Source organism: Mesorhizobium sp. RCAM 06353, from assembly GCF_059683585.1.
In genome coordinates this window covers 3,037,824-3,268,509 of record NZ_CM185031.1, presented here as the reverse complement: position 1 = coordinate 3,268,509, position 230,686 = coordinate 3,037,824, and the positions used below count along the sequence as shown (strand labels likewise).

Below are 230,686 nucleotides of genomic sequence, written 5' to 3'. Positions count from 1 at the left end.
GCGAATAGACGAGCAGGCCGTTGACAACAGCCCACAAAGCCAGGCCGGCGACGGCCAGCGCCGGACGGGGCTGCGTCCATTCGACGAGGCGGAAAATCAGCGGCGCCAGCACGAAGCCAAGGTAGAAAAACACGAAATAGGCCGCGAACTGTTCAACCGCGTAGCTGTCGGGATGCGGCGCCCACATCTGCAGCGCGGCAGCAGGCGCAATGACGACCCAGGCGGGCACGCGGAACTGCCGCAGAAGTTTGGCGACAAGGCCGAACACCGCCAGCATGTAGATGAACCACAGCACGCCATAGGGCTGGACGACGGCCATTGCGAGATCGTGCAGCATGCCGCCCGGATCCCGGCTGAAGATGCCGATCTTGAGCCCGATCGAGATGATCGCCCACAGCACGTAGAAATAGAGATAGTGGACGGCACGCCGGTCTATATAGCGCCGCCACGGCCGGTCGATCACCTGCGACAGGAACAGGCCCGAGATCAGGAAGAATTCCGGCATGCGGAACGGTGTCGCAAAGCCGATGACATAGTGGAGAAAACCAACGCCGCCCGTGTACTCGCCGGTGTTGTAGGCCGAGTACATCATGACCACGAGGATGATCGAGAGACCTTTGGCCGTGTCCACCCACGGCATGCGCATCGGGCTGTTCATGGCGAATCCATCCGGGGCCGGCCAACCCGGCCAGCCATCATCCGGCGATATCTAGCACCATCAAGCTTCCCAGATCGTAAACGGGGCTGTCTTTGCGGGGGTGGCAGGCTGCGTCTGCGGGCCGCTCCTGACGTGTTGAAGTCATTGGCATCATCTGCCGTTTGCGCTGCCCCTCACCTGCCTGCCGGCATCCTCTCCCCGTAAACGGGGCGAGGGACGCCGTTGTCGCCGCCTTCGCCAATCACCAGCGTTGCAAGAAAGGCGCCGGCGTTGGGCCAGCCCCTCTCGCCCCGTTTACGGGGAGAGATGTCCGGCAGGACAGTGAGGGGCAGCGCTGACGTCGACGGTTATGCCAATGGCCTATGACGCAGTAGAATTACTTTCGGGACTTGGATGTGTTCAAAGTGATGGCAGCTCGCACGAGCGCCTTGAACGCCTCCTCGTTGAGCTCCTCACCCTTCTGAAAATCAATAGCCCGCCGTGTATTCCCTTCGAGGCTGGAGTTGAACAGGCGCGAGGGATCGGGCAGCGCCGCACCCTTGGCGAAGGTCAGCTTGACGACGCTCTTGTAGGTCTCGCCGGTGCAGATCATGCCGTCATGTTCCCACACCGGAACGCCGCGCCACTTCCACGTCTCGACCACATCGGGATCGGCCTGCGCACGCAGCCGTTCCAGCATCTCGCCGCGCCAGTCGCCGAGTTCCTTGATCCTGCCGTCGATCAGCTCTGAGGGAGATTTGCTCTCCTGTGATCCGGTGGTCGTCATGCTGTTTCCTTCTTCGCAACGTAGGGCAATACGAACATGTAAAGGCCGCTGAACAATAGCAGGAAGAGCGGCGGGAGTGGCGAATAGACCACCCAGGCCGGCGGTTGCCCAAACGCCATGGTGGCGAAATTGGCGACGACGGTTGCCGTGAAGATGATCGACAGCCAGCGATGCGTCTGCCTGATCCATTTGCTCCAGTCCAAGACGACCTCCTGTGAAAACGTGTGAAACCGGGTGTTGCTACCAGCGCGCCAGCTGGGTGATCTGGATGAGATTGCCGCAGCCATCGTTGAGCTTGGCGATGGTCGAGCCGGTCACCTCGGTCGGCGCCATGCTGAACGTGCCGCCATTGGCCGTGATACGCTCATGGTCGCCCTTGACGTCGTCGGTGAAGAACATCACCGCCGGCTGGCCCTGCTCGAACATCGCCTGCTGGTAGGCCCTGGCCGCCGGATTGTCGTTGAGCGCCAGTTGCAGCTCGGTGCCATCGGGCTCGTCAGGCGAGGCAATCGTCAGCCAGCGGAACGGGCCGTTGCTGAAATCGGCTTTCTTGGCCAGGCCGAGCACGCCGGTGTAGAAGGCAAGTGCCTTTTCCTGGTCGTCCACATAGATGCTGGTCAGTTTGATCTTCATCGTCTTTCTCCATAGGTTTTGCTGGCGGTGGGCCGCCCGGTGAAGTCAGGTGTTGGTTCTATCGGCCGGCGGACTTCAGTCCGTTCGCGCCAGAAGCTCTTCCAGCTTCTCGAAGAATTGCGGCCAACCCATCTTGGCGCCGCCATAGGCCCGCCGCTGATCGGGGCGGAAGCCGGATTGCTCCATGCGCAGATGCGTTCCGGTTGATGTCGGGGTCAGCGTGAAGGTCACCACGCTCCTGAGATCAAAGGCCGGATCCGGGTGCGCGAGGTTCCAGGTGTAGGACAGCGTCTTGTTCGGCTCGACGGCCAATACCTCGCAGTCGAGCACGCCGCCCCAATCGGCGCTGATGTTGAAGCGGTGGCCGACATCAGGCTTGAAATCATTCTTCATCAGCCACTCCTCGATCAGATGCGGTTGCGTCAGCGCGCGCCAGAGTTTTTCCGGCGGATGGGAAATCTGCCGCTCGACGACGACAGTGCGGGTCTCCTGGGCACTATCGTTCACTGGTCCATCCTTTTGAGCAAATCCTCGAGATCGTCGAACCGGCTTTCCCAAAACCCGGCCATCTCACGTGTCCAGTCCATCAGCGGCGCCAGCGCACCGAGCTGAGCGCTGTAATGCGTCTGGCGGCCTTCGTGGCGGTCGCGCACCAGCCCGGCCTGCTTGAGCAGGCCAAGATGCTTCGACACCGCCGGCTGCGAGACGCCGGACTGGCTCGTCAACGCGCCCACCGTCTGCTCCCCCTGGCGGCACAGCCGTTCGAAGATCGCCCGCCTGGTCGGGTCGGCGAGCGTCCTGAAGAGCGTGTCATGAGCGTCCGGCATGTCAGATCGATAACCCGTTGGCTATTGGTTGACGTATAACCACAGGGATATATGTTCGTCAAGAGGAAGATTGGAGCGTGCTGATGATCCTCGTCACCGGAGCCACAGGCTATGTCGGCAACGCCGTCGTCTCAAGGCTGGTGTCATCAGGCCACGAGGTGGCCGCACTTGTCCGCAAACCTGAGGCCGCGCAAAGGCGCCTGCCTCGGGCAATAGCGCTGCGCGTCGGCGATTACGAGGATGCCCCCGCGCTGAAAGCAGCCTTCACCGGCATCGACCAACTGGTGCTGATTTCAAGCGATGGCCATGCGGATGCAGTCATGCGCCACCACGCCAACGCCATCGCGGCAGCAAGCGCGGCCGGTGTCCGCCACATCACCTTCACCAGCATCGTCGACATCGGCGAATCCTCGCCCTTCTACTACGCGCCCGCCTACCGCGACGCAGAGCGCCGGCTGGCCGCCTGCGGCGTGCCCTCGACCGTCCTGCGCTGCGGCCTCTACAGTGATTTCATTGTCGACACCTGGTTGGTGCCCGCCTCAGGGGAACTCGCCCTGCCCGCCGGAGAAGGCCTGGTTGCGCCGGTCTCGCGCGACGACGTGGCAACGGCCGTCGCCGCAGCGGTGGCCAGGTTGGACAAAGCCAGCGCCCTCTACACGATCACTGGAGACCGGGCGCTGGACTTCGACGACATCGTCGCCTGCTATGCTGACGCGACAGCACGGCCCCTACGCTATCGTCCCTGCTCCCCCGGCGACTATCTGGCCTTCGCGTCGGCACGCCTCGCGGAACCGTGGCCACAAGCCTTCTCCAGCCTGTGCGCCTCGATCGCCGAGGGTCGCTACGCCTCAACTTCCAGCGATTTCACCGCGCTTACCGGTAAGGCGCCGGAAAGCTTTCGAGATTTCTTGGGTCGCGCAGCGTTTGGAGTGCTGACGAAACGCTAGTTCCTCGGCTCAGTTATTTTTGATCGATTGGATGGAGATTAGCCGAGGCCTCTCAACTTCGTCATCCACGGGCGGAGCAGCCGCGCAGCGGCGTCGCGGAGACCCGAGGATCCATGCCGCGACCTTTGCCGTAAAGTGCAGCGGAGCAGAATTCTTAACCGTGGCGGCGCTCAGGAGTCCCGGCATGGATCCTCGGGTCTGCGCCGCGTCGCTACGCTCCTTGCTCCGCCCGTGGATGACGAAACGGTGGATGTTTCCGCCAATCGCCAAGACAGGCGATCCGTCACAGCAGGCAACTGGTCGAAACTTCCGCGCACTAGACGACAGCATGGGCGCGGTCGATCTCCTGCGCCACCAGTTCCTGCAGCTGCCACAGATTGCGATCGCGTATGCCGCAAGCGTCGAGGTGGCGGATCGTCTCGAACAGATATTGCGCGCCCGAGCCCCAGTGGCCGACAGCCCTGGCCAGCGTCGCCGCCACCGCCTGCTTGTCGAGCTTGCCGGCATAGCGCGGATTGGCGGGGTCGACGACGAAGCCGAGCGCCTGGCTCACCCCGCCCTCGGTCGTGACCTGCAGCCAGCGCGGCACGTTGACGGCGGGCAGGATGGTCATCTCGCGGCGCAGCAGCGCTTCGAGATTTTCGTCAACCGGTTCAGCGATTTCGAACACCATGCCCTGGCACTGGCCGCCACGGTCGAGCGCCATCATCAGCCCGGGCTGATCGAGCGTGCCCCTGAAGCGCTTGACGGTGAAGCAGAACGACCGGTGCCAGCCCCGCGCCACCGCCCGCTCGCCACCCCTCACCTCGCCGGCCGGCTTCCACAGCAGCGAGCCATAGGCGAACAGTTTCAGCGGTCCCGCCGGCGCGCTGGCCAGTATCTCGTCGCGAAACCGCACATAGTCGGCGTCGGTCATGTAGACCATGCCCGGCGTCGGTCCGGCATCCTCGACCACCCGCATCGTCCGCGCCACCAGCGCCTCGGTCAGCGCCATCGGTGCCTTGCGCGGCGGTGCGGTGGAAATCGGCTTGTTCATGCTCGTGCCTCGGCCTTCGCCGCCATGTTGCTCAAGGCTCGAAGATTCTCAAGGGCCGGCCAAATGCGATTCAAAATCTGAACGGGCACGCCTAAGCGATTGAAAGGACTCAAACCACCAACTCACGACACCAGCGGCATCGGCACCTGCAGCCCGTCGATCAGCGTGTCGCGGAAAAGCGCGATCGGGCGGCTGAGCCGTCCGGCAGGCGGGCGGTGCAGCAGCCAGGCGCGCACTTGCGGTTTGAAGTCGGGGCAGTCGATGACCTCCACCGCGTCACGCCAGCGGCTGTCGGCGAAGGCGCCGGGCGTGATGATGCCGATGCCGTGGCCACGCGCCACCAGCGACATTCTGAGATCGACGCTGAGCGCCTCCACGCCGACCTGGAACGGCAGCCTGGCGGCCTCGAAACTCTGGCGGATGAAGGCGCGAAAACCGCAGCCGTTTTCGTTCATCACCCAGGCAAAGCGCGACAGCGAGGCAAGGTCGGCTTTCTTCGGCACGCCGAGGCCGGGCGACGCGACCAGCAGCACCGATTGCGCGCCGAGATCGTCGCAGACCAGTTCGTCCGGCGGCGCCAGGCCTTCGGCGAGGCACACCGCCACCGCGTCGAGCTCGCTGCGCGCCACCTGTTCCACCAGCCTTGGCGACCAGCCCGAGGTGATGCGCAGCGTCAGTTGTGGAAACGCCGCGCGCAGACTGTCGAGCGGCAGCGCCAATGCAGCGTCGGAGAGATAGGGCATGACGCCCAGGCGGAACTCACCCTTGACCTCGCCTTGCGGCGACACGCCGGCTTTCAAATCCTCCAGCGAGCGCAGCACGCGCCTTCCATGCTCATAGGCCTCGCGCCCGGAAGCCGTCGGCTTCAGCGGCTTCGATTGGCGGTCGAGCAGCGCTGTCGCCAGCCCCTCCTCAAGGTTCTGGATGCGACGCGTGATGCCCGGCTGGGTGAGGTTGAGCCTGGCCGAGGCGCCGACGATCGAGCCGGTTTCCACCACGGCGATGAAGGCTTCGAGGTCATGGATATTCATGCGCATCTCGCATAATCATTATCGAATTGATTGAATTGTAGCATGATAAGGCTTCGGCATAAAGTCCCCACACGATATGCGACTTATTGAGGACCCCATGCCCGACACCAAGGACGGCCAGCTGTGCGAGCGGCTGCCCGCCGCCACCATCACCGGCCCGCAGACGCTGTTGTTTGCCGCCTCTACCGGCATCATCGTCACCAATCTGTTCGCGCCGCAGACCCTGGTCGGGCTGATCGGCCCGTCGCTTGGCGCCAGCGCCGCGAGCGCCGGCCTCGTCGCCATGGCGACGCTGCTCGGCTATGCCGCCGGCCTGTTCTTCCTGGTGCCGATGGCCGATCTCGCCGAGAACCGCGCCTTGATCCTGCGCATGCTCGTGACGGCCGCCCTTGCGGCTGGCGTCGCCGCCTTCGCGCCAACCATCGCCTCGCTGCTGATCGTCCTGTTCGTTCTGGGTGCCGCCTGTTCGGCGATCCAGATCGTGGTGCCGATCGCCGCCTCGATGGCGCCACCCGGTGAGGCCGGCCGCGTCATCGGCGATGTCATGAGCGGGCTGATGATCGGCATCCTGCTGGCGCGGCCGCTGGCCAGCCTCATCGCCGATGCCTGGGGCTGGCGTGCCTTCTACGGCCTTAGCGGCGCCGCACTCGTCCTGCTCGCCTGCGTGCTCGCCTTCACCTTGCCGCCGCGGCGCCCGGAGGCGAAATCCTCCTATGGCGCGCTGATCGCCTCACTGTTCGGTCTGCTGCGCGACGAGCCGGTGCTGCGGCGACGGGCACTGACGGCGGCCCTGGTGATGGCGTCGTTCAGCCTGTTCTGGACGGCGGTGGCCTTGCGCCTCGCAGAGCCGCCTTTCGGCCTTGGCCAACGCGGCATTGCGCTCTTCGCACTCGTCGGCGCCGGTGGCGCCATGGTCACGCCGCTGTTCGGCCGCGCCGGCGACCATGGCTGGACGCGGTCCGCCACCATTTTCTGCCATCTCGTGCTGATCGGCGCGATGGCGCTGGCCGCCTGGGCCGGCTCCTTCCTGTCCGGAACGACTTGGCAACCGCTGGTGCTGATGGGCGTCAGCGCCGTGCTGCTCGACATCGGCGTCACCGGCGACCAGACGCTCGGCCGTCGTGCCGTCAACTTGCTTCAGCCCCAGGCCCGCGGCCGCCTCAACGGCCTGTTCGTCGGCACCTTCTTCATCGGCGGCGCCATCGGCTCACTGCTGGCCGGTGTCGCCTGGACCTGGGGCGGATGGCCCGCGGTTTGCGCAATTGGCGCCGCCTTTGGCCTCGTCGCCCTTCTGGTCGACTGGATCGGTGGACGGGAGTAAAGCCCCAGCCGGCTCAGGGAAACACATTCACCTTACTGACCCTTACTTCGGCCGATCCCTGGTTGTTGTGGCGATAGAAGAAGTCGTAGACGCCAGGCAGGCCGACCACGGCATCGTTGACATAGACATAGAGCTCGCCTGATCCCTTGGGCTTGATCTCGCCGGTCAGCTTCACGTTCGCGCATTGACCGGGGACCACCGGCTCGACGGCATTGAGGGCATATTCGTCATTGCCGAACCGGCCAACACGCGCGATGGGCTTGAAATAAGGCTCTGCCCACCAGCGCTTCATCAGCGTTGCCACATAGTGCGCCACGCTGCTTTCCTGGACGCCACGCGTATCGGCGCACAAGGCCCCGTCCTTCCACGCATCGGTGATGGAGATTTCGACCTTGTAGCGAACACCTTCCTGTAGCCAGTTGCCACTATCGCCGCACATATCGGCGGTGTTGAGGACGTAAGGTGTTCCCGTCAACCTCTCGGCGCCGGTCGGGTTCGCGGAGGCCGGCTCGGCGCAGAAGGTGCCCATCGAATCGGCGACCTCGAACGTGGCCTTGTTGGCCGCAAACAGCAGCAGACCCGCCGACAGGGCCAGGAACACCGCCGGCAGCACGTATTCCCGCAAATGTTCGTAGACCGAATTGGCGAAGCTGTTGGTGCGGATGGCCCGTGCCACACGCAGCGAGATGGGCGTCGGCGGTGCGTCAGTGCGCGGCCCGCGCCGGCTGAGCACGACATAGGTGGCAAGACAGCCGATGAAACCGATGGCGAACAGGCCCGCCGCATAATTTTTGGCCAGCCCCAGCGCCAGGGCGCCGAAGCCGAGCACGATCGTCCCGATCAGCGTGGTGCGCCGGTGCGCATCGGACCGGTTCGATTGCAGCACGGCCGCAGTGCGATCGATCGCGACGTTCCAGGCCGATCGCGCCCGGTCGTTGATGCGCGTGCGCAACAGCCCGTTGACCCACAGGAGAACACCGAGCACGAGGCCCAGTCCCGCCGCCAGGATCGAATGCTTTGCCATGGCGTCCACCCATGGCGCCGCGATGCCGGGCAGGAAGCCGCTGACCAGTCCGATCACAGGCCCGACCAGGCCGGCCGCGGACTGATCGAGCCGTCCGGTGACATCGAGCGTGACATAGCCGGCCAGCAGCGGAAACGCCAGGAACAGCACGGCGATCGACAACAGGGCATAGTAGAGTCCCCGGCGCCACCACACTGTGTCCCGCATCAGCCGCATGAGTTCCAGGCGGTCGGCGGCATGCTGCGTGCGGCTGCCGACACTGTTGTCCTGAAGCACGGCCAGCGCTTCACGGAATTTCTTGTCCATGCTGGCCAAATTGCGTTTGCGCCCGGCCGGAAGCGGCAATTTATCGGTGACGGCGGCCTTGCGCATCGTCACCCAGTCTTCGTCAGGCAGGCCTGTGAAGGGCACCCGCGCACCCAACGGTGACAGCACCTCAATATGCTCCGGCAACGCGATCGGCGCGTAATCGTCGCTTCCCTTCGCCATACGCATGATGACGCTGGCGTCGACCAGCGGCTTCACGCCTGGGCCCATCAACTGCTTGGCGTCGCGCGGATGGTAGCGATAGAAAACGCTGACGCCGGAGCGGGAATCATAGATGCGCCCGGCTTCCGACGCATAGTCCCAGTAGTCGGCGACCATATCTTTCTTGAGTTTCAGCCCTTGCTCGGCGGCCTCGCCGATCATCCAACACAAGGGGATATGGGCAAGCCTGTCGTCGGGATAGCCGCCGCCGACATTGGCATGGCAGCCGGCGAACCAGACTTGCAGCAGGCGGGGATCGGCCACGTCGGCCCCCTCCAGGACAGCCGCATCCAGTGTCGGAGCGGGCTCGTTCCATGGGATCGGGAAGAATGTGCGCCGCTCGTCGTCGATGCTGAAGGCCTGCCGGGCGCAATCCACGGCATCGAGAAGGCCCCTCTTCTCGAAGGTCATCGGCCAAACCCATTTGTTCACCGCCTTGGTCAATTCATCGACCGGCAGGCCATAGGCGGAGACGGTGTCCCAGACGCCGACGAAGGCGATGCGGATCTTGCTGGCTGAACGGGGGGCCGGTGCCTGCGGTTGCACTTGCTTGTAAGTACGGCTTCCGGTGATTTCATTCCACAGGTCGACCGCCCGGTCGCGCACGAAACGGGCGAATACCACCCAGGGCAATTTTGAACCGAAAGCCTTCGGCCGATACGCCCGATAGGCCGCGAGGGCATTGCGGTCGAGTTCCTCTTCCGACTTGAAGTCGACCAATCCCTCCCTGGCGATCATGCCGACCAGCACGCGGATAGTGAAGGCGCCGCGGCTGAAGCCGAAGGCGAAGATCTTGTCGCCCGGCTCATAGTTCAGGCACAGGAACTTGTAGAGCGCCAGCACGCGGCGCTTGACGCCGAAACCGAGCGCCAGGCCGATGATCTCGAACGGCTTGAATTGCGAGGTGCCGACGCCGTCGCTGAACACGGCGATCTGGTCGGCGCCGGTCAGATCGAGCGCCTGGTACAGGCGCCAGACATTGGTCTTGAACGCCTTGGCGGCGCTGTTGCCGGTGCCGTCGGCAAAGACGACGATGTTCCTGCTCATGTCCCCTCCTCTCAACAGCCTTTCGCTGCGTGTCACTCCTGCCCATTCACCACGGCACACTGCTCGGCGCCGCTTCTGCTTGCCGCGTCATTGGTGCCCGGTTGGCGCAGCGCCAGTGGCACAACTCATCCTTGATGCCGTCCTGCGAAGGGCAACAGACGTCCTGCGCGCGCGTGCTGCCCGGGCGATTGAATGCGCATGGACAGTGAAAATCAGCGCCACCGTTGCGAGGCAAACGACGATGGTCCCAGCAGTCAGGGCCAGCAGGCTCCTGACGATCCGCCTGATTTCCACTCGAACCCCCCAGTTCGTTAGCCATCACTATCCAACAACCAGAAACGGCGCGCAAGTTGAGAGAGTAAAATTGCCACTTTGACTTGCGCGGCGGAAAATTCCACTGGAATAGAATCCGACGGGAAATCTTGCTCCACTGACTCCCGGAACGAATTGCCGGGATTCCCGCCAAGCAAACGGCGGTGCCTCTCGCCTCCCTCATAATCGCGTCGAGAAACTGGCCTTGAAGGCGTTTTCCATGGCGCCCGAAGCGAACTGGCCGTCATAGGTGAAGCCGAGCCGGCTGCCTGGCCGATGGCGAGATCGATGCCGGCCTGCAGCGCCAGTGCATCCCTTGCGATCGGCACACCAGGACAGATGCGGACTATTCTGGCCATCGGGCGGCGGGCCTACCCAAGATTGCGGCGATGGCGCCTTCGCCGGAACAGAACCCTTCCGGATCGCGCCAACCGGCGAATCGCCTCGCATCGATACAGCGGCCGCCGGGGAACGATGTTGCCGGCAAACTGTTCTAATCCTTGCCGGAGGATTCCATGAACGATGCGTCGGCGACGCCCGCGGGTCCCGTCCTTTCATCGACGGAGCGTGTGAACACGCTGTCGCATTTCCACCGCGCCGAGATCGCGCGCATGGCCGGCTGGCGTGATCGGCTCGACAGGACGACCAACTGGGCGATCACCGTGGTGGCGGCAATGCTCTCGGTGTCGCTGTCGACGGCCAGCGCGCATCATGGCGTGTTGCTGTTCGCCATGCTGTTGATCCTGCTGCTGCTGTGGATCGAGGCACGCCGCTACCGCTTCTTCGACTTCTACCGGGCGCGCGTGCGCCAGTTCGAGCGCCACTATTTCGCGCAGATCTTTTCCCCGCAGCCCGACTTTGCCTCGGATTGGCTGCTCATTGTCGGCGAAGGCCTGCGCGCTCCAAAATTCCTGCTGTCACAGCGTGTCGCCTTGGCGCGGCGCCTGCGCCGCAATTACATCTATCTCTTCCTCATTCTGCTGCTGGCATGGGTGCTGAAGATATCGACACCCAGCCTGCAAACCGTGGGTATCAGGACCGGGTTCGTCGGCTCGCTGCGCGAGGCGATCGACGGGGCCGCCCTTGGTCCGATTCCAGGCGTCGCGATCGTGGCGATCGTGGCCGCATTCTACGTCGGACTGCTCGCCATCGTCCTTTTTTCGGCGGGCGACGACGGCGAACTCGCGTTCGGCGACGTCCACGTCTGACCTCGATGATCGACTTGGAATTCGGGCAACCAGCGGCTGCAACGCAAATGCTGGCCGTGCGTTGTCATGATCAGTCCGCCGCGACGCTTGAGGGAACCCATGAACCGGCAATCGGCAACGACGTCAGGCCGTATCGCGGCCACTCTCGTGCTGGCTGCTCTTGTTCTGGCGCCGGCAAGCCGCGCCTTCGCCGCCCAGACGCCCGCGCACGCCTCGGGCATGGGCGGCTCGGCCGAAGGCCTGTTCGTCGCCGAGATCGTGCTTCTCCTCTTGGTTGGCCGCGGCCTCGGCGAAGTCTTCCAGCGCTACGGCCAGCCGGCGATCATGGGCCAGCTGATTGGCGGCATCCTGCTCGGCCCGTCGCTGTTCGGCTGGATATGGCCTGACGCGCAGCACCTGATCTTCTCCAGCGATCCGGCGCAAAAGGGCATGATCGATGCCGTGTCCCAGCTCGGCATCCTGCTGCTCCTGCTCTTGACCGGCATGGAGACGGACCTGCGCCTGGTGCGCCGTGTGGGGGCTGCCTGTTTTTCGATCTCGATCACCGGCGTCGTCGTACCCTTTGTCTGCGGCTTCGCGCTGTCACAGTTCCTGCCGGACTCCTTGCTGCCCGACCCGACGCAGCGCGTCGTCGCCGGACTGTTCCTCGGCACGGCGCTGTCGATTTCCTCGGTCAAGATCGTCGCCATGGTGGTGCGCGAGATGAACTTCATGCGCCGCAATCTCGGTCAGGTCATCATCTCCTCGGCGATCATCGAGGACACGATCGGCTGGCTGATCATCGCCGTCACCTTTGGCATCGCCACCAATGGCAGCCTGCAGGTTCTGCCGCTCATCACCACCGTGACCGAGGTGGCGCTGTTCATGGTGTTTTCCTTCACCATCGGCCGCCGCCTTGTCTTCACCCTGATCCGCTGGAGCAACGACTCTTTCCGCAGCGAATACGCTGTCATCACAGTCATCCTCATCATCATGGCCGTGATGGCCCTGATCACCAACCTGATCGGCGTCCACACGGTGCTCGGCGCCTTCGTCGCCGGCATTCTGGTCGGGGAATCGCCGATCCTGTCCGACCATATCGAGAGCCAACTGCGCGGCGTCATCACGGCACTGTTCATGCCGGTGTTCTTCGGCATGGCCGGCCTGTCCGCCGACCTCACCGTGCTCACCGACCCAACACTGGCATTGCTGACGCTGGCGCTGGTGGCCATTGCCAGCATCGGCAAGTTCGGCGGCGCCTTCCTCGGCGGCAGGATCGCCGGCATGTCGCTGAAGGAGGCAACCGCCGTCGGCAGCGCCATGAACGCGCGCGGGTCGACCGAGGTCATCGTCGCCAGCATCGGCCTGTCGATGAACATCCTGTCCCACAACCTGTTCACGATGATCGTCACTATGGCCGTCATCACCACGCTTGCCATGCCGCCGATGCTGCGTTGGGCACTTGGCCGCCTGCCTGTCAACGATACCGAGAAGCAGCGCGTCGACCGCGAACTGCTCGACGAGCGCGGCTTCATCTCGAAGCTGGAACGGCTGCTGCTGTTGGTCGACGACGGTCCGGTCGGCAAGTTCACTGCCTATCTGGCAGGGCTGGTCGGCGGCGGCAGCGGCATGCCGACGACGCTTCTCCACCTCGAGGGCGGGGAACTGCCCGTCGCTACCCGCGATAAGGGTCCGGAGCGGACCTCGCAACAGGTCAAGAAGGGGGCGGCCAGAAGCGCCAGGGCCGTCAGCAAGGCCGAGGATACGCCCGTCGACAAGGTCCACCTTACCGCCCGCACCGAGATCGAGGCTACCGCCGAGACGATCGCCACGGAAGCCCGCAAGGGATACGGCCTCTTGCTGGTTGGGCTAGAGAATGCGCTGACCGACAATGCCACGTTCAGCGGCACGCTGAACGATATCACCAGTGGTTTCGACGGCCCGCTGTGCCTGGTGCTGAACGGTGCCAAATCCACCGGCAAGATGCCGGTGCTGCGCGCCGGAACCATCATACTGGTTCCCGTCAACGGCACAGCGGTCGCGCGCCGCGCCGCCGATTTCGCTCTGGCGCTGGCGCGGCCGCATAGGGCGCGCGTCAAGGTTCTCTATGTCTCGCAGGCGAGGCAAGGCAGCCAGCCGGGCTCGGTCTCGCATCGCCGCGAGGAAGCCGTATTGAAGGAAGTCGCCGATCTCGCCGACCGCTATGGCGTAGCTGTCGACACTGCGATCCGCACCCGCGCCACACCGGACAGGGCGATCGCCAGAGAGGCGGCCAAGGGCGTCACGATGGTGGTGATGGGCGTCACGCAACGCCCGGGCGAAGAGCTGTTCTTTGGCGACACCGCTACGGCTGTACTTGCTGCCGTCGCCTGTCCGGTGGTGCTTCTGGCCAGCGAACGCGTCAAGCGGGCCGAAGCCGGCGCCGAGGAGGCAACAGCCGAAATCAGTGCCTGATGCCTTCGGCTCAGGTGTCGGAACCTATATGCCGAAGAACTGCCTGCCGATCATGTAGCCCAGCGCCGCCACGACGAGTGGAAACAGCGCCGGCGCGGCCTTGCTGAAGAAGGAAGCTTTTGTGTCCTTGGGCGGCATATAGCGTGCGTTGCCGAGATTCTTGGTCATTGCGTACCCCGCGCCAAACCAATCAGTTTCGCGCATGCCGTTGTTCCAAAACCGCTGCGCAGTTTCGGTCGACATGCATTAGAAGCCGCTTATCAACAGCATGGCCGAATTAACGGCTTGCAAAGAAATTCGATCGAATAGCCGACCATTGCGTGGCCAAGCCCGGTATCCAGGGGAAAATTCTCGAGCATCGGGAACCGATCGGCCAGTCCCGGGTTTTGAACGTCGGGGCATGCATGATCACAATCTCATTGAATGCGGGAAAGTTCGGCAGCGCGCGGGTGGCGCGAAGCCCATTTGGGTTGTGCCGGCCGACGGTCCGTCGGGGGCGCACGGCGCCTGAGACATTAGCGGCGGCCAGACGAAACTCGAACAAACGCCGACCGATCCACGAGACGCCATGCCAGCAACCACTGCGATAGAAGATCGTCGTCATGCCTTCCTCGCCGGCGGCGGAGAGCTCGGCTGCCTGATAGCGGCGTTCGACTGGGCCTCGACCTCGATCGGGCCGATCGAGGTCTGGCCGCAGAGCCTGAAGACGGCGATCTCGCTGATCCTGCGCTCCAATGTGCCGATCGTCATGCTGTGGGGTGAGGACGGCGTCATGATCTACAATGACGGCTATTCGGAATTCGCCGGCGGCCGCCATCCGCAATTGCTCGGCTCGAAAGTGCGCGAAGGCTGGCCGGAGGTCGCCGACTTCAACGACAACATCATGAAGGTCTGCCTGGGTGGCGGCACGCTTGCCTATCGCGAGCAGGTGCTGACGCTGAACCGCACCGGCAAACCCGAACAGGTGTGGCTCGATCTCGACTATTCGCCGGTGCTCGACGAAAGCGGCGAACCGGCCGGCGTCATCGCCATCGTCATCGAAACGACCGCCAAGGTCGCCGCCGAGCGCTGGCGCGTCAGCGAGCGGGACCGCCAGCGCCAGATGTTCGAACAGGCGCCGGGCTTCATGGCCGTGATGTCCGGCCCGCAGCATGTGTTCGAGCTGACCAATGCCGCCTACATGCAACTGGTCGGCCACCGCGATGTGATCGGCTTGCCGGTCCGCCAGGCCTTGCCCGAAGTCGAAGGTCAAGGCTTCTTCGAACTGCTCGACCATGTGTTCACCTCCGGTGAGGCATTCATCGGCTACGCCCTGAAGGCGGAGTTGCAGCGAACGCCCGGCGCACCGACGGAAGAGCGTTTCATCGACCTCGTCTACCAGCCGGTGCGCAATCCCATGGGCGAAGTGTTCGGCATCTTCGTCCAGGGTGTCGACGTCACCGACCGCCTGCTTGCCGAACAGGCGCTGCGCCAGAGCGAGATGCAGTTCCGCACCTTCGCCGAGGCGATGCCCAACCACGTCTGGACGGCGGCGCCGGACGGGCTGCTCGACTGGTTCAACCCGCGCGTCTACGATTATTCCGGTTCCAAGCCAGGCGCGCTTGACGGTGTTGGCTGGGCCGACATCGTGCATCCCGACGACATCGTCGCGGCCTCGGAAAAGTGGCAACAAACAGCCGCCGCCGGCACATTCTACGAGACCGAGTTCCGGCTGCGCCGGCATGACGGCATCTATCGCTGGTTCATTGCGCGCGCCGTCCCGATCCGCGATGCCGATGGCGTCATCCTGCGCTGGATCGGCACCAACACCGATATCGACGACCAGAAGCAGGTGGCGCAGGCCCTGCTGCAGAGCGAGCGCCGCTTGCAGCTGTCGCAGAGTGCAGCCGGCATTGCGGCCCTCGAACTCGACATCGCCAGCGGAATCGTGGTCGGATCCGAGGGTTTTTGGGGTCTCTGGGGGCTGTCGCCGCGCGACAGCGTGCACATCAGTGTGCTGGAAGACATCGTCATTCCCGACGACAAGGATATCCGCTCCAACCAGGAAACGCGTGAAAATGGCACCGCCGTGCCTGCCGTGGAATACCGCATCCGGCGGCCCGATACGGGCGAATTGCGCTGGCTGTCGCGCCACATCGATTTCGTCCATGACGAGACCGGCAAGCCGGTCAAAATGTTCGGCGTCATGCAGGACGTCACCGACCGGCGCGAGGCGCAGGCGCGGCAGGAACTGCTGACCCACGAGCTCGAACATCGCATCAAGAACATACTGGCGATGGTTGCGGCCATCGCTTCTCAAACCTTGCGCAACACCGACATCGCCACCGCGAGCGCCACCTTCAACGAGCGTCTGCGGGCGCTCGCCAACGCGCACGACATCCTGAACAAGACCCGCTGGACCAGCGCTTCGATCCGCGAGGTGGTCGACAACACCATCGCCACCTTCCCGCTCGAACAGATTTCGATTTCCGGCCCGGCGCTGCCGATCAATCCCAAGATGGCGCTGACGCTGGCGCTCGCCGTCAACGAACTGGCCACCAACGCGCTGAAATACGGCGCCCTGTCGACAGGGGAAGGCAAGGTGTCGATCGAATGGTCGCTGCAGCCATCGGCCGAGGCATCAGGCGAAAAGCGGCTGTTCTGGCGCTGGCGCGAAAGCGGCGGCCCACCGGTAACGCCGCCCAGCCGGCGCGGCTTCGGCCGCTTCCTGATCGAACGCGTCTTCGGCACCGATTTCGGCGGCACGGTGCAGATCGACTACCACCCCGACGGCGTCGAATGCGTGCTGAACGCACCGGCACCCCAATTGCCGACAGCACCTTACTGACTACATAGGGCGTGCCATGACCACTCAGAGCCTCGTCACCGTCCTTGTCGTCGAAGACGAAGCGTTCCTGTTATTCGCCATCGCCGACGAGCTGCGCGAGGCGGGATACCACGTGCTTGAGGCGAGCAATGCCGACCAGGCGATCCGTATTCTGGAGGCCCGTCAGGACATCACCATCCTGTTCACCGACATCGACATGCCGGGTTCGATGGATGGCCTGCGCCTGTCCGCCGCCGTGCGCGACCGCTGGCCGCCGGTCAAGATCATCATCACCTCGGGCAAGCGCCAGCCGGCGGCGGACGCCATGCCGAGCGGCGGCGTCTTCCTGCCCAAGCCCTACGCCCCGCAAGCCGTTGCGGCCACCATCCAGGGTCTGCTCGACTAAGCTCTCACTTATCGCTGTTCTCGAACGCCCCGATCCCTTGCGCAATGAGGTTGGTGGCCATCACCAGCGAGATGATCGCGGCTGAATTGAACACCACCACCCACCATTTGCCGCCGGTCAAGAAGCCATAGCCGTCGGCGATCGCCAAGCCCCAGTCGGCCGATGGCGGCTGGATGCCAAGGCCGAGGAAGCTCAGCGTCGCGATCGAGAAGAAGGCATAGCCGAGCCGCGTGATGAGCTCAATCAGGATGGTTTCCCGGACATTGGGCAGGATCTCCAGGAACATGATCGCCAGCCGGCCCTCGCCGGCGAGCCGGGCAGCGCTGACATAGTCGCGCTCGCGCTGTTCGCGCGCGGCGGTGCGCACGGTGCGCGCCACCAGCGGCGCATAGGCAAGGCCGATCACCAGGATGACGGTGAGGTTGGAGGGGCCGATCGCCACCAGCGCCATCGTCACCAGCACGATGAAGGGCAGCGACATGACGGCATCGAGCAGCCGCGCGCCGACGGCGTCGACCAGGCCGCCGAAGGTACCGAGCACCAGGCCGATGACGCTGCCGGCCGTGACACCCGCCAGCGTCGCCAGCGGCGCCACCAGCAGGATGTCGCGCGAGCCGACGACGATGCGCGAAAGCACGTCGCGCCCCAATTGATCTGTGCCGAACCAGTGCACCGCGTCGGGCGCCGTCATCATCGAGAGGAAATCCTCGGCATAAGGGTCGAACGGCGCGAATTGCGCGCCGAACACCGCGCAGGCGACCCAGAACAGCAGCACCACTGAGCCGATCACGGTCGACGGCGCCACGTCGGGCAGAAGACCACGCAACCGGCCGAGCCAGGAGAGCCTGATGTCGCCGCGCACGGGAGACTGGACGAGATCGGTCATGGCGCGTTGCGCCGGCGCTGGCGCGGATCGAGCAGTGCCTGCAGCAGATCGCCGATCGCCGCTGTCGAGACGAAAATCGCAGCCATCACCAGCACACCGGCCTCCAGCATCGGAAAGTCGCGTGCCTTGGCGGCACTCAGCACCAGATTACCGAGCCCCTGGATGCCGAACAGCGCCTCGATCACCACCAGGCCGCCGAGCAGGAAGCCGCTCTGGGTGGCGATGACCGCCACCGTCGGCACCAGCGCGTTGCGCAGCACATGCTTGAACAACACCTGCGCGGGGCTGAGGCCCTTGAGGATGGCGGTGCGCGTATAGTCCGCGCCGCGCGCCTCGATCACCCCTGCCCTGGTCATGCGCGCGACATAGCCGATTAGGTTCAGCACCAGCGGCAGCGCCGGCAGGATGAGGTGATAGCTGCTCGTCCAGAAACCGGCTCCATCCGGCGCCGCCCCCGAGATCGGAAACCAGGCCAGCCACAGGCCGAAGACCATCAGCAACAAAAGGCCGGAGACGAAGTCCGGCACGATCGAGAGCGAGACACCGGTCAGCACGATCAGCCTGTCGGCAAGGCTGCCCGAGCGCAGGCCCGCGACGACGCCGGCGCCGATGCCGATCGGCACCAGGAAAAGCAGCACGACGCCGGCCAGTGCGGCAGAATTCTTGATGCTCGACAGGACGAACGGCGCCACCGGCGCGCGCATCGACAGCGAGTCGCCGAAGTCACCCGTGATCGCCCGGCTGAACCAGTGCCAATACTGGGCAAGGATCGGCTGGTCGGTGCCGAGCTTGCGGTTGAGTTCGGCGACCGCCTGCGCATCGGCGAACGGGCCAAGCATGACGCGGCCGACATCGCCGGGCAGCACCTGCCCGGCGAGGAAGACCAGCGCGCTGACCAGCCACAGCGTCAGCAGCAGCGAACCCGCGCGTGCCGCCAGAGGCCGGACGATCGCGATCGAGGCGATGCCGCTCAAACGAACGACACTTTGTCGAGCAGCAGATGCGAGATCGCGGTGAAGCGCACGCCTTCGACCTTCGAGGAAACGATGCGGCTGTACTGCGAGAAATAGCTGATGATCAGCGGCGTCTCGTCGAGCAGCAGCGTCTGGATCTTGCCGGCGGCAAGGCGCTGCGCCTGCAGGTCACGCGCCTTGCCGTACTCGATGAGCAGCGCGTCATAGTCGGGGTTTTTGAAATGCGCCGCGTTCCAGGCGCCCGAGCTCTTCAGCGTCGCGTTGAGGAAGATGTCGGGCGTGCCTCGATGGCCGAAATCGGTGATGCCGAGATTGGAGTCCAGCCATGGTGAGCTGCCGAATGTCGCCGAGCCGTAATAGGCATCCTGCGGGAGCACGTTGAGCTTGATGTCGATGCCGGCCTTCTTGGCGAAGTTCTGGATGATCACGGCATAGTCGGGAATGTCGTAGGCGCGCTCGGTGGTCAGCGTCACCTCGAAGCCGTTGGGCACGCCGGCCTCGCCAAGCAGCCGCTTGGCCTCGGCAATGTCCTGCTTGCGCTGCGGCACCGCCGGATCGGCCGAGGGGAAGATCGGCGCGAACGGCGTGTCGTTGCCGACGATGGCGCGGCCCTTGAGCAGGCCCTTGACCACGGCCTCGCGGTCGATGGTCAGCGCCAGCGCGCGGCGGACGCGCTTGTCGGTGAACGGCGCCTGGTCGGTTCGCAGGTGCGCCGGATCATGCGAACTGGCCTGCACGCTGAGCAGCTTGAAATTGGGATTGCCTTCGATCGCCAGTTCCAGCCGCGTCGTGCTGGGGATGACGTCGAGCTGGCCGGCCTGCAGCGCCAGCACCTGCGCCTGCTCGTCGTCGAAGAACTTGATCTCGACGCGGTCGGGCAGCGCCTTGTCGCCCCAATAGTCCGGGTTGCGCACGAAGCTGGCGCCTTGCTTGGGACGGAAGGACTCCAGCTTGAACGGGCCTGTGCCGTTGAAAGTCTTCTCGAAATCGCCGGCATAGTCGGCCGGCACGATGACGGCGTTGTAGACGTCGGAGGAAACGTAGAACGGAAAATTGCTGTTCGACTGGTCGAGATCGAAGGCGACCGTCTCGTCGTCGACGACCTTGGCGCCGCCCTTGGAGAGAATGCCCTTGTAGGCCGACAGAGCCGACGAGCCGCTGGCCGGATCGACCAGCCGTTCGAAGCTCGCCACCACGTCCTTGGCGGTCACGCTGCGGCCATCGTGGAACTTCACGCCAGGCCGCAGCTTGAACGTCCAGCGCTTGGCCGTCTCGTCGGCTTCCCAGGACAGCGCAAGCTTCGGCTGCAACCCGTCCTTGGGATCGTCGAGGATCAGATATTCGCCGACCTGGCTGATGACGCCGATGCTGGCCGGATCGGTGATGGTGACGGGATCGATCGCCTTGGTCGGCTGGCCGAGACCGACACGGACAGTGCCACCGGCAGTCGCCGCACGCGCGCCTGATGTAAACAGCCCCTGCGAGGCGGCAAAGCCGGTGAGGCCGAGAAGTGCGGCGTATTTCAAGAGGTCGCGGCGCTTGAGGAAACCCTGCGCATATTCGTCGACCGCGACATTCCAGATGTCGCCGGACTGGCTGCGCAGCAAATCGATGTCGGAACGTTTCGTCATTGTGTGCCTCTTGTAAATTCTGGTGAAAATGAAGATCGGAGAAAAAGCCGCCGTCAGGCCGGCTGGCCGTCGAGATGGATGCGGTCGACCGCTTGCGGATAGAAGGCGATCAGGCCTTTGATCCTAGGCATTTCGTCGATCGGGTCGCGGTAGCTCCAGGCGATGTCGGGCCGGATCGAACCGTCTTTCAAAAGACCCGACCAGTACGAGGCGATCCCCTTGTAGGGACATCGCGTCGTCGAATTGGACGCCGTCAGCCGCTCCAGACGGACATCCTCCGCAGGCAGGTAGAACCGCGTCGGCAGATGGGTTTCGAACAACAGCACCGGGCGCTGGCTGTCGGCGATGATGTCGCCGTCGAACCAGACCTGCACATGGCTCGAACTCTGCAGCACATCGATGCGCGCATAGGGATCGCGGGCGTGGACGAAGACTTCCTCTTCCTCCTCGAACCACTGGTCGACCGCCTTCCAGGTGAAGGCGATGCGGCCGGCGAGCGGCGCCAGATTTTCATCCGGGGGTGATGTGAACGACCACGCCGCATTGGCGGCGCGCCTGTCGCCGCTGTCGATGTCCCAATAGGCGGTCTCGCCGCCAACCGTGTGCGGCTCGCGATGCAGCGAGGGTTTCAGCACCGACGGATCGACCGCGGATGGCGGGAAGAAATAGACCGGCAGGAAGTGGTTGGAGCGCAGCACCAGCACGTTGCGGCTGTCGGCAATGGTGCGGCCGCCAAACTTGACACGGATGCGCTTGGGGCTGTGCAGGACATTGACGAGACGTGGAGCGGTGGCTTCGCGGGGTTGAAGGTTTGGCGCGGCGGTCATGGCGATCCCCTCAGGACACGGCGCGCGAATTGGCGCGCTGCTCGGCGAAACGGTTGGCGGGGCGGGCAAGGCCAAAACGGTCGCGCAATGTGCCCGGCGCATATTCGGTCGGGACCAGGCCGCGCCGCTGCAGTTCGGGCACCACCTGCTCGGCGAAATTCACCCAATCCTCGGGCAACAGCGGGAACATCAGGTTGAAGCCGTCGGCCGCGCCCGCGACGAACCAGTCTTCGAGCTGGTCGGCGATCTGCTTCGGCGTGCCGGCAACCGTCGGCACCGAGCCGCTGTTGGCAAGCTTGCGGGCAATGTCGCGCAGGCTGAGATTCTGCTTCGACCATTGCTTGACGCGGTTGAGCGAGGTGCGGCCGCCATTGAAGGTGCTCTCGTCCGGCAGCGGCGGCAGCGGCCCGTCAGGCGGATAGGCCGAAAGATCGATGCCGCTCCAGCTCGACAGAAGGTCGATGCCGACCTGATCGGGAAGCAGGCTCTGCAGATACTCCTGCTTGTCGCGGCCTTCGGCTTCGGAGGCGGCAACGATCGGCAAGATGCCTGGCAGGATCTTGAAGCTCTCCGGCCGCCGGCCATGGCGGGCCAGCCGCTCATTGATGTCCTGGCGGTATTTGATGCCGTCTTCCCTGGTGCTGTAGATGGCGAAATGCGCATCCGCCTGGGCGGTGGCGAAATTCTTGCCGTCCTCCGACGAGCCGGCCTGGACGATCAGCGGATGGCCCTGCGGTGGCCGCGACACGTTGAGCGGCCCGCGCACCTTGAAATGCTTGCCCTTGTGGTCGATCGGATGGACCTTGTCGGGGTCGGCGAAATAGCCCGTCTCCTTGTTGATGAGCAGCGACTCGTCTTCCCAGCTGTCCCACAGCGCCTTGACGATATCGAGGAATTCGCCGGCCCGCTCATAGCGGAAGGCATGTTCGATGTTGCCGTCGCGGCCGAAATTGCGTGCCTCCTCATCCATCGCCGAGGTGACGACGTTCCACGACGCCCTGCCCTTGCTGATATGATCGAGCGAGGCGAACATGCGCGCGACATTGTAGGGCTCGCTGTAGGAGCTCGACGCCGTGGTGATCAGGCCGATATGCTTGGTCACGCTGGCCAGCGCCGACAACAGCGTCAGCGGTTCGAGGCGGGCATTGGCGTAATGCGCGACGCCGCTCTTGACCGAATCCCAGATCGACACGTGGTCGGCGACGAAGATGGTGTCGATCCTGGCCCGTTCCGCCGCTTGCACCAGCTCGCGATAATAGTCGAAATCGAGCACCTCGCGGCCCGGCGCGCGCGGATGGCGCCATGACATGCGGTGGTCGCCCTGCGGGTTGAAGAAGAACGCGCTGAGGATCATGTGCGACATCTAAGTTCCTTCCTTTGCACGCGGAAAACCACCGGCGCGGCGGCGTGTAGCCGTGCCCCGAAAATCGTCCTGTTCTCGAAAGTTAGATTGCGCTGAAACTTAATTCGAGTAATTTTATAGAGATTGTTCCCTACCAAAGCGGAAGCGATTGCCCCTGATCGCCGCGCGCGCAGAAAGTGGTTTCCGGTCCTCCCATGTCTTCGGTTCTAAACGTCGAGCACCTCTCCGTTTCCTATCGCGGAGCTAGGCACATCCATCGCGCGGTCGATGACATATCCCTGAGGATCGGCCAGGGCGAAGCGCTCGGTCTGGTTGGCGAATCCGGTTCGGGCAAGAGCTCGGTGGCGCTGGCGGTGCTGCGCTATCTGCCAAAGCATGCCCGCGTCGAAGCTTCGCAACTGGCGTTCGAAAACCGCGAGATCCGAGACCTCTCCACCAACGAACTGCGCCGGCTGCGCGGCGACCGCATCGCCGCCGTCTATCAGCATCCGGGCTCGGCGCTGAACCCGAGCATGACCATTGGCGGACAGATCACCGAGACCATCCTGCGCCACCGCCCGATGCATCACGAAGAAGCGCTTGGCCGCGCGGCCCAGCTGCTCGGCCGCGTCCGCGTCGCCAATCCGGAGCGGGTGCTGCAGCTTTATCCGCACGAGCTTTCGGGCGGCATGCAGCAACGCGCCAACATCGCTATTGCCATCGCGCTCGACCCGTCGCTGCTGGTGATGGACGAACCGACCACGGCGCTCGACGCCAGCGTGCAGTCCGAGATCATCGCCATCCTCGACGATTTGCGCCGCGAGCACCGCACCAGCATCCTGCTGATCAGCCACGACATCAACCTGATCCGCCGCTCCTGCGACCGGGTTTCGGTGATGCAGGCGGGCTCGATTGTCGAAACCGGAGCCGCAGGGGAAGTGTTCGACAATCCGCGTCACGCCTATACACGGGCGCTGGTCGCGGCCATTCCAACGCTTAACCGCACCAAGCGCGACGGCAGGCTGGCCGAGGATGCGAGCCCCATCGACCTCGCTTCGGACGCGCCCGCCGGGGAAAGCGAGGACACCGCCCTGCCGGCACCGCAACGCGAAATCGCCGTCTCGTGCCGGGGCATCAAGCAGTCCTTCGGCGGCCAGCCGGTGCTGCACGGCATCGACCTCGACATCGCCAGCGGCGAGACTTTTGGCCTGATCGGCGAGTCCGGTTCCGGCAAGTCGACGCTGGCCCGCATCGTCACCGGACTGCAGCCGCCGACGGCGGGCACCGTCGAACTGTTCGGTAGGACCGTGGCGCCGCTGGTCGAACGGCGCCAGGCGAGCGAGCGGCGCGATGTGCAGATGGTGTTCCAGTCGCCCGACCGCACGCTCAACCCACGCCAGCGCATCAGCCACATCCTTGGCCGTCCGCTGCGCCGGCTGGCCGGCCTGCCCCGCCGGGCGGTGCCGCAGCGCGTCGGCGATCTGCTCGCCTCGGTCCGCCTCGCCCGCAGCACGGCGGAACAGAAGCCCGGCACGCTCTCCGGCGGCCAGCGCCAACGCACGGCCATCGCACGCGCCTTCGCCGGCCTGCCGAGGCTCGTCGTGCTGGACGAGCCGACCTCGGCGCTCGATGTCTCGGTGCAGGCGACGGTGCTCAACCTGCTCAACGATTTGCAGAAGAGCAAGGACACCGCCTACCTCTTCATCAGCCATGATCTGCGGGTCGTGCGCTACATGGCCGACCGGATCGGCGTGCTCTATCGCGGCCGCCTGGTCGAGACCGGCTCCTCCGACCAGATCTTCGCCGGCCCCAACCATCCCTACACGCAGATGCTGCTGGCGGCGTCCTCCAACGATGGGCAGGCCGCGACCCTGGCCGAAGCCCAAGTCGCCATCGAAGCTGCTCCCGGCGGCTGCGCCTTCGCCGGCCGTTGCCCCTTGGCTGACGCCGGCTGCCTCAAGGCCGAACCGGTGGCCACGGAGGTTGCATCAGGCCATTTCATCGCCTGCTGGAAACGCGCCGGCTGAGCGAGCCGTCCCGCCGGCACGACATTCCAGCCTATCTGCCGTTGCGGCAGAGATAATTATCATGTTAAGTTCCTGCCGACCGCAAACCCGCGACAAGACGGGAAGGCTTGTTTGGAGGAGGAAACACATGCACGCCCATCATGTCAGCATCGCCGATGGCGAGGCTTTCCTGTCGACATCACGCCTTTTGTTCGGCCCGATCACGCAGCGCTTCCCGCGCGGCACGGTGCCGTCGATCCCGCAACTTGTGTCGGTCAATCTCGGCGCCTGCCGGCTGTCCGAGATCAAGGCCAATTCGCATCTGGTGCTCAACGACCGGCTGTTCTGGCGCAGCTTCGACCCCGACGCGATAAAAATCCTGATGCAGCTCTCGGGCCGCAGCCGCTTCGAGCAGCAGCAAATCGCCGTCGACCTCGGCCCGCAATCGGCAATCATCTATGACCCGGTGCGCAGCTACTCCTTGCAGAACCTCAGCGATGTCGACCAGCTCATCCTGCAGGTGCCGCGCTCGACCTTCGGCGATGACACGCTCGCCCGGCTCTCGGCGCCCCTGCCGCTGCCCGGCAACGGCGACAGCCTGACCCACATCGTCTCCGGCCTGATGCAGATGGCGATCGGCGAGGCGCACAGACTGGACGAGGCCGGCAGCCGGCGCGTCGGCGACAGCCTAGTCCAGCTCGTCAACGGCCTGATCCAGGCCAAGCCCATGGCGCCCGAATTCCGCCGCTCGCCGCTCGAAGCCCTGCGCGAGCGCATCGTCGCCTATATCGACGCCAACCTGGCGCGCAGCAGCCTGTCGGCGGAAGACATCGCCCGCCACATGGGTTGCTCGCGCCGCTATCTGCACCGCGCCTTCGAAGGCGAAGGCGCGACGCTCGAACGCTTCGTCTGGGACCGCCGCCTGGAGCGCAGCAAGGAAGAGCTGCTGTCCCCCGCCCGCGCCTCGGCCTCGATCTCCGAAATCGCGTTCGCCTGCGGCTTCAACTCGAGCGCGCATTTTTCCCGCGCCTTCAAGAGCCGGTACGATGTGGCGCCGCGCGAGTTGCGCGAGCGGCTGCGGGCGGTGGTGCATTAGGGGCGAAAATCGACTGTCGTGGATGGCCGGGGTTGACCAGCCGGACGATCTGTTTCTCGAAGGATAGTACATCAGGCGTAGGACTTTTCCCTAGGTGTTGGCGGTACACGGGGCTAACGTGGGGCCATTGGGAGGTGGGCGATGCCAAACGTCTCGATCCGCCGGGCGGACTTCATGATGGTCCTCGCCTATGCTTCGGACCTTGCCACCGGCCATTCTCGTGATTTCGCGCTGAAATCCTGCGTGCTTGCGATGCGGATCGCCGATCTTGCGGGATTTTCAGAACAAGATCGGCGCAACGCCTACCACCAGTCGATGCTCCGCTATGTCGGTTGCAACGCGGATACGGACCTGCTGTCCGCCGCCTTTGGCGACGAAATCGCGCTCCGTCAGGATCTTGTCGGTCTCGACATGGGCAACCGTGCGGAGCTGGGCAGGGTCTTCGTGCAGGCCTTCAAGCGGCTCTACTACGATCTCGATCCTGACGCGCAGGCCAAGGCGATCGAGGCCGCGATGTCACAGGCGCTTGCTGTGGCCCGCCCAGTGCTCACCGCGCATTGCGAGGTCGCACAGCGGATCGGCGAGCGGCTGGGCCTGCCTGGGGAGGTGCGACGCAATCTTGGACAGATTTACGAACGTTGGGACGGCAAGGGCCTGCCGCGTGGGTTGAGCGGCGAGGATGTTTTGCCAGCCGTGCGCCTGATCACACTGGCGCAGGATGCCATTGCGCTCAGCGATGCCGCTGGTATCGAAGGAATGGCCGAAATCATCGCCAGCCGCGCCGACGGCCCATACGAGGCGGAACTGGCCCGGCTCGTCTCGGCCAACGCGCCGACGCTGATGCAGGGAATCGGCGCGACGGTGGACCGCGAGACGATCCTGGCGCTCGAGCCCGAACCGCCGGCGACGCTGGACGAGGCCGCCTGTGACGAGGCGTTCCTCGCCATCGCCGACATGATCGACATGCGCATGCCGTTTACGTACGGCCATTCGCGGATGGTGGCGGAACTGGCCGAGGGTGCGGGGGAACGGATGGGGCTGCCAGCCCCTGAGGTCCGCGCGCTGCGCTGGTCGGGCTGCATCCATGACATCGGCGAACTCGTGGTGCCGGTGGCGACCTGGATGCGCAACGGTCCGCTGTCGGTGCGCGAACGCGACGCGGCGCGATTGCACGCTTATTACGGCGAGCGGGCGCTGGCCTCGTTCGGTCGCCAGGGCGAGCCGATGGCAGCGCTCGTCCTGCGCCATCACGAACGCCTGGACGGCTCCGGGTATCACCGCAAGGTCGGCGGCTCCGACCTGTCCCCGGCGGCGAGGATCCTGGCCGCTGCCGAAGCGTTCCAGACGTCGCGAGAGGAACGTCCTCACCGCAGGGCGCTGTCCAGCGAGGCGGCTGCGATGCAGTTGCGCGCCGCCATCCGTGAGGGCTGTATCTGCCCCGACGCCGCCGAGGCCGTGCTATCCTTCGCCGGGCAGCCGTCGCGCCGGGCGCCGCCTCGGCCCCTGGCCGGAATGACGCCACGTGAGATCGAGGTGCTGCGCCTGATCGCCGCCGGGCTTACGGCGAAGGAAACGGCTCGGAAGCTGGATATCTCGCCCAAGACCGCGGATCATCACATCCAGAGCGTCTATTCCAAGATCGGCGTGGCCACCCGCGCCGCCGCGGCACTCTACGCGGTCGAGCATGGCCTTGTCCGGCCGGGCGAAAAGCAGGCATAGGGAATCCACCCCATGTGCGCCCGCTCCGGAGCGCGCATCGTGATCCTGTCGACGGACCAATGATGGCCGCGACCGACAGGAGGAAAATCAAATGCTTCTCGCAACGACCAAGGTGGCGGACGTTGACCGCTTCATCCACATCTTTTCGACCAAGGGCGCCGACAAGCGCCGGCTGCACGGCTCGAACGGTGCAACCGTGTTCCGCGACCCCAGCGAGCCCGACCGCATCTGGGCGATCTTCGACTGGGACGCCGAGGGCTGGAAGAACTTCGTGTCGGACCCCGAAGTTCCGGCGATCCTGCAGGAAGCCGGCCACATGGGCAAGCCGCAGGCGGCGATGCTGCTCGGCCACTACGAAGCCTGACGTGCGCCGCGCGCCGCCTGCTACCGGCAGCCGCGCGCTCCACGCCCCCAAGATCGGAGAAATGAAATGGACCCGAAACCCATCAAGATCGGCCTTGTCGCCGAACTCACCGGCGCGTTGTCCTTCATGGGCATCGCCAACGCAAACCTCACGACCATGCTCGTCGACGACATCAACGCCAGGGGTGGCCTTCTGGGCCGGCCGGTGAAGGTCGTCATCGAGGACGGCGAGACCACGGACAGCGTCGCCAAGACAAGGACCGCGAAACTGATAGACGTCGACAAGGTCGACCTGGTCGTCGGCGGCATCTACAGCTCGACCCGCCAGGCCATCAAGAGCGAGGCCGTCGTGCGCGGCAGGACGCTCTACATCTACACCGAACAGTATGAGGGACAGGAAAACGATCCCCTGATCTTCTGCACGGGCCCTGTGCCCGCGCAGCAGGTCGAGCCCCTGATCCCATGGCTGATGAAGAGCACCGGGGCGAAAAAATTCTACCTGCCGTCGGCCGACTACATCTGGCCCCATTTGCTGAACAAGGCGGCGAGCCGGGTGGTGCGCGCCAATGGCGGCGAGATCGTCGGCGAGGAGTATTTCCCGCTCGATACCGTCGATTTCCGGAGAACGGTGCGGCAGATCATGGCGAGCGGCACCGACGTGGTGTTCAACACCATCGTCCCGCCCGGCCTGACGCCGTTTCTCGAAGAACTGCACAGTGCCGGCTTCGGCAAACGCGGCGGCAAGATCATCTGCACCTACTTCGACGAGAACTTCTTCAATCTCGTGCCTTCCGAGCAGATCGAAGGCCTCTACAGCTGCCTCGACTACTATCAGGAACTCGAGGACCCGTTTGGCCGTGCACTCTTGCGTCGCTACCAGGACCGTTTCCCCGGCAGCGCGATGTTGACCGCGGGCAGCGGCTGCACCGGCCACTACCGGGCGATCAAGATGTGGGAAGCGGCGGTGAACGAGGCCGGTACGATCGAGCAGGACGCGGTCATCCGGGCGCTCGATCACGCCCGGATCAGCGAGGGCCCGGGTGGCCCGGCCGAAATGGTCCCCGGCCAGCACCACGTTCGCATGAACATGTACATCGCGCAGGCGCGGGATGGTCGATTCCGGGTCGTCAAGAACCTGGGTCCGATCGATCCTGACGAACGAGTGCTTACCAGCGAACTTCAACTGAGCGGCGCGCACTGAGCTGGTGGAGACGATCGCGTTCTTCCAAGTGGCGAGGCGGTGAGGATATCGCCCGCCACATGGGCTGCTCCCCCGCCAAGAACGGCTACGCCGGCAGCGACGGCTCGGTGTTGACCTCAAGCGCCTCTTCCGCCTCGTGATCGTCCGGAAGCGTATCGCCGTGCACATCAAGCGGCCGGCCGATCCAGACCGGGTCGACCAGATGGTCGCGCTTGGGGTTGGTGGTGTTCGGGTGGATGAGGATGCTCAGGCCGCCATGGTTCAGCATCAGCCACGGAACCAGCGTGCCGAAAATCTCGTTGGCGAAGGAGACCTGGTACATGGGCTGGTCATGCGGGCCGACCTGTTTGTCGTGCCAATTGCCCAGGCGCACGCGGAACCGCTCGCCGATGCGAAGCCGCAGCCACTCGGCATGCTGCCGCTCGGTTTGCCCGTCGAAATAGATATGGGCGTGATAGCTGGCAATCTCCGCCAGCGGCCGTGGTCTGTCTTCACTCATCTCGATGCCCTCCCCGCAACGTGTCCGGCCATTGAGCCCAAGAACGCGGTCTTAAGCAAGGCCACCCAACCATCCAGAGGGTTGCGCTCCTGCCGCGATGACCAGCAATGGCCGCGCCCATATTAGCTCGCGATATTGTGTATGGCTGCCATTTGAGACTTCCCTTATCAACGACACAGCTTTTGCATGCCTCCCGGACAGCCCCGTCCGGGAAGAAATGTGTTTGACGCGTCAACTGGGAGGGAAGTCGACAGGCACCGCCATTGATCCGCCGGAAGGCTGGCCATTCGTGCCTGAGGACGAGAGCGTGCGGCGCCCAAGACGCGCTGGACGGGCGGCGTCCATCATCTCTGCAATCAACGCGGACCACTGAGCGGGGCTGGTCGAATGTCGTTCTTTGTCTTTGCACTCATCTTCGCATTCATTCTCTGGCGGCAGCTGGGCAAGAACCGGCGCCCGGAACAAGCCGTTCAGCCAGAAACCGGCCGCCCGGCTTCGCCGCTGGCCGCCTTCACCGACGATGACAAGGTCGAAGACATCGCTGTCGATGTCGCCGGGCTGGTCTCGAGCTTCCTTGGCCAGAACAGCAAGGACCTGATCGAGCAGGCCGTGGGCCGGGCCATCCAGGACACCAGGATCGGGACCGACCGCAAATCCGCCGAGACCATCGAGCCGATCGTGCGGGCCATCTCATCCGCCCGAACAGCACAGCAGCCGCGTGAAAAACAGCGGACAAGATACCTGCTCGACGGCGATGGCGGCTACCGCCAGCGCAGCGACCGCACCGCCCGGCTGCAGCAACAATTCGGCGGCAAGGGCCTCTGTTCGCCGCGCCAATCAGGGCCGGCGAAAGCGCGACAGACAAATCGCTGAGGCGGAGCCAGCCAGCTCCGCTCAGCCGCAAGTCAACAGGCATCGGGCACGCGCTGGGCGTGCCGGTACATCAGGAGGGGAATTCGACATGGCAATCACCAGACAGGTCATCACGTCGCTGCAGCGCGACGGCACGGACGCGCTAGGCACCAGGACCGTGGCGATGAAGATCGTCGACGAGAGCATCGTCTCGGGCTCGTTGCTGACGGTGGAAAGCAACCATTTCTGCATCCTGAAGTCGCGCGGCGCGGTGCTCAACGTCTACGAGACCGGCCAATACGCGCTGCAGACGCCGGACAAGCCGCTGGTCGGATCGGTCGTGCAAGGCTTCTTCGGCGGCTCCTCGCCCTGGGTCTACGAGGTCATCTACATCAACCGGTCCAAGCTGCTGGTCCGCAACGAGGGTATCGCCACCTCAGCCGAGATGGCGGAGATGTCCTATGTCGTCGACTACTACATCCACATCGACAGCAAGGAAGAGGCGCTCGATCTCATCACCCACATGCCGTTCGCCGGTGCCGTGATCGACACCAAGGAAATCGCCGACTATGCCGGCCCGGCCATCGAGCAGGCGATCAACCAGATCATCCAGGTCACCAAGATGGAGAACATCAACGAGCGCATCAGCGATGTGCGCGAGGCGGTGAAGCTGCACCTCACCGATTTCCTGAAGGTCTACGGCATCATGCTGAACGACCTCAAGGTGCTGATCACGCCGCGCGACGAACGCATGCGCGAACTGATCTCGCTGCAGGCGATCGGCCTGAGCCCGATCGAGGCGGTGCGCTATTATCTGGCGCTGCGCATGGCCGACAAGGGCCCGGTGTCGGCGCCCAACGCAGCCGCCGGCGTGCCCTTCAACATCGGCGGCCAGCCGACCGGCTTCTATCCCCTGGGCGACGAGGTGGGCGCGACAAGATGAGCCGCTTCTACGAGGCCGGGCCGCTCGCAAAAGTCGGGATCAACCTGTTCTACGGCTACGGCTACAATTTCTACCGCCAGGAAAACCAGCTTCGCGCCGACGACCAGCGCGTGCGCGAGATGGCCTGCTCGCTGCTCGGCCGCGCCCGGGCAGCCGTCGACGAGGCAGAGGCCCGCTACCGCCGCGAGAACATCCAGCCACCGACGCGGGCCAATCCGTTCCCCGATGCGGCCGTCGTCGCCAACGCCCAGGCGCTCGAGCGCCTGGGCCGCGAGGTCGGCGCGCTCGAAGGCCTGATCCGCCACCAGCCGGTGCCGGAAAACGACCGCATGACCCAGCGCTACCGCCAGGAAGCGGCCACGCTCGCGGCCCTGGCGGAGAAGGATGCGGTGCTGGTCGGCCAGGCGGAGTTGCTACGCTCGATGCTCGAAGGTGTCGCGGGGGATGCGATCTTGGCGGGTAGGCGCGAGATCGAGGTGGGCATTGCGGCGATCACGGCGACGTTGCGGGAGAGGCAGACGTTTTTGCTGTGAGGTGAGCGATGAACGCGACAGGCGGCTCGCCCATCCTCCCTTCCGCCGGCCCGCCGGGATGAGCCGCCTCCACGAACCGCTCGCCGGCTTCGCCAAGGCTTTCGGGCCCACGCACATCGTGTAGTCTGACGGTTTCCTTGGGAACATGACAAGATGAACAACCAGTCCCCGGCCGCCGAGACGCTGCCCTATCTGTCGTCGGCGGTTCTCGATCGCCTGGCGATCTCCACGCCTGACATAGTCGACGAGATCGAGCGCCAGATCGTCGGCCAGCGGCGGGGCGAAGTCTGGTGCGCGCCGAAGGCCGCCGTGTGGCCGGGCGACGACCGCTACATCATGGCCACGCTCGGCGTCGCCTCCGTGCCACCAGTGCTGGCCACCAAGTCGCTGGTGGTGAATCCCCGCAACGCAAAGCGCGGACTGGCCACGATCAATTCGCTGATCACGCTGCTCGATGCCGAGACGGGTCTGCCGCTGGCCCTGGTCGACGGCAATTGGGTGACGGCCAAGCGTACGGCGGGCCTGAGCGCCGTCGCCGCCAGGCGCATGGCCAGCAGCGATGCGTCCTCCGTCGCCTTCATCGGCTGCGGGGTGCAATCGCGTGGCCATTTAGAGGCCTTCGCCAACCTCTTCCCCCTGCGCGAAATCCGCGCCTTCGGTCGCGGCAAGAGCAATCGCGACGCACTTTGCGAAATGGCGCGGTCGCGTGGCCTCCAAGCCATCCCCAGCGACACGGCACGGGCAGCCGTGGAGGGCGCCGACATCGTGGTGACGACCGTGACCCTGGTGCCCGAACCCGAACCGTTCCTCGACGCCAACTGGCTGAAACCGGGAAGCTTCACCACCATCACCGACCTCGCACTGCCCTGGCTGCCCGCAACCATGCGCCGCTTCGACCGCATCGTCGTCGACGATCTGGAGCAGGAAAAGCAGATGCCCAAACCCATGGTCGACCCAGCGCTGGTCGCCGGCGACCTGACGGGCCTGGTCTGCGGCGACTTTGCGGGGCGCCAGAGCCCAGGCGAGGCCACGGCGTTCGTGTTCCGGGGCATGGCCGTGGGCGACCTCGCGGTGGCCGGGCTGGCGTATATGCGCGCGCAGGCGGCGGGGGTGGTGTAGGGCAAGGTTGCGGGAACGGCCGCGAGGTCGGCGCGATGGAAGGCCTGCCATCAACCGGAAAACGACCGCATGGCCCAGCGCCTGGAAGCGGGCACGCTCGCGGCCTTGGCGGAGAAGGATGCGGTGGCCAGGCGGAGCTGCTGCGCTCGATGCTGGAAGGCGTGGCGGGGGATGCGATGCTGGCGGGCAAGCGCGAGATCGAGACTGGCGACCTTCGCCTATCCTGAATGGCTGCTTAGCGCCTCATCCCAGTCATTCGATCGCCGGATCTCGAATTCCGGGAGCTGCCACTCGCCGATCCAAGCGCTGGCTATGGAAATGGGCCAGCGGCGCGCTCCGCCCTCGGTGAAGACAGGCTCCCAGTCGATCCATGCCGTCCAAAATCGATCGCACTTGTGTTTACGCGCCATCAAAGTCATCATCGGCGGCCCCCATCTAGCCTGTCCGGCCGCGAAAAATGCAAGTATTGGAAGCTCAGCAGGAAGTTGCTTCTGACGCTCAAGCGCCAGTCCTGACACCGTCTTGGCCATCCGTTCCATCGCGCTGGCGGGTTCGCGCGGTCGCGGTTGGCTGTGCCATCGTGATCGTTGGCTTGATGACAACGTTGACGACGTTCAACTCGCCATTGGCTGCGCTTCTCCTCGACCGGCAAGCTTACAGCATCTTCCCGTTTCCGTTCACAATTCAAACGTTCATTTATATCGGGCTCGCCTGGGCGCTTGGCGACCTTTATATTCGTTGGCGCTCGGCACAACGCGAGCGGGTCTTTCTCAAAGCTGGTTTCCTGCCGGAAGACGACTCGACAGTACTTCTGATTGATGACCTTGGTCCCATTCGCAAGCGTGTTGCTGGCCTGCACGAGGATGGCAGCGGCTTCCTTCCCTATTTGGTTGAGATCGCGATCCTGCAACTCCAGGCAAGTCATTCCGTCGATCAAGCGATGAATGTCTTGACCAATTCACTCTCCCTGATGGGTGACCGTGTCGACCTTCGATATCAAATGATCCGCTATCTGGCTTGGCTCATTCCAACGATTGGCTTTATCGGGACGGTCATCGGCCTTTCGCTTGCACTCCACTTGATCAATCCCGCCAACATCGATCTCGGGCTTGTTGTTGGCGGGTTGTCGGTCTCGTTTTACACGACGCTCATTGCTCTACTCGCCAGCGCCGTCCTCGCCTTCGTACAGCACTCGGTGCAGGAGCATGAGGAAATCGCATTGAACGAGGCCGGGCAGTACTGTCTCAAGAATCTGTTGAACAGGATCTATGTCGAACCTGCGGCGAGGGGCGCACTGTAATGCGACGCCGGCGTCGCCACTCCGAGGCTGGCGAAGTCGCGCTCATGGCCGTAATCACAAAGGCGATGGGCGCCTTTCTGATACTGATGATCTTCGGCTTCAAGTACTATGCCGAGGATACCGCGGCCAGCCATGAGGCGGGCGATGCCATCAGCCAATTGGAGCAGACCAGGAAGGCTCTTGGCGCCGCCGAGCAGGCCTTGCAGCAAGCGGGCATTCCGCAGGCGGATGTCGAGACCCTGAAGCGCGAACTTGCTCCCGCCAGAGCGGCGCTCGCCGAAGCGCAGACGTTGATTTCGCAACTGAAGACGCGATTGGATCAAAGGGCGTCACAGATAAACCGTCTGTCCCAGGAGAAGGCGGAGCTGAACGCGACGATCGAGCGCCTCCGCAACGAGGCGGAACCGCTCAAGAACAAGGTCGCCGACCTATCAAAGGAGGTCGAGGATCTCCGTGCAAGGTTGCAGGCCGAAGTCGCAAGGAACGCCGAGCTTGATGCCAGGATCAAGGCGCTTCTCGACCAGGTCGACAAGCTGACGAACGATTTGGCCGACCGTGATCGTCAGATTGAAACGCTGGTGGCCGCCGCACAGGAACGTGACCGGCAGATCGCCGCCCTGCAAGGGCAGGTTGAGCAACTCAACATCGACAAGCGGAAAGCCGAGGCGAGGCTCGAAGCCTCTGTTGCCGAGAATACCGCACTCAAACAAGCCATTCAGCCGCTCAAGCAGCAGGAGCGGCTTATGCAGAACATGCTGACATTCACGTTCCTGGTCGGCGCTTGTCCCGGGCTAAGTCCATCCTTCTATATTGGCCACACTCCGGCCGGCAATGACCCTGCCGTCGACCGGACTGCTCAGGGCCGGACAAGGACGTCAGACGGAGTCCTCACAAGTAACCTCGATGGTGGCACGACCTCTCTTCGTTTCGCGAATTGGGACGTCGGCGACCTAAAGGCGGGTGACGTGCTTACGGTTTATGGGAAGCTCTTGAACGCACGGCCAGATGCGCTGCATGATCGCCTCAGCCAATCGGACAAGCAGTGCCAAGTCTCAATCACCATCACACCCGGGCCGGCCACCCGGATAGACAGGACGATCGGGGCTCAAACGGTTTTCCTTCTTGAAAGCGAACCTTTTGCTATTCTCAACAAGATCCGGTTCCAACCGGACGGTATCGTGCTGCTTCCGATCGAAGCGGCGGAGCGGGCGGCCTTTCAAAAGTCGATTGCCGCCGCGCCCTGTGCCGGCTTGTCGTGCGGCTGGGCGTCGTCCGAGGCGAAACCCCATTTGCGAGAGGGGTTTGTCAACCGCTTTCTTCCCCTGTTAGCGCCGCCAAACCTGGTCAAGGATACTTCGGAGACGAACACGATACGTGCCTTTCTCGATGATCTCGGCGGCAGACTGGAGAAGGGAGAGATCTCCCTGGCGGCGGCCACCGATTGGGTTTCCTTCATCCAGACCTCGTCGCGCAAAAGTTTCAAACAGCAACCGGTTCCAGCCGGTCCTTTTGAGCGCTGGGCGTTCCGGTTAAGAGAGGCCGGTGCGCCCGAGAGTGTCATCGCCGAGATCCGTCGGCGAGTCGCCGAGGGCTGGTTCAGCGCCGACAAGCTGCCATTGTGGCTGTCCCAACAAGGTATTGACGCGAAGGATTTGCCCGACGGTGCGCGGGTCCGCAAGACGCTCAGTGCTCTCGATGTCGATGTCGCCATCCAGGATGAACTCGCGTCGATGGTCGATTCCGGCAACGCCCGACCGGAGGAAGCGATCATCCTCGGTCAGATGCTGGCAAATCAGGGTGATGTCCAGGCGGCGAATCGCCTCGAGCGAGCCGCTTCCGAGGCCGGACTCAGTGACAGTTTGAGCGCGAAGCTTCGACACCAGGTCGCGCTCGGACTAACGAGCGAGAGCAACCTTAACGCTATACTGAGAGCGATTGGCACAAGGCAGTATCGAGACCACGAGCGATGACGGCAAAGCGCTACGTCCGGTGTGACCAAGGTCACGTTTTCGACGCCAGTTTGCTGGAGGCTTGTCCTCGCTGTGCGCAGCTTCGACCACTGGCGCCAAAGACGCCGCCGCTGGCCGAAGAGGTCGTTGTCTCCCAACCGACGGTCAAACAGGTTACCAAGAGCCGGATCGGTCCGGCCGCGATCGCTGGCGGCGTAGGGATGCTGGCCCTTGCAAGCCTTGGTGCGCACGACGCCTACAGCTCCTGCACCGACAGATGGATATTGCGAACCGCGTGCGAGGTGGCGTCCACCGAGCCACATGGCGCACCAGCCACCGCGAAGCCGGAACCACCGACCAGCCAGGATGATCACGCGGGCTCGGTCCCGAAGGACGTATCAACGGACACACCTCGCCCCAACGACACATCGCACCCGGTTGAAAGTAAGCCGACCGAAGAGGCTGGCCGGAAAGTCCAGGATAACGCGCCGAAGGCCGGGCCGGGAGCGGTTGCCGATGCCGACGAGAGCCAAAGGCTGGCACTGCAACAAGAAGCAGCCAAGAAAGCAGCCGAGGACCTCAGCCGGCAACAGCAGGCGGACCGTCTCGAGCGGTTTCTCCGGCTCAGCCCTGCCGTCGTGGCCGCGGCACGAAACGCGCTTGCTCCTGTCGCTCCGGGCGACGCGGATCCGGCCTTGGATGCGCTCAGCCAGAATCCATTCGCCGAAACTCAATTGCATTTATCCAAGGCCCTTCGCCATACGCTCGCCGGCACCCGGTCACTGAGCGCCTATCGGCGAGGCGACATCGCGACGGCTCGACGATATCTGACCGTTCTCGCGGCCGATGAGACAATCGATTCAGGGCGACCGGATTTCTTGTCGCAATTCGGACTTGGCTATATCGAGGCCCGCAAATCGACCGACCCCAACGATTATCAGGATGGAGCCCGTCGAATCCTGAGGGCGGGGCAGTTGGGTTCCAGCGACGCCATCGCTGAGCTGGCGAACGACGCCAAGCTTGCTGACGCAGCGGGGGCAAGCGCTCCAGACTTAAGCGCTATGCTGGAGACGGCGGCGGTCCAGGATCCATCTAAATTCGATATGCTCTTCACCAAACGTGGTCTCGACATGACCTTGGCCAAGCAGCGCCGAGCCAACTTCTTTGCTGCAACCGCGGCGAAGAACTGGACAGCAATTTCCGATGTCTACCTTGCAATTGGAGACCGCAAGGCACCTGCCATCGACAGCGCGCTTGCTCTCGCGCTGCTGCAGGCTCCGTCATTCAAGGGGCCCTATGATCGCCTCCCGGTCGGCGCTTTGACTTCTGCCTTGGGGCTGATCCCCGAGGGCCAGCAAATGGTAGCGTTCATCTGCGAGCGCGGGCTGGCTGGCGTGACGCCAGACGGGCCAAACGCCGCTGTTTGGCTGATATTGTCGCTCGCCGGCAAAGCACCGGATGACAAGGCCTTCACCTCCGCTCGGGAAAGCTACAAACGCGTAAGGCAAGGCTTGAACGAAGGACAGCGAGAATTGGTGAACCAACTCGCCACCGAGTTCGGTGTGCCATGACCTTCTTCATTTGCAACCGCCCGATAGCGCGAGCTCGCCGCCACTGGGCTTCAGCAATTGTCGCAGGCGTCCTAGGGGCGGCCGGACCCGCGAACCCATCGCCGACGCAGGACGCACCGTCATCGTTGACTGATGCTGGAGCCGGGTCGGCGCTCGTTGTCGATGCGGATCGCAGCGCGCGGATCGAAGCGATCGTGCGATCACAACACCGAGCCCGCTTCCAGCCCGTCCCGCCGGATTTCCGGGGATGGGCATCGGGCGTCTCTCCCGATCCCGTGAAGCTTCCAGCGATCGCGGCGAGCCTTGCGGCGGCAGGAGCTGGACCAGACGCGCTGGGGTTGCTTTTGCGGCTTTTCGCGGAGCAGACGCCAAGCGACACCGATCGCGTGGCGCTGCTCGAGCAAGCCTTCGTGCTTGGCCAGCCGTCGGCTGCACTTTCACTTTCCATACAATGGTTTCGAGGCAGCGAAGCGGATCGAAATGGTCGCGCCTATGCGATGGCGCTGGCAGCCGCGGAACGCGGCGTGCCGCTCGGCGACATCGTGGCGATGGACGTCGCGATCGCCGCTTCACCGGCCGTTGCGCCGCTACAGCAAAGCGTGGCGCGCGCCTATGCCGGATTGCCGGATTTCACATCGGGAGGAGACGATCCGGCGGTATCCCTCATCACCGGGATCAGGCTTGGCGCAGCCGACGCCCTCGGGCGCGCGAGCGCCATGAAGATCGAGGTGCAGCATCTTCCCTCTCCTTCATATCAACTTTGCTCGATCTTGCATAAAGGCGACACCTCCGTCGTCGACGAACTCGGTCGCCGCGCGGCGAACCAGGATATGGTCGCGGACCTTTGTTTTGTTGAAGGTGTGCTCTCTGGTGGAAAGCCGATAGGAGCCGCGAAGGTAGCGGCGTGGCCGCGGCCTCTTCTCGGCTGGCTGCTCGAGCGCGTCGCTCGTGGTGCATTGCCTCCTGCTCAGGAAGGTGAGGTCAGCTATTTGATTGGCCATTGGCTGGCCGTAGGCACCCTCGGCGGTCCAAAACCCGCCGAAGCAGCAATCTGGTTCCTGCGAGCTGGGCAAATGGCGCCGCTAAGCGCCCCCATACCGGATGAGCTTCTCCCGGCCGGTCGCTATGCGGACGCAATCGCGGCATTGCCAAAGGCGATCCGAACACCCGTCGTCGCATCGTTGGAGCCACTACGGGCGCGCATTTTTCCTGACACCGCACCGCCGGCGCCAGATCCCTCGCGCCGCGCTTTCGTAGGCTTGAAGATCCATAAAATTGGTGACGCGTTGTCACGCGCACTTGGAATGAGTGGCCCCGACGGCGTCGTGGTCGATGGCTACTCGGCTGGCAGCCCCGCACGTGCATCGGGCGTCGAGGTAGGCGATGTGATCACGAGCTTTGACAACAAGCCCGCGGCGACGACCAAGGAGTTTGTCGACTCCGTGGCCTCCGCGGAACCCGGTCACGACTATCTGGTCGCTCTCATCAGAGGAGGCGAGCGCATGAGCATCTCGGTACGGCCCGCAACGCCGCCACATGACTGACGAGGCGACGAGATGAGAAGACGGTACCACACGTTCTTTTCGCCCCGGCAGGGATGCCCAACCCCTGCCCCGACCAATAGGGATTTCGGACATACCGATCCTAAATGCGTGCGAAGGAGTTGGGTCCAGAGATTTCGCCTGGCATTCCAGCGCTTTCACCGAACGGCTGCGCTCGCGTCGATCGACAAGGCAGGTTGGGTGATCATCATCGGATTGCTGCTTGGCACTTTGCAGGCGTCCGGCGCCTCGGATGGGCTGCCCTTGCTCCTTGATGACTTTCAGGTAGGCGATACGCTCTGGGGTCAATTCGACGGCATTCTGGAGATTGGGAACGGCGAGTTGAGGCTCACGCCTCCGCCAAACACCAGTTCAGGGGTGACGCATGTCCAACGAAACTTCGGCGACGTCGAATTCTTCGCAAGGGTTCGAACAATCAGCACACCTGATTTGGCGACAAGTGGCGCGGGGCTGACATTCTGGGGCCAGGATCCGCAGAATTTCTATCTCTTTGTCGTAACGTCCAGCGGTTACGTGACAGCCTATAGAAACCGCAATGGCCAGTGGAGTGAAGTGCTGCCGATGAAGAATGTGAAGGCAGCAAAGGCCGGAATCGGCGCCTCGAATCTCATTGGCGTTGCCACTCACGGAGTTGAGGCGATTTTCTACGTCAATGGTTCGCAGGTCGGTTCGATTCGAGGCGATATACCGTCGTCAGGACCGAGCTACATCGGCTTCCATGCCGTGTCATCGCCATTCGGCAGCGCGGTTTTTGGCTTCACCGAACTCAGCGTGCTCTTGCCGAATAGCGTTACGGAGGGAAGTATTTTCGATGGGCTGCTGAGGTTGGGGAAAGTCGGGCTGGCGCCTGAGGGATTTATTGTTACGTCGGTCAAATTCGATCTCAGTCCGCAATATGGCACCGCCGAGATCGTGACATCCCTGCAGGCAAATCAGGACAACATCACCGGTGAACTCACCTACCGCTTTTACCCAACCGAAGCCGAGGCCGCAGCCTACGTTGGCAACGACACCTCTCAACCCTATGCGGATGAAGTTCAACGCCCTGGTGAACTGTACACACAGGGGCACTCGCAATTTGAGGGTGATGACAGGCTGTTCCAATGGATTTGGCGGATGTCGCCAGATCAGCAAGCCGAGTGGGCCCGCTCCGTGTCGCGTTCAGGCAGTCTCGTCGTAATCGCGACCCTGGTCGCTCCAAGGCTACACGTCGGAGTGAACGACGATATTCGCCCAGCGACACTCGAGGGCACAGTCCGGCTTAACAACAGTGGGCTGGGCATGGCGGACAAAATCGAAGCCAGCCTTCCAAGACCATGACGCTTGCCGCGGACTTACGTTGGATAGGTCCAAGGCAATACTTCCGGGCAGCGAACACCTGGCCGATCTTGCCGAGAGACCCGATGCTCGATACACGATCTCTCTAGGTGTTGAGCGGCGGGCAGTGAAATTTGAATGTTTCGGCGGAACGGCCGCTTCTTGCTCGCACTATCTGGACAACAGACTGTCTGCTTGCGGCCCCTACCAAGACGTGCGAGACCTTGATGCCAAACAGTGGCGTACCTGCCCCCTACCCCCCAGCCAACCTCGGCAGCAAAAAAATCTCCGCCCCCGCTGGCAGCTCCTTGCTCCACGTGTCCCGATAGATCGTCCCGTCGATCGCCACGGCAATGCCGCGGTCGATCCACGGCTCGAAGCCGGGATACTGTTCAGCCAGTTTCCTGAACAGTTCCCTGATGTCCTTGGCCTCGACCTCGACCTTGCTCTTGCCACCGGCAAGCTGGCCGAGGGCGCCCCAAAGGGTGACTTCGACCACTGGCCCGAAACTCCGCCCTACTCTCCCCGTTCCGCCTCGATCGCCGCCAGGATGCGTGGCGGCGACATCGGGATGTGGGTCATGCGCACGCCCGCCGCGTTCGACACCGCGTTGGCGATCGCCGCCAGCGGCGGCACGATCGAGGTTTCGCCGACGCCGCGCACGCCATAGGGGTGGTTGGGGTTGGGGATTTCCAGGATCTGCGTGTCGATCATCGGCAGGTCGGAGCAGACCGGGATGCGGTAGTCGAGGAAGCCGGCGTTCTGCAGCCTTCCGTCCTTGCCGTAAATATACTCCTCGTTGAGCGCCCAGCCGATGCCTTGCGCGGCACCGCCCTGGTACTGGCCCTCGACATAGGTCGGGTGCACCGCCTTGCCGGCATCCTGCACCACCGTGTAGCGGATGACCCGGGTCGAGCCGGTCTCGGGGTCGACCTCGATGTCGCATATATGGGTGGCGAAGGAGACGCCGGCGCCGTCGGCGACAAGCTCGCTGTGGCCGGCGATCGGCCCGCCGGTCTTGCCGGACTGCAGCGCGATCTCCTTCAGCGACAGCTTGCCGAGATTGCCGTGCTTCTCGCCCTTGGCGACCGCGTGGCCCTGTTCCCAGACGACATCGTCGACGGAAATGTCCCACATCTGCGCGGCGCGCTCACGCAGAATCTTGATCGCGTTGCGGGCGGCCGAGATGGTCGCCATGGAGGAGGAGAAGGTGCCGCGGCTGCCATCGGTCATGTCGTTGTAGCCGAGGGAAGACGTGTCGGCGACCACCGCCTTGAGCTGGGCATAGTCGATGCCGAGCTCCTCCGCCGCCACCAGCGACAGCGAGGCGCGGGAACCGCCGACATCCACCGTGCCGACGGCGAGCGACACCGAGCCGTCCATGCCGATGTTGAGGTCCACGCAGGTCTGGCCGCCGAAATTGAACCAGAAGCCGCAGGCCATGCCCCTGCCCTGGTTCTTCTTCAGCGGCGCCTTCATGTGCGGATGGTTCTTCACCGCCTCCAGCGTCGGGCCGATGCCGATCGGCCCGTAGACCGGGCCGTAGGACGAGCGCGTGCCTTCCTGCGCGGCGTTCTTGATGCGGAAGTCGACCGGATCCATGCCGAGCTCCTTGGCGAGCTCGTCGACGGCGCTTTCCACCGCGAACGCCGCCATCGGCGCCGACGGCGCGCGATAGGCCGCGGTCTTCGGCCGGTTGACCAGCACTTCGTAGCCGACGGTCTTGACGTTATCGAGCTTGTAGCAGGCGAACGCCGTCATGGCGCCGATCTCGGCCCAGGAGCCGGCATAGGGGCCGGCGCTGTAGCGCAGCGTCGCTTCGGCGGCGGTGATGGTGCCGTCCTTGCGGGCGCCGATCTTGACGTCGATCGAGGTGGCGCTGGTCGGGCCCGACGCGCGGAACACCTCGTCGCGGGTCATCACCAGCTTCACCGGCCGGCCGGCCTTGCGTGACAGCGCAAGCGCCACCGGTTCGGCCCAGACATGGGTCTTGCCGCCGAAACCGCCGCCGATCTCCGACGAGGTGACGCGCAGTTTCGAGGCTTCCATGCCAAGCAATTGCGCGCAATGCTGGCGATAGACGAAATGGCCCTGCGTGCAGACCCAGAGGTCGGCGGTGCCGTCGGACGAGACGCTCGCCACGCAGGCATGCGGCTCGATATAGCCCTGATGCGTCTGCTCGGTCTTGAAGGAGCGCTCGACGATGAAGTCGGCGTGGCCAAAGCCCTGATGGACATCGCCATGGCCAAACTGGCTGCGCTTGGTGACGTTGGAGGGTTTTACCGGCTTTTCCTCCAGCCCTTCGGTGAAGATCGTGTCGTTGATCAGCGGGGCGTGGTGCTGCATCGCCTCGTCGACATCGGTAACATGCGGCAACAGCTCGTAGTCGACCTCGATCAGCTTCAGCGCCTGCCGTGCCGTGCGGGCATCGACGGCGGCGACCGCGGCCACCGCATGGCCGTCATAGAGCGCCTTGGTGCGCGCCATGCAATTGTCGAGGATGTCGTACATGGCGGCATCGCCATCGGTCAGGTCAGGCAGATCGGCAGCGGTGATCACCGCCTTCACGCCGGGAAGCTTTTCGGCCTTCGAGGTGTCGATCTTGCGGATGATGGCGTGCGCATGCGGGCTGCGCAGCACACGTCCGACCAGCTGGCCGGCCATGTTGAAGTCGGCGCCGTAGCGGGCGCGGCCGGTCACCTTGTCGACGCCGTCGGGGCGGATGGGGCGTGTGCCGACGGATGCGAATTTACGCCCGGAAAAACGCGGATCGAAATTCATCTTCAGGCTCCCTTCATCACGATAGCTGCGTCCTGGACGGCGCGCACGATCTTGTCATAGCCGGTGCAGCGGCACAGGTTCCCGGCCAGGCCGAAGCGGATTTCTTCCTCGGTCGGGTCGGGGTTTTTCGCCAGCAGATCCTTGGCCGCGATCAGAAAACCCGGCGTGCAGATGCCGCATTGCAGCGCCGCATGCTCGAGGAATTTCTGCTGCAGCGTGTGCAGCTGGTCGCCCTGCGCCATGCCTTCGACGGTCTCGATGCGCCGGCCTTCGGCCTCGGCGCCGAGCACCAGGCACGAGCAGACCAGCCGGTTGTCGAGGATGATCGAGCAGGCGCCGCAATCGCCGGTGCCGCAGCCTTCCTTGGCGCCGGTCAGCCCGAGCCGGTCGCGCAGCACGTCGAGCAGCGTCTCGTCAGGCTGGCAGAGGTATTCGATGTTGTCGCCGTTGATTGTCGTCGAGACTGCTATACCAGCCATTATTTGCCTCCTGCACGTGCGTAGGCGGTCGTTGCGGCTCTCGTGGCCAGCACACCCGCAACCTTGCGTCTGAAATCGATGGTGCCGCGCTTGTCGTCAATGGGACGGCAGGCGCCGGCGCAGACTTTTGCCAGCCGCTCAAGGGCGGCTTCATCCAGTTTCCTGCCGATAAGCGCCTCGGCGGCCTCTTCGACCAGCAGCACGGTGGGAGCAGCCGCACCCAGCGCCACACGGGCCGCCGTCACGACGCCGGCTCCATCGATCGTCAGGTTCACGCCGGCGCTGACCACGGCGATATCCATCTCGGTGCGCGGAATGAAGCGCAGATAGGCATCGCCCGAATGCGGTGTGCGCTTGTCGAGCAGGATCGCCTCGATGATCTCGCCCTTGACGAGCGAGGTCTTGCCCGGCGCGGTCGGCACGGCCTCCACGGCAATCGTGCGCTTGCCTGAGGGGCCGGCGATCACCGCCCTGGCGCCAGCGGCCACCAGCGCCGGCACGCTGTCGGCGGCCGGCGAGGCGTTGCAGAGATTGCCCACAATGGTGCAGCGTCCCTGCACCTGCTTGGAGCCGATCAGCTTGGCCGCCTCGACCACGCCCGGCCATGCCTTCTTCAGGGCAGCGTTCTCGCCCAGCACGGCGCAGGCGACAGTGGCGCCGATGCTGAAGCCCTCGGCCGTTTCGCGGATCTCGCTCAGACCGGCGATCGACTTGATGTCGATGATCAGGTCGGGTTCGACAAAACCGCCCTTCATCCTCACCAGCAGGTCACTGCCTCCGGCCAGAATGGCTGCTATGCCAGCCGATCCGGCCAATTGGCCAACGGCATCTTCGATTGAAAGCGGACGTATGTAGCGCATCGTCTCCCCTTGAATATCGCGATTTCAGCGACCGTTATAAACAATCGCCTCATAATGGCTATCCGGTTCGTCATTTGCGACGATTGGTCCAGCCGCAGAAAATCGAGTCCCAAATCGGTCTGAACTGCCGTTGCTCTGCTACACAGGCTTGCGGCCGGGTTCCCGAAAAAATTTGAGACCCTATGTCGGACTGGTCAAGCCCCGTTCGTCCTTGGGGCATCGAACAGACATCATGAAAGGACAGCATATGCCCGGTACCGTACGTTTGCACCGCGTTCTCACCACCAGCCCGGAAAAGGTCTATCGCGCCTTCGTCGAAGCCGATGCGCTGGCCAAGTGGCTGCCGCCGAACGGCTTCACTTGCACGGTCGATCACCTCGAGGCCAAGGTCGGCGGCACGTTCAAGATGTCGTTCCGCAACTTCACGACGGGCGGCAGCCATGCCTTCGGCGGCGAGTATCTCGAACTCGTTCCCGGCGAGCGCCTGCGCTACACCGACAGGTTCGACGACCCCAATCTGCCCGGCGAGATCCAGGTGACCGTGATCCTGAAGAAAGTCTCGGTCGGCACCGAAATCGACATCACCCAGGCCGGCATCCCCGACGTCATCCCGGTCGAGGCCTGCTATCTCGGCTGGCAGGAATCGCTGCGAAACCTGGCAAAGCTGGTCGAGCCCGAGATCAATCAATAGGGCGATCCGGGCAGAGCGCCGCGTTTCTGGCCCGCCGAAGTCAGGGAATTTGGACTTGGCGGGTAGAGCCGTTTATCGCTAGCAATTCCATATCGGTTTCTGATGCGCCCGGGCGACCGGGCGTATCGCGAGAAATCCAGTGGAGGCGCAAAGCATGACCCTAACCAACCGGGACATCATCGAGATCACCGAGTGGCGGCGCAAGCTGCACCGGCAGCCGGAAATCTCCAATGAAGAGGAGAAGACGGCGCAAGAAGTCGTCTCCTTCCTCGCCGACACGGCGCCGGACAGGGTGCTGACCGGCCTCGGCGGGCATGGCGTCGCGGCGGTCTACGACAGCGGCAAGGCCGGACCGACCGTGCTGTTCCGTTCCGAGCTCGACGCGCTGCCGATCGAGGAACTGTCAGGCGTGCCGCATGCCTCGCAGGTGCCGGGCAAGTCGCATATGTGCGGCCATGACGGGCACACCGCCATCCTGGCCGCGCTTGGCCGTCAGCTCGGGCGCGAACGGCCAGCCAGCGGCCGCGTCGTGCTGATGTTCCAGCCGGCGGAAGAGACCGGCAATGGCGCCGCCGGCGTCGTCGCCGATCCCCGCTACGGCGAGATCGCGCCCGACTTCGCCTTCTCGCTGCACAATCTGCCCGGCGTGCCGTTCGGCGAGGTCAGGCTCAAGCCCGGCGTGGTCAATTGCGCCTCGCGCGGCATGCGCATCGTGCTGGAGGGCAAGACCGCGCATTCCTCCATGCCCGAGACCGGCATCTCGCCCATGCCGGCGATCTCGGAGCTGATGCCGGCACTGCCCGCGCTCGGCCGCGCCACCTTCGCCGACGACGATTTCTCCATGGTCACCGTCACCCATGCCGAAATGGGCGAAGCCGTGTTCGGCATCGCGCCCGCGCATGCCGAGGTGTGGGCGACGCTGCGCACCCGCCGCGACGAGCGCATGGCCGACCTCTGCGCCGCGGCGCAAGCGCTGGTCAAGGAGATCGCTGCCCGGCATCGCCTTTCCGCCCGCTGGGAGTACCACGAGATCTTCGTCGCCAGCGTCAACGCGCCGGATGCGGTGGAGCATCTGCAGCGCGCCCTCGACGAAGAAGGTGTCGTGCATGGGCAAGAAGCCCTGCCGATGCGCGCCTCGGAAGATTTCGGCCTGTTCGGCCATAGTGCGAAGTCGGCGATGTTTTTCCTCGGCGCAGGCGAACGCCACCCTTCCCTGCACAATCCGGACTATGATTTTCCCGACGATTTGATCCCGATCGGCTCGAAGATCTTCATGCGCACGGCACGCAATCTGCTGGGGTGAGTTCGCCCGCAGTCGTTACGCGGATTTGAGGTACGGGCGTTTTTGCACGCCCCGCTTGGCCTGGTAATTCGCGGCGGGAACGGGACGGCCAACGCGAAAACCCTGGATCTTGTCGATGCCGAACTCGCGCATGAGCGCGATCTGCTCATCGGTTTCCACGCCTTCGACCAGGATCTTGTGACCGCGATTGCGCACCAGCGCAATGATGTCCTGCAGCATCGCCATGCCTTTCGGCGTGCCGCAATCGTGCAGGAACGAGCGGTCGATCTTGACCGTATCGAAATCGATCAGGCGCAGCCACGACAGGCCGGCAAAACCGGTACCGAAATCATCGAGCCATATCTTGATGCCGAGCAGCTTCAGGTCGCTGATGCAGCGCAGAATGTCCGAGTGCATCTCCATCTCGAGACCTTCGGTGATTTCGAAGGCCAGCCTGTTGCCGGTCACGCCGGTCTCGCCCAGGATGGTCGCGACGGACGCGGCAAAGCCTGGCGTCTTGAGCTGGATCGGCGAGACGTTGACGCTGACAACACGCACGTGATCGTCCGCCAGCAGTTCGGCGCAGACCGTCCGGATTGCCCAGCGGCCCAGTTCCAGGATGGCGCCTGTGCGTTCGGCGACGGGGATGAACAGGCTCGGCGGAACCAGCGTTCCGTCCAGCATCTTGAGACGCATCAGCGCCTCTACCGCCTCGACGCGGCCCGACACGACATCCTGAATGGGCTGGTAGACGAGTGAAACGAGGCCCTGGGCGATCGCGATCTTCAGAAGTGCCGCAAGGTTTTCGCTCTCGTCGCTGCTCTGCGGATCGGTCGGGTCGAACAGCCGGACACAGTTGCGGCCGCCGGCCTTGGCCAGATAGAGCGCGCGATCGGCCTCGTGGATGATCTTCTCCAGCTTGGCGCCGGCCTGCGTCCTGGTGAACGCGGCACCCACGCTCGCCGTCACGATCGAGACCCCGTCGCGCCTGAGCTCATGGGTGATCGCCAGGCTCTCCACCGTGCGGCAGATGGCTTCCGCCAGTTCCGTGACCTCTTCCTTCTTGTCCATGCGAGCGAGCACGATGAATTCCTCACCGCCATAGCGCCCGATCGAGCCATTGTAGTTCTTGATCAGATCGCTGAGCGCATTGGCGACATGGATCAGGCAGCGGTCGCCTTCCTGGTGGCCGTAGCAGTCGTTGAACTTCTTGAAGAAGTCGACGTCGATGAGGATCGCCGCGAACTTGCTGCCAAGCTTTTGCCAGTCGCTCCAATAATCGCGCAGCTTCTCGTCGATGGCGCGGCGGTTTTCCAGGCCCGTAAGCGGATCCGTCCGCGACAGTCTGAGCAGCGCCTTGCCTCGTTCGGTGGCTTCCTTGTGCTGGATCTTGGCTTCCAGCGCGTTCAGGAAGACGTTGTAGCGCTCTTCATTCAGCTTCCAGTTCACATAGGAGGTGAAGGTGAAGCACGAAACATAGAAAGTGCCGAATACCATTTTGTACGTCAGCGTGGCAGGTAAGAAATAATTAACCACATACAAGATGAATAAGATTATTGTCGACGTTATAATTGAAACTTTGAAGCTGAATGTGAAGAAAAGATTGGCGCTCATCATGAAAATGGTGCCAAATACCATATAATAGGCGACACTTTCTTTGTTTTCGCCCATGAATGCCGGACAAAGCCAGCCGATATAGCCAAAGATAATGGCTGCAGCGCAGGTCACGTCAAGCCAATCGGTGGCGATTCCCCGACGAAGCTGTGCTTCCAGGACCAGCAGCGCGGTCAGTCCGACCGCAAAGCGCGCCGTGATCGTATAGGCCGCGACGTCAGGGATCAGCAGCAGATCCGATACCGAAAACAACACATAGATGACGACGGCCATCCACAGCCCTGGCCTGGCGTCCGCTCTTCGTTTCGCCTGGGATTCCTTGCGGTAGAGGATGCGCAGCTCGGCCGCGCCCAATTCCTGGCGCGGATCGTACGGTTCGACATCCACCGTATCGGCCAATCTGGATGACGCGCGCTCGTTCACAAAGCCCTGCGAAAGGGGATTTTGTGCTCCGAACCCTTTTCCAAATTCTGCCCCCACGCAGGCCGACTCCTTGGGACGACACCATTGCCGCGACGTAAAATGCAATGGCCCAACACAAGTTTGCGTTAACTCGAACCCGGAATCCGCCCGACAAGTTATCTAATGAGTTGAGATGGTTAGCGGGAAATTAATCATACCGATAAAATGCCCCCGGGGCTCCGTTGGCAAATGGAGTATTCTACGCAATAAGTTAACTGACTGTTAACCAAGGAGTCCTGGTGTGCAAACCGTGTTCGATGGCCAAAGCCTGATTACCGCAGAGATGATCGCCGGCAGTCTGCGTAAAGGTACGCTCGAGCATCATGGTGAAGCGTTCGAGACCGCCCGCGCCGAGTTGGCCCTCATCCTCCACGCGACACAGCAGCAGATCGAGCAGCAGAAATTTCCCGCCGAGATCGTTCGCCGGCTGCTGTCGCTGCTCAGCGCGCTGCGGGCCAAGGTGCATCCCGACGTCTGGCAGGCCCTGATACCGGTGGCGCAGAACCACCCGATCCTGGCGTACTTTCTCGAGGATCCGCTGACGCACTGGTCCTTCACCAAGCCCAGAGGCTATTCCGGCGACGCGCAGCTGCTCGACTTCATCTATTGCGACCCGCACGTGGCCGAGAGCGTGGCGAGCGCCTCGGAGATCGGCAAGGCGCTTTACAGCCATACCCAGAACGTTCCGTCATGCGTCGCGGCCCGCGAACGGCGCGATCTCCTGACCCGCTATGTCGACGAGACCGCGGCCAAAAACGGACCCGAAACCGAGGTGCTGGCGATCGCGGCCGGCCATTTGCGCGAAGCCAACCGCTCCGTCGCGCTGGCCGAGGGCGGCCTCAAGCGCTGGGTCGCGCTCGACCAGGATCCGCAGAGCGTCGGGCTGATCGCGCGCGACTTCCAGGGCACCGCGGTGGAGGCCATCGACGGCTCGGTGCGGACCGTGCTGACCAGAGGCCACAAACTCGGCAAGTTCGACCTCATCTACGCCTCCGGCCTCTACGACTACCTCCAGCACAACGTCGCCGTGAAACTGACCAAGACCTGCCTGCAGATGCTGAAGCCGAACGGCACATTCCTGTTCGCCAACTACGCCGAAGGCACCCCCGACGCCGGCTACCGGGAAACGTTCATGGACTGGGTGCTGCTGCTGCGCTCGGAAGTCGACATGTGGAACATCGTCAACGCCAGCGTCGACCGCAACGCCGTCGAGGCAAAGGTGTATTTCGGCGAGAACCGCAACGTGCTGTATGCGGTGATTGAGAAGCGGGGGTAGGCACCAACGCCAACATCCGGCGAGCGCCCTGCGTCAAGTGTTGCAGCGGATCGCAGTGGGCGGACAATGATTGGATAGCCGGTTCAGGAACCGGCCATCCCCCTGATGTCCCTTGCCAGCACCAGCCTGGCATCGTCGGCGACATAGCCGACATAGCGATAGTCGCGGATGAAGCTGATCCGCCCTTCCAGCCATTCCAGCCACATGAAATGAATTGGCTTCGCGGCCGCCCGGTGTTCGAACACCGCGATCACCTCGCGGCCCTCGACCAGGCCGGTTTGGTCTCGGCTGGACACTTCGCAGGCGCCTAGAGCGATGGCGCGCGCCCGAGTGGCCTTTGAAAGGTCGTAGTGAGGGCGGCCTGGCTTGTCCTGAAACCATCGGCGGACCCCGAGGGCTTCGGCCATGGCGTGAAGCTCGGCGACTGAATCGGCCGCCATATGGCATATCACCATCCGGCCGAGGCGCCAGCGCGGCCGGCCGACGTAGACCGTCACGCGAAGGCCTTCGGTTCGGCGTGCGCCACAGTAATCGTCCACTATCTAGCCGCTTTGACGGAGCGTTTGCGTTGCCGCAGCCTCCGCAAAATGAAAGAGTTGATGGCAGAGCGGACATCGAACCTTCCGCCATCGACTTTCTGCGCTACGATTTGGTGCCCGACATGGAGAACTTTAATTTCCTTGCGTCTGGAAGCCACGAAAACATTGATGGCTTCTTCCGGCCTCGTTTCGATCGGTTGTTGCCGTTCCCAAGCGTAATCGTCCCAGATGATGGTCCCGCCATTCTTGAGTAGAGGCCACGCCAGAAGGGAATCGACGTGAACCGCGTCCCGCTCGTGGGCACCATCGATATAGATCAGGTCGTAAGATCTTTTTTGGTCCTGCAGGTCGATCAATGCCTTGCTGGAAATCGACTTCAGCTTTGTGACGCGCCCGGCATACGAGGCCGTGTTGGCATCGAAGCGCTGTTCTACTTGGGTAAATCCGCCGGCCGAAGTTACGTATTCGTTCTGCCCTCCAACGAACGGATCGATGCACGTAATCCGCGACAGATGGCAGTACTCAAGAAAAAAGATCGCGGAACGTCCTTCCCAAGATCCGATTTCCAAGATGTTGAGAGGTCGATCCCGCATACTTGCAAGGCAAGCGCTCCAGACACGGAAATTATTAGACGTCCAATCGGAGGAGAATTCTTTCCCTTCGTACCACCTAGCAAAATCGACCACTGCTAACTCCTCTATTCGCGGCGATCTAGCGCGGCTCCCGGTCGCCAGTTATATTGACGCCGCTTCAGCGTCAATGTTGGATCTGAACCGACGTCCCTGCCGCTGGCAAAGTGCGCCGCCCCGGCAATTCGTCGGTACCCAGGCCCCAGCTTTCCGTCCGCCGATCATCATCAGAAAGGAACAACCATGGCTTTTTCCCGTGAAAAAGAATCGCTTGCCCGCGTGGGCGGTGTCAAAGCCCTCGACCACGACCTGGCGGCGGCGCTTGGCCTGCTTGGAACTTAATTTACCAAGTTTCTGTCGCTTTATGCGCGATCACTAATCAATCAACCGGCCGTAAACCAACACTCCGTCATATGTCGTATCAGTCGAGGGGTGGGTCATGGTCATCAATAGGTTCTGGCGGTCGGAAGCCGGCAATTTCGCCTTGTTGTTTGCGTTGGCGGCGCCTGCAATCCTGGCGGCCGTCGGTTTCGCGGTGGACGTATCCACCGTCATGCGAGCAAAGGTCAACCTGCAGAACTCTCTGGACGCTGCGACACTATCCTCGTCGCACCTGTCAGACGGCGAAGCGAACCGCAGGCTTGCATTTGACGGCTATTTTCAAGCAAACGTCGCAAATCACCCTGAACTCTCCAACGCGAAAGTGACCTTGTCCGTCGACAAGGGCTTCAACTACGTCAAGACCAGGGCTGTCGCTTCCGCGGACGTGAACCTCAATTTCGCTTTCCTGTTCGGCGACAACCAGCACATCGAAGTGGATGCCGGTGGCGTGGAGGCGACGAACAACCTCGAAGTCGTGCTCGTGCTGGACAACACCGGCTCAATGGCCGGTGCCAAGATCCAGGCCCTCAGGGACGCCACCAAAGCACTTCTCGATAATCTGGATGGAGCAAAGTCCCCCGATCGCAAGGTGACCGCGGCGATTGTGCCGTTCGTCACCGCCGTTAACGTGAATGGCGATGAATTTGACCCTTCCTGGATAGACATGGAAGGCAAATCGCCCAACAACGGCGTGAATTTTCCTCTGCTGCCCGATGGCAAGCGTGTAAATCACATGGACCTGTTCAAGGACCTGGCACAGGGGACCGGTTGGAAAGGCACGGGATGGAAGGGCTGCGTCGAGGCACGCCCGGGAAGCGCTGCTATTTCCGACATAGCGCCGGACCAGGCTGACGGTAACACCCTGTTCGTGCCCTATTTCGCTCCAGACGACCCCGGCGACGCGGCGGGCCCATCCGCGAGCTACGGCAACGACGCCAAGGTCTATAACAACTCATATCTTTCCGATGACGTTGAGGACGGCGCGGACACCAAGGGAAAAGATAAAAAGATCGCCAAATACAAGAACCCCAAGGCAAAAAAAATCAACGACAAATATGCGCCCCTGACAGTCGGCCCAAACCGAGCCTGCCCGACTCCGGTGGTGCCATTGACCACCGATTTGGACAAGTTGCGGACGGCCGCCGCCCAGATGCAGGAGTGGAACGGATCTGGCACCAATGTCTCCGAAGGTCTCTCTTGGGGCATGCGGGTGCTTTCACCGGACGCGCCCTACACCGACGGCGCGCCCTGGAAGACTCCCAATACCAGCAAGATCGTCGTTCTGCTTACCGATGGCGAGAATGTTGTTTATGGAGCCAGCACCGAACCGGAAAAGTCGGATTACACGTCCTATGGCTACCTCGCATCCGGCCGGTTCGGGACGAGCAACCAGACGGACGCCGCGCGCGCCGTAGATCGATGGACGCTTGATGTTTGCGATAAATTAAAGGCGCAGCAGGTTCAAATCTACACCATCACGCTGCAATCCGACACGGCCGCGAACCGGACACTCTACGGCAAATGCGCGACGAATCCGACCGACTACTACGCCGTCAACGATCCCAGCAAATTGCCGAACGTGTTCCAGACAATCGCTGGAAAGTTCACGACACTCCAACTGGTTAACTAGGCTGGGATCAGAACCCTGAAAAAAGCAGGAAATTGAGCGGTCATTCGCCCCGCCTGTGGCGATGCCGTTGGCCGACGCCGCCATCTCGTCGTCGCGCACGGCAATCAGCGCCAGCCCGTAGCCAGCCTGTAGTGAGCGCATCAAGGCGCGGATGCCACCCGGATGGATTGCCGCTCGAAATCCCGGGCGCTGCGCACTGACGCTCCCATCGGTATCGCGCAGCCGCAGATCTATGCTAAGCCGCCGCCCAATCAACCAACATGAGGACGACAGCTGTGAGCGAACTGACCGTGGCCGAGGCGACCGAAAGTATCTATGCCTCGCTCCGAGCGGACAATGCCGACATCGACGCCCATATCGCGGCACTTAAGGCAGCGCTGGCACGAGAGGGAATAAAACAGGCGGTGTTCGATCCGACCAAGTTGGCGCAGAGCAACCGCTCGGGCCGCAAGTTGATGCAGGCTTATTTTCGCCAGCGCGGCGTGAGCGTGAGTTTTTCGGAATAGGACAAGCCCGCGCGGGCGATCTAAAGCGCGCCGTTTGGAATGAGCAGTGGCGAGGATCAAAGCCGATGGAACCCGTTGATTTGAGCCCTGCGCAGAGCCGCCTCACGCCGCCCGCGCCCTGCCGCCAAAACTGCGCATCAGCCCCTTCGGCAAGAACAGCATCGCCAGGATGATCGTCAGCCCCGAAATGACAGGGTGGTAATCCGGCACCACAATGCGTGCCAGATCGAACACCGCGTACATCACGAACGCCCCCAGGATCGGGCCGAGCAGCGTGCCGGTGCCGCCGACCACGGTCATCATCAGCGGCAGCAGCATCCAGTCGAGGTCGAACACCGAGTCCGGGCCGACATGGAAGATGTAGTAGGTGTAGAGGCTGCCGGCGATGCCGGCGATGAAGGCGCTGCCGGCGAAGGCTGCGACCTTGACCTTGAGCACATCGATGCCGTTGGCCGACGCCGCCATCTCGTCGTCGCGCACCGCAATCAGCGCCAGCCCGTAGCGCGAGCGCATCAACAGGTGGATGGCAAGTGCCGTGCCGACCATCAGGCCGAGCCCGACCAGATAGTGCGGCAACAGCGTGTCGAAAGTGCCGGCGGGCGCGACGACGCCGAAGGCGCCGCCGGTGAAGTCGCCGCCATTGATGAACATCACCTTGACGATCTCGCCAAAGCCGAGCGTGCCCAGCGCGAAATAGTCGCCGCGCAGTTTTGACAGCAGCGGCAGGCCGATAATGATGGCGGCAATGGCCGCCACCAGCCCGCCCAGCACCATCGTCACCGGATCGAAATAGTAGATGCGCGGATAGGCGTCATAGAGCGAGCCCCAGAGATAGTTGCCGCTCCACAGGATCGCGGTGGTGTAGGCGCCGAGGCCGAAGAAAGCGTGATTGCCGAGGCTAATCTGGCCACCGAAACCGGCAACCAGGTTCCAGCCCTGCGCCATTATCGCGTAGATGAAAACGAAGAACAGGAACGAGAAGGCATAGCCATCGATCGCGCCGGGCAGCAGCGGCAGCAGTGCGAGCGCCGCGATGACGGCGACGGCTATCCATGTCCAGGCTTGTTTCGGCCAGGCCCGTTCCAAAAATTCTAGCTTCACCATGGTGCTCAAGCCTTCTTGTAGGGCCGGCTGAACAGGCCTTCCGGCTTGAACATCAGCACCGCCAGGAACACGCCGTAAGCGATGGCGTTGGTCCAGCCGCCGCTGATGAAATACTGCACATAAGCCTCGATCAGGCCGAGGATGATGCCCCCGGCCAGCGCGCCGGCGACATTGCCGATGCCGCCCAGCGCCAGCGCCACCAGCGCCTTCAGGCTGAAGATGAAGCCGGCGAACGGGTTGAACGGGAAGGTGGTCGCCACCGCGACGCCGGCGGCACCGGCCAGCGCAATGCCGATGGCGAAGGCAATCGCATTGACGCGGTGCGGGCTGATGCCCATCAGCGTCGCCGCTTCCATGTCTTCCGATGCGGCGCGCACCGCCTTGCCGACAATCGTCTTACGCAGGAACAGCACCACCAGCCCTGTGCCGGCGAGCGCGATCAAAAAGCCCATCGAGCGCGTGAACGAGGTGCGCACGCCCAATATCTCGATGCCGCTCGCCGTGTAGGAGGTGACGATGGCCGCCGTGTTGCCGCCCCACACCACGGTCATCAGATTCTGGACCAGGAACATCAGGCCGACCGCAATCAGCAGCGAGATGTTGCGGTCTTCCGCTGCCGCCGCGCGGCGAAACAGGCCCTGATAGATCAGCCAGCCAACGACCAGGCCGACCGGAATGACGATCAGCAGCGACAGGAACGGGTCGATGCCCAGCCCATAGAACAGCGCCCGTACGAAATAGGCGGCGAGGATGATCATCGCGCCCTGCGCCAGGAAGATCAGCCGCATCGTGCCGAAGATGAGGCTCAGACCCACGGCGGCGACGCCATACATGGCGCCGCCCAGCGCGCCATTGAGCGACAGCTGCAGCAGGATTTCGGGAGGCGGAATGGCCTGCATCATTGCACCTCCAACACGCCCATATAGGCCTTCTGGATTTCAGGATCGGCGATGAGCTCGGCGCCCGTGCCTTGCATGGCTAGTTCGCCGGTCTTCAGCACGAAGCCGTAGTCGGCCACTTTCAGCGCCTGGTGGATGTTCTGCTCGACCAGCAGGATGGTGACGCCTTGCTTGTGCAGCGTCTCGATCAGCGCGAACATCTGCTGCACCACGATCGGGCTCAGGCCCAGCGACGGCTCGTCGAGGATGAGCAGCGACGGGTCCGACATGGTGGCGCGCGCGATCGCCAGCATCTGCTGCTCGCCGCCTGAGAGCGAGCCGGCCTTCTGCCCTGCCCGCTCCTGCAGCCGCGGAAACAGCGTGTAGGCTTTCTCCAGCGACTGCTTGAAGCGCTTGCGCACCTTGGGCTGGAAAGCGCCGAGTTCGAGGTTTTCCAGCACCGTCATTTGCCGGAACAGGCCGCGCCCTTCCGGCACATGCGCAATGCCCATGCCGGCGATCTCCTCCGGTGCCTTGCCGGCCAGCGGCACGCCCGAGAGGAAGATTTCGCCGCGCTTCGGCTTCAGCAGGCCGGAGATCGTCTTCAAAAGCGTCGTCTTGCCGGCGCCATTGGCGCCGACAATGGCGACGATGCTGCCGGGGTCGACATGGATCGACACGCCCCACAGCGCGCCGACATCGCCATAGGCGACTTCGAGATTGGTGACTTCAAGCAGCCGGTTCGCCAAGATAGGCCTCGATCACTTTGCGGTTGGCGACGATTTCGCGCGGGCTGCCGTCGGCGATCTTCTCGCCATGGTCGAGCACGATCACCCGGCTGCAGACTTTCATGATGGCGTCGACCTTGTGCTCGACCCACAGGATCGACACGCCCCGCTCGCTCCGCACCCGGCGGATGACATCGACCATGCGCTGGATCTCGGTCGGGTTCAGCCCCGCCATCGGCTCGTCGAGCAAAAGCAGCGCCGGGCTGGAGGCGACGGCCCGGGCGATCTCCAGGAGGCGGCGGTCGGATAGCGTCATATGCGCGGTACGGACATCGCGCTTGGCGGTCAGCCCGACCAGTTTCAGCGCTTCCTCGGCGGCCCCAGTCGCATGCTTGACCCGCCCGCCCGAGCCATAGACAGCGCCGACCATGATGTTCTCGAACGCGGTCATGGTGAGAAACGTACGCACCAATTGGAAGGTGCGGGCAATGCCCAGCCGGCAGATGCGATGCGGTGCCGTGCCGGTGATGTCCTGGCCCCGGAAGTGGATGCGCCCTTGCGTCGGCGTGTAGAGCGCGGTGATGAGGTTGAACAGCGTCGACTTGCCGGCGCCATTCGGACCAATCAGCCCGATCAGCTCATTGGCGCCGACGGCGATGTCGATGTTGTTGAGCACGACCAGCCCGCCGAACCGCTTCTGGACCGCCTCGAGGCGAAGCAGGGTTTCGTCAGGCTGCATCGTGTTTCCGTTTCTCCGGTGGACGTTGTCTTGTGCGGCAATTCATCGGGGTCAGCGCTGCGGGCGTTCGATGGCTGCTTCACCAAACGAACGCCCCTCGCCATCCGTCAGCGCTTGTCCCAGGCAGGAGCCGGCTTGTAGGTCCAGTTGCCGTCCGGGAAGATCAGCTGATGCTTGCCTTGCCACCATTGCGTGGCGACGCTGGGGATGAGGGCAAAGCCGGTCTGGTCGAATTTGAGATCGCCGACCACCGTGTCCTTGAACTCCTGGTTGAAGATCGCGTCGTGGATCGCACCGGCATCGGTGCTGCCCGCCTTCTCGATCGCCTGCGCCAGCACCTGCGCATTGGCGTAGAATGCGCCGACGGTCACCGAGTCCTTCTTGAACTCGGCCTCATAGCGGTCGCCGAGCTCCTTGGCGCCTTTATAGGGATAGCTCGCCGACCAGAAACCGTCGGTCAGGATATAGTCGGAATCCGCCCCGAGCGCTTCGTGGAACTCACCCGTCCAGGTGCCCTTCCAGCCATGCAGATAGGGCACGGAAAAGCCGAGTTCCTTCATCTGCCGCAGCAGCGTCACCGTATCGGCCGGCGAGCCGAACACCAGCATGGCGTCGACATTGGCGGCTTTGAGCTTGGTGATCAGCGCCGAATAGTCGGTGGCGCCGATTGCCCAGGGATCGTCGACGGCGAAGGTGTAGCCATACTTCTTTGCCGCCGCCTCGAAGGCGCCGCCAAAACCCTTGCCGTCGGGCGAATCCTCGGAGACCAGCGCCGGGTTCTTCGGCTTCTCATTGGCCGGCAGCTTGTCCCAGATCTCGAACGGCACTTCGGCGCCCGGCCCCGGATGGAAGAAGAACAGAGCCGAATATTTCAGCTTTAACGGCTGCCATTCGAACGGGAAGGCCGTCGTGATCATATAGAACTTCTTGTACTTCTCGGCGACGATGGCGCCGGCAATGTTCATCGGTCCCGAATGGGTCGACAGCAGTGCATCGACCTTCTGCACCTTGATCAGGTTTTCCAGCGCCGACGCCACCTTGCCTTCGGAGCTTTCGTCGTCGGCGACGACGAGGCGCACCGGGAGCTTCTTGCCGGCCGACTTGACCATGATGCCGCCGGCCTTGTTGATGTCGGCCACCGCCTGCTCATAGGCCCATTTCTGCTCCTTGCCGTCGCCGGCCAGCGGCCCGGTCAAGGAGATCGGCGCACCGATGACGATCTCGGTGTCGCCGGCATTCGCCATGCCGGTGCCGGCCGCGAACGCGGCCGACAGGACCAGGCCCGCCAGAATTGCCTTCAGACTATTTCCCATTTCATCCTCCCAGGTTTTTGGATCGGACGGACACCGTCGGCGTCCGCAGGCATGCCTCAGACCGTCGCTGCCGCGACCAGCCTGGTGTCGGTGAACTGCTCGAAACTGAGCGCCTTGCCGTCCTCCATTTCCCAGACATGGACGACGCGCGCCGACATCGGCTTGCCGGTCTTTTTGTAGGTGCCCGAATAGGTGCCGATGCCGACAATGGTGGTGCCGCCATCGACCAGTTTTTCGAGCTTCAGGGCATAGCCGTCCCACTCCTCGCCGATGCGCTTGAAGACGCCTTCGATGATGGCGTCCGGGCCGACATAGGTGCCGGCATAGGGAAAGCCGGCCATCTCGGTCCAGGCGGTGCGGCTGGTGACCGGCGCCATCATCGCCGAGAGATCCTTGGTGTCGGAGCCGACGTAATGCGCCTTGATCGCTTCGTAGTTCTTGCCCATAGCGTTCTCCCGCGCGGTCAGACCGGCGCCTTGCCTTCGTCGTAGACGGTTCTGGATTTCTTCTCGATGTAAGCGCCGGCCGGCTTGTTCTCGATCTTGCCCTGGCTGGTCACGCCGAGGAATTTCCCCGTCGAGCGCATGACGTCCCAATTGTAGAAGAACAGCGAAGCGACCGGGATGATGAACTCGCGGAAGCCGAACACATACTGGTTCTCGGCGAACTTCCAGGTCGTCGCCAGGTCGACGTCGCCATGGCCGCGCTGGATGCCGACGAGGTTCTGCCAGGCGTAGCGCTCGGAAGAGAGATAGATGTGCTCGTAAACGTGGTTGGGGCTGTATGTGTAGTGCGCGGTGAGCCCGATCAGGTCCCGGGTCGGCGCCGGCGCAATGCCGGTCGGCGCGACCGAGGGATCGCCGAGCACGCCGGCCGACCAGGTCTGCGCCACGCGCGGCTCGCCGGGCGCTTCACTGGCATCGCGCACGCGTTCGCGCACCGACAGCACACGCCGCGTGCTGGTGTTCATGATGAAGGCCTCGTCCTCATCAGGCTGGGCCGAGAAAATCATGTTGATGAAGTACACGTTGGAAGCGACTTCGAGCGCCTCGTACCAGTCGGCACCCGCCTCGCTGCCTTCGCTCCACGCCACCGTGTCGAGCGATGTGAAGGCGAGGTCGATGGTGCGGCCGGTGTCGAGCGTGACCTTGAAGGTCTGGCCGCGCAGCGCATCCGTCGTCGCCAGCCGGTTGGTGGCGATGCCGGCGGCGAAATCGTCAAAATGCTTCCAGTCCGCCGGTCTGTTCTGGTCGTTCATCGCACTCTCCACATCAATCGACAAAGCCCCCAATCAATCCACAAAAGCGAGCGTGGGCAGGTCGACGACGGTGGCGCCGCCATCGACCGTCAGGATCGACCCGTTCATCATCGCCGCCTCGCTGGAGGCAACGAAGCAGATGACATTGGAGACCTCTTCCGGCGTCGCCGGGCGGCCGAGCGGCACATCCTTCGTCACCAGCCGGTAGGCCTCCTCGATCGAGCCAAGCCCGTGCTTTTCGACGATTACCTCCATCTGCTCGTCGGCCATGTCGGTCGACACCCAGCCCGGGCAGATGATGTTGGTGCGCACGCCCTTGCGGCCATAGTCGCGCGCCAGCGATTTGCCGAAGCCGATGCAGGCATGTTTCATGGTGACGTAGCCGGCAGCATTCGGCCCGGCGAACAGGCCGGCGATCGAGGCGACAACGACGATGTTGCCCTTTTGCGCAATCAGGTCGGGCAGGCATTCGCGGGCGCAGACGAAGGCGGTGTCGAGATTGCTGCGCGTCGCCAGGCTCCAGGTCTCATCGCTCATCGAAATGGTCGGGCCGACGCCATGGCCGCCGGCATTGGCGACGAGGATGTCGACCGGTCCGATCTTGTCATGCACTTCGGCCAGCGCCGCACGCACGGCCTGGGGATCAGCGGCATCGCCCTGCACCACCAGCCCGCCAATGTCTTTGGTCACGGCTTCCAGCGGTTCGCGCCGCCGGCCCATCAGCACCACCCTGGCGCCGTCGGCGGCCATGCGCCTGGCAACCGCCGCACCGATGCCGGTGCCGCCGCCGGTGATGAAAGCCGTCTTTCCAAGAAATCGCATGGATCCATCCCGATTGGTGAGTGCGCCGGCTATGCGCCGATCTTCGCTGGGGATAGTGCGGCATCGGCCATTTCGCGTCTTGTCCGAGCGGGAACTTTGTTTTGACTGAGCGCGCACTTCGCGCCTGTCTGGTGAAATGCCGCGCAACCTCTCGGTAGCGCGGCGTCCGCTCGCTAAATACCAGCGGCCTATTTCTTCACCGCTTCGAGATCGATGACGATGTCGACATCCGGGCCGAGGCCGAAACCAGCAGCGGCCTTGGCCATCGGGAAGTCCGCGGTGCTGACCTTCCCCGTGGCGGTGAACGCCGCTTTGGTCAGCGTCGCATCCCAGGGCGCCGGCGCCTCGTTGACCAGCGTCACGTCGAGCGTGATCTCCTTGGACACGCCGCTGATGGTGAGGTTGCCGGTGACCTTGCCTGTCTTGTCGCTGACCTTCTCGACCTTGGTGCTCTCGAAGGAGATCGCCGGGAATTCGGCGGCGTTGAAGAAGTCGGGGCCTTTCAGATCGTTGTCGCGCTGGTCATAGGCGGTGTGCACCGAGCCGACATCGAGCTCGGCCTTGACGCTGCTCTTCGACGGATCGGCCTTGTCCATCACGATGGCGCCCTTCACGGCATCGAACTGGCCATGCGCGGTGCCATAGATGCCGTGCTTGATGGTGAAGGTGACCCAGGCGTGCTGGCCATCGATCTCGTAGTTGCCGGCATAGGCGGCCGAGGCGAAGGCGCACATCGAGGCAAAGGCAAAGGCGGCCGTCAGTTTTCTCATCGTCACGTAACTCTCCCCATTGTTGGTTGTCATTCCCTGGCTCAGGAAAAGCCAAGCGCGGCTCCGTGCGGCGCAAACAGGAGCGCCGTCAGGATGGCCAATATCGCCGGTGTGGCGATCAGCAGGCCGGCAACCAGCGGCCGCAACGGCCGGGCACCGGGAACAAGACCCCGCAGCGGACCGGGCACCAAAGCGGCGACGGCGAGCGGCAGAGGCGAAAGCATGAGCGCCACCGGGTTCGCCTTCGGCGCCAGCAGCGCGACCTGGATCAGCACCGTGGCGGCGGCGTAGATGAGGATCAGCTCGGCGCCCTTGCTCCAGGCAGTGGCCGACCCGCTACGCAGCACCGCGATATACTGGACGAGGCACCAGCCGCCGGCGAGCGCTGCTAGCGATCCCAGCAATTGCCCGGTGACGATCGAGGCGCCAAGCACCGAGATGATGGCGCCGGCCAGGCATGAAGCGAGCATGGCTGCCGGCACCAGGAACGGCTCCTCTGCCGGAGGCGATGGCGAGGCCTTCAGGGACAGCGCATCGCGGCGCCGACGATCGCCAACAGGCCGGCGATGAGTGCGGCGATCATCTGCAGGTCGAGTGTACCGCCGGCGATACGGCGCCAGCCGAGCCACAACAGCGCGGCCGCAAGCGCGCCGGCGACAAGCCTGCCCGCGACGGCAGCGCTGAGCAACCGTTCGGGCAACAGGCCCGCGACAATCCCGGCGAAGGCGAGATAGATCAGCTTCTGGCTGGCGGCGACAGGCGGCACGACCGGCGGGCCAAGCGTGTCCCAGTAGAAGGACAGCAGCAGCACGGCCGCCACCAGCGAAAGCACGGGCGAGGACGGCGGCAGGGCGAACCGCGCCAGCAGCGCCATCACCATGCCGAGCACAAGCGGCAGCGCCGCCGTGGTGACCATCGGATTGCCCAGCAATGCGCTCAATGGCCGACACCTCTTCGACGTCAGGGAGGCTCGCGCAAAACGCGCGGCTCGATGCGATCCTGATCTTGGCCAGCCGATCGCGAGGCGTCTTGTCCGAGCGGGAACTTTGTTTTGACTGAGCGCGCACTCGTGCTGCCTTTGGCTTGAAGCCGGTCGATGCGCTCCATAACCCTCCCTGCACTGTGTTCATCAACATCGAGGAGGATGGCGTGAACGAGAGAATTGTGCCGCCGATCAGCACTGCCGCCGACGCCTTCCTGGCGCGTTCGCACCGGCCCTTCATCAATGGCCGCTTCGTCGATGGTCTTGCCGGTGAAGGCCTCGCCGTCGACGATTCCGCCTCCGGCGAGATCGTCGCCCATGTCCCCGAAAGCGGCCCCGAATTGGTCGACCAGGCGGTGCGCGCCGCGCGTGCCGCTCTCGAAGGCCCCTGGGCCTCGATGCGGCCGGTTGACCGCCAGAACCTGATGCTGAAACTCGCCGACGCCGTCGAGGCCGACGCCGACCTGCTCGCCGAGATCGAGAGCATCGAGAACGGCAAATCGCTCGGCGTCGCCCGCATGCTGAGCGCCGGCGGCACCGTCGACTGGCTGCGCTACTATGCCGGCTGGGCCACCAAGATCGAGGGCTCGACCTTCCAGGTCTCCATCCCCGTGCCGACGGGCGCCAAGCACCAGGCGATGACGGTGATGGAGCCGGTCGGCGTCGTCGGCGCCATCGTGCCGTGGAATTTTCCGCTGCTGATCGGCATGTGGAAGATCGCGCCGGCGCTGGCCTGCGGCTGCACCGTGGTTTTGAAGCCGCCGCAGGAAACGCCGCTCGGCCTGCTCAGGCTCGCCGAGCTGATCGAGGCCGTTGGCTTCCCGCCGGGCGTCGTCAACATCGTCACCGGCAGCGGGTCAGTCACCGGCGAAGCGCTGATCCGCCACCCCGGCATCGACAAATTGACCTTCACCGGCTCGACCGAGGTCGGCAAGCGCGTCGGCCATGCGGCGGTCGACCGTGTCGCCCGCTTCACGCTGGAGCTTGGCTCGAAATCGCCGATGATCCTGCTCGCCGACATGGAGGAAGGCATCGAGCCGCTGATTGCCGGGCTTGGCATGTTCTTCAACCAGGGCCAGGTCTGCACCTCGACCTCGCGGCTGCTGATCGAGAAGTCGATCTATGACCGCACACTTTCGCGGCTGGCCGAGATCGCCGACGGCATGACGCTGGGCGCCGGCCGCGACGCCGAAGCGCAGATCAACCCGCTGGTCTCGGCCAAGCACCGCAGAAGCGTCGAAGGTTTCGTCGAGCGCAGTCTGGCGGCCGGCGGCGAACGGCTCAGCGGCGCCCGGCCGGTGCCGGCCAGAGGCCACTATGTGGCGCCGACCATCCTGCACAATGTCCGCCCCGACATGGAGATCGTGCGCGAGGAGGTGTTCGGCCCGGTGGTGGCGGCAATGCCGGTCGCCGATCTCGACGAGGCGATCCGCATCGCCAACGACACGCGCTATGGTCTGTCCGCCTCGATCTGGACGCGAGATATGGGCAAGGCGATGACCGCCATCCACGGCCTCAAGGCCGGCACGGTGTGGGTCAATTCGCACAACACGCTCGACCCCGCGGCACCGTTCGGGGGCTTCAAGCAATCCGGCATCGGTCGCGAACATGGCCGCGCCGCGATCGACGGCTATCTCGAGACCAAGACCGTCATCATGCGCTATGCCTGACACGATGAGCGCTGAGTACGACTATATCATCGCCGGCGCCGGTTCCGCCGGCTGCACACTGGCCAACCGGCTGATCAATGCCGGCAAGCGCGTGCTGGTGGTCGAGGCCGGCCCGGCCGACAACACCAGGCTGATCGACATGCCCGCCACCTTCGCCAAGGTGATCGGCACGGCGCGCAGCTGGATCTACGAATCCGAGCCTGAGCCGAGCGTCGGCGGCCGCCGGCTGCCGGTGCCGCAAGGCCGCACGCTGGGCGGCGGCTCCTCGATCAACGCCATGCTCTATGTCAGGGGCCAGCCACAGGATTATGATGGCTGGCGCGACCTTGGCTGCCCCGGCTGGGGCTGGGACGAGGTGCTGCCGGTGTTCCGGCGGCTGGAGCGAAATGAGCGCCTGGCCGGCGAACGCCACGGCACCGAGGGACCGCTGCCGGTCTCCGATCCCCGCCATCGCCACCCGCTGTCATTGGCCTATGTGCAAGCCGCGCAGCAGGCCGGCTACCGCTACAATGACGACTTCAACGGCGCCGCGCAGGAAGGCGTCGGCTTCTACCAGACGACCACGGCGAATGGGGAAAGACAGTCGGCGGCAAAGGTGTTCCTGCGGCCGCTAGCCGGCAATGCCAACCTCACCGTGATCACCGATGCGCTGGTCACCGGCGTGACCCTGGAAAACGGTGCGGCGAGCGGCCTCGCCTACACCACCTCGGACGGCCAAAGCCATGCGGCGACGGCAAAGGCCGAAGTGATCCTCACCGCTGGCGCGCTGGCGACCCCAAAACTGATGATGCTGTCGGGCCTAGGGCCAGCCGAGCACCTGACTGAACTCGGCATTCCCGTCATCCGCGACATGCCATCAGTCGGCCGCGACCTGCAGGACCATGTCGCCGCCCCCGTCTATGCGCTGACGCGGCAGCCGATCTCGCTGCTGGGGCAAGATCGCGGCCTCAAGGCACTGCGCCACGGCCTGCAATATCTGATGTTCCGCAACGGCCTGCTCACCTCCAACGTCGTCGAGAGCGGCGGTTTCTTCGACACCGATGGCGACGGAAGGCCCGATATCCAGTTCCACGTCCTGCCGGTGATGATCGCAAGCGCCGAGCACGGCTCGATCGAGCGCCACGGCATGGAGCTCAACCCTTGTGTGCTCCGGCCGAAATCGCGCGGCACGGTCGGCCTGCGCTCACGCGACGCGGCCGACCCGATCCGCTTCACCACCGGCTTCCTGTCCGACCCGGACGATCTGGCTCTGCTGCTCGCCGGCATGAAGATCGCCCGCAATATCCTGCGTCAGCCGGCGCTGCGGGCCGTGGTGTCCGAGGAACTGTCGCCCGGCGAGGCCGCCGACCTTTCAGACCAGGCGATTACTGACCACATCCTCGAGCACGCCAAGACCGTCTATCACCCGTGCGGCACCTGCCGGATGGGCAGCGACGACGATGCGGTGGTCGATCCTCAACTGCGCGTGCGCGGCGTCCCGCGCCTGCGCATCTGCGACGCCTCGATCATGCCGCGCCTGATCAGCGGCAACACCAACGCCCCGGTGATCATGATCGCCGACCGCTGCGCCGATTTTATTTTGGGCGGGTAAAGTGGCTGTTCAATCCTTGGCGGTCGCCGCCTGCGCCAGAACGCCGAGCAACTGGCTCGTATTGTCGATCGAGAACAGCGCACCCGCTGGCGCCCCTATGGCCGCCAGCCTGCTGTCCCTGGTGCCTGTCATAGTGCTATGCCTGCTCGCGCAGCGCTTCATCGTCGATGCGCCGCGCGAAAAAGCAGGGACCATGAGCACAGTCATCGTTGTCGGCCATGTCAATTACGACCAGGTCTGGTCGCTGTCCTCGCCCCTCGCCTCGGGCGCACGCATTGTCTATTCCAACCGCACCGTCAGGCTCGGCGGCGGCGGCTTCCACACCGGCACCCAGCTGGCCAGGCTCGGCAACCATGTCCGGCTGATCAGCAATCTGATGGACGACGACCATGGCCGGGCAGCGCTCGCCATATTGCAGGCGAGCGGCATCGATACCGGCTACGTCACCATCTGGGCCGGCGAAACCCGGTTCACCGAAATCCTGCTCGAGCCGAATGGCGAGCGCACCATTTTGAACCCCGGCGGCCAGATGCGCCCGCCCTTCACCGCACCGGAGCCTGTCAGCGGCGACGCCGCCTATCTCAACGCCCTGGTGCTCGATGCCGGCCTCATCGCCTCGCTGCGAACGATCCCGCTTGTCATTTCGCAATTTCCGTTGCGCAGCGCCTCGCCGCGCCCGGCCGACATCGTCATCGGATCGCGCGCCGACTTTCCCGGCGAGGACACGCGAGCGATCTGGGAGCGGGCAAAGGGGATCGCCGGGCCTCGCCTGAAGACACTGGTGCTGACCGATGGAACGCGCCCGATCTCCCTCTATGACGGCAAGGTGCTGAACCAGGTCAAGCCGTTGAAACAGGTTTCCGTGCCCGACACGATCGGCGCCGGCGACTGCTTTTCCGGGATTTTCCTGCACGGCCTGCTGCAGGGGCTGAGCCTCGAGCTTTCCGCCGAACAGGCCAGCCAGCAGACCGCCGAATGGCTGTCGGAACGATCCCGTACCGGCTGAGCCAAGCGCTGCGGGAGGGTCTGCTTTCATGAAAATGTCATAAAAATCAAATGGAAACCGGCATTCGAGTGAACTAGAAAACATCGCAATGTCTTGGGCAGATCATGATCGAGGCGGCGGCAAGCCGGCGCATCATAGTCATGACCCAGTCTTCCATCCCCCGACGATGTCGCCGGCCATGTCGATCGCGAAATCCATCTTGAAACCGCATTTTCCTTCGAAAGAATCCACATGTGGCTGAGTGAATTCGAAATTGTCCTGCGCGACCGCGTCATCCCGAACGGCGCGATCAGAATCGAGAACGGCCGCATCGCCGAAATCCGCGACAAGCCTGTCGAGCACGCCGATATCGAAGGCGGCGGCCGTCTGCTGCTGCCCGGCTTCATCGACATGCATGGCGACATGGTGGAGAGGGAGGTCGAGCCGCGCATCGGCGTGCACGTGCCGATGCCGATCGGCATTGCCGAACTCGACAAGAAGCTCGCCTCCTGCGGCGTCACCACCGCCTATGCCGCGCTTTCCTTCATCGGCGCCAGCGTCACCAGCGGCGTGCTGCGCTCGGAAGATCATACGACTGCGATCATCGACACCATTGCCGGCATGAAAGACGCCCTTTTGGTCGACCACCGCATCCATGCCCGCTTCGAAGTGACCTTCACGCCGGCGATTCCCAAGCTGCAGAAGCTGATGGATGCCGGCAGGCTGCATTTGATCTCGCTGATGGATCACACGCCCGGCCAGGGACAGTATCGCGACGTCGAACTCTACATCGCCCGCATCGCCAAGGAGCGCGGCATGTCGGTCGCGGACGCATCCGAGGTCGTCGGCAAGCGCATGGCCGGCCGTAACGGCCAGGGTGATGTGTTGAACGCTCTGCAGGATCTGTCGGCGCGTGCGCAAGCCGCCGGCATCGTGCTTGCCTCGCATGACGACGACACGCTGGAAAAGGTCGAACTGGTCCACGGCCTGGGTGCCGCGCTCTCAGAATTCCCGGTGACCCTGGAAGCGGCGCAGGAAGCCCGCAGGCTCGGCATGCACACCGCCATGGGCGCGCCCAACGCGCTGCGCGGCGAATCCTATTCCGGCAATCTTTCCGCCCGCCAGGCCTACGAGGCCGGGCTGCTCGACATGCTGGCAAGCGACTACCACCCGGCCTCGATCCTGCCGGCCGTGCTTGGCCTGGCGGAACTGCGGGGCGATGGCCTGGTGGCGGCGGCGGCGCTCACAAGCGCCAACCCGGCCCACGCCCTGGGGCTCACCGATCGCGGCGCCATCGAGACCGGGCTCCTGGCTGATCTTGTGGTGGCGGACCGCCAACCGGTGCCACGTGTGCGTGCCACCTTCCGCGCCGGTCGCATGATCTACGGCGATGGTACGCTGAGCCTGGCAGGGAAAGTAGAACGCCTTGCCCCGGCCGTGGCTGAACGGCTACCGGCTGCCTGCCGCGAAAGCGCGTAGCGCTTTCCCTGGAGAATTGCGTCAAAACAAGGAGATAGAACTTGAGCAATTCCAGGAAAAGTTTGTAACGGTTTTCCCACTGCGGTTGCGTCAAAAAAGAATTGGATCAGTTTGCCGTTTCCGTGAAACGGTGAGCTGCTCTAAACGTCGAGCGCGACCATCATGCCGCGCACTTCGGCCATTTCCAGCAGCAGGTCCTGCAGGGTTTCGACGGCCAGCGTCGCACCGGTTATGGCCAGCAACTCGGTAATACTCTCTCTCATGGAAATGACCGCCATTCCGGTTTTCTCGGAAAGCAGCCGTCCGATGGCCGCTTGGATCAGAGCATTCTGGTCAGACATGATTCCCCCTTCATGCTGCATGACGATCTAAGTTTTCTCCAACGGTATGCTTTTTGCGCAACTTCTGCGAGCCATAGCTTACGCTTGCAAGCCGTTTTGGTGCGTCGGATCTGTATTATTTGTCTGACAGTTGCTCAGCGATGACAGCGGCGGCAGCGCCCACGGCTTGCCGCTCGCTTCCATGGCTGCAAACCGAGCCAGCGCCACTTGGTGCCGGTAGAGCCCGATGAATGTCCTGCCTCCGCCCATTGCGGGTAATTCCGTGTCGAAAATGGAATACGTGCCCGGCGGCTCGTTCAGGATCTCAAAGCGGTCCACTGCAAACCTCGTGTTCCCCCCTGAGAACCCCGTAACGCCAACGGCCCGCCGAAAGTTGCAACGGATGGTGCTTTTTTTGTGGCCATGGAACGGATGTGCCACTGGCACCGGCCGACATGCCGGTGATGTCGTGCGGCGGAGCGGTGAAAATCACTTCGCACCATTTTAAATCTTGACGCGTGTCAAATTTTTCTGAAACATGCGCAAACGCCGGCAAGGCATCAGCCGGCGCTCTGGGAGGAGCAATGCCTGACACGAAGGAGCGCCCGCACCGGGGCCGCGAGCCGCATATCCAGCGGCTGGCAGCAACGTGTCGGCGGTTCGTGACACCAAGCGATGGGGTCGCTTGCGTGCTGTCGGCCATTTCGTTCGCCGAACACCGAAACTGATGCAACGGCACATCAAACAATAAGGAGGAGGAAAACCATGAGCGTATTTAATGGCTTAAAGCTCGGCACAGGCCTGCTTGGCGCGGGCCTGCTGGCAACCATCGTCTCGGCCCATGCCGAGGACGCGGCGAAGATCGCGGCCATCGTCAAGGGCCTCGACAACCCCTTCTTCCAGACCATGCAGAAAGGCATCGAGGAACAGGGCAAGGCAAACGGCGTCAATGTCAGCGTCCAGGCCGCCGCCAATATGGGCGACGCCACCGGCCAGGCCGACCGCCTGACCGCCATGGCCATGCAGGACTTCGATTGCTATCTGGTCAATCCGATCAGCGTCTCCAATCTCGTCCAGGCACTGGTGCCGGTCGCCCAGAAGAAGAAGCCGATCGTCAACATCGACTCGACCATCGACGCCGAACAGGCCAAGGCCGCGGGCTTTGCCGTCTCCACCTATATCGGCACCGACAATGTCGCCGCCGGCGCGCTGGCCGGCGAGGAAATGCTGAAGCTGGTGCCGAAGGGCGGCAAGGTCGCGCTGATCGCCGGCATCGTCGGCGATGTCGGCTCCAATGCCCGCATCAAGGGCTTCAAACAGGCCGTCGAAGGCAAGCTCGAAGTGGTGGTGATGGTCAGCGCCGACTGGGATCGTGAGAAGGCATTGACCGCCGCCACCGACATCCTCGCCGCCCATCCCGATCTCGCCGGCTTCTTCGCCGCCAACGACATCATGGCGCTCGGCGTCGAACGCGCCGTGCAGACCTCTGGCAAGGACGTCAAGGTGATCGGCCTCGACGGCATTGTCGACGCGCTGAAGTCGATCGCGGCAGGCGAACTCACGGCCACCGTGGCGCAATATCCCTATGTCGTCGGCGCCATGGGCGTCGAAGCCTGTGCGTTGGCCGCCAAGGGCAAGGAACTGCCCGCCAACGTGCCCGCACCTGTGCTCCTGATCAACAAAGCCAATGCCGATGCCTCGCTGACGAATTTTCCGCGTCCCGGCGGCGACTATCCCGATCCCTTCCGCGAGATGTTGAAGTGAGCAATTCCACAGACAACGCGCCCGTCGCCCATTCGGCGGGCGCGGCGGAGGAGAGCCGCCCCTCCCTGTCGGCTCTCCTCCTGGATCCTTCCTTCTGGGCCGACTGGGCATCCGTCGTCGGCCTGGTCGGTCTCGTCATCGTCTTCGGCATCGCCCAGCCGGTCTTCCTCAGCATCGCCAATCTGCAAGCGCTGCTGCTGGCGGCGGCGATCCTGGTCGTGCTGTCGATCGGCCAGACCTTCGTCGTGGCGACCTCAGGCATCGACCTGTCGCTGGCCGCGGCCGTCATGCTTGGCGCCATCGTGCTTGGCCTCGTCAATGCGGCGGGCTACGGCATCTTCATCGCCTGCGTGCTCGCGGTACTCGCCACCAGCGCCATCGGCTTCCTCAATGGCCTCATCATCACCGTCGGCAAAATTCCCGATTTCGTGGTGACGCTCGGCACGCTGTCGGCCATCACCGGGCTTGGTCTCATCATGTCGGGCGGCGAACCGACCATGGTCGGCTCGACCTTCCTGCTGAAGCTCGCTTCGGGCGCGTTCGGGCCGTTCGGCTATCCGGTCTGGGTGGCGATTGCTGCCGTCATCGCAGCGCATATCGCGCTCTACCACACGCGCTTCGGCGTGCATCTGCTGGCGACCGGCGGCCAGGTCGAAAGCGCCGGCGCGCTCGGCATCCGCACCAACCGCGTGAAGATCGCCGCCTACACCATTTCGGGGTTCTGCGCCGGCCTTGCGGCCATCCTTCTGGTCGCCCGCATCGGTTCGGCCGAGCCGCAGATCAACACCAGCCTGCTCCTGAATTCGGTGGCGGCGGTGGTGCTGGGCGGCGTCAGCCTGTTCGGCGGCCGCGCCAGCATATTGGGTCCGGCCATCGGCGCGCTGATGCTGACAGCGCTGGTCAACGGCCTGACCTTGCTCAACGTCTCGGCCTTCTACCAACCGCTTGCCGTGGGCGCCATCGTGGTGCTGGCAGCATTGATCATGCGGTACCAGAAATGAGCGCCGTCAGCCCCTCCCCTGCCTCCGACCCGATCATCGCCTGCGACGGCCTGAGCAAGCATTTCGGGGGCGTGCGCGCCTTCACCGATGTCGCCTTCCAGGCGCGTCGCGGCGAAGTCACCGCCGTCATCGGCGACAATGGCGCCGGCAAATCGACGCTAATCCGCTGCCTGGTCGGCGTGCATGTGCCGGATGCCGGTTCGATCGTCTTCGATGGCCGCGAGCACCCCTTCTCCAACCCGGACGGAGCGCGCAAGGCCGGCATCGAGACTGTGCACCAGAACCTGGCGCTGATCGATGAGCTGACGGTGGCGCAGAACCTGTTTCTCAACCGCGAGCTCGTGCGCCGCATCGGCCCCTTCGCGTTCCTCGACCGCAAGGCGATGAAACGCGAGGCGCGCGCCATGCTGTCGCGCCTGTCGATCAACGTGCCGTCGATCAACCAGCGTGTGCGCCGCCTGTCGGGCGGCCAGCGGCAGGCAATCTCGATCTGCCGCGCCGTTGGCTCCGGCGCCAAGCTGGTGGTGATGGACGAACCGACCGCGGCACTTGGCGTGCAGGAGACCGCCAATGTCGAGGCGCTGATCCGGCGCCTGCGGGAACAGTCGGTGAGCGTCATCCTGGTCAGCCACAATTTCGATCAGGTGCGGCGCCTGTCCGACCAGATCTGGGTGATGCGGGCGGGAAAGATGGCAGCGACCGTGCGCGCATCGGAGACATCAGGCAACGAGCTCGTCGCGCTGGTCACCGGCGCAGCGTGACCGCCCAATCGTGAAATCAACCGTTGGCCGCCTGGGCCAACCCGGAAATGAAATCAGGGAGTTTGAGAGTGGCACCACTTCGTGTCGGGCTTGTGGGTCTTGGAGAAGTCGCGCAGTCGATTCATCTGCCTGTTCTGGCCGACCAGCGTGATCGCTGGCAAATCGCGGGTGTGTATGACGTGTCGCCAAGCCTGGTGACGCTCATCACCTCGCAATATGCGACGGCAAAAGCCTTCGAAACCGCCGAGGCGCTGATCAATTCGCCTGATATCGATGTCGTCTTCGTGCTGTCGTCCGACGACACCCACAGCCGCTTCGTGCGCGCAGCCATGCAAGCCGACAAGCACATCCTGCTGGAAAAGCCCGCTTGTCTCACGGTGCGCGAGATCGACGAGTTGCTGGCGCTGATGCCGGCCTACAACAAGACCCTGTTCGTCGGCTACATGCGCCGCTACGCGCCGGCCTATCTGGCGGCTCGGGACGAATTGCCTGACCGCGCCGACATCACCCATGTCCGCATCTTCGATCTGATTTCGGAAGGCCGGCATTTCCTCAAGAAGAGCCAGAACGTCCTTTATCCCCGCGACATCGACCCGGCCCTGCTGGCGCGCGGCGCCAGGGAGCGGGACGCGCTGATCCGCGAAGTCGTCGGCGCCGACGCCCCCGCCGACCTGGTGCGCGCCTATCGTGGGCTGACGGCGCTGTCGTCGCACCACATTTCGGCGATGCGCGGGCTCATCGGCGAACCCAAAGGCGTGGTGGCCGCGCATCGCACCAATGGCGGCGCCAACACGTCGGTCACTTTCGACTATGGCCATTTCGCCTGTCTCTATGACGCGGTGGTCGACGATCTCGGCCTGTTCGACGCCATGATCGAGGTTCGCTCCAACACCAGGCGCGTGCGCATCATCTACGACACGCCCTATATCCGCAGCCTGCCGACCCGGCTGGAGGTGACCGAGGCCGGCCCGCTCGGCCCGGTGACGAAAACCCTCGGACCGCTCTATGGCGACGCCTTCTCCAACGAGCTGGAGATTTTCCACCGCCACATCGCGGAAGGCACCAAGCCGCAGACCGACCTCGCCGACTCGCGGCGCGACCTGGCGCTGATGGCTGAGATCATCGAGCGCATGAAGGAGAGCGGCGGAGACTCCTGAGCGCTGCCGGCGGCCGCAGGAACAACACGTTCCGGCAAAGATTGCGTACTGGCTCTTGCCGAAGCCGGCGGCCTCGCTCATCCATGGTGTGCAGACAACAGCCTGGGACCAGTGATGATCGATGCCAGCCTTCATCTCGTCGAAGCAACGATCGGCCAGTTGCGCCGCGCGCTGGATGACGGCCTCGTCACCAGCGTTGAGCTGGTCGCAGCCTATCTCAGGCGCATCGCGCATTTCGATCGCCATGGCATCAGCCTCAACGCGGTTCCCGTGCTCAATCCTGATATGTTCGCGGAGGCGGCGGCTTCCGACCAACGGCGGCGCAACAGTGCCACGCTCGGGCCGCTCGACGGCATCCCCTACACCGCCAAGGACAGCTACAAGGTCAAAGGCCTGACGGTGGCGGCCGGCTCGCCGGCCTTCGAACATCTCGTCGCCAATGAGGACGCCTTCACCATCGCCCGGCTGCGCGCCGGCGGCGCGGTGCTGATCGGCCTCACCAACATGCCGCCCATGGCCAATGGCGGCATGCAGCGCGGCGTCTATGGCCGCGCCGAAAGCCCCTACAATGCCGACTATCTGACCGCGGCCTTCGCATCCGGTTCGTCCAACGGCTCGGGTACGGCAACGGCCGCCAGCTTGTGCGCCTTCGGCCTTGGCGAGGAAACTTGGTCGTCCGGCCGTGCGCCGGCCAGCAACAACGCGCTGGTCGCCTACACGCCGTCGCGCGGCGTCATCTCCGTGCGCGGCAACTGGCCACTGGTGCCGACCATGGATGTCGTGGTGCCGCACGCGCGGACCATGCCCGACATGCTCGAGCTGCTCGACGTGATTGTCGCCGACGATCCAGAGACGCGAGGCGATTTCTGGCGCGCGCAGCCCTGGGTCGCCTTGCCGAAAAGTTCAAAGCTGCGGCCGCAACGCTATACCGATCTCACGCTTGCGGGCTCATTGAAGGGCAAACGGCTCGGCGTGCCCGAAATGTATATCGGCCGTGACAGCGGGGCCGACAAGCCGATCGAAACCCGCGCGTCGGTGCTTGCCTTGTGGGAACAGGCGGCGGCTGACCTGACGAAGCTTGGCGCCGAAGTGGTGGAGGTCGATTTCCCCGTCGTCTCCAACTACGACCGCGACCGGCCCGGCACGCGCACCATGGTCGAGCGCGGGCTGGTGCCGAAAGAATTCGCCGATCGCGAACTCTGGGATCTCTGCATCTGGGGCTGGGACGATTTCCTGCGCGCCAATGCCGACCCGGCCCTGCCCGATCTCGCCTCGATCGACGGTCCAAAGATTTTCCCGCAGCCCCCGGGCACGCTGCCCGACCGCTACGAAGGCGGCTTCGACTTGGCTGAGTATGTCGAACGCGCGAAATCCGGCGTCACACCCTTCAGGGATATTCCGACGCTTGAAGAGGGTCTGAGGGGGCTGGAAGCGACAAGGCGGCTCGATTTCGAGGATTGGCTCGACGCGCAAGGCATCGATGCTGTGGTGCTGCCCGCCGCCGCCGATGTCGGCCCGGCCGATGCCGACATCAACGAAGCGTCCGCCGACCTTGCCTGGCGCAACGGCACCTGGGTCGCCAACGGCAATCTGGTCTGGCGCCATTTCGGCATCCCGACCGTCACTGTGCCCATGGGCACGATGGCCGACATCGGCATGCCGGTCGGCCTCACCTTCGCCGGCAAGGCCTATGACGACGAAAGCCTGCTGCGCATGGCTGGCGACTACGAACGCGCCACGCAGCGCCGCACCCGCCCACCACGCACGCCAGAACTGGCCGATGATGTGTTTTCTGGGCGGACCGGCGGAATCAGCAATAGCGGAAGGCCTGCGCCTGCAATCGCGCTTGTCGCCGAGACACGGACTTCCGGCGATCAGGACGAGATTATCATCACACTCGACCTGCCGGGCGGCGCTGAGGCGGAGAACGCCAACATCAAGGTGCATGTCAACGGAGAGGCGGTGGCGATGCAGCGAAGCGGCACGCGCTTCAGCGGGCGGGCGCTGGTTCCGGCCGCCGAGCACAAGCGGCCCCACAGCGTCTGGCGCGGCTCGTATGGCTCAATCGTGACGGCGGTGGTGCGGCTGGATGATGGGCACAGCGCTGGCGCTTATGTAGTCACCGGCGGCATAGAATGATCAGACCAGTGAAATGTGCAGCGTCCACCGTCGAGTTCCGTCACGCCCCCCTCTGTCCTGCCGGACATCTCCCCCACGAGGGGGGAGATCGGCAGTTTCGGCGCCGGCTCTCTTCCTGTGACATCGGAGATTAGCGAAGGCCGCGATGACAGCCGATCTCCCCCCTCGTGGGGGAGATGTCCGGCAGGACAGAGGGGGGCGCCGTAGGGCGCCGCCGGCTGCTAGCCCCGCGCCGCCCAGAGCAAACCGCGCTCGACAATCAGCGCCATCTCCGGCACCGCGAACTCATCCGCCGTATGCCCAAGCGAACTGTAGAAAACCTTCCCCGAACCATACCGCCGCTTCCACACAACCGGCATGACGACGCCGCCAATGCCCGGGAAATGCGCATCGGTGAAAGTGGTCGTCGCCAGCACCTCGTTGCTCGGGTCGACATGCATGTAATACTGCTCCGACCGGTAGGCGAAATCGCTGATACCCTTGGTGATCGGGTCGTCCGGTTGTGTGATCACCACACGATAGTCGATGATGTTGCCGGGATGCGCGACCCATTGGCCGCCGGTCATGAACTGATAGTCGGGCTCGTTGCGGAAACTGTCACCCATCGTGCCGTGAAAACCGCCGAGCCCGCTTCCCGCGCGAACCGCCTGCGTCAGGTTCTGCAGCTCAGCCTTCTCGATCGTCGACATGGTGATCATAGGCACAATGAGATCGAAGGACGGCAAGTCCGGATCGGCGAACAGCGCCGTGCCCTCGCCCAGCGTGACATCAAACCCGTTGCGCTGAAGCAGCGCGCCGATGACGTTGGCGCTGCGCTCGGGCGTGTGGCCTTCCCAGCCGCCCCAGGCAATCAGGGCCTTCTTTGGCATGCCATGAACCTCCTGAATCGCCCGCCGCGATCGATGGTTACACGGCGCGGCCGTCAGCGCCAGCCCAGGGCCGGCGCGACATGGGTCAGGATCGCCTCGATGACATGGGCGTTGTAGTCGACGCCGAGCTGGTTGGGCACGGTGAGCAGCAGCGTGTCGGCTTCGGCGATCGCCTCGTCCTGCGCCAACTCCTTGATCAGCACATCCGGTTCGGCGGCGTAGCTGCGGCCGAAGATCGCCCGCGTATTCTCCTCGATGAAGCCGATCTGGTCGCGGCTCTCATTGCCGCGGCCGAAATAGGCGCGGTCGCGGTCATCGACCAGCGCGAAGATGCTGCGGCTGACCGAGACGCGCGGCTGGCGCTCATGGCCGGCCGCCTTCCAGGCCTCGCGGTAGATCCGGATCTGTTCGGCCTGCTGGATATGGAAGGGCTTGCCGCTCTCGTCGAATTTGAGCGTCGAGCTCTGCAGATTCATGCCGAGCTTGGCCGCCCATTCCGAGGTCGCGTTGGTGGCCGCACCCCACCAGATGCGCTCGCGCAGGCCTTCCGAGTGCGGCTCGAGCCTGAGCAGGCCGGGCGGATTGGGGAACATCGGCCGGGGATTGGGCTGGGCGAACCCTTCGCCGCGCAGCGTGTCGAGAAAAACCTCGGCATGGTGCCGCGCCATGTCGGCGTCGCTTTTGCCTTCCTGCGGCTGGTAGCCGAAATAGCGCCAGCCATCGATCACCTGCTCGGGCGAGCCACGGCTGATGCCGAGCTGCAGCCGCCCGCCGGCGATGATGTCGGCAGCACCCGCATCCTCGGCCATGTAGAGCGGATTCTCATAGCGCATGTCGATGACCGCCGTGCCGATCTCGATGCGGCTGGTCTTGGCGCCCACCGCCGCCAGCAGCGGGAATGGCGAGGCGAGCTGGCGTGCAAAATGATGCACGCGGAAATAGGCGCCGTCGGCGCCCAATTGCTCAGCCGCGACGGCAAGATCGATGGACTGCAGCAGCGCGTCCGAAGCCGAGCGCACCTGCGATTGCGACGAGGGCGTCCAGTGCCCGAATGACAGGAAACCGATTTTTTTCATGGCCCTGAAGTATATGCGAGCGGCACGTGCTTCAATGCCAAAACAGCGGGGTTACACACCGTCGCCTTGGCCACGACGAAAGTACGCGATACCAAAGTGCGCCATACCCAGGGGGTGAGCACCGTGGAGGGTGGAATGCTGAAGGGGACCCGCATCGTCGAGATCGAAGCGCTCGGGCCGGCGCCTTTCGCCGGCATGCTGCTCGCCGATCTCGGCGCCGAAATCATCGTCGTCCATCGCAAGCAGGCGCCCGTGCCAGGCCTTCCCGAACGCTCGCTGCTCGATCGCGGCAAGCGCTCCATCGCGCTTGACCTCAAGGATGCCGACGATGTCGCCTTGCTGATGCGCCTGATCGCCACCGCGGATGGGCTGATCGAGGGATTCCGGCCCGGTGTCATGGAGCGTCTCGGGCTCGGCCCGGATGCCTGCCTCGCGGCCAACAAGCGGCTGGTCTATGGCCGCATGACCGGCTGGGGCCAGGACGGACCGCTCGCCCAAACCGCCGGCCACGACATGAACTATACCGGCGTGTCCGGCGCGCTCTGGTACGCCTCCTTGCCGGGCGAGCCGCCCATGGCGCCGCCGACGCTGGTCGGCGACATTGGCGGTGGCGCGCTCTATCTGGTGATCGGCATGCTTGCCGGCATCATCAACGCGCGCGCGAGCGGTGAAGGCACCGTGGTCGACGCAGCGATCGTCGACGGTTCGGCCCACATGATGAACCTGCTGATGGTGCTCGGCCAAATCGGCGGCCTCTCAGCCGAGCGGGGCACCAGCCTTCTCGACGGGCCGCATTGGTGCCGCGTCTACCGCACATCCGATGGCGGCTTCATCAGCGTCCAGTGCATCGAGCCGAAATTCTATGCCCTGTTCCTCGACCGGCTTGGCCTCGCCGTCGATCCGCAATTCGCCAACCAATTCGATCGCAATCTCTGGCCGCAGCTCGGCAGCCGGCTGGCGGCGATCTTTGCTGCAAAAACCCGCGACGAGTGGACCAGCCTGTTCCAGGGCTCGGACGCTTGCGTCTCCCCGGTGCTCAATCCGTGGGAAGCAGCACAGCATCCGCACATGGCCGCGCGCGGCTCCTGGCTGACGGTGGACGGCACCCTGCAGGCAGCCGCTGCTCCGCGTTTTTCCGGATGGGCGCAAAAGACGCCGGCCAAGAGCCCCGCACGCGATGACCATGGCGCGGAGATCTCGCGCCGAGCTCGCGGATCCAGCCAAAAGCCATTGAAATCAGTTAGGCAGCACCCAGATCAGCGAACACGCAGCCCTTGCGCGTCGAAGATGCGCGTGCGGCCGGGCAGGAAGCGCAGCGTGATCGTCTCGCCGAAGCGCGGCTGGTCTTCGCGCCGTTCGGCCACCACCGTTTCGCCGCTTGGCAGCACGCCGTGCACATAGGAGGTCGATCCCAGGCGCTCGGTGACATCGACGGCAAGCATGAGCTCGACGCCCTGCTTTTCGTCGAGATGCTCCGGCCTGATGCCCAGGGTGACGTGCTGGCCACCGACGAGCCGCGTCGTGAGATGCGAGACGTCGACCCTGGCGTCGCCGACAAGCACGGCTTTCCCGTCCTCGGCCACGCTTGCCCTCAGGAAATTCATGCGCGGCGAACCGATGAAGCCGGCGACGAAGGCATTGTCGGGATCGTCGTAAAGCGACAGCGGCGTGCCGATTTGCTCGATCTTGCCGGCCTTGAGCACGACGATCTTGTCGGCGAGCGTCAGCGCCTCGGTCTGATCGTGCGTTACATAGACCATGGTGCGGCGGATCGACTGGTGCAGGCGCTTGATCTCGGCGCGCAACTCGGTGCGCAGCGCCGCATCGAGATTGGACAGCGGCTCGTCGAACAGGAACAGCCTGGGGTCGCGCACCAGCGCCCGGCCGATAGCGACGCGCTGGCGCTGGCCGCCGGACAACTCACGTGGTTTGCGACCCAGCAAGGGTTCGATCTGCAGCAGCTTTGCCACCGCATCGACCTTCTCGCCTGATGTCTTGCGGTCCAGTCCGCGCATCTTCAGCGGGAAGGCGATGTTTTCGGCCACCGACATGGTCGGATAGAGCGCGTAGGACTGGAACACCATGGCGACATCACGCTCCCGCGCGGGAAGATTGGTGACGTTGCGGTCGCCGATGACGATGGTGCCGGAATCGATCGGATTGAGCCCGGCAATCGCATGCAGCAGCGTCGACTTCCCGCAGCCCGACGGCCCGAGCAGCACGACGAAGGACCCCTCATCGACCTCGACCGAGACATCGTCCAGCACGTTGACCGCACCGTAGGATTTCGACACCGACCGTATAGACAAATTCGCCATCGTATCCCCTCAGCCCTTCACGCTGCCCAGCGTCATGCCGCGCACGATCTGCCCCTGCACCAGAACGCCAAGCACGATCATCGGCAGCATGATGAGCGTGGCGGCGGCCGTCAGTGCGCCCCACTGGATGCCCTGGAAGGTCAGGAACGAGGTGATGGAGACCGGCAAGGTCTGGGTGTCGCGGCCGGTCAGCACCAGGGCGACAAAGAACTCGTTCCAGGTGAACAGCACGCACAGGATCAGCGTCGCCACCATGCCGCCGCGCGCCGCCGGCAGATAGACATGCCAGAACACGCTGAACTCGCGCGCGCCGTCGACGCGGGCCGCATCGCGCAACTCCTTCGGGATGTCGTCGAAGAAGGTGATCAGCAGCGATATGGCGAACGGCACATTGACGAAGGCGTAGGCGGCGATCAGCAGCCAGTGCTGGTTGAGCGCGCCGATCCGCGTCGCCAGATAGTACATCGGAATGACGAACAGCAACGCCGGCGCGATACGCAGGCTGAGGATGAACTTCTCCTTCGAACGGCGCAGGTCGCCCGGCTGCTGCGCCAGCCCGTAGGCGGCGACCGAGCCGGTGGCCACCGCCAGCGCACTGGACAGGATGGAGATGATGAAGGAGTTGGCGAAGGCGCTGAGGAAGCCGCGATTGGCGAACACCGTACGGTAATTGTCGAGCGTCGGGCTGAACAGCCAGACCGGCGGGATGGCGAAGGCATCGCGCGTCGTCTTGAACGAGGTCACCACAACCCAATAGAGCGGGAACAGCACCGCCAGCAAAAGCATGAGCAGCCCGACATAGAAAACCGCGCGCCGGCCCATCAGCGCTCTCCCGCTTTCGGAAACAGAACACTGTACATGGTCAGCAGCGCGACATTGGTGAAGATGGTCAGGATGACGGCGATGGCCAGCGCATAGGAAATGTCGAAATTGGTGAAGGCGACGATGTAGCCGTAGTAGTTCAGCGTCTCGGTCGACAGCGCCGGCCCGCCGCGCGTCATGATGTAGAACAGGTCGAAGGCCTTGATGCTGTCGATCGCCCGGATCAGCGCGACGATGGCGAGCGCCCGGCGCAGCATCGGCAGCAGCACATACCAGGTCACCTGCCATTCGCGCGCGCCGTCGACCCTGGCCGCATTGAGCGGATCGGTGGGCGCTGATTCCAACGCCGCCATCACCAGCAGGATGACGAAGGGCGTCCACTGCCAGATGTCGGCGATCAGCACCGAAAACAATGCGAGTTGAGGACTGCCCAGCCAGTCGACCTGGGACAGTCCGGCCAGCGACAGAAGATAATTCGCCATGCCGGTGGCGGGATCGAACAGGAAGCGCCAGGTCAGGCCGACGACGACCGGCGTCATGATGATGGGCACCAGGAGCAGCGTCCGCACCAGCCGCTTCATGGCGAAGTCGCGGTCGAGGAAGAGCACGACGGCAAGGCCGAGCGCGATCTCGATCACCGTCGCCAGCGTCGTGAACAGCACCGTGCGCCACAGTGCGGCCATCGCACGGGGATCGCCGAAGAAGCGCAAGTAATTGTCGAGGCCGACAAACTTCTCACGCCCGGCGCGCATCAGCGACAGATCGTGCAGCGAAATCCAGATCACGAACAGCGTCAGCGCGACCGATGCCACGGTCAGGCAGAGGATGATCGGCTGGAAGAAATGCTTCGTCGGATCCGACGCTGTTGTCGCCACGGTCTCAATCCATCAACTGAGGATTTCGCCCTGCCGCGCACAGGGAGCGCACGCGGCAGGGCACGCCTGCCCACCTAGCGGGCGAGCGCGGCGTTGTTGGCCTCGTCAGCCTCCTTCAAGGCGTCAGCGGCGCTGGCCGTGCCGGCAAGCGCCTTGGAGACGGCGATGCCGGTGTTGTTGATGATCTCGTTGGCCTGTTCGACCGTCGGCAGATATTGCGGATTGCCGGCGTTGATGGCGGCGATCATGCCATCCTTGAAGGCGCCGTAGCGCTTGCCGAAAGCCTCGCTGTTCAGCACCGAAAGCGAGGTCACGCCGGAATTGGGATCGGTCTCGATCGCCTTCAGCTGCTGCTCCTTGGCGGTCGCCCAGGCGGCGAACAGGGCTGCCGCTTCCTGGTTCTTGGATTCGGCCGAGACATACATCGAGTGCACCGCGAGCGAGGACGAGCCGCCCTTCGGCGAGGCGGACTTCATCGGCACCGGCACGTAGCCGACCTTGCCGACCACCGTGGAGACAGTCGGGTCTTCATTGTAGGCGCCGTTGACGGTTGCATCGAGCGTGATTGCCGCCTTGCCCTGCTGGAACAGCAGCCGGTTTTCTTCCCAGCCGAAATTGGCGACGCCGACCGGACCGTAATCCTTCAGCAGCTTGGTGAAGGCGTCGAGTGCGGCGACGCCCTCCGGCGTTGCCAGCGCCGACTTGCCGCCGGCGTCGAGGAACGAGCCGCCGAAACCCCAGAGATAGGCAGCCCAGACATAGACGCCCTGGATGCCTTGCTGGCCGCGCATGGTGATGCCGGCGATCTGCTTGTTGGTCTTTTCGGAAATGGTCTTGGCCGCGTTTTCGATGTCGTCGAACGTCTTCGGCGCGGAGAGACCATACTGCTCGAACAGATCCTTGCGGTACATGACGAAAGTGCTCTCGCCATAGACCGGCAGCCCGTAGACCTTGCCGTCGACAACGTTGGTGTTGAAGTAGCCGGGCACGAAATCGGCCTTGTCGAAGTTCTCCTTGTGCTTGGCCAGGAAGTCGTCGAGCGGCACGACATAGCCCGACTTCACGAAGCCCGGCAGGTAGATGATGTTGTTCTGGACGACATCGTAGCGGCCGGACTTGGAGGAGAATTCGAGCAGTTCCTTGGCCGTGATGTCCTGCTCGGGCACGACTTCGAGCGCCACGTCGATGCCGGTCACCTGCTTGAATTCCGGCAGCAGCTTCTGGATGGCGTCGGTGGTCGGATGGCCTTCGAGCAGCACCGACAATTGCACGCCGTCGAACGGCTTGTCCTGCGCCAGGGCCGGCAGGGCCGTGGCAAGCGCGGCGGCAGCCACGCCAAGCATCAGTAGATTGCGTCTGTTAAGCATTTTTCGTCTCCCATTGTTGGGCCGCTTTGGCCTCGTTTCAAATTCTCTGTGTTTGTCCGAGCACCGCGCTCTAGCCGAGGCGCACGATTTCGCCGCTCTCAGCCGACTGCATCATCGCCAGCGTCAGTTCGAGCGAACGAAGACCATCGCGGCCGCTGGCGATCGGCATGGCGGCGCCATCCAGCCAGGCAAGCAGGCTGCTGAGCTGACGCGCCAGGTCGCCGTCGAGACGGCCGTTGACGACAGGCCAATGCTGGGTGTCGATCTCACGCGAAGTCTCATTGCTGGCGTAGTAAAGGCCGCTGTCGCCGCACTGCACCTCGAACGAACCTTCGGTGCCGATCAGCTCCATGCGGGCATCGATCATGTGGCGGGCGCCAGCCGGCAGCGACCAGGCACTTTCGAAATTCACCACCGTGCCGCCGGAGAAGCGCACGATCGCGGCCAGGCTGTCCTGCGTGCCCGACGCACCGAGCAGAATGTCGGTCTGCTGGGCATAGACGGAAACCGGGTGTTGCCCTTCGAGCATCCACAGCACCATGTCGACATCGTGCACGGTGACATGCAGCGCCAGCGGCAGTCTGCCGCCATAGCGCTTGGGGCCTTCCGTGCGGGCACTGTTGCGCCGGGCATAGATGTGGATCGGCGCGCCGATCTTGCCTGAAGTCATCAACTCCTTGGCCGCGGCGTAGCGCGGATCGAAGCGCAGGAGATAGCCGATGCCGAGCTTGACCTTGGCCGCCTCGCAGGCGGCGATAATGGCTTGCGCATCCGCGACGGTGGAGGAGATCGGCTTTTCGACGAAGACGTTGATGCCGGCCTTGGCCACGGCAACCGCCGGCGCCAGATGCAGATTGTCGGGCGTACAGATCGAGACGAGGTCGAGATCGCGCTCGCCCGCCAGCAGCGCCTCATGGCTGGCGTAGACCTTGCAGCCCGGCGCCCTGGCGGCAACAGCGCCGGCCAGCTCCAGATTGGGATCGACGATCGCCGCCAGTTCGCAGCCGACCATGTCTGCGAAGATCGCGGCGTGCATGGAGCCCATGAAGCCCGCACCGATAACGGCGACGCGGCGGCGCTTGATCATGACTGGTTCCTCTTCAATTGCGGATTGGCGCTCCACGACGCGACCTGGTCGACGAAGCCGCGGGTGATGGCGTCGGGCCGCGTGATGGCGCCGCCGACGACGATGAAACGGGCGCCGAGTTCGAAGCAGCGGACTGCCTCCTGCGGAGTCCAGATGCGGCCTTCGGCGACAAATGGCAGGCCGGCGCCGGCGAGCTGTTCCATCAGCTGGAAATCCGGCCCGCGCTGCTGGTTGGAGTAAGGCGTGTAGCCGGCCATGGTGGTGCTGATCAGCGAAGCGCCGGCATCGAGGGCGCGCGTGCCTTCGTCGAGCGTGCTGACGTCGCCCATCGACAGGCGTCCCCTCTGCGCGATCGCACCGAACATCGTCTTGAGGTCCGTCGGGCGTGGCCGGTTGGTGGCATCGAGAGCCACGATGTCGGCGCCGGCCTCGATGACCGCCGCCACATTGGCGAGCGTCGGGGTGATGTAGATTTCGGTATCGGCGTGCCGCGCCTTGATCAGGCCGATGATGGGAACGCCGACCTGCCTGCGGACGGCCTCTATGTTCGCGGCACCCTCGATGCGCACAGCGGTGGCACCACCAAGGACGACCGACCGGGCAATGGCGGCAATGTGCTCGGGAGCGTCGAGCGGCATGTGGGATTCTGCCTGGCACGAGACAACCAGCGTTCCATCGAGCTGAGCGAGCACATCGCCTTGCACCTGGGGTTTCTCCTTCGAGCGTTACCCCTGCAATCAAGCGCGGATGAAACTTTTTGTCAAGAAACTATTTTCGATGAAAATTTCCGCCATAGAGCAGCGCGACCCCCAACAGTCCCGCATCGGCGCCGGCCTGCGCGGCAACGATCGGGCGCTGGAAAACGGCTGGAAGCTGCCGGGAACGCGCCTGCAGGGCCTCAATGAAACCTTGCGCAAGCCCGACGCCGCCGCCAACGGCGAAACCATCGATGTCGACGGAAGCCGTCAGGTCTGCAAAGCCGTTGACCAGTGCCTCGACGCCTGTGGCGATCACCCCGGCGGCAACTGCGTCGCCTTGCCTGGCGGCCGCGAACAGGTCGGGCGCGCCAACCGGGCGGCCGAGCCGCTCACTGCCGCGATGGGCGAGTGCTGTGCCCGAGGCGATCGTCTCCAGGCAGCCGCGCCGGCCGCAGCCGCAGATCACGCCGCCGGGGTCGAACATCATGTGCCCGGCATGGCCGGCAAGCCCGGTGGCGCCGGTCTGCAAGCGACCGTCGATCACCAGGCCACAGCCAATGCCGGTCGAAACCGTGAAGAACGCAAAATTGCGAAAGCCGCGGCCGGCGCCGACAGTGAATTCGGCCCAGGCCGCCGCCTGCGCATCGTTGACGACCAGCGGCGGCACGCCGAGCGCCGTTTCGAGCGCCCGGGCCAGCGGATAGCCGTTCTCGATCGGCAAGGTCTGCGGATTGAGCGCGGTCAGCGCGCCGTCGCGGACGATGCCGGTGGTGGCGACGGCGACGGCGTCAGGCGCATGCTTGGGCGCAAGCCCGGCAATCGCCGCGACCAGATCGTCGCCCCTGCCCGTCCTCGGCGTCGCCGTCTGGCGCCTGTCGTGCAATTGGCTGCCGCGCACTTCGGCGGCGGCGATCTTGGTCCCGCCAATATCGATGGCGAAGACCGCACGATCAGAAGCTGCGGTCACTCACGACCTCCGCCGTGCGCCCGAGCAGCGTGAGCCGTGCCGGATCCTGCCGCATCATCTCGGCCGCCAGCGCATCGACGATCAAAAGCTGGCTGATCTTCGACGGAAACGCGCCGCCGGTGAGCGGCGTTTCCGGCCAGGACGCGATCAAAGCGAGGTCGCAGGCCGCGACCAGCGGGCTCTTTGAGCGATTGGAGATGCCGATGACGAAGGCGCCTTGCGAGCGGGCAAGCTCGGCGATGCGCACCGCGTCGATGGTCGAGCCTGAACTCGAAATCACCACCTGCACGGCGCCCTTCTGCGTGGTTCCCGCCGCCATCACCGCCAGATGCGCGTCACCCAGCGCGCGGCTGAGCTTGCCAATGCGGGTCATCTTGTAGGCGAGGTATTGCGCCGTGATCGCGGAAGCAGCGATGCCGAAACAGTCGATCGCCGTCGCCGCCAGCAACTGCCGCGAGGCCGTGGCGATATCTTCGCGGACGATCAGCTGCTCGGTCTCGCGCAGCGAGATGATGGCGGTCTCCACCAGCCGCTGGATGTCGTCGGTCGGCAAGCCGATGTCCCGCGCCCGCTCATCGGTCGCCAGTTCCTTGGCCAGCGCCAGCTTGAAGTCCTGGAAGCCGGTAAAACCCTGGTCCCGGCAGAAGCGCATGACACTGGCTTCGGACGAGGCGGAAGCCTCCGCAAGCTCAGTGATGCTCTGGCGCAAGGTAGCATCCGGCTGCGCCAGCACCGTCTCGGCGACGCGCGCCAATGCTGGCGTCATATCCCCGGCCGCCGCCCTCAGCGAGGCAATAAGCGCATGTGTCATGAATTCCGTCCTTAAAAATGCTCGGCCACCCAGGGCGGCGGTCCGGCAAACAGCTGGTCACACAGACGTATGGCAGCCGCATCGCCGATCACCTGGCCATACTGCGCAAGTCTCGAGGCGCTGCGAAAGCCCGTGAATATCTGCACGAAGGCCGGGGCCTGGACGGCAACGGTCGGGCCGGTCGTCTCGCGGACCTCGACTGCGCCGCCCCTGATCTCGATCTCCAGTGCTGTCTCCGCCGGACCGATGCGCAGTGCCAGCCTGATATCGTCGGCATGGTAGCCGCGCTGGCGCAAGGCAGCGGCCGGGTCGAGCACCCGCAACAGCCATTCCTCCTGATGCGCGAGACGCCAGCCCTTGTCCGGCATCGCCGCCACCAGATCGTCCTGCAGGCCGCCATGCCAGCGCACCACCGGATAGACCGAGCGGAACCTGGCCAGGAACGACAGCAGCCCTTGCGCCGCGTCAGGCGAAGCGGCGTACCAGTCGCGGACATCGAGACGGGCCTCGTCGCCCATATCGAGGATCAGATAGGCCGCATCGCCTTCCGCCAGGTAGGCAGCGAGCGCATCGGTCGGCTCTCGCCGCAGCTCGTTCCAATGCGCGGGGCCACGGCTGAGCAGCCCGGCCTCGCGGCTCGCCTTGATGGCGTAGGCATCGGCAAGCCGTGGATCGTCCAGCTCGACGCGCTCGAAGGCGAGCCTGCTCGCCGCCGGCAGGCTGGCCGTCTCGGCTTCATAGATGATTTCATGCCCGGCGAGCTCGAAGCCGCTCTTGCGGTACACCGGCCGCGTCGAGGCAAACAGTGTAGCGATGGCGGCTCCCTTGCCCTGCGCCTCCGCGCACAACGCGTCGACGAAAGGCACTGCCAGCCCCTGGCCACGACGCTCCGGCGCGATCGCCACATGCGCGATGTTGGCCGCCCGCACCGGTCTGCCATGAAAGACATGCGCCGTCTCGAGCAGCGCCGCGCAGGCCTGAGGATGTCCGCTTTCGCCGCGCAGCAGCCGCAGCGAGTCGAGCCCGACACTGGCGATGTATTCCTCGGATCGTGCCTTGCTGAAGCCGAAAGCCCAGCTCAGCAGGCGCCCGATTTCGGTCGCATCCCTAGCCGTTGCTGCTTCAACTGCGACAGATTTGGAGTTTTTTTTCATACTCGTCTCACGATTGGCGATTTTCATCATATCCTGAAATCGTCAATGCGCAATGGGCAGCAAAACAGCAGCGGCATCGAGCCGTCGCTTATGTCCATAAGCTTTCGTGAGAAGATCGGCCCATGCACGCCAAAGGCAGGTCAGCCGTTCATTTCCCGCAATGGTGGTCGTTGATCTTGTTTATCGCGTTCGCGTCCGGCCCCACCCGGTGGTAGGAACAGGCGCCTGCCGCCGTCGTGAACAGCTGCTGGTCATAGTAGCGAGGACCGCCGAACAGGAAGTCGATGAGATCGTCCTGGGCGGGAACATAGCGTTCTGGCTCGGCCTGGTGGTGGCGATGCTTGCCTCCGGCCAAGGCGGACGAGGACACCACGCAGCCCATCGCCAGGGCAACAGCGCAGATCGCAAACCGTTTCGTCGTCATCGGCAATACCCTCCTGGCCGTTCGCATTTCCACTATAGGCAAAATCACCAGCCGAACAAAGGTTCCTTGGCGACGGTTTGGCCGCCCCGCGATTTGCACGCTGTCATTCGCGGGCCGCCCTCTCCTGAATATCAGGCATACCCATCAGTCGGTCTGGATCCAGACCGACTTCGTCTCCAGATACTCGTGCAGGTGCTCGATGCCGCCTTCGCGGCCGTAGCCCGACATCTTCATGCCGCCGAACGGCACCGCCGGGTCGATGGCATGGTACATGTTGACCCAGACCGACCCGGCCTTGATGCGCCGCGCCAGCTTGTGCGCGGTGCCGAGATGCGTGGTGAAGATGCCGGCGGCGAGGCCATAGGGCGTGGCATTGGCGCGCGTCACCGCTTCGTCGAGCGTGTCGAACGGCATCGCTGAAATCACCGGGCCGAAAATCTCTTCGCGCGCGATGGTCATCTTGTCCGACACCTGGCCGAAGACCGTCGGCGCGATGAAGTTGCCGCCATCATAAAGTTCGCCCGTCAGCCGCGAGCCGCCGGCGACCAGTTCGGCGCCCTCGTCGCTGCCGGCCTTGATGTAGCCCTCCACCTTGCCGGCCTGCCTGGCATTGATCAGCGGCCCGATTTCGGTCTCCGCCTCGATGCCATGGCCGATGCGCAATTTGCCGGCAAACTCGGCGACCCGGCGCACGAACTCGTCATGGATTTCGCGCGCCACGAAAAGGCGCGAACCGGCGATGCAGATTTGGCCCGAATGCACGAACACCGCCATCGCCGCGACCGGAACCGCCTTGTCGATATCGGCATCGCGGCAGACGATGATCGGCGACTTGCCGCCGAGTTCCAGCGAAACGCGCTTGAGGTTGGTGACGCCCGCCCGCGCGATCGCTTGCCCGGTCAGCGTCGAGCCGGTGAAGACGATCTTGTTGACGTCTGGATGTTCGGCGAGCCGTGCACCGGCCTCGGCCCCGGTTCCGGTGACGATGTTGACGACGCCATCCGGAACGCCGGCTTCCTGCATCAGCCGCGCGATCAGCAGCGGCGTCAGCGATGCGTCCTCGGAAGGTTTCAGCACGACGGTGCAGCCGGTGGCGAGCGCCGGCGCGATCTTCCAGATCGAGGCGGCGGTCGGCGCATTCCAGGGAATGATCGCACCGACGACGCCGACCGGCTCGCGCCTTGTGAAGGAGACGATCTCGCCGGGGATCGAATTGTCGATGGATTCGCCATGCAGTGCGGTGGCCATACCGGCATAGAAGCGCAGCATGCCGATGACCCGGCGCCGGTTGGCCAGCGTGCGGGTGATCGGCAGGCCCATGTCGAGCGTGTCGGAAACGCTGAGCTCTTCCCAATGCGTCTCGAACAGATCGGCGATGCGCAGAAGCACGCATTGCCGCTCGTAGGGCGAGAATTTGGACCAGGGGCCTTCGAAGGCCGCGCGCGCAGCAGCCACCGCAGCGTCAACGTCGGCCGCCCCGCCGCGCGGCACTGTCGCCAGCACCTCGCCCGTTGCCGGGTTGAGCGCCTGCACCACCTCACCGGACTGCGCCGCGACCCATTTGCCGCCGATGAACATCGGCCGGAATTCGCCATGGTAAAGCGTCGTCGCCTTCGCCCTCGGGTCGAAGCTCAGCGTCATCTCTTCCTCCTCACGAATTCCGTGGCGACTATTACTCCCGCCGCCGACGACCTCAAACAAGGAAAGCTAAAAGGGCGTTCAGATAATCGAACTGTGCTATGCGAACGACTTCCCGGCGGCAAATCCTTGCCTGCTCGAGCCACCCATTCAAACCCCTGCCAAATCATCGACTTAGCCGAAGGCTAGGGTGAAACTTTCAGCAAGAGCGGTAGTCTGCGAGAAATCCCCTCGTCAGCATATCGCAATTGTCTGAGTTCTGTTCAGCATAGGTCTTCCCGAAAACCTTGCGTTGAGATTTCGTGTCACTATGAAACATTTCGCCTTGTGTACCCTCGGGGCCACGAACAAGCTTTCATACATTGGAAATCATCATATGAAGTAAATTGTTGCAGAAGTTGAAATTCAGAAATAGTGTGCCCATTCGTATTTCTTTAGCATCTTTCACTGGGGGGTGACGATGGTTGAAATCGATCAATCTGGTTTGGCGGGAAAAATTCGAGACCGCCCTATTAGCAAGGAATTGGAGGTCGTTCTTCAGAGGGCCGGAAGCGCCGCTGGAGTCGACAAGATTTTCATCACCTCGGGCGGACAGCCGGGAACCACTGGCAAGAGCACTGGCTCGACACGCCACAATGGAGGCCGCGCGGCCGACCTTCAGCTGCTTGTGAATGGCAAAGTCCAGACCTTCAGCGACTCCCAGGCCAGCAGAACCGTGACCAAATTCGTTACCGCCGCCGCAGCGCACGGCGCAACGGGAATTGGTGCCGGCGTGGAATATATGGGACCGGCGACGCTGCACATCGGCTTCGGACTGAACGTCGCCGACAGAAGCAAGCTGACCTGGGGCGCCCAGGGCCGGTCGGCGAATGCGCCGGCATGGCTGCGGCAAGCCGCCGATGCGGGCTGGAACAATCCGCCCGCCTGGGCTTTCGCCACCGATGACAACTTTACCCAGGATCTGCCCGAAGATCAGGACGAAACGCACGAGGAAGAAGAGGAGAGCGAAGACCTCTCGGTCATTCCCGACCGCTTTTCCCTCGCCGTCATCAAGGCAGCTCAGGCGACCCAGCGCCAGTGGGGCGTGCCGGCGTCCGTGACGCTGGCCCAGTGGGCATTGGAGAGCGCCTACGGAACAAGGATGCCACCGGGATCGAACAATCCTTTCGGCATAAAGGCCAAGTCCGGCCAGCCATCCGTGATGGCGCTGACGACGGAAGTCATCGGCGGCAAGGCTGTGAAGGTGAATGCCGCCTTCCGGGTTTTCGACAGCCTCGACGAGGCATTCATCCTGCACGGCAAGCTGCTCGGAACTGGCGCTCCCTACGCCAACGCCCGCAAAGTCATGAACAGTCCCGATCGTTTTGCGGACGCCCTCACCGGTGTCTATGCGACAGATCCGAACTACGGCGAACTTCTGAAATCGATCATGAGGAAGAACAATTTGTACAACTTCGATGTTCGGGGCGATGGCTCCGACATCCTGGAAGGGGGGATGACGTGACCAGACCGTTGCAGCGAGGAGACGACAGTGTGGGCGTTGAGACTTTGCAGCGACGCCTGGTCGCGCTGGGCTACAAGCTCGGCGATATAGACGGCAAATTCGGTTCGCTGACGGCTGCCGCCCTTCTGGCCTTCCAGAATGACAACGGCTTGCCGACAACAGGCATCGTCGACGCCGCGACCTCGGCAGCGCTCAACACCGCCGAACCGCGGCGGCTGAGCGACAAGCGGATGAAGACCACGGAAGGGGATCTCATCGCCAAAGGGTCGACGATCGCCATCGATGCGCGCAGAGGCAGGATCCTAGCCTGGATAAGCAGCATATTTGGAGCGCTTGGCGTGGGCAACAGCGCCATCGTCAACGCCGCGAATGGCACCGGCGCGACGACAACGGCACCTGACGGGCTCGGTCCCTTGCTGTCACAAGTGCAGGCCCTGACGTCCACCACGGCGCCGGCCGATCTCCAGAAGGTAATCGACCTGGCAAAGTCGATTGCCGCACAATTGGGTGTCCACCCGATCCCTCCCGACGTGCTTAAAATTCTCGATCAGCTGCGCCAGACGATTCCGCCGGATGTCCTGTCCAGCAATCCGGATCTGGCGAAGGTCCTGCAGGTGCTCGGGCAGGTCACCACCACCACGCCCTCAACCGGGATGACGACCATACTCGACATCCTGCCGACGTTCTTTGCCAATGACACCGTGCTGCAGACCATCATGAAGGGAGTGGCAGCCGTGGGCGGAAGCGTCCTGCCTGGTTTTGGCGGCTCGCTGGCGGTGCTGGGGATCGGCCTTGTCGGACGGTATCTGTCGAACAGAATCTCGGCGGCGCGCGTGGACGATCAGCGCACCGCCGGTACTATCAATCCCCTTGAGCCTTGACCGCGGTCAAGGCGTAGAGCCTGGCTGAGGGCCCCGGTCCTCAGCCGATCTGATCCAATCTCTTTCAGAGGTGCGCGCCAGCACGAAATCCCAATTCACCGCCCAGTATGGGGATGTGAAACCAAGCTCGGCCGCGCTGGTCGGGTCCGTGATCGCCTTGAAATCCGCGACCAGCGAATCCTTCACGCCAAACACAGCGTCCTCGGCCAGATACTGGCAATCGGGCGTGAAGATATGGGTGATGACCGGGTCATAGCCCGGCGCGCTGATGATGAAATGGATATGGGCGGCGCGGTTGGGATGGCGTCCGAGTGCGCCGAGCATCTTGCCCACGGGCCCGTCGTCCGGGATCGGGTAGTAGCGCGGCTTGACGGCCCGGTACCAGTAGTCGCCGTTCTCGCCGCTGGTGAACACGCCGCGCAGGTTCCAGTCCGGCTGCAGCCCTTTCTGCTGGACGTCGTAGAAGCCGTCGTCATTGGTCTGCCAGACGTCGATCAGCGCACCCGCGACCGGATTGCCTTCGGTGTCCACCACGCGTCCGCGCACCACCAGCGGCTCGCCCTTGCCGTCCAGGCAGATGTTCGCGCCGTGCTCGTAGCGCGGCGCCTCGGGCACGTAGAACGGTCCCAGAATGGTGTTCTCCGTCGCGCCGTTCGGCCGCCGGTGATTGATGGCGTCGACCAGCATCGAGACGCCGAGCGTGTCGGACAAAAGGATGAATTCCTGCCGCCAGTCCGAACACATCTGGCCGACTTCGGTCAGGAAGGTGATGCCCTTGAGCCATTCCTCATGCGTGGGCTCGATTTCCTTGATGGCGGCGTGCAGATGCTTGACCAGCACGCTCATCACTTCGCGCAGGCGTGGATCGACGTCGGGCCCCATGCGTGCGTTGACGACATCGACCGAGGTTTCCTCCTCGAAATACGGATATTTCGGCGGCTCAGCGCGCCTGGCCTCTACTTTGCCCAAGATTGATCCTCCTCCAGATGTCGCCGCGCCTCAGGGGCGCGGCCGTTGCCCGGCATAGGCCCGGGCGATCAGGCCCTTGATCGCTTCGCGCTCCAGTGGGCGCGGGTTCCAGTAAGGGTTGGACAGCGCCCTGTCCGTCGCAAGCTCGATGCCGCTTTGCGGCATGCCGATGTCCGCAAGCCCACGCCGCGCGCCGACCCTTCCGGCGAGATCGTAGAGCGCCATCGCCGGGTCGTCCGTGCCGAGCACCTCTCCAAGCTTGTGCATCACATCGGGCACCGCCGGCGCGTTGTAGGCAAGCGCGTGCGGAAGCACGATCGCATGCGTTTCGGCATGCGGTAGGTCGAAGCTGCCGCCGAGCGTATGGCAAAGCTTGTGATGCAGCGCCATGCCCACCGACCCGAGGCAGATGCCGCAAAGCCAGGCGCCGTACAGAGCCTTTGCGCGCGCTTCCCGGTCCCCGGGATCGCCGGCGATGATCGGCAGGGCAGCGGCGAGCGCGCCGATCGCTTCTGCCGCCATCAGGCTGATCACCGGGTTGCGCTCGCGTGCATAAAGCGCCTCGACCGCATGCGCGATCGCATTCAAGCCGCTGGTGCCGGACATCGCCGCGGGCAGCGACAGAGTGAGGTCGATATCGTAGATCACCACCTCCGGCAGCACCTTGGGGCTCGATTGGGTGACTTTCACCCCATCCCTGGTCTCGCCGAGGATCGGCGTCATTTCCGAGCCGGCATAGGTGGTCGGCACCACGATCTGCGGCAGGTCGGTGCGCAGCGCAATGGCCTTGGCCAGACCCGTGGTCGAGCCGCCGCCCACGGCTACGAGCCCATCGGCTTTGAGGTCCAGGATGACACGCAGCGCGTCCTCGGTGATCTCCACCGGCGTGTGCATCGTTGCCCGCGCATAGACGCCGGCGGCGCGGCCGCCGAGCTGTTCGACGAGACGTCGCGCTTCGGGCTCCTGCGGCGGCGTTGCCAGTACGGCGACCCGCTTCAAACCCAGCCGATCGAGTTCCGCAGGCAGCTGCTTGATGGTGCCGGATCCGAAAATGACTCGGGCCGGCTGGGCGTTATAGACGAAGGGTTCCATGAATTCGCCTCCGGCTTGGAGCAATTCCAGGAAAAGTGTGAAACGGTTTTCCCACAGGAATTGCGTCAAAACAAATAGTTAGAGCAGTTCGCCGTTTCCGTGAAACGGTGAATTGCTCTAGCTCCGGTTGTCGACGCGCATCAGGAACGGGTTGATGCTGACCGACTGCCAGACATTGGCCGCGTTGAAGGGATCGGCGGCATTGAATGCCCTGACATCCTCGATCTTTTCGGCGGAAAACACAAAGAGCGAGCCGATCGTCTCGCCGTCCCCGGCCAGCAGCGGACCCGAGATGACGGTCTTCACTTGTCCCTGGGCAAGATGCGCCTTGTGCGCCTCATAGTTGGCCAGGCGCCTGGGCAAGGCGTCGGCATGGTCCAGGCAGTGGACGGCGAACAGTGTCACGATATTCCTCCCAAAATGCTCGGCAGACCGTCGCCAGCGATCGAGGCTCGCGAGGAACGACAGGCGAGCAGAAGGTAGCCCGAAATATGGCTGACCGGTTCCAATTCTGTCCAATTTGGACAAATACGATCGTGTTGTGAACTCCATACGACCGGCCGCCGCAACACCATCGCACCGCTCTCCTTTTCGGACCGATCCCTGCGCCGATGCTTTGGGCCATTGCGTTCTGCAATATCAGCGAATATGCTTGTTGTACGATCGTTCAACAAGCATGTTTGCGAAGCCCCGATGACCTGCAATCCCCGCTACGAAATCCTGTTCGAGCCGATGCGCATCGGGCCGGTCACCGCGCCGAACCGCTTCTATCAGGTGCCGCATGCCAGCGGCATGACCAACGCGCTGCCGCGCGTGCGTGCCGCCTTTCGCGAAGCCAAGGCCGAGGGCGGCTGGGGTGTGATCTGCACCGGCGCCTGTTCGATCGACCCGAGCTCGGACGACGCGCCGCTGCCTTACGCCACGCTGTGGGACGACAACGACATCCGCGCCCATGCGCTGATGACGGAAGCCGTGCACCGCCATGGCTCGCTGGCCGGCGTGGAACTGTGGCACGGTGGCGCCTCGGTCATGAACCGGGCGAGCCGCCTGCCGCCGCTGTCGCCGTCGGGCATTCCCTGGATGGCCACCCATGTCGGCTTCATGGGCAATTTGCGGCCGAAGACCATGGACAAGGCCGACATCCGCGAGGTGCTCCGATGCCAGGCCGAGGCGGCGCGCAAGGCGCGCACGGCCGGCTTCGACGTCGTCTATGTCTATGCCGGCATGGGCTATCTCGGCTACGAATTCCTGCTGCCGGAATACAATCATCGCGTCGACGAATATGGCGGATCGATCGAGAACCGGGTGCGCTTCGTGCGCGAGATGATCGAGGTCACCAAGGACGCCGTCGGCAAGGATTGCGGCGTCGCGCTCCGCGTCAGCCTCGAGGAACTGCGCGGCCGGCCCGGCCGCAACCAGCCTTCGGAAGCGCACGAGCTGATCGCGCTGCTGGCCGACCTGCCCGACCTGTTCGACGTCAAGATGGATTCCAGCCCGACCGACTGTTCGGCCTCGCGCTTCACCGGCGAAGGCAGCCATGAGCCGGTAATCGATTTCGTCAAATCGCTGACCAAGAAGCCGGTGGTCGGCGTCGGGCGTTTCACCTCGCCCGACACCATGGTGTCGCAGATCAAGCGCGGCGTGCTCGACTTCATCGGCGGCGCGCGGCCGTCGATCGCCGACCCTTTCCTGCCGGCCAAGATCCGCGAAGGCCGCGAGGCCGAGATCCGCGAATGCATCGGCTGCAACATCTGCATTTCGAGCTGGCATGACGGCGTGCCGGTGCGCTGCACGCAGAACCCGACCGCCGGCGAAGAATGGCGGCGCGGTTGGCATCCCGAACGGGTCGAGCGCACTGATGCGCCAGAACGCATCCTGATTGTCGGCGGCGGGCCGGCCGGGCTTGAATGTGCGCTGACGCTCGGCCGCCGCGGCCATGAGGTGACGCTTGCCGACGCCAGCCGCAGCTTCGGCGGACGGCTGACCTTCGAGAAGACCCTGCCCGGCCTGTCGGCCTGGAACCGTGTCGTCGAGTACCGCCTCGGCCGCCTCGGCGAGATGGGCAATGTCTCGCTCTATCCCGAGAGTGTTTTGGGGCCGGACGAGATCATTGACCTCGCGCCGGACCGCGTGGTGCTGGCAACCGGCGCGCGCTGGACCAACATGCTCTATTCCTCGCTGGAGATTCCGGTCGGCCGGCTCGACCATCCCGGCGTGTTCACACCCGACGACATCGCCGCCGGCCGGCTCCGGCAAGGACCGACCTTGGTCTTCGATTTCGACAATTACTACATGGGCGGCGTCCTCACCGAGCATCTTGCAGCGCAAGGCATTCCGGTCAGCTACGTGACCCCGGCAGGCCAGGCATCGGCCTGGACGATCATGACCAACGAATTGCCGCTGGTGCATCGCGCGCTGGCACGGCGCAAGGTGCCGGTGACGACGCTGCATCTCCTGAAATCCTTCGACGGCGAGACGGCAACGCTGGCGCATCTGTTCACCGGCGAAGAGAGCCACATTGCTTGCCGCTCGGTGCTGATCGTCGGGCTGCGCTTGCCGCGCAATGAACTGTTCGAGGCGTTGACGGAACGGGCGGACGCACTCACGGCCGCCGGCATCAAAAGCGTCGACCGCATCGGCGACACGCTGGCGCCCGGCGCCATCGCCCATGCCGTGCACAGCGGCCACAAACTGGCTCAAGAGATCGGCGCGAAAATCCGCTGGCGGCCCTACCGCCGCGACACGCCGATCGTCGATGCGGTGGCGGATTTCGATATGCGCACGGCTGCGGAATAGGAGAAGGCAATGGAACGCATCGCGGCACGTCGCAGACCCGGCCGCCCGCAGCGCGAGATCGGCGGCATCGAACAGCGACCATGGAAGCAGCTGACCCGCCCCTATGCGCCGATCGAGATTCTGTCGGCCGATCAGGTGCAGACGATCCACGAAATGGGCCTGACCATCCTCGAGGAGATCGGCATGCGCGTGCTGCAGCCGCAGGCGCGGCAGTTCTATCGCGCCGCCGGTTGCGATGTCGATGAAGGCGAGATGCGGGTGCGCTTCGACCGCGCCATGGTCATGGAACGCGTCGCCATGGCGCCGTCATCCTTCGAACTGCGCGCCCGCAATCCCGCGAAGAACGTCAAGGTCGGCGGGCAGCACTGCATCCTGTCGTCGGTCGGCGGCCCGGCCTATGTCATGGACAATGATCGCGGCCGCCGCCCCGGCACCTATGCCGAGATGTGCGACTATTTGAAGTTGATCCAGTCGTTCAATGTGTTGCACCAGGAAGGCGGCGGCCCGTTCGAGCCGCTCGACCTGCACCAGAACACGCGCCATCTCGATCTCTACTATGCCGAGATCACTTTGCTCGACAAGAACTGGCAGCCGCAGACGCTTGGCCGGGGTCGCGCCACCGACGCGCTGGAGATGGTGGCAATTTCGCTCGGCACGACGCGCGAAAACCTTGCGCGGGAGATGCCGGTCTTCACCGGCATCATCAACACCAATTCGCCACTGCAGCTCGACGAGCCGATGGCCGAAGGGCTGATCACACTGGCCGAGCATGGCCAGGTCAATGTCATCACGCCGTTCACGCTGGCCGGCGCGATGAGCCCGGTGACGCTTGCCGGCGCGCTGTCGCAGCAGCATGCCGAGGCGCTGGCCGGCATCGTGCTGACGCAGATCGTGCGCCCCGGCGTGCCGGTGATGTATGGCGGCTTCACCTCCAATGTCGACATGAAGACAGGCGCGCCGGCCTTCGGCACGCCCGAATACACGCAGGCCGCGCAGATCACCGGCCAGCTCTGCCGGCTGATCGGCGTGCCGTTCCGCTCGAGCAACGTCACCGCCGCCAATTCGGTCGACGCGCAGGCCGCCTATGAGAGCGCCATGTCGCTGTGGGGCTGCCTGATGGGCGGCGCCAATCTCGTGCTGCATGCCGCCGGCTGGCTCGGCGGCGGGCTGACCGCGTCGTTCGAGAAACTGGTCATCGACGCCGAGATGCTGCAGATGATGTCGGCCTATTTCGACCCACCCGTGGTCGATATCGACACGCTGGCATTGGAAGCGGTGCGCGAGGTCGGCCCGGCCGGGCATTTCTTCGGCGCGGCGCACACGATGCAGCGCTACGAGCGTGCCTTCTATTCGCCGATGGTGTCCAACTGGGACAATTACGACACCTGGATGGAGCGCGGCCAGATCACCGCGCGCGAGCGCGCCAATGTCGTCTGGAAACGCATGGTCGCCGAATACGAACAGCCGCCGATCGACCCCGGCATCGACGAAGCGCTGCGCGACTATATGGAGCGGCGGAAACGCGAGGGTGGTTCACCGCTGAATTGAGTGGGCGAAGGTTGGTGCGAGGCACCCCCCTCTGTCCTGCCGGACATCTCCCCCGCAAGGGGAGAGATTGGCAGCTTCCCGGCATGACGCCATTTCTGCAACGCCGGAGATTGGCGAAACCATAAGCGACATCCGATCTCCCCCTTGCGGGGGAGACGGCCGGCAGGCCAGAGGGGGTGCCTGGGTGCCGACCTAAAGTGGTTATCCGCCCCGCAACGGCCCCACCTGCCCCTCAAGCATCTCGAACCCCGCCGCCTCCGCCCCCTGCGGCGTCACCACGCTTTCATCGAGGCACCATTCGAGCCACAGCCCGTCGACCAAGGCGATGAAATTGCGCGCCAGCGCGGGCGCGTCGACTTGCTTGCCGCGCGGCACCGCGACCGCCGCGATATCCTCGGCAAGCTCCGCCCGATAGGCATCGTAGAGTTCGCGATGCGCTTCCTTGAGCCGCGGGTTGACGGCGATCTCGCCCCACAGCGACAGCCAGATCAGCAGGTTCTCGCGGCTGAAATATTCGGGCGAGAAGTTGGAATGCACCAGGGCGGCAAGTGCGGCCTCCGGCGACCAATCGGAAGTCTCCGCACGGCGGCGCTTGGCTTCGGCGATCTGGTTGTTGACGCTGGCGTAGAGCGAGGATTTGTAGACCTCGACCAGCAGCCCGTCGAGGCTTTCGAAATGGTGGTTGATGAGGCCGCGCGAGACGCCGGCCTCCTTGCAGATGCGATCGATGGTGAAGGCGCCGATGCCGCCGACCGACAGGCAACGCGTCGCCGCCTCGATCAGCATCGAGCGGCGTACATCCGCCTGTTCGCGGCTGAAGCGCGGCGGAGCCTTCTTCGCGCCGCGCTTCCTTTTTGCACCATCTGGTTGGGCTTCCGTCATGGACCCCAGCTAATCGATTATGCCCTTCCTGTCCATGAAGGCGGCGTTCAGGCCTTCTTCTTGAACAGGACGGGATTGGGGTGGCCGTCCGGATAAATAACCGGGTCGAAAGCGGTCTTGTGGAGGGCGACCAGCGGCTGATGGCAGATGAAGACGAAACCGCCGGACTGCTCCATCAGATCCTCCATGCGGTTCGACAGTGCAATGCGCTTGGCCTCGTCGCTTTCCGCCACCAGTTGCTGGTAGCTGGTCTCGAATTCGGCGCTGTCGAAGCCGGACCAGTTGTAGGCGCCGATCTGGTCGGGTCGGAACCACACCAGATTTTCGGACGGATCGATGCCGCCGGCGAAATCCATCAGCGCCAGATCGATGTTCTTGTAGCCGTCGCCTTGCGTCTTGTCGCCGACGCCCCAGAAAGCGGCTTCGTCATAGGGCTGGATCTCGACCTTGATGCCGGCCTGTTCGAGGCTGGCCTGGATGATCTGCGCCGTCGCCGTGCGGATGGAATCGTTCATCACCGTCAGGGTCAATGACAGGTCGCTGACGCCGGCCTCTTTGAGCAGCGCGGCCGACTTGTCATAGTCGGGTGCCGCGATGAGATTGCTGGCGCGCGCGAATTTGGTACCGGGCTGGACGACGCCGGTGGAGCGCTTGGTCAGGTCGTCATAGACGCCGGTGAGGATCTGCCCGACATCGACGCCATACTGCACCGCCTGGCGGACTTTCAAATCCTTGAGGCGCGGGCTCAGTTGGTTGATGGTCAGCCAGACATAACGGGTCGATTGCGCCTCGATCAGCGTCGTGTCGGCGGGTGGGTTCGCCTTGACCGCCTTGGTCGCCGAAATGGCGATCTTGGTGTAGTCGAAGGCATCGGCCTCGTAGGCAAGCTGGGCGGCCTGATCGTCCGAGACGACATAGATCTCGACCTTCGAAAAGTCCGGCTTCGGACCCGGCCAGTCCGGGTTGGCGGTCAGCGTCACCTTCTGCTTCTGCTGCCAGTCGGAGAAGAGATAAGGCCCGCATGTCGCCGGCGGCTGCGTGGTGAACTTGCCGCCCGCCTTCTCGGTGCCGGCACGGCTGATGATGTGGCCACCATAGTAAGGCAGGCTGGTGACGAAGATCGGCTGGTAGGGTTCTTTCAGATGGATGATGCCGGACCGGGCATCGACGACCTCGACGCGGTCGAGTTTTTCGAACTGGTAGGCCCAGGGCGATGCCAGCGCCTTGTCGGCGATGCGCTCAAACGAGAATTTCACGTCGTCAGCGGTGACCGCGCCGAAACCACCAGACCATTTCAGCCCGTCGATCAGGGTGAAGGCGATGGTCTTGGGGTCTTTCTGCTCGAGCCTTTCCGCGCCCCACAACGACCAGGGCGAGCCCTTGCGGATGTCGCCGAAATGGTTGAGCGAGACATAGATGCCGCGCATCATGACATCCTCGATGCCGCCATTCATGAAGGCAGGATCGAGGCACTGCAGATCGCCCTCCATGCGAATGCGCAAAGTGTCGCCGGCAGCCGACCAGGCAAAGCCGGGCTTCATCGCCAGGCCGGCGCCGAGCACGCCAGCCGCCTTCAGGAATGCACGTCTGTCCATGGTCCATCGTGTCATGTCAGTTTCCCCTTTGGTTTGCGGAAGCGCGTGAGAAGGCTTCCCGTTCTTGCCCGCCTGTCTCCAGCGGGAAATGGCAGCGCACCATCCGGCCGGCGCCCGTCGGCCGATAGGCCGGCGCCTCGGTCTTGCAGCGCTCGCGCGCGATCGGGCACCGCGTGTGGAACTCGCAGCCCGAGGGCCGCCGGAACACGCTCGGTATCTCGCCGGTGACGGCGGGGTTCTGGCTGCGCCGGCGCGGATCGGGGATCGGTTCGGACTGGATGAGCGTCGCGGTGTAGGGATGCATCGGCGCGGAAAACACGTCCGGCGTCGGCCCGGTCTCGACCAGCCGGCCGAGATACATGATGGCCAGCCGGTCGCTGACGTGACGGATCATGGCGAGGTTGTGGGTGACGATCATGGCGGCGAAACCGAGTTCGCGCTTGAGCTCGCCGATCAGGTTGAGCACATCGCCTTGCACCGACACATCGAGCCCCGCGGTCGGCTCGTCGGCGAGCAGCAGATGCGGCTTCATCGCCAAGGCGCGGGCGACGCCGACGCGGCGTGCCTGGCCTCCGGAAAGCTCGTGCGGGAAACGATCGACGAAGGATGATGGCAAACCGACCAGCGCCAGCAGAGCCTTGGCCGCGGCGCGCCGGTCCGGCATCGCCACACCCTGGATGATCTGCGGTTCGGTGAGCAGCGTGCCGATGCGCAGGCGCGGGCTGAGCGAGGCTACCGGGTCCTGGAACATCATCGCCGAGCGCCGGCGCATGGCGCGGAAATCGGCCGGCGTCGCCACGTCCCTGCCCTCGAAGACGATACGGCCGGCGGCGGCTCGTATGAGGCCCAGGATGGTGCGGGCCAGCGTCGTCTTGCCGGAGCCGGATTCGCCGACCAGCCCAAGCGTCTCGCCCGGCATCAGCGACAGCGTCACGCCGTCAATGACGTTGAAGCCCGGCAGCGGGAACGGATTGACCAGCCGGTTGAGCAAGCCGCCGCGAACGAAGCTCACGGAGAGGTCTTCGACGGCGAGCAGCGGGCTCATGGCGTCACCGCATGGCAGCGTGCGACGTGGGTGGCGGCGAGCTTGACCAGCGGTGGCGCGATGGAACCGCACGGCGCGAAGGCACGGTCGCAGCGCGGGGCGTAGACGCATCCCGACGGCGGCTGGGTCAGGTTGGGCAAGGAGCCCGGAATGGTCGGCAGACGGTCCAGCCGCTCGTGGAAACGGGCGGGATCGCAGGCGAGCAGCGCTTGCGTGTAGGGATGCCTGGCGTCGTGGAAGATCGCGTCGACTTCGCCGCCCTCGACCACCTCGCCGGCATACATGACATAGACCCGGTCGCAGAGCTCGGCGATGACGCCGAGATGATGCGAGACGACGATGATGATGCCGTTGTATTCGCGCCGCAGTTCGCGCAGCAGATGGATGATCTGCGCCTCCATGGTGACATCGAGCGCGGTCGTCGGCTCATCGGCGATGAGCAGGCCGGGATCAGTCAGCAGAGCGGCGGCGATCGCGACACGCTGGCGCATGCCGCCGGAAAGTTCATGCGGGAAGCTGCGCATGCGCCGTTCTGCGTCGGCGATGCCGACGCGGCCAAGCATGGCGGCGATGCGCGCCCGCTTCTGCGCCCGGCCAAGGTCCTTGCGGTGATGCTGGAAATCGACGAGCTGATCGCCGATGGTCAGCACCGGGTTGAACGCCGTCATCGGATCCTGGCTGACCAGCGCGATCTCGTCGCCGCGCAGCAGGCGCTGGCGGTGCGCGTCGAGCTTTGCCAGGTCGACACCATTGTAGTGGATCGAACCGTCGATACGGGCATTGGCCGGCAGCAAATTGGCCAGTGCAGTGACCAGCGTGGACTTGCCGCAGCCGCTCTCACCGACAATGCCGATGACTTCGCCGGGGTGTGCCTCGATGTCGACATGGCGCAGCGCGTGCACGCTGCCATGCGGCGTCTCGTAGCGCACGCTGAGATCGCTGGCGGCGAGCGAGCCGGTCATGCCGGCCTCCGCAGCTGCAGGCGCGGATCGAGATAGTCGCGCAGGCCCTCGCCGAGGAAGGTGAAGCCGAGCGTCGCCAGCACCAGCGGCAGCCCGCCGAAAATGACCATGAAGGGTGCCGCGCGGATCGAAGTATAGCCATCATAGAGGATCGAGCCCCAGGACGGGGTTGGTGGCCTGACACCCAGGCCGAGGAAGCTCAGGCCGGCCTCGACCATGATGACCACCGGAATGTCCATCGACAAAAGGATGATCAGCGGGCCCACCACATTGGGCAGAAGATGGATCAAGATGATGCGCGCGGCGCTGGCATCGATTAGCCGCTCGGCGAGGATGTAGTCGCTGTTCTTCAGCGCCAGCGTCTGCGCCCGGATCAGACGGGCATAGCTTGGGAATGAGGTCGCGGCGATGACGATGATCAGCGTGCCGGTGCCGGCGCCGAGCACGGTGATGATGGCGAGCGCGAACATGATCATCGGCAGCGAGTTCAGGCTGTCGAACGTGAGCACCAGTATGGCGTCGAGCCAGCGCGGCCCGTAGCCGGCGATCAGCCCGAGCATCAGGCCGATGGCCCCGGCAATGGCCACCGACACCATGGCGATGGTGAGCGCCGTGCGGGCACCATAGATGACGCGCGACAGCAGATCGCGGCCGAGATGATCGGTGCCGAACCAATGCTCGACCGATGGCGGCTGCAGCTTGTGCAGCACGTCGATCTTGACCGGCGAATACGGCGCGAGCCATGGCGCGAAGATGGCTGTGACGAGGAAGCCGGTGACCAGGATCAGCGCCACGCAGGTGAACGGATCGGCAAGCAGCGCGCGCAGCAGCGGAAATCGTTGTCGGGCCGGAACGGACAACGAGGCATCAGCCACGGAAGACATCGCGCACCCTCGGATCGAGCCGCGCGATCAACAGATCAGCGGCAATGGTGATGGAGACATAGATGGCGGTCATGATCAGCACGGTGCCCATGACGACCGGATAGTTGCGGGTGTTGACGGCATCGGTGATCAGTTTGCCGATGCCGGGCCGGGCAAACACCGCCTCGACGAAAACCGCGCTGGACAGGATGCTGCCGAGGCCCACCGCGACCAGCGAGATGGTCGGGATGATGGCGATGCGCAGCGCGTATTTCGAGACGATCTTCCACTCGGGCAAACCAAACGAGCGCGCGGTGCGGATGTGCGGCTCGCCCATCACCTCCATCATCGAGGCACGCACCATGCGGGCGATGTAGCCGATCCAGCCGAGCGCGATGGCCGCCGCCGGCATGATCAGCGCCTTGGCCTGGCTGACGAAGTCACCCGCCTCGCCGGCGCCGATGGCCGGCAGCCAGCGCAGCGTGACGGCAAACAGCAGCAGCGAATAGATGGCGACGACGAAGGACGGCACGGCGATGACGCCAACGGAGAGCACGCCGATGACGGCATCGGCGGCCGTGCCGCGCCGCATCACCGACAGGCAGCCGAGCGGCACGCCGATGAGGAGCGCGACGGTAAGCGCGGTCAGCCCGAGGATCAGCGTGTTCGGCAGCGCCTCCAGCACCAGCGTCGAGACGGGCCGGTTCGACCAGACGTCGTAACCGAGATTGCCGGTCAGCGCGTTGCGGAAGAATTCGATGATCTGCCACCAGACCGGCTGGTCGAGTCCCATGCGCTCGATCAGCAGCCGCTTCAGTTCCGGCGTGGCGCGCGGGCCAAGCGCCACGGTCGCCGGGTCACCCGGCACCAGGAAGACGGCCGCATACATCGCGACCATGACAAGGACGAGGATCAGGAGGCCGAGACCGATGCGCTTCACTGCATATGCGAGCATGGCCTCCTCCCCTCCTCAGGCGAATTCGCGCCTGATGCGCCGGGTTGCCGAGGCGCTGTGGACGAGCGTTCCCCGTTCTCGCGCCTCGAGCCGCCAACTCAGGTTGAAATGGGTCTCGTCGGATGTGAACTCGGTCACGGCGATCGCCTCGGTGTCGGCCCCGCCGCTGGCAATCGCCCAGCGATATTCGGTGACGAGCTTTGCCGACAGCGGATCGTCGGCACGGATGCTCATCGTGTCGCTGTTGGCCGAGGAGACGGTGATGCCGCGATCGTCATAGCGCCGGCGGCCGTGGTCGGAGGACAGCGCGATGGTCTGTACGCCAGAGCCGACATCCTCGGTGACGATGCGGCGATCAAAACCCTCGTCCAGTGTCGTCGTCGGAACCGGCGGCGCGGTTTCGGCCGGCTCGAAGCGGACGTCGCGATCGCGAGCCGATGGCGGGCGCACCGGCAGCACCACCGTGCTGTCGCCGGTCGCGACCGACAGCGTCGACAGGTGCGGCTGCGGCCAAAGGATCGGCCAGTGCTGGTTGGCCAGCGCCAGACGGATGCGATGGCCCTTGGGCACAGTGCGGGCGAAATCGTTGAGCTTCAGCTTGACGCGGAAGGGCGTCCCAACCGGACATGGTGTGGGATGCTCATGGCTGTCGCGGTGGCTGAGATTGAGCACGCCGTAGGTCATCAGCGCCGAAGTGCCGTCGGGATAGACATCGCAGAGCCGGGCCGCCAGATTGACATGCGGCTGGTCGACCGTGACGAGCAGATCGAGCTCGGGAGCGCCGAGCAAGGTCAGGTCGTCCTCCAACGGCTGCGTATCGAAGCACAGTGCCATGCCGTCCTCACGGCGCTGGTCGATCGGCATGTCCGGACAGGAGCCGCCATAGCCGCCCCAGCGGCCGCAATCGCGCCCGGCGGTGGCCGGCGAGCGGACCGTGAGCACCCTACCCTTCGCGGGTTCGCTGCCCAAGCCGGCTGCGTTCAGATGCAGAGCGCGGCGCTCGACGCGCGGCGACGGCCACTGATCCTCGGCAGCCCAGCTGCCGGCATGATCGGGCAGGTAAAAAGGTTGCGGTCGTTCTTCGCCGGTGACCCAGACGCGGTAGAGCGGCTCATCCATGATGCCGGTGTCTTCGCCGCAGAGCCAATGGCGCCACCAGCGCAGCGCCTCCTGCAGATAGCCGATCAGCGGCCCCGGCGCGCCACGGCAGGGATAGGCATGCGACCACGGCCCGACAATGCCGAGCTTCGGCCCCGGCAGATGTTCGAGCAGGCGCGGCACGAAGTTCGAATAGCTGTCCTCCCAGCCGCAGACGGCCATGACGGCGCATTCGATGGCGGCGTGGTCTTCGCAGACGGAGCCCTGCCGCCAATAATCGTCACGGCGCTGATGCGCGAGCCACACTTCCGACAGCGAGCTCGTCGCCGCAAGCCGGCTCATCCACATGGCACGCCAGGCGTCGCCGACGATTTGCGGATCGGGCGCCATCGCCTTCTTCACCAGCATGAAGTTCGACCACATCTCCTGCTCGGTGAGCAGCGCGCCGCCCATATAATGGATGTCGTCGGCGTAGCGGTCGTCGGTGGCGCAGTTGGTGATGATGGCCTTCAGGGCCGGCGGACGCCGCGCCGCGACCTGCAGCGCGTTGAAGCCGCCCCAGGAAATGCCGGTCATGCCGATATTGCCGTTGCACCAGGCCTGGGCCGCGAGATGGGCAATGATCTCGCAGGCGTCTTCCTGCTCGCGCGGCAGATATTCGTCGGCCAGATCGCCGTCGGAATCGCCGCTGCCGCGAATGTCTATGCGGGCGCAGGCAATGCCGTGACCGGCGAGCCATGGATGGATGTCGATGTCGCGCGCAACGGTGCCGTCGCGGCGGCGATAGGGCACCATCTCCACGACGACCGGCACCTTGTCCACGGTGCGCGGACGCCAAAGCGTCGCGGCAATGCGGGTGCCGTCGGCCAGCGTGATCCACAGCGGATCGACGGTTTCGACGGCAAAGGGAAACTCGGTTCGTACCACGGCAGGTACCCGCAAATGCTCTTGTTGAACGTTCGTACAACAAGAGCATTTGCGGCGCAATCCCGCTTCGTCTTTTTGACGCTGAATGCGAACCGTTCTTCGACGGCCGTGACGCGCCGTTAGACTTTCCGGTCGAATGGAGGCCTATATAGAGCTGGAGGCGCCGCGTCAGTGGATGCAGTCCCTCGGCACGAGGATCATCTCGGTTCCGGAATAGTCGAGGCGGATGCGCCTCTCCAGCAACGATGCAAGTTCAGGCGATGCGGCAAGCGGCGTCGTAGTCGTCCAACACCTGGCCGATCGCTGCGTGAAAAATGGCCTCGGGATTGCCGGCCGGTCCAAGCCCGGACGGCAGCGTCGGCAGGAACTGCCGCATCAGCGTTTCGGGAATGGCCGCGCCGGCAAGCGCCTCACGCAGGCGGCCGACGGCAACGCTGGCCGTTGGGTTGCTCCAATAATAGCGGATGCGGTCGCTGTAGCTGTAGTGGCGCTGCAGATAGCGATCGGCTTCATTGCCGTGATAGTGGCCGTTCCAATGGCCGGGAGCGGCCAGCATCACGCGTTCCATCGTGCGGGCAAGCGACCTGTCGTCATAGTCCGCGATCATTTCGGACGCGATCAGGTCGAGCCCGTAAAGCGCCTCGCGCAGCGCAAAGGTCAGGCCTGGACCCACTTTAAGGATCGGAAAGCCGTTGCCGACAAGGGCGGTCAACGCAGCGCGGCTCTGGTAGTCGGTCGAATGCGCCTCGTAGACGAGGGACGGTTCCTCGTCGAGCAAACCGGTCAGTGGCTTCGACGCCTCCGGTCTGTAGGCGACAACGTTCTGGCTGCCGAACTCGACGCCCGGCTGCACCACCACGGCGATGACGCGGCCAAATGCTTCCGTCAGCCCTTCCCTGGCAAAGATCTCGCGATGCACCTCGATCGTGCGCCGCGCCGCCGCCGCTTCGGTGGGCTGCAGGTCGTTGATCGCATGGTCAACGCCGCCGGGAGCGGGAACCTCGGTGCCGATAATGTAGACCGGCAAGGCGCCACCGATGGCGCGTGCCGCCTTTTCGGCTGCCTTGGCCAGCCGCGCGGCCCGTGTCGCGATGGTCTCGTCGTCCAGCGCCGCCGGCTCGCCGGCACAACCCATCGACGCGTCGAGATGGATCTTGCTGAAGCCGGCCCAGACATAGGCGGTGACCATGGCTTCGGCCTTGCTCATCGCTTGTGCCGCCGGCTCCGTACGCCACGGGTTCGGTCCCAGATGATCGCCGCCGAAGATGATGCGCGAGGGGTCGAGGCCTTCCTTAGCGGCGATCTCGAGCACGAAGGCGATGAACAAATCCGGGCTCATCCCGGTATAGCCGCCGAACTGGTTGACCTGATTGCAGGTCGCCTCGATCAGCAGGCTGCTTTCCTTGTCCCTGACGGCGCGCCGGATGGCCGTCTGGATCACCAGCGGATGGGCCGAGCAGATCGAGGTGATGCCGTAGGGCGACCCGTTTCTGCGCGCGGTGGCGAGGCCTGCGAGCGGGTTGATCGTCATGTCGCCCTCTGCGTCCCGGCAATGAAGCCGTCCAGCACATCGAAGCCGGCGGTGCCTTCCATGGGTCCACGCCGCGTGACGTTGCGGGCGCCGGCGGCATTGGCATAAAACAGCGCCTTGGCCGGCTCCATGCCCTTGCGCCGGCAAGTGAGATAGGTGGCGCCGAAACAGTCGCCGGCGCCGGTCGGGTCGACTTCCTCGACCCGGAAACCGGGGCAGTCGATCCTGGCGCCGTCGGCGCCGAACCAGGACGAGCCGGCGGCCCCGCGCTTCAGCACGATCTCGCCGACGCCCCTGGCAAACAACGCCTTCACCGCCTGGCATTCGTCGTCGACCCCGGCGGCGGCAAGCAACTCGTCGCCGGAGGGCAACAACAGATCGGCATCGTCGACCAGCGCTGAAAATTGCGCGCCGTCGGCGCCGTCGATCAGCTCCTTGCGCACATTCGGATCGAAAGAGGTCGAGCCACCACGGGCCCGCACCGATTTCAAGGCATAGGCGACGATCTCCTTCAGCCCGGCCACCGACAAGGTCGAGCCCATGACATGCAGATGGCCGGCCCTGTCCGCCAGCTCGCGCGCGGCGTCGGTGAGACGGATTTGCCCGGCGGCGGATTCGGCGATGTTGTAGACGAAGTCCCTGCCGCCGTCCGGCCTGTAGCGCACGAAAGCGCTTCCCGTGGGGTAGCGGTCGCTGACCGAGACGGCCGAGACGTCGACGCCGTCGCGTCTCAGCCTTTCCAGGTTGATCGTTCCGAAATCGTCGCGGCCGACGCAGCCGATGAGCCCGGCGCCGCCGCCCAGTCTTGCCACCTGGTCGATGAATATAGCCGGCGCGCCGCTGGGGAATGGGCCGACCAGCGTCAGTGGTTCGAGGAAACCCAGACCGGGGTCCGTCGCCATGATCTCGACCAGGATTTCGCCGGCGGTAATCGTCGGCCCCGCGGCTTCGGAGGCGATCTGCCTTCGGCGGCTCATTGCTGCAATTCCTTCTCTCCCCCAGCCGGACCGGATGCCGTCACGATAGCACCAGCCCAACGATAGCGCTTGGCTGCAGCCGAGGTAAATCGCGGCAAGCTCGAAGTCAACACAAACTGCACGCATGTACACTTATTTTGCTGCGCGTGCGGCCTTCCTAGACATGCCAAATCAGGAACATCAACTCGCCTGGCGATCGCATGGCACCGGAATCAAGCATGGCCGCCTTGACTCGGCTTTCTCATAGCGCAATAAAATGTATACGCATGTCCACTTACACATGCGCATTCGTAAAGGAGGAGACGAAATGCCTATCGGTAAGCGTATCGGAATTCTTGGCCTGTCGGCCGCCGTTTCGGCACTGGCGGCAAATGCCGCCCTGTCCGAGGAGATCACGGTTGCGACAGTCAACAATGGCGACATGATCATCATGCAGAAGCTGTCGCCCGAATGGGAGAAGGCGACAGGAAACAAGGTGAACTGGGTGGTGCTCGAGGAGAACGTGCTGCGCGAGCGGGTCACCACCGACATCGCCACCAAGGGCGGCCAGTTCGACGTGATGACGATTGGCGGCTATGAGACGCCGATCTGGGGCAAGAGCGGCTGGCTGACATCGCTCAACGATCTCGGCGACGATTATGACTATGACGACCTGATCGCGCCGGTGCGCAGCGGCCTGACGGTCGACGGCAAGCTCTATGCCGTGCCCTTCTACGCCGAAAGCTCGTTCACACTCTACCGCAAGGATCTGTTCGACGCCGCCGGCCTGAAGATGCCGGAGCAGCCGACCTATGACCAGATCACGGAATTCGCCGACAAGCTCACCGACAAGTCGAAGGAGCAATACGGCCTGTGCCTGCGCGGCAAGCCGGGTTGGGGCGAGAACATGGCCTTCGTCGGCACGCTGGTGAACACGTTCGGCGGCCGCTGGTTCGATATGGACTGGAAGCCGCAGCTCAATTCGGATGCGTGGAAGAAGGCGATCGGCTGGTATGTCGACACGATGAAGAAGGATGGACCTCCGGGAATAAGCTCCAACGGCTTCAACGAGAACCAGACCTTGTTCGCCTCCGGCCATTGCGCCATGTGGATCGACGCCACGTCCGCCGCGGGTCGCGTCTATGATCCCAAGCAAAGCAAGGTCGCCGACAAGGTTGCCTTCGCCAAGGCGCCGGTGGCGGTCACGCCAAACGGTTCGGCCTGGGGCTGGGCATGGAGCCTCGCCATCCCGACCTCGACCAAGAAGGCGGATGTGGCAAAATCCTTCGTCAAGTGGGCGACCTCGAAAGCCTATGTCCAGCGCGTCGGCGAGACCGAAGGCTGGGTCGCGGCACCTCCGGGAACGCGCAAGTCGACCTATGCAAGCGCCGACTACCAGAAGGCGGCGCCCTTCGCCGCGACGGTGCTTGCCGCGATCGAATCCGCCGACCCGACCAAGCAGACCAAGGATCCGGTTCCCTATACCGGCATCCAGTTCGTCGCCATCCCCGAATTCCAGGGCATTGGAACCGATGTCGGTCAGGCGATTGCCGCTGCGGTGACCGGTCAGCAGTCGGTCGATGATGCGCTCAACGGCGCCCAGACCGCAGTGGAGAAGACGATGACGGAAGCGGGCTACATCAAATAGGGGGCTCGAGCCACACGACCAGACCAGGGGGCGGAACGTGCGCCGCCTCCTGGCGATCCCGGCCTGTCATACCTCCCGTTGCAGCGGGCCGGGAGGATGCACGGATCGGCCGAGGCAACTCCAGGAAAATTGCGGTGCGGTTTTCCCTCCGGAATTGCCTGAGCAATCGGCAGGTCCGTGCGTTCCTCGCGGCAATCTGGCGAAAAGCGTGTAACGGTTTTCCCATCGGAATTGCCAGACAAGGCGCCGCCACGCATACGCCGGCAGGCGCCAAATATCGTTTCGACCAAATATCGTTTCGAACAGTCGGGAAAGGCTGGAACCGGACATGAAACTGAAGAGCAAGACGGCCCTGATCACCGGCGGCGCGCGCGGCATTGGCCTCGGCTTCGCGCAAGCTTTCGCGCGTGAAGGTGCCAGCGTGGTGATTGCCGATATCGACATCGACCGCGCGACGCGGGCCGCCGCCGCAATCGGCTCGGCGGCCAGCGCCGTCAAACTCGATGTCACCGACCTCGATGCGATCGACAGGGTCGCGGCGGAGGTCGACCGCGCGTCCGGCGGCATCGATATCCTGGTCAACAACGCCGCCATCTTCGACATGGCACCGATCACCGACATCACCGAAGCGAGCTACGACAAGGTCTTCGCCATCAATCTCAAGGGGCCGCTATTCATGATGAAGGCGGTGGCCAATCTGATGATCAAGCGCGGTCGCGGCGGCAAGATCATCAACATGGCAAGCCAGGCCGGCCGCCGCGGCGAGGCGCTGGTGACGCTTTATTGCGCCTCCAAGGCAGCGATCATCTCGGCGACGCAGTCGGCGGCATTGGCGCTGGTCAAGCATGGCATCAACGTCAACGCCATCGCGCCCGGCGTCGTCGACGGCGAACACTGGGAGGTCGTCGACGCGCACTTCGCCCGCTGGGAGGGCCTGAAGCCCGGCGAGAAGAAGGCGGCGGTGGCCAAGTCCGTGCCGATCGGCCGCTTCGCCAACCCCGAGGATATTGCCGGGCTTGCCGTGTTCCTCGCCTCGTCCGACAGCGACTACATCCTGGCGCAAACCTATAATGTCGATGGCGGCAACTGGATGAGCTGACGCGCTGCAAGCCGCGCTGCCGAGACAAGGGAGACTGCGATGAAGGCCATCCGATTTACCGCTGCAGGCGTCGCCGGCATGGCGGATCTGGAGCTGCCAAAGGTCAAGCCTGGACACGCTTTGGTGCGCGTCCGCGCCGCCGGCCTTTGCCATACCGACATCGAGGTGCTGCATGGCCGCTACGGCGAAGGTGCGTTTCCCCTGGTCCCCGGCCACGAATATGCTGGCACGGTCGAGGCGGTCGCCGACGATGTCACCACCGTCAAGCCGGGCGACAGGGTTGCCGTCGATCCCAACATACCGTGCGGGCACTGCGCCGCCTGCCGGAAAGGCCTGACCAATCTGTGCGCCAGCCTGAAGGCCTACGGCGTCACCGAAAATGGCGGCTTCGCGGAATTCAGCATGGTTGCCGTCGACCATCTGCATGGGATCGGCGATCTCGCCTTCGATACGGCGGCCCTTGCCGAGCCGCTCGCCTGCGTCCTCAACGGTCTCAGTGCCGCCGGGGTCGAGGCCGGCAGGAGCGTACCCGGCAATGCGCTGGTCTTCGGCGCCGGGCCGATCGGCCTGCTGCTGGCGCTGTCGCTCAGGGCCAAGGGCGTGGCAAGCGTGGCGGTCGCCGACATCAGCGAACAGCGCCTGGCCTTCGCCGAGGCGCTCGGGCTGGAACCGTTGGTGTCCGGATCGCAGGCCCTGTCGACGCGGGCGCGCGGCTTCGATTTCGTCGCCGACGCAACCGGCGTCGCCAAGGTGGTCGAAGGCATGATCGGCTTCACCGCCGATGGCGGCACGGCACTGGTCTTCGGCGTCTGCGCGCCCGATGCCAGGATCTCGGTCGCCCCGTTCGAAATCTTCCGCCGGCAGATCAGGCTGGCGGGTTCGCATTCGTTGAACCGCAACATCCCGCAGGCGCTCGATATCCTCAAACGCGACGACGGCACGATGGCGCGGCTTGTCAGCCATCAGTTGCCGCTGTCGCAATTGCTGCCGTTCTTTGCCAAGAGCAGCGGCGACCCAACGACGATGAAGGTGCAGTTTTCCGCGCAAGCGTAGCCAGGGCTATACGGCTTCCCCTTGCGGGCCGATCGTTTGCGCACCCGGGAGAAAACCCCTCCGGCTTTGCGCAAATAGGTGACTCAAGTAGAAGGTCGAGACGGCGGGTGCAAACAGGGGGCCATGGATGGCGAAGACGATAAGAACGATGGAGGATTTTTCCGCCTTTGTCGGTCTGTCCCGCACGACGGTTTCCAAATATTTCAACGATCCCGGTTCGGTGAGGCAAAACACCCGCAGCGCGATCGAGGCTGCGCTGAAGAAGTCCGACTTCCGGCCGAGCATGTTCGCCGTCAATCTCAATCGCCGCCGCAGCAACATACTGGGCGTCATCATCCCCAATTCGACGGATCCGTTCTACATGGCGCTGACGCGCCGCATCGAGACGATCGCCAATGAAGCCGGCTTCCTGGCGTTCGTGCTCTCCTCCGACGGGCGCCCCGAAATGGAAGACCAGGCGATCCAGACGTTCCGATCGATGAACATCGCCGGCGCCATAATCGCGCCGCTCGGCGTGCAGTCTCATCACCGGATCCTGGCCGAACTCGGATCGAGCATCCCGTTGATCTATGTCGACTCGCCGCTTGACGAGACCTCCTCGTTCGTCGGCACCGACAACAGGCAGAGTTTTCGGCTCATCGTCGACTATCTCTGCAGGTCTGGCGAACCCCCCTGCTACTTCGCCATGCCGCTCGTCAACAACAACGCCCAGGCGAGGCAGGACGCCTATGTCGAGGCCATGCAGCAGTTCAAGATGACGCCTGAAATCGTGCCCGTCGCCGACATCAGATCGTGGGATTTCGAAAAATTCGGCTTTGACGAAGCGCTTCGCATCCTGCAGGCGCAAGGTTTTCCGACGAAAACGGTGCTTTGCGCCAACGACCGTGTTGCCTTTGGCGTGATCGCCGCCGCGTTCCAGCTCGGCTTGAAGGTCGGCCATGGCGCCGATTGCGACCTGCGGGTTGCCGGACACGACGACCATCCATTGTCGCGCTATGCCTGCCCGCCGATCACGACGGTCGCGCAGAACTACAACGAGATCGGCCGCCTGGCCATCGAGCTGCTGCTGGCGCGGCTGGATGAAAAGGCGGCGAAACGCGAAAGCGGACGCATTCTGCTCAACGCCGAACTGATGCTGCGAAGCTCAGCCTGAATTTGCGCTGAATGCGCATCGGGGTGGTCCAGCCATTTTCCTTAGTATGTTCCCGTGTTCGATGACGAACCGGCACCGAGATTACGGACCGGCTACCGCCCCTTAGCCTCCACGTCCGCTAGCCGCCGCAGGTTGATCGAAAAAGATCGTCCTTCGACCTGTGGAGGAGATCAGGACTGTTTCCAGGACGAAAAAAAGCCCGCGCTCCGGTGGAGGACTCGGGCCGTTCGGGCACAGGCCCCGACAGCAGTGATGTCGGGGAGATGTCACTGCCAGCACACAGCCTCAGGAGATGACTTACTGACTGCCTCGGTTCAGGCGAGGACCAAGCGGGCCAAAAGCACCGCAAAGATAAGCGAGAGAGGTATGGCAAGAAGCCAGCGAGCTTCCAGAATGCTGTTGTGCTGGTTATCCATTTCGGACCTAGTACCAGCGTCCACGGCCGTAAAAGCCGCCGCCGCCCAGCACGATAACAATAAGAACTATGACCAGAATTGTGGTGATATCCATATACGCCTCCTGAGCGCGCCCGGCCGGGTTGGCCGTTCACCACTCTTGCCCTGTAGGGCATCGATTGTTCCTGTCACCTTGACACCTACCAACGTTCCGCATGGCATTGTTGTTCCGATGGACCTATCGGGCATGACCCGCCCAACGGAACCGCTGGCCCGCACCTCGGCTGGAAAGGTTTCACAAACCATGTCCGGGTCCACCAAGGAACCAAGCGGCCTGACGATTTCTTTAGCTGCATGAAAAAGCCTGGCACGCTCGGACATCAGGATGCTGAAGGCGATTTCGGCGGTCGATTTGGATATGGGCATCCCGCTCACAGGCCGGATCCTTTTGCCACATACACGTTCTCGGCCGGGGCTGTTCGTCCTCTTCCGGTCGATAACAAGAAAAGATGGCGCTGACGGCTGTGCAAAAACCCTATGAAACCGCCTATTTCGCCAGGAAGCACGGGATCACGCAGGCCCAGGCACGACGGATCACCAAGGACTTCGGCCCTTCACGTGTCAGGTGCGACACAGCCGCCCAGGATCTGAACTTGGCCCTGACAGGGCTCATCGCCTTGCATGAGCGTCGGCAGCATCTGCGTCTTCGAAGGAATAGCTGATCCTGGACGCAGGATACCAAAGCCGATCCATTGGTGTCTTGGCGCAATCAGCGAAGCCACTTCCTGAACCTCGCGGCTTTACTCCGCACGAATGCAGCAGCTGCCGCGTCACACGTCCTGCGCGATGGTCCATTCGCGGCAATGATGAACTTGGCGTCTCTGAGCGTGAGACCGTGCTTCTTTGCAAAGTGGATTGCTCCATAAGGCTCGTCTTGGGGTATGCCCCCGTTGGTGTAGGCCATTTGTGCCTCGCATGACGGATGGCTCGCCTTCGGCCTCTTCCGCTCGCCCAGTCTGCCACATCAACCTTCGACGACGGTTGTAGGTTCCGACCAGAGGTGGAACCTCCGACCGCAGCCAAGGTTTAGCATCTTGATGTTCGAAGGTTTTCAGCTTGAGACAATCCAGCTGCCCGAGGCAACGCTTCGGGTCAGGCACGGCGGTTCAGGACCACCGGTCCTGCTCCTGCATGGTCATCCTCGCACGCACGCCACGTGGCACCGTGTTGCGCCGCTTCTCGCGGAAAACCACACGGTTGTTTGTCCAGATCTCCGTGGCTTCGGGCAGTCTTCGATTCCAAGGGATAGTCACGATCATGCGGGTTCATCCAAGCGCGCCAAGGCGAGGGACTGTGTCGCGCTCATGCGCCATCTGGGTTTTGATCGCTTTGCCGTCGCCGGGCATGATCGCGGAAGCTACACCGCTTTCCGGATGGCGATGGATCACCCATCCGCCATAACGCATCTCATCGTTATGGATAGTGTTCCCATCCTGGAAGCGCTGGAGCGATGCGACGCCCGCTTCGCTACGGAGTGGTGGCACTGGTTCTTCTTTGCCCAGCCCGACAAACCGGAACAGGCGATCATGGCCAACCCCGAAGCCTGGTATGGAGGCTCCGCCGATCAGATGGGTGCGGAGTCGTTTGCGGACTACAGGGCAGCTATTCTCGACGCTCGTGTCGTCCATGGGATGATCGAGGATTATAGGGCCGGCCTCTCGCTTGACCATCTGCATGACGCGGATGATCGAAGTGCCGGCCGACGGGTCCAATGCCCCACCATGGTTCTATGGTCGATGCACGATGATCTGGAACGGCTTTATGGCGACATTCTCGGCGTATGGCGCCCGTGGACGACAAGCTTGCGGGGGAACGCCATCGCCTGTGGACACCACATGGCTGAAGAGGCGCCAGAGCTGCTCGCGTCAGAAATCCTGGCTTTCTTGCAGAGTGTAAAGTCGACCTCCGAGGCCGGCCCGTCAGCGTGATGGCCGATACCTAGCCCAGAGATGGAGCCCTACTTGCCTCGGTCAGCCAGCAAGCAGGTCTTCGAGTTTGCTGGTCAGTTCATCAAAGCTGAACGGTTTGCGAAGGACGGCACGGTTGCTGAAGCCTTCGCGCATGTCGCGATCGGTGTTGCCAGTCGAATAGATGAACGGCATGCCGCGTTCGGCAAGCGCGTCGGCAACGGCGTTGCTGTCGTTGCCATCCAGGTTCATGTCCAGCATGACGGCATCGAACGTCTGCGTTTCGATCAGGGCGATCGCCTTTTCGATCGTGGCGGCTGAGGTCACCGATTGGCATCCAAGATCGCCCAGCATGTCCTCGATCATCATCAGCACCAGAATTTCATCCTCGACAACGAGCATGCGCCGGCCGGCAAGCAGTTTATCCATCGTGAATTCCCGGTATCGGAATGTTCATCGTGCAGATCAACCCGTCCGGGCGATAGTCGAGTTGCACAGTGCCTTCGAGTTCGTGGGTGAGGCCGCGCTCGATCACGCGCGAACCGAACCCTTGTCGCGACGGTGGCGTAACCGGCGGTCCATCCTTCTCCCGCCAGCAAAGGATCAATCGACGGTCATCCGGCGCCGGCTCGATCGTCCATTCGATCCGGATCGAGCCTTTGTCATTGGAAAACGCACCATATTTCACCGCGTTGGTCGCGAGTTCGTTGAAGGCGATGCCGAGCGCCAGCGCCGCTCTTGTCGAAAGGCGGATGTTCTCGCCTGATATCACCAGGCGTTCCGCCCGCCCGTCGGTGACGTCGAACGGTTCCAGGGCATCGTGAAGCACATCGAGCAGCCCGGCGCTGTGCCAATTTTCACGGGTTAGCAAATTGTGCGACCGGGAGAGCGCAAACAACCGGGACTCGACGGCTTCGCGGATCGCCCGTGGATCGGAATTGACTCGCGACGCCTGCCAGACGATCGACTGCACTGTTGCCAGCGTGTTCTTCACGCGATGGTTCAATTCGTCGATGAGCATTTTGGATTGCGCCTGCTCTTCCTTGTGTCTGGTGAGATCGACGAAGGAGGTAAAATATTGGACAATGGCGCCGCTCTTGTCGTGGACAGGACTGGCGAAAAGGGCTCCCCAGAATTCGCTGCCGTCCTTGCGCCTGTAAAGGATTTCCGCACCCGTCTCCGCATTGGCTTCGAACTCGACCTTGATGCGTTTCAACGCTCCGGCGTCGGCGCCGTCGGCCATCAGGAAATTGAAGGGCTGACCCAGGACTTCTTCCCTGGCGTATCCGGTCAGGGCGAGGAAGGCGTCATTGGCAAAAATGATAGGATTGCCCGGCTCTTTTGCATCGGTGAAGACCATGGCCATCCGTGTTGTCTCGGCGGCAACAACGAAGGGGCCGAGGTCGTCCTGAAAGCCTTCGACTTCCGCTTCGGCGTCCTGCTGCTCTTCGGACTTGGCGACTACGCTGGTCATGTGCTTGACCGACCGGCGTCCGCTATGTCGGTGACCGTCATCGCTCATCTCCCATGGAGGGGCGAAAGCGTGATCGACTCTTTCAAGCGCCAGCGCCCGTTGATAGGCTGGCGACCCTTGCTTTGTACGCTTCCGACACTCGATTAGCGAGTCATTCCACACGCGGCTCATTGGCCGCCGCTACGCCAATCCTCGCTGGAACGATTGTTTGGGCGCGCGTTCCTTGACTGCTGCGGATCGCGTCAACCGGGCGTGGCGGTACGGTGAACAGGATGGTTTTCCCGGTTTCATATCCTGACCACGAATGGCAAAAGCGCCTGTCCCGCCCGATCCGCAGCAACGGGGCGCGTCCCGGCAGCGCATTTCCAAATTGCCCGGCCGACTTGTGCTTGATGTCAAAGTGTTGGTCATGATTAGCAGTTTGGCTCAACCGTCACCGCGGGCACCGCGCCCATCAGGGACTTTATTGCGGAAAACAGGGCAATAAGTTTTGCCTGCAGCAAGCACTGGCGTGCTGGCCCTTCGGCGACGCTCGATCCAGGCCATTGTGTGGCGGGCGGGCATTCACTAGTCTTTCGGCTGGGTCGAGGAACGCACGCATGACGCCGAAACTGAACCGCTGGAAGCGTTTCGCCGACTGGGACGAGCGGCCGTTGCGGCTGGACAAGTTCGCGGCGGAAGACCCCGCCAACGGCTTCTCCGCCTTCTCCAGCCCGGCCGATCCCAAACCCGGCATCGGCATCAAGGACGGGCGCGTCGTGTCCCTCGATGGGGTGCTCGAACACGACTACGACATGATCGACCGCTTTATTGCCCGCCATCACATCGACCCGGACGTGGCGCCTGAAGCGATGGCTTTGGACTCGGCAACCGTCGCGCGCTGGCTGGTCGACATGAACGTGCCGCGCGAAACGCTGGTGCGGCTCGCCCATGGCATGACGCCCGCCAAACTCGCCGAGGTGGTGTCGCAGCTCAACGCGCTGGAGATCGCCTTCGCCTATTCGAAGATGCGGGCGCGCAAGACGCCGGGCAATCAGGCGCATGTCACCAACGCTAAGGACGACCCGCTGCAGCTCGCCGCCGACGCGGCGACCGCCGTCGCCTTTGGCTTCGACGAGATCGAGACGACGATGCGCGTGTCGCGCAACGCCTGGTCCAACGCGGTGGCGTGTGCGGTGGGCGGCGCGGTCGGCCGCTGGGGAACGCTGTTCCAATGCTCCAGTGAGGAGGCGGAGGAACTGCGCATCGCCATGGCCGGCTTTACGTCCTACGCCGAAACCGTTTCCGTCTACGGCACCGAAAAATCGTTCACCGATGGTGACGACACGCCGTGGTCCAAGGCATTTCTCGCCGCCGCCTACGCCTCGCGCGGCGTCAAGATGCGCTGCACGTCGGGCGCCGGCTCCGAACTGCTGATGGGCTTCCATGAAGCCAAATCGCTGCTTTACCTCGAGGCGCGCTGCCTCTGCCTGCAGCGCGGCATGGGCGTGCAGGGCACGCAAAATGGCGGCATCGACGGAGCGCCGTTGACCGCCACTATCCCCGGTGGCGTCCGCGAGCTGATGGCTGAGAACCTCATCGCTGTCTGGCTCGATCTCGAATGCGCGTCCGGCAATGACGCGCGCTCCACCGAATCCGAAATTCGTGTCGGCGCCAAGATCCTTCCCTATCTGATCGCCGGTTCGGACCTGATCTGTTCGGGAATGGGATCGATCCTGAAATACGACAATTCGTTCAACCCGTCGCTGATCAACGGCGAGGAATTGGAAGACTATCTGGTGCTGCAGCGGGATTTCGAGGCCGATGGCGGGTTGACGCCATTGCCCGAGTCACGCGCGATCGAGCTGCGCGAGCGGGCGGTGGAGGCGATCGCAGCCGTGTTCGAGGAGCTCGGCCTGTCGACACCGACCGAGGACATGAAGACCAGCGTGGTTTACGCCTCCGGCTCCGACGATACGCGCAGCCTGATGCCGCGCGACGTGTCGTTCATCAGCGAGGCCATCAAGGAGCGCGGCATCACCGTGATCGATGTGGTCAAGGCGCTGGCCCACCGCGGTTTCCGCGAAGAGGCCGAGAACCTGCTGAACGTGGTGAAGCTGCGCCTTTCGGGCGACTATCTCCAGACCTCGGCCATGATCCGCAACGGGCGGATCGTCAGCGCGGTGAACGATCCGAACGACTATCTCGGCCCAGGCTCCGGCTACCGCGTGTCCGAAGAACGGCGCCTGCAACTCAACGACATCCGCGATGTGCTGGATCAGAAGGAAGTGCTGCGCTCGGAAGCCCTGCACGAGAAGGACGAGGCAAGGCACATCCGCTATCGCAACCTTGGGCCGGCAGCCAACGGATCGGCGACCGACGATGTCGTCATCGGCATCAGCCCGGCCTTTGGGCTGAAGCTTTATCGGACGACGGCCGGACATCGGCTTTCCGAAGTGCTTGGCGCCATGCTGGAAGCAATTCGCGCGCGCGGGCTCAAGGCGCGCGTCGTCCGCTTTCGCCATACGGCCGATACCTCCTTCCTCGGTCTGTCCGCCGCCCGGCTTTCCGGCAGCGGTATCGGCATCGGCATCCAGGCCAAGGGCACAGCCGTCATCCATCAGCGCGACCGCCAGCCGCACAACAATCTCGAACTGTTTTCCAATGCGCCGATCACCAGGCTCGAGCACTATCGTGCGCTCGGTGCCAATGCGGCGGCCTATGCGCTGGGCGAAATGCCGGAGCCTATCGTCGTGCCGCAGCGGGGCGAGGCCATGGGCTCGCGCTACCACGCCCGCGTCGCCCTCATCTACGCCATCGAAACCGGGCTGACCGAGGCCGGAGCGGCTCCCGAAGAGGTCGACATCACCCTGACGGGAGCGAAATCGTGACCCATACGCGCGCCGACTATCCGCTCGCCGAAACCCAGCCCGGCGCCGTGACCGGCAAGCACGGCAAGGCGCTTCCGGAGATCACGCTGGATGCGGTGCTTGCCGGCGAAGTGACGATGGAAGACCTTCGCATCACGCCGCATGCGCTGCAGGCTCAGGCCGACGTGGCGCGCGATGTCGGCCGGCCGACCCTCGCCCTCAACTTCGAGCGCGGGGCAGAGCTGGTCGAGGTGCCGCAGGATTTCATCATGCAGGTCTACGAACTGCTGCGCCCAGGCCGCGCCAAGTCCAAGGAAGAATTGCTCGAGGCCGCCGCCACGATGCGCGACACCTACCGGGCCGAACGCATCGCCCGTTTCATCGAGGAGGCCGCCGAGACCTATGCGGCGCGCGGCCTTTTCACCTTCCGCTTCTGAAAGGACCGCATGAGCTGGAAAACCGGATTCCGTTCGCTCTATTACCTCGGCGCGCCCGAGCCGGATGATCCGGTGCTGGTGCCGGCGCAAACCGCCATCCTGGTCATCGACGTTCAAAACACCTACCTGGAACGGCCGGACCGTGCGTCGCTTTCGCCGCAGGACCAGCACCGCTACGATTTGTGGACGCCGTTCCACGAGCGAATGCACGGCACGGTCATACCGAACACGGCAAGATTGCTGGAGCTGGCACGGGAAAACGGCATCGAATGCCTTTTTGCCCGCATCGCCTGCCGCACCAAGGACGGGCGCGACCGCTCGCTCTCCCAGAAAATGCCGGGCTGGAACAATCTGCTGCTGCCAAAGAACGACGCGCCGTCGCAGCTCGTTGCCGAGCTTCAGCCGGCCGGCGACGAAATCGTGGTGACCAAGACCACCGATTCCGCGCTGACTGGGACGAATCTGCGCCTCATCCTTCACAATCTCGGCATCAGGAACGTCATCTGCTGCGGCATCTTCACGGACCAGTGCGTGTCCTCGACGGTGCGCAGCCTGGCGGATGAGAGCTATGCGGTCATTGTGCTGGAGGATTGCTGCGCGGCGGCGACCGAGGATCTCCATCGCAAGGAGCTCGAAATCATCAACATGATCTATTGCCACGTGATGTCGAGCGCCGAGCTATGCAAAATCATGGCCTTGGCAAAGTGACGCGGCGTCCGTAGTGTCATGGCTGCACTCGCAGGCCGGGACACATCGGCCGCCACGTGCGGGGACCAAATACAGCTGTCACGAATGGAGAGGGCTTCATGGCCATAGAAACTGCACGCGGGACGATCGACGTCTCGAAGAGTAACAGCATCAATCTTTTGCACTCCAAGGCCGTGGGGCTCGCGGGAGTGCTCTTCCTGGCCGTCACCGGCGCGGCGCCAATGTCGGCGATGTTGGGCAATGTACCGTTCGCGGCAGGCTATGGCATCGGCAAATACACGCCGGCCGCCTTCCTGATGGCGACGATCGTGTTGACCATCTTCTCGGTCGGCTATGCCGCGATGGCATCGCGCGTCTCGTCCGTCGGCGGCTTCTACTCCTTCATCAGCCAGGGGCTCGGCCGCGAGGTCGGGATGTCGGCGGGCATAGGCTCGCTCGCCTGCTACTCTCTCTTCGAGGCCTCGCTCACCGGGCTGTTCGCATTTTTCGGCAATCTTTGGATTTCCCAGCACTTCGGCATCAACGTGCCGTGGATCGTGCTCGCGCTCGCCATGATCGTGGTCATCGCAGCACTTGCCTATCGCGACGTGAAGGTGTCGGCACGGTTGCTCGGGATCGCCCTCGTTCTTGAGGTGATCATGCTGGTGATCTTCTCGCTGGGCGTGCTTTTCGCTCATGGTGGGACGAATTTTTCCGGCGATTCGCTCAATGTGTTCAAGGTGTTCACGCCTGTCACCGAGCAGAAGGTCGGCGATGTGGCCATACCCGCAGGCGAGGCCGCCGTCGGTATCTTCATGGCGTTCTGGTCGTGGGTCGGCTTCGAGATGGCGCCGAACTACGCCGAGGAATCGCGCGATCCGAAGCGCATCATTCCGCAATCGCTGCTGATTTCCGTCATTGGCCTTGGCCTGTTCTACACCTTCGTCAGCTGGTGCGCGGTGGCGGCCTATCCCACCGAGGCCGACATGGTGGCCAAGGCCTTCTCCGACGGCGTGAACTTCTTCCTGACGCCGGTTCAGAATTATGTCGGCGGCTGGGGCTACCAGCTGATGTCGCTGCTCATCCTGACCAGTTCCTTCGCCTGCGGCATGGCCTTCCACAACACCGCTTCCCGCTATCTGTACTCGCTGGCGCGCGAAGGCGTCCTGCCACAGGCGATCGCCGAGACGCATGACCATCACAAGAGCCCTCACAAGGCCTCGGCGCTGCAATCGGTGCTGGCGGCGGTATGGGTGCTGCTCTACGGTCTGGCCTACGGCTTCGACGACCCGTCGGGACAGGCTTGGCTTGGCGTCTATACCCTGTTTGCGGTGCTTGGCACGGGACTGCTGCTGGTGCTGCAGGCCGTTGTCTCGCTGGCGATCTACATGTGGTTCAAGAAGAACGGGGGCGGCAGCATGCTGACAACGGTCATCGCGCCGTTGATCTCGCTCGTTGTCCAGCTGGTCCTCGTCTACACGCTGGTGGCCAATCTCGCGACGCTCGGCGGCACCAATGGTTTCGCCAGGAGCATCCCCTATGTTGGGCTTGCAATCCTTATCGTCGGGCTGATCTGGGGCTTCGTGCTGAAGTCCGCCAACCCCAAGGCATATGACAACATCGGTCACATGGTGAACGAAGGCTAGGGCATCCATCGCCTGGATTTCTTGTGGCAACGGGGACAGGGTATCACTCTGTCCCCGTCTCATTTTGGAGCTTCAAATCATGACCCAGTCTTTGAAGGGTCGGTCCGTCGTCGTTACCGGCGGATCGAAAGGCATCGGCAAGGGCATAGCGCGGGTGTTCGCGCTCTCGGGTGCCAAGGTCGCCATCATCGCGCGCCACATCGACCAGGCCGAAGCCGCGGCCGCCGAGATCGGCCACGGCGCCTTCGGCGTGGTGGGCGACGTCACCTCACTCGCCAGCATCGAGAGCGCGTTTGCGGCAGTTGCCGCGAGAAGCGGTAGCGTCGACGTGTTGTGCGCCAATGCCGGAATTTTCCCGCAGGCGCGGCTCGAGGACATGACTTCGGAACAATGGGACGAGGTTGTCGACACCAACCTCAAGGGCACCTTCCACGCGGTCAAGGCGGCGGTGCCGTATTTGAAGAAATCCGACCAGGGCCGCATCGTGCTGACATCGTCGATCACCGGCCCGGTCACCGGCTTTCCCGGCTGGTCGCACTACGGCGCCACCAAGGCGGGGCAGCTCGGCTTCATGCGCACGGCCTGTATCGAGCTGGCGAAATACGGCATCACCGTCAACGCCGTCATGCCGGGCAACATCATCACCGAGGGGCTTGCCGGCCTGGGCGAGGACTACCAGAAGACCATGGCCGCCTCGATACCGCTCAAGCGGCTCGGAACCGTGGAGGACATCGGCTACGCCGCGCTCTACTTTGCGTCGAAGGAAGCAGCCTATGTGACAGGGCAGACGATCATCGTCGACGGCGGCCAGATCCTGCCGGAGAGCCTGGAGGCCCTGGCATGATGATGGTGCCCGCCTAGACTAGGAGAACTTGCTGAGATAGTCCTCGCACAGCCCGACCGTTCCCTCGGTGTAGGGGAGACCCATCGATTGGGCGAGGTCTGTCTCGGCATGTGAGCCGATCCACGCAACCAGGAGCAGGCGGCGCAGCATCACGAAGGTCGGGATCTCATCCTCGTCCGCCTTGGGCAGGTCAAGCACGCGGCGATAGCCGGTCGTCCACGATTGGATAAGATCGGCTGCCTGCGGCTCGTGCTCGTAGAAAGAGATAGGCGTCGCCGCGTCGTACATATACCAGCCGAAGCCGCAATCGTCGAAGTCGATGACCTTCACCGTCTTGCCGTCGATCAAAAGGTTGGCGAGCCGCAGGTCGCAATGGATGAGGCCGAAGCGGTCATGGCCCTTGCCGAAGGCGGCGAGCCTGCGGCCGATCAGCTCCGCGGTGCGGCCAAAGAGTTTGGCTTTCGCGGCGTCGACGCCCATGCCGTCACGCCAGCGCCCCCAATGGGGGTTTTCCTCGCCGAGACTTGTCTCGAAATCCCACACATGGCGGCTGAACCAGGATGGGCGCTTCCATTGCCGGGCGTGGATGTGCATGCGGGCCGTCACCTCGCCAAGCACCTCGAAAGGTTCGGCGAGCGCTTCGCCTATGCCCGGCTCCGAACCGGTCTCCCATTGCGACAGCACGACATTGCGGGGTTGCGCCAGCCTGGCATGGCCGACACGCTGGATCTGCTCGCCGTCCTTGCCCGCCACCGGCACGGGGGTGGGCACGATCCCGGTCTGGCGCAAATCGGTCAGCCAGGCCAGTTCGGACTGGATGGCCGTCCTTGAATGGTAGCCGTCGCGATGGATGCGAAGCGCCCAGCGCCGGCCGTCGCGAGCTGCAATCTTGTAAGTCGCGTTCTCCGACAGGTTGATCATCGCGACGGAAACATCAGCCGGCAAATCGTATTTGGCGGTCGCCGCCTCCGCCGTCTCCTGCAGGATGCGGAGTTGCTGGTCATGGGTGAGCGCGTCGAAATCCGTCACTGTCCGTCCTGCCCTATCCTTGCACACTTGCCCCCTGCCGGAACCCTGCGATCCCGGCAAGTCCAGCCGCCAGCCGACCTCACTGGACACCTGGCAGTCTCGGCCAGGTTTGGTCCATGTCAACTCGCCTTGCCTGCCTGATGCAGCAGCTCGCGGGCGCGGGGCATTGCCGCGTCGAAGCGATCCATGATGTCCTGGCAGGTTTCGTGATCGAGAAGCACGCCAGGCTTCCACTGCAGCACCCGCTTGTCGAGCGACGAGAAGATCGCCCAGACGCCCTGCTCGTAGAGTGCGCGTGACACGAAGACGGCGCCTTCGGGGTGATTGCTGAATTCCAGGCCGAGGATCACGCCTTTCTGGCGCACCCCGGTGAAGATATCGCCGTGACGAGCCTGCATCTCACGCATGGCCTGCGCCATGAACTCGGTCACGGTGCCGACATTGGTCACCAGTTCAGGCCGCTGCAGCATCTCGATGACCTTGTGGGCAACGACACAGCCGAGCTCGGCCCCGCCTGTGGTCGAGATGTGGGCCGCCCCGTCCTCGTTGAGCCAGCCACCGGCCTTGTCGTTCACCAGCGTTGCGCTGATCGGATAGAGCCCGCCGGACAGGCCCTTTGCCGTCACCATGATATCCGGCTGGACGCCATAGGCCTGCCAGCCCCACATGCTGCCGGTCCGCATCAGGCCGGTCTGAACCTCGTCGGCGATGTACATCGCGCCATGCTTTTCGCACAGCGCCTTGCAGGCGCTGAGATAGCCGTCCTTCGGCATCGGGAAACCGTACGTGGCGGGGATCGTCTCCATGATCAGCGCCGCGACCTCTTCGCCCTTCAGCGCCTGCTCCATGGCGTCGATATCGTTGAAGGGAACCTGGATGAACGTCTCCGGCTGGTCGGAAAGAAAGATCTTGGTGAAGCGCTCGTCGCCGGTCGCCACCGCGAGCCCGGAATGCCCGTGATAACCCTTGATGATCGACACGATCTTGCGCCGCTTGGTGGCATAGCGAGCGCTCTTGATGGCGATGTCCACCGCCTCGGCGCCGCCCGGCGCGAAGATCGCGTATTTCATTCCCGGCGAGACGTCGACGAGGGATTCGGCCAGCGCCGTCCGCGCCACGGAGGGAAACCAGTGGTTGCCTATATCGAAATAATCGAGCGCGCTCTTCAGCGTCTCGACCAGCTCCGGATTGCGGTGACCGAGATTGTAGGTGCCGCCATTGAGGTGCAGGTCGATCAGGCGGCGGCCCGACATGTCGTAGAGGAAATAGCCTTCCCGCCTGCCGATCACCAGATCGATCCCGGCTTTCTGCCAGAACCTGGTCTTGTCGGGATTCCAGAAACGGATTGCCTTGTCGAAAAAATCCTGCTTCGACTCGAACTTGAAGGGGCCGAAGTCGTACATGCCTGTCTTTTTCCCCAGAGGTTGATCGGCGCGCAACAAAGCCGGCGAGGCTCGTCCGCCGGATGATGCAGGATTACGGGCCGGCGAGAAAGGGGGCGGAAAGATGATCCTGAAGGACAGGACCGCGATCGTCACCGGGGCAGGATCGGGCATCGGCAGGGCGGCAGCGCTGATCATCGCGCGCGAGGGCGCGGTGGTCGGCGTAGCGGACCGCAGCGCTGACGGCGCGAACGCGACCGTCGACCAGATTGTTGCCGCTGGTGGCCGGGCGAAAGCGCTTGTGTTCGACCTGACCGACGATCAGGCGCTTGAAGCCGGTTTCCGCGATTTCATCGACACACAAGGCAGGATCGACATCCTGCACAATCATGCCGGCGTACAGGTAGAGGGTGACGTGCTCGGCGTGAGCGTCAAAGGCTTCGATACGTCCTGGACGCTTAACGTGCGGGCTCACTTCCTCGGTGCCCGCATCGTCATGCCGTTCATGAAAAAGGCAGGTCGCGGGGTCATCCTCAACACGTCGTCGAGCTCCGGCGTGCTCTACGACCGCGAGATGATCGCCTATACGACGACCAAGCACGCGGTGATCGCGATGACGAAGCAGATGGCGGGCGACTATGGCCGCTTCGGCATTCGCGTCAACGCGCTTTGCCCCGGTTGGGTCGACACACCCTTCAATGGCCCTTTCATCGCCCAGATGGGAGGCCGGGAAGCCATCGAAGCCTACATCCGCGAAAAAGTGCCGCTTGGTCGTTGGGCAAGCGTTGAGGAAATCGCGGAGGCCGTGCTGTTTCTTGTGTCCGACCGGTCCTCGTACATGACGGGCCAGATTCTGGTTGTCGATGGAGGAGAGACGGTGATCTAGGCGTGGGCTTCACGAGGTTGTCCATTCGGACCGGGCTAAGGCGTCAGCGCCCGTCGGAGCCCAAACGAACATCCACAAGAACGCCATGGATGTCGACGAAGTGTTGAAGCTGGGTTTTTGGTTCCCTGCATCTGAAGCGAAAAAGCCGAAGCGCAAACGGAAGCGTCGCGGACGTCGGCTGTTATATTTCTGACCGCCGATGGCCGTTGCGCATCAGGCACTGCGCCCAACGATCTTCAAGACTAGCTCGTGAGCCTGCAATACTGCCTCCAATGCCGCGTGCGCCGACAGCATGGCGTCCATCAGTTCAGCCGGCAGCGGATCGTCCCACGCCGCCCGGCGCACCGCCTGCTCGAAAGCCCCGCATCCGACCTTGCCCAAGCAGAGGCCGAATGACCTCAGCGAGCGGCGGATGCCGTTCTCCGGGTCATGGAACTTGGCCTTCAGATTGCGCAGCGTTGCGCGATCTTGTGCATGTGGATCCTGAGGCAGAGCGCTGCCGGTTCGGGCGGCTGCATCGCCGTCGTTTGCGGAAGTTCCCCTCTTACACTGCGTGTTCCTGCTATCGGTGGAGATGGACCCTTGAGCGAGAATCGTGAGCTAGCCGCAATCCACGAAGACGCCGTGTTCTAATACTGACCAAACGGCGCTTACCGCGGCTGCGATGAAATCGACCGCATCGCAGGGCGTGATCAAGGCCACTCGACCTGACTTTCAATATCTGCGCCACAAAGCATTGAGTAAATCCGTTCGCTGGCGTTCGGCATCTGTCGGCACGTACAGTTTGACACCAACGCCTCGTCCAACGGACCTCGGCATACTCCCGGCCGAACATTTCAAAGTACCGTCAGGGCCAGTGAGGTTCGTGACGGCACTTTCTTCATCTCAATCGGTTGAAGATAAGAAAGTTCCCCGTCACGGCCGATGCGCGAAAAGCCGCGTTGTGACCGGCAGGTGTCACAGGCTTCCTACTCCGTAGTGCCAGCTTTTTTTCTGCGCCGATTGGTGTGCGACTGCGCGACGGCCATTTGCAACTCGGGCGGGATCTCCAACGGCGCATTCTCTGCCTCATGTGGGTTCTGCAGCCCCTGGACGTGGACGGTCGGAAATGGCAGTTCGATGCCCTGCTCCTTGAAGGCTTGGCGGATGCGTACATAGAATTTGCGTTTCATACCGAAGGCGCCTCCGGGTCTGGTCATGGCCTTGACCCTCAACACGATGCCGTACTCGCCGAATTCCTGTACGCCCTGCATCTTGATCGGGTCGAGCACCCAGTTTTTGAACTCGGGATCTTCCGCCAGTTCGAGGCCGATCCGCTTGATCAGCTTGCGGGCGAAGTCGATATCGGTGTCATAGCCGACGGTGATGTTGAATTTGTCGATAACCCAGTCACGGCTCTGGTTCTGGACTGCCCCGAGTTCACCGAACGGTATCGTGAACAGCGGACCACGATGGTGGCGCAGCTTCACCGAGCGCAGCGAGAAGCTTTCCACCGTACCCTTGTAATTGCCCGAGGAAATATATTCGCCGACACGAAACGCATCATCGAGCAGAAAAAACACGCCCGAAATGACGTCCTTGACGACGGTTTGTGCGCCAAAGCCCACAGCGACGCCGACAACGCCAGCGCCGGCGATCAGCGGGCCGATCTGGATACCCAAAGAGGCGAGCATCATCAGCACCGCCATCACGATGATCAATGCGAGCAGCATGTTCTGGAGGATCGGCAAGAGCGTGTGCAGCCGTGCCTGCTGCGCATCGAGGATCGGAACGTCCTCCTCGCTGATCACAGGGTGCGGCATTTCGATGCCCAGCTTTCGTTCGATCAAAGCCTTGATGATCGACCAGCCGAAATCGGCTGCAAGCGCAATGACCACGACGTTGATCAAGCCGCGCAATATGAACGTCGTCGTCGTATCGCTGTCGCGCATGGATTGCATGTCCAGGCCCCAGACACGCGCGAGGAAGTAAGCCGCCGCCAGGATCAACATCATCCGGATTCCGCGATCGATGACCGCGATCGTCACCGCCGGGATGGTAGGCCGGCCGACATCTTCCGAACCCGGCCGCAGGACGAAATTGACCCCGCGCTGCGTCAGCACGATTGCCAAAGGCAGGACGAATGCGGCCAAGGTAAACCAGAACCATGTGTACAGGCCGGCGATACGCTCCATAAACAGAGCGACGAAATAAGCAGTCAACAACCATGTTGCTGCCGTGTGACCTTGCCCATCGTCCCGCCGCATTCTTGGCCGGCGCCAGACGGCAAGCAGCCACAGAAACAGCAGCACGAAATCGGCGCCCTGAAACAGGACCATCATTCCGTCCCGATCGATTCCGAGACCGGGCAGGAGGATAAAAGCGGCCGCGAAGAAGGCGAAGACGCCGACGATCCGCGATAGCCAATAGGACCAATGGTCGGCCGTCTCGTTGGTGATCGGCAAGGCACGAACCTCGACGGCGTTCTCGACATGCATGAACGAAGGGACGAGCAAGGCTATGACGTACGTGCGCACACCCCATGTAACGACTGCCGCCATCAGAAATGTCAGCACAATCTCACGGATGAGCACTGGCCAGTCGAACAACATGAACGCGCCGGCGCTGCCCACGGCGAACGAGACAATCAGCAGGCTGGAATAAAGCAGCCGACCACCAATCTTCTTGGCCCGCCCGATGGGCGTATCCTTCGGTTGGGCGATAATCCAAAGACGAAATGGGCGGGTGAGTTTGTACGTGGCCCAAGTCAGCGCCAGCCCGGCGGCGATGAAAATCGCAATCAGCAAAAATATGCCGGCTGGCCCCCTGCTGGACATATCCTCCATGGTCGCTTCCCGAACGCGCGCGAACTGGCCTGGCAGCGAGGGCAAGGTTCGCACGATCCGTTCGATATGATGCTTGATCCGATCGAGCGTCGAGGATGCCATCGTATTCATCTGGGCTGGTGCGGCCACGGCGCCGGACGATGCGTCGGCCGGCGAAACTCCTGCCGCGGCAGGCGCTGCCGTTGATCCGGCGTCCTGATTTCGCTGTTCGGCCACCCAGGCCTTCACTGACGGATCGTCGAGAAGCTCGAACAGCTGTTTGACCCTTTCAGGCGGGACGCTCGCCGCCGCCTGCGCCTGTGCCGGACCAGCCAGCATGAGGGCGATACCACAGACGAGCGGCCCGGCAATCAGGACAAACATCGCAGTCAGATATCCGAGACGTCGTGCCCGGCGCGCCAGATTCCTGGCTCCCAATCGTCGAATCATGCGTGGCATCGTGCTGTAACCTTCCGGTCAAATCGGCAAGCAACGACATCTATGTCCGTCGTTACTCCTACCTTGAACAAGCCGATGTTGTGGTGCAAGGCGTCATCGGTCCGGGCTAGACCGTTGCGCCGGGTACTTGGCGGTGTCTACTAGCCGTCAGGGGAGGTATTTCGACCTCGGCCCGGGCCTCCGGGCGTTCCATGAACCGGGCGTCGTTGATTCTGGGCACAGAACGCCGGCGCCAAGGATCCCAGGCTATTACCCGAGGGGCATGAGCGCTCGCCATTCAGCCTGTCACCAAGCCTTTTTGCCTGCCTCCAATTCGCCCGACCTTGACAGAGCCGTGCTGCCATCCGATGCCGTCATCCGTTTTTGACATTCGCCGACTCTTGCCGAAGAAAACGAAAGCTCGATGGCCAAGGACAATGCGAACGGCGGTACCGCTTCCGAAGCCCTTGCGTGGACCGCGTTGTGGAACGCAGCGTCGGATTGCGGCAGCGGCTCGCGCCCGATCAACCCGCAGTCCCTGCGCGCGCTGCCGGGAGGGCGGAAATGGGTGCGCAAGGCCGCCAAGGTGATCTTCGACGGGCTTATGGCCGGAAGCCTGTCGGCGCCAGCGCAGTTGGCTGCCAGGTGGGACAGCTTCGGCGGGGCCATCACCGCGTTGATCGTCGAACTCGGCAAGATCTGGGGCGATCCCGCAGCGGGTCGCCGCGTCCAGTATCTCCTTGAGCAAATGCTTCTCGACGTCGACGACCTTGCCGCGCCGCGCAGACTGGCGCTGACACTCGGAATTCGCGTCGACGCGCCAAATTCGACCTCGACCGAACTTCCGGAAGGGGTAGATCAGATCTACGCCCGGCTGATGATGGATGGCCAGATAGAGGCTCGCGTGCAGTTCGGCGCACTCGGGACAGTGACAAGGGATCATTGGATTGGGTTGATCCAGAATGTCGTGCCCGCTGAGCGGCTTACCGACAGTACGGCAAGGCTTGCAGGACGATCAGCTGTGCCGCAAGAGGGCGCCGGTGCCAACACGTTAAACACGCTTGCAGCCGAGGCATTGTTGTCCACAGCCGAACGCCGGTCCGATCCGGACAGTCACTTCGGCAAACTCGCCCAATTGGCCGCTGAAGCGCGGGAGCTGGTTCGGTCGAGCGCCGAACCAGCACAGCCTCCTGCGGCGCCGCGCCGAGCACGGGCCGCGGACAGGAATGATCGCACGGCGTTCTGGAACAGCTATTTCGCGACCGAGGATCCGTGGAACTACGGCTCGCTCTATGAGCAGGAAAAATATCAGCGGCAGCTCGAGATCCTGCCTGACGGTCCCATCGGACGGGCGCTTGAGCTGGCCTGCGCGGAGGGCCACTTCACGCGGCAGCTGGCGCCGCGTGTGAGTCATTTGACCGCAACCGACATCTCCGCCATAGCCATCGAGCGGGCTCGTGCGCGATGCAGCGATCAGCCTAACATTGAGTTCGGCGTGCTGGATTTCGCTGCGGACACGCTGCCGGGTGAGATGGATCTGATCTTTTGTTCGGAAGTGCTCTACTATCTGGATGATCTCGCGGAGTTGCGGCGCATCACCAAAAAATTCGCTGAGGCGTTGGCGCCTGGCGGCAGTTTCATCAGCGCACACGCATTCGTCCTACGCGACAATGTTGAAAGGACGGGCTTCGACTGGAACACATTCGGTGCCCAAGCGATCTCGGAGACGCTGGCAGCGACCGAAGGCCTCGTCCTCGAGCAGTCGATCCAGACCGAGCTCTATCGCATAGACCGCTTCCGCCGCCTATCGCCGGACGATGTGGTGACGGAACCGAGGATTGATCATGTGCCGATCCGCGCACCCATCGAAATCGGGGTCGCGCGCAATATCATCTGGGGCGGGGCGCGGGCCTTGCGCCGCGACGTCGCCCGCAGCGAGCGGCGGCAGCGTATCCCCGTCCTCATGTATCACGGCGTCGCCGATGAAGGTCCGGCCGCGCTCGCCCGTTTTCGGCTCACGCCCGCCGCATTCGCCAGCCAGATGGCATGGCTGCGCGCCAATGGCTTTCACGCGATTAGTTCAGAGCAGCTGGAACAGTTCATCGCCAACCGTGAGCCTTTCGCTGGCCGCCCGGTGCTCATCACCTTCGACGACGGCTTCCAGAACTTTGCCGACCATGCCTGGCCGACCTTGCGCGCCAACGACCTGACCGCCGAAGTGTTCCTGGTGACGGACCTGGTGGGTGAAAGTGCACGGTGGGACGCCCACAGCGGTCCGCCGACGCCGCTGATGGACGCCGGGACGGTGCGACGCCTCGCCGGCGAGGGTGCCTTCTTCGGAAGCCATATGGCGACGCATCGCGCGATCGACGGTCTGTCGAGCTCTGACCTGGCCTCCGAGCTCCTGCGCTCCCGCATGTTCATCGAACGGTGGACTGGCCGGCCGACCACGGCGTTCGCGGCACCCTTCTCTGTAACCGACCGACGGCTTGGCCGGCTGGCCAGGGAGTGCGGCTACCGGATCGGCTTCGGCGGCAGACACGGGCCGGCGGGCCTCGATGGCGATCCCATCGACCTTCCACGCATCGAGATCCGCGGGGATCGCTCGCTCGATGACTTTGTTGCCATTGTCGAGGCCGTGCTCGATGAACGGTGAACTTGTCTACTGGGCGACTTCCGACACGGCCGACATCAGTTCCCGTGGGTTTGGCGCCCCAAACATGTATCGCCCACCCTCCGGAACCTCCGTGAAGCTCCAGCGCACGATCCCCTGCCGGTCCAGCAGGAACTGACCGACCAGTTGCCCGTGCCCCGTTGCCATCATCTGCTGGTCTGCTTCGGTCACTTCGTAGGGGTCCTTCTTCTCGAGGAACTCACCGGCCGCAAAAGGATCCATTGGGCCGGGCAGCACGCCTGGTATGTCGACCCGCAAGCCCTTTGCCGCTGCCATCGCGACCTTGTAGGGCCAGTTCGTCTCGTTTTCGGTGAATTCGAGATTGGGCAGTCCAAAAGCACGATGTGAAGCGCGTTCGGGGTCGGAAGCCGCAAGCAGATTCGGCATCGGGTGGTAGCGGAAATAGAGACGCGCCCGCTCGATCGGTGTGTTGACCACCGTCAGGCTCTCCACACCCTTTTCGCGCAGCTCCGGATCGAGCCGCGCTTGGGCGGCGATATGGCGCCGGCAAAACGCGCAATGCAGACCTCGAAACAGGCCGACCAGCACCGGCTTTTGCCCACGAAAGTCGTCAAGCGCGATCTTGCCTTCCTGGGTAATGGCGTCGAGTATCACGTTCGGCGCGCGGTCACCCGGTTGAAGCGGTACCAAGTCACTAGGCGCGGACATTTCAACCTCCAATCCCGGCTAGTCGAGAAAAGGCAGTACCACGAGCGATTCCGGGTCGAGCCCGTGCTGGGCGCATATATCCTGCGCCAGGGAAAAGTAGCGTTCGGCCTCGGCCAGGTTGTCGAGGTCGAGATTAAGCGTTGCCAAGCCATCATAGCATGGAAACAGCAGTTGGGGTTCGCCCGTTTCACGGGCCACGTCCAGCGCGTCGTGGAACAACCCAACCGCCAGTTCCGGACGGCCGTTGCATTGGTGGATCTGCCCCAGCACGATCAACGGCACCGGCAGGTGCTCGCGCTGGTCGAGTGCCCGATCGATCTCGATGGCCTTCTCTGCGGCAGGCACGCCCTCTGTCGGACACCGATCCGTGAAAGTACAGCAGGCGACCGCCAGATTGGCCAGCAGGCGCGCCTGGAAGCCCAAATCACCGATACGGCGCGCCACTTCGAGACCGCGCCGACAGACTTCGATCGCCCGTGCCGGATCGATGGTCGTGTAAAGCACGCCGAGATTGGTGTAGCCACGGCAGGCCGCGCCCAGCAGACCGGCGGCTTCGGCCAATTCGATGCTGCGCTCAACCTGACGCACGGCCTCATGGTTTCGCCCGAGGCGGGCCAGCGCGACAGCCTTGGTATTGAGTGCCTCGGCGGTCACAAGAGTGGCATCAGCCCCCACCTCGGAGACCTGCTCCGTTGTCAGAGTGCCTACGCAATCCAGCGCCGCGTCCGCCCATTTTGCCGCGAGAGCGTGATCTCCGCTCCGGAATGCCTGTCGGCCACGTTCTTGCCACAGATGCGCCTGCTCGATCGGGGCATCCGCTCCATCCAGAAGCGCTGCCGCTTCAGCATAGCGGGATTCTGCGTTGTCCCGCTTGCCGACGTCCCAGAGCAGCCGGCCGATCTTGCGCAAAACGCGCGCCGAAGCGACACGATCGGCTGACTCGCGATATGCCTGCAGCACCGTCTCGTAGTGCTGGTGCGCGATCTCGCGGCGGCCAGCCGGGCCGCTCAAATCGGCAATGCGCTCTGCAATTGCCAGTTTGAGCGGTGTGTGCCCGATCGCGCCCAACGCAGTCAGTGCGCGCTCGTAGAAACGAAGGGCGTCGTCGTTGGCGTATATTGTGCGAGCGCGATCGCCTGCCGCCTGCAGGTAATGCGCGCCTCTCTCCCGCTCGGCGCTCAGTGCGAAATGATGACCGAGCACGGTCAAATCCTCGAGTCGTTCCGGCTTGTCGCCGTACAGGTGCTCCAAGGCGACACCGACCCGCCCGTGGATGTCGGTCCGGCGTTGCAGGAGCAGATTCTGGTAGATCACGTCCTGCAGCAATGTTTGCGTAAAGCGGTAGCTCTGCGATGAGGCCGAGCCTGATCCGGCAACTTCCTCGATGATCTCCGCATCGCAAAGCAGTTCGCAGCCGGCTTCCAACCGGCCGGGGTCGGCCGTCACGGTTTTCAGAAGTGTGGCATCGAAGCGCGGGCCGATCACCGCGGCTTCCTGGGCCAACCGGCGCACCTCCTGGGGCAGCCGGTCGACGCGAGCAAGCAACATTGCCTGGATGGTGGCGGGAATGCCGGTTGCGACTTCGCCCGCTGCAGTCCGCCATCGCTGACCCTCGCGCATCAGTGCGCCGCGATCGATAAGGCCGCGAACGATCTCCTCGACAAAAAGCGGGTTGCCGCCCGCACGCTCGAGGATCTGGTCGACAAGCCTTCCTGCGGAGTTTACCCAGCTCTCGCCGAGAAGCGCCACCAGCAGGCTGCGTCCGTCATCACTGTTGAGCGGGGAAAGCCTGAGCGCCGTGTGACTGACCCGACTAGAGTCGAGCTGGCCGTTGTCCGGCCCCGGACGATGCGTGACCAACAACATCAACCGCGTGCGCTCCAACCTGTCCATCACGAAACGCAGTGCCTCGAGCGAGACGGCGTCGGCCCAATGCAGGTCTTCGACGACAATCAATAGCGGCGACAACGCAAGCCGCCGTTCGATGATTGTGCGGACCGCGTAGAGAATTTGCCGCCGCAACTGCTCTGGCTCGACATGCTGCAAGGTGCCATCAGGGTCGCCAAGGCCAAGCACATGGTAGAGCAAAGGCATCAGCCGCTTCGCTTCCTCGCCCGCCAGGCCGAGGTCGGTAAGCAAGCCTGCGAGCTTCCCCCGCATTTCGTCCCCATTGTCGTTTTGCATCATCCCGGCAGCGCTGCGCACCACCGCGCCCAAGGCGCCGAATGATTGTTCGCCCAGCGGTGAGCACGTGGCCTGCCGCACGGCGACGTTGCGAAAGCGATCCTCGTCGCCGACGCGGGCGACGAACTCCTTGACCAGCCGCGATTTCCCGATGCCGGCTTCTCCGACGAGGCGGACAAGTTGTGCCGAGCCGCCGCACGCTTGATCAAGGCTCGCCAGCATTCTGTGAAGCTCCGCACCGCGACCTATTATCGGCGCGCTGAGGCCGAGCGCCTCGAGCCCACGCGCTGCACGCGGCGCCGCAAGCGGTGCATCCAGTCGATGGACGAGCACACTGCCAGCCTTGCCGCGAAGCACGACGTCACCCAGCGGTTCGTAAGAGAAGGCATGCCGAGTCAGCCTGTGCGTGAGCTCGCCTACCAGCACCTCACCCGGTGCGGCCAGCGATTGCAGGCGTTGCGCCGTATTCACCGTATCGCCGGTCACCGAATAGGATTTGGCGGTGCCGATCCCCAATCCGCCAGTGACGACTGGACCGGTGTTTATGCCGATGTGGAGCAGCAGAGGCGTGCCGGAGTGGGGAGCACTTTCGCCGAGCCGCGCCGTCCGGGCGATCATGTCGAGAGCGGCGCGAAGCGCACGTTCCGGATCGTCCTCATGCGCGACCGGCGCACCGAACAAAGCGAGCAGTGCATCGCCGATGAATTTGTCGACGAAACCGCCAAAGTTTCGCACGGCCGCCGTCAATTCCGTGAACAGTTCGTTCTGCAGCGCTTGCATGACCTCGGGGTCGAGCTGCTCGCTGAGTGTCGTGAAGCCGCAAAGGTCGGCGAACAGGACCGTTACCGTCCGGCGATCGGCGTCAGAGACGGGATGCAGCCCATCTTCGCTTTCGATGTTCGCAAGCAGCGACGGAGTTCGAGAAGGCGGCACAATGGTCCGGCTTGCTGTCGGAGCAGGCCGTTCGATGGCCTTTGCGGGCGCACCGACGCTTGCCCCACACTTTGGACAGAACTCGAAATCCGGTGCGCAGAGGTAGCCGCAACTGGCGCATGGCACGGGCTGGCGCCTGCCACACTTCGGACAGAAAGCAAAGCCGCCCTCAACCTCGAAACCGCAGCCCGAGCAGTCCATCGAACAAGACCTCACTAGAGCATGATGCCGAAAAGTGTGAAGCGGTTTTCGGGCGACATCATGCTCTACCTCTTTGAGTTAGAGGCGGATTCAGATTTCAGGTCGATTCAACATGAAATCATCCGGCTCTAGGGGCCGTGACGGTGTGATCTCGCCACGCACTTCACGGCCTGGGTATTCACAAGGATGAACCGATAGGCGTCGACCAGCAAGCGGCAGCGCAAATGGGCCTCGAGCGATCAGTGCGGGTCCGGCGGCAGCGCTGCCAATTCGGGGGCTGCATCACCGTCGTTTGCGAAAGTTCCCTCTTACCCTCTGTCTTCCTGCTATTGTGGAGATGAGGAGACGGACCCATGAGCGAGAATCGCAAGCTCGCCGCAATCCTGGCTGCAGATGTGGTCGGATACAGCCGGCTCGCAAGCGCGGACGAAGATCGTACTTTGGCGAGGTTGCGGGCACTGCGCAGCGACCTGATCGATCCAATCATCGCAGTGCACAACGGACGTGTGATCAAGCGCACCGGGGATGGGGCGCTGGTTGAATTCCGCAGTGTGGTGGATGCCGTGCGCTGCGCCATTGAGGTTCAGAATGGTATGGTCGAGCGCAACGCCGGCGTGCCGCAGGACCGCCGCATCGAGTTCAGGATCGGCATTCATCTGGGGGATGTGGTCGAAGAAAGCGACGGCGACCTGATGGGCGACGGCGTCAATATCGCCTCGCGTTTGGAGGGCGTCGCGGCGCCCGGCACCATCTGCCTGTCCGAGGATGCCTATCGCCAGGTCAGGGCGAGGCTCGACCTCTCGGTCAGCGATCTCGGCAGCACGCAACTCAAGAACATCGCCGAGCCGATCCGAGTCTATTCGCTGCAAGTCGGCAGCGTCGGGACCAAGGCGGCCGCGACCTCGGAAACCGCGACGAGCCGGCCGGCGGCGGCAGCGCCGCCGAAGCTGTCGATCGCCGTCCTGCCGTTCGCCAACATGAGCGGTGACGCCGAACAGGACTACTTCGCCGACGGCATCTCCGAAGACATCATCACGGCGCTGTCCAAACTGTCGCAGCTCTTCGTCATCGCACGCAATTCGTCGTTCACCTTCAAGGGCCAGAACGTCCATGTGCAGGAGGTGGGCAAGAAGCTCGGCGTGCGGCATGTGCTTGAGGGCAGCGTACGCAAGTCGGGGAACAGGGTGCGCATCACCGCGCAGCTCATCGATGCAATTTCGGGTGGCCATCTTTGGGCGGAACGGTTCGATCGCGACCTGACCGATATATTCGCCGTGCAGGACGACGTGACGCAGCAGATCGTCGGTGCGCTGGCGCTCAACCTGACTGATGGCGCCCGTCTGCGGCTGGCGCCGGAGCACCCGCGCAACACGGAGGCGTATGACTGTTTCCTGCGGGGCCGGGAGCTGTGGCACCGGCTGACGAAGGACACGAACGTCGCAGCCCGCGACATCCTGCAACGTGCCACCGAGTTGGACCCGAACTTTGCCTCTGCCTACGCTTTTCTTGCCCTCACGCACGGCATCGATTACCTGAACAGGTGGGGTGCGTCACCGCCGGAATCGATGGCGCAAGCCGAAGAGGCCGCAACGCGAGCGGTAACGCTCGATGACAACGATCCCTGGGCGCACTGGGCGTTGGCGATAGCCAAGCTGTACACACGACGGCACGATGAGGCCATCGACGAGGTCGAGCGGGCACTGGTCCTCAATCCGAACTTCGCCGAAGCGCATGTCTGCCGCGGCGAAACGCTGTACTATTCAGGCAGACCTGAGGAGGCCCTCGAGAGTTTCGCCCGGGGCAAGACCTTGAACCCATATTTTCCGGATGTGCTTCTGCACTTTCAGGCTTTGGCGTTGTTTCAACTGGGAAGATTCGACGAGGCCGTCGACCTCTTGCTGCAACGGCTGGCTCGCAACGCTGTCACCGACGTCTCGCGCGCGCTTCTGGCCGCCACCTACGGCCATCTGGGCCGCTTGGAGGAGGCCCGCGCGGCATGGCAGGAGGTGCTTCGCGTCAATCCCGACTATTCGCTGGAATACCGTCGCAAAGTCTTGCCTTACAAGAACCCTGCCGATTTCGAACTCATGGTCGACGGGCTCCGCAAGGCCGGTGTGGTGCAATAAGGCTTTACGTGAGGCTCAACCCGCCTTGATCCCTGCCTGGCCGATCTTGCGCCATCGGGCGTTTTCGCGAACCAGCTTCAGGTCGTCGGTCGTCTCGGCAAATGTCCGCAATCGGTATTGCCGAAGCAGGTTCGGGAAGACCGCCCCTTCCGGCAGGCCGGCAAGCTGCTCGCGGACCGAGATCTTTTCATCGATGACCCGCATGCCCCAGGCATTTTCCCGAACCTGCAGCTCCGCGGCCAGATCGCGCTCTTCCGGCACGTTTTCGTCCAGCGCAGCCAGCAGGGTCTGATGGAAAAGCGCGACATAGCCAATCTGTCTCAGGCCGCCCACGACCCGCACGCGCGGCAATATGGCAAGGACGAGGAACATCAGGAACAGGTTCGGCAGCAGCGTGCCGTCCAGCAGCGCCTGCCTGAGATGCGGCCGCTCGAACGGGATGGAAAGACCATGCGGCCTGTCAGGCTCGATCAGGTGGCCGTTGTCGAGGACGAGCTTGCGCACGCGCTCCTCGCGAATGCCCCAGAAATAGTCGGTGGTATTAGGTAGGAATCTGCCAAATGGGCCCGATGCGGCCTCTTGCAAGGCACGTTCGAGACGCTGGCGCCTTGCAGGCTCAATGAGCAGCCTGGAAAGAAGGCTGCCGTCATCTTCTAGATGCCGCGCCATGGCAGAAGCGGCGAGCCGATCGTCGATGAAAACCGGCAGGGCCATGCCGGAACGATCCCAATCGGCGACCAGATCCTCGTTGAGGGCTGTCAGCGCATCGGCGGCGGTTCCAAACACCTTGTCCTGGCTGGCAAGCAACGTGCCCAGCCAGCGGCTGGCATCCGTTTCATCGCCCACCGCTTCGAGTGCGCGCTTGTTGAGCGAGACGGGACCGGCCGCACAGGCGCTTTTGCGGCACAGTTTGTGGCGGCCCATGCCAAACAGATTGACCTTGTCGTCGCCGACATCGAGCCATCCCGGCCCCTCCCGGCCGATGGTCTCCATGGTCATCGTCGTTCCCATGAAGCAGAAGAAGGCCGACAGCCCGTTTTCGACCGCGCCGAGCCAGGCAAGCAGGAGGGCATCGAGGGTGATCCGGTCCATAAGAAGCAGGCAGTGCAGGCCGGACTGAATCACCGGTCTGTGCTCGAACTCGTCGAGCGCCTTGCCGATCTCCTCAGGCAGCATGATCATACCGAGGCGCTGCTGCAGGACTTCGCGCAGGATCGAGCGGGCAGCGATCGCCGGGCCCGATGCAGGCCTTGCCACCGGCCGCCACAGATGGCGGGCGTAATCGGAAACTGGTGCATTCCAGTTCTGCTCGATGTCACGCGCGACTTCCGGACAGAGCCGGGACAGCACGGCCAGAATTTCCGCCGGAGGCGTAGGGGTTGGGTCAGAGATGGCGGTCATCGGTCCCGTCTAGCCGCTTGCGGTGTAAACGCCAAGGGAGATAGCGGATCTCAGAACCGCAGCCGGGCCATGCTCAGGAGGTCGTGGTACTGCCCGTCGGTAAAACCGGCCTTCACATGCCGGCCTTCGACCTCGAAGCCGTGGCTTGTGTAGAGACGGACCGCCGGTTCGTTGTCGGCATAGACGGTCAATTCGACCCGCTTCAGGGCGCGCCAGTTGTCGGCCACGTCAAGCAGCGCGCCAAGTATGGCAGAGCCGATGCCCTTGCCGACAAAGGCATCGTCAAGGCCGATATTGATCTCGCCGATATGCGAACGGCGCGGCGAACCCTGCACAACAAGGTTGCCATGGCCGACGACCTTGCCGTCCAACTCGGCAACGATCCAGGTGGTTTCCTGGCCGGACTTGGCGATGCGCCGCTCCACCTGCTCCACCATCTCGAAAGGCATCCTGAGCGTACCCCAGCGGAAGCCCGGCATGTTGAAGATGGCGCAAAGCGCCTCCGCATCGCTCGGCCTTACGGCGCGGAGCTGCGGCTGGATTTTCTCAGCGGAGGTCGTGCTGGTCATGGCGTTCCCGACTACAGCAATTCCGGGAAAAGTGTGAGCGGTTTTCCGCCCGGAATTGCGTCAGAACAAAGTGATAGAGCAGTTCGCCGTTTCCTTGAAACGGTGAAATGCTCGAAGGCAATCGGCGCGGCACGATGCACCGGACGTCACCTGAAAATCCAGCCGTCTCTGCACCTTATTATACCGTTTGCGAGCTGAAATGGCGGGAAGCGGCGTATAGTTTGAAGATGCCGCTGACGGCGATCCAGCCGAAAAGGGCGAGCCAGCACAATGTTTTAGTCGCCGTCCAGTCGATCCGGTGCACCGCGGCGTCGGTGATGACCAGGCCAAGGATGGCAAGCAGGCCGACCAGAAATTGCGCCAGGCCGAGCACCAGCAGTTCCTCGCGGGGCGCACTTCTCCAGACGAGGTATGTGCCGCCGGCGCCGGCGAGGAAGATGGCGCTGTAGACCTGGCCGTGGAAGGGATCGACCGGCCATGGCCAGCTGCTGCTAACCACCTGGGGAAACAGCAACATGCCGACGCCGTAGAGCCCAAGGATCGCCGTTTCCGCCAACATGTAGCCGCGCCATGCGGGGTTTAGGGTCACGCCTTTTGCCGAAGGACGGGCCCTGGCCCACCACAGGAACAGCCCGGATACCGCGGCCGAGGCTAGATAGACCAGGAACCAGAGCCAGGTCGCTTTTCGTTCGAAGTTGAAATAGCCGAGATTGATCAACGAAACCGCCGACACGATAACGGTGAAGATGAAGGCCATGACAAGCACCAGCCTGCCGGGCGACCAGCGGTTCCAGAACAAGAGCGCCGCCATCACCGCCATTTCGGCGGTGTAGAAGCCGCCTAGGAAGCGGGCACTGAATGGCGTGACGGGCCAGGGCCAGCGCGGCTTGACCAGCGCCGGCGCGAAAAACAGGCCGGCGCCCACGATCAGGACGATGATGACCCCAGCGGAGAAAATGCGCAGGGCTGCTGGAAATGGCGGGTTGTCGGACGTCTGCATGGAAAGGGCCCCAAAAGTGAATACCCGTGGACCATCATAGTGCCGCTTGCGGTCGGATGGAAATCGAGCTGTCACCAGGCTTGTCTATTCGAATGGCCGTACGATCCGTTTCGACGTAAAATGGCAGACTCGGACCAAGGAGCGGTCCAGTCAACACGCCTCGGGAGGCGCATTTTCCGGAGCCTGCACGATGAACGAAGCACAGGATCTGTTCTCGCTTCTGCGGCAATCGACCGATGTCGATCCACGCGCAATCGACGCGATCAAGCGAACCATCGCCGAGGGCGAGGATCGCGAGCTTTGCCGCATCAATGTGCCGGCCTTCGCCAACAAGCATGGCCTCGACGAGGAGCGCGCCATAGGCGCCTTTCTCCATGCGGCGCGGGTGGGCATCTTCGACATTTCCTGGAATGTTCTGTGCCCCGGCTGTGGCGGCGTGCTCGATACCAACGCCACGCTGAAAACCTTGCAGAAGGACGAATACACCTGCGCGCTGTGCTCCGAGGGCTATTCGCCGACCCTCGACGAGATGGTCGAGGTGACATTCACCGTCAGTCCCCGCATGCGCAGGATTGCGGCCCACAATCCACACGAATTGCCGTTGATGGAATATTTCCGCCAGATCTACTGGGCGTCCGGCGTCGATCTGCCGGACGAGGATTTCGCGAAAACGATCGAATCCTTCTCGCTCGAGGATCTCGAGCTTGCGCCCGGTGAAAAGGCGGTCCTGCCCATACAGCTTCCGTCCGAATTCATCATTGTCTTCGAGCCGGTCACCCATTCAGCGCAGTTCATCGACGTGAAGGGCGAACCAACAAAGGAGCGCCGAAGCCTGTCTTTGGTCTTCGACCGCGACCATGTCCAAAACCAGACGCTGGAGATGCAGCCCGGCCCGCTGCGCATTTCGCTGGAAAACAGGACCGACACCCGCGTGCTGCCGACGGTCTTCATCGCCGGCAAGGCATTGCATGATCTCCTGGGCAAACGCCGCCCCTTCCTCACCGCCAAGCGCCTGCTCACCAACCAGACGTTTCGCGACCTCTATCGCGCGGACACGCTCGACATCAACCAGCGTCTGAAGATCACCAGCCTGACCTTCCTGTTCACCGACCTGCGCGGATCGACCGCGCTTTACGAGCGGGTGGGCGACCTTTCGGCCTTCGATCTCGTACGCGAGCATTTCCAGGTTCTGCATGAGATCGTCGCGGCGGAGGCAGGCGCGGTGGTGAAGACGATCGGTGATGCGGTGATGGCGACCTTCGCGACGCCTGACCGTGCGATTGCTGCGGCCCTCAGGATGCGCGATGCCATGCGTGCGCTGAACGACAAGAGCGGGCGCGAGGATCTGCTGCTCAAGATCGGAGTCCATGCCGGCCCCTGCATCGCCGTGTCCATGAACGAGCGACAGGACTATTTCGGCCAGACGGTCAACATTGCTTCGCGGGTCCAGAACCTAGCCAACGCACAAGCAATCTTCGCCACGCGTGCGGTGGTCGAAGACAATCTCACCGCCGATCTGTTGCGCAGGAACGCGTTGACGCCCGTGCCCCACGAGGTCTCGCTGCGCGGCATTGAGCGGGAGATCGCAGTATATACGATCCCTTGAAAACTTGGTCCCTGAAGACCCGTCTTCACCCTCACACGCGCCTGGAGAGAAAATAACGATCGGCGGGCTCCGAAGTCGGCGGCGGGAGGCGTTGCAACTGCGGGTGATCGAGCGGTGTGCCGCTGACCGCGAAGCCGCCGACGCGAAGCATGCGCGCAATCAGATCGGGAAGCCAGGTAGAGGTCACTGCATCGCGATCTTCATAGCCGGTGCCGATGTCGGCATGAACAAGAGCGGCATCGATGCCGATGAACCGCCTCGCCGTCTCGCGTATCTCGCCGAGCACGAGGTTTTCAGCTTCGGGAATTGAGCTGGTGTGTGCGCCAACTTCGCGGTCGAACACCACGATCCGGCGTCCGGGCAGGCGCTCACGCAGATGGTGGAACGTCCGGCCATTGCCGAGGCCGAGCTCTAGCACAAGCCCTTCCATCTTCGCCACCTCGGGGCAGATTTGATTGAGAATGTCGCGCTGCGCGGTCATCCTGCTGATGAAATTATCGAGGCGACTCATATGCGATTGTATGTCCTGAACCAGCAGCCCCGATCGAGGCTTGCCGCATATAGAGGCGTACGACGAACCTTGCAATAACGCAACCGGCCGCCGACAAGCGTCATACCGGGTGGAGTCGTCGGCAGGCCGCGCGGCGGAATAGCAATCTCACTTGTAGGGGTCCGCGGCGTCCCGCAAGCCGTCGCCGAGGAAGTTGAACGCCATGATGACGAGAATGACTGGGAGCATCGGCAAAAGCAGCCATGGATAGAACGCGATCACGCTGACGCTGCGTGCCTCGGTGAGCAGGATGCCCCAGCTGGTTGTCGGCGCCCTCAGGCCGAGCCCGAGGAAGCTCAGCGCCGTCTCGCCCAGGATCATGCCGGGAATGGAGATCGTCGCCGTCGCGATCAGATGCGACATGAAGCCAGGAATGAGGTGACGCCCTATAATGCGGCTGCTGCTGGCGCCCATCAATTGCGCGGCCAGAACGTAATCCTCCTCGCGCAAGGCTAGAAGCTTTGAACGCACGGCCCGCGCCAGTCCGGTCCAGTGGATCAGCCCGAGAATGACGGTGATACCGAAATAGATCAGGATCGGGCTCCAGGTTATCGGCATGATCGCCGCCAGAGCCAGCCACAGCGGAATGCTGGGGATCGATTGCAGAACTTCGATTATCCGTTGAACGATCAGGTCGAAGATACCGCCGTGATAGCCCGCCAGTCCGCCGATGACAATGCCGAGCACAAAGCTGAAACTGATGCCGACGAGGCCGATTGTCAGTGAGATGCGTGCGCCATAGATGATGCGCGAGAGCACATCGCGCCCCAGCCTGTCGGTGCCAGCCAGAAAGAGCTGGCCATTTTCGGCCGGGCAGACAAAATGCCTGTCACCTTCGATGAGGCCCCAGAACCGGTAACCGTCGCCCTTGCAGAAGAAACGGATCCGCTGAACATCATCCTGTTCCTCGATGTAGTTTCGCTTGAGCGTGTCCATATCCAGCGTCATGTGGCGGCCATAGACGAATGGCCCGACGAACTGGCCGTTGTGGAACAGGTGCACCCGCTGCGGCGGCGAATAGATGTAGTCCATGTTGCGCGTGTGCAGATTGTAGGGCGCCAGGAACTCGCAGATCAATATCCCGAAATAAAGCGCCGCCAGGAGTATGCCGGATACAACGGCAAGCCGGTGCCTTCGGAATTTCCACCACATCAGCCGCAACTGCGACGCCTGATAGACCTTCGATTGCTCCGGCGTCATCGCCTCGACCGACTCCAGGTCAAAGGGCGCGGTGGAAACGTAATGTTGCAGCGGAGCACCCGGAGCGGGCAGCGGCGAAAGCGTGCTCATTTGGTGCTGCCGCCTTGCAAGCGAATTCGTGGATCAAGCAGCGCCAGCGCCAGGTCGGAAATCAGGACACCGATGACCGTCAGAAAGGCAAGGAACATCAGGAACGACCCCGCCAGATACATGTCCTGGCTCTGCAGCGCCCTGATCAGCATCGGCCCGGTCGTTTCCAAGGACAGCACGATCGCGGTGATTTCGGCGCCGGAGATAATGGCCGGCAGGATAGAGCCGATGTCGGAGATGAAGAAATTCAGCGCCATGCGCAGCGGATACTTGACCAGCGCCTTGAAGGGATGAAGGCCTTTGGCGCGCGCGGTCACGACATACTGTTTATGTAGCTCGTCGAGCAGATTGGCGCGCAGCCGCCGGATCATGCTTGCCGTGCCCCCGGTGCCGATGATCAAGACCGGAATCCAGAGATGGGCGAGGATCGACTTCGCCTTGTCCCAGCTCATAGGCTCGCCGAGATATTGCTGGTCCATGAGATGGCCGATGGACGTGCCGAACCAGATGTTGGCGAAATACATCAGGATCAGGGCCAGCATGAAGTTCGGAATGGCAAGGCCGAGAAGGCCCAAGAACGTCAGGCCGTAGTCGCCCCAGCTGTATTGGTGCGTGGCGGAGTACATGCCGATCGGAAACGCGATGAGCCAGGTGACGATGATCGTGACGAAGGAAACCAGCACGGTCAGCCACATTCGGTCCCCGACGACGTCGCGAACCGGCAGCTCATATTCGAAGGAATAGCCGAAATCGCCGTGCAGCATCCCGCCGACCCAGTAGAAGTAGCGAATGACCGGCGGCTGGTCGAAACCATATTCCTTGCGCATCATCTGGATGCGATCGGAATCCACCGCTTCGCCCTGGGCTCGAAGCTCGGCAACATAGCTGTCGAAATAGTCGCCTGGCGGAAGTTCGATGATCGTGAACACCAGCGCCGATATGACCAGCAGCGTTGGAACCATCACGGCGATGCGCCAGACAATATATCGAAGCACGCTCAGGTCTCTCCAAGCCAGAATGTATCCGGCATATAGACACCGAAATAGGCAGTCGGGTCGTAGCCGTAGAGCGCCTTGTCAGGCAGGTTGCGCAGCCGTGAGGACACCAGAATCGGCTGATACGTTGCGTTCACCGTGCCGATCGAAAACACCTGATCGGTGTAGATCGACAGCATCGAATTCCAGATTTCGGCGCGCTCTGTGGCTCCGGTCGATCCGTTCCAGCGCTTGAGCAATGCCATCAGCTCGACCACTTCAGGAAGATCGGGCGCCTCACCCATCTTGCCATGGGACAGATAGTGCGCGCCCCAGAGCGGCCACTGCAGCTGGTCATCGATGGTGGGGGCCAGCTGGTACGGGTTCATGTCGGCGGTCGGCACGCCATTATCGATGCCCGACCACATCGACATCATGATCTCGCCGCCAAGCGCGCGGCTGCGGAAGATGTCTCGCTGCGAAGTCCGGATGAACAGGGCAATGCCGATCTTGCGCCAGTGATCGGTGATGAGTTCGAGCGCGTCGGTTTCCAGGGTGCTTTCGCCGGCCGTTTCCACGATGACCTGCGCCGGGCGTCCGTCGGGAAGTATCCGCAAACCGTCATCGTCACGCCTCTGAAGCCCGACCTCGTCGAGCAGCGCATTGGCCTTGTCGGGATCATGGGCGACCCAGGCTTTCGCGAATTCCGGCCGGTAGAGCGGGCTCTCCGGCAGGACCGTATCGGCACTTTCCTGCGCCAATCCGTAGAACACGGCCATGTTGATCTCGCGCCTGTCCACAGCGAGCGAAAGTGCCCGGCGCACGCGCACGTCACGGAAGAGGCCACGCCACACCTGGTCGGCGCAATTCAGATTGGGCAGCAGCGCCAGCCGCGAGCCCTGTGTGCGTTTCCACAGATGCATCTTCACCGGGTAGCGCTTCTCCGCGTCCTTCAGGAAGGAGTAATCGGCGAAGTCAATTCCCATGCATTGCAGGTCGCTCTCGCCCGCACCGGTCTTGGCCGAGATGATCGCCGACGAGCTGACATTCATGACAATCCGGTCAACATAGGGGAGTTGCCGGCCATTTTCGTCTATTCGATGAAAGAATGGGTTGCGCTCGAAGACGAACTGCTCAGCCGGCGGCTTGGTCCGGTTCTGCCAGGGATCCAGCGTCGGCAGCTCCGGGTTCTCCGGGCGATACTGCCGCGACATGCGGATATGCAAGAGCGTCCATTTCTTGGCGCGGTACTCCTTCATCAGGCCGGCGAGCCGGAATGGATCCTGGTATTTTTTGTGGAACTGCTTGAGATAGGCGGCCGGCAGAACAAGCGATAGCGGCGAAGCAGCAGCGAGCTTGGGCAGGAAGTCGGGATTGGGCGCATCCCAACTATAGCGGACCGTCGACGGATCGACGATGTCGAAGCGTGGCTGCTTGCCGTCCGCCAGCAGGGCCGGGGCGAGCCCGCCTTGCGAAAGCTCATCGTTCAGCCAGACATCTTCCCAGCAATAGCGAAAATCCTCCGGCGTCAGCAGGCTACCGTCAGACCATTTATGTCCTTCCCGTATCTTGAAAGTGAAGACGCGATCATTCGCTACGTCGAAACTTTCGAGAATGTCGGGTTGCAGGTTAAGCTTTTCATCATAGCCGACCAGGCGAGCATACCCATAGATCGTCATCATCCGGATATCTTTCTGGCTGCCGATGATCGTGCGCAGCGTGCCGCCATACTGACCGGGCTGCCGGCCCATCGCAGCGAGATTCAACGCGCGCGGGCTCTTGGGCAGGCGTTCGGCGAGCGCCGGCAGCGCCCTGGCCTTCAACTGCGGCTGAAGAAATTCCGGCTCCAGATCGCCGGCACGCAACGTGCCCGGCAGAAATGCCGAAGCTATGAGGCCAAGGACGGTGCGCCGCCTGATCAATGGCGTAGCTCGCTGACATCGGCCGAACGTCGGGCCAGCACGAGGTGGCCGCCGCCAAGATCGAGCGGCGACAGCACATCCTCTTCGCCCTCGTCGCGGAATTGGGGTCCCCATGCGGTGGTGTCGGAAGCGCCGCTGAGCTTCAGCGTCTTGAAATCCATCGGCCTGTCGAGATCGGGGAAAGGTACCGCGGCGACCAGTGAGCGCGTGTAGGGGTGGATCGGTTTCCTAAGCAGGATTTCGCGCGGCGCAAGCTCGACGATACGCCCGCCGCACATCACCGCGATGCGGTCGGCCATGTAGTCCACCACCGCCAGGTTGTGGGATATGAACAGATAGGTCAGGCCCAGTTCCTTCTGCAGGTCCTTCAGAAGGTTCAGGATCTGCGCCTGGACAGAGACATCGAGCGCCGAAACCGGCTCGTCGCAGATCAGGAGTTCAGGCCCCAGCGCCAACGCGCGCGCGATGCCGATACGCTGACGCTGCCCGCCGGAGAAACTGTGCGGATAACGCTTGATGAAGCGCGGATCGAGCCCGATTGCCTGCATCAGGCTCTTGACCGTGGCGAGTCGGGACGTGGCATTGCCACGTCGATGGATTTCCAGCGGCTCGCTCAAGATATTCTCCACAGTCATGCGAGGTGAAAGCGAAGAAACCGGATCCTGAAAGACCATCTGGATTTTCGCGCGCAGCAGGTGCAGGGCGTCTCCCTCGCTTTCCAAGACGTCGATCGGTCCATTGCGGCCGTTGAAGATCACAGAGCCGCCGCTAGGGGTGACAGCCCGCATAAGGATCTTGCTGACGGTGGTCTTGCCGGAGCCGCTTTCACCGACCAGACCAAGGCACTCACCCCGCCTGATATCGAAGCTCACGCCGTCCACGGCGCGAACAGAGGTTTGATGATCCCCGCCGAACCAACCGGACTTGCGGATGGTGAAGGTCTTTGTCAGATCCTTGACCGACAGCAGGATGTCGTCCGGCCCCTTCGATGCCGGCGCCGTCTGCTTGCCGAGCAGGTTCCCGACATTAACCGGTACCTCGCGGAGAGCCTTTAGCCTTTCGCCAGGCTTCAGGTCGAAATGCGGAACGGCTGCCATCAGGCCCTTCAGGTAAGGGTGACCTGGCCGGCGGAATATTGCCTCGACAGGTCCCGCTTCCATGATCTCGCCATGGTACATGACCACCACCTCATCGGCGACATTGGCGACCACGCCGAGGTCGTGGGTGATCAGCAGCATCGCCATGTTCAGCTTGGTCTGAAGCCCGCGCAGCAATTGCAGGATTTGCGCCTGGATGGTGACGTCCAACGCCGTCGTCGGTTCGTCGGCGATCAACAAGGCGGGCCGGCAGATAAGCGCCATGGCGATCATGGCGCGCTGACGCAATCCTCCCGAAAGTTCAAACGGATACATGTCATAGGCGCGCTTGGGATTGGGAAAGCCGACAAGGCTGAGCATTTCCTCGGTCCGCGCCTTGCGCTCCGCCCGAGCCATGGGCGTATGAATCTGTAGGGATTCGCTGACCTGGTTGCCGATCGTGTGCAGCGGCGACAGCGATGTCATAGGCTCCTGAAAGATCTTGCCGATGCGGCTGCCTCTCAACGCCCGGATTTCGGGTCCATCACGCGGCATCTGCAGGATATCCTGCGTCGTGCCGGGCTTTTTAGGATCGGAAAACAGGATACGGCCGCGAACATGGGCCGTGTTCGGCAAAATGCCCATCACTGCCTGGCTCAGAACCGATTTTCCGGAACCTGACTCGCCCACAAGCGCGGTAACCTTGCCTGGCAGCACGCGAAGACTTGCACGCCTGACGGCATGCAACGGTCCCCCGATAATGGCAAAAGAGATGCCAACATCCTCGATACGCAGCAGATCAACACCCGAATTCATTCTCACACCAGCCCCACTCTGGCAGTCCAGAAAGCGAGACTAGCGCATTGCCAGCCTAGAGCAACTTGGATTCGAAACGAGTTCGCCTGTTCCTCGCGGAACCGGCGACATGCCACGGCGTTTTGGATCAGATCGTGCAGTTACTGGAGCTTCCTCGGGTCGCCCGCCGACAGTCGGGCGGCGTCGCGATGAAGCAGCATGACCTGTTCGGCGTCCGATCTTCGGTCGTGAATCGGCTCCAGCGCAGCGTCTTCATCGAGTGCGAGAGCACCCGACAGATCGGGGGCAAGCACCGTCAGCTTCTGCTTGATGCCCGCCAGTTCCTCATTGCCCAGCGTCAGCCAGCTGTTGGCGCCGCAATAACCGGCGAACTCTTTGCTGGCGAGTACGCTGTGCGGATATTTCTTGGTCAGGGTCTGGAGGCGCTGGACCTCGTTTACAGCCGAGCCGAAGGCAGAGAATGTGAGCCGGTCGGTAAGCCCGACATTGCCGAACATCACATTGCCGACATGCAGGCCGATACCAAATTGTATGTCGCCCAACCCTTGCTCCTTCCTGCGCAGATTGAGATCCATCATGCGCGCGGTGGCTTTGTGCGCGGCCGCAAGAGCAGCCTGGCAGGCGACCTCGGACTGCGAGCGGTGTCTTTCGCAAGGGTAGACGGCAATGAAGCCATCCCCGATGAAACTCATGATCTGCCCGCCTTTGCGATTGAAAGGTGCGGCAACGGCGTCGAAAAACTGGTTCAGCGTATCGATATAGATTTCGCGGCCGGAGGTTTCGGCAAGCCTCGACGATCCACGCATATCGCCCATGACCAGCGCGGCTCGGATTGTATCGCCCTCGCCGCGCTTGATCTGGCCGTCCAGCACGCGCCTGCCAGCGTCGCCGCCGAGATAAGTGGTCATCATGTTGTCGGCGAGCTTGGTGAGCACCGCCATCTTGGTTGCAATAGCGAGATGGCTCTGGATGCGCAGCAGCGCCGAAATCATGCTGTCGCTGAAGCCTGCAGCACTGTCGGTGGACCAGGACCCAATCATGCCCTGACTGGGGTTGCCGCTGAAGGGATGGACGAAGGCCATGTAGTCGGTGACGCCGATAAGCCTGAGTTCCTCGAAAATAGGAAACTCCGGCGGCAATGACGGATCGATCCGGCGTCGCAGATGATCGAGCTTGTTGTTGATCAGATGGTAGTATGGACTGGTCAGGAATCTGTCGGACGGCCCGCCGGGCTCGGCTCGGAAGCCTTCCACTTCTATGCCCCGGCCGCGAAACCAGGTGAAGCCAAGCGCGTCATAAAGCGGATGCAGCATCGAAAAGCTCAAATGCACCCGCTTCAGCGGCAGGCCGGCGGCAGCCAGCCGTTCGCAAAAGCCTTTTACCAATGTTTCCAGGTCGCTGCCCGCCAGCGCCGATTGGTTCAGCCAATCGGCAACCTTATCCATGAGAGTGGTGGAAATTTCTGCTTGCGCTGTGCTCATTCTATCTCGAAACCCATTGAGGACGGAGCCATTGTCCTTTGATCCGCCATAACACAGTCCGCCGACGACCCAAAGATAAAGCCCCGACGTCAACGGGGCCGGCTTCGGCGGCATGCGGCAAGGAATTTCCCGGATGACTATCCTTGCAACCAAGGAGCGGGCGTAACTGCTTCTATGTCCTGTGAGGCCTTATGTGGCGAAGCTGCCGGCGGAGTGCAATCACGATCCTGACATCGGGCAAAAAAATTCGCCGGCTCAGACGCTGTCAGGCCTTCACCACCGTCTCTCGGGCCGGCCCGAGGCGGCCGAAAACATTGCGTGTGTCGACGATCAGAAGGGCGTGATCCGCGATCGCCTGATAGTCGATCGCGTCGTGGTCGGTTGCAACGACCACGGCATCGAAATCCTTCAAGGCCGTCTCGGTCAATTCGACCGAGCGGCGCCCTTTGATCGCCATGTGCTCCCGTGTGGTCGGGATCTCGGTAACATGCGGATCGTGGAATTCCGCCTTGCCGCCCCATTCCTCGATGAGCTCTATGAGCCGCAGTGAGGGGCTTTCGCGGATGTCGGGCACATTCTTCTTATAGGCTAGCCCGATGATGAGAATGCGCGAGCGGCTGAGCGCTTTGCCGCAGCGCCGGTCCAGTGCCTTCGCCAGTTCATCGACCACATGACGCGGCATGGCCGTGTTGATCTCCGCCGCCAGCTCGATGAAGCGGGTCGGCAGTTCGTATTCGCGCGCCTTCCACGTCAGGTAGAAGGGATCGATCGGGACGCAGTGCCCGCCAAGTCCCGGGCCAGGATAGAAAGGCATATAGCCGAAGGGCTTGGTCTTTGCCGCCTCGATCACCTCCCAGATGTCGATGCCCATCGCACCGAGCACGACCTTCAACTCGTTGACGAGGGCTATGTTGACCGAGCGGAAGATGTTTTCCGTCAGCTTGACCGCCTCGGCGGTCGCCGTGCTGGAAACCGGAACGACGGTCTTGACCACGCTTTGGTAGAAAGCCTGCACGAGCGTGGCTGCTTCAACGCCGTCGCCTGCCACGACCTTGGGGATCGTCGCGACTTCGAAGCTGCGATTGCCGGGATCCTCGCGTTCGGGCGAGAAGCCGAGGAAGAAGTCCGTCTTCGACTGCAAGCCGGTTTCTTCCAGTATGGGCTTGATCACGTCGTCGGTGGTGCCGGGATAGGTGGTCGATTCCAGCACGATCAGCTGGCCGAGACGCAGATGCTTGGCGATGGTGGCTGCCGTGTTCCTGACAAAGGAGAGGTCCGGCTCACGGTGTTTGGTCAGCGGTGTCGGAACGCAGATGATGATGACATCGCAGACGGCCAGCTCGGAAAAATCGGCGGTGGCGCGGAACCGTCCGCTCGCCACATGGCCGGCAAGGGCCATCGACGTCACCGCCTCGATGTAGGATTGGCCCTTGTTCAGGCTCTCGACCTTCTGGGTTTCGATGTCGAAGCCGGAAACCGGAAAGCCGGCGCGCGCGATCGCAACCGACAGCGGCAACCCGACATAGCCCAGTCCGATCACGCCGACTTGCGCGGCGCGCGTCGAAATCCGGTTCAAAAGACGGTCATATGTCGATCGTGAGGCGTCCAAAAAACTGCTTTCCCGTCAATTCGGACAGACTACCCGCGCCCATGGCGAGGCTCACCGGGTCCCAAAGAACCATGGCCGAGGCATATTGCCGAAAATCGATTTCCGCAAGCCGTCATTGGACCGGCGCCTTCGCCTTCAGGCTTGCGGCAGCCATCGCATAGCCGCCGTCGGCGCCATCGATGAAATGAACATGATCGGGCTGCAGCGGCGAGATGACGAGGCAGGTCATCAAGGCCGACCTCTGGCGGTGCAGGCCATAGCTGCAAATGCCCGCCTCTTCCGCCTGTTTCAGCCGGTTCTCGATCCGGTGTAAGACATCCGCGTCAACATCGATGGTCATCTTCAAGCCGTCGTCGAACTTGCGGAAATCCGAATTGCTGGCCACCTCGCGTTTGTAGACCTTCGGATCGAAACGGCCGATCGTCCAGCCAAATCTATCGGTGACAGCCGTAAGCGTCATCAGGAACATCACCCACAGCTTCACCCGCCACCGCCGCCCTGGCGGCGCCGTGGCCCGCGCCTCAACATCGAGGCCGGCGGGCACCAGACTGTAGGCCGGCCCGTCCACCGGCACCGGGTGGCCATCACGCTCCTGCCTGCCGGCAAGGGCGATGATGTCGGAGGCAAGAAACTGAAAACCGCGCAAGTCTCGCGAAGCCCCCGGTATGGCTATGATCGAGACGATTTCGCCGTGCCGGGCTTCGATCGGGTTCCAGCGGCAGGAGAGGCCGGTCAGATCCGGCCGCGCGCCGGCCGGCGCAGGGTCGATGCGGTAGCGCCCGGCTTTCATCTCGGCTTCCGCCCAACTGCCGCCACCACCGGCGAACATGGCATAGAAGGCCGCTTCGGAGGCCTGGAACCTCGCCACGCGAACATCGAAGCCTTGCGCTCTTATGTCCTTTATCGGCACGATTGCCGCACGCAAGGTCAGGTCCAGTTCGTCCGCCACCCATCTCTGGACAGAAGCCAGCGCGTTGCGGGCGATCTCAAGCGCCGAGCCGGGAAACGCCACGAGTGCGCCGTCGCCGCCGAAGACATAGGGAAGATCTTGCCGGCCCAGCGCATTGAGCAGCGCCGAAATGACGCTGGCGCCGGCCATATTGACGGTTTTATAGCGCCCCGCCTCGATCGCCTTGGTCGAGCCGACAATGTCGGCGGTGGCCAGCGCCCAGCCATCGGGCAGAGGCCGATAATTGTCGATATCGGCAACGCTTTCGAACTTTGCGAAGACTGGCAAGGAACCGACAAACGGGTCGGACGCGACAGCTGTTTCCATGAGCATTAGATAGCACATTCCAACGCTTGAAGGTGAAGTCGATCGTGCTTCGAAATTGACTTGCGCAGGCTTTCCGATGATAGGGTCACGCGATGCGAATTGCCTTCTACGCGCCGCTGAAGTCACCCAATCATCCCGTCGTCTCCGGCGACCGCCAGATGGCACGGATGCTGGTCAAGGCGCTGGAGCACGGAGGGCATAGCGTCGAACTGGCATCTGAGTTGCGCTTCTATCTACGGCAGCCGGAGCCGAAAAGTTTCGATGCGCTCAAGATCGTGGCCGCAGACGAAGCCGCGCGGCTGACCAAGCTTTGGCATCGTGACGGCAAGCCCGATCTCTGGTTCACCTACCATCCCTATTACAAGGCGCCCGACTTGATCGGGCCCGAACTGGCGTCGACCTTTGCTGTCCCCTATGTGACAGCGGAAGCCTCCTATTCCAGGCGACGCAACGCCGGCTTGTGGGCCGATAGCCAGGCGTTGGTGGCGCGAGCCATCGAACAGGCGGCGCTGAATATCTGCTTCACCCAAAGGGATCACCAGGGGCTGACAGATGCGATTCCCGGCGCCGCTTTCGGCATGCTTTCGCCCTTCATCGACACATCGGCATTCCGCGAAATGCCGTCACGGGGTTGTCCGACGCGCCTCGTTACCATCGCCATGATGCGCCCCGGCGACAAAGTCGAAAGCTATCGCATGCTGGCGCAAGCGCTCGGTTCGATCGGCCACCTGCCCTGGACCATGTCGGTGGTCGGCGACGGACCTGCCCGCGACGAGGTCAAAGCGCAATTCGCCGGCTTGCCCGCCGACCGTATCGAATGGCTTGGCGCGATCGAGCCGGCCACAGTGCCGGATGTCCTTTACACCGGGGGAATCTACGTCTGGCCGGGTTATGGCGAGGCCTATGGCGTTGCCTATCTTGAAGCACAGGCCGCCGGCCTTCCGGTGGTGGCTCAAGACATTGCCGGCGTGCCGGAGGTCGTGCGGGATGGCCAGACCGGGTTTCTCACGCCGCCGGGCGATGTCGCGGCGTTCGCTTCCGCCATTGCAAGGCTTCTGGCCCGTAACGACGAAAGAACCATCATGGCCGCACAAGCCAGACGTTTCGTCCTCGAGGAACGCTCCCTCGGCGGTGCAGCGGCGCGGCTGGCGGAACTTCTCAAAAAGATCCCGGTCTCATGACATCCGATCCCATCTGGCAGCCCTTGGTGGAAGAACTGGCGCGCCTGCAACGGGCGGGCCGCAAGGCGGAGTTCTGGCTGCGCGACGATGATGCCGTGGATCCGACGCCGGCGCTCGATCGACTGCTCGACCTCACCGGCGAATTCGCGGTTCCGGTCACTCTGGCCGTCATTCCGGCGCAGACCGACGGGAAGCTTGTCGTGCGGCTTGACGAGGCGCCGCATGCCACGGTCGCCATCCATGGCTGGGCGCACCGAAATCATGCGCCCGAGGACCAGAAAAAGCAGGAGCTCGGTGCGCATCGGCCACGCGAGGCGGTGCTCGATGATCTGGCTCGCGGACTGTCGCACATAACCGGACTGCACGGCGCACGTGCCGTTCCGATGCTGGTGCCACCCTGGAACCGGATCGACGCCGGCCTGGTGTCCGACCTTGGATCGATAGGATTTGCGGCATTGTCGGTCTTTGGCCCGCCGAAGCCGGCTTCCTTGGCGGTCATCAACAGCAATGTCGACATCATGGATTGGCACGGCACGCGCGGCTGCCGCGACCATGGCCTGTTGGTCCAGGCCATCGTCGCGCAATTGCAGCACGCATTCGACGGCAGCGAACCGGTCGGCCTGCTCACCCACCATGTCGTCCATGATGAATCGGCTTGGCTTTTCCTCGAACGGCTGTTCACGGTCACCGCACGGGCAGAAGCCTGCGCATGGCTTCCGATCAGGACATTGATTGAACGCAGCGTCGCTGGAGCATGATCCCGAAAAGTGGAATCCGGTTTTCTCGGACAAACGGTTTCCGTTTGTCCTGAGATCATGCTCAAACAAGGAGAGGAAAATAGCTCAGCGCTTTTTGGGCAATGAGACCGGGAATTGGAGCGTAAGGCCATCCCGCGCAGCAAAAGCGCCGGCAAACCTGTCCTTGGCCAGTTTCTCCATCGCGTCCAGTTGCTCGTCGGTGCGTGCCGGATCGTGGTGAAACAGCGCGAGCCCTCGCGCACCGGCCGCCTCACAGAGCTTGACGCCCTGTTGCCATGTCGAGTGCCCGTTCCCGCGACGGCGTTCCATTTCCTTCTCGGTGTAGGTGCAATCGTAAATGACGAGGTCGGCATCTTTGATCAGGCCGAGCACCGACTGATCGAGTTTGTCCGGCTCGTGCTCGGTGTCTGTGATCACCGCCACGACGCGACCGCCCCATTCGACCCGGTAGCCTATGCAGCCGCCCGGATGGGTTAGACTGCCGGTCCGAACCACCACCCCTTCGCGCGGCCGAAGCACGTCTCCGGACACGAAATCGCGGCAGTCGAGCTTTGCCTTGCAGACGTCCATTTTCACCGGAAACCACGGCGGCCGTATGAACTCATCGATCATCTGCCGGGTCGTCATGCGTCCTGCAAGATGCCCGGACCAAACCGTAAGTTTGACGCTCGGGTCAAAGATCGGCGCAAAAGCCGGCAGCCCGATGATGTGATCGTAGTGGCAATGGGTGAAAAGCAGGTCGAAATCGGTCATATCCGCCGCCTGAAACGCCCTGCCGGCAGGCCGCAAGCCCGAGCCAGCGTCGAACAGAAGCGTATGCTTGCCGCATCGCATCTCGATGCTGTTTGTGTTGCCGCCATAGCGAACGAATTCTGGCCCGGATACCGCAATGCTGCCGCGCACGCCCCAAAATCTGACCTGGAAAAAATCGTCGCCCATGCTACTTTTCGCCCATCGTAGCTCTAGGCGGTTCGTGCGTCGATCAGATCCGCGGTCGTATGGCTCAGCCGATCGGCAAGAACCCGCAATATCTCGATGGTCATTTCCGGGAACTCCTTCATAAGCCTCAGGAAATGATCCTTGCGGATTCTCAAGGCCTCCAGATCACTTGTCGCTCTGACGGTGGCAGTGCGGGAGCTGTTGCACAATATGGCGATCTCGCCGACGATCGAATTTGGCAGCAGTTCGGCAACTTTTATCGGCCCGCTGTCGGAATCCACCAAAATATCCGCCCTGCCCGAAAGGATGACATAGGCGGCGTCTGCCTCGTCGCCCTGCCGGAAGAGGATCTGGCCGGCGCTGTAGCTCACGCGATCGGATGTGAACGCGAGCAGCTTGAGCTTTGCCGGCTCGATGCCAGAGAACAAGGGAACGCGTTGCAGCATTCCAACTTCATCCTTGAGCAGCATTGTCGCAAACCTTCCTAAATTCGCGTCTGCCAGACTATGACAGAAGTTCCTTGAAGATACCGTTCCCTTCCAAAAGTGTCTCGTGCGTACCGTCCTCCACCAATTGGCCTGAGTCAAAGACGATAACGCGATCGAACATCATCGCCATTGCCGGACTCGTCACGACCCACACAATAGCCGGCGCATAGTCGTCGCGTCTGGCTTCCTCGAGCACGTTTCGCAGCACCTTGTCCTGAATGCGCTGGTCGAGCGCCGACAGCGGTCGGTTGAGAATGAGAAAATCGGGACGCTTGAGCAGGGCCCGGGCAACATCGAGCTTCTGTCGCTGTCCACCGGTCAGCCGCCTGCCGCCGGCGCCGACGTTGAAGTCCAGGCCGACATCCAGAAGCTCGGCGTAAAGCCCCAGCTCGTCAAGAATGTCATAGACGATGGAGCGTATGCGGTCCGGCGCGTCGGGATGGTTGTTGCCCACACGCCCGAACAGGACGTTATCCATGACGGTGGCCGCGGCAATGTATTTGGCAGGATCATACCGCTCGATCGCGTTTTGCAGCTCGGACGGCAGGTGTTCATAGAACTGGTTGCGTGCAGCGACGATCTTGCTCATCAGCTCCTCGGTCAGCAGGCCGAAGCGGTGCCGGGGCTCGATATAGGCAAAGCTCAAGGTGATGATCATGGCCCGGTCGGCCTCCGAAACCGCCTCGTAGGGACGGTTCTTGAGCCGCTGCAGCAAGGTCTCGTAGGCGGGGATCTCCTCGGCGCTCATGAAGGCGAGCTGCTGGAAGAACTGGTGATCGGGCGGCAGGTCGGCAAACAGCTCGATCGCCTGTTCGGCGATCTCCATGCCCATTTCGTAGAGCGTGCGGTCGAGGCCGGCTTGCTTCAGCACGGAAGCAAAATAGGGATTGGCCGCCAGTGCCTTGTCGGCCAGTTCGGAACCGGCGGCAGCGCCGAAGAGCAGGTTCTGGCCGATCGTCGCTTCCGTGTTGTAAGCGCCCGGCTCGAAAGGAACCACCAGCTCGCGCAACCCTTCCTGTTCCAGCCGGGTTCGCAGCGCAGCACGCAGTTCGACGATCCGCCCGGCAAGCTTCGTGTGACGCGTGAGGTCGGCCGAAGAGCGCAAGCCAAGATCCAGAATGTCGCGCGACAGAAGAACCGCGTCGAGCACCCGGCGCACCGCTTCAAAGAGGTCGTGCGGGCCGGTAGCACCAGCGGAAGCATAGTCGATCCAGTCGCTGTGGGTATCGAAATCCGGATTGCCCGACCGGCGCGCCTCGTCGATGTTCCAGCGCTGCTGGTCCGCCGCTGCGCCGTCATAAGTCACCGATGTCAGCGGCGCATGCTTCAGCCCGTAGAGCAGGTTATCGCGCAGGCTTGCGTGGAACAGGAAAACATCCGACGAGGCGTAGGACATCCGCCGGCCGGTCACTGCTTCGGGGAGTTCAAGCAGATCATCGGCGCCCGAAGCGACCTTTCCGCTTTCCGGCCAGTTCAGCCGCGCGAAAGCTTCTGCCAGCGCCTCCGCTCCACCTGTTGAGGTGCTGACCAGCGCCACCGTCTCACCCGGCTTGACCTGCATGGAGATACGGTTGAGGAGCATTGCACCGCCATCGTCTGCTATGGACAGACCGATGGCCGACAGAGGGTTTGTCATCGGACCGGGATCGTCGACCGTCAGTGCTCCGATTCCCGGCGCAATGAGATCCTCGACGGTGAACTGTTCAACGACCTGCTGATATTTGACCTGGACGTCCTGCCGATCCTGATCCCAGTCGATCAGTTCCTTCATCGGTCCGGGCAGGTCCTTGTAGGCGCCGATCACGGCCACGAGCTGGCCGACGTCCAGCCGGCCCCCGATGACCAGATACCCACCGATCATGTAGAACAGAAAGGGCGTGAGCTGCGCGAGAAAATTGTTGAGGAACTTTACCATGAATTTCCATTGGTAAAGATCGAAGCGGATCTTGAAGATGAGCCCGAGCCGGGCAGCTATATCGGCGCGCTCGTAGTTTGACGTGTCGTGGACGTGAACCGCGCCGATGCCGTCGACGATTTCGCCAACCCGGCCCGAAAGCGCGCGCGCCGTCAATTGCCGTTGGCGCCCGAGCACGATCAGCCGCCGCCGCATTCGCGGAATAAGCACGATCTGGATCGCCACGATCACCATCGCTATCATTCCGAGCCAGACGTTCTGGACCATGATGAACAACATGGCTGTCAGCGCCTGGCCGCCGAGCAGCACCGGCTGCAGGAAGGCATCGCCGATAAAGCCGCCCAGCGGCTCCACCTCGTCCTTCACCATGGTCGCCACTTCGGCCGATTTCACCCGCTTGAAGTAAATCGGCGGAAACCGCAGCACACGATCGATCAGATCGAAGCGGATACGCCGCAGCATGCGTTCGCCGAGGCGGCCCTTGTAGGTGTTGATGTAGAGTTTGAACAGGCCGTTGATGACGACCAGCAAGAGGAACACAAGGCTCAGGGCAAGCAGAGTCGCCGAGCGGTCGAGTTGAAAACCGGAGAAGAACTGGACCTCGCCAATGAACGGCAGATCATAGTGCAGCCTCATGAATGGCAGGGTCGCGCCCGGTTGCTCGAACCCCTTGCCCTGGATCGGGCCGTTGACGATCAGCTTCGGCAGGTCGAAGGACATGAAGTACGGGATCATCGAAAGCAAGACGATCATCAATATCCAGATCTGCTGCTTCCTGGTGTGCTTCCAGATATAGCGGGCTAGGCTGGGTTCCATATGCGACTGTAGGTCCTTCAGTTGGCAGGATGCAGGATGCAAAGGCACCTGCCGGCGAAGGGCGTATCGGCAATGTCTTCGTCGCCAACGACAAACTCGAACCCGCAATTCATGCAGGACACCATCGGTCCGGACCGATGCAACCGGCTCTCTCCGGGCAATGGCGAAGTGGCTAACAGCATAATCATGTCCGCGGATCAAACAGCCTTGCAATGGGCAAGATTGCGTTGTGTCGCCCGAAATCCCACCCTAGAAGACGAATATGATGGATGTCACGCAACCACGCAATGCCGGCATGGACGGGCACGAGCAAGCCCTGGACCTCACACGGGGAATTGCTGCCTATGTCAACCACCCCCTCGTGGCAGCGCTGGCGCGCGTCATCGCCAAGCATCCGCAGGCCGATATCGCCAACGCCTTCAACCACAAGCAGGTCGCCTGCAAGATGTGGGCGCTTGACAAGCTGTTCGAAAGCCGCGGCGGCCGGTTCGGTCGCATCTGGGTTCTGGGTGGATGGTACGGCGTATTGCCGGCAATGCTTTTCAACGATGCCCGTTTCGACATCGCGGCGATCGACAGCATCGACATCGATCCCGAAGTCGGGCCGGTCGCACGGACCCTCAACCGGGAAGCCGGCGACCGCTTCCGGGCGCTGACGGAAGATATGTACGCACTAGACTATGCGGCCGGGCGGCCCGACCTGGTGGTCAATACGAGCTGCGAACACATAGCCGATCTCAACGCCTGGCTTGCCCTGCTTCCGCGAGGCACGAATGTGCTGCTGCAATCGAACGATTATTTCAGCGAGCCGACGCACATCAACTGCGTGCCTTCACTTGCAGCCTTCGAAGCCATGGCGGCGCTGCGGGAGATCAGCTTCGCCGGCGAACTGCCGACAAAAAAATACACGCGCTTCATGCTGATCGGAACTGTTTGAAGCGTGTTGCGCGAATCGAACCCAGACGCGGCCCGCGTCAGGATCTCGGCGACCAGGTTCGATACCGGTCGCGCAGAATATGCGCCGAGCGACGCGCGCCTTCCAGATCGAGACCATGCGAGGTTGGCGCCGGCCCCGCAAGCGCCTGTTTGACCGCTTGCGCCAGACCTTCAGGCGTCAGGTCATTTTCCGTCAGCACCGTTGCAAGACCGAGCTCTTCGAGCATCAGGGCGCGAACCGTCTGTTCGGTTTCCCCGCCGGCTGCAAAGGGAACGAGCAGCGAGCGACACCCCGCGCGCAGGATATCGCAGACCGTGTTGTAGCCCGCCTGCGAGACCGAAAGCCGGGCGCCAGCCAGCAGGCTGGCGAAATCCTCTCGGAACCGGAAGATGGACAGGCCCGGGGTGGCATCGCCTGCAATCGCGTCAAACTCGTCTTTCGGCAGGTTCGGGCCGGTGATCAGACACCATTTCCAGGCGTTGTCGGCATTGCGCGCCGCTGCGATGGTGGACCGGACAAGGCTCTTTCCCGCAGCCCCGCCGCCAACCGACACCAGGACGTCGAAGCGCTCGGAGGCCGCGGGCGACCGCGGTGCGGCAACGAGCCCTGTGTAGGCGACCTCGGCCCTGATCGCCCCTGCCGGTGGAAAGGTTTTGTCGATGGTTGCGAAAGCCGGATCGCCATGGACCATGACAAGGTCGAAATGCCTGTTGACGAGATCGACCGTTTCCTCGTCTCGGCCCGGCTTGACGCGCTCCTGAAGGATGTCGCGCACGGACGTCGCCAAAAGCGGTCTGGGCGACGTCGCCTCGATGGCCTCGATCAGCGGCAAGAGTTCGAAACGCATCTGCCGGCGCCCAAAGGGAAACGCCTCGACAATGACGATATCAGGCCTGCAATCCCGAAATGCTTGCAGCAACATCTCGGAGCGCGATTTCTTGAAATCATCGTCGATGGGTTTGCCCTGCAGGTCGACAAGCCCGGAAAATCCTTCATCTCCGGAGGTGACAGGCGGCAAAGTTACAGATTTTACACCCGGTCCCGGAAACCCCGCGATCGGCGCTCCGCCGGTCACGACGGTTACGTCAAACCCGTCATCGGCCAGAGCAGCCGCAATGCGGCTGGCGCGCGCGAGATGGCCAATGCCGAGCAGGTGCTGGACATAGAAGAAAGCGCGCAGCCGCTTCATTCGGCGGCCCGCCACTCCCGCTCGAACAGGTCCTTGAGCTGTCCAATGCTTGCCACATGATCGAAATTGCCGCGCACGCGCCGCTCTGCGGCGTCGCCGAGGCGGGCGCGCAGCACGGGATCACGGATCAGGCGCTCCAGCGCCCGTGCCAGGGCAATCGGGTTTTCCGTGGGAACCAGCAGCCCGGTTTCATCTGGCGATAGAAGCTCCGGCACGCCGGAAATATCGGTCGACAAGCAGGCAAGCCGCTGGCTAGCCGCCTCCACCAGAACATTCGGCAGACCGTCCCGGTCGCCATTTGCGGTGATCCTGCAGGCCAGGGCGAAGATGTCGGCGCAGCGGTAGTGCTCAAGCACCTCCTCCTGCGCAAGCGCGCCTTTCCAAGAGACGCGACCATCCAGTCCGAGCTTTCGCGCCAGCGCCTTGAGCCTTTCCAGTTCCTCGCCGGCGCCGATATGCTCGAAACGCCACGCCAAATCACCAGGCAAGAGGGCAAGGGCCTCCAGCAAGGTATCGTAACCTTTCTTTTCAACGGCGCGCCCGACACTCAGAACGACAACCGGTTCGTCCTGCGCCGAGCCGTCATGCTGTTTCCGCGTCTCGCCGAAACTGCCGAAGCGATCAAGGTCGAGCCCATGATAGCTCAGATGCACAGACGAGTTGCCGTTAGCGAGTTTTTTCAGACGGTCGAAACCGACTTTCGTGCAAGTGACCGTCCAGCGCGCCGAGGCAAGCTTGCCAACCAGATCCCAGTCCGCCGAAGTCCAGATGTCCTTGGCATGGGCCGAGCAGCTCCAGGGCAGGCCACGAAGCTGGCTGGCATAGCGCGTGACCGATGCCGGCGTGTGCGCGAAATGTGCATGCAGCCAACCCGCGTCTTCCGGCCATTCGGCGGCCAGCACGAGCGCTTGCCCGAAGCGGCGCACGCGATTGCGCGTAAAGTCGCGGGGGATATCGGCCGCCAGCGATCCGAGAGCGCGCCAGAAGCCCGGCCGCAGCAGACAAGCAAACAGCGAGCGAACCACGCGCAACGGCTCTTCATGCAGATATTCCGGCAGATAATGGACGGGCGCTTTGATCTCGTCATGCACGGGGTGGCGTCTTGCGTCGGTCGGCCGCCTGAGCGCGAAGAGTATCAGGTCGAACCCCGCACGCTCCAGACCGAGCAGTTCCTGAGCGATGAAGGTTTCCGACAGCCGCGGATAGCCCTTCAGAACCACGACGATCTTGCGATGTTGCAACTCAGTTCATGCCTTCAATGACCGAAAGGTGATGACCGGCCCGCCGGTCGAGCAGTTCTGCAACGATTTCGGAAATATGAGGCAGCCCTTCCAGCGTTAGATGCGGATTGCTCTGCGATGGGCGAGGCCGGTCCGGCAGAACCTTCAGTGCATCGGCAAACCGCTGGGAATCCTCGGCTTCCTCCGGCAAAAGCATCTCGATGAGGCCTAGTTCAGCTGCACGCCGCGCGCGGATCAGTTGTTCCTCGCGGGGCTTGACGCGCGGCACGATCAGCGCCGGCTTGTCGAAAGACAGTATCTCGCAATAGGTGTTATAACCGCCCATCGCCACCACCGCCTTGGCGCCGGCAATCAGGTCTTCCATGCGGTTGTCGAACTCGATGATCTTGATATAGGGGATCTTGGACCCCTTCTTGAGCAGCTTGTTGCGCTTGCGCGCCGGCATGTAAGGCCCAAGCACGATCAGCGCCCTGTGCTGCAATTGCGGATCCTGCTGATAGGCATCGATGACGTCGTGGATCAGTTCGGCGCCGTCACCGCCACCACCGGTGGTAACGAGGATATAGTCGCCCTCGGGCCGGTGGCCGGGCAACTCGTTCTTCTGCAGGCTGCGTTGCAGGAAACCGACGAACTTCATCTTTGCCCTGACTGCCGGCGGCACATCCATGCCGGTCAACGGATCGTAGAAATCCGGCGGGCCATAGGCCCAGACCTTGTCGTAGAACAGGCCTATCTTGCGCATCACATCCCTACGTGCCCACTCTGCTTCGAGCAGATGCGGCGCGTCCATCACCTCGCGCAGGCCAAGCACGAGCGTGGTGCCCCGCGTCTTGAGGTAGGACAGCGTGTCCTCGATCTCGCCGCGCAGGCCGAGTGGTTCCTTGTCGACGATGAAGATATCCGGCCCGAAGGTCTCGGCTGTGTGGCGGATGATTGACTGGCGCATCCTTAGCGTCTCATGCAGATCGATATCCTTTTCCAGCGAGGTGTATTCGCCGTTGCGCAGCTTGATGACGCTGGGGATCTTCACGAAGTCGACACGGGCGCGGTAGTCGAAGGCGCCAGCGATGGTCGCACCCGAGATGATAAGCACCTGAAGTCCGCGGAAATCCTCGACCAGCGAATGCGCGATCGTCCGGCAGCGCTGCAAGTGGCCGAGCCCGAACGTGTCGTGGCTGTACATGAGAATTCGAGCATTGTGTACGTGCTGGGTCATTTTGAACGTCTTTTAGAATTCTCGCCTTGAGGACCGTGGGTGACCCCGCAGGCTTCGAAACCGTCCTTGCAGGGTCTACCGACCTCTTTTGAAACATGAGGCCGCAATTTTCAATTTGTATTACCCAGGAGGGTCCAAGGATGACGCTCTCCTGACTGTGTCTTCAGGCTGATCGTCGTCCGCTATACGACTTTCGACAATGTCGTCCAAGCTCATTAATCACTTCGAGGTCAGGCTATTCGAGCCGCCGCGTGACAGCGCCTCGTGGCTGAAAGTGGCGCCGGGAGTAGGGTAACGACCTGCGAAATTCGGCGAAAGGGCTATTTTAGCGTGGAAAGGCATAGGATTATCTGCGGCTTGTTGACTATCGACGCCACATCACCAATTGGACCTCGGTTGTCAATTGGACCTCGGTTGTCGGCAAGCTGTCGATTTTCAGAAGATAGGTTCTGATTGGCTGCTGGCGACAAAGGAGCAGCGGGAAAATCTGACGTATTTCCGGCGATACATCCAGGAGGGATCGAGTTCCAGCGGCCAAACGCTTCCTGTGTAAGGCGCTTGCCATCCTGACGATCGAGCTTCAGGGCAAATGCATTCGCAAATTCAAATCCATGTAAATCGGCGCCCGTCCAAGTGAAGCACCGCGTCATGGGGGACGGCAAGCGCCATCGCCTCGTCCCGTGTCAGGCCGGCGAGCATGAAGGCCATTACCCTTATGTTCCCGGTATGCGACACGACGAGTACCGGCTGCCCCGGATCGAGATCGGCCAGGAAGCTTTCCATTAAACGCGCCAGATCGGCGTAGCTGTCACCATCATGGGAGTCGAAATTCCAGCGGTCCGCCTTGCGTCGGCGGCGCTCGACGGGAAAACGCTCCTTTACCTCCAGCGTGGTCATCCCCTCCCAGCGGCCGAACGAGGCTTCCGCGAGACGAACGTCGATGTTGACCTGGCTTTCGGCAATCCCCACTTCCAAAGCCGCCATGGCAATCGTCTCCCGCGCCCGCTTGAGCGGCGACGTATAGGCCGCGATCCGGGCAGGTTTCACGCCGAGACGTTCCAAATGAGCCTTCAGCCTGCCGCCGTTTTCCGTGGCCTGCCGCCGCCCGGGAGCCGCCAAGGAATGGTCGCTGCGGCCCTGAAAGCGCCCCTCGGTATTCCACCGGGTTTCTCCGTGACGCATTGCGAAGAGTAGGCGTTTGACCATATTTGGCCTAATCGGCCCGAAGCTGTGATTTTGGCCAAGTCGAGGAACAATCAGAGAACATTATGGCTTGCCCTTCACCGTTGGTGATGCACATCGCAGCGACAGTAAGCACCTTTACGCTTGCCTTGAAGGCATCCTATTTTGGAGGGTATAGCCGCTCGTGGGCATAGCGTGGGCATAGAATGTCGGTACTGCCTTTCTTAAGAATTTACACGCCGCTCAACGCGGTGCTGGCTGCGCCTGGGCTTCTGGCGGTGGCTGCGCTCACGATACCGGACATGTCCGGACGAAGCAGACTGGCTCTGGCTGCCCTGCTCGCTGTCATCTGGGGCGCCTATCTCCTGCAACTGGCCGCGACGCTGCTCAAGCGCCGGGCGGAAGACGTACGGAACAGGACGCCCCGAAATCGCTATCGATGTGCTCGCGGTCTTGGTTCCACTCGCGGCATTTCTACTTGTCGGCACGCCTGACCGGAGCCTCTACTGTGCTGTCTGGCTGCTGAAACCGCTGCGCGACTCGACTTTCTTCCCGGTGCTGGGCAGGGTCCTGGCCAACGAAGCGCGCAATCTGATCGGCGTCACCACGCTCTTCGGCGTCGTTCTGTTCGCTGTCGCGCTCGCGGCCTATGTCATCGAGCGCGACATCCAACCGGAAAAGTTCGGCAGCATCCCCCAGGCAATGTGGTGGGCGGTGGTCACGCTGTCCACCACCGGCTATGGGGACACTATCCCGCAAAGCTTCGCCGGCCGCGTCCTTGCCGGGGCGGTCATGATGAGTGGCATCGGCGTCTTCGGACTCTGGGCCGGCATTCTTGCCACGGGCTTCTATCAAGAAGTCCGTCGCGGGGATTTCGTCCGCAATTGGCAATTGGTCGCCGCCGTGCCGTTGTTTCAGAAGCTCGGCCCGGCCGTGCTGATCGAGATCGTGCGCGCGTTAAGAGCTCGCACGGTGCCGGCGGGCGCCGTGATCTGCCGCATTGGCGAGGCCGGTGATCAGATGTTCTTCGTCGTGGAGGGGCGCGTCAGCGTCGCGACGCCGAATCCGGTGGAGCTTGGCCCTGGCGCCTTCTTCGGCGAGATGGCGCTGATCAACGGCGAACCGCGTTCGGCGACCGTCAGCGCCGCAACGGTGGTCTCACTCCTGTCGCTGCACTCGGCGGATTTCCAGATGCTGTGCGGCAGCAGCCCGGAGATCGCGGAAATCATCCGCAAGACCGCGCTCGAGCGGCGCGGCGCGGCACAACGCAACAGTCCGTCTACCGACTTGGAGCCCTGAGGCCGCCTCAGTGGCGCCACGACCCCTTCTTGACGTCTGGAAGGCTCCTCACGCCATCCGCGAGTGCGCGCGCAAACGCCCGCGGCGTTGCCGTTTAGTTGATGAAGCGGTTCTTATCGAGCTTGATCGGATCGCCTTCCTTGAGCGCGAAACTGCGCCCTGCCGCTGTCGTTATTCGGTTGATCGCCTTGCGGTTGAAAGCCTGATGCCATGAACGCGGAGATTGCGGGGCGTCACCGCTTCGACGAACGCGCTTACCGCCTTTGATCCCCGACCAGTCGCGGCTGCCGCTTTTGAAATGGCGTCGCCCCAAACTTCCATTGCTGAGTCGGCGATGCCGCGCTCGGCTGCCTCAGGAATCGACTCAAGTCAAGACGATACCGGCTTGCGAGCCGCGTATTTTGCTGACATGCTCACTTTCTTATATATGGGGTTTTGCACTGTGGCAGGTGTTCAAACGGAAGGGCAAAAACATGGCAAAGGAATCTTCGAATCCCGCTTCTTCAGAAAAGAAGGCGGACGGAAATGTTATAGGTAACGCAGACGGAAACGGGCTGAACTTCATGGGGGTCCAGGCTCGCGAAAACGGGGGCTCCGGCGACCCTGTAGGTGTCGACAAGATACGTGATCTGCTGTTCGGCAACCAGATGCAGGACTATGACCGCCGCTTTTCCAAGCTTGAAGAACGGGTCTTGCAGCGCTTCAAGGATGTCGAATCCGAGGCTAAGCGCAATCTCGACATGTACGAGTCAAATGCAAAGAAGCAGGTCGATTCACTTGCGGGGCAATTGCGGAACGAAAAAGATTCACGAGCCGACGCCGACAAAGAGATTGATCGGAATCTTCGCGAGCAAAACCAGGCACTTGAAAAGCAGGTGCGCGCGTTGTCGGATCAATTGAGCGCGCTTGAGCGCGACGTTGCGGACCGGATAAATCGAAACGATCATTTACTGCGTGAGGAAATCAAGCAGAAGAATGAAGGCGTTCAGATGCTGATAGAGAAAATGTTTGCCGATCTCAGCAACGTCAAGACCGACCGAAATCTTTTGGCTGGCCTGTTTGTCGAGGTTGCAAAATGCCTGAATCAGGATCCCGTCGGCAGCAAGAGCAACTCGGACCGTAGCTGGAAAGTGAGTTGATGGGACCTTGACGTCGACCGTCGACCCAATCAGCCTTCCGCAAAGAACAGCCTCGAACGATACAGAGATTGATCGCGAGGCTCTGGCTCGTCTTTTGATCGAAATTGCCCGGAACGTTGATCCGGACTACCGTGCGCGTTTCGACGGAGTTCCAACCGCCGATCCTCGCATGGAAACACTGCGCCAGTTGCTGGTCAGCCGCGAAATTTCGGAGCTTTCACGAGTTACGCATCTGCTGGACGAACCGGAGCAGCTCGCGGCAGCCGTGGGCGACGTTCTTTCCAGTGCGGTCGCACAAGCGCCTCATGCACAACTCGGCGAAGCCCTTGCGCCAGCTGTCGAAAGGGCTGTGCAGCGGTCGATCGAGAAGAGCCCACGCACGCTGACGGATATATTATACCCGGTGTTTCTGCCGGCAATTCGCAAGTCGATCGGGGAAAAGATCGACCAGACCTTTCAGTCGCTGAATGAAACTTTACGACATATATTTACCTGGCACGGACTCAAGTGGAGATTTGAATCTTGGAGAACCGGTGCCAGCTTTTCTGAGGTTGTTCTTAAGCATTCTCTTGTATATCGTGTAGAACATGTCTTTCTTATTAGCCGACCTTCTGGACTACTGATATCGCATGTAGCTGCCGATAACGCAACGAGTGAGGATCCTCAGCTTATTTCTTCGATGCTTAGTGCAATTCAAGATTTTGTGAAAGACTCATTTAGCGAGAAAGAACAGAGCAGTCTGGACACTATCCGCCTTGGTGACCTTCGTCTCTGGTCAGAAGTTGGACAGTTTGCGACCTTGGTTTCGGTGATCCGAGGAAATCCACCAGAGGAATTACATGAAATAGTTCGCGATGTGTTGCTTCGCATCCATCAGGAGTGCTCACAGGCTCTAGCGGAGTTTGACGGCGACAGTTCGCAGTTGGCCGGCGTAGAGGCACAATTGCAGACGTGCGTTGAGCTGAAACAAGAGGAATCAAACCAGGGGTTTCCGTGGCTGGTAGTGGTTGCAGCCCTGCTGCTTTTGGTTCTGGCAGGCGGCTGGTTCTTTCTTTCCTGGCAATCCGGGCAGCGCTGGCAGGCCTATGTGTCGCGACTGGAGACCCAGCCGGGCATCATCGTTGCCGAACAAAAGGTAAGCTATGGCCAATTCTATATTGCCGGCCTGAGAGACCCGCTTGCCGCCGACCCGCAGTCGCTATTGTCCGGAACGCAGGTCGATCCCGCCCGCGTTCATTCGCAGTGGCAATCCTATCAGAGCCTTGAGCCGGAGTTCGTGTTGAAGCGGCTGACGGCGTCGCTGGCTCCGCCGGATACAGTGCGACTTTCGATCGTCAATGATCGCATCGTTGCCGAGGGCGAGGCTCCCGACACCTGGATAGATCGGGCGCGCGCAGCGGCCCGACAGCTTTCGGCGGGCGGACCGGAATTCGATATCTCCAAGGTTCGCGATGTGAGCCCCGAAGCACGCGCGGCGGAGCATTGGCAGGCCTATGTGTCGCGACTGGGGGCCCAGCCGGGCATCATCGTTGCAGAACAGAAGATGCGCGAGGGCCAATTCTATGTTGCCGGCCTGAGAGACCCGCTTGCCGCCGACCCGCAGTCGCTGTTGTCCGGAACGCAGGTCGATCCCGCCCGCGTTCATTCGCAGTGGCAATCCTATCAGAGCCTTGAGCCGGAGTTCGTGTTGAAGCGGCTGACGGCGTCGCTGGTTCCGCCGGATACAGTGCGACTTTCGATCGTCAATGATCGCATCGTTGCCGAGGGCGAGGCTCCCGACACCTGGATAGATCGGGCGCGCGCAGCGGCCCGACAGCTTTCGGCAGGCGGACCGGAATTCGATATCTCCAAGGTTCGCGATGTGAGCCCCGATGCACGCGCGGCGGAGCATTGGCAGGCCTATGTGTCGCGACTGGGAGCCCAGCCGGGCATCATCGTTGCGGAACAGAAGATACGCGACGGCCAATTCTATATTGCCGGCCTGAGAGACCCGCTTGCCGCCGATCCGCAGTCGCTGTTGTCCGGAACGCAGGTCGATCCCGCCCGCGTTCATTCGCAGTGGCGGTTCTATCAGAGCCTTGAGCCGGAGTTCGTGTTGAAGCGGCTGACGGCGTCGCTGTATCCGCCGGATACAGTACGACTTTCGATCATCGATGATCGCATCGTTGCCGAGGGCGAGGCTCCCGACACCTGGATAGATCGGGCGCGCGCGGCGGCCCGACAGCTTTCGGCGGGCGGACCGGAATTCGATATCTCCAAGGTTCGCGATGTGAGCCCCGAAGCACGCGCGGCGGAGCATTGGCAGTATTATGTGTCGCGACTTGAGGCCCAACCGGGAATCATCGTCGCCCAGCAAACGGAGAGGGGCGGACATTTCTACATTTCCGGCCTGAGAGACCCCCTTGCCGCCGACCCGCAACTTCTGCTGCACGGAACGCAGGTTGATCCTGCCCGCGTTCATTCACAATGGCAATTCTATCAGAGCCTTGATCCGAAGTTCGTGGTGAAGCGGCTGGAGGCTTCGCTGACCCCGCCGAAATCGGTGATGCTTTCGATCATCCAGGGTCGCATCGTTGTCGTGGGTGATGCTCCTGCCAACTGGATCAACCGGGCGCGGGCCGCCGCCGAACAACTTTCGGCGGACGGAGTGGTTCTGGATGTCTCGCAACTGCATGAGCTGGACCTTGCAGAACTCAATCATTTGCGAGAGGCCATCCAGACGACCGATATTTTCTTCTCTTCCGGCAAAGTTGTGCCGGGACCAGAGCAGATGCCCGTTCTCGACAGGTTGGCGGATCAAATAAAGGAATTCGCCCAAAAAGCCCGCGAGTCAGGCGTAACGGCGCGGTTCATGTTGACCGGCCATTCGGACGGCACGGGCCGTGAGACGGCCAACGCGTCGATCAGCGCCGCCCGCGCGGAGACAGTTCGTGCGCTTCTCAACAAGCGCGGCGTCGCTCCGGAACTGCTGCTGGTTCGGGGCGCGGGCACCTTTGAGCCGGCTGTGCCTGAAAATAGTCAAACTGGAAGCTCCACCAATCGCCGGGTTTCGGTTACGGTAAACCTGGACTAGGGCGGGGCCTAAGATGTTGCAAAAAAAGATCTGCATGCTGGGCGGGTTCTCTGTCGGCAAGACGAGCCTGGTCCGCAGGTTTGTGCAAAGCATCTTTTCAGAAACCTACTTGACCACGGTGGGCGTGAAAATCGACAAGAAGAGTGTCGCACTCCCGGACAAAACCGTGGATCTGATTTTGTGGGATTTGGCCGGCGAAGACGATATCGGCTCATTCCGCGTCAGCCACGTGCGAGGTGCGACCGGGCTCGTGCTTGTCGTCGATGGAACCCGCGCCGCTACTCTTGCCGCAGCGCTCACGCTGCGCGAGCGCGTCGAGGCCGAATTCGGCGCTATGCCGTTTGTATTGCTGTTCAACAAATCCGATTTGGCCGATAAGTGGGTAATATCGGATAGTGAGATTAGCGAACTGAGGCAACGTGGATGGCAAATCTATCTGACAAGTGCGCTTACGGGTGAACATGTCGATGATGCGTTTCGTCAACTTGCTTCGATGGTCACCAAATAGACCATGCATAGATTGCCAAAAGAAGTCGGAAAATGGATCTACAATTTCTTCTACAACGAGCACTCTATCGCATATGTGAAAATTGATGCCCAGCTTTGCATAGCGACGAAGGGCGGTAACGTTAAACATTACGGGCTCTCATCTCTTCGCATTGGTAAGCCTGTTGCCGATCAGCTCGAATTCATGGAAGGTTTGCTGCCTTGCCCGGAGCTTCCATATCATATGGCCATGGTCGAACTGCCCAGCGGCCGTGTCGCGGACCTTCATCTTTTTGCCGACGGTGCCTGCGTGTGGCTGCTCTTCCTTGACGCCACTGCCGAACGCGACAACACGCAGCGGCTGCAACAGAAGGCTTATGAAATGACGCTCCTGCAAGAGAGGGAGCGTCAACTCAACGAGAAACTACAATCGATGAACGAGGCGTTGAGGGAGAGCCAAGAGGGATTGCAGCGTGAATACCAGCGCGCCGAAACCCTGCTCCTCAACATTCTTCCGGCGTCGATCGCGGAGCGGTTAAAGTCAGACGAACAAATTGCCGACAACCACGCAGAGGTAAGTGTGCTTTTTGCCGACATCGTCGGTTTTACGGAAAGAGCGCGGAGCGTCGGAGCCGTGACGACGCTCGCTATTTTAAATTACTTCTTCAAGGCGGCGGATCGGCTCTCGGACCAATATGGCTGCGAAAAGATCAAGACAATCGGCGACTGCGTGATGGTGGTCGCTGGCATGCCCGCCGCGCGATCCGATCATGCAGAAGCCCTCGCGCGCTATGCACTTGAGCTGCGGGAGGCGGTTCAGCACGAACGCTTCGCCGGAGAACGGCTAAGGCTCAGAATTGGAATTAACTCAGGACCAATCGTCGCGGGCGTCATAGGCAAAAGGCGGTTTGCCTACGACCTGTGGGGCGAGACCGTTAATCTCGCCGCACGTATTCAAACGTCCGCGGAGCCCGATGAAATCCGCATTTCGGATGCAACTCACAAACTTCTTGGACCGGATTTTGCTTGCGACCCACTCGCGGAAACGGAGTTGCGTGGTACAGGTCGTGTGCGAATGTGGCGGCTCCTGGCCTGATTTGCCGCTTGGCGGTGCCGACCCTGGAGCGCATCACCCGGTGCAGGCGTACCGCGTGATCGTCGATGGGAACGTGATCAGACGGTTGCGGTAATACTGATAGTTGGAGAATGCGATCAGCGATTCGCTTCGACTGCGGTAATGCCATCTGAGAGACCTTTCGAGAGATAGCCGCGCTTCGTCGCGGAATTCTTGGGCTCTTCGAACGTCTTCGCCGGCAAGGTGTCTGAGATCACCAGCAATGCCGTCAGGATCGCCACGTCGGCTGGATAGTTTGACGTCGCGCCGAACCCGGCCAAGGCGCTTGTGCAGGGCGACAAGGCGACCTTCGTTGCCTCGGGCGGCCGGGTGCAGCTGAGCAATAGCCAGCCGAGCACCAGCAACACGATGCGAGCCTCAGTGGTTGGCGAGGAATTTGTTGGTGCCGCCGCCGTCATCCATCTCGAAGGCGACAAAGGCCTGGAACTCAAGGCGCAGAAAAGCCACGACGAACTGGTGCGGCTGAACCTGACTCCCGGCGCCACATATGTGGAACGGCCCGCGTTGCAAGGGCTTTTTTAGTCGATTTCATCACGCGGGAACGGTGCAGTCATATGTCCGGCCTTTCAGCGCGGCCCATGACCGCTGGCCTCGATGAAGTCCGCGAAGCGGGTGGCTGATCAATCTGACGTGCTCGAAGCACATTGTCGCGCAAGCCTCTCCCGCGTCGGGATTTCGTCCCGTGGAATCATCGTCTGCTCAATGCACCTCGCCTCTTCCTGGCTCTTCTCCGGTAGCTCGTGTCGGTACTCTGCCCTCAGGCGTTTGCCGCACGAACCGCCATCACACCAGGTTTCCGATAGGTCCCGCCCTTCGTTAGCAGGGCCCAGATGATCCTCGCGATCTTGTTGGCAAGCGCGATGGCGACGACCTTGAAGGGCCGACGCGCTAGCAACGCGGTCAACCAGGGCAGTGCCCTGTCGTTGTTTCTGGCATGGCGCAGGACAGAGGTAGCGCCATTTACAAGGAGAGATCGAAGCTCCGTGTTGCCCATCTTCGAGATGCCGCCCAACAGCTCCTTGCCGCCGCTCGAATGCGACCTCGGCGTAAGCCCAAGCCAAGCGGCAAGGTGACGGCCCGACCTAAACCCGTCCGGATCGGGAACCAGCGCCTTGACGGTCGCCGCTGTGATCGCGCCGACGCCCGGGATCGTGGTCAGACGGCGCATGTCTTCGTCATGCTTTGCCTCGGTGACGATCTCGCGCTCAAGTCGTTCGACCTGTTCGCTCAGAGTGTCTAACTGGTCGACAAGGGCCGTCAGGGCGAAGCGCGCCGCCGCAGGCAGGCGAGCATCTGTCGGGTCACGCACGATCGCGGCTAATGCCGCCACCTTCGCCGGGCCGGCAGCCGCGATGATGCCCAATTCGGACATATGAGCGCGCAAGGCGTTGATCACTTGTGTTCTTTGGCGCAGCAGCAGAGCTCGCGTCCTCAGCACCATCGCCGCCGCCTGTTGCTCGGCCGACTTGATCGGCACAAAGCGCATGGTCTTGCGGGTTACCGCCTCGCTGATCGCCTCGGCGTCGGCAGCATCGGTCTTGCCGCGCTTGACAAAGGGCTTGACGTAGGCCGGCGGGATCAACCGGACGTCATGGCCGAGTGCTGCGATCTCACGCGCCCAGTAATGTGCCCCGCCGCAGGCCTCGAGGCCGACGAGACAGGTTGGCTGCTTCTCGAAGAAGCGCAGCACTTCGGCCCGGCGCAACCGCCTGTTGAACAGCGGCGCGCCTTCGGCGTCTGCGCCGTGAACTTGGAAAACCTGCTTGGCCAAATCTAGCCCGATGGTGTTAATCTGCGTCACGGAACGGTCCCTCCTTGGTGGCGTTGAAACAACGGCCACGTTAGCACTTGATGCTGTCGGAGCGGGCCGTTCCACCTCATCAATCTGGGTCTCCTGGCGCGTTGAAGCGAGCCACATCCTGCCCGGGGGATAGGAGGCTGGCATTGCGGTTCGGATTCCTGTTCGCCCGAAATTTTACACTTTCGCCAATGTCGCTGTTCGTCGACACCCTGCGACTTGCTGGCGATGATGGCGACCGCAGCGGATCGCTTCCGCCTGGCTTCCCCGCCGTCGAGATCGACGGCGAATTCTACTGGGACGGCGGCCTTGTCTCGAACACGCCGCTGCAACGGCGTGGTGGTTGAGGGCGTCGATCGCTCGTCATCGGCGCCGGCGGCGTGGCACGCGCCATCGCCTTCTCTTTGGCTGATGCTGGATTGGGCGAGTTGATCCTTGCGAACCGAAGTGCCGATCGAGCGGTGGCTCTCGCCGCAGACATTCAGGCCTCCATTCTGTCCTGCAAAACGCATGTGTGCGAGGCTGGAGCGCCAGACGTCGCCCGCCCGCACAGTCGACTTTAGCTAGCCCCGATGCCTCCTTTGCGAACATAGGTTGCCTTCAAACCAAGGTCTCGGAAAATTCTCGAGGTGGGAGGCGATCAGCGCCTTGACCGCATCGAGCCGGACATTCGCCCACAGCTATCATTTCTTCGCGGCCTTACGTTGCTCCGACTGCGATGAACCAAGCGCGCGAAGCAACGCCTCGACAGTCTGGCGTGTCAATTCGGGCCGGGCACCTCGTTCGAGGATGCCGCGCGTCACCTGCAGCCATATACCGATCACGATGTCGACTGCCAACTCTGCGTCCCGAACGCTCAGGCGGCCCTGAACAATCGCTTCGGCAATATCTGCCTTGAGGTTGTTCCGGATCCCTCGCGCAAATTCCGTCGGCGAGTGAGAACTCTGAACGACCAGCCGAGCCCAGTTGGAGTCCGAGATCGCTTTTTCCAAGAATCGCGTGAAGGCGAAGGAAAGGCGTTCGATCGGATCCTGTAGTTCCAGGCGCACAGGCGTCAGCATGGCGTCAAAGCTCTCCCCGAGCTTCTCGCCGACGGCTGAGGCCAATTCATCGATGCTCTGGAAGTGGTAGTAGAAGGTGCCCTTCGCGACACCTGCTGCCTCTACCACGGCATCCACCGTGAGGGCCTCGCGAAGCCGCTCCGACAACAGCATGGCCCCTGCGTCCACGATCAGCGTGCGTGTCCTTTCCCGCTTCTCGCGTCCGATCTCCGCCCTGCGCGCCAAATCAACCTTTGCCATCCGTCATGCCCTTTTTGCATTGCACCATTACGAAAATCTCATATTGACCATATAGTCGATTTGACCTAAAAATGCAAATTGAAATTGAGCCGGCGAATTCGACCGGCCCCACTCGAGCTCCCGCAGCCCTATCGCTTTCAGATGAGAAGGAACAGCATCCACATGAACGTTCTGTCCCGGAAAGACTTCAGAACAACAAAACGGCCTCTCCCGTTCGAATGCGTTGCCCTGGTGTTGCAGGGCGGCGGTGCGCTCGGAGCCTATCAAGCCGGAGTCTACGAGGCTCTCGCCGAGGCCGATATCCATCCAGACTGGGTCGCCGGGGTCTCAATCGGTGCCATCAACTCGGCCATCATAGCCGGGAATGAACCGGCCGAACGGGTTCCGAAGCTGCGGGCCTTCTGGCGCGAGATCACCGCGAACCCACTTCTCGACTGGGCTGCCGCCGCGCCCACACTCGCTCCGATAGGGAACCTGCCCCGCTCGCTGTTCAACCAGTTCAGTTCGGCCTGCGCGCTCATCGCCGGTTCCCCCGGCTTTTTCAGCCTTCGGCAGCCCTTTCCCTGGCTGCAAGCGGACGGCTCCCTCGAAGGAACAAGCTTCTACGAAACCAGACATCTGAAGAGCACACTGGAGCGGCTTGTCGATTTCGACCGGATCAACGCCGGCCGCATGCGCTTCAGCGTGGGCGCCGTAAACGTGCGCTCCGGCAATTTTGTCTATTTCGACAATGATCAGCATACGATCCGCCCCGAGCACGTGATGGCCAGCGGGTCGCTTCCGCCGGGCTTCCCGGCCGTCGAAATCGACGGCGAATTCTACTGGGACGGCGGCCTCATCTCGAACACGCCGCTGCAATGGGTGGTCGAACATGGGGCGAGGCAAGACACCCTCGCCTTTCAGGTCGACCTCTGGAGTGCGCGCGGCGAATTTCCTCGCAATCTGTCCGAGGTCGCGACGCGGCAGAAAGAAATACAGTATTCGAGCCGCACGCGGGCGCATACCGACCAGTTCAAGCAATATCAGCGTGCCCGACACACCCTCGCGAGCCTGCTTGCAAAACTGCCGCCCGAATTGCTCGACAGCGAGGAAGCAACCGCGCTGAGCTCGATCGCGGACCATAAGGTCTACAAGCTCGTTCACCTGATTTATCGCTCAAAACAGCATGAGGGACACTCGAAGGACTATGAGTTTTCGCGGCTGTCAATGGAGGAGCATTGGCGCGCCGGATATTTCGACGCCATGCGCACGTTGCGCCATCCCGAGGCATTGCAACGGCCCGACAATCTCGAAGGGGTGAGCACCTACGATCTTGCCGAAGACGGGCAGGAATAGGCGTCTGCAAGGAAGATGCGGGACGTGCTCGGTCCAATCACGAGCCCTGTTCGCCTCCTTCTCGACGCAAGCCATCCACTTCAACAATTGAAGGAACTTTCAGCCATGCATCAAGACACCGTCCGGGCAACTGCCTTCGCCATGCCCCTGACAAGTCCGGCCTATCCGGTCGGTCCGTATCGCTTCCGCAATCGCGAATATCTGATCATCACGTATCGGACTGATCCAAAGAAGCTTCGCGCTCTCGTGCCGGAGCCGCTCGAACTATCCGAACCGCTCGTGAAATTCGAGTTCATTCGCATGCCGGACTCGACGGGCTTCGGCGACTACACGGAAAGCGGCCAGGTCATCCCAATCACGTTCCGGGGCCGCAAAGGCAGCTACACCCACTGCATGTTTCTTAACGATCACCCACCAATTGCCGGTGGGCGCGAGCTGTGGGGATTTCCCAAGAAGCTTGCGAGTCCGACACTGCGCACTGAGACTGACACCTTGGTGGGTACGCTTGATTACGGCCCGGTCCGTGTCGCCACGGCCACCATGGGCTACAAACACGGAGCAGCCGACCTCTCGGCAGTGAAGACCTCCCTCGCGGAGCCGAACTTCCTCCTCAAGATCATTCCCCATGTCGACGGCACGCCGCGCATCTGCGAGCTCGTGGAGTATCACCTGGAGGACGTCGATCTGAGAGGCGCCTGGACCGGCCCGGCATCCTTGAACCTCTGGTCGCATGCGCTGGCCCCGGTCGCCGAGCTGCCGGTACTCGAGGTGGTTTCGGCGATGCACATCGTCGCCGATCTCACGCTCGCACTCGGCAAGGTCGTTCATGACTACCTCGCGAAATCCGAGCCTCGCGACCTGAAAGGAAGAATCCATGAATTCGCAGAATGAAGCCCAATTGAACACGCCGGCAGGGAACGCCGGCGGCCGGCTGCTGGACAATGTCGTGGTCATCACCGGAGCTGCGAGTGGCATCGGCAAGGAGATTGCCCTAACCTTCGCCCGCGAGGGAGCAAAGGTGGTCATCGCGGATCTTGACCTGAAGGCGGCCCAGCAGACCGCCCTTGAGATCGATCCGGCCGCTCAGCGCGCGCTCGGGATTGGCATGGACGTTAGCAACGAGGCGCAAGTCGAAAGCGGAATGGCGCGGGCTGTCGAAACCTTCGGGCGCCTCGACGTCCTGGTCAGCAACGCCGGCGTCCAGATCGTGGCGCCGCTCGTCGACTTCGATTTCGAGAAATGGAGGAAGTTGCTTTCCATCCACCTGGATGGAGCCTTCCTGACCACCCGTGCCGCCTTGCGGCAGATGTATCGTCAGAACAGCGGCAGCATCATCTATATGGGATCTGTCCACTCCAAGGAGGCGTCTCCGTTCAAGGCTCCCTATGTCACCGCCAAGCACGGCCTGATCGGCCTGGCCAAGGTCGTTGCAAAGGAGGGTGCCGCCCATGGCGTCCGCGCCAACGTGATTTGCCCTGGATTCGTTCGCACGCCGCTGGTGGAAAAACAGATCCCGGAGCAGGCGCGCGCGCTCGGAATCTCCGCAGCGGATGTGGTCAAGACGGTGATGCTGAAAGAGACGGTCGACGGTGAGTTCACGACCGTTCAGGACGTTGCGGAAGCAGCGGTTTTCCTGGCGGCATTCCCGTCGAATGCACTGACCGGCCAGTCGCTCGTGGTGAGCCACGGGTGGTTCATGCAGTAGGCGCTTCCGAGAGGCGCTGCCTTTGCCCGCCTCTCCTGCCCCTGCCTGCAGATCAATCGTTGCAACCCCCTTCCTCTTGCATCGCACAATTGTGCAAATCTCATATTGACCATATCGTCGATTTGACTTATAGGTTGAAATCGAAATTGAGCAATGGCGAATTCGCCGCGCTCCCAACCCGACTATCCCCTTCAACCACCGCTCCAACGGAGGCTTTCGTGCGCCTGCCCTCAGGTCTGTTGCTTTCTGCATGCATCGCATGCCTTTGTCTTTCTGGCTGTTCTGAAGAAGAGACTGCCGCACCATCGGCGCCACGGCCCGCACGGGTCGTCGTGGTGACGCCTCACAAGCTTAGCCTGGTGGCGCAGGGTGCTGGCCGTATCCGGTCGCGCTATGTGAGCACCGTCGGCTTCGAGGTCGGCGGTCGAGTGCTCTCGCGCGATGTCGACATGGGCGCAATCGTCAAGAAAGGCCAGAAGCTCGCGGAGATCAGCGCCGTCGACTACCACAACAAGGTGACTGCTGCCGAGGCCGACGTCGACTCAGCAAAGGCTGGGCTCGCCCAAGCATCCGCACAGGAGGAACGCTTCAGAATCCTGCTCGGCAAGGGCTTCGCCACACGCTCCCAGTACGATGACGCGCTTAAGTCGCTGCAGAGCGCAAGAGCGGCGGTCCAGGCGACCGAAGCCAATCTGCGTATCGCGCGGAACCAGCTAAGCTATACCCAGCTCCTTGCACCCACCGACGGCGTGGTGACGGCGACCGGAGCCGACCCGGGTCAGATCATGGCTGCGGGCCAGATGGTCGTCGAGATTTCCGGCAATGACGCACGCGAGGCGGTGTTCGCGGTGGGCACCAATGATGTCGCCCGGGCAAAGCTCGGCATGGCGGTGAACGTATCGCTGCAGGGCCGTCTCGACATCGCCGTCACCGGCACCATACGCGAGATTTCGCCAGAGGCCGACAGCGCGACAGGCACCTATCAGGTGAAGGTGGCGCTGGCTTCGCCGCCGGCCGAGATGCGCCTCGGGGCAGTCGTTGTCGGTCGCGTCGAAAGCGAAGGAGATCAGGAGGTTGCGACATTGCCGCCGAGCGCACTGCTGCAGTCCGGAGGCCAGCCGCAGGTTTGGGTGGTTGGCCAGGACGAAAAGGTGCGGCGCCGCGAGGTCAAGCTTGTCGAATTCGATGCGGACTCGATCGTGGTGAGCCATGGACTGTCCGCTGGGGAGAAGGTGGTGACCGCCGGCGTCAATTCGCTCGCCGACGGTGACCTTGTGAAGCCAGAGACGGAGGTCAAGTGATGACACGCTTCAATCTCTCCGAATGGGCCGTCCACAACCGCGCCCTCGTCGTCTTCCTGATGCTCATCTGCGTCATCGGCGGAGTGAGCGCCTACGAGCGGCTCGGCCGCCAGGAAGATCCGGATTTTACCGTACAGACAATGGTGGTCCAGGCAAACTGGCCGGGGGCCACCACGGCTGACACGCTCAAGCAAGTGACGGACAGGATCGAAAAGAAGCTCGAGGAGACCCCGAACCTCGATTACATCAAGAGTTACACAAAGCCTGGTCAGGCGACAATTTTCGTCAACCTCAAGGAATCGACGCCCAAACGCGACCTTGGCGACATCTGGTACCAGGTCCGCAAGAAGGTCAGCGACATAAGGACGACGCTGCCGCAAGGCGTGGTCGGGCCCTTCTTCAACGACGAATTTGGCGACGTCTTCGGCACCATCTACGGCATCACCTATGACGGCTTCACCGCACGCGAAGCACGCGACTTCGCTGAGACCGCGCGGGGCGAATTCCTGCGTGCGCCCGACGTCGGCAAGGTCGACATCTATGGCGACCAGGATGAGAAGATCTATCTGAACTTCTCGCCACAAAAGCTCGCGAACCTCAAGCTCACCCTGGACGACGTACTGGCGGCGATCGCCCGGCAGAATGCCGTGGCGCCTTCGGGCATCATCAACACGCCTCAGGAGAACATGCTCGTCGACGTCACAGGCTCCCTGCCGTCGCCGGACGACATTGCCAACCTCAACCTCTGGATCGACGGGCGCTTCTACAAACTGACCGACATCGCTCAGATTCAGCGCGGCTACAGCGACCCGCCCGGCAAGATGTTCCGCGTCAACGGCAAGCCGGCGATCGGCATCGGCGTCAGCATGCGGGAGGGCGGCAACAATCTCAACTTCGGCAAAGGCCTGCACGAGGCGGCCGAACGCCTGAAACAGCGCTTTCCCGTCGGCATTGAGCTCAACCTCGTGTCGGACCAGCCGGAGGTCGTGCACGAGGCGATCGGCGGATTCACCGAAGCACTTTTAGAGGCGATCGTCATCGTGCTGGTGGTCAGCTTCCTCAGTCTCGGCTTCAGGGCCGGGCTTGTGGTCGCCCTCTCCATTCCCTTGGTGCTTGCCATCGTTTTTGTGGCCATGAATGCGCTTGGCATCAGCCTGCAGCGCATCTCCCTCGGCGCCTTGATAATCGCGCTCGGCCTTCTCGTCGATGATGCCATGATCACCATCGAGATGATGATCTCAAAGATCGAAGAAGGTATGGAGAAGATCAAGGCGGCAACCTTCGCTTACACCTCCACCGCCTTCCCGATGCTGACGGGAACGCTGATCACGATCCTCGGCTTCCTGCCGATCGGCTTCGCCGACAGCAACACAGGACAATATTGCTTCTCGCTGTTCGTCGTGATCGCGGTGGCGCTCGTTGCCTCTTGGTTCGTGGCCGTCGTCTTCGCGCCGGTGATCGGTCTCTCTCTTCTGCCGTCGCACACGAAGAAGGTGCACGGGACCGCCGAGCCGGGCCGCTTGATGCGCGCTTTCGAACGGCTGCTTGGCTTCGCCATGCGGCACCGCTGGCCCACCATCGCCGCAGCGCTCATCCTCTTCGGCGCCTCCCTTTATGGCATGGGCTTCGTGCAGCAGCAGTTCTTCCCGACGTCCAACCGGCCCGAGCTCCTCGTGACGATGACCCTGCCGAAGAATGCCTCGATCGCTGCGACCGAAACGCAGACGGAGCGACTGGAGAAGGCGCTTGCCGGCGACCCCGACATCGCCCGCTTCTCCTCCTATGTCGGAGGCGGCGCCATCCGCTTCTACCTGCCTCTCGACGTACAGCTCGACAACGACTTCATGGCCGAGGCCGTGGTTGTCACCAAGGACCTCGAGGCGCGTGACCGGGTACAGGCCAGGCTGGCGGCCCTGTTCGCCGGCAGCTTTCCGGACGTGACTGTTCGTATCTCGCGCCTTGAGCTCGGACCGCCCGTGGGTTGGCCCGTGCAATATCGTGTGAGCGCCCCGACCACTGAGGAGGCGAGGCAGTATGCCGAGCAGGTCGCGCAAACTCTGCGAGCATCGGGCCTCGTGCGCAATGTCAACTACGACTGGGCTGAGAAGAACAAGGCGCTGCGCGTTGTCGTCGACCAGGAAAGGGTTCGCCAGGCAGGCCTGAGCTCCGAGCAGCTCGCCCAGGCGCTCAACCGTGTGATCAGCGGTTCGACCGTTACACAGATCCGCGACTCGATCTACCTCGTCGACGTCGTGGCGCGGGCCGAGAGCGATGAGCGGTCGAGCGTCGAAGCCTTGCGCAATCTGCAGATCACGACGCCCACTGGTGCCTCAGTTCCGCTGCGCGAGCTGGCGCAGTTCCAGTATGATCTCGATGACGGCTATGTCTGGCGCCGTGGCCGCATGCCCACCATCACCGTGCAGGCGGAGCCGCTGCCGGGGCTGCAACCAGCATCCGTCCACGGGCGGATCGCTGGCGCAATCGAAGGGCTGCGCAAGTCGATGCCGGCCGGCACTTTGCTTGAGACCGGCGGCACGGTCGAAAAGAGCGCGCAGAGCAACGCCGCTCTGCTGGCTCAGTTTCCGCTGATGATCACCCTGATGCTCACCGTGCTTATGGTGCAGCTCGGAAGTTTCCGCCAGCTGGCGATGGTGATCAGCGTGGCGCCGCTCGGCCTCATCGGCGTCGCCGCCGCGCTGCTCACCACAAATACGCCGATGGGCTTCATCGCGACGCTCGGCATTATTGCGCTGGCCGGTATGATCATCCGCAACTCGGTGATCCTGGTCCACCAGATCGAGCACGAGCGGGCGCAGGGTATCGAGCCCTGGAGGGCGGTGATCGACGCGACCACCCACAGGTTGCGGCCGATCATGCTGACGGCGGCCGCCGCGATCCTCGGCATGATCCCGATCATGCATGACGTGTTCTGGGGACCGATGGCCTATGCCATCGTCGGAGGGCTCGCCGTCGCGACCGTGCTGACGCTGGTCTTCCTCCCGGCTCTTTATGTTGCTGTTAACGGCATACGGGAGAAAGACGAAACGACAGCAGAGCCTGCCGTTCCGGCAATCCCCATTCTCGCGCTCCAGCACTGAGAAGGCGATAGCCATGCCGGAGACATTATCTTTCGTTGACCGCTTTCTTCGATCTTGTGCCGCGATGTTCGCCGGACCAGGGGACATCCCTCACGACTATGTCCACAAGATGCTGCTCGCGGCGCTGCAGCAGGCGCATCTTTTGGCACGCTCGTACGATACCAAGACGGTGGTTCGGGCAGGAAGCGTGCCATCGGCAGTGGCACGCCTGGACATTTCAAAATCGGTGAGAGTTTCGGCTTGGCGAGGATCCACTCCACCAAACCGGCGTCGACCGGAAACTTCAAGAGCAACTCCATGACTTTGGACCCTGCGACCATCTCAGCCCTATCGGCATTGGCCGGCTCGGCCATCGGTGCCCTGGCATCCGTGGCCACGACCTGGCTCACCCAGCATCAAAAGGATCATATGCAGCGGCTCGAACAGAAAGGCTCGCATCGCGAGCGGCTGTTCGGCGAGTTGATCGACCAGGCATCCAAAACCTATGCAGATGGCATCGTCCAGGAGCGCCTGGATGACCCAGCCAAGCTTGTTCCCATGTATGCCACCGTCAACAAGCTACGCCTCTTTGCCACGCCTAACACGATCGGTGCCGCCGAAGCGGTACTCGAACGCATCATAGAGACGTACGAGTCGCCTTCGACTGCTCCGGAGGCGCGGAACACGCATGTCGCCGCCCATGACATCCTGCACACATTCGCGGAGTCCTGCCGGGTAGAGCTGGCTCAGCTACGATGACATCCAGAGGAACTTTCCATGCCACTTACCTGTGAGGGTCCGCGCGGGCGCTACGTTGGATTGGCAGCCATCCCGTGCATTTTGAGGCGAGCGAGCGAGGTAATGCGCGGCCTCAGGACACCGGAAGCTCTGCTTAGGTTCACCCTCCTTGGCCTGTGCGCAACCCTGCTTGCAGGCTGCATTGCAGCCTATCCACGCGATGGCGTCCCCACAAAACACATGGCCACAGCCGAAGTGAATGGCTTCCCCGGCGACATACGTGCCTGGGGCGATTCCTATGCGAGTGTCCCGGCCGATCGGCTCGTCCTATTTCGTAACGAGCGGTTAGAGGCGGCAAAGACCGACCCATCCATAAAACCGCAGGAGCTCAACGTGCTGACGCTTTCCGGCGGTGGCAGCAGCGGCGCCTTCGGAGCGGGAATTCTCACCGGATGGACCAAGGCCGGGACCAGGCCCAAGTTCGACATTGTCACCGGCATCAGTACCGGATCTTTGATCGCGCCATTCGCGTTCCTTGGGCCAGCCTACGACGATCAACTCAAGCAAAGCTTCTCCACAATCAAGGATGCCAACATCTATACCAAGCATAGCATCCTCGGTGTCCTCTCGAGCGCCTCCTTCACCAGCAATGCGCCGCTAGCCAAGATGCTCGACGAATACATAACCCAGGACATGCTCGATCAGATCGCCCGGGAGTCAGGGAAGGGACGGCGACTCTTCATCGGAACAACCAACCTCGATGCGGACCGAGCGGTAATCTGGGATATGGGTGCCATTGCTGCGAGCAAGCGGCCGGACCGGTTGAAGCTCTTCAAGCAAGTCATCTTGGCTTCCACATCCATACCCGGCATTTTTCCGCCGGTCGAACTGGAAGTGACCGCGGCGGGCAAGACCTATCACGAAATGCATGTCGACGGCGGCACCAGCAACGAGGTCTTTCTCATGCCCGCTGGGCTGAGTCTGCGCGAACTCGACCAGACGTTCCACGCCCGGGTCAAGGCGCGGCTATACATCATCCGCAACGGCCGGACGACGCCGGAACCGAGCATCGTCAAGGCCACGCTGCCTGACATTGCGGAAAAGGCGGTCTCTTCCCTCATCAAGACGCAAGGGATTGGCGATCTCTATCGGCTTTACGCTGTCGCCAAGCGCGACGGCATCAACTACAGCTATATAGATATCCCGACCGACTTCACGGTCGAAGCAAAGAGCCCGTTCGACAGCAAGTTCATGCGGGCGCTGTATGAAAAAGGCTACGAAATGGGCCGCTACGGCGTACCGTGGAAAGCGGTGCCACCCGGATTTTCGAAATGAGCAGACCCGCCTATGTGCACGCCATTGCCGCCGATTACCCCATGCATCGTGGGAAGGTCTTTCGAAGCCGGAATTCTTGCGTGTGATGGGTGCCATCAACGAGACGGAGAAAATTGACGAACAGGCCCAAAACCATTTTGCCCAGAAGCCATAGGTTTACCCGATAGCGCTCAATTCAAACTCAAGGAATTAGGCGTAAGGTATTTATATAATAAGTTGGTGGGCCCGGAGGGTCAGCGTTTTCTACACAAAATCAATACGTTAGCGGATGGTTCGCCAACCCCTTTCCTTCGTATTCTCTCGTATGGTCTGGCGAACCTAAGGACCAGGAGGAGGACTAGTTTTCCATGCACGTGGTGTCTCTTTCATCCCACAAAAGGGTCGATGAACCCGCGACGAGCGCAGCTGGTTTGGGGCCGGAACCGGCCGGTCCGCTATCGGGGCGAGCTCGGCGGATAGCTGCCATTCGGCAGACGACCTCTGAGCGGACGTTGATGCGAGTTGCATGCATACAGATGCCCCTGGGGCCCTGAGGAGCGGTTCTCACACAGCGCTGTCTTTACAGAGTTTCATGAGCGTCTATCGGCCTGACATCGCGCCAAACGGACAGGGTGGGGCGTTCATCAATAAAAGTGTGGCGAGGAACCCATGACGGAGGCTCCAGATATCCGGGCCGCCAATTGTAGGGAAGCGCTTATAGCGGCCATATCGCCGACCAGGGGACCCATTTCTACAGCTGCCCTACCCGCAATTCACCCTCCAGAACGGCGATGTCGAGTGGGCAGAGGGGGTGATAACACGATGTCCTCCTGCTGCTGGAGCACGCTCCCCTTTTCGGCCAGTCGCTTGCGCCTCTGTTCGCGGAAGGCTGTCATGCCATAGCGGGTGATGCCATAGAACAACAGGCCAAAAATCAGCCCGAATGGCACCGCACCGCACAGCATGGGCTTTAAGACCGGTGCCCACAATTGCGAAATTGAAAGGGTCTGCAACATCTCACTCAGATGGGCTGGCCGTTCGTGACTTTGCATGTGGCCGTGCAACATGATCTTGCCGGCCTCCCAAGTCGCTCCCACAACAAACGGTAGGGTCAGCGGATTGCCAAAGACAAATGTTCCTAGACCTGCCGCCACCACGTTTCCTGAAATCAGCCAGCACACGATGGCGGCAATGGCGAAATGGGACCCTAGTGGAAAGAAAGACGCGAAAACCCCAGCCGCCACTCCCGCCGCGACGGCGTTTGGAGTGGCGTTCAGACGGAGGATACGCTTTGAAACATACTGAAACGATCGCGAGAAGGAGCGGCGCGGCCACATATAAATGCGCAATCGCTCGAAGAGACCATCAGGATTTCGGCGTCTAAAGAGCACTCTCTTGCCCACTTCAAACGCGGTCGGTTGAACGGATGGACCTCGTCTCTGAAAAAACGCAGCCTGTGCTGCTTTGTTCCGAATTTGCTGGATCAACCGGGTGTCCGAAGCGCAAGTGCGGATAGTCGGGCAACAGCCGGAAAAAACCCAGTCTGAGAACGCGGCATAGTTTTGTACCGAGTTGAATGGGTAGAGCGTCTGGTAATCGGCATTCCGCCAACCCGCCCCTACGTCGGGCACCCCGTTTTTCGGCTCCTGCGCAATGCGCCATGGGCCGCCGGGCTTCTGAAGTGGCAGCACTTTTCACCTCAACAGCGCCCAGGACCAATACGCACCAATTGCCATTTGCACTGCGAACGCAGTGAACCTGAGACTGACTGCGATCTGGGTCGTGGAGACGAGGTGAATTATCGACTGAACTATTCGCGCGCCTAACAGTGTAGAGGCCAGCGGATCCGTGACATCTGTCTTTGAAATAATGATCGCGACTCCGAGCAGACCTCCGAAAATTGGAAGCCCTTCTATGCAGTTGGCGTGGGCGCGGGCTAACCTCTGCATAAAGGGGGAAAGACCCGCGTTATCTGGCGTAAAGCCGTTTGCTGCGGCCTTTCCAGAGATCACCAGATACGCACGGATCCCTTCCATCACGATCAGCAGTCCCAGTGCCCACGAGATGAATCCAGTCAATGCAAACGCAGTCGCCGACATATGCCGTCCCCGTTGCTAACAGTCTCGGTCGTCGAACCAATCAACTAGTCTACCGCTATGCGTTGGTGGAGGCCAATGGCACACCAGTGGCGCCTTGCTGACCGGCAGATTTGGGGCCGATACCAGACAGACCGGTTTGTGACATGGTGAGGCGATAGTCGCCGTTCTTTGCTCCGGGCTGAACCCGTCGTTGGTCGCTCCACGTCATCGATTTGGTGGCGTCGACCGTCTAATCTGTCGAAGAAACAACGGTGAGCCGCACGGGACTATCCACAGGGATTGCTGCCCGCCAGCCGAGGAACCGCTTTTATTCTTTGTCACCGGCACGGGCGCCAGTATTTTGTGCTGATGAGAATTGCATCACTGGACCGTAGGGTCGTTGTTCATAGCGAGTCGGAAGCAAGCGAGTGCGCCCTGAGCTCGCTGCGCGATCACCCGTTTGTCGTTCTGCTCGGCGAACCTGGCCTCGGCAAGTCCACGGCGCTGCGTTACGAATCTGCGGCCGAGGGTGCCGAGGTCTTTACCTGTCGAGATGCCATGAACGGCGCCCCGCTACCCGTTGGCGAGACGCTCTATCTTGATGCATTGGACGAGTATCGCACGGGCGAGAACGGCAAGGACAAGCTCTTGCAACTCGCCAATACCCTATCCGCAAACAAGAACCTTCGTTGGCGCCTCACCTGCCGGGCAGAGGACTGGCGCGAGGCCGCCGATCTCGGAGCCATGCGACGGGCGGCTAGCAATGGCGCGATCACCGTGGCGCGTCTTCTGCCCTTGGACGAAGGCGAGGCCCGGGCCGTGCTGACGGCGCTTGAGGCCACTGATCCGAGATCGTTTGTGGTTGAGGCACGCAATCGCGGCGCCGAAGCTTTTCTCGAGAGCCCTTTGAGTCTCCGCTTGCTTCATTCGGTGGTCGCTGCCGAGGGTATATGGCCAAGCAGTCGTTTTGAGCTGTTCGAAAAGGCCATCTGGGCGCTGGCCCACGAGCACGATTCCGAACGGGCGACAGATCCCAGGCCGAGCGTTGAAGCAATCATCGAAGCCGCTTCAAGACTGTGCTTCTACGCCCTTGCTTCGGGCGCCAAGGCGCTCTGGCGCTCAAATGCGCCACCGCCCCATTCGCGCGGCGCCAATGAGTATTTGACCACGAATGCTCTCAATCTGGAGCCTAAACTGGCGGATGCAACGCTAGACACGGCATTGTTTCGCGGAGAAGGTCACATCTTCGAGGCCTTCCATCGCACCGTGGCGGAATTCCTCGCCGCACGTTTCCTGGCCAGAGTCGTGACAGGCGCGGGAAGCAACCCGACATTCCCATTGCGGCGCGCAATCGCGCTCATCACCGGCCGAGATCGCAAGGCACCAAGCGAACTTCGTGGATTATATGCGTGGTTCGCAGCCCATCTTTCCAGGCGGGGAGACGCGCAGGGCGCACTCCGTCTCATCGATCGCGATGGCGCCACCGTGTTGGCCTATGGCGACGCCGCCGCTTTCGACACATCGGGACGAAAAGCGATTCTCCTCAATTTTGATCGTGACGATCCCTATGTCCTTTCCTCGCAGAGAGAAGCGACCGTGCTCGGTGGTCTTGCCGGCGAAGACTTGGCAGGGGATTTCGCGACGATCCTTGACAAAGACGTCCGCACTCACCTCCAGGTCACGGTCCTGCAGGCTCTCGCAGAGGGGCCTCCGGTACAGGGTATTCAAAGCAAACTTCATGCGATTGTACTCGATGCCGGTCGGCCGTTGTGGATGCGGGAACGTTCCTCGGAAGTAATTGTCCGAGCCAGCGAGGATCGAACCGCCGCACGTCGAGCCCTGCTAGTTGAACTGGAGCGTCAGCCCGCCAACGCCGGCCAGGTGATGCTAAGGGCCCGGCTTTTGGCAGGAATGCCGGCGGACACAATAAATTCATCCGAAATACGCAAGCTTCTGGCCGACTTCGACGCACTTCCCGCGTCATCGGAAGATGATGAAGTTGAAGATCGCGGAGCGTTGACCGCGCTCGCTCTTGCCTTGCGTCGCTCGACTCCCGAAGATCTTTTCGATGTCCCGATTTCGCAGGGGACGACGAGCGCGCGCTGCGGCAGAAATCGCAAATCCGCTCCTTCATCGATCAGGCACTGGCCTCCTCGATTGAACGATGTCCCGATCTCGGGGCCGACCGCCTGTGGACCTGGATAAACAATGCCCGGGAGCACGTCTGGGACATGCTGGACAGCACTGTGGTCGAGGCGATGCAGAACTGGGTGGATTGTGACCCTCGCCAGCGGGAACTCGACTTCTTTCTCGCCGTGTCGCGAACCGGCGAGCCCAACGATGGACCTTGGGTGGTTGTGAACCACTACATCTCGACCATGCGCCGGCTTCCTTCGGAGTCACTGGTCGAGGGGCTCTTCGCACTGGCGCGGACCGAGGCGACAGGGTCAGTGCGCAGGCGGCTGTTTGAGATCGCCGCATATGCTGCGCGCGGAGAGGCGCATTGGCCGACATGGCGCGAGAAGGTCGTCGCCATTCTCAAAGAGGAAGGTGGCTACGCGGGGTTCATAGACGCGCTTCTTTCGGACCCGAACGCCGAGTGGAAAAAGAAGGAGGCGCAACGGCAGGCCAAACTAGAAGCCGAGACTGACGCGTCCCAGAAGAGCAATATCGCTGCCTTGACCCCGAAGCTCGCCGCGATTGCTAGCGGTGTCGAGAGCGAGTTCAACGCTTTGACGAGGGCTGCCAATTACTACCGCAATGCACGGATATCCAAGAAGGACAACCCTCTCGCCAAGGTCACCACATACACCAATGACGAGATTGCAGCTGCCATTGCAGAAGGGTTCGTCCAGTTCGCGATCCACACCGACATCAAGGTCGATGCCGAGAGCCTCGGCCGGGCCGAGGCAACGAACCGGGCCTATCCGCAAGAATGGGTCGTCGCCGCTGGTCTGCATCAAGGCCTGTTGCATGGTCGGCAAGCTGAGCTTGCTGAGACCCCTCTGGTCTGCGCGCTCGTCGGACTGCGCCAGAGCTATTTCGGCGGCGAGGATGGGCCGTCGCTTGTCACGTGGGCCGTTCAACGTCTTGCGCAAGATCCAGAACACGGTGTCACCCATATGTTGCGGTACTGGAACGCCGCCCTCGACGCTGGCGATGACGATCTGGATAGCCTTCACCACCTTGTGAGCGCCAAAGAGCCTGGGCTGGTCGCTGCCTGCCTTCAGGAGCTGTTGAAGAACCGGCCAAATTTGCCGATGCCCGCGTTAGGGCAGGTGCTGGTCGCCGGCGCATCGATACTCGGTTCCGAAGAACTGGCGCGCTTCGCGTCATCAGCCGTGCAACGATCAGATCTCGGCCATGAACAGTGGCAGATTTGGGGTTTTGTCGGGCTGGCTCTCGATCCGACAACTGTTCCCGCTGAACTGTCCGAGGAAGAGCTCCAGGGCGTTTTGTTGAGGCCGAACGGGGCTCTTGCTGAGGCATTCTACGAACGGTGTCCGCAACCCGATGTACTGGATCGCTTCCGGATTGCGGTTCTTGGCAGAGCGCATGAATCCGAAGACGATGATTGGCGTCACTCGAACACGGTCAGTGGCATCGTCAGGGCTGCGATCCGCCGGCTGAGCGCATCAAAGAACTCCGATGCTGGCGACGTACTCAAATCGCTTGCTTCAGACGTTCATCCAAGTTGGAGGCCGCAGCTCGCTCACTCGGCCGCCGAACATGCCAGAATGATGCGGGATGACCTTTACGTCGCGCCGCCAGTGGGAGACCTTGTCACAGCGCTTGCGGGCGGCGCTCCAGCTAGCCCGGCCGATCTCGCGGCGGCGGTTCTCGAGGAGGTCGATCGATACAGGGCGACGCTGCGGACCGGCAGCGAAACACCGTGGAAGCGGTTCTGGAACACTGACAAGGACGGGGCTGCAACCACGCCGCAGATCGAGAACGAGGACCGCGATCGGCTCCTTGAACTGCTGCGGATTCGCCTTGAGAGGTACGGTATTGTCGCCAGCCTTCCTGAAGCGCGGCGTGGCGAAAATACCAGGGCCGACGTCCTGCTCCTCAGCCACGCTGGCAAGAATCTGCCGATTGAGGCGAAGCGTCATTACAATAGAGAGCTGTGGTCAGCACCCATGGAACAACTGGCCGGCTATGCGGCCGATGCGGGCGCCGATGGGTTTGGGATCTACCTCGTCTTTTGGTTCGGCATCGAATTTCCGCTTCCCCGCCGGAGTGACGGAGACACACTCCCGTCCTCAGCCGAGGCACTCGAGACAATGCTTCGAAGCGACATTCCGGAACGCTTGCAGGACAGGTTGGCGATCGTCGTGCTGGATGTTTCCCGTCCAACAACGATGCTCACGATTATGACCCGGCGCGGTCAGAAGCGCTCGAAAAAGCAGGACGGTCGGTAGCCGCAGAGACCCGTTTCTTTACATTTGAACGAGCGACGCCGAGTTCTGCCGGCCAGCTGAATGTCCGCATTCAGCAGACGGCTACTACAAAGTTGACGGCCCACATCAGGCGCATTGCTGATAGGCCGTCTTTGGGGCCGGGAGAGGACTGTCCGCTTTCGGGAGACATTTGGCTGAAGCAGACGTTCCCGCGTCCCCTGCTAGAGGCTATATCTGCTTCGTAATCCGAACTGTCTCTAAAGCAGCACCCGACCAGCGGAAATGAGCTGGAAGCGCCGCTAAGTGTTGGTTGGCCGCGAGATTTACCAAAGAGTCCGGACTTTACGTCGCTTTGGTGGGTACCTTTGGCGATGCCGATGTCTGATCGAGAGGAGAGACAGGGGCCAATAAATATGCATCATGTCCCGGAATCTCCGCTGACCGGAACTCGCTGGCCTTCGCGCCGGACCACCGCCTTGCGGCCAGCGGAGATTTGCACGAATGTTGCCTGTGGAATAGCCGACTTTTTGAGATACCGATCGGACGGACTGGTCCATGCCACTTGACATCGAAACCCGGTTTCTCGGCTTGGCGGATTTTGAACCGGCTGCGCTAAAGGTGTTGCCGCATGCGGTTTACGAGTTCATTGCCGGGGGTGCTGGCGACGAAATCACCAAGCGTGACAATGAAGCGGCATTCGACCGCATCAGGTTGAGGCAGCGTGTGCTGCGCGATGTCACAAGACTTGATACCGCGATCACACTCTTTGGGCAAAGGCTGACGCATCCGATCATCCTGGCCCCAATAGCATATCAGCGACTGGCGCATCCGGAAGGCGAGGTGGCCACGGCGCGCGGCGCCGGAGTGGCGGAAGCGGTGTTCATTCTGGGTACTACGGCGACGGCGGCGATCGAGGATTGCGTGGCGGAGAGCCAGTCTCCTGTCTGGTTCCTGCTTTATTGGCAAAGCGACCGCGGTTTCAATGGCGAACTCGTATCGCGCATGGCGGCACTGGGCGCAAAGGCCATCAGCGTAACGGTCGACCTACCAACGCCAGGCGATCGCCGTAGGCAATTCCGGGCAGGCTTCAAAATTCCCGACAGCCTCGCAACGCCGTACTTCAAGGACCGGAACACCGGCGTGCTCAAAGTTGGCACTGCGCAAAAGCGGGCTATGCCGACCTGGGCGGATATTGCCTGGCTGCGTTCGCTGACAACCCTGCCGCTTATCCTGAAGGGTATCCTCGATCCTGACGATGCCGAGCAAGCCATCGGAACTGGTGCAGATGCTATAGTCGTCTCGAACCACGGTTCGCGTAACCTCGACACACTGCCGGCAGCCATCGACGCCCTGCCCGCCATCGCGGAACGTGTGGCCGGCCGGATCCCCATCATCCTCGATGGCGGCGTTAGGCGTGGCACCGACGTTTTGAAGGCGATTGCGCTAGGGGCAAGCGCTGTCATGATTGGCCGCCCTTATGTTTACGCCCTAGCAACGGCTGGTGCCGAGGGCGTAGCCCACTGCGTCAACCTGCTTCGCCGTGACTTCGAGATGGCAATGGCGCTAACCGGCCGGGCGCGCATCGGCGAAATCGACCGGTCGGTAATCTGGTGAAGCCTGGAACCTCGGCAAAGTTCAGGATTCACCATGATGGCCTTGAGGTCCAACAATTGAGGCAGAAGGGGTTGGCCATTCACGCAACCTCTGAAATCACACGTCGCGGAGTGAGGCCGCGCCACCCGCCACACCGCATGAATTCGGGCGTCCACGTGCCAAGTTGTTTGGCAACCGCCAGCATCAGGGCGACCGCGTGCTCACTGACCGTGAAGATCTGAAAATCGTTCGGCGTACTCGAAACCAGAATGCCGTGCTCGGTCGCGGCGTCGATGTCGATGCTGTCGACGCCAATGCCATATTTTGAGATGTAGCGCAGATCCGGAAGCGCCTGCATCACTCGCCTGGTGATGCGGGTGCCGCTTGCCCCCATCAAGGCGACACAGCCATGTGCCTTGGCAATCAGCTCATCCTCGGTGAAGCGCTTGAACGGCATTTCCCAGAGCGCATTGCCGAAAATGACGTTGACCCCACGCTCGCGCAGCCAGTCCAGCGAGGCGTCCGTTGGGTCGTAGCGTTCAAATGCGAGAACGCTGGGCAAGCCTTGAGCGCTCATGATGGTGGCGATCTCCTCAAATACCTTCGAATTCTCCCGATGGAACAGTTTTTGCCGATTTCAATCCGCTTCGAAGCGCCGTCTGGGCTGGCAGGTTGTTGTACAGATGCGTGCACATTACCCTGCCGTGCCTGGCAGCGGCTTGATATCCGACCCACGGCCTAAGCCTCGCACACGACCGTCCAAAAAAATAGCACAGCGTAGGTCCTGCATTAGCGTTTCCGGGCTATAGCGGGAATATCTCCGCCGCCTGTTCGCGGCGTTGGTCGAGGCGCGTAGTACGCGGTCCGTCGAGCACGAACGGGTCAGAGGAGTTCTGTGCATCTTCCATCGGCACAATGATAGCCTGTCTCGCCGAGCCGGTCATCGCTCGCTCGCTGGGCGTATCTGGTCGCCCAACCCCATCGCGCAAGAAGCCAGAGCAGCGCGTCCCCTTTCCGGGACGCATGTATGTCTGCTCAACGGCTGATATAAGGCGCGTTGCTGCCATTCGCAACGCGGACAATCACCGTTTGGTCCAAATCAGATTGCGACCAAACAGGCCTCGCGCCGCTGCCGTTCCCACTCAACCGGAAAGCCTCGCACCAGCTGCTGCAATTGCATCGTCGGAGGCTGGCGCCCGTCGAGAATTGCCTCGACCAGATCCGGGGCCAGCAACGTGAGTCGAAGGATATGGGATATGAATGACCGGTCGAGCTTCCTATCCTGGGCCAGTTCGGAGATCGTGGCGAACTGACCGGTCTCCAGTTGGTGCTTCCACGCAAAGGCCTGGATCACGGCGCGCAGCAGCGTGCTGTCGATGCGCGGACGTGTCGGCGCCCATCCCTCGATAGTGTTCGGCGACATCACGAGCTTGCGGCCGCCACGCTTGCGAATGGCCATTGGAATTTGAACGGTGAGGATCTTGCCGTCATCGCTCAGTTCGGTGCCCATCATCATGCGGCCCGCCCAAGGGTCGCCTGCGCCCGCATTTCTGCCACGAGATCTCCCGATGATTTTCATTTCCTCGGCAGCGGGCATAGCTTCGCCGGCTGCCGGAACATGGGTGTTCGGCATCATTGCAAACCGCTAGCATTGTGTTACAACGTTAGCAGATGTGACACGGCTAAGTAAATCGTCAACTAGCATCTGCTAACAATCGCATACGACGGGGACAAGCATGGCACGGACAGCGGCACTAGGGCTTAGGATCGAGCCCATCGTGAAAGAGGCTCTTGAGACTGCTGCCAAGGCAGATAGGCGCACGGTCGCAGCCTACGTCGAGAAGCTGATCGTGGATGACCTTGAGACCAAAGGTTTTCTGCCGAAGGGTGCCGCTGAGTAGTGCCCTGCGCGCCTCGCGTTTGCTGATGGCCGGCGCGATGTTGAGCAATAGCCTTGGGAGGGGTTTCAAATGGCACTCGTAACATGTGGGGAATGTGGCCGCGAGGTCTCAGACAAAGCGGCGAACTGTATAGGCTGCGGCGCTCCGATCGAAGCGGCGACAAAGGCGCCAGTGCCGACTGCCGTTAAGCTCCAGCCGGACTCGACCTTTATTGGCACCAAGGCGCTTCTGGTAAAGCTAGCGGCGAAAGCGGTCATCCAGATTGGATGGAGGCTCGACAATGCGGACGAACAGACTGGCCTCGTCGCCTTTACCACCGGCGTGAAATGGGGATCATCGAGCGGAGTATCAGGAACCGTCTACATTGAGGATTTGGGCAACTACCGGTTCCGAGCTGTCGGGTCGGCAAAGCAGAACGTGCGCGGGGGCGCTATGTTGTCCCTAAACCTGTTCAATGAAGCAGAGAGCAAGATAGAGCGCATCATTGAAGCGATGCGCACGATGGCGCTTGCGAACGAACCTTGGAACTAGCACACCCTGCCAGGGGAGCGCGCACGAGTGTTTTGGGGGACGCTGGGTAAAACACTGATCTACGCGGTGGCGATGGCGGCGCTAATGGCTGTAGGGGCTGCGGCAGGATTTTATTTGGAAGAGATCTCTTACCAGCATTCGACGCCTTAGAAATCCCAACCTTGACTCGGCCGGCGTCGAGTTCATCCCCGAGAACGGCGGCGGCGCGGGGGTGAGATTGAGGAAGGAACCCAAATGACGAGCAAGGGACCAGATTACATCGCGGCGGCAGCAAAAATAGCTAAGCGGCAGGCGGCAACGACGCTTGAAAGCTTTCCCTTCCTGGGCCGGCCCTTGTCGAAGGTAACAGTTAAGGCATTGCTAGATTGCGGTATCGATGCTCCTGAGCGCCTGCTCTTCATGGATGAACAATCATTGAAAAACATTCCTGGCATAGGCAAAGCCGGCATGGCTGAGATCGTCGGCTACAGGAATATCTATATACGGCGCTAGCGCTTCAACTTCGGCCTGATCGTCTGGACCCGAACCTTGTCGCCGATCTTCTTGGCCATATCGAGAGCCGCCTGCTTGTCCTTGGTGGTGGTCACCGTGCGCCAGTGGGGCTTCTCGACGACGCTGACCCCGAGTTTGCCTAGCCGTTTGCCGGGGACGAGAACGGACAGTGAAAACTAACACGGCTTCTGCCGGAGTGCGCTACTGCGCGATTGCGGCTAGTTGCAGGTGGCCGGAACAAATCAAGACCGCTACCCAGCCACTACCGAATAGGCCGGAGTAGCCTACCCCACCCAACTGCACCGGCCACACACGGGGACTAACAAAACCCCGCTCTGAACCCATTCTATAAGATATTGGCAGTCCCTCAAATGAGACTGAGTGCCCAAGGTCGCTGGGCACAAAGACGCACGGCATGCGCTACCCAGCCGTCGCATTCACGGCACGTCTCTTGCGCGTTAACACCTTAGTTGGTTCCTGTATGTTAGCGTCAACTAATGATCGCATTGAGGGGTGCGTTTGCAGGAATCTGAGCATTGCCATGACCATTATTATTGCGGCACTAGCAGCGGCATCGGTAGCAAGCTTTATCCTGGCGGTCTTCAATTCAGGTCGCGCAAATAGGGCTCCCTCAACAAAAAAGCGTTTTCGAAGCGTCTTCGGGATCATGTCGGAAGATCGACGAGAGTCCCTGATTGCCCATTATTCTCAGAAGTATTCATGCGGGCGTGACGAAGCCATGCAGCGAGCGATCGACAGTCAAGCACGGGACGAACGGAACTGGTAAAACGTTTGCCAGCGCGCGCTTGCTGGAGACCGGGTGCGAGGTGGAAAGTATTACTTCAGCGGCCAGCATTCCCGGGCATCAGCCGTGTCAACGCCGGCGCCTGTTGAAGCCTCTGGGAAGCTTCCGGTCTTTGGCCAGGCCATCGAACAACACCACGACAGCTTTCGCCGCTTCTGATTTGCAGGAATAGTAGCGCCGAACTCCGTCTGCGCGCGATTCCACCATGCCTTCCTCGATTAGAAGCACGAGGTGCTGTGACGAGGCCGAAAGGGAGAGGCCGATCAGCGATGCCAACTCCCCAACCGTTTTTTCACCGTCTATCAAATGGACGACTGCCAAGAAACGGTAGCGATTACCGAGAACCGTGAGCCACCGTGCCACTTCAGCCGCTTGGTCGCGGACGCTGAGGCGGTTCGCCGGCCGGGGCCGCAATGCCGGATCCACCTTAACTACTGAGAACCGCTTTCTAACGTACGACACTACCGTCGACCTCTCGTTGCCAGCGCGGACAGAGCGCGCCACTTGGAAAAGCCCGCCACTGCGCTGAAGGCAGTTCGCTCGGTCGAGGGATAACCGAGGCCTTGTCAGGGAATCACCCAGCAGCACTAAAGTACAGCCTGTAGGCTCATTCGGATACGTTACGTCGGATAGTCGGCCTTGACGACGATCCGGGTAGCCCGGTGCGCCAGTGCGGCTTCTCAAAGACGCTGACGATGTAGGTTGTGGAAGCTGAGTCCCCAATGTCGCTGGGCACAAAGTCGCAAAGCATGCACTAACGTCTCGCAAGTCGCGATCAATTAGCACACGCTAAATTAGGTCCGGAGAATTTTAACGGTTCGTTGACCGCGCTGTCCTAATTTGGAACAGCGCGGTCAAACCCCAAACCCGGGCTGCGCGGGCGGCTCCGGCATCCAAGCACCCCCGCCCAGTGTCGGAGCCGCTACCACACCCATTCAAATATCAGAAATGGTTGAATTAAATGTTACCCACTGTGCTTTCCAGTGCGCTTTCCTAGTCGTTAGACTTTGATGGAACAGGGGATTCACATCGAATCCGGTTCGATCTAGAATCGAGCCATGGACACCATCTTCGATGACCTCGCCAAAGCCCTCAGAGCGCCCCGTGTAGACGCCTGGAGCCCTATCGGCGCCATTGCCCTGGACCTTGCCGGCAAGCTGCTCATGGGCCTTGCGATCGGCCTTGGCTTAGGCATCGGGATGGCGATCGCGGGTTAGCAGGGTTGCCGACCCCTTGTGGCAAACAGGGGAAGGTGATCTGTTCTTCGGCCATCGAGTGCGGGGGACGAGCAAATGACGACTTTAAAGATCGCGCACATTCATGAACAGGGGCAGGATATGATCGTCGTGCCGCTGGATGACTCGTTCGGTCACAAAACATCAGCCCAACAGCAAGAAGCCATCGCCGAAATACAATTAGCGGCCGGGAGTGCAGGGCTGAAGGGGACAGTGGTGCCAGTATGGATTGCTAGCTCAGGGAAAATGAAATTCATCGCGCCGCTTCCCTGGCACCAGTTTCTTCAAGGCGTTGACATGCAATGGGTTCAGGCAAACCTAAACCGGACTTTGACCTGGTAAGCAGATCTTCGACCGAAGCGGAATTGGAGAACAGCACGGCAGCAAAGTCGTGAGGCGGCTGCGGCTCTTCCATGTTGGTCGTTCCTACTCGCGCCAGCGGCATATCAAAGTCTCCTGTGGTTCAAAACGGCCAAGACAGGGCCAGCACGACGCCAGCGGAAAAGCGCTAAGGCGAGGAACGGCATTCAGGCTCCCTACTCAACGACGGTTGTAAGGCTTCAAGAAACGCTGATTGCAGCCGGCGTCGAGTTCATCCCCGAGAGTGGCGGCGCTGGTGTGAGGCTGAGGCACGGCACCTGGTAACTAACATCATCAGAAATTAACGGTGTGACAAACTCGACCACGGAATGACTCGCGAACCGATTGTCGGAAGCGTACAGTCCCAAATGTCGCTCGGTCTTCAATGGCAACGAGCGCTTGAAAGAGTCGATCACGCTTTCGCCCGAACAGGGGAGACGCGCGATGACCTATCGTTGCACAGCAGACGAGATACAGCTTGCGACACTCACCAGGATTCTAGACGATTATTGCCAGCAAGCCGGCATGGAAGGCTCGCACCCAGCTCGGGAGCATTTGGCCCGCCGTCTCATCGCTCTTTTCAGCGGCGGCATCGATAGCCCGAACGATATCCGGATGGCTCTCGACAGCGCATCGAATGGTTGGCAGACCAATCATATCTGAGCGCTACCCAGCCTGATCCGAATTGCTTGGATTCACCGGCTGCTGATTTGGCAGCGTAGACAGCGCTGTAATGATCTGTGGCAGGAAGAACGGCTTGGTGATCATCACGCTTTCCGGGACGCCCTCGGCGCCCCAATGGATAGCGCTGTCGCCGCTCATGTAGACCACCGGAATGGTTGGATTGGCTTGCCGTAAATGCTTGGCTACCACCCACCCGGATTGTCCGTTGCCCAGCCGTATGTCCGTGATCAGGCCCTTGAATTTGCCGGGCTCAGCGTCGAAAGCTGCCAACGCCTGGGCTGGATCTGTGACAGCCACGACTTCGAAGCCGGCTTCCTGTAGCGCCGTCTCGACATCGAGCAGGATTAGTGGCTCATCCTCAACGACCAGAATCGTCCCGACCATCATTTGTTAATACCCGGCAAGTTGCGCACTACTACGCGCACAACCCGGTATAAGTTCCCTCTATTTGATTGTCGAAAACGTGCGGCGCTACCCAACCGTGGGTAAGTGGGTGCAAGGAGCCGTTTGCTCCTCAGACCATATTGGGTCTTCTGCGATTCTGGCGGACTGGCGGCAGCGGCTCGCTTTTCGTCGCTTCCACAGCGGCGACCGAATTCTCATTCATAGGCTTTTGGTGCGGCCACGGTGACAGGGTCAACAGCTTCGGCAACAGCCCATCGCCGCGTTTTGCGGCATGGACATGAAGCGCACGTAGCAGGGAAAACATGGGGCGACCTCTCTTGTTAAGGTCGCCCAATCTCATCTCACCCAACAGCCATCGCCACCCGTTTCCTGCCAACGCTACTCAGTCGTAGGGAATGGCGGTCAAGTAGAGGTAATCACGCGGATGTGTTATGATTCGCGTCGTGGGCAAGAAGGCAAAGCAAAAGCGCAAGATCGAACCGCCAACCGATAGCGAAAGAGCTACCGAGGCCGAATACTATGCCCGCAAGTTCGGCCTCACCAGAGAGGAGGCCGCGAGAATGATCAAAGACGCTCGCACCATTACGCCTCTCTTTGAACCCCGCGCGGCTAAGCGCTAGGCGGCCGCACCGGTCCTGTGGTATTCCACCGGATGAACTCGACTTCCTTCCCGGTCACCTCCCGCACGGCTTTCAACAGCACCTCATGCAGGACACGCGTTGCGCGGTAGTGCTCGCAGTGCGTGGCGATATGAATGGCTTGATGATGCTTAGATGGAGCGCTTCTGCTGCTACCAAAAAGCGCTCGATCTCGGTCTGCGATAACTGCTGGGATGGTTTTGATCTGGCCATTGGCGATCTCCATTTGAGGGGTTCGCCGCAACGGGAGGATTATATTCCTGAACTCGATGGCGCCTGCAAGAGTGCCCTATGTCTCTTCACGGAAATCTTGCAGCGAGGCATGCCGCAAATCTTCCTCGCCCCGCAGGTGCTTCACACGGCCGATCAGCCCCGGCTTGACCCATTGTGTCGCCGGCCGCTTCATGCCCTTTGGCGCCGTCCCCAAAGACCACCCAACCCCAACTGGCGCCGGCCACTTTCCTTAGCGCCGCTTCGGGCGATTCTGTAGACTGACATCGCGACAAGGCGCATAGTTCGTTCATGTCGCTGCCTCAACGCACCGATCTAACGAACGACAATGGCAAACCAGAAGACCATCTGGCGGCGGCTGTTGCTGCGCTTCACTCTGCCGTCAAAGGGCTGGATGCACCCGTTGAATTACTGGCCAGCAAGATCAAAGCGCCTGTCAAGGGAGCGTCGCAGCTGTGGCCTACACGGTGATTTGGTACGGGAAAAAGGGCATCTTGGAGAAGATGCCATTTGATGCCGAGAAAGCTGCGAGGGAACACGCGTTGTCGACCTTTTCAGATCGAAAGTCCGGTATCGTGGCGGTGGAAGTTCGCAAAGAATTCAGCAAAGCAGGGGGCAGCTAAATCTCAGCGCTTCACCTTCGGCGCGATCTCTTCGACCCGCACCTTGTCGCCGATCTCCTTGGCCATCGCCACCGATTTGGACTTGTCCTTCGTGGTCAGCACCGTGCGCCAATGCGGCTTCTCAAAGACGCTGACGACGTAGGTTGTGGGCGGCTTTTTAGTCATAAGAAATCCCAGAATGCCAGCGGTGACATGCGGTCGGGAGCGTAGCAGAGCCCCGGCCGGGCTCGATTGCCTGACCGGGGAAGAAGTATGGTTCTAGGCAGGTATCAAAACGGCGATACGATGTATGCCGACCACCTTGCTTGTATTAGTGGCCTCGTCGGTCTTGCCCTTAGTGCATGTGTATATGCCGCCTTCCTCGAGCTTGAATTCCTTGTCCTCTTTCTTGATCGTGAATGCACCAGCGGTAATGGTGCAGACCATGTCATTGTCCATCACCATCGCGGGAGCGTGTGCTCCGGGCTGAAACACGACGTCGACAATTGAAATGCTCTTGTAGGCGGGAATGTCGGAGTTTCCTGTGCCGACCTCCACGACCCTGACGCCTGGAGCAATCTCCTTGCCGTCCTTCGGGCCATATTTCTTGGCCGCCCTTGCGGACGTAGCCAAGGCGAACAAAGGCGCTGCCGCAGCGGCCGTCACGCCGAGGGCAATTGCAGATCTGCGATTCATGCTATCCATCGCATCCTCCCATATTCGTCACGCGTGAATGTGCGAGACGCTTCATATTAGCAGGGATGCTTCTACTTGGCGCTTTCCATTTACCGCCAGGCCGTCAAGTGATGGCCGACGCGGTTGCCGGATGAATGCCGCGTCGGGCGAATGGTTCGTTCGCGTGGTCGAAGACGACCAAACCAACACCCTCTGCAGTCGCAGGCGTCGAGTTCATCCCTGAGAACGGCGCCGGCGCTGGTGTGAAGGCCTACCGCGTCGAGGAAATGGACGGCATCACGGTTACGGCCAGTCACAACGCCGACGGGAGGACACCCTTTGAGGCCGCTGAAAGGGCACTCGGGCGAAGGGTCACACTCCGTGGCGCGGCTGACGAATTATGGATTCGTGTGACCGAGCTGACCGACAACCGGCCTACTCGGCTTCGTCCTGGCGTCTACGAATACAAGGCAGTTGGAGGGTGAGGCTGAGGAAGCACGAGCCACACCCCGCCGGAGCCTTCTTTATTAAGATGTCGTGCCAGATTCAAAGCAGCGCTATCTCAGAGCAGTAGGTGGATTGCCAGAAGCTCGACGATCAGGAGAACGGCGCACATGGCGCCCCCAAGGGCATAGCCTCGCCAATACTGGCGGACATCTTCATCGGTTTGGAATGCCTCTATCCAGAGCCCTTCAGGGGCGACCCCAAGGCAAATGGGGACCGGCATCGTGGCTGGCACGATTGTATCAGGCGCTAAAGCAGCTCGACCCGACATGCAGGCGGCTCTCGTTGACCGAAGTCAGGGATATTAGTCCTCCCTAACTAAGGGCGAAAGCCCCGATCGGAAAAGTTTGCCGCTCAGTCAAGCCAGCGTCGTGATGGACGATCGCGTCAAAGATCGGCAACGATTCGGGCGCGGCGGTTGTCGGCTTCGGACCACCGCTCGTGATGCGCGTTGGCAACTACGCAGCATTCCCAGGCGGCGAGGCTTTTGGTTTGACCATCCCACAGCCGCGCGTAGTCCCCGCTGGTCAATTTGATTTGCATGGCCACCGCGACCTGGCGTGTGATTTCCTCCTGCAAGGCGAAAATGTCGTCAGCACGGCCATCGAACCGGCCTCCCCAAAGCTGTCTGCCGCCAGCCGCCTCGATCAGCCTTGCTGTGACGCGGATCTGACTTGACGCGGCGCGGACGCTGCCCGTCAGTTGGAAGTCGGAAGGGGCGCCCTGCGCGCGCAACTCAATCCCGCCAATGAGACTGAGAGCCGACTCAAGATCAAGCCCGATTCCGGCGGCGAAGAACTCCTGATTAGGGTCGCCGCTCAAGTTGGTGAACGGCAGGATAGTGATCGAGGGTTTGGCGGGCGACCGTTTGGCGTCCGGGCGGGGCGTCGGCTCCATCGCCGCCGCTGTCGTCTCCGATCCGGCCCAGCGCCAAGCGCGGACAGGCACGGCGATGTTCTTGAGCTGAAGTTCGCCGGCGAATGTGAAATCTGCGTTGATCCTGCCGCGAACCTGCGCATGAACCGCATCCGACACCAAGATGCCGCTGCGGGGCGCCTGTGCTTCAAGGCGGGCGGCGATATTCACACCGTGGCCGTAGATGTCGGATTCCTCCCCGATAACGTCCCCAAGGTTGATGCCTATGCGCAGCGCAATTTGGCGGTCCTGCGCCAGCGCCGCGTTCGCTGTGGCGAACTTCTGTTGCAGTTCTATGGCCCCCGTCACCGCGTTCAGCGCGCTGGCAAATTCCATGAGCATCCCGTCGCCCATCAATTTGACGACGCGCCCGCCCTGCGCTTGCCCTGTCGGCTCGACGATGGCTGTCCGCAGTTCCTTCAGCGAGGCCAGAGTGCCCGCCTCGTCTGCTTCCATCAGGCGAGAATAATCAACCACATCGGCCATCATAATCACGGTGAGGCGGCGGTTGGCAGTCATTCCGGCAACCCCGCCTTGCCCAGGCCGGCCATCAGATGGTCGTGATCTTCCTGATGCTGGTACCAGGCCGCGCCCCGCCAGAACTCATCCCAATCCTTGAGCCGGCGGCCCGGGAATACCGCCATGTCGTCCTGGGCAACGTGTAAAAATTCTTCCAGCATCGCTTTCGCTTCGGCCAATCGTCCTGCATAGGCATAGCTTGCTGCCAAAATCCCTCGAACTTCATTGATGGGTTCCGGAATCGACTTCAATGACGCAATGGCGTCACCATACCGGCGCGCGGTGAAATATGCCCACCCTTTGCCCCACGGAAACCATGTGAAGTCGTACGGGTTCTGCCGCTTCGACAGTTCGAACTGTTCGATTGCGGCCTCGGGCTGTCCGATGGTGTGAAGGAAATACGCGTAATAACCCCTCGCTTCCGTGTCATTCGGATTGTTTTGAACGGCCTTTTCGAGATGAAACCGCGCCTCCTCGTATTCTCCCCTGGCGTTGTGTATCATTCCAAGGATCCAGCGAGCGTTGTTGTCGGCGTCATCGAGTGTGACCGCCCGCTTCGCAAATTCAATGGCTTCAAGACGACACTGATCGCGATCCTCCGACCAGTGGGCCATTTGGGTCACAAAACAACAATATGCGTAGTAGGCGTGCGCCTGAGAGCTGGTCGGGTCGATTTCGATCGCATGGCGCGTCAGCATCCGGGCCTGTTCGGTGTCACTTCTGGTGAACTTCATGACGAACGCCCTGGCGCGCAAGACAAGGTCATAGGCCTTGAGCGCACTCGGACTGAGTCTGACCGCGCGTTCACGCCAAGCCGCCTCGACCCGACCGCCCACAGTGGAGGCGACCGCGCTAGCCAACTCGTCCTGGATGCCAAACAGATCTAGCAGGTCGCGGTCATAACGCTCCGCCCAAACGTGACTGCCGTTGACCGCGTCCACCAGCTGTGACGTGACGCGGACTCTGTTACCCGATTTCCGCACGCTCCCCTCGATGACGTAACGCGCACCCATCTTGCGGCCGAACTCCTTTACTTCGATCGCCTGGCCCTTGAATGCAAAGGACGAATGGCGTGCGATCACTAGCAGTGAATGGAAGCGCGACAGTTCCGTGATGATGTCCTCGGTGATGCCGTCCGAGAAGTACTCTTGTTCCGGATCGCCGCTCATGTTGTTGAAGGGCAGTACCGCGATCGACGGTTTCTCATTGGCGGCCGACTCTACTCCGACCGGTTGCAGGAACGGCGCGTCGGGAAAGAGGTTGACGTTGTAGACGCGCACCGGCCGCTCGATGTTTTTGAGCGTCTGCTCGCCAGTATCTTCGAAGGTAAGTGCGAGCCTGTTGCCGAGACTGTCCCGGACAGTGCCGGATACGGCGACGCCGCCCGGCCTGGCGATGCTCTCGATCCGCGCCGCGATGTTGACGCCATCGCCGAAGATATCATCGTCCTCGATGATGATATCTCCAAGGTTGATCCCGATGCGGAACTCGATGCGCCTGTCCGCCGGCACGTTGGCATTACGCTCGCGCATCTTGTGCTGGATGTCGGCGGCGCAGGCCACCGCATTTACCACGCTGGGGAACTCTACCAACAAGCCGTCGCCGGTCAGCTTGACGATCCTGCCCTGATGCTCGGCGATCTTGGCGTCCACCAGTTCGCGCCGATGCGCCTTGAAAGCCGAAAGTGTTCCGCCCTCGTCGAGACCCATGAGCCTGGAGTAGCCAACCACGTCGGCAGCGAGGATGGCAGCCAACCGACGCTGCACTGGTCCCTCGGTCATGCTCGGTATGACCCCTCACTTCGGGTTGTAGCTTTGTCTGGATATTCACCATAGCAAGCAAACAAAGCGAGGTCTTGGTTCAAGTTCGGGTACATCGCGACCAAGGCCTCCCTCGCGCCGGGTGGTGTCTTCATTTGAATTCCGGCTTACCACGACCCATCCTCGACGTTGCGGCTCGTGGACTCGGCCGGCGGTCGCTCCTACAATCCTTGTCCTGTTGCTCTTGAAGGCAGTGCACTACATGCCCGAAGGACGCGTCCAACGCCGCCTCGCGGCCATCCTTGCCGCTGACGTGGCGGGTTACACTCGACTCGTAGGCAGGGATGAGGTCGGCACGCTTGACGCACTAAAGGAGATTCGGGCCGGGTTGGTCGACCCAAAGATCGCCGAGCACAAAGGCCGTATTTTCAAAACGACGGGAGATGGTGTCCTGGCGGAGTTCCCAAGCGTGGTGAACGCCGTGGCCTGTGCGGTCGACATCCAGCGGGTCATGTCGGACCGAAACGGGGCGGCCTCCGAACATCGGACGATACAATTCCGCATTGGGATCAACCTCGGCGACGTGATCGTCGAGGATGATGATCTGTTCGGTGACGGCGTGAACGTGGCGGCGAGGCTCGAAGGCATCGCTCCCGTTGGAGGTGTCATGGTTTCAGGCACGGTGCGAGATCACCTCGGAAACCGGCTTGACCTGCAATTCGACGACAACGGGGAGCAGATACTTAAGAATATTGAGCGCCCCGTGCGAGCTTATGCGGTGCGTCTCGACGGTTCCGGTGCGAACCCCACTTCGCCGACCTCGCTTTCTGACAAGCCCTCCATCGCTTTGCTGCCGTTCGTCAATATGAGCGACGACCGTCAGCAGGACTACTTTGCGGATGGGATCACAGAGAGCGTCATCACCGGATTGTCTCGGTTTCGCGATCTTTTCGTCATCGCCAGCAATTCGACGTTTGCCTACAAGGGCAAAGCTACAAAGATACAGGATGCCAGCCGGGAGATGGGTGCCCGCTATATCCTGGAGGGCAGCGTACAGAGGTCGAAGGACCGTGTCCGGATTACGGCCCAGCTCATTGACGGCAAGACTGGGCGGCACCTTTGGGCAGAGCGCTACGACCGAGGCATCGATGATATCTTTGCCGTGCAGGACGATGTCACCGAAAGAATAATTGGAAGTTTAGCCACAGCGCACGGAGGCCGACTGTTAAAGGCGTGGCAAGAGCGCCCGGAACTCGCGGGGGCACGGAACTTTCAAGCGCTGGACTACTTCGTGCGAGGTATGGAGGCCATAGACCGTAATACCAAGGAGGGCAATCAGCACGCGCGCGAACTCTTCCTCAAGGCCGGGGAGCTTGATCCCAAATTTGGCAAGGCCTTTGCGAAGGTTGCCTGGACGCACATGATGGACGTAATCGATGGATTCAGCGAGAACCCCGAGTCCTCGTTGGCTGATGCGTTGCGGTACGCCAATCTAGCGATTGAACGCGACGACGCGGATGCGTGGGGGCATTACGCACTCGCAGGACACTACCTTTTTTGCGGGCAGTACGAACCTGCCATTGAAGCATTTCACCGCGCTCTTGATCTCAATCCCAATGATGCAGACATTCTCATGGACTTTGGCTACTGCCTGAGTTGCGCGGGAAGAACGACCGAAGGCCTCGACGCAGCACAAAAGGCGCTGCGGCTTAATCCTCGCTATCCCGAGTGGTATGTTCAAGAGCTCGGCCAGATTTATTACGACTCCCGACAATACCATGAAGCCGTCACGGCTTTGCGTAGCCTAAGGACAATCGACACGGTATACCGCTGGCTCTATTTGGCAGCCAGTCATACTGCATTGGGGAATATGATCGAAGCGAGGGAAGCCGTGGAGCGGATCAAGCAAATGGACCCATCAGCCACAATCGTTTCGAGAACCGGCCCCCAAATGACGCCTTACAAAAATCCCGGTGATCTGGAACATCTTCGCGAGAACTTGCGTAAGGCAGGCATGCCAGAATGAGTGAACGCGCTGCCCTTGAAGGACTGCAAATGGCGCAGGGAATACGCCGGCGCCGAGACGGAGGTTAGGTCATTGCCGCCCGTAGACTATGGAGACGCCCATCGAAGGAACGAGGCTGAGTTTGAAGAGCCGACCTTAGGGCGGTTCCGACGAGGTCGGTCGTCAGCAACGTATCCGAGAGGCGTTTCACGTAGTCGTCATGGCGCGCTCCATGGAGAAGGTTGGATTTCGGCTCCTTTCCCTCTACCACCATTCCCCCCACTCCTTTGGCGCCGTGGGGGAAGGCACACTCGCCCAAGAGTGCCGTTAACCGCCCAGCGATTTCGACTTCGACGCCGCCGATCCTCGATGGATCTCGAGACACCGTGACGGTTTCGACCAGGTCACGCATTGCCTCTGCACATTCGGAATCGCCAGAAGCAATGCCCTTCGCAAGCCCGGACTGAAGTTGGTTCAGTTGTTCCTCGTAGCGGGCAAGCACCGCAGGGTGCAGCGCGATAACTCCGGTCGCAGCGGGCACCTGAGCCAACTCTGCCAAGATGCACATGCGCTCTTCGTTCAGCGTCGTCGATTGCGGACCAAGTACAGCTGGGTCGGCGTGGCCTTTGGCAATGGCGTTGACCAGCCGCTCGATCTCCCGAGTTAGTTCTTCAAGCCGCCGCTCCAAACGGGTGCGCCTGACATCGGTGTCGGCTGCCAAGCGCTTCCGTTCTTCGTGGTAGGTCTGGACGTACTGGGCAATCACCTCGGGGTGGCGCAACTCGGCGGAAAGGCCGTTCAGAACTGCAGCTTCGACCGTATCCAAATAAAATGTCTTGGGATCGGCGCATGTCCCGCTTTCAGTCGCGGCGGAACAGCGAATGCGAATGCGCTTGGACTTGTCCACGCCTTTTGACGACATTCCCGCACCGCAGGCACCACACCTCAGGAGCCCCGTCAACATGTGCCGTGGTCGGCGCTGGTGGCTCGGATGAGTGGTTGCACGCGCCTTCTTGCGTGCTTGTGCTGCGTCGAACAGGTCGGGCGGAACAATAGCGAGGTCGGGCACTGCGATTACTCGGCATTCACCCTTGGGATTTGGGCGCGAGACACGTTTCCCCGTGTCAGGATCCTTGATCATTCTGACCCTGTTCCACATCAAGCGGCCAGCATAAAGCTCATTGTGAAGCAGCCCCGTCCCTCTCCGCACATTTCCATTGATAGTAGATGCATTCCAGGCTCGCCCACGGGGCGGCGGTATGCGGTCGCTATTAAGTTTGTGGGCGATGTCGCGCGGGGTCTGTCCATCGACATACTCCCTGAAGATACGACGCACGATCTCTGCTTCGCCCTCGGCGATCAGCCGCTTTCCAGGGTCGCCGAGCACGTAAGAGTAGCCATAGGTTAATCCACCGGCATGGAGTCCTTTGTTCACTCGGCCGGCCTGGCCCGACGGACCTTATGAGCGATGTCCTCCCGGTAGAGTTGGCCAACAAGACCGCGTAGGCCGACCAAGACCGTGTTCACTACGCCTTCGTGAACGGCACGAATCTCGATGCCGAGAAATGAAAGGCGTTTGTGAATGCCAGCAAGGTCTTCCATGTCGCGCGAGAGCCGATCAAGTGCCTCTACGACAAGCACGTCGAATTCGTGCTCACGCGCTTTGTCCATGAGGTGAAGTAGACCGTCACGGCCCAGGACGGAGCCACCGGAGCGTGCTCTATCGTCAAACGTTGCGACAACGTTCAACCCCTCACGCTCTGCATATGCGCGGCATAAAGCGAGCTGATCGTCTATCGATCGCTCATTCTGGAGGTCGGTTGAGAAGCGTGCGTAGATCGCGGTCCGATTCATGGTGAGTTTTCTCGGCCTGTTCTCGCGCATGGTCTTCGCGGGCCGCTTGGCGAGCGAGCGCGCTTGCAAGGCGCAGAATCGCCCGGTCGGGCCCCTTGCGCAAGACCCGCTTGCTGGACTTCAGCACCATTGCAGGAACAGCTTGCGACAGGACAAAAATGGCGGGGAGCAAAATGCCCCGAAGGATCGCGATCGCTGCCGGCCAGCAAGTTTGCCAAGAAAACGTAGCTCCTCCATGTCTCGCAAGATGTGCTCATGCGCGAGACGAGGGAATTCGCCACAATGGGCGCTCGCAGAAAGGGATAGCAAGGCGTGCTATTCGGACAAACTTCGCCCTGATCCGATACTCCGGTACAAACCTGTCGTAACGAAAAACCCGCGTTAGCACTGAGTCGCGTTGGTTGAACAAACACGGTGGACCGAGGGACTTCTATCGTGAGCTGATGCCAACGACAGGCGCTCCCCCCAAGACCGGATCAGAGGCCTGCTTTTCCAAACGGACCAGACCGGTCGCTAACTCCTGATAAAGTCTACAGTCCGCCTGGACGACGGTTCGCTCAGGCCGTTCAAGCGGCAGGCTTCCGGCGATTTCCTTCAAGTCGGCAAGGACCGAAGCAATATGCGGCCAGGGAAAGTCTGTTGGATCGTCGATGTCACGATCCGCGCCAGCGATGATTTCGAGCTTGGCGACGACACCAAGAAGCGACCGCGCCCGAATTTGCGGTAGCTTGTCCTGAAGCTTCAAAGCCACAGTGGAGGACTCGACCTCCGCTTGGCAGGCGATCGAGTAGGCGACCTGCTTGTCCATCGCATCCGAGCCTCTAGCGTCGAGGTAACGCCTCTCTAGACGCTGTTGAAGACGGCAAAGGACCTGAGAAACATGCTGCGCCCGCAACCAATCTCGAAGCAATAGAATCGGGGGGTCTGCATCCGGCAACCGGTTCGACGCCGTGTCCCTGCCAGTCGTGACGAAAGGCATAGTCGTGCTATGGTCGGAATCAGCCATGATCCGAGCTCCGCAAAGCGTGGGCGTGGTTAGACTGTTGGCAGCGGATGAACCACTTCCAACGGTCATTTCCTAAAACAAGCATATTTGCACTTTTTGTGCAACAGGGCATTTGAACAATGAAGGTAAGTGCGGCCCAAGTTCGCGCGGCTCGTGGGCTTCTCGACATTTCTCAACAGGAATTGTCGGATCTATCCAAGGTAAGTTTGAGGACTATCGTGCAGTTCGAACGTGGTTCGAAACCAGCATCTGAATCAATCCTGCAAGCGCTGAAGCTATCGCTCGAAGCAGCCGGAATAGAATTCATTCCAGAGAATGGCGGTGGCCCTGGTGTGCGCTTGTCACGCGGTACCGCGAACACTTAGAGGAAGGCGGTATCTAGAGGTGCCTTTAGGATTACCTGCTTTCAATCAATGTCAGCAATGCGCCTGAAGTCCGTCGTTCAGGCGGCTTGCTGAGTCACCCAGAAGCTGCCGTTCAACACGGCGAGCAGAATCGGTCAAGAGGGCGGAAAGCCGCCTCACGATAGTGCAGTATAGCGGATGCAGCATGGTTGAAAAAGCGGACGTTCACACATAGAGCGTGACCTGCCACGGGACTTTCATCCATTCACGTGAGCTCCGTTCCGGACGGTCCTGAAGCTTGAGCTAGGTTTGCTGCACCGCGTTAAAGCATGCCGACGGATTCCGTCAGGAATGACGCAATCATCGGCAGAAGGGCGAATCAGGTGCTGGAGTTTCTGGCGTCGGGGCCTAAGTGATCGGGTTTTCCGGGTCTTGCTCCATTTCCCAATCTGCAAGTAGATCGCGCAAGGTCGCCTCCGCGCCCTGCAGCCGTTGCCCCCGGCGTTGTGAGAGCATGAAGGTCAACGGACGGATGTGCCAGGCATGGCGCTGAATGGCGACAAGGGTGCCGGCCGCCAGATCGCCCGTGACCAGATCGCGCGGCATGTGGCCCCAGCCGAGGCCCGCGGTCAAAAAGTCATGCTTGGCGCTCAGGTCGTTGACATGCCACTTGCGCTCTCCGACCACGGCCACTTCGGTCTTGTCGGCGTTCGGGCGGTTGTCGGTGACGACAAGCTGCACATGCCGGCTGAATTCGTCGGTTGGAACTGGTGAGCGCGCTGCGGCCAGGGGGTGGGTCGGGGCGCAGACTGTGACCATCGACGTCTCTCCCAGCCAGTGCCGTTCGATGGCGTCAGGGTTCAACTCTGGCACGTCGGCGATGGAAATGGCCATGGAGCAGACGCCGTCGAGGACCAGCGCCTCGCCGCCCTGCATCGTCGTCATCCGCAGGCTGACTGCCACCATGGGCGAGAGGGTCTGCAAAGACTGAAGGCAGGCAATCAGATGCGGCCGGGGAAAATAGACGTCCGCCGCAATCGACAGCTGCGGTGCGCCGAACCGCGCGATGGCACTGGCGCGGGTCTTCATCTCTTCAGTGCGGGCGATGACCGATCGCGCGTCGGGCAGAAGGTTGCGCCCAGCAGCGCTGAGTTCGGCGCGGCGCGCATCCCGCTCGAAAAGCGCGACATCAAGCGCCTGCTCCAGCGCAGAGATGGCATGACTGACGGCGGACTGCGCCCGCATAAGTTTCTTGGCGGCACCCGAAAAGCTGCCTTCTTCGCAAACGGCCACGAAGGTGCGCAACTGGTTGATGGTGACGCTGTCCAGCAAATTCCCATCCAATCATTAGATGTATAGAAGCGAAATTACGTCAATTTACTGATGCAATCAAGAGCACTAAATATCGGTCATCAGTTGGCGATGGCGACCTTCCCAAGATTGCAGCCGCCCTGAGCCGGACAGAACAAACCTTCGATCAAGCCTCTCGTCAGGCCGTGCCCTCGTGTCGGTGCCGGTCATCAGGAAAGAATTGACCATGCCTCACAGACCGAAAACCGGGTCGGGAAGCTGGATTGCGCGGATTGCCAACCGGCTCCGCCCGACCGCAGGCGGCCCCGTTTCCCAGACTCCCCTCCCCCTTTCAAAAAGGACTACCCTCATGCCCACCCTTCTCGTCATCGAAGTCAGCCCGCGTTTTGATTATTCAACCTCGCGCAAGCTGACCGAACGCTTCGTTGCGGCCTGGATGGCTGCCAATCCGCAAGGCAGGGTCATCACCCGTGACCTGGCCAAGGCGCCGGTTCCGCTGGTGGATTTCGCCTGGATCGGCGGGGCCTTCATGCCGGCCGACACGCACACAGCCGAAATGACGGCGGCCATCAGGGTGTCCGATGATCTGGTCGCGGAACTGAAGTCCGCCGACCACCTGCTGATCGCGACGCCGATGTTCAACTTCTCGATCCCGGCAGCGCTCAAGGCCTGGATCGACCAGATCGTGCGGGTCGGGGTGACGGTGGGCACCGACAACAAGGGCCTTCTGACCAGCAAGCGCGCCGACATCATCCTGGCCACCGGCGGTGATTTCACGCCAGGCTCGCGGGTCGCGGGCTACAACCTTGCCAGCGGGTATCTGACCCAGGTGCTGGGGTGGATCGGGATCACGGACGTCAACATCACGCTGGCCGGCCGGAGCGTCGCGGGCGGCGTCGGCGAAACCGCGATCGAGGCCCTTGGCGCCACGGTCGAAGCCGCCGCCGTCCGAGCGACGGCCAGTGCCGCAGCGATGTGACACCGGGGATCGCCGCCATGATCTTTCAACCGCAAGTCGCCCAACGCGGCGTTGCCCGGATTGACGATCCAGTGACCACAGCGGGCTTCGTTTCCGGCCATCGGGTTCGGCGGTTGATCGGCAGCGACAATCCCGCCTTCAACGATCCCTTTCTGCTGATGGGCGAGGACTGGATGCCGCATGGTGCCTATTCCGTTCATCCGCACCGCGGCATCGAAACCCTGACCTACGTCATCGAGGGGGTGGTCGATCATCACGACTCGGCCGGTCATCTCGGCTGGTTAGGGTCCGGTGATGCACAGTGGATGACAGCGGGGCGCGGCGTTCTGCACGAGGAAAGCGCGCCTCCGGGCACGATTGCCCACACGCTGCAACTCTGGATCAACCTGCCCGCCGCCGCCAAGATGACCGAACCACGGTATCAGCATCTGCGTGCGGTGGACCGGCCTCTGTGGGAGCGGGGCGGCACCCGTATCTCCGTCTTCTCGGGGCAAAGTCATGGGATTTCGGCCCCTACGCTGAACCATGTCCCGGTGACCATGCTCAAGGTCGATCTGGGTCCGCGCGACGCTACGTCGATCGACCTTGCCGGAGAAGACAACGCCTTCCTTTTCCTCCTGGAAGGCAGCGTCCTTGTCGGACCGGGTGAAAGCCGCGTCAGTGCCGGGCAAATCGCTTGGCTTACGCGCCCGAACCAGCCGGAGCCGACAGAATTGACACTGCGCACGGACGATACGTCCGTGAGCCTTCTCGTCTTTGCGGGAAAACCCATGCACGAGCCTGTCGTCTTCGGCGGCCCTTTCGTGATGAACACCGCCGAAGAAATACGTCAGGCCCGCCGGGACTTTGCGCGCGGGACCTTCGCCTCCAACAGCCAAGCCACAGCAGTGGCGCAACCAAAAGGAAAATGACCATGACCTACAGCATCATCGGCACCGGCAACGTCGGTCTGACCCTCGCCGGGATATTCTCGCGCGCCGGCATCGACGTCGCTATTGCCAACACCCGCGGCCCGGCCACGATCGAGCCCCTGATCGCATCGCTTGGCCAGAGTGTGACGGCAGCCACGCTGGACGCGGCTCTCGAGGCCCACGTGATCTTCTTTGCCGTCCCTTTCCTCAACTTCAAGGATGTTGCCGCCACGCGGTCGGACTGGACCGGCAAGATCGTTATCGACGTCACCAACGCTGCCTTTCTGCCGCTCGACGTGCAGGAGCGCGAACTTCAGGGCCGCTTGTCGTCCGAGGTCAATGCAGATCGGGTCCCCGGCGCGAATCTCGTCAAGGCGTTCAACCAGTTGCCGATGAAGGGACTTGTAGCCCCGGTCGCCATTCCGGATGGCCGCCGCGTCGTGTTCGTGTCGAGCGACGACGAGGCCTCCAGCGCTTTGGTCGCCAAACTGGTCTCCGACCTTGGCTATGCACCGATCGAATTGGGCAAGATCGCGGAAGGCGGGCGCCTGATCCAAGCCAGAAATGCCCTGATTTTCCAGAACCTGATCAAGGTCGGCTGAAAGCGTGTGAGGTTGGTTGAGATAGAAGAAATCCGTCGGACCGCCAGTCCATCTGGCGATCCGACAATGAACCATAGCATGTGATATTTGGACGAAGCCAAAGCTGGCAACGGCCGAGGTCTTGGCACCGGTCTTTTTTCGATGTTTCGGGCCAGTAGTCGGCAAAGGACCTTCGGTCCTGTTTGATGCTCCGGTAGGTGTGATCGCGCCCGCTTGGAGCCTGACGGCTTGCACGGTTGAGCGACACGTCAGCATCGGCGGCATTGTCCAACTGAAAATGCTGCGGCCGGCGAGAATGGCTGGTACGGAAAAGCCACAATGCGGCTTGCCACGGCCGCCGACGGTCGGCAATGGGCCGGAACCGTCGGTGGGCGCGGCATGGGGGAATGTCCGCTTTGGCCGGTCGGAATCCGAGACCTTCCATTCTGCAAACGGCCCCGTTGCCGCCATGAACAAGTCTAGGCAGCACATATCTCGTCTAGTCGAATTTTGCCTGGTACCGCTCCTGCGGTGCCCGCCAGCTTTCGATGAAATCCAGCGGATCGACGCTTTCCATCATTGCTCTCGCGAGAGCCAGACGCTCCTCCAGGCGCTTGCGGCGATCTTCATCATCCGTAGTGTTCAACCGCTTTTCGGCGTCCACGAAAAAGCGCTCTATTGTCATCGCCTTGCCCCACCGTTCAATAATTTCCGCAAGCTGCTGCCGGCTATCGGCTAGTGCCTGAGCCACCTTGCGGGCGTCCTCCTGCTTTAGATAGCGCTCCCACTCCTCCTCTCTTTCTTTCTTCCTCTTCGCCGCCGCCACATCCTCGGCGTCCATAAGGCGCTGAAGCGTGCCCCTGGCCTCTTTCAATGTTTCCACGATTTTTGGGATCAGAGCACCAAGCGGCTCCTCCCCGGTCTCTTGCCAGCTGACAGACCAGTCGACGCCCTTTTTCGGCGAGTAGGCAATGACCCGGAAGCGCCCGCAGGGCACGTCCTGCTCTCTTGTCCAGGAATGCGTTAACTGCCAAGGCTTGGCGGATCGGATGAGCCTGCTGTCCTCCCGATGGTATTCGCCGTCGAAGTATCGCACCATCACTCTTTCGGTCATTTCGGTGATGGCGAGCCCGATCGGAACCGTGTCGACATAGAGGACGGTAGGTCGATCCGGAGCCCAGATGCTCCCGGGGTGATATTGCCCGTATTTGCGATCCTTGCGCTCCAACTCCTGTTCCTTGATGGAGATACGATCAAGGTCGCCGCCAGCCGGCGCGATTTGAACGCGGTATTCCTGTTCGTCCAGCGCGAGATAGAGATCGTTGGCGATCGAGAGTGCGCGAAGCAACTGGGTCTCTGAGGAAATCAGATCCGGCAGGATTCTCTTGTAGGGCCTGAGGAACTCGCCCTGTTTAACGTCGCGTGTTTTTCGCATGTGCTCTTCAACGCCGAAGAGCAGCCGATGGCGCGCTGGGCGATGGGCTTTCACGGCAGGTCTGGTCTTGCGAACAGGGCCTTCCTTTACGGTTCTCTTTCGTCGTGGCTTTGGGGTCGACGACGTTAGGTCGATCAGTTCGTCCGATGACTCCGGCAGTGGCGGCAAGTCTACCGGCAGCCCGAGCAATTTACGCGTCCAATATCCCGACCCAGGATAGGGAACGTGATATCGCTTACATATGGCTGCCAGCGCCGAGCCGGAAAGTCCTAGCTCTGGAGCAACTTTGCTGAGAGGCCTCTCGCAGACCCTGTTGTAAAGCTCAAGGCGTGTCAGTTGCACGGCGAATAAGTCTCAACTCGATCGGCCGACATCGCACCGCCAGCACCGGCTGGTGATGCACATCGCTCGTCATCCGCCTATCAGCGGTTTGGATAACTTTTAAGACAGCGTGGCGCCGGCTTATCCATTCTTGATAGCCGGTCCAACGTTCGGAACTTGGGCGATCGAGGTCGCAGACTGCCCGTCAAAGATGCCATGTCGGCAAGGGGGCAGGCTGCCCTCATGACAACGCGGCAGCCATCCAGGGCCTAACCTCGCGGCGGTGCGGAACCACTTCCAAATATCCGTGGACAATCGCAATCGCCGATCGAGAAGCACATTGTAAATTGTTGAGCTAAAACAATTGTTTCGGATCGAAGCGCACATTGCGGCAAAACCTCACAATGTGCCGAGGACGCTAGAAATCCGAGCAAAAACAACCAACCGAAAGTCGCACAATGTGCGGCCTTTTATCCTGCCGTCCTAATCGGTTGTGCTCTGCGAGACTTGGCATCCATCGTCGTCTCTCCTCAATGCCGCGATAATATACGAATCTGTTCTCTAGGCTACGATCCCGCGTTTTGGCGTCGAGTTCCGATGCGACGAGCAGTCCTCCGCGCTCTGCGACGGGATGTTTGGGCTGCAGCGTTGCAGCGCTCGAGCCGTCGCGGCGCATTTTTCCATCGCACTGACGGAGCAGCGTCACAGGCAATCGAGCGCGGTCCGGCCGTCTTCCGATCGGCGCGGCCGCAGGCAATGTATGGCCCGCCCCGTCTGCAAGCAGAATGTTTTGGATGGAACAACCGGTCTGCACCAATGTATCCGGCCTCGGCGCTCTGCGCGCCCTGCCAAGATGGAGATTCGCGCGCCCGGCTCCTAACAAGATACACGACCTCGAAAGGGCCGCTGCCTGCCGACAGGTTTGCCGAACGCCGATCAACCGTTGGGCCATCTCTATGTACATCCTCCCGCAGACTTCATGCGGCCGAGCAGATGCCGGGACGGACCGGCTCGACCAAACTCGTCACCCCTTGGAGGCCATCACGGCTTCGTAGGGGCGCTGGTTCGACATCACGGCCCAGGCGATCCGGGCCAGTTTATTGGCAAGCGCAACGACCACCACGTTGTGCTTGGCGCGCTTGAGCAGTGCCTGCAGCCAAGCGCCGAGCTGGGTGTCCATTCGCGCCAGATATGGCAGTGCCGCTCGCGCGCCATGGATCAAAAGCACGCGCATGTAGGTGCTCCCGCGCTTGCTGATCCCCGTCAGGCGCGGCTTGCCGCCGGTCGTGATCTGACGTGGAACAAGCCCCAGCCAAGCAGCGAAGTCACGCCCCTTCGCAAACGCCGACACGTCGCCGACCGCTGCTGCCAGCGCCGTAGCGTTGAGCGCGCCAATGCCCGGAACACTGCGCAACAGACGAGCCCGTTGATCGCTCTTCGCGAGCGCTTCGAACTCCTGATCGAGTTGCTTGATCCGATGATCGAGCGCGTGCAATTCGTCGACCATGTCATCAACGAGTTGCCGCATCCTGGCGGTTAGGAGTGTGTTGTCCGGCAGGTTCTCGCGCAGCCACAGGTTCAGCTTTGGGCGCCCCTTGGGGATGACGATGCCGCGATCGAAAAGCACGCCGCGCAGTTGATTGATCAGCGCCGTTCGGGTGCCGACCAGCCGCTCGCGGGCACGGTGCAAAGTCTGCACATCGAGTTGCGCTTCAGACTTGATCGGCACGAAGCGCATTGTCGGCCGTGTAGCCGATTCGGCGATTGCCTCCGCATCGCGATCATCGTTCTTGTGCGATTTCACGTACGGCTTCACATACTCGGGCGGCATCAGCCGAACCTCATGTCCGCCCATGACGAACTGACGCGCGAGGTGATGAGCACCGCAGCACGCCTCCATGCCAATGATGCAGTGCGATTGCGTTTCGACGAATGCAGCAAGGGACGCACGGCGTATCCGACGACGCAGCACAACCGCTCCTTCACGGTCGAGGCCGACCAGGCTGCAGAGCGTCTTTCCAAGATCGATTCCGAGTACGACGATGTTCATTTTCCTTCCTCCTTCTGACACGGACTAGCAGTTTGGCTGGGACTGGAGGGCGAGCCATCCCATAAGATAACGTGCGTTCCGTCGTTCCTGGTCTGCATCATTCCTCATCCGCTGGAGCGGATCTCTTGTGTCAGATGGCGCCTGTCAGCGTGCCGGCGCCATGCGTTTCAACTGCCGGTCTTCTGCTCATCGATGCGCTCCGAGCAGCTTGCGGGCCTTGTCATGGGCACGCCGGCCGGCATCCGCCTGGCTTGCCGCCGGATCGCCGACATAGAACGTGGCGTCGCTCCACATCGCGTGCATGATCACTGCCAGCTTGCGCGCCACAGCCACGCAGGCCTTGCGGTGGCAGGAGCGCTTGGCGATCGCCTGGCCTCATCTCTTGACCTTGTCGGAGCCCTTGAAGCGCGTCATCAACCCCGACGCCACCTCGTAAAGCGAGCGTCGTACATCAGCATCGCCGGCTTTCGATATGCGACCTTGAACGTCGATCGAGGTGCCCGACTGCCAGCGCCGCGAGGTCAGCCCGAAGACGAGATTTGGCACTGCTAGCGGCATCGGACCGATGCGTAGAATGCGACCGACGTTGTGCGCGAGTGTGGGTACCGCCGTCGGCCCGCTCTCGGGCCTGCCTGACCTTCGCCCGTAAATTGCGGCAATCCATACATCGGCTCCACAAATTGAAGCGCGATCCGCCACATTTCGTGCAAGTTCGGGACACTGCCTCCACTGCGCTCTCCTACCGTTTCCGCCACCCACCGGGGGGTAGCGCGATTCCACACCTGTCGAGGTCGAGGTCTCAGATTTTTGGACGTTCTTGAAACCAGATACGCCCGACTTGCTACGGCAGTCCGCCCAAGCGTCAACTTTTGGTAATGAAAGTTGCGCGATCGAACAGTTCGTCAAAAGTGACAATGTCTATATTCCGGGTATCACGACGAAACAGCTCGAAAGTGTCGCGCTTGATTGCCGCATCGCGGAGATTGTCTGATTGATCGAATTCGCCTCGGTTGCCAATAACGAGTATCGTTTTGGCATCCCTAGTTCTGGCTTCCAAACGCCGTCTGCCAGACTTGTCGAAGCCGCTGCTGGATTGCGCAGCGCTCAGCCACTCTGCCTTCTGCTCAAGGACCTGGGAGATAGCGTCCATAAAATCGACGCTGAACCGCCATGTTCCAGCACGCCCAGATTTACGGGCTTGAAATATTTGAGTGTCGGGACGCTTGATCTCCACCAAAACGGTGTAGTCGGTGAAGGTCAATAAGAAATCGACCGTTGGCTTCTCCCGGTTATCTGTTCCGGCTGTGCCGACGACCATCTCGCGATCAAAGGGCCTCATTATGCGGTAGTCGAGGCCATAGCCGAACACCCAACTCTGGCCCTCAAAGAAGTCCTGCCAATCACCTTCGCTCCACTTTCCAGCACCAAGTTGAGCCTCGAAAGTCTCCAAGGCCTGTCTGCGGCCTAAGAGCAAATTGACTTCTTCTACGGTTTAGCTCGGCATGGAGAGAGCGGAACAGCCTCTCGCGCTGGCCATCGTCAAGCTGTCGAATTCGGCTAAGCAAAGAGCGATCCGCCGCGTCAGTGATGATCTTTGGGCCTGACGTGACCGATATGTCCTCGACCTGAAACCGGTCTTCATTGGACAGGTCGATGAACTTAATCCCGTTTAGAAATTCGAGCAGGCGCTCAAACTCATCGGATCTAAAAGTGAATGCGTCTTTTTCGTAACCCTGAAACCAGCCGGCTGCGCGTGATTTGAACGTTTGCAGGGTCACACGACGAATAGTCGCTTCGTCTTGACTAATAAGCGCTGTCACCTGTGTCTTTCGTTGGTCTCCTGTCAGTCGCAGGCAAAGTGCACCCTCGACCTCACCTATCACGGCTCGTTCAGTGCCCTCGAAGACCCCGTGAACTAGTCGCCGCCTCTCAGGGTTGATCGTACCGTGTGTGAAGACTTTGCTGAAATAGGTCTTGCCCTCCTTCCGAAGCTCGAAGAACTTTGCGTCGTCATGGTCCATGGCCCGGCCCCTGCCCGTCTGGTGTCCAAGGAATTTCTGTTGCAGCATAGTATCATGTGCAACCTCTACAACATCACCACCAGCCAAGACGCCATCCGCGAATGGACCCGCGCCATGCGGGACATCATGGGTAACCTAGAGCCCTCCCTCGACGTCTACCCCAACATGCCCGGCGCAGTGGTCCGCAATGCCGCTGACGGTCAACGTGAGCTTGCCAAGCTTCTATGCTCGACGGGCGCAAGCCGTCGTCCGTAAACCGATATCTGAATGTTGTCCGCGCGGTCGTGAACCACGCAATTCGGGAATATGACCTAGCCGGCTCGGCTAACCCCTTCATGAACCTTGAGGCCGCCCCGAAGGACAAGGCCGAGCCCGACCGGGACAAGCGCCGCCCCTTCACGGCCGAGGAGTTGAAGGACACCACGGCCCGCATCCTGGTCCTCGCCAACCCTGCCCTCCAACGGATTTGGCAGATGCTGGAGGGTACAGGGTGCCGTCTGGCGGAGGTGGCGGGTTTGCGGGTGTCGGACGTTCACCTAGACCATGTGATCCCTCACATGACAGTCGAATGGCATGATGACAGGCGCATCAAGAACGCTGTTTCCCGACGTCGTGTCCCGTTGCTTGGCACTGCGCTGGATGCTGCCAAAGCGGCCGTGAAGGCTGCGGGCGGTTCGGCGATGCTGTTCCCTGCGTACGGGCGGCCGAATGGTGCATCCTCCGCTTCCGCTGCCCAAAGTCACTACGCACTCCCTTCGCCACCTTATGAAGGACCGCTTTCGGTTGGCTGGTGTCTCAAAGGCGGATCAAGACATCGTGCTTGGTCACTCGTCGGGGAGCGTCGGAGAGGACTATGGTCATGGACAAGACGCCATTCTGGAGGTAGCCCAGCGGGCGCTCAAAGCTGCCCTGGGGCTGACTGGCAAAAGCCAATAGGCCCTGTTCTACGTCCGATGGGCGCGGTTTAAGGGGCTTCGCGGGTCCGGCTGTTAGGAAGCACCGCTCGGACCCGAAGCACGCTCTGAAGGGCAGGTTCGCGTCGTCTTCGCGTTGAGTTCATTGCCGAGAATGGTGGTGACGCGGGTGTGGGGTTGAGGAAGCCATGAGACTGATCGCATTGATCCCGGCAGGTATGGTTCGGGGGGTGGACGCCCGTAGCTGCTATCACCGCTTGATAAAGCTCCCTGCCCACAAGTTGCGTTCGGCAATGCGGGCTTCTTGTTCCTCGGCAAGGTATCGAGTGTCGGCTACCGCCAATCCGTGTTTCACCAGGTCCCGTCCGACATCGATGCCTCCCACGAAGCAGACGCCGACGTCGTCGTCATAACGGTCCTTGCCTTCGATGATGCAGGATACATCACCCGAGGCAATAAGATGTTGAACGTGGTCACGCGCATACTTGCCGCAGGGCCAGATTTTGCCAGCGGCATCAAAACACGCCTGCGAAATTTCTGGAGCATCAAAACCGAGCAATTGCATTCGTTTCTTGTCATGCCACAGCGTGTCGCCGTCCTCAGCAAACCAATGCTCTGCTGCGGACACAGGGCCACAGGTGAGCACGAAGGCAAGGGTGAGGATCAACTTACACATGGCCGTGCTAAACGCACACCCCTACGGCAGTGGCACCGGTGTGTCGGCAAGCGTTCTAAGATAGGCGATCACGTTCAGCCGGTCGGCTTCGTCGGGCACGCCTCGGAAGTCCATGTTCACCCCGGGCGTGGTGAGCGTGGGACCGGCGAGGAAGACGTTGAGGTCCTCGTATGTCCAGGTCCCGTCTAAGGCCAGCAGGGTCTTGGAGTAGCGCTCGAAGCTCGTCGAGGCCTTGTCGCGTCCGACGACGTTCCACAGGTTCGGCCCTATGGTGGAATTATCTTTTGGCCGCACGACGTGGCAGGGGGCGCACGTGGTGGCAAAGAAGGCCGCGCCTTTGGTGGGGTCGCCCTTCGCGAGCCGGGCGGAAATCGGTTCCGGCTTCAGGATGACGACGCCGTGCGCCAGAAGGTAGGCGGCTATGTCCTGATGGTCGTCGTGCTTTGCGAGATGATAGGCCGTGATGATGCCCGGCCGTTGATTGGGATCGCCCTGGACCCAGATGGCGTTGACGTCAGCACCGGCCTCGACGAGCACCTTGACGCAGTCAAGGCAGCCATTGGCAACTGCGAGGGTCAGCATCGGTTCACCCCTCGTCCTGCCGTTGGCGTCGGCACCATGCGCCAGTAGCAGCCGGATCATGTCAGCGGCATCCTTCAGCACGGCAACGGTGATCGGCAGGCCGAGTGCCGCTTCCTTGTTGACATCGGCACCATGCTTGATCAGCAGCTCCGCTGCCTCGACGTGGCCGCTGCGCACCGCGAGGAAGAGCGGTGTTGCTCCCTTCTCCTGCTCCTCGATGTCGGCGCCAGCATCAAGCGCCGCCGTGATTGCCTTGAGATCGCCTGTCTTGGCCGCGTCGTGGAGCGCACCGCCGTTCGCTGTTGTGACGGCACATACCAAGATTAGGAAGCTTGCGAATAAACCCCGCATTTCGGCATCCCTCCGCCGATAAGGAGGAAGATACACCCAACAGGTGGGCACTTCCAGCATATATTAGTGAAGGCTAATGGTGTATGATGGCCTTGACGACATCAGTTGCCGTTGAGGCGGCCCCCAATCGATGCATGCGGTCGGGATAAGACAGGTGACGTGCCTTGCAGGCGTGATCGCCACGGCTGCGGGAATTGAGGGAAGCGCGGCATTGGCCCACGGCCCGGACCGAAATTGGGGCTATCCCCCAGCTTGCTGCCACGGCGATCCCGTCACTGGCGACTGCGGGAAGATACCCAGCTCCACTGTGACGCCCCGGCCAGATGGCTTCGTGGTTATCCTACGACCGGGCGACCATCAAAAAGTCACTCATCAGGACCACTACTTCGTGCCGTACGATGTCGTTATCCCCTCGGGGGATGGCAACTTCCACATCTGCCTACATCCCACGGAAGAAGACGAAAACTGCTTCTTCGCGCCACCCGATGCGATGTAGGCAGGCACCTCACAGGTGCTGCGCCGGTAGGGCTACTCATGCCTCCCAAAAGTCCTTCAGCGACGCGTGGCGAAGCTTTCTTCCCCGTTCAGCGGCAGCCTATCCACCCGTCTAGTGTAACGTCGACCGATAGCTTAGGCCTTGAAACGAAGCCGCATCATGCATCGACGCCGCCCTGTCGGCGGGGTTGCCTTTGAGGATGGCGAGAAAGAACGCTGTGGCCAGTGCTGTCGCCTCATGGAAGTTGGGCATCCATGAATTCATGAACAACGTGTGCCCGCCATGATCAAACACGGCCAACGCTTTATCTGGACTGCCGATGCCGTCATACGCCCACAAAGCGTTGAATTTAGGCGAGACAACGGTGTCGTCGGAAGCGAACATTATCAGCGTCGGCAGCTTGACCGCCGCAATGCCTTTGTCGCCAAACGCGTGCAGTTCGCCGCCCGGAGCTGCGGCAACGAGAGCCGAAACGCGCGTGTCCCAAATGGGCGGCATCAGCGCGGCAAACGGATCGGAAACGCCGTAATGCGTTGCGATGGCTTGCTCGTGGCCTACGAATTGGCAGGTTTCATAAGCTTTGGTATCTTCTTTGTTTGCAGCGCACCAGGCATCTAGCCCGAAAAATTCACGGCGGGTTGGCGGATGTGGCGCAAGCCGTTGAAATGACGTAGGATTTGGTTGCTAAGGCCGATCCGAATCATTTCCCGGAGACCACACCCGCCATGAATGATCTTACCCTGCCGCTGAGCGGTTTGTCATCAGTGGGCGGCAAGTCCGTCGTCGCCCGTTTCGACGGCGGCATGTTGTCCTCCAACTGTGGCGTTCTGGTGCTGGCCGAGGTGGAAAAACGACTGCGGGTGGCCGACCGTCTGGCGCGTTGCATCGATGATCCGCGCTGCCCGGACCAGGTGGTCCACAGCCTGGCGGACATGATCGGCTTTCGCATGAAGATGATCGCCGCCGGCTATGAGGATGGCAACGACGCCAACCGGCTGCGCTCCGATCCGGTCTTCAAGATGGCCCAGGATGCGCTGCCGTCGGGTCGGGATCTGGCCTCGCAATCGACGCTGTGCCGGCTGGAGAACCTGCCCGGCGTGCGGGAGCTGGTCGCCATGGGGCGGGCGATGGTCGACCTCTATTGCGCTTCCTTCCGGCAGGTGCCGAAGCGGATTGTGCTCGACATCGACGACACGTTTGACGCCGTACATGGCGGCCAGCAATTGCGCCTGTTCAACGCGCATTACGACGAATACGGCTTCCAGCCGATCGTAGTGTTCGACGGTGCGGGCCGGTTCGTCAGCGCGATCCTGCGACCGGCCAGGCGGCCGCGCGGGGCTGAGATCTGCCCCCACCTGCGCCGCCTCGTGCGGGCGATCCGGAGCAATTGGCCGAACACACGGATCCTGATCCGGGCCGACAGCCACTACTGCGGTCCGCAGGTCATCGACTGGTGCCGCGCCAACGGTGTAGACTTCATCCTCGGCGTAGCGCCGACCACGACGCTGCGCGAGCATGTCGCGGACCTGGAAGCCCGCACGACGGCGCGCTTTGAAGCGTCGGCGAAATCGAACAAGGTCCGCCGCTTCAAGGAGTTCTTTGACGGCGCCGCCAGTTGGAGCCGCGTCGAGCGCATCATCGCCCGCGTCGAGGTCGGCGCCAAAGGAGCCGACACCCGCTTCATCGTCACCAATCTGACCAGTGGCAAGGCCAAGGCGCTCTACGAGGACCTCTACTGCCGGCGCGGCGCAGCCGAGAACCACATCAAGTCCTGGAAGACGCATCTTGCCGCCGACCGCACATCCTGCACAAGAGCGACGGCCAACCAGTTCCGGCTCTTCCTGCATGCCGGCGCCTACTGGCTAATGTGGGGCCTGCGCGCTGCGATGCCGAAACGCTCGAGCTTTGCCGTCGCCCAATTCGACACGCTGCGATTGCGCCTCATCAAAATCGCCGCGCGGGTGGTCGAGATCAAAACGCAAATCCGCCTGCACCTGCCGACATCCTGCCCCGACCAGCGTATTCTGCGCATCGTCCTCGACCGCATCCCGCGGCTCGCGACATAACCGCAGGGGCGCAGACGCCCCGAAACGAACCCGCCGACCGCAACCTGCAAACCCCGCCTGCCATCACGACGGATCACCGCCGCCGCCCGCCCAGGCTTGTCAAAATGCACCCACATCGCGACCAAATCGTCGCTTCAGGCCGCCGAAAACTCATCGCTGTGCATCAAGGCGGCTAGCGCCTTTAGGTCGATTTGTGCGCCCGCCGCCTGGAACGCGGTAGTACCACCGGTCGACAATCCCCAGACGCCGATGCGAGAGGTGTCGATGACCCCGGCGAGCTTTCCACCCGCAGCGTTCAACCTATCAACATAGGCAATCACCCGCACCACATTGGCCGGGCGATTGTAGAGCAGCCAGACCGTCTGTCGATCTTCCCAGGAACCTCCGTCGTCCAAGGGCCCGGTATCATAATCGGCTGCAGCGACGACGAAACCATGGGATGCGAGGTGCCCGCCCACCGCGCCGAACATCATGCCGGTGCCTGAAAGCCCGTGGATAACGACCACCAGGGGATAGGGACCAGTTGTCGCCGCAGGCGCATCTGTCGCCACCTTCAGGATTGCGTCGGCGGGATCGGGTGCTGGGCCAATGGCAGGATACCAGACCATGGTTGCCATCGGATGCTTGCCGGACGTATCGGAAAACGTGAACTTCTGGAGACCAACCGCAAACGGTCCTGGCTTGGTATAGTCTTCAGCATTCAGAGGCGCAACAAACGCCGCGAACCACAATAGAAATCCAGTCAGAAGATGAGTGAAACGCCCCATAATTTCACCTCACATCGCGACGGTGACAGCCACCACACTTGACCCGCAACGATCACGGGCAAAAGAAAGGCTTACGTAGGATCACTCCACGAAACTCCCCTTTTATTCGATATTGTACAGCAGCAGGCGTTCCATTAGCTAGTGCTAAAGCGTCCAGACAGATTGGCCATCGCTAATATGATACGTAGGATTAGAGTTTGAGGGGGCTCAAATCCATGAGGCGGCTGCGATTGCCGCGAGGCACCAGTTCAATCCATCGGGATCCAACCGGCCAATGAAAGCCGTACATCCGGACGGGCGTCTTACCGGTCCCACAATGGAAGATAGATGGGTGGAGTGAAAGGTTGTCAGGGGTGAGAAGACATCTCTCCCTCACTCCCTTCCCCTATATCCAGCACCCTTAGTGGCTACGCTTCAGAGCCACCTTGATACGAGTTCCCGCCACCCGTTCTGCTTCCTCCGCCATGATCTCCGCGATGGCCTGCGTCTTGGTGATTGGCGACAAGACAGCATCGTGGATGGGGAGAACGGCGCAGTCATCCAGCAACGTCCTTTCCAACACACGGCATAGGATTTCGCTCTCGCTGTACATCAGATCATAGCCGATCCCACAGTTCAGGACCGGTGCCAGCAGCGGGTGCTTCCTCAACATGGCTTGCTTGAACCGGCCCACGGTCCACCCTGTAGGCAGCCCTTGCTCTATGTCCGGGTGCCACTTACGCATAGTCGTGGCCTTGAACAGGAAAGCGTTGAAGCCACTCTTCAGCGCACGTCTCTGCTCGTCGGTGAACTCTTCCGTTCCCGGAAGGTCGTATGGGCTCCCCTCGGGAGGGACAGCACCGACCTTGGCATAGGCGAGCCGGGGGAACATTTGGCCGTAGTCGAGTTCCCCAATCCACTGCCCTCCGATCCTAATGTGCCTCCGTTCAGTCTTCCTCATCTGCTGCCAGAAGCCTGCGAAGAGACGGCCGCTGTACGCGAGCTTCGGTGATCTTGCGCCTGGAGGCAGCGTGAAGCGTCTGACCAATCTTCGGTCGTGAGCGTCGGTGGGTTGGTCCCCACGTAAGCGACATCGGCAACCGCAAGCCGTTCGTTGAACTTACGATGCTGTGATGCAGCGCCTCGGCCGCCTTCATGAACTACTCCACCTCCCGCTCGACAACTTCTTGGGCTTGTTGCGTCGATCCATCGCGACCTGCTGTCGAGTTCGCCCCATCTAGGAGAACAATCCTACAGTGGACAACCCGACGCAAAGCCTCTTGGGCGCTAAAATAGGGTGCCTGACTATGGTACGGTAGCGCCCAGCGCCACAGGGAAATCAAGCTTGGCAGTCAAGAACGCGACAGACAAGAACCCCGCTAGGGCCGATCAGGAGCGTCAGGACAAACTTCATGACGACTACCTCAAGTACCGGGGGGAACTTGATCGCTTACGGATTGAACAACTTGGCTCGCTCGACAAAGCGGTATTAACCTTGAGCAGCAGCGGGATCGGGCTCTCCATAGTCCTTTTCACGACCTTCGTGAACCGGGACAATCCTGCGGGCGTCGTGCCCATGGTGCTGGCATGGCTTTTTTTGTGGTCGCTATCGTGTGCAATCTGGTTTCGTACTGGGTTGGGGCTAAGTCAATTGAGATTGATATGGACGAATTGGATGCTGAAAAGATAGGAGCGCCTGCCATCGGCCGAAATTGGGCGCGAACCTGGACCATCAAGTTAACCGGCGGTGCAGTTGTTGCGTTTATTGCTGGCGTCTTCTGCCTCTTGTTGTTCGCGTTCGAGAACGCACTAGCTGCATCGACGGTTGAGGCTATACCCAATGCTGCGACCAGAATTGGTCCGCCCGCTACAAACGACGCCACGAACAACCCGGATGCCTCCGGCGGGACAGCCATTCAACTTCCGCCAGCCGTTTCGGGCTCTTCGCCAATGCAAGATGGGATAACGGGAGCGAAGCCGCCCGTGACGCGGCCGAGTACCCTACCAGTTCTCAAACCAAGCGACCCCTCAAAGCCGAAAAGTGAAGCCGCGCCATGAAAAAGCCAGTTATCGCCACAGCCCGCCCGGCAAAGGTTATTATCCAGAACGGAGCAACCGGGTCAAAGCGGCCGGCATCCAGACCGACCAGCAGCGCGGGCTCCAAGAAATAGCGGCAACTCAATCCGATATCGGCGCGGATGACAGGCTCAAGGTCAACGCCGGAGCCGGCGGACTGATTTTGCGCGAGCGGAGGGGGCCATATGTGGACTTGGGTTAAGCGGGCCGTGCTTGCTGCATTCATTGGGTGTGTGTTCTACGGTGTTTATGACACCAACCGGGCCGGATATTTTACACGGCCTGACATGCCCGAGGGGGCCTTCTCACTTTCCTACAAGACCGGACTTCGCGCTATTTTGGTCGATGTTCCGGACGAGAAAACAACCAGACGCTATTTGGGATTTCCGCAGAAGGTTCCCTTCTACCTCGAAGATGCATGGTCATTCTGCCGTCCACCTATTGAAGACGAACAACAGCATGTCTCCGCCTTCATGAAAGACCGGAATTGGCCCGGAGAAAGATTTGAGGCGGTTTGCAAGATTGAAGTGGACGACAAGGTTGTTGTGCGTGGCTTAATCACCTCGGTCCCAAAGCTCTAACCGCCTCCCGCCAACGGTAGCTTCACGGCCGGCAACACAGACCCGCATTTGTTTATCGGACGACGGATACTACTTGCGCCTGTCTGACGCTCAACTATCTTGGCCTCGCGGTACACATTCGCACCGCAAGAGGTCCACAAGAGCGAAATGTGGTCAGCAGAGGGATACGGCGCAAACCGTTGGTATCGTTGAGATAATTGGGGTCTCCCCTCGGTTCGATTTGGCTCCTGTAGCCCGGCCCGGGGAGCCGTTGTTCCACGCTAGATACGAACGTCGTAGGCAGCCTAATGCACCCCAAATCTCGCCGCTGCTCCGACAAAGTGTCACAAAGCCAATTGCCGGTTTAAACTCGGATCTAGATCCGCTC

General features: G+C 62.2%; 203 protein-coding genes and 9 pseudogenes (1 of these 212 running past the window's edge). 94 read left to right on the top strand and 118 right to left on the bottom strand.

All coding sequences use genetic code 11. The features are described 5' to 3' along the window. From AC56QX_RS15560 to AC56QX_RS15535, 6 genes are all read right to left on the bottom strand, one after another. A protein-coding gene (locus AC56QX_RS15560; protein WP_497117139.1) for an acyltransferase family protein crosses the window boundary here: on the bottom strand, window positions 1-658 show its 5' portion. The gene continues 437 nt to the left of window position 1, outside the view; the window shows 658 of its 1,095 coding nt (coding positions 1-658); it begins with the start codon at window positions 656-658; its stop codon lies beyond the left edge, outside the window. Between the two features lie 376 nt (window positions 659-1,034). Further along, window positions 1,035-1,424 (bottom strand): DUF1801 domain-containing protein, encoded by a 390-nt coding sequence (locus tag AC56QX_RS15555; RefSeq protein WP_497117137.1) that lies wholly within the window; start codon window positions 1,422-1,424, stop codon window positions 1,035-1,037. Next, the gene (locus AC56QX_RS15550) at window positions 1,421-1,627 is read right to left on the bottom strand and encodes a hypothetical protein (protein WP_027030312.1); all 207 of its coding nucleotides are present in this window, start codon (window positions 1,625-1,627) and stop codon (window positions 1,421-1,423) included. Before AC56QX_RS15550 ends, AC56QX_RS15555 begins: the two co-directional genes overlap by 4 nt. A 37-nt stretch (window positions 1,628-1,664) precedes the next feature. Next, entirely contained in the window at window positions 1,665-2,057 is a 393-nt protein-coding gene (locus AC56QX_RS15545) for a VOC family protein (protein ID WP_497117136.1), read from the bottom strand. Window positions 2,058-2,132: 75 nt separating this feature from the next. Beyond that, entirely contained in the window at window positions 2,133-2,564 is a 432-nt protein-coding gene (locus tag AC56QX_RS15540) for an SRPBCC family protein (protein WP_497117135.1), read from the bottom strand. Continuing rightward, window positions 2,561-2,884 (bottom strand): ArsR/SmtB family transcription factor, encoded by a 324-nt coding sequence (locus AC56QX_RS15535; RefSeq protein ID WP_172226056.1) that lies wholly within the window; start codon window positions 2,882-2,884, stop codon window positions 2,561-2,563. Before AC56QX_RS15535 ends, AC56QX_RS15540 begins: the two co-directional genes overlap by 4 nt. Window positions 2,885-2,967: 83 nt before the next feature. On the opposite strand from AC56QX_RS15535, the gene AC56QX_RS15530 reads away from it, so the two are divergent. After that, entirely contained in the window at window positions 2,968-3,831 is an 864-nt protein-coding gene (locus tag AC56QX_RS15530) for an NAD(P)H-binding protein (protein WP_497117134.1), read from the top strand. Window positions 3,832-4,147: 316 nt separating this feature from the next. Here the strand turns inward: AC56QX_RS15530 and AC56QX_RS15525 are convergent, their stop codons facing one another. Continuing rightward, the gene (locus AC56QX_RS15525; RefSeq protein ID WP_497117133.1) at window positions 4,148-4,867 is read right to left on the bottom strand and encodes a gamma-glutamylcyclotransferase; all 720 of its coding nucleotides are present in this window, start codon (window positions 4,865-4,867) and stop codon (window positions 4,148-4,150) included. Window positions 4,868-4,989: 122 nt separating this feature from the next. Next, window positions 4,990-5,898 carry a LysR family transcriptional regulator gene (locus AC56QX_RS15520; RefSeq protein WP_497117131.1) on the bottom strand — a complete coding sequence of 303 codons (909 nt, stop codon included), beginning with the start codon at window positions 5,896-5,898 and terminating at the stop codon, window positions 4,990-4,992. 97 nt (window positions 5,899-5,995) lie between these two features. Between AC56QX_RS15520 and AC56QX_RS15515 the strand changes: the two genes are divergently transcribed. After that, a complete protein-coding gene (locus tag AC56QX_RS15515; protein ID WP_497117129.1) occupies window positions 5,996-7,219 on the top strand; it encodes an MFS transporter in 1,224 nt (407 codons plus the stop codon). Window positions 7,220-7,232: 13 nt separating this feature from the next. On the opposite strand, the gene AC56QX_RS15510 is transcribed toward AC56QX_RS15515, so the two are convergent. Both AC56QX_RS15510 and AC56QX_RS15505 read right to left on the bottom strand, forming a co-directional pair. Continuing rightward, entirely contained in the window at window positions 7,233-9,818 is a 2,586-nt protein-coding gene (locus tag AC56QX_RS15510; protein WP_497117128.1) for a T6SS phospholipase effector Tle1-like catalytic domain-containing protein, read from the bottom strand. A 311-nt stretch (window positions 9,819-10,129) separates the two neighbouring features. After that, on the bottom strand, window positions 10,130-10,489 hold the full coding sequence (locus tag AC56QX_RS15505) for a hypothetical protein (protein WP_497117126.1): 360 nt from the start codon (window positions 10,487-10,489) through the stop codon (window positions 10,130-10,132). Window positions 10,490-10,645: 156 nt separating this feature from the next. On the opposite strand from AC56QX_RS15505, the gene AC56QX_RS15500 reads away from it, so the two are divergent. Together AC56QX_RS15500 and AC56QX_RS15495 are read left to right on the top strand one after the other, a co-directional pair. Further along, the gene (locus tag AC56QX_RS15500) at window positions 10,646-11,338 is read left to right on the top strand and encodes a DUF2270 domain-containing protein (protein WP_497117124.1); all 693 of its coding nucleotides are present in this window, start codon (window positions 10,646-10,648) and stop codon (window positions 11,336-11,338) included. 219 nt (window positions 11,339-11,557) lie between these two features. Next, window positions 11,558-13,771 (top strand): cation:proton antiporter domain-containing protein, encoded by a 2,214-nt coding sequence (locus tag AC56QX_RS15495; protein ID WP_497117770.1) that lies wholly within the window; start codon window positions 11,558-11,560, stop codon window positions 13,769-13,771. A 24-nt stretch (window positions 13,772-13,795) separates the two neighbouring features. Here AC56QX_RS15495 and AC56QX_RS15490 read toward each other — a convergent pair whose 3' ends face one another. Next, entirely contained in the window at window positions 13,796-14,014 is a 219-nt protein-coding gene (locus AC56QX_RS15490) for a hypothetical protein (RefSeq protein WP_497117122.1), read from the bottom strand. A gap of 325 nt (window positions 14,015-14,339) precedes the next feature. On the opposite strand from AC56QX_RS15490, the gene AC56QX_RS15485 reads away from it, so the two are divergent. Both AC56QX_RS15485 and AC56QX_RS15480 read left to right on the top strand, forming a co-directional pair. Then, window positions 14,340-16,598, top strand: a complete 2,259-nt coding sequence (locus AC56QX_RS15485; protein ID WP_497117120.1) for a PAS domain S-box protein — start codon at window positions 14,340-14,342, stop codon at window positions 16,596-16,598. Window positions 16,599-16,614: 16 nt separating this feature from the next. Beyond that, entirely contained in the window at window positions 16,615-16,983 is a 369-nt protein-coding gene (locus tag AC56QX_RS15480) for a response regulator (RefSeq protein ID WP_497117119.1), read from the top strand. Between the two features lie 4 nt (window positions 16,984-16,987). On the opposite strand, the gene AC56QX_RS15475 is transcribed toward AC56QX_RS15480, so the two are convergent. The 5 genes from AC56QX_RS15475 to AC56QX_RS15455 are packed head-to-tail and all read right to left on the bottom strand — an operon-like array spanning window position 16,988 to window position 22,664. Further along, window positions 16,988-17,869 (bottom strand): ABC transporter permease, encoded by an 882-nt coding sequence (locus AC56QX_RS15475; RefSeq protein ID WP_497117118.1) that lies wholly within the window; start codon window positions 17,867-17,869, stop codon window positions 16,988-16,990. Next, window positions 17,866-18,819 carry an ABC transporter permease gene (locus tag AC56QX_RS15470; RefSeq protein WP_497117769.1) on the bottom strand — a complete coding sequence of 318 codons (954 nt, stop codon included), beginning with the start codon at window positions 18,817-18,819 and terminating at the stop codon, window positions 17,866-17,868. The genes AC56QX_RS15475 and AC56QX_RS15470 overlap by 4 nt, the downstream gene beginning before the upstream one ends. 20 nt (window positions 18,820-18,839) lie before the next feature. Beyond that, window positions 18,840-20,474 (bottom strand): ABC transporter substrate-binding protein, encoded by a 1,635-nt coding sequence (locus AC56QX_RS15465; protein WP_497117116.1) that lies wholly within the window; start codon window positions 20,472-20,474, stop codon window positions 18,840-18,842. Window positions 20,475-20,527: 53 nt separating this feature from the next. Beyond that, window positions 20,528-21,301 carry a DUF427 domain-containing protein gene (locus AC56QX_RS15460; RefSeq protein ID WP_497117114.1) on the bottom strand — a complete coding sequence of 258 codons (774 nt, stop codon included), beginning with the start codon at window positions 21,299-21,301 and terminating at the stop codon, window positions 20,528-20,530. 10 nt (window positions 21,302-21,311) lie between these two features. Next, complete coding sequence (locus AC56QX_RS15455) at window positions 21,312-22,664, bottom strand: LLM class flavin-dependent oxidoreductase (protein WP_497117112.1); 1,353 nt, start codon at window positions 22,662-22,664, stop codon at window positions 21,312-21,314. A 194-nt stretch (window positions 22,665-22,858) separates the two neighbouring features. Here AC56QX_RS15455 and AC56QX_RS15450 point away from each other — a divergent pair, with 194 nt between their 5' ends. From AC56QX_RS15450 to AC56QX_RS15430, 5 genes are all read left to right on the top strand, one after another. Then, entirely contained in the window at window positions 22,859-24,670 is a 1,812-nt protein-coding gene (locus tag AC56QX_RS15450; protein ID WP_497117110.1) for a dipeptide ABC transporter ATP-binding protein, read from the top strand. Window positions 24,671-24,797: 127 nt separating this feature from the next. Continuing rightward, window positions 24,798-25,745 (top strand): helix-turn-helix domain-containing protein, encoded by a 948-nt coding sequence (locus AC56QX_RS15445; RefSeq protein WP_497117109.1) that lies wholly within the window; start codon window positions 24,798-24,800, stop codon window positions 25,743-25,745. 174 nt (window positions 25,746-25,919) lie between these two features. Next, complete coding sequence (locus tag AC56QX_RS15440; RefSeq protein WP_497117107.1) at window positions 25,920-27,464, top strand: HD domain-containing phosphohydrolase; 1,545 nt, start codon at window positions 25,920-25,922, stop codon at window positions 27,462-27,464. 91 nt (window positions 27,465-27,555) lie between these two features. After that, window positions 27,556-27,828: a hypothetical protein gene (locus AC56QX_RS15435; RefSeq protein ID WP_497117106.1), complete on the top strand. Its 273-nt coding sequence runs from the start codon at window positions 27,556-27,558 to the stop codon at window positions 27,826-27,828. A gap of 66 nt (window positions 27,829-27,894) precedes the next feature. Continuing rightward, window positions 27,895-29,028, top strand: a complete 1,134-nt coding sequence (locus AC56QX_RS15430) for a substrate-binding protein (protein ID WP_497117105.1) — start codon at window positions 27,895-27,897, stop codon at window positions 29,026-29,028. 85 nt (window positions 29,029-29,113) lie between these two features. Here the strand turns inward: AC56QX_RS15430 and AC56QX_RS15425 are convergent, their stop codons facing one another. Continuing rightward, a complete protein-coding gene (locus tag AC56QX_RS15425; RefSeq protein WP_497117104.1) occupies window positions 29,114-29,527 on the bottom strand; it encodes a DOPA 4,5-dioxygenase family protein in 414 nt (137 codons plus the stop codon). A gap of 387 nt (window positions 29,528-29,914) precedes the next feature. Between AC56QX_RS15425 and AC56QX_RS15420 the strand changes: the two genes are divergently transcribed. The 9 genes from AC56QX_RS15420 to AC56QX_RS15380 all read left to right on the top strand — a co-directional run bounded on the left by AC56QX_RS15420 (window position 29,915) and on the right by AC56QX_RS15380 (window position 40,676). Continuing rightward, entirely contained in the window at window positions 29,915-30,400 is a 486-nt protein-coding gene (locus AC56QX_RS15420) for a hypothetical protein (RefSeq protein ID WP_497117102.1), read from the top strand. 88 nt (window positions 30,401-30,488) lie between these two features. Then, on the top strand, window positions 30,489-31,322 hold the full coding sequence (locus AC56QX_RS15415) for an SPFH domain-containing protein (RefSeq protein WP_497117100.1): 834 nt from the start codon (window positions 30,489-30,491) through the stop codon (window positions 31,320-31,322). After that, complete coding sequence (locus AC56QX_RS15410; RefSeq protein ID WP_497117099.1) at window positions 31,319-31,855, top strand: hypothetical protein; 537 nt, start codon at window positions 31,319-31,321, stop codon at window positions 31,853-31,855. The genes AC56QX_RS15415 and AC56QX_RS15410 overlap by 4 nt, the downstream gene beginning before the upstream one ends. A gap of 153 nt (window positions 31,856-32,008) precedes the next feature. Then, the gene (locus tag AC56QX_RS15405; RefSeq protein ID WP_497117097.1) at window positions 32,009-32,974 is read left to right on the top strand and encodes an ornithine cyclodeaminase family protein; all 966 of its coding nucleotides are present in this window, start codon (window positions 32,009-32,011) and stop codon (window positions 32,972-32,974) included. Between the two features lie 457 nt (window positions 32,975-33,431). Then, entirely contained in the window at window positions 33,432-34,274 is an 843-nt protein-coding gene (locus AC56QX_RS15400; protein WP_497117096.1) for a MotA/TolQ/ExbB proton channel family protein, read from the top strand. A 44-nt stretch (window positions 34,275-34,318) separates the two neighbouring features. Then, a complete protein-coding gene (locus AC56QX_RS15395; protein WP_497117095.1) occupies window positions 34,319-36,244 on the top strand; it encodes a hypothetical protein in 1,926 nt (641 codons plus the stop codon). Then, window positions 36,241-37,794: a hypothetical protein gene (locus AC56QX_RS15390; protein WP_497117094.1), complete on the top strand. Its 1,554-nt coding sequence runs from the start codon at window positions 36,241-36,243 to the stop codon at window positions 37,792-37,794. The genes AC56QX_RS15395 and AC56QX_RS15390 overlap by 4 nt, the downstream gene beginning before the upstream one ends. A gap of 125 nt (window positions 37,795-37,919) precedes the next feature. Next, on the top strand, window positions 37,920-39,338 hold the full coding sequence (locus AC56QX_RS15385) for a PDZ domain-containing protein (protein WP_497117093.1): 1,419 nt from the start codon (window positions 37,920-37,922) through the stop codon (window positions 39,336-39,338). A 198-nt stretch (window positions 39,339-39,536) separates the two neighbouring features. Beyond that, a complete protein-coding gene (locus AC56QX_RS15380) occupies window positions 39,537-40,676 on the top strand; it encodes a LamG-like jellyroll fold domain-containing protein (RefSeq protein WP_497117092.1) in 1,140 nt (379 codons plus the stop codon). 250 nt (window positions 40,677-40,926) lie between these two features. Here the strand turns inward: AC56QX_RS15380 and AC56QX_RS15375 are convergent, their stop codons facing one another. The 4 genes from AC56QX_RS15375 to AC56QX_RS15360 are packed head-to-tail and all read right to left on the bottom strand — an operon-like array spanning window position 40,927 to window position 44,793. Beyond that, window positions 40,927-41,172, bottom strand: a complete 246-nt coding sequence (locus AC56QX_RS15375) for a MoaD/ThiS family protein (protein ID WP_497117091.1) — start codon at window positions 41,170-41,172, stop codon at window positions 40,927-40,929. A gap of 17 nt (window positions 41,173-41,189) precedes the next feature. Continuing rightward, window positions 41,190-43,454 (bottom strand): xanthine dehydrogenase family protein molybdopterin-binding subunit, encoded by a 2,265-nt coding sequence (locus tag AC56QX_RS15370; RefSeq protein ID WP_497117090.1) that lies wholly within the window; start codon window positions 43,452-43,454, stop codon window positions 41,190-41,192. Between the two features lie 2 nt (window positions 43,455-43,456). Then, on the bottom strand, window positions 43,457-43,933 hold the full coding sequence (locus AC56QX_RS15365) for a (2Fe-2S)-binding protein (RefSeq protein ID WP_497117089.1): 477 nt from the start codon (window positions 43,931-43,933) through the stop codon (window positions 43,457-43,459). Continuing rightward, window positions 43,933-44,793, bottom strand: a complete 861-nt coding sequence (locus tag AC56QX_RS15360) for an FAD binding domain-containing protein (RefSeq protein ID WP_497117088.1) — start codon at window positions 44,791-44,793, stop codon at window positions 43,933-43,935. Before AC56QX_RS15360 ends, AC56QX_RS15365 begins: the two co-directional genes overlap by 1 nt. Before the next feature lie 247 nt (window positions 44,794-45,040). On the opposite strand from AC56QX_RS15360, the gene AC56QX_RS15355 reads away from it, so the two are divergent. Continuing rightward, complete coding sequence (locus AC56QX_RS15355; RefSeq protein WP_027044406.1) at window positions 45,041-45,484, top strand: SRPBCC family protein; 444 nt, start codon at window positions 45,041-45,043, stop codon at window positions 45,482-45,484. A gap of 154 nt (window positions 45,485-45,638) precedes the next feature. Further along, window positions 45,639-46,787 carry an amidohydrolase gene (locus AC56QX_RS15350; RefSeq protein WP_497117086.1) on the top strand — a complete coding sequence of 383 codons (1,149 nt, stop codon included), beginning with the start codon at window positions 45,639-45,641 and terminating at the stop codon, window positions 46,785-46,787. Window positions 46,788-46,802: 15 nt separating this feature from the next. Here the strand turns inward: AC56QX_RS15350 and AC56QX_RS15345 are convergent, their stop codons facing one another. Beyond that, window positions 46,803-48,803, bottom strand: a complete 2,001-nt coding sequence (locus AC56QX_RS15345; RefSeq protein ID WP_497117084.1) for a putative bifunctional diguanylate cyclase/phosphodiesterase — start codon at window positions 48,801-48,803, stop codon at window positions 46,803-46,805. A 280-nt stretch (window positions 48,804-49,083) separates the two neighbouring features. On the opposite strand from AC56QX_RS15345, the gene AC56QX_RS15340 reads away from it, so the two are divergent. Then, a complete protein-coding gene (locus AC56QX_RS15340; RefSeq protein ID WP_497117082.1) occupies window positions 49,084-50,118 on the top strand; it encodes a class I SAM-dependent methyltransferase in 1,035 nt (344 codons plus the stop codon). Between the two features lie 83 nt (window positions 50,119-50,201). Here AC56QX_RS15340 and AC56QX_RS15335 read toward each other — a convergent pair. From AC56QX_RS15335 to AC56QX_RS15325, 3 genes and pseudogenes are all read right to left on the bottom strand, one after another. Further along, window positions 50,202-50,387: pseudogene (locus tag AC56QX_RS15335) on the bottom strand (RNA polymerase sigma factor); the annotation flags it as partial. Window positions 50,388-50,453: 66 nt separating this feature from the next. Beyond that, window positions 50,454-50,558: pseudogene (locus tag AC56QX_RS15330) on the bottom strand (DUF4031 domain-containing protein); the annotation flags it as partial. A 98-nt stretch (window positions 50,559-50,656) separates the two neighbouring features. Beyond that, entirely contained in the window at window positions 50,657-51,343 is a 687-nt protein-coding gene (locus tag AC56QX_RS15325) for a class I SAM-dependent methyltransferase (RefSeq protein ID WP_497117081.1), read from the bottom strand. A 382-nt stretch (window positions 51,344-51,725) separates the two neighbouring features. Between AC56QX_RS15325 and AC56QX_RS15320 the strand changes: the two genes are divergently transcribed. Both AC56QX_RS15320 and AC56QX_RS15315 read left to right on the top strand, forming a co-directional pair. After that, complete coding sequence (locus AC56QX_RS15320) at window positions 51,726-53,297, top strand: pilus assembly protein TadG-related protein (protein ID WP_497117079.1); 1,572 nt, start codon at window positions 51,726-51,728, stop codon at window positions 53,295-53,297. Window positions 53,298-53,557: 260 nt separating this feature from the next. After that, window positions 53,558-53,803, top strand: a complete 246-nt coding sequence (locus tag AC56QX_RS15315; RefSeq protein ID WP_497117078.1) for a hypothetical protein — start codon at window positions 53,558-53,560, stop codon at window positions 53,801-53,803. Window positions 53,804-53,905: 102 nt separating this feature from the next. Here the strand turns inward: AC56QX_RS15315 and AC56QX_RS15310 are convergent, their stop codons facing one another. From AC56QX_RS15310 to AC56QX_RS15260, 11 genes are all read right to left on the bottom strand, one after another. Next, window positions 53,906-54,907 carry a branched-chain amino acid ABC transporter permease gene (locus tag AC56QX_RS15310; protein WP_497117077.1) on the bottom strand — a complete coding sequence of 334 codons (1,002 nt, stop codon included), beginning with the start codon at window positions 54,905-54,907 and terminating at the stop codon, window positions 53,906-53,908. A gap of 5 nt (window positions 54,908-54,912) precedes the next feature. Further along, window positions 54,913-55,809 carry a branched-chain amino acid ABC transporter permease gene (locus AC56QX_RS15305; RefSeq protein WP_497117076.1) on the bottom strand — a complete coding sequence of 299 codons (897 nt, stop codon included), beginning with the start codon at window positions 55,807-55,809 and terminating at the stop codon, window positions 54,913-54,915. Continuing rightward, the gene (locus AC56QX_RS15300; RefSeq protein ID WP_497117074.1) at window positions 55,806-56,534 is read right to left on the bottom strand and encodes an ABC transporter ATP-binding protein; all 729 of its coding nucleotides are present in this window, start codon (window positions 56,532-56,534) and stop codon (window positions 55,806-55,808) included. The genes AC56QX_RS15305 and AC56QX_RS15300 overlap by 4 nt, the downstream gene beginning before the upstream one ends. Then, on the bottom strand, window positions 56,515-57,252 hold the full coding sequence (locus AC56QX_RS15295; protein ID WP_497117072.1) for an ABC transporter ATP-binding protein: 738 nt from the start codon (window positions 57,250-57,252) through the stop codon (window positions 56,515-56,517). The genes AC56QX_RS15300 and AC56QX_RS15295 overlap by 20 nt, the downstream gene beginning before the upstream one ends. Before the next feature lie 107 nt (window positions 57,253-57,359). After that, window positions 57,360-58,565, bottom strand: coding sequence for an amino acid ABC transporter substrate-binding protein (locus AC56QX_RS15290; protein WP_497117071.1), 1,206 nt, complete (start codon window positions 58,563-58,565; stop codon window positions 57,360-57,362). Between the two features lie 56 nt (window positions 58,566-58,621). After that, window positions 58,622-59,011, bottom strand: coding sequence for a nuclear transport factor 2 family protein (locus AC56QX_RS15285; protein WP_497117069.1), 390 nt, complete (start codon window positions 59,009-59,011; stop codon window positions 58,622-58,624). A 17-nt stretch (window positions 59,012-59,028) separates the two neighbouring features. After that, on the bottom strand, window positions 59,029-59,823 hold the full coding sequence (locus AC56QX_RS15280; protein ID WP_497117067.1) for a MoaF C-terminal domain-containing protein: 795 nt from the start codon (window positions 59,821-59,823) through the stop codon (window positions 59,029-59,031). Window positions 59,824-59,856: 33 nt separating this feature from the next. Next, a complete protein-coding gene (locus AC56QX_RS15275; protein WP_497117065.1) occupies window positions 59,857-60,645 on the bottom strand; it encodes an SDR family NAD(P)-dependent oxidoreductase in 789 nt (262 codons plus the stop codon). Window positions 60,646-60,833: 188 nt separating this feature from the next. Continuing rightward, the gene (locus AC56QX_RS15270) at window positions 60,834-61,415 is read right to left on the bottom strand and encodes a YceI family protein (RefSeq protein WP_497117767.1); all 582 of its coding nucleotides are present in this window, start codon (window positions 61,413-61,415) and stop codon (window positions 60,834-60,836) included. 41 nt (window positions 61,416-61,456) lie between these two features. Then, a complete protein-coding gene (locus tag AC56QX_RS15265) occupies window positions 61,457-61,897 on the bottom strand; it encodes a hypothetical protein (RefSeq protein ID WP_497117063.1) in 441 nt (146 codons plus the stop codon). Between the two features lie 38 nt (window positions 61,898-61,935). Next, window positions 61,936-62,355 carry a hypothetical protein gene (locus AC56QX_RS15260; RefSeq protein WP_497117061.1) on the bottom strand — a complete coding sequence of 140 codons (420 nt, stop codon included), beginning with the start codon at window positions 62,353-62,355 and terminating at the stop codon, window positions 61,936-61,938. Window positions 62,356-62,564: 209 nt separating this feature from the next. Here AC56QX_RS15260 and AC56QX_RS15255 point away from each other — a divergent pair, with 209 nt between their 5' ends. Both AC56QX_RS15255 and AC56QX_RS15250 read left to right on the top strand, forming a co-directional pair. Next, on the top strand, window positions 62,565-64,067 hold the full coding sequence (locus AC56QX_RS15255) for an aldehyde dehydrogenase family protein (RefSeq protein ID WP_497117059.1): 1,503 nt from the start codon (window positions 62,565-62,567) through the stop codon (window positions 64,065-64,067). Between the two features lie 4 nt (window positions 64,068-64,071). Continuing rightward, window positions 64,072-65,658, top strand: coding sequence for a GMC family oxidoreductase (locus tag AC56QX_RS15250; protein ID WP_497117057.1), 1,587 nt, complete (start codon window positions 64,072-64,074; stop codon window positions 65,656-65,658). Between the two features lie 9 nt (window positions 65,659-65,667). On the opposite strand, the gene AC56QX_RS15245 is transcribed toward AC56QX_RS15250, so the two are convergent. Beyond that, entirely contained in the window at window positions 65,668-65,790 is a 123-nt protein-coding gene (locus AC56QX_RS15245; protein WP_497117055.1) for a hypothetical protein, read from the bottom strand. A gap of 61 nt (window positions 65,791-65,851) precedes the next feature. Between AC56QX_RS15245 and AC56QX_RS15240 the strand changes: the two genes are divergently transcribed. Both AC56QX_RS15240 and AC56QX_RS15235 read left to right on the top strand, forming a co-directional pair. Beyond that, window positions 65,852-66,664 carry a PfkB family carbohydrate kinase gene (locus AC56QX_RS15240; RefSeq protein ID WP_497117053.1) on the top strand — a complete coding sequence of 271 codons (813 nt, stop codon included), beginning with the start codon at window positions 65,852-65,854 and terminating at the stop codon, window positions 66,662-66,664. A 231-nt stretch (window positions 66,665-66,895) separates the two neighbouring features. Further along, the gene (locus AC56QX_RS15235) at window positions 66,896-68,122 is read left to right on the top strand and encodes an alpha-D-ribose 1-methylphosphonate 5-triphosphate diphosphatase (protein WP_497117052.1); all 1,227 of its coding nucleotides are present in this window, start codon (window positions 66,896-66,898) and stop codon (window positions 68,120-68,122) included. A gap of 140 nt (window positions 68,123-68,262) precedes the next feature. On the opposite strand, the gene AC56QX_RS15230 is transcribed toward AC56QX_RS15235, so the two are convergent. Then, window positions 68,263-68,463, bottom strand: coding sequence for a hypothetical protein (locus AC56QX_RS15230; RefSeq protein WP_497117050.1), 201 nt, complete (start codon window positions 68,461-68,463; stop codon window positions 68,263-68,265). A gap of 78 nt (window positions 68,464-68,541) precedes the next feature. Further along, window positions 68,542-68,781: a hypothetical protein gene (locus AC56QX_RS15225; protein ID WP_497117048.1), complete on the bottom strand. Its 240-nt coding sequence runs from the start codon at window positions 68,779-68,781 to the stop codon at window positions 68,542-68,544. Between the two features lie 426 nt (window positions 68,782-69,207). Here AC56QX_RS15225 and AC56QX_RS15220 point away from each other — a divergent pair, with 426 nt between their 5' ends. From AC56QX_RS15220 to AC56QX_RS15195, 6 genes and pseudogenes are all read left to right on the top strand, one after another. After that, window positions 69,208-70,206, top strand: a complete 999-nt coding sequence (locus AC56QX_RS15220; protein WP_497117046.1) for a sugar ABC transporter substrate-binding protein — start codon at window positions 69,208-69,210, stop codon at window positions 70,204-70,206. Continuing rightward, window positions 70,203-71,207, top strand: a complete 1,005-nt coding sequence (locus AC56QX_RS15215) for an ABC transporter permease (protein WP_497117044.1) — start codon at window positions 70,203-70,205, stop codon at window positions 71,205-71,207. The genes AC56QX_RS15220 and AC56QX_RS15215 overlap by 4 nt, the downstream gene beginning before the upstream one ends. Continuing rightward, window positions 71,204-71,968, top strand: coding sequence for an ATP-binding cassette domain-containing protein (locus AC56QX_RS15210; protein ID WP_497117043.1), 765 nt, complete (start codon window positions 71,204-71,206; stop codon window positions 71,966-71,968). Before AC56QX_RS15215 ends, AC56QX_RS15210 begins: the two co-directional genes overlap by 4 nt. A gap of 68 nt (window positions 71,969-72,036) precedes the next feature. Next, a complete protein-coding gene (locus tag AC56QX_RS15205; RefSeq protein ID WP_497117042.1) occupies window positions 72,037-73,125 on the top strand; it encodes a Gfo/Idh/MocA family protein in 1,089 nt (362 codons plus the stop codon). A gap of 114 nt (window positions 73,126-73,239) precedes the next feature. Then, window positions 73,240-75,264 carry an amidase gene (locus AC56QX_RS15200; RefSeq protein WP_497117040.1) on the top strand — a complete coding sequence of 675 codons (2,025 nt, stop codon included), beginning with the start codon at window positions 73,240-73,242 and terminating at the stop codon, window positions 75,262-75,264. Window positions 75,265-75,309: 45 nt separating this feature from the next. Beyond that, window positions 75,310-75,467, top strand: a pseudogene (locus AC56QX_RS15195) (precorrin-3B synthase); the annotation flags it as partial. Window positions 75,468-75,485: 18 nt separating this feature from the next. Here the strand turns inward: AC56QX_RS15195 and AC56QX_RS15190 are convergent. Beyond that, window positions 75,486-76,133, bottom strand: coding sequence for a ThuA domain-containing protein (locus tag AC56QX_RS15190; protein ID WP_497117038.1), 648 nt, complete (start codon window positions 76,131-76,133; stop codon window positions 75,486-75,488). A gap of 53 nt (window positions 76,134-76,186) precedes the next feature. Next, on the bottom strand, window positions 76,187-77,209 hold the full coding sequence (locus tag AC56QX_RS15185) for an LLM class flavin-dependent oxidoreductase (RefSeq protein WP_497117037.1): 1,023 nt from the start codon (window positions 77,207-77,209) through the stop codon (window positions 76,187-76,189). Between the two features lie 135 nt (window positions 77,210-77,344). Between AC56QX_RS15185 and AC56QX_RS15180 the strand changes: the two are divergent. Beyond that, window positions 77,345-78,334, top strand: a pseudogene (locus AC56QX_RS15180) (CaiB/BaiF CoA transferase family protein); the annotation flags it as partial. A gap of 131 nt (window positions 78,335-78,465) precedes the next feature. On the opposite strand, the gene AC56QX_RS15175 reads toward AC56QX_RS15180, so the two are convergent. The 11 genes from AC56QX_RS15175 to AC56QX_RS15125 form a co-directional block, all read right to left on the bottom strand. Continuing rightward, on the bottom strand, window positions 78,466-79,527 hold the full coding sequence (locus AC56QX_RS15175) for an ABC transporter ATP-binding protein (protein WP_497117036.1): 1,062 nt from the start codon (window positions 79,525-79,527) through the stop codon (window positions 78,466-78,468). A gap of 9 nt (window positions 79,528-79,536) precedes the next feature. Next, window positions 79,537-80,349 carry a carbohydrate ABC transporter permease gene (locus AC56QX_RS15170; protein WP_497117035.1) on the bottom strand — a complete coding sequence of 271 codons (813 nt, stop codon included), beginning with the start codon at window positions 80,347-80,349 and terminating at the stop codon, window positions 79,537-79,539. Beyond that, window positions 80,349-81,224: a carbohydrate ABC transporter permease gene (locus AC56QX_RS15165; RefSeq protein WP_497117033.1), complete on the bottom strand. Its 876-nt coding sequence runs from the start codon at window positions 81,222-81,224 to the stop codon at window positions 80,349-80,351. Before AC56QX_RS15165 ends, AC56QX_RS15170 begins: the two co-directional genes overlap by 1 nt. Window positions 81,225-81,298: 74 nt before the next feature. After that, entirely contained in the window at window positions 81,299-82,591 is a 1,293-nt protein-coding gene (locus tag AC56QX_RS15160; RefSeq protein WP_497117032.1) for an ABC transporter substrate-binding protein, read from the bottom strand. A gap of 70 nt (window positions 82,592-82,661) precedes the next feature. Continuing rightward, window positions 82,662-83,678 (bottom strand): Gfo/Idh/MocA family protein, encoded by a 1,017-nt coding sequence (locus AC56QX_RS15155; protein ID WP_497117030.1) that lies wholly within the window; start codon window positions 83,676-83,678, stop codon window positions 82,662-82,664. Then, a complete protein-coding gene (locus tag AC56QX_RS15150; protein WP_497117029.1) occupies window positions 83,675-84,382 on the bottom strand; it encodes an N-acetylmannosamine-6-phosphate 2-epimerase in 708 nt (235 codons plus the stop codon). The genes AC56QX_RS15155 and AC56QX_RS15150 overlap by 4 nt, the downstream gene beginning before the upstream one ends. Before the next feature lie 64 nt (window positions 84,383-84,446). Then, on the bottom strand, window positions 84,447-85,343 hold the full coding sequence (locus AC56QX_RS15145; protein WP_497117027.1) for an N-acetylmannosamine kinase: 897 nt from the start codon (window positions 85,341-85,343) through the stop codon (window positions 84,447-84,449). Further along, window positions 85,327-86,154 (bottom strand): MurR/RpiR family transcriptional regulator, encoded by an 828-nt coding sequence (locus tag AC56QX_RS15140; RefSeq protein ID WP_140710033.1) that lies wholly within the window; start codon window positions 86,152-86,154, stop codon window positions 85,327-85,329. The genes AC56QX_RS15145 and AC56QX_RS15140 overlap by 17 nt, the downstream gene beginning before the upstream one ends. Window positions 86,155-86,165: 11 nt before the next feature. After that, window positions 86,166-87,308, bottom strand: coding sequence for a GNAT family N-acetyltransferase (locus tag AC56QX_RS15135; RefSeq protein WP_497117025.1), 1,143 nt, complete (start codon window positions 87,306-87,308; stop codon window positions 86,166-86,168). Window positions 87,309-87,456: 148 nt separating this feature from the next. Beyond that, entirely contained in the window at window positions 87,457-87,732 is a 276-nt protein-coding gene (locus AC56QX_RS15130) for a hypothetical protein (protein ID WP_475458524.1), read from the bottom strand. A gap of 144 nt (window positions 87,733-87,876) precedes the next feature. Continuing rightward, window positions 87,877-89,373, bottom strand: coding sequence for an aldehyde dehydrogenase family protein (locus tag AC56QX_RS15125; protein WP_497117023.1), 1,497 nt, complete (start codon window positions 89,371-89,373; stop codon window positions 87,877-87,879). 457 nt (window positions 89,374-89,830) lie between these two features. Between AC56QX_RS15125 and AC56QX_RS15120 the strand changes: the two genes are divergently transcribed. Together AC56QX_RS15120 and AC56QX_RS15115 are read left to right on the top strand one after the other, a co-directional pair. After that, window positions 89,831-90,874 carry a glycoside hydrolase family 73 protein gene (locus AC56QX_RS15120; RefSeq protein WP_497117022.1) on the top strand — a complete coding sequence of 348 codons (1,044 nt, stop codon included), beginning with the start codon at window positions 89,831-89,833 and terminating at the stop codon, window positions 90,872-90,874. 29 nt (window positions 90,875-90,903) lie between these two features. After that, entirely contained in the window at window positions 90,904-91,755 is an 852-nt protein-coding gene (locus AC56QX_RS15115; protein ID WP_497117020.1) for a peptidoglycan-binding domain-containing protein, read from the top strand. 6 nt (window positions 91,756-91,761) lie between these two features. On the opposite strand, the gene AC56QX_RS15110 is transcribed toward AC56QX_RS15115, so the two are convergent. The 3 genes from AC56QX_RS15110 to AC56QX_RS15100 form a co-directional block, all read right to left on the bottom strand. After that, window positions 91,762-92,724: an intradiol ring-cleavage dioxygenase gene (locus AC56QX_RS15110; protein ID WP_497117019.1), complete on the bottom strand. Its 963-nt coding sequence runs from the start codon at window positions 92,722-92,724 to the stop codon at window positions 91,762-91,764. Window positions 92,725-92,754: 30 nt separating this feature from the next. Next, window positions 92,755-93,816, bottom strand: coding sequence for a maleylacetate reductase (locus tag AC56QX_RS15105; protein ID WP_497117017.1), 1,062 nt, complete (start codon window positions 93,814-93,816; stop codon window positions 92,755-92,757). A 117-nt stretch (window positions 93,817-93,933) separates the two neighbouring features. After that, window positions 93,934-94,221: a YciI family protein gene (locus tag AC56QX_RS15100; protein WP_497117015.1), complete on the bottom strand. Its 288-nt coding sequence runs from the start codon at window positions 94,219-94,221 to the stop codon at window positions 93,934-93,936. Window positions 94,222-94,509: 288 nt separating this feature from the next. Between AC56QX_RS15100 and AC56QX_RS15095 the strand changes: the two genes are divergently transcribed. Both AC56QX_RS15095 and AC56QX_RS15090 read left to right on the top strand, forming a co-directional pair. Next, a complete protein-coding gene (locus AC56QX_RS15095; RefSeq protein ID WP_497117013.1) occupies window positions 94,510-96,612 on the top strand; it encodes an oxidoreductase in 2,103 nt (700 codons plus the stop codon). Window positions 96,613-96,621: 9 nt separating this feature from the next. Continuing rightward, window positions 96,622-98,160 carry a trimethylamine methyltransferase family protein gene (locus tag AC56QX_RS15090; RefSeq protein ID WP_497117012.1) on the top strand — a complete coding sequence of 513 codons (1,539 nt, stop codon included), beginning with the start codon at window positions 96,622-96,624 and terminating at the stop codon, window positions 98,158-98,160. Window positions 98,161-98,361: 201 nt separating this feature from the next. Here the strand turns inward: AC56QX_RS15090 and AC56QX_RS15085 are convergent, their stop codons facing one another. From AC56QX_RS15085 to AC56QX_RS15045, 9 genes are all read right to left on the bottom strand, one after another. Then, window positions 98,362-99,042: a TetR/AcrR family transcriptional regulator gene (locus tag AC56QX_RS15085; protein ID WP_497117011.1), complete on the bottom strand. Its 681-nt coding sequence runs from the start codon at window positions 99,040-99,042 to the stop codon at window positions 98,362-98,364. A gap of 47 nt (window positions 99,043-99,089) precedes the next feature. Then, window positions 99,090-100,652 carry an ABC transporter substrate-binding protein gene (locus tag AC56QX_RS15080; protein ID WP_497117010.1) on the bottom strand — a complete coding sequence of 521 codons (1,563 nt, stop codon included), beginning with the start codon at window positions 100,650-100,652 and terminating at the stop codon, window positions 99,090-99,092. Window position 100,653: 1 nt separating this feature from the next. Beyond that, window positions 100,654-101,682 carry an oligopeptide/dipeptide ABC transporter ATP-binding protein gene (locus AC56QX_RS15075; protein WP_497117008.1) on the bottom strand — a complete coding sequence of 343 codons (1,029 nt, stop codon included), beginning with the start codon at window positions 101,680-101,682 and terminating at the stop codon, window positions 100,654-100,656. Further along, window positions 101,679-102,644 (bottom strand): ABC transporter ATP-binding protein, encoded by a 966-nt coding sequence (locus tag AC56QX_RS15070; RefSeq protein WP_497117007.1) that lies wholly within the window; start codon window positions 102,642-102,644, stop codon window positions 101,679-101,681. The genes AC56QX_RS15075 and AC56QX_RS15070 overlap by 4 nt, the downstream gene beginning before the upstream one ends. Next, on the bottom strand, window positions 102,641-103,528 hold the full coding sequence (locus tag AC56QX_RS15065) for an ABC transporter permease (RefSeq protein WP_497117006.1): 888 nt from the start codon (window positions 103,526-103,528) through the stop codon (window positions 102,641-102,643). The genes AC56QX_RS15070 and AC56QX_RS15065 overlap by 4 nt, the downstream gene beginning before the upstream one ends. After that, a complete protein-coding gene (locus AC56QX_RS15060) occupies window positions 103,512-104,462 on the bottom strand; it encodes an ABC transporter permease (RefSeq protein WP_497117005.1) in 951 nt (316 codons plus the stop codon). Before AC56QX_RS15060 ends, AC56QX_RS15065 begins: the two co-directional genes overlap by 17 nt. A 15-nt stretch (window positions 104,463-104,477) precedes the next feature. Continuing rightward, a complete protein-coding gene (locus AC56QX_RS15055) occupies window positions 104,478-106,487 on the bottom strand; it encodes a CocE/NonD family hydrolase (RefSeq protein WP_497117003.1) in 2,010 nt (669 codons plus the stop codon). A gap of 253 nt (window positions 106,488-106,740) precedes the next feature. Then, window positions 106,741-108,018 carry a D-tagatose-bisphosphate aldolase, class II, non-catalytic subunit gene (locus tag AC56QX_RS15050; RefSeq protein WP_497117002.1) on the bottom strand — a complete coding sequence of 426 codons (1,278 nt, stop codon included), beginning with the start codon at window positions 108,016-108,018 and terminating at the stop codon, window positions 106,741-106,743. After that, a complete protein-coding gene (locus AC56QX_RS15045; protein ID WP_497117001.1) occupies window positions 108,015-108,995 on the bottom strand; it encodes a tagatose kinase in 981 nt (326 codons plus the stop codon). The genes AC56QX_RS15050 and AC56QX_RS15045 overlap by 4 nt, the downstream gene beginning before the upstream one ends. Window positions 108,996-109,302: 307 nt before the next feature. On the opposite strand from AC56QX_RS15045, the gene AC56QX_RS15040 reads away from it, so the two are divergent. From AC56QX_RS15040 to AC56QX_RS15020, 5 genes are all read left to right on the top strand, one after another. Further along, window positions 109,303-110,622 carry an ABC transporter substrate-binding protein gene (locus AC56QX_RS15040; RefSeq protein WP_497116999.1) on the top strand — a complete coding sequence of 440 codons (1,320 nt, stop codon included), beginning with the start codon at window positions 109,303-109,305 and terminating at the stop codon, window positions 110,620-110,622. A 328-nt stretch (window positions 110,623-110,950) separates the two neighbouring features. Beyond that, window positions 110,951-111,721 (top strand): L-iditol 2-dehydrogenase, encoded by a 771-nt coding sequence (locus tag AC56QX_RS15035; RefSeq protein WP_497116998.1) that lies wholly within the window; start codon window positions 110,951-110,953, stop codon window positions 111,719-111,721. A gap of 39 nt (window positions 111,722-111,760) precedes the next feature. Beyond that, complete coding sequence (locus tag AC56QX_RS15030) at window positions 111,761-112,774, top strand: zinc-dependent alcohol dehydrogenase family protein (RefSeq protein ID WP_497116997.1); 1,014 nt, start codon at window positions 111,761-111,763, stop codon at window positions 112,772-112,774. Between the two features lie 148 nt (window positions 112,775-112,922). Continuing rightward, entirely contained in the window at window positions 112,923-113,927 is a 1,005-nt protein-coding gene (locus tag AC56QX_RS15025) for a LacI family DNA-binding transcriptional regulator (protein WP_497117765.1), read from the top strand. 1,492 nt (window positions 113,928-115,419) lie between these two features. Beyond that, the gene (locus AC56QX_RS15020; RefSeq protein WP_497117763.1) at window positions 115,420-116,310 is read left to right on the top strand and encodes an alpha/beta fold hydrolase; all 891 of its coding nucleotides are present in this window, start codon (window positions 115,420-115,422) and stop codon (window positions 116,308-116,310) included. A 42-nt stretch (window positions 116,311-116,352) separates the two neighbouring features. Here AC56QX_RS15020 and AC56QX_RS15015 read toward each other — a convergent pair whose 3' ends face one another. Next, complete coding sequence (locus tag AC56QX_RS15015; protein ID WP_497116996.1) at window positions 116,353-116,718, bottom strand: response regulator; 366 nt, start codon at window positions 116,716-116,718, stop codon at window positions 116,353-116,355. Beyond that, entirely contained in the window at window positions 116,711-117,763 is a 1,053-nt protein-coding gene (locus AC56QX_RS15010; RefSeq protein WP_497116995.1) for an HWE histidine kinase domain-containing protein, read from the bottom strand. Before AC56QX_RS15010 ends, AC56QX_RS15015 begins: the two co-directional genes overlap by 8 nt. Before the next feature lie 599 nt (window positions 117,764-118,362). Here AC56QX_RS15010 and AC56QX_RS15005 point away from each other — a divergent pair. From AC56QX_RS15005 to fabG, 5 genes are all read left to right on the top strand, one after another. Next, window positions 118,363-120,633, top strand: coding sequence for a propanediol/glycerol family dehydratase large subunit (locus AC56QX_RS15005; RefSeq protein WP_497116993.1), 2,271 nt, complete (start codon window positions 118,363-118,365; stop codon window positions 120,631-120,633). Continuing rightward, window positions 120,630-121,049 carry a diol dehydratase small subunit gene (locus tag AC56QX_RS15000; protein WP_497116991.1) on the top strand — a complete coding sequence of 140 codons (420 nt, stop codon included), beginning with the start codon at window positions 120,630-120,632 and terminating at the stop codon, window positions 121,047-121,049. Before AC56QX_RS15005 ends, AC56QX_RS15000 begins: the two co-directional genes overlap by 4 nt. 9 nt (window positions 121,050-121,058) lie before the next feature. After that, entirely contained in the window at window positions 121,059-121,757 is a 699-nt protein-coding gene (locus AC56QX_RS14995) for a cysteine hydrolase family protein (RefSeq protein WP_497116990.1), read from the top strand. 98 nt (window positions 121,758-121,855) lie between these two features. Then, window positions 121,856-123,382 (top strand): APC family permease, encoded by a 1,527-nt coding sequence (locus AC56QX_RS14990; protein ID WP_497116988.1) that lies wholly within the window; start codon window positions 121,856-121,858, stop codon window positions 123,380-123,382. 79 nt (window positions 123,383-123,461) lie between these two features. Further along, window positions 123,462-124,226, top strand: a complete 765-nt coding sequence (fabG, locus tag AC56QX_RS14985) for a 3-oxoacyl-ACP reductase FabG (RefSeq protein ID WP_497116986.1) — start codon at window positions 123,462-123,464, stop codon at window positions 124,224-124,226. 18 nt (window positions 124,227-124,244) lie between these two features. Here the strand turns inward: fabG and AC56QX_RS14980 are convergent, their stop codons facing one another. Both AC56QX_RS14980 and AC56QX_RS14975 read right to left on the bottom strand, forming a co-directional pair. Continuing rightward, window positions 124,245-125,255, bottom strand: a complete 1,011-nt coding sequence (locus AC56QX_RS14980) for a phosphotransferase enzyme family protein (protein ID WP_497116984.1) — start codon at window positions 125,253-125,255, stop codon at window positions 124,245-124,247. Between the two features lie 119 nt (window positions 125,256-125,374). Beyond that, a complete protein-coding gene (locus AC56QX_RS14975) occupies window positions 125,375-126,658 on the bottom strand; it encodes a class-III pyridoxal-phosphate-dependent aminotransferase (protein WP_497116982.1) in 1,284 nt (427 codons plus the stop codon). Window positions 126,659-126,761: 103 nt separating this feature from the next. Here AC56QX_RS14975 and AC56QX_RS14970 point away from each other — a divergent pair, with 103 nt between their 5' ends. Continuing rightward, entirely contained in the window at window positions 126,762-127,523 is a 762-nt protein-coding gene (locus AC56QX_RS14970; RefSeq protein ID WP_497116980.1) for an SDR family NAD(P)-dependent oxidoreductase, read from the top strand. Between the two features lie 968 nt (window positions 127,524-128,491). Here the strand turns inward: AC56QX_RS14970 and AC56QX_RS14965 are convergent. Next, window positions 128,492-130,711: a mechanosensitive ion channel family protein gene (locus AC56QX_RS14965; RefSeq protein WP_497116978.1), complete on the bottom strand. Its 2,220-nt coding sequence runs from the start codon at window positions 130,709-130,711 to the stop codon at window positions 128,492-128,494. Window positions 130,712-131,189: 478 nt separating this feature from the next. Here AC56QX_RS14965 and AC56QX_RS14960 point away from each other — a divergent pair, with 478 nt between their 5' ends. Then, complete coding sequence (locus AC56QX_RS14960; protein ID WP_497116977.1) at window positions 131,190-133,421, top strand: SAM-dependent methyltransferase; 2,232 nt, start codon at window positions 131,190-131,192, stop codon at window positions 133,419-133,421. A 6-nt stretch (window positions 133,422-133,427) separates the two neighbouring features. Here AC56QX_RS14960 and AC56QX_RS14955 read toward each other — a convergent pair whose 3' ends face one another. Then, the gene (locus AC56QX_RS14955) at window positions 133,428-134,108 is read right to left on the bottom strand and encodes a redoxin domain-containing protein (RefSeq protein WP_497116975.1); all 681 of its coding nucleotides are present in this window, start codon (window positions 134,106-134,108) and stop codon (window positions 133,428-133,430) included. Window positions 134,109-134,126: 18 nt separating this feature from the next. Further along, entirely contained in the window at window positions 134,127-137,426 is a 3,300-nt protein-coding gene (locus AC56QX_RS14950; RefSeq protein ID WP_497116973.1) for an adenylate/guanylate cyclase domain-containing protein, read from the bottom strand. A gap of 353 nt (window positions 137,427-137,779) precedes the next feature. Here AC56QX_RS14950 and AC56QX_RS14945 point away from each other — a divergent pair, with 353 nt between their 5' ends. Continuing rightward, on the top strand, window positions 137,780-139,552 hold the full coding sequence (locus AC56QX_RS14945) for an adenylate/guanylate cyclase domain-containing protein (RefSeq protein ID WP_497116971.1): 1,773 nt from the start codon (window positions 137,780-137,782) through the stop codon (window positions 139,550-139,552). A 15-nt stretch (window positions 139,553-139,567) separates the two neighbouring features. On the opposite strand, the gene AC56QX_RS14940 is transcribed toward AC56QX_RS14945, so the two are convergent. The 3 genes from AC56QX_RS14940 to AC56QX_RS14930 all read right to left on the bottom strand — a co-directional run bounded on the left by AC56QX_RS14940 (window position 139,568) and on the right by AC56QX_RS14930 (window position 142,522). Further along, a complete protein-coding gene (locus tag AC56QX_RS14940; RefSeq protein WP_497116969.1) occupies window positions 139,568-140,953 on the bottom strand; it encodes a hypothetical protein in 1,386 nt (461 codons plus the stop codon). A 50-nt stretch (window positions 140,954-141,003) separates the two neighbouring features. Further along, window positions 141,004-141,522, bottom strand: a complete 519-nt coding sequence (locus AC56QX_RS14935; RefSeq protein ID WP_258582161.1) for a GNAT family N-acetyltransferase — start codon at window positions 141,520-141,522, stop codon at window positions 141,004-141,006. Between the two features lie 178 nt (window positions 141,523-141,700). Next, window positions 141,701-142,522: a hypothetical protein gene (locus AC56QX_RS14930; RefSeq protein ID WP_497116967.1), complete on the bottom strand. Its 822-nt coding sequence runs from the start codon at window positions 142,520-142,522 to the stop codon at window positions 141,701-141,703. A 190-nt stretch (window positions 142,523-142,712) separates the two neighbouring features. Between AC56QX_RS14930 and AC56QX_RS14925 the strand changes: the two genes are divergently transcribed. Then, complete coding sequence (locus AC56QX_RS14925) at window positions 142,713-144,128, top strand: adenylate/guanylate cyclase domain-containing protein (RefSeq protein WP_497116965.1); 1,416 nt, start codon at window positions 142,713-142,715, stop codon at window positions 144,126-144,128. A gap of 31 nt (window positions 144,129-144,159) precedes the next feature. Here AC56QX_RS14925 and AC56QX_RS14920 read toward each other — a convergent pair whose 3' ends face one another. The 8 genes from AC56QX_RS14920 to AC56QX_RS14885 form a co-directional block, all read right to left on the bottom strand. After that, window positions 144,160-144,639 (bottom strand): class I SAM-dependent methyltransferase, encoded by a 480-nt coding sequence (locus AC56QX_RS14920; protein ID WP_497117762.1) that lies wholly within the window; start codon window positions 144,637-144,639, stop codon window positions 144,160-144,162. A 147-nt stretch (window positions 144,640-144,786) separates the two neighbouring features. After that, a complete protein-coding gene (locus tag AC56QX_RS14915; RefSeq protein ID WP_497116964.1) occupies window positions 144,787-145,968 on the bottom strand; it encodes an ABC transporter permease in 1,182 nt (393 codons plus the stop codon). Beyond that, the gene (locus AC56QX_RS14910; protein ID WP_464614488.1) at window positions 145,965-146,963 is read right to left on the bottom strand and encodes an ABC transporter permease; all 999 of its coding nucleotides are present in this window, start codon (window positions 146,961-146,963) and stop codon (window positions 145,965-145,967) included. The genes AC56QX_RS14915 and AC56QX_RS14910 overlap by 4 nt, the downstream gene beginning before the upstream one ends. A 2-nt stretch (window positions 146,964-146,965) precedes the next feature. Continuing rightward, a complete protein-coding gene (locus AC56QX_RS14905) occupies window positions 146,966-148,864 on the bottom strand; it encodes an ABC transporter substrate-binding protein (protein WP_497116962.1) in 1,899 nt (632 codons plus the stop codon). Continuing rightward, complete coding sequence (locus AC56QX_RS14900; protein ID WP_497116960.1) at window positions 148,861-150,756, bottom strand: ABC transporter ATP-binding protein; 1,896 nt, start codon at window positions 150,754-150,756, stop codon at window positions 148,861-148,863. Before AC56QX_RS14900 ends, AC56QX_RS14905 begins: the two co-directional genes overlap by 4 nt. Before the next feature lie 140 nt (window positions 150,757-150,896). Beyond that, a complete protein-coding gene (locus AC56QX_RS14895; RefSeq protein WP_497116958.1) occupies window positions 150,897-152,237 on the bottom strand; it encodes an adenylate/guanylate cyclase domain-containing protein in 1,341 nt (446 codons plus the stop codon). Between the two features lie 265 nt (window positions 152,238-152,502). Continuing rightward, on the bottom strand, window positions 152,503-153,846 hold the full coding sequence (locus tag AC56QX_RS14890; protein ID WP_497116956.1) for a nucleotide sugar dehydrogenase: 1,344 nt from the start codon (window positions 153,844-153,846) through the stop codon (window positions 152,503-152,505). A 112-nt stretch (window positions 153,847-153,958) separates the two neighbouring features. Beyond that, the gene (locus tag AC56QX_RS14885; RefSeq protein ID WP_497116954.1) at window positions 153,959-155,140 is read right to left on the bottom strand and encodes a DUF3095 domain-containing protein; all 1,182 of its coding nucleotides are present in this window, start codon (window positions 155,138-155,140) and stop codon (window positions 153,959-153,961) included. 74 nt (window positions 155,141-155,214) lie between these two features. On the opposite strand from AC56QX_RS14885, the gene AC56QX_RS14880 reads away from it, so the two are divergent. After that, a complete protein-coding gene (locus tag AC56QX_RS14880) occupies window positions 155,215-156,303 on the top strand; it encodes a glycosyltransferase family 4 protein (RefSeq protein ID WP_497116952.1) in 1,089 nt (362 codons plus the stop codon). After that, window positions 156,300-157,061 carry a polysaccharide deacetylase family protein gene (locus AC56QX_RS14875; protein WP_497116951.1) on the top strand — a complete coding sequence of 254 codons (762 nt, stop codon included), beginning with the start codon at window positions 156,300-156,302 and terminating at the stop codon, window positions 157,059-157,061. The genes AC56QX_RS14880 and AC56QX_RS14875 overlap by 4 nt, the downstream gene beginning before the upstream one ends. An 84-nt stretch (window positions 157,062-157,145) precedes the next feature. On the opposite strand, the gene AC56QX_RS14870 is transcribed toward AC56QX_RS14875, so the two are convergent. From AC56QX_RS14870 to AC56QX_RS14860, 3 genes are read right to left on the bottom strand one after another with little or no spacing between them, the layout of a single operon-like run. Further along, window positions 157,146-158,000, bottom strand: coding sequence for an MBL fold metallo-hydrolase (locus AC56QX_RS14870; protein WP_497116949.1), 855 nt, complete (start codon window positions 157,998-158,000; stop codon window positions 157,146-157,148). 23 nt (window positions 158,001-158,023) lie between these two features. Next, window positions 158,024-158,470 (bottom strand): cyclic nucleotide-binding domain-containing protein, encoded by a 447-nt coding sequence (locus tag AC56QX_RS14865; RefSeq protein ID WP_497116947.1) that lies wholly within the window; start codon window positions 158,468-158,470, stop codon window positions 158,024-158,026. 34 nt (window positions 158,471-158,504) lie between these two features. Continuing rightward, a complete protein-coding gene (locus AC56QX_RS14860) occupies window positions 158,505-161,219 on the bottom strand; it encodes an ABC transporter transmembrane domain-containing protein (RefSeq protein WP_497116945.1) in 2,715 nt (904 codons plus the stop codon). Between the two features lie 265 nt (window positions 161,220-161,484). Here AC56QX_RS14860 and AC56QX_RS14855 point away from each other — a divergent pair, with 265 nt between their 5' ends. Further along, window positions 161,485-162,156 carry a class I SAM-dependent methyltransferase gene (locus tag AC56QX_RS14855; protein WP_497117761.1) on the top strand — a complete coding sequence of 224 codons (672 nt, stop codon included), beginning with the start codon at window positions 161,485-161,487 and terminating at the stop codon, window positions 162,154-162,156. A gap of 37 nt (window positions 162,157-162,193) precedes the next feature. Here AC56QX_RS14855 and AC56QX_RS14850 read toward each other — a convergent pair whose 3' ends face one another. The 4 genes from AC56QX_RS14850 to AC56QX_RS14835 form a co-directional block, all read right to left on the bottom strand. Next, a complete protein-coding gene (locus tag AC56QX_RS14850; RefSeq protein ID WP_497116943.1) occupies window positions 162,194-163,345 on the bottom strand; it encodes a glycosyltransferase family protein in 1,152 nt (383 codons plus the stop codon). After that, a complete protein-coding gene (locus tag AC56QX_RS14845; protein WP_497116941.1) occupies window positions 163,342-164,586 on the bottom strand; it encodes a glycosyltransferase in 1,245 nt (414 codons plus the stop codon). Before AC56QX_RS14845 ends, AC56QX_RS14850 begins: the two co-directional genes overlap by 4 nt. Before the next feature lies 1 nt (window position 164,587). Next, window positions 164,588-165,802 carry a glycosyltransferase family protein gene (locus tag AC56QX_RS14840; protein ID WP_497116939.1) on the bottom strand — a complete coding sequence of 405 codons (1,215 nt, stop codon included), beginning with the start codon at window positions 165,800-165,802 and terminating at the stop codon, window positions 164,588-164,590. Window positions 165,803-166,405: 603 nt separating this feature from the next. Then, the gene (locus AC56QX_RS14835) at window positions 166,406-166,984 is read right to left on the bottom strand and encodes a histidine phosphatase family protein (protein WP_497117759.1); all 579 of its coding nucleotides are present in this window, start codon (window positions 166,982-166,984) and stop codon (window positions 166,406-166,408) included. 206 nt (window positions 166,985-167,190) lie between these two features. Here AC56QX_RS14835 and AC56QX_RS14830 point away from each other — a divergent pair. Next, window positions 167,191-168,283, top strand: a pseudogene (locus AC56QX_RS14830) (cyclic nucleotide-gated potassium channel). Window positions 168,284-168,377: 94 nt separating this feature from the next. Here the strand turns inward: AC56QX_RS14830 and AC56QX_RS14825 are convergent. Then, window positions 168,378-168,596, bottom strand: a complete 219-nt coding sequence (locus AC56QX_RS14825; RefSeq protein ID WP_497116937.1) for a hypothetical protein — start codon at window positions 168,594-168,596, stop codon at window positions 168,378-168,380. Window positions 168,597-168,756: 160 nt separating this feature from the next. Between AC56QX_RS14825 and AC56QX_RS14820 the strand changes: the two genes are divergently transcribed. Genes AC56QX_RS14820 through AC56QX_RS14805 form a run of 4 tightly spaced genes read left to right on the top strand, consistent with a single transcriptional unit; the run spans window position 168,757 to window position 174,077 of the window. Next, on the top strand, window positions 168,757-169,422 hold the full coding sequence (locus AC56QX_RS14820) for a hypothetical protein (protein WP_497116936.1): 666 nt from the start codon (window positions 168,757-168,759) through the stop codon (window positions 169,420-169,422). Between the two features lie 7 nt (window positions 169,423-169,429). Then, window positions 169,430-172,495 carry an OmpA family protein gene (locus AC56QX_RS14815; RefSeq protein WP_497116934.1) on the top strand — a complete coding sequence of 1,022 codons (3,066 nt, stop codon included), beginning with the start codon at window positions 169,430-169,432 and terminating at the stop codon, window positions 172,493-172,495. A gap of 13 nt (window positions 172,496-172,508) precedes the next feature. Then, window positions 172,509-173,003, top strand: a complete 495-nt coding sequence (locus tag AC56QX_RS14810) for a Rab family GTPase (RefSeq protein WP_497116932.1) — start codon at window positions 172,509-172,511, stop codon at window positions 173,001-173,003. Between the two features lie 3 nt (window positions 173,004-173,006). Beyond that, window positions 173,007-174,077 carry an adenylate/guanylate cyclase domain-containing protein gene (locus tag AC56QX_RS14805; RefSeq protein WP_497116930.1) on the top strand — a complete coding sequence of 357 codons (1,071 nt, stop codon included), beginning with the start codon at window positions 173,007-173,009 and terminating at the stop codon, window positions 174,075-174,077. A 116-nt stretch (window positions 174,078-174,193) separates the two neighbouring features. Here AC56QX_RS14805 and AC56QX_RS14800 read toward each other — a convergent pair whose 3' ends face one another. After that, window positions 174,194-174,376 carry a hypothetical protein gene (locus AC56QX_RS14800; protein ID WP_497116928.1) on the bottom strand — a complete coding sequence of 61 codons (183 nt, stop codon included), beginning with the start codon at window positions 174,374-174,376 and terminating at the stop codon, window positions 174,194-174,196. Window positions 174,377-174,383: 7 nt separating this feature from the next. Here AC56QX_RS14800 and AC56QX_RS14795 point away from each other — a divergent pair, with 7 nt between their 5' ends. Then, window positions 174,384-174,638 carry a TOBE domain-containing protein gene (locus tag AC56QX_RS14795; protein WP_497116926.1) on the top strand — a complete coding sequence of 85 codons (255 nt, stop codon included), beginning with the start codon at window positions 174,384-174,386 and terminating at the stop codon, window positions 174,636-174,638. Window positions 174,639-174,873: 235 nt separating this feature from the next. Here AC56QX_RS14795 and AC56QX_RS14790 read toward each other — a convergent pair whose 3' ends face one another. Further along, window positions 174,874-175,917 (bottom strand): IS110 family RNA-guided transposase, encoded by a 1,044-nt coding sequence (locus AC56QX_RS14790; RefSeq protein ID WP_183465509.1) that lies wholly within the window; start codon window positions 175,915-175,917, stop codon window positions 174,874-174,876. A 239-nt stretch (window positions 175,918-176,156) separates the two neighbouring features. Here AC56QX_RS14790 and AC56QX_RS14785 point away from each other — a divergent pair. Together AC56QX_RS14785 and AC56QX_RS14780 are read left to right on the top strand one after the other, a co-directional pair. Next, a pseudogene (locus tag AC56QX_RS14785) lies at window positions 176,157-176,246 on the top strand (patatin-like phospholipase family protein); the annotation flags it as partial. A 48-nt stretch (window positions 176,247-176,294) separates the two neighbouring features. Continuing rightward, window positions 176,295-176,477, top strand: coding sequence for a hypothetical protein (locus tag AC56QX_RS14780; protein ID WP_497116924.1), 183 nt, complete (start codon window positions 176,295-176,297; stop codon window positions 176,475-176,477). Window positions 176,478-176,597: 120 nt separating this feature from the next. Here the strand turns inward: AC56QX_RS14780 and AC56QX_RS14775 are convergent, their stop codons facing one another. Next, a complete protein-coding gene (locus AC56QX_RS14775; protein ID WP_497116922.1) occupies window positions 176,598-177,215 on the bottom strand; it encodes a TetR/AcrR family transcriptional regulator in 618 nt (205 codons plus the stop codon). 162 nt (window positions 177,216-177,377) lie between these two features. On the opposite strand from AC56QX_RS14775, the gene AC56QX_RS14770 reads away from it, so the two are divergent. From AC56QX_RS14770 to AC56QX_RS14740, 7 genes are all read left to right on the top strand, one after another. Then, window positions 177,378-178,550 (top strand): patatin-like phospholipase family protein, encoded by a 1,173-nt coding sequence (locus AC56QX_RS14770; protein WP_497116921.1) that lies wholly within the window; start codon window positions 177,378-177,380, stop codon window positions 178,548-178,550. Window positions 178,551-178,655: 105 nt separating this feature from the next. Next, window positions 178,656-179,441: an acetoacetate decarboxylase gene (locus AC56QX_RS14765; protein ID WP_497116919.1), complete on the top strand. Its 786-nt coding sequence runs from the start codon at window positions 178,656-178,658 to the stop codon at window positions 179,439-179,441. Further along, complete coding sequence (locus AC56QX_RS14760; protein WP_497116918.1) at window positions 179,425-180,255, top strand: 3-hydroxybutyrate dehydrogenase; 831 nt, start codon at window positions 179,425-179,427, stop codon at window positions 180,253-180,255. Before AC56QX_RS14765 ends, AC56QX_RS14760 begins: the two co-directional genes overlap by 17 nt. Window positions 180,256-180,590: 335 nt before the next feature. Further along, on the top strand, window positions 180,591-181,556 hold the full coding sequence (locus AC56QX_RS14755) for an efflux RND transporter periplasmic adaptor subunit (protein ID WP_497116916.1): 966 nt from the start codon (window positions 180,591-180,593) through the stop codon (window positions 181,554-181,556). Next, window positions 181,556-184,654: an efflux RND transporter permease subunit gene (locus AC56QX_RS14750; RefSeq protein ID WP_497116914.1), complete on the top strand. Its 3,099-nt coding sequence runs from the start codon at window positions 181,556-181,558 to the stop codon at window positions 184,652-184,654. The genes AC56QX_RS14755 and AC56QX_RS14750 overlap by 1 nt, the downstream gene beginning before the upstream one ends. Window positions 184,655-184,951: 297 nt before the next feature. After that, window positions 184,952-185,392, top strand: coding sequence for a hypothetical protein (locus tag AC56QX_RS14745; RefSeq protein WP_497116912.1), 441 nt, complete (start codon window positions 184,952-184,954; stop codon window positions 185,390-185,392). Between the two features lie 102 nt (window positions 185,393-185,494). Continuing rightward, window positions 185,495-186,706 carry a patatin-like phospholipase family protein gene (locus AC56QX_RS14740; protein ID WP_497116910.1) on the top strand — a complete coding sequence of 404 codons (1,212 nt, stop codon included), beginning with the start codon at window positions 185,495-185,497 and terminating at the stop codon, window positions 186,704-186,706. A gap of 752 nt (window positions 186,707-187,458) precedes the next feature. On the opposite strand, the gene AC56QX_RS14735 is transcribed toward AC56QX_RS14740, so the two are convergent. Further along, the gene (locus AC56QX_RS14735) at window positions 187,459-188,076 is read right to left on the bottom strand and encodes a DUF2062 domain-containing protein (protein ID WP_497117757.1); all 618 of its coding nucleotides are present in this window, start codon (window positions 188,074-188,076) and stop codon (window positions 187,459-187,461) included. Between the two features lie 303 nt (window positions 188,077-188,379). Then, window positions 188,380-188,784: an MAPEG family protein gene (locus AC56QX_RS14730; RefSeq protein WP_497116909.1), complete on the bottom strand. Its 405-nt coding sequence runs from the start codon at window positions 188,782-188,784 to the stop codon at window positions 188,380-188,382. Between the two features lie 279 nt (window positions 188,785-189,063). Here AC56QX_RS14730 and AC56QX_RS14725 point away from each other — a divergent pair, with 279 nt between their 5' ends. The 3 genes from AC56QX_RS14725 to AC56QX_RS14715 all read left to right on the top strand — a co-directional run bounded on the left by AC56QX_RS14725 (window position 189,064) and on the right by AC56QX_RS14715 (window position 194,777). Beyond that, on the top strand, window positions 189,064-190,968 hold the full coding sequence (locus AC56QX_RS14725; RefSeq protein WP_497116908.1) for an NACHT domain-containing protein: 1,905 nt from the start codon (window positions 189,064-189,066) through the stop codon (window positions 190,966-190,968). 26 nt (window positions 190,969-190,994) lie between these two features. After that, the gene (locus AC56QX_RS14720; protein ID WP_497116907.1) at window positions 190,995-193,184 is read left to right on the top strand and encodes a hypothetical protein; all 2,190 of its coding nucleotides are present in this window, start codon (window positions 190,995-190,997) and stop codon (window positions 193,182-193,184) included. Between the two features lie 534 nt (window positions 193,185-193,718). Continuing rightward, complete coding sequence (locus AC56QX_RS14715) at window positions 193,719-194,777, top strand: alpha-hydroxy acid oxidase (RefSeq protein WP_497116905.1); 1,059 nt, start codon at window positions 193,719-193,721, stop codon at window positions 194,775-194,777. Window positions 194,778-194,856: 79 nt separating this feature from the next. Here AC56QX_RS14715 and AC56QX_RS14710 read toward each other — a convergent pair whose 3' ends face one another. Further along, window positions 194,857-195,333: a Rossmann-fold NAD(P)-binding domain-containing protein gene (locus AC56QX_RS14710; protein ID WP_497116904.1), complete on the bottom strand. Its 477-nt coding sequence runs from the start codon at window positions 195,331-195,333 to the stop codon at window positions 194,857-194,859. 522 nt (window positions 195,334-195,855) lie between these two features. Beyond that, the gene (locus tag AC56QX_RS14705; RefSeq protein WP_497116902.1) at window positions 195,856-196,392 is read right to left on the bottom strand and encodes a hypothetical protein; all 537 of its coding nucleotides are present in this window, start codon (window positions 196,390-196,392) and stop codon (window positions 195,856-195,858) included. Window positions 196,393-196,492: 100 nt separating this feature from the next. On the opposite strand from AC56QX_RS14705, the gene AC56QX_RS14700 reads away from it, so the two are divergent. The 4 genes from AC56QX_RS14700 (at window position 196,493) to AC56QX_RS14685 (ending at window position 198,467) form a co-directional block, all read left to right on the top strand. Then, the gene (locus AC56QX_RS14700) at window positions 196,493-196,657 is read left to right on the top strand and encodes a hypothetical protein (protein WP_497116900.1); all 165 of its coding nucleotides are present in this window, start codon (window positions 196,493-196,495) and stop codon (window positions 196,655-196,657) included. A 69-nt stretch (window positions 196,658-196,726) separates the two neighbouring features. Then, on the top strand, window positions 196,727-197,188 hold the full coding sequence (locus AC56QX_RS14695; protein ID WP_497116898.1) for a hypothetical protein: 462 nt from the start codon (window positions 196,727-196,729) through the stop codon (window positions 197,186-197,188). A gap of 234 nt (window positions 197,189-197,422) precedes the next feature. Continuing rightward, window positions 197,423-197,680, top strand: coding sequence for a helix-hairpin-helix domain-containing protein (locus AC56QX_RS14690; RefSeq protein WP_497116896.1), 258 nt, complete (start codon window positions 197,423-197,425; stop codon window positions 197,678-197,680). Window positions 197,681-198,221: 541 nt separating this feature from the next. Next, entirely contained in the window at window positions 198,222-198,467 is a 246-nt protein-coding gene (locus AC56QX_RS14685; RefSeq protein ID WP_497116894.1) for a hypothetical protein, read from the top strand. 87 nt (window positions 198,468-198,554) lie between these two features. Here the strand turns inward: AC56QX_RS14685 and AC56QX_RS14680 are convergent, their stop codons facing one another. After that, window positions 198,555-198,911 carry an ArsR/SmtB family transcription factor gene (locus AC56QX_RS14680; protein ID WP_497116892.1) on the bottom strand — a complete coding sequence of 119 codons (357 nt, stop codon included), beginning with the start codon at window positions 198,909-198,911 and terminating at the stop codon, window positions 198,555-198,557. 632 nt (window positions 198,912-199,543) lie between these two features. Here AC56QX_RS14680 and AC56QX_RS14675 point away from each other — a divergent pair. From AC56QX_RS14675 to AC56QX_RS14665, 3 genes are all read left to right on the top strand, one after another. Beyond that, window positions 199,544-199,702, top strand: coding sequence for a hypothetical protein (locus AC56QX_RS14675; protein ID WP_497116890.1), 159 nt, complete (start codon window positions 199,544-199,546; stop codon window positions 199,700-199,702). 75 nt (window positions 199,703-199,777) lie between these two features. After that, complete coding sequence (locus AC56QX_RS14670) at window positions 199,778-200,062, top strand: hypothetical protein (protein WP_497116888.1); 285 nt, start codon at window positions 199,778-199,780, stop codon at window positions 200,060-200,062. A gap of 417 nt (window positions 200,063-200,479) precedes the next feature. Next, on the top strand, window positions 200,480-200,743 hold the full coding sequence (locus tag AC56QX_RS14665) for a hypothetical protein (RefSeq protein ID WP_497116886.1): 264 nt from the start codon (window positions 200,480-200,482) through the stop codon (window positions 200,741-200,743). Window positions 200,744-200,746: 3 nt separating this feature from the next. Here AC56QX_RS14665 and AC56QX_RS14660 read toward each other — a convergent pair whose 3' ends face one another. Beyond that, the gene (locus AC56QX_RS14660; protein WP_497116884.1) at window positions 200,747-201,151 is read right to left on the bottom strand and encodes a response regulator; all 405 of its coding nucleotides are present in this window, start codon (window positions 201,149-201,151) and stop codon (window positions 200,747-200,749) included. 449 nt (window positions 201,152-201,600) lie between these two features. Between AC56QX_RS14660 and AC56QX_RS14655 the strand changes: the two genes are divergently transcribed. Beyond that, window positions 201,601-201,789 (top strand): hypothetical protein, encoded by a 189-nt coding sequence (locus AC56QX_RS14655; protein WP_497116882.1) that lies wholly within the window; start codon window positions 201,601-201,603, stop codon window positions 201,787-201,789. On the opposite strand, the pseudogene AC56QX_RS14650 reads toward AC56QX_RS14655, so the two are convergent. Next, a pseudogene (locus tag AC56QX_RS14650) lies at window positions 201,779-202,020 on the bottom strand (hypothetical protein). The gene AC56QX_RS14655 and the pseudogene AC56QX_RS14650 sit on opposite strands and share 11 nt — an antisense overlap. A gap of 473 nt (window positions 202,021-202,493) precedes the next feature. Here AC56QX_RS14650 and AC56QX_RS14645 point away from each other — a divergent pair. Beyond that, window positions 202,494-202,661 carry a hypothetical protein gene (locus AC56QX_RS14645; RefSeq protein ID WP_497116880.1) on the top strand — a complete coding sequence of 56 codons (168 nt, stop codon included), beginning with the start codon at window positions 202,494-202,496 and terminating at the stop codon, window positions 202,659-202,661. 3 nt (window positions 202,662-202,664) lie between these two features. Here the strand turns inward: AC56QX_RS14645 and AC56QX_RS14640 are convergent, their stop codons facing one another. From AC56QX_RS14640 to AC56QX_RS14625, 4 genes are all read right to left on the bottom strand, one after another. Beyond that, on the bottom strand, window positions 202,665-202,826 hold the full coding sequence (locus AC56QX_RS14640; RefSeq protein WP_497116878.1) for a hypothetical protein: 162 nt from the start codon (window positions 202,824-202,826) through the stop codon (window positions 202,665-202,667). Window positions 202,827-202,919: 93 nt separating this feature from the next. Beyond that, window positions 202,920-203,345 (bottom strand): hypothetical protein, encoded by a 426-nt coding sequence (locus AC56QX_RS14635; protein WP_497116876.1) that lies wholly within the window; start codon window positions 203,343-203,345, stop codon window positions 202,920-202,922. 861 nt (window positions 203,346-204,206) lie between these two features. Next, window positions 204,207-205,253, bottom strand: a complete 1,047-nt coding sequence (locus AC56QX_RS14630; protein ID WP_497116874.1) for an adenylate/guanylate cyclase domain-containing protein — start codon at window positions 205,251-205,253, stop codon at window positions 204,207-204,209. Continuing rightward, complete coding sequence (locus AC56QX_RS14625; protein WP_497116873.1) at window positions 205,250-207,034, bottom strand: adenylate/guanylate cyclase domain-containing protein; 1,785 nt, start codon at window positions 207,032-207,034, stop codon at window positions 205,250-205,252. Before AC56QX_RS14625 ends, AC56QX_RS14630 begins: the two co-directional genes overlap by 4 nt. 241 nt (window positions 207,035-207,275) lie before the next feature. Here AC56QX_RS14625 and AC56QX_RS14620 point away from each other — a divergent pair, with 241 nt between their 5' ends. After that, a complete protein-coding gene (locus AC56QX_RS14620) occupies window positions 207,276-209,039 on the top strand; it encodes an adenylate/guanylate cyclase domain-containing protein (protein WP_497116871.1) in 1,764 nt (587 codons plus the stop codon). Window positions 209,040-209,103: 64 nt separating this feature from the next. On the opposite strand, the gene AC56QX_RS14615 is transcribed toward AC56QX_RS14620, so the two are convergent. The 3 genes from AC56QX_RS14615 to AC56QX_RS14605 form a co-directional block, all read right to left on the bottom strand. After that, window positions 209,104-210,453 (bottom strand): recombinase family protein, encoded by a 1,350-nt coding sequence (locus AC56QX_RS14615; RefSeq protein WP_497116868.1) that lies wholly within the window; start codon window positions 210,451-210,453, stop codon window positions 209,104-209,106. Beyond that, window positions 210,450-210,872 (bottom strand): recombinase family protein, encoded by a 423-nt coding sequence (locus tag AC56QX_RS14610; protein WP_497116867.1) that lies wholly within the window; start codon window positions 210,870-210,872, stop codon window positions 210,450-210,452. Before AC56QX_RS14610 ends, AC56QX_RS14615 begins: the two co-directional genes overlap by 4 nt. A gap of 430 nt (window positions 210,873-211,302) precedes the next feature. Further along, window positions 211,303-211,680: a hypothetical protein gene (locus AC56QX_RS14605; RefSeq protein ID WP_497116865.1), complete on the bottom strand. Its 378-nt coding sequence runs from the start codon at window positions 211,678-211,680 to the stop codon at window positions 211,303-211,305. A 317-nt stretch (window positions 211,681-211,997) separates the two neighbouring features. On the opposite strand from AC56QX_RS14605, the gene AC56QX_RS14600 reads away from it, so the two are divergent. Continuing rightward, complete coding sequence (locus AC56QX_RS14600; RefSeq protein WP_497116863.1) at window positions 211,998-212,243, top strand: helix-turn-helix domain-containing protein; 246 nt, start codon at window positions 211,998-212,000, stop codon at window positions 212,241-212,243. 387 nt (window positions 212,244-212,630) lie between these two features. Here AC56QX_RS14600 and AC56QX_RS14595 read toward each other — a convergent pair whose 3' ends face one another. Continuing rightward, on the bottom strand, window positions 212,631-213,554 hold the full coding sequence (locus tag AC56QX_RS14595; protein ID WP_497116861.1) for a LysR family transcriptional regulator: 924 nt from the start codon (window positions 213,552-213,554) through the stop codon (window positions 212,631-212,633). Between the two features lie 328 nt (window positions 213,555-213,882). Between AC56QX_RS14595 and AC56QX_RS14590 the strand changes: the two genes are divergently transcribed. From AC56QX_RS14590 to AC56QX_RS14580, 3 genes are read left to right on the top strand one after another with little or no spacing between them, the layout of a single operon-like run. Continuing rightward, entirely contained in the window at window positions 213,883-214,512 is a 630-nt protein-coding gene (locus AC56QX_RS14590; protein WP_497116859.1) for an FMN-dependent NADH-azoreductase, read from the top strand. A gap of 17 nt (window positions 214,513-214,529) precedes the next feature. Continuing rightward, a complete protein-coding gene (locus AC56QX_RS14585) occupies window positions 214,530-215,423 on the top strand; it encodes a pirin family protein (protein WP_497116857.1) in 894 nt (297 codons plus the stop codon). A 2-nt stretch (window positions 215,424-215,425) separates the two neighbouring features. Further along, window positions 215,426-216,025 (top strand): NADPH-dependent F420 reductase, encoded by a 600-nt coding sequence (locus tag AC56QX_RS14580; protein ID WP_277704084.1) that lies wholly within the window; start codon window positions 215,426-215,428, stop codon window positions 216,023-216,025. 478 nt (window positions 216,026-216,503) lie between these two features. On the opposite strand, the gene AC56QX_RS14575 is transcribed toward AC56QX_RS14580, so the two are convergent. The 5 genes and pseudogenes from AC56QX_RS14575 to AC56QX_RS14555 all read right to left on the bottom strand — a co-directional run bounded on the left by AC56QX_RS14575 (window position 216,504) and on the right by AC56QX_RS14555 (window position 221,831). Further along, window positions 216,504-217,628 carry a hypothetical protein gene (locus tag AC56QX_RS14575; RefSeq protein WP_497116855.1) on the bottom strand — a complete coding sequence of 375 codons (1,125 nt, stop codon included), beginning with the start codon at window positions 217,626-217,628 and terminating at the stop codon, window positions 216,504-216,506. 1,156 nt (window positions 217,629-218,784) lie between these two features. Further along, a complete protein-coding gene (locus AC56QX_RS14570; RefSeq protein WP_497116853.1) occupies window positions 218,785-219,810 on the bottom strand; it encodes an IS110 family RNA-guided transposase in 1,026 nt (341 codons plus the stop codon). 186 nt (window positions 219,811-219,996) lie between these two features. After that, window positions 219,997-220,341, bottom strand: a pseudogene (locus AC56QX_RS14565) (transposase); the annotation flags it as partial. Between the two features lie 331 nt (window positions 220,342-220,672). Then, window positions 220,673-221,260 carry a Shedu immune nuclease family protein gene (locus tag AC56QX_RS14560; RefSeq protein ID WP_497116851.1) on the bottom strand — a complete coding sequence of 196 codons (588 nt, stop codon included), beginning with the start codon at window positions 221,258-221,260 and terminating at the stop codon, window positions 220,673-220,675. Beyond that, window positions 221,211-221,831, bottom strand: a complete 621-nt coding sequence (locus AC56QX_RS14555) for a hypothetical protein (protein ID WP_497116849.1) — start codon at window positions 221,829-221,831, stop codon at window positions 221,211-221,213. The genes AC56QX_RS14560 and AC56QX_RS14555 overlap by 50 nt, the downstream gene beginning before the upstream one ends. A 54-nt stretch (window positions 221,832-221,885) precedes the next feature. On the opposite strand from AC56QX_RS14555, the pseudogene AC56QX_RS14550 reads away from it, so the two are divergent. Then, window positions 221,886-222,056, top strand: a pseudogene (locus AC56QX_RS14550) (SOS response-associated peptidase); the annotation flags it as partial. Between the two features lie 939 nt (window positions 222,057-222,995). On the opposite strand, the gene AC56QX_RS14545 reads toward AC56QX_RS14550, so the two are convergent. The 3 genes from AC56QX_RS14545 to AC56QX_RS14535 form a co-directional block, all read right to left on the bottom strand. Next, window positions 222,996-223,412, bottom strand: coding sequence for a thermonuclease family protein (locus tag AC56QX_RS14545; protein WP_497116847.1), 417 nt, complete (start codon window positions 223,410-223,412; stop codon window positions 222,996-222,998). 30 nt (window positions 223,413-223,442) lie between these two features. Next, window positions 223,443-224,354 (bottom strand): ankyrin repeat domain-containing protein, encoded by a 912-nt coding sequence (locus AC56QX_RS14540; protein ID WP_497116845.1) that lies wholly within the window; start codon window positions 224,352-224,354, stop codon window positions 223,443-223,445. Window positions 224,355-224,961: 607 nt separating this feature from the next. After that, the gene (locus AC56QX_RS14535; protein WP_497116843.1) at window positions 224,962-225,348 is read right to left on the bottom strand and encodes a hypothetical protein; all 387 of its coding nucleotides are present in this window, start codon (window positions 225,346-225,348) and stop codon (window positions 224,962-224,964) included. Window positions 225,349-225,575: 227 nt separating this feature from the next. On the opposite strand from AC56QX_RS14535, the gene AC56QX_RS14530 reads away from it, so the two are divergent. Beyond that, complete coding sequence (locus AC56QX_RS14530; protein WP_497112851.1) at window positions 225,576-226,916, top strand: IS1380 family transposase; 1,341 nt, start codon at window positions 225,576-225,578, stop codon at window positions 226,914-226,916. 134 nt (window positions 226,917-227,050) lie between these two features. On the opposite strand, the gene AC56QX_RS14525 is transcribed toward AC56QX_RS14530, so the two are convergent. Both AC56QX_RS14525 and AC56QX_RS14520 read right to left on the bottom strand, forming a co-directional pair. Further along, complete coding sequence (locus AC56QX_RS14525) at window positions 227,051-227,683, bottom strand: alpha/beta hydrolase family protein (protein ID WP_497116842.1); 633 nt, start codon at window positions 227,681-227,683, stop codon at window positions 227,051-227,053. Between the two features lie 400 nt (window positions 227,684-228,083). Continuing rightward, window positions 228,084-228,710: a hypothetical protein gene (locus tag AC56QX_RS14520; protein ID WP_497116840.1), complete on the bottom strand. Its 627-nt coding sequence runs from the start codon at window positions 228,708-228,710 to the stop codon at window positions 228,084-228,086. Between the two features lie 297 nt (window positions 228,711-229,007). Between AC56QX_RS14520 and AC56QX_RS14515 the strand changes: the two genes are divergently transcribed. From AC56QX_RS14515 to AC56QX_RS14505, 3 genes are all read left to right on the top strand, one after another. Next, on the top strand, window positions 229,008-229,352 hold the full coding sequence (locus AC56QX_RS14515) for a hypothetical protein (protein ID WP_497116838.1): 345 nt from the start codon (window positions 229,008-229,010) through the stop codon (window positions 229,350-229,352). A gap of 351 nt (window positions 229,353-229,703) precedes the next feature. After that, a complete protein-coding gene (locus AC56QX_RS14510) occupies window positions 229,704-229,940 on the top strand; it encodes a hypothetical protein (RefSeq protein ID WP_497116837.1) in 237 nt (78 codons plus the stop codon). Then, complete coding sequence (locus tag AC56QX_RS14505) at window positions 229,924-230,319, top strand: hypothetical protein (protein ID WP_497116835.1); 396 nt, start codon at window positions 229,924-229,926, stop codon at window positions 230,317-230,319. The genes AC56QX_RS14510 and AC56QX_RS14505 overlap by 17 nt, the downstream gene beginning before the upstream one ends. Window positions 230,320-230,686: the final 367 nt, after the last annotated feature.

Bases quoted from the DNA above. Each gene is read 5' to 3' on its own strand.
- AC56QX_RS15395 (WP_497117095.1), top strand. From the start codon at position 34,319: ATGGCCGTAATCACAAAGGCGATGGGCGCCTTTCTGATACTGATGATC.
- AC56QX_RS15285 (WP_497117069.1), bottom strand. From the start codon at position 59,011: ATGGGCAAGAACTACGAAGCGATCAAGGCGCATTACGTCGGCTCCGAC.
- AC56QX_RS15410 (WP_497117099.1), top strand. From the start codon at position 31,319: ATGAGCCGCTTCTACGAGGCCGGGCCGCTCGCAAAAGTCGGGATCAAC.
- AC56QX_RS15525 (WP_497117133.1), bottom strand. From the start codon at position 4,867: ATGAACAAGCCGATTTCCACCGCACCGCCGCGCAAGGCACCGATGGCG.
- AC56QX_RS15430 (WP_497117105.1), top strand. From the start codon at position 27,895: ATGGACCCGAAACCCATCAAGATCGGCCTTGTCGCCGAACTCACCGGC.
- AC56QX_RS15140 (WP_140710033.1), bottom strand. From the start codon at position 86,154: ATGACACATGCGCTTATTGCCTCGCTGAGGGCGGCGGCCGGGGATATG.
- AC56QX_RS14745 (WP_497116912.1), top strand. From the start codon at position 184,952: ATGACTTTGGACCCTGCGACCATCTCAGCCCTATCGGCATTGGCCGGC.
- AC56QX_RS15200 (WP_497117040.1), top strand. From the start codon at position 73,240: ATGATCGATGCCAGCCTTCATCTCGTCGAAGCAACGATCGGCCAGTTG.
- AC56QX_RS14750 (WP_497116914.1), top strand. From the start codon at position 181,556: ATGACACGCTTCAATCTCTCCGAATGGGCCGTCCACAACCGCGCCCTC.
- AC56QX_RS14820 (WP_497116936.1), top strand. From the start codon at position 168,757: ATGGCAAAGGAATCTTCGAATCCCGCTTCTTCAGAAAAGAAGGCGGAC.
- AC56QX_RS15405 (WP_497117097.1), top strand. From the start codon at position 32,009: ATGAACAACCAGTCCCCGGCCGCCGAGACGCTGCCCTATCTGTCGTCG.
- AC56QX_RS15535 (WP_172226056.1), bottom strand. From the start codon at position 2,884: ATGCCGGACGCTCATGACACGCTCTTCAGGACGCTCGCCGACCCGACC.
- AC56QX_RS14630 (WP_497116874.1), bottom strand. From the start codon at position 205,253: ATGACTGCCAACCGCCGCCTCACCGTGATTATGATGGCCGATGTGGTT.
- AC56QX_RS14940 (WP_497116969.1), bottom strand. From the start codon at position 140,953: ATGACCGCCATCTCTGACCCAACCCCTACGCCTCCGGCGGAAATTCTG.
- AC56QX_RS15075 (WP_497117008.1), bottom strand. From the start codon at position 101,682: ATGAGCCCGCTGCTCGCCGTCGAAGACCTCTCCGTGAGCTTCGTTCGC.
- AC56QX_RS14525 (WP_497116842.1), bottom strand. From the start codon at position 227,683: ATGGGGCGTTTCACTCATCTTCTGACTGGATTTCTATTGTGGTTCGCG.
- AC56QX_RS15320 (WP_497117079.1), top strand. From the start codon at position 51,726: ATGGTCATCAATAGGTTCTGGCGGTCGGAAGCCGGCAATTTCGCCTTG.
- AC56QX_RS15490 (WP_497117122.1), bottom strand. From the start codon at position 14,014: ATGTCGACCGAAACTGCGCAGCGGTTTTGGAACAACGGCATGCGCGAA.
- AC56QX_RS15020 (WP_497117763.1), top strand. From the start codon at position 115,420: ATGTTCGAAGGTTTTCAGCTTGAGACAATCCAGCTGCCCGAGGCAACG.
- AC56QX_RS15460 (WP_497117114.1), bottom strand. From the start codon at position 21,301: ATGACCGCCGCGCCAAACCTTCAACCCCGCGAAGCCACCGCTCCACGT.
- AC56QX_RS15480 (WP_497117119.1), top strand. From the start codon at position 16,615: ATGACCACTCAGAGCCTCGTCACCGTCCTTGTCGTCGAAGACGAAGCG.
- AC56QX_RS15435 (WP_497117106.1), top strand. From the start codon at position 27,556: ATGCTTCTCGCAACGACCAAGGTGGCGGACGTTGACCGCTTCATCCAC.
- AC56QX_RS14660 (WP_497116884.1), bottom strand. From the start codon at position 201,151: ATGATGGTCGGGACGATTCTGGTCGTTGAGGATGAGCCACTAATCCTG.
- AC56QX_RS15510 (WP_497117128.1), bottom strand. From the start codon at position 9,818: ATGAGCAGGAACATCGTCGTCTTTGCCGACGGCACCGGCAACAGCGCC.
- AC56QX_RS15220 (WP_497117046.1), top strand. From the start codon at position 69,208: ATGAGCGTATTTAATGGCTTAAAGCTCGGCACAGGCCTGCTTGGCGCG.
- AC56QX_RS15315 (WP_497117078.1), top strand. From the start codon at position 53,558: ATGAGGACGACAGCTGTGAGCGAACTGACCGTGGCCGAGGCGACCGAA.
- AC56QX_RS15495 (WP_497117770.1), top strand. From the start codon at position 11,558: ATGGGCGGCTCGGCCGAAGGCCTGTTCGTCGCCGAGATCGTGCTTCTC.
- AC56QX_RS15500 (WP_497117124.1), top strand. From the start codon at position 10,646: ATGAACGATGCGTCGGCGACGCCCGCGGGTCCCGTCCTTTCATCGACG.
- AC56QX_RS14930 (WP_497116967.1), bottom strand. From the start codon at position 142,522: ATGCAGACGTCCGACAACCCGCCATTTCCAGCAGCCCTGCGCATTTTC.
- AC56QX_RS14720 (WP_497116907.1), top strand. From the start codon at position 190,995: ATGCTGGACAGCACTGTGGTCGAGGCGATGCAGAACTGGGTGGATTGT.
- AC56QX_RS15455 (WP_497117112.1), bottom strand. From the start codon at position 22,664: ATGTCGCACATGATCCTCAGCGCGTTCTTCTTCAACCCGCAGGGCGAC.
- AC56QX_RS15290 (WP_497117071.1), bottom strand. From the start codon at position 58,565: ATGGGAAATAGTCTGAAGGCAATTCTGGCGGGCCTGGTCCTGTCGGCC.
- AC56QX_RS14885 (WP_497116954.1), bottom strand. From the start codon at position 155,140: ATGTGCTATCTAATGCTCATGGAAACAGCTGTCGCGTCCGACCCGTTT.
- AC56QX_RS14590 (WP_497116859.1), top strand. From the start codon at position 213,883: ATGCCCACCCTTCTCGTCATCGAAGTCAGCCCGCGTTTTGATTATTCA.
- AC56QX_RS14765 (WP_497116919.1), top strand. From the start codon at position 178,656: ATGCATCAAGACACCGTCCGGGCAACTGCCTTCGCCATGCCCCTGACA.
- AC56QX_RS14570 (WP_497116853.1), bottom strand. From the start codon at position 219,810: ATGAACATCGTCGTACTCGGAATCGATCTTGGAAAGACGCTCTGCAGC.
- AC56QX_RS15175 (WP_497117036.1), bottom strand. From the start codon at position 79,527: ATGGCGAATTTGTCTATACGGTCGGTGTCGAAATCCTACGGTGCGGTC.
- AC56QX_RS15275 (WP_497117065.1), bottom strand. From the start codon at position 60,645: ATGCGATTTCTTGGAAAGACGGCTTTCATCACCGGCGGCGGCACCGGC.
- AC56QX_RS15425 (WP_497117104.1), bottom strand. From the start codon at position 29,527: ATGAGTGAAGACAGACCACGGCCGCTGGCGGAGATTGCCAGCTATCAC.
- AC56QX_RS14670 (WP_497116888.1), top strand. From the start codon at position 199,778: ATGACGACTTTAAAGATCGCGCACATTCATGAACAGGGGCAGGATATG.
- AC56QX_RS14530 (WP_497112851.1), top strand. From the start codon at position 225,576: ATGAATGATCTTACCCTGCCGCTGAGCGGTTTGTCATCAGTGGGCGGC.
- AC56QX_RS15170 (WP_497117035.1), bottom strand. From the start codon at position 80,349: ATGGGCCGGCGCGCGGTTTTCTATGTCGGGCTGCTCATGCTTTTGCTG.
- AC56QX_RS15245 (WP_497117055.1), bottom strand. From the start codon at position 65,790: ATGACAGGCACCAGGGACAGCAGGCTGGCGGCCATAGGGGCGCCAGCG.
- AC56QX_RS15250 (WP_497117057.1), top strand. From the start codon at position 64,072: ATGAGCGCTGAGTACGACTATATCATCGCCGGCGCCGGTTCCGCCGGC.
- AC56QX_RS15555 (WP_497117137.1), bottom strand. From the start codon at position 1,424: ATGACGACCACCGGATCACAGGAGAGCAAATCTCCCTCAGAGCTGATC.
- AC56QX_RS15015 (WP_497116996.1), bottom strand. From the start codon at position 116,718: ATGGATAAACTGCTTGCCGGCCGGCGCATGCTCGTTGTCGAGGATGAA.
- AC56QX_RS15450 (WP_497117110.1), top strand. From the start codon at position 22,859: ATGTCTTCGGTTCTAAACGTCGAGCACCTCTCCGTTTCCTATCGCGGA.
- AC56QX_RS14690 (WP_497116896.1), top strand. From the start codon at position 197,423: ATGACGAGCAAGGGACCAGATTACATCGCGGCGGCAGCAAAAATAGCT.
- AC56QX_RS14775 (WP_497116922.1), bottom strand. From the start codon at position 177,215: ATGGCAAAGGTTGATTTGGCGCGCAGGGCGGAGATCGGACGCGAGAAG.
- AC56QX_RS15355 (WP_027044406.1), top strand. From the start codon at position 45,041: ATGCCCGGTACCGTACGTTTGCACCGCGTTCTCACCACCAGCCCGGAA.
- AC56QX_RS15515 (WP_497117129.1), top strand. From the start codon at position 5,996: ATGCCCGACACCAAGGACGGCCAGCTGTGCGAGCGGCTGCCCGCCGCC.
- AC56QX_RS15465 (WP_497117116.1), bottom strand. From the start codon at position 20,474: ATGACGAAACGTTCCGACATCGATTTGCTGCGCAGCCAGTCCGGCGAC.
- AC56QX_RS14540 (WP_497116845.1), bottom strand. From the start codon at position 224,354: ATGCGGGGTTTATTCGCAAGCTTCCTAATCTTGGTATGTGCCGTCACA.
- AC56QX_RS14770 (WP_497116921.1), top strand. From the start codon at position 177,378: ATGAACGTTCTGTCCCGGAAAGACTTCAGAACAACAAAACGGCCTCTC.
- AC56QX_RS14555 (WP_497116849.1), bottom strand. From the start codon at position 221,831: ATGGACCATGACGACGCAAAGTTCTTCGAGCTTCGGAAGGAGGGCAAG.
- AC56QX_RS14585 (WP_497116857.1), top strand. From the start codon at position 214,530: ATGATCTTTCAACCGCAAGTCGCCCAACGCGGCGTTGCCCGGATTGAC.
- AC56QX_RS14685 (WP_497116894.1), top strand. From the start codon at position 198,222: ATGACCATTATTATTGCGGCACTAGCAGCGGCATCGGTAGCAAGCTTT.
- AC56QX_RS14715 (WP_497116905.1), top strand. From the start codon at position 193,719: ATGCCACTTGACATCGAAACCCGGTTTCTCGGCTTGGCGGATTTTGAA.
- AC56QX_RS14945 (WP_497116971.1), top strand. From the start codon at position 137,780: ATGAGCGAGAATCGCAAGCTCGCCGCAATCCTGGCTGCAGATGTGGTC.
- AC56QX_RS15400 (WP_497117096.1), top strand. From the start codon at position 33,432: ATGCAAGTATTGGAAGCTCAGCAGGAAGTTGCTTCTGACGCTCAAGCG.
- AC56QX_RS14760 (WP_497116918.1), top strand. From the start codon at position 179,425: ATGAATTCGCAGAATGAAGCCCAATTGAACACGCCGGCAGGGAACGCC.
- AC56QX_RS15235 (WP_497117052.1), top strand. From the start codon at position 66,896: ATGTGGCTGAGTGAATTCGAAATTGTCCTGCGCGACCGCGTCATCCCG.
- AC56QX_RS15060 (WP_497117005.1), bottom strand. From the start codon at position 104,462: ATGCTCGCATATGCAGTGAAGCGCATCGGTCTCGGCCTCCTGATCCTC.
- AC56QX_RS15040 (WP_497116999.1), top strand. From the start codon at position 109,303: ATGCCTATCGGTAAGCGTATCGGAATTCTTGGCCTGTCGGCCGCCGTT.
- AC56QX_RS14805 (WP_497116930.1), top strand. From the start codon at position 173,007: ATGCATAGATTGCCAAAAGAAGTCGGAAAATGGATCTACAATTTCTTC.
- AC56QX_RS15025 (WP_497117765.1), top strand. From the start codon at position 112,923: ATGGAGGATTTTTCCGCCTTTGTCGGTCTGTCCCGCACGACGGTTTCC.
- AC56QX_RS14695 (WP_497116898.1), top strand. From the start codon at position 196,727: ATGGCACTCGTAACATGTGGGGAATGTGGCCGCGAGGTCTCAGACAAA.
- AC56QX_RS14535 (WP_497116843.1), bottom strand. From the start codon at position 225,348: ATGCCGCCCATTTGGGACACGCGCGTTTCGGCTCTCGTTGCCGCAGCT.
- AC56QX_RS14810 (WP_497116932.1), top strand. From the start codon at position 172,509: ATGTTGCAAAAAAAGATCTGCATGCTGGGCGGGTTCTCTGTCGGCAAG.
- AC56QX_RS14860 (WP_497116945.1), bottom strand. From the start codon at position 161,219: ATGGAACCCAGCCTAGCCCGCTATATCTGGAAGCACACCAGGAAGCAG.
- AC56QX_RS14580 (WP_277704084.1), top strand. From the start codon at position 215,426: ATGACCTACAGCATCATCGGCACCGGCAACGTCGGTCTGACCCTCGCC.
- AC56QX_RS15505 (WP_497117126.1), bottom strand. From the start codon at position 10,489: ATGGCCAGAATAGTCCGCATCTGTCCTGGTGTGCCGATCGCAAGGGAT.
- AC56QX_RS15415 (WP_497117100.1), top strand. From the start codon at position 30,489: ATGGCAATCACCAGACAGGTCATCACGTCGCTGCAGCGCGACGGCACG.
- AC56QX_RS14960 (WP_497116977.1), top strand. From the start codon at position 131,190: ATGGCCAAGGACAATGCGAACGGCGGTACCGCTTCCGAAGCCCTTGCG.
- AC56QX_RS15530 (WP_497117134.1), top strand. From the start codon at position 2,968: ATGATCCTCGTCACCGGAGCCACAGGCTATGTCGGCAACGCCGTCGTC.
- AC56QX_RS15090 (WP_497117012.1), top strand. From the start codon at position 96,622: ATGGAACGCATCGCGGCACGTCGCAGACCCGGCCGCCCGCAGCGCGAG.
- AC56QX_RS15485 (WP_497117120.1), top strand. From the start codon at position 14,340: ATGCCAGCAACCACTGCGATAGAAGATCGTCGTCATGCCTTCCTCGCC.
- AC56QX_RS15230 (WP_497117050.1), bottom strand. From the start codon at position 68,463: ATGTCTGACCAGAATGCTCTGATCCAAGCGGCCATCGGACGGCTGCTT.
- AC56QX_RS15210 (WP_497117043.1), top strand. From the start codon at position 71,204: ATGAGCGCCGTCAGCCCCTCCCCTGCCTCCGACCCGATCATCGCCTGC.
- AC56QX_RS14995 (WP_497116990.1), top strand. From the start codon at position 121,059: ATGAGCTGGAAAACCGGATTCCGTTCGCTCTATTACCTCGGCGCGCCC.
- AC56QX_RS14950 (WP_497116973.1), bottom strand. From the start codon at position 137,426: ATGGACTGCTCGGGCTGCGGTTTCGAGGTTGAGGGCGGCTTTGCTTTC.
- AC56QX_RS14935 (WP_258582161.1), bottom strand. From the start codon at position 141,522: ATGACCAGCACGACCTCCGCTGAGAAAATCCAGCCGCAGCTCCGCGCC.
- AC56QX_RS15080 (WP_497117010.1), bottom strand. From the start codon at position 100,652: ATGACACGATGGACCATGGACAGACGTGCATTCCTGAAGGCGGCTGGC.
- AC56QX_RS14975 (WP_497116982.1), bottom strand. From the start codon at position 126,658: ATGTACGACTTCGGCCCCTTCAAGTTCGAGTCGAAGCAGGATTTTTTC.
- AC56QX_RS14600 (WP_497116863.1), top strand. From the start codon at position 211,998: ATGAAGGTAAGTGCGGCCCAAGTTCGCGCGGCTCGTGGGCTTCTCGAC.
- AC56QX_RS14870 (WP_497116949.1), bottom strand. From the start codon at position 158,000: ATGGGCGACGATTTTTTCCAGGTCAGATTTTGGGGCGTGCGCGGCAGC.
- AC56QX_RS15045 (WP_497117001.1), bottom strand. From the start codon at position 108,995: ATGAGCCGCCGAAGGCAGATCGCCTCCGAAGCCGCGGGGCCGACGATT.
- AC56QX_RS15295 (WP_497117072.1), bottom strand. From the start codon at position 57,252: ATGCAGCCTGACGAAACCCTGCTTCGCCTCGAGGCGGTCCAGAAGCGG.
- AC56QX_RS14835 (WP_497117759.1), bottom strand. From the start codon at position 166,984: ATGCGTCACGGAGAAACCCGGTGGAATACCGAGGGGCGCTTTCAGGGC.
- AC56QX_RS15240 (WP_497117053.1), top strand. From the start codon at position 65,852: ATGAGCACAGTCATCGTTGTCGGCCATGTCAATTACGACCAGGTCTGG.
- AC56QX_RS15050 (WP_497117002.1), bottom strand. From the start codon at position 108,018: ATGACGATCAACCCGCTCGCAGGCCTCGCCACCGCGCGCAGAAACGGG.
- AC56QX_RS14990 (WP_497116988.1), top strand. From the start codon at position 121,856: ATGGCCATAGAAACTGCACGCGGGACGATCGACGTCTCGAAGAGTAAC.
- AC56QX_RS15350 (WP_497117086.1), top strand. From the start codon at position 45,639: ATGACCCTAACCAACCGGGACATCATCGAGATCACCGAGTGGCGGCGC.
- AC56QX_RS15270 (WP_497117767.1), bottom strand. From the start codon at position 61,415: ATGAGAAAACTGACGGCCGCCTTTGCCTTTGCCTCGATGTGCGCCTTC.
- AC56QX_RS14605 (WP_497116865.1), bottom strand. From the start codon at position 211,680: ATGGACAAGCAGGTCGCCTACTCGATCGCCTGCCAAGCGGAGGTCGAG.
- AC56QX_RS14740 (WP_497116910.1), top strand. From the start codon at position 185,495: ATGCGCGGCCTCAGGACACCGGAAGCTCTGCTTAGGTTCACCCTCCTT.
- AC56QX_RS14610 (WP_497116867.1), bottom strand. From the start codon at position 210,872: ATGAATCGGACCGCGATCTACGCACGCTTCTCAACCGACCTCCAGAAT.
- AC56QX_RS15360 (WP_497117088.1), bottom strand. From the start codon at position 44,793: ATGCGCTACATACGTCCGCTTTCAATCGAAGATGCCGTTGGCCAATTG.
- AC56QX_RS15130 (WP_475458524.1), bottom strand. From the start codon at position 87,732: ATGACGACGAAACGGTTTGCGATCTGCGCTGTTGCCCTGGCGATGGGC.
- AC56QX_RS14505 (WP_497116835.1), top strand. From the start codon at position 229,924: ATGTGGACTTGGGTTAAGCGGGCCGTGCTTGCTGCATTCATTGGGTGT.
- AC56QX_RS15005 (WP_497116993.1), top strand. From the start codon at position 118,363: ATGACGCCGAAACTGAACCGCTGGAAGCGTTTCGCCGACTGGGACGAG.
- AC56QX_RS15475 (WP_497117118.1), bottom strand. From the start codon at position 17,869: ATGACCGATCTCGTCCAGTCTCCCGTGCGCGGCGACATCAGGCTCTCC.
- AC56QX_RS14865 (WP_497116947.1), bottom strand. From the start codon at position 158,470: ATGCTGCTCAAGGATGAAGTTGGAATGCTGCAACGCGTTCCCTTGTTC.
- AC56QX_RS14635 (WP_497116876.1), bottom strand. From the start codon at position 203,345: ATGGATAGCATGAATCGCAGATCTGCAATTGCCCTCGGCGTGACGGCC.
- AC56QX_RS14855 (WP_497117761.1), top strand. From the start codon at position 161,485: ATGGATGTCACGCAACCACGCAATGCCGGCATGGACGGGCACGAGCAA.
- AC56QX_RS15125 (WP_497117023.1), bottom strand. From the start codon at position 89,373: ATGACGCTGAGCTTCGACCCGAGGGCGAAGGCGACGACGCTTTACCAT.
- AC56QX_RS15155 (WP_497117030.1), bottom strand. From the start codon at position 83,678: ATGATCAAGCGCCGCCGCGTCGCCGTTATCGGTGCGGGCTTCATGGGC.
- AC56QX_RS15070 (WP_497117007.1), bottom strand. From the start codon at position 102,644: ATGACCGGCTCGCTCGCCGCCAGCGATCTCAGCGTGCGCTACGAGACG.
- AC56QX_RS15095 (WP_497117013.1), top strand. From the start codon at position 94,510: ATGACCTGCAATCCCCGCTACGAAATCCTGTTCGAGCCGATGCGCATC.
- AC56QX_RS15420 (WP_497117102.1), top strand. From the start codon at position 29,915: ATGTCGTTCTTTGTCTTTGCACTCATCTTCGCATTCATTCTCTGGCGG.
- AC56QX_RS14620 (WP_497116871.1), top strand. From the start codon at position 207,276: ATGCCCGAAGGACGCGTCCAACGCCGCCTCGCGGCCATCCTTGCCGCT.
- AC56QX_RS15390 (WP_497117094.1), top strand. From the start codon at position 36,241: ATGACGGCAAAGCGCTACGTCCGGTGTGACCAAGGTCACGTTTTCGAC.
- fabG (WP_497116986.1), top strand. From the start codon at position 123,462: ATGACCCAGTCTTTGAAGGGTCGGTCCGTCGTCGTTACCGGCGGATCG.
- AC56QX_RS15030 (WP_497116997.1), top strand. From the start codon at position 111,761: ATGAAGGCCATCCGATTTACCGCTGCAGGCGTCGCCGGCATGGCGGAT.
- AC56QX_RS14705 (WP_497116902.1), bottom strand. From the start codon at position 196,392: ATGATGCCGAACACCCATGTTCCGGCAGCCGGCGAAGCTATGCCCGCT.
- AC56QX_RS15035 (WP_497116998.1), top strand. From the start codon at position 110,951: ATGAAACTGAAGAGCAAGACGGCCCTGATCACCGGCGGCGCGCGCGGC.
- AC56QX_RS14900 (WP_497116960.1), bottom strand. From the start codon at position 150,756: ATGAATTCGGGTGTTGATCTGCTGCGTATCGAGGATGTTGGCATCTCT.
- AC56QX_RS14880 (WP_497116952.1), top strand. From the start codon at position 155,215: ATGCGAATTGCCTTCTACGCGCCGCTGAAGTCACCCAATCATCCCGTC.
- AC56QX_RS15135 (WP_497117025.1), bottom strand. From the start codon at position 87,308: ATGAAAAAAAACTCCAAATCTGTCGCAGTTGAAGCAGCAACGGCTAGG.
- AC56QX_RS14640 (WP_497116878.1), bottom strand. From the start codon at position 202,826: ATGACTAAAAAGCCGCCCACAACCTACGTCGTCAGCGTCTTTGAGAAG.
- AC56QX_RS15160 (WP_497117032.1), bottom strand. From the start codon at position 82,591: ATGCTTAACAGACGCAATCTACTGATGCTTGGCGTGGCTGCCGCCGCG.
- AC56QX_RS14730 (WP_497116909.1), bottom strand. From the start codon at position 188,784: ATGTCGGCGACTGCGTTTGCATTGACTGGATTCATCTCGTGGGCACTG.
- AC56QX_RS14955 (WP_497116975.1), bottom strand. From the start codon at position 134,108: ATGTCCGCGCCTAGTGACTTGGTACCGCTTCAACCGGGTGACCGCGCG.
- AC56QX_RS15545 (WP_497117136.1), bottom strand. From the start codon at position 2,057: ATGAAGATCAAACTGACCAGCATCTATGTGGACGACCAGGAAAAGGCA.
- AC56QX_RS14850 (WP_497116943.1), bottom strand. From the start codon at position 163,345: ATGAAGCGGCTGCGCGCTTTCTTCTATGTCCAGCACCTGCTCGGCATT.
- AC56QX_RS14625 (WP_497116873.1), bottom strand. From the start codon at position 207,034: ATGACCGAGGGACCAGTGCAGCGTCGGTTGGCTGCCATCCTCGCTGCC.
- AC56QX_RS15365 (WP_497117089.1), bottom strand. From the start codon at position 43,933: ATGGCTGGTATAGCAGTCTCGACGACAATCAACGGCGACAACATCGAA.
- AC56QX_RS15445 (WP_497117109.1), top strand. From the start codon at position 24,798: ATGCACGCCCATCATGTCAGCATCGCCGATGGCGAGGCTTTCCTGTCG.
- AC56QX_RS15105 (WP_497117017.1), bottom strand. From the start codon at position 93,816: ATGGAACCCTTCGTCTATAACGCCCAGCCGGCCCGAGTCATTTTCGGA.
- AC56QX_RS15310 (WP_497117077.1), bottom strand. From the start codon at position 54,907: ATGGTGAAGCTAGAATTTTTGGAACGGGCCTGGCCGAAACAAGCCTGG.
- AC56QX_RS15370 (WP_497117090.1), bottom strand. From the start codon at position 43,454: ATGAATTTCGATCCGCGTTTTTCCGGGCGTAAATTCGCATCCGTCGGC.
- AC56QX_RS15520 (WP_497117131.1), bottom strand. From the start codon at position 5,898: ATGAATATCCATGACCTCGAAGCCTTCATCGCCGTGGTGGAAACCGGC.
- AC56QX_RS14970 (WP_497116980.1), top strand. From the start codon at position 126,762: ATGATCCTGAAGGACAGGACCGCGATCGTCACCGGGGCAGGATCGGGC.
- AC56QX_RS14915 (WP_497116964.1), bottom strand. From the start codon at position 145,968: ATGAGCACGCTTTCGCCGCTGCCCGCTCCGGGTGCTCCGCTGCAACAT.
- AC56QX_RS15010 (WP_497116995.1), bottom strand. From the start codon at position 117,763: ATGACCAGCGTAGTCGCCAAGTCCGAAGAGCAGCAGGACGCCGAAGCG.
- AC56QX_RS15440 (WP_497117107.1), top strand. From the start codon at position 25,920: ATGATGGTCCTCGCCTATGCTTCGGACCTTGCCACCGGCCATTCTCGT.
- AC56QX_RS14710 (WP_497116904.1), bottom strand. From the start codon at position 195,333: ATGAGCGCTCAAGGCTTGCCCAGCGTTCTCGCATTTGAACGCTACGAC.
- AC56QX_RS14700 (WP_497116900.1), top strand. From the start codon at position 196,493: ATGGCACGGACAGCGGCACTAGGGCTTAGGATCGAGCCCATCGTGAAA.
- AC56QX_RS14895 (WP_497116958.1), bottom strand. From the start codon at position 152,237: ATGAGCACAGCGCAAGCAGAAATTTCCACCACTCTCATGGATAAGGTT.
- AC56QX_RS14655 (WP_497116882.1), top strand. From the start codon at position 201,601: ATGATTCGCGTCGTGGGCAAGAAGGCAAAGCAAAAGCGCAAGATCGAA.
- AC56QX_RS14675 (WP_497116890.1), top strand. From the start codon at position 199,544: ATGGACACCATCTTCGATGACCTCGCCAAAGCCCTCAGAGCGCCCCGT.
- AC56QX_RS14965 (WP_497116978.1), bottom strand. From the start codon at position 130,711: ATGTTTGTCCTGATTGCCGGGCCGCTCGTCTGTGGTATCGCCCTCATG.
- AC56QX_RS14840 (WP_497116939.1), bottom strand. From the start codon at position 165,802: ATGACCCAGCACGTACACAATGCTCGAATTCTCATGTACAGCCACGAC.
- AC56QX_RS15190 (WP_497117038.1), bottom strand. From the start codon at position 76,133: ATGCCAAAGAAGGCCCTGATTGCCTGGGGCGGCTGGGAAGGCCACACG.
- AC56QX_RS14920 (WP_497117762.1), bottom strand. From the start codon at position 144,639: ATGAGTCGCCTCGATAATTTCATCAGCAGGATGACCGCGCAGCGCGAC.
- AC56QX_RS15305 (WP_497117076.1), bottom strand. From the start codon at position 55,809: ATGATGCAGGCCATTCCGCCTCCCGAAATCCTGCTGCAGCTGTCGCTC.
- AC56QX_RS15185 (WP_497117037.1), bottom strand. From the start codon at position 77,209: ATGAAAAAAATCGGTTTCCTGTCATTCGGGCACTGGACGCCCTCGTCG.
- AC56QX_RS15120 (WP_497117022.1), top strand. From the start codon at position 89,831: ATGGTTGAAATCGATCAATCTGGTTTGGCGGGAAAAATTCGAGACCGC.
- AC56QX_RS15085 (WP_497117011.1), bottom strand. From the start codon at position 99,042: ATGACGGAAGCCCAACCAGATGGTGCAAAAAGGAAGCGCGGCGCGAAG.
- AC56QX_RS14925 (WP_497116965.1), top strand. From the start codon at position 142,713: ATGAACGAAGCACAGGATCTGTTCTCGCTTCTGCGGCAATCGACCGAT.
- AC56QX_RS15065 (WP_497117006.1), bottom strand. From the start codon at position 103,528: ATGTCTTCCGTGGCTGATGCCTCGTTGTCCGTTCCGGCCCGACAACGA.
- AC56QX_RS14875 (WP_497116951.1), top strand. From the start codon at position 156,300: ATGACATCCGATCCCATCTGGCAGCCCTTGGTGGAAGAACTGGCGCGC.
- AC56QX_RS15280 (WP_497117067.1), bottom strand. From the start codon at position 59,823: ATGAACGACCAGAACAGACCGGCGGACTGGAAGCATTTTGACGATTTC.